General features: G+C 62.0%; 155 protein-coding genes, 2 tRNA genes, 1 rRNA gene and 3 pseudogenes. 82 read left to right on the top strand and 79 right to left on the bottom strand.

Annotated elements, in window-relative coordinates; genetic code table 11:
• The 4 genes from rrf to rlmM form a co-directional block, all read left to right on the top strand.
• A 5S ribosomal RNA gene (rrf, locus tag JF545_RS18510) occupies window positions 1-114 on the top strand; the annotation flags it as partial.
• 523 nt (window positions 115-637) lie between these two features.
• Complete coding sequence (locus JF545_RS18505; protein ID WP_206944504.1) at window positions 638-2,194, top strand: BCCT family transporter; 1,557 nt, start codon at window positions 638-640, stop codon at window positions 2,192-2,194.
• 163 nt (window positions 2,195-2,357) lie between these two features.
• Window positions 2,358-2,795 carry a DUF2721 domain-containing protein gene (locus tag JF545_RS18500; RefSeq protein WP_206944502.1) on the top strand — a complete coding sequence of 146 codons (438 nt, stop codon included), beginning with the start codon at window positions 2,358-2,360 and terminating at the stop codon, window positions 2,793-2,795.
• Window positions 2,785-3,846, top strand: a complete 1,062-nt coding sequence (gene rlmM, locus JF545_RS18495; RefSeq protein ID WP_206944501.1) for a 23S rRNA (cytidine(2498)-2'-O)-methyltransferase RlmM — start codon at window positions 2,785-2,787, stop codon at window positions 3,844-3,846. Before JF545_RS18500 ends, rlmM begins: the two co-directional genes overlap by 11 nt.
• A gap of 172 nt (window positions 3,847-4,018) precedes the next feature.
• On the opposite strand, the gene JF545_RS18490 is transcribed toward rlmM, so the two are convergent.
• Window positions 4,019-4,306 (bottom strand): antibiotic biosynthesis monooxygenase family protein, encoded by a 288-nt coding sequence (locus tag JF545_RS18490; protein ID WP_206944499.1) that lies wholly within the window; start codon window positions 4,304-4,306, stop codon window positions 4,019-4,021.
• Between the two features lie 26 nt (window positions 4,307-4,332).
• Between JF545_RS18490 and tusA the strand changes: the two genes are divergently transcribed.
• The gene (gene tusA / locus JF545_RS18485) at window positions 4,333-4,587 is read left to right on the top strand and encodes a sulfurtransferase TusA (RefSeq protein WP_206944497.1); all 255 of its coding nucleotides are present in this window, start codon (window positions 4,333-4,335) and stop codon (window positions 4,585-4,587) included.
• Window positions 4,588-4,664: 77 nt separating this feature from the next.
• On the opposite strand, the gene JF545_RS18480 is transcribed toward tusA, so the two are convergent.
• From JF545_RS18480 to JF545_RS18460, 5 genes are all read right to left on the bottom strand, one after another.
• Window positions 4,665-5,375, bottom strand: a complete 711-nt coding sequence (locus JF545_RS18480) for a hypothetical protein (protein WP_206944495.1) — start codon at window positions 5,373-5,375, stop codon at window positions 4,665-4,667.
• A gap of 101 nt (window positions 5,376-5,476) precedes the next feature.
• Complete coding sequence (locus JF545_RS18475) at window positions 5,477-6,517, bottom strand: DUF3080 family protein (protein WP_206944493.1); 1,041 nt, start codon at window positions 6,515-6,517, stop codon at window positions 5,477-5,479.
• Window positions 6,514-7,959 carry an MATE family efflux transporter gene (locus JF545_RS18470; RefSeq protein ID WP_315900689.1) on the bottom strand — a complete coding sequence of 482 codons (1,446 nt, stop codon included), beginning with the start codon at window positions 7,957-7,959 and terminating at the stop codon, window positions 6,514-6,516. The genes JF545_RS18475 and JF545_RS18470 overlap by 4 nt, the downstream gene beginning before the upstream one ends.
• Before the next feature lie 560 nt (window positions 7,960-8,519).
• Window positions 8,520-9,242 (bottom strand): hypothetical protein, encoded by a 723-nt coding sequence (locus JF545_RS18465; RefSeq protein ID WP_206944491.1) that lies wholly within the window; start codon window positions 9,240-9,242, stop codon window positions 8,520-8,522.
• A complete protein-coding gene (locus JF545_RS18460; protein ID WP_206944489.1) occupies window positions 9,239-10,297 on the bottom strand; it encodes a GSCFA domain-containing protein in 1,059 nt (352 codons plus the stop codon). Before JF545_RS18460 ends, JF545_RS18465 begins: the two co-directional genes overlap by 4 nt.
• Before the next feature lie 936 nt (window positions 10,298-11,233).
• On the opposite strand from JF545_RS18460, the gene JF545_RS18455 reads away from it, so the two are divergent.
• Window positions 11,234-11,794 carry an elongation factor P hydroxylase gene (locus JF545_RS18455; RefSeq protein WP_315900690.1) on the top strand — a complete coding sequence of 187 codons (561 nt, stop codon included), beginning with the start codon at window positions 11,234-11,236 and terminating at the stop codon, window positions 11,792-11,794.
• 6 nt (window positions 11,795-11,800) lie between these two features.
• Here the strand turns inward: JF545_RS18455 and JF545_RS18450 are convergent, their stop codons facing one another.
• Together JF545_RS18450 and JF545_RS18445 are read right to left on the bottom strand one after the other, a co-directional pair.
• Window positions 11,801-12,289 (bottom strand): hypothetical protein, encoded by a 489-nt coding sequence (locus JF545_RS18450; protein ID WP_206944485.1) that lies wholly within the window; start codon window positions 12,287-12,289, stop codon window positions 11,801-11,803.
• Window position 12,290: 1 nt separating this feature from the next.
• The gene (locus JF545_RS18445; RefSeq protein WP_242520956.1) at window positions 12,291-13,145 is read right to left on the bottom strand and encodes a TatD family hydrolase; all 855 of its coding nucleotides are present in this window, start codon (window positions 13,143-13,145) and stop codon (window positions 12,291-12,293) included.
• Window positions 13,146-13,327: 182 nt separating this feature from the next.
• Here JF545_RS18445 and JF545_RS20245 point away from each other — a divergent pair.
• The 3 genes and pseudogenes from JF545_RS20245 to JF545_RS20235 all read left to right on the top strand — a co-directional run.
• Window positions 13,328-14,149 (top strand): annotated as a pseudogene (locus tag JF545_RS20245) (ABC-F family ATP-binding cassette domain-containing protein); the annotation flags it as partial.
• Between the two features lie 192 nt (window positions 14,150-14,341).
• Window positions 14,342-14,659: pseudogene (locus JF545_RS20240) on the top strand (ATP-binding cassette domain-containing protein); the annotation flags it as partial.
• Window positions 14,660-14,809: 150 nt separating this feature from the next.
• On the top strand, window positions 14,810-15,304 hold the full coding sequence (locus tag JF545_RS20235; RefSeq protein ID WP_431606269.1) for a hypothetical protein: 495 nt from the start codon (window positions 14,810-14,812) through the stop codon (window positions 15,302-15,304).
• A gap of 93 nt (window positions 15,305-15,397) precedes the next feature.
• On the opposite strand, the gene JF545_RS18435 is transcribed toward JF545_RS20235, so the two are convergent.
• Window positions 15,398-15,844 carry a universal stress protein gene (locus JF545_RS18435; RefSeq protein ID WP_206944481.1) on the bottom strand — a complete coding sequence of 149 codons (447 nt, stop codon included), beginning with the start codon at window positions 15,842-15,844 and terminating at the stop codon, window positions 15,398-15,400.
• 110 nt (window positions 15,845-15,954) lie between these two features.
• On the opposite strand from JF545_RS18435, the gene JF545_RS18430 reads away from it, so the two are divergent.
• The gene (locus JF545_RS18430; protein ID WP_206944478.1) at window positions 15,955-16,485 is read left to right on the top strand and encodes a preprotein translocase subunit YajC; all 531 of its coding nucleotides are present in this window, start codon (window positions 15,955-15,957) and stop codon (window positions 16,483-16,485) included.
• A 179-nt stretch (window positions 16,486-16,664) separates the two neighbouring features.
• Here the strand turns inward: JF545_RS18430 and slyA are convergent, their stop codons facing one another.
• Both slyA and JF545_RS18420 read right to left on the bottom strand, forming a co-directional pair.
• The gene (gene slyA, locus JF545_RS18425; RefSeq protein WP_206944476.1) at window positions 16,665-17,111 is read right to left on the bottom strand and encodes a transcriptional regulator SlyA; all 447 of its coding nucleotides are present in this window, start codon (window positions 17,109-17,111) and stop codon (window positions 16,665-16,667) included.
• Window positions 17,112-17,241: 130 nt separating this feature from the next.
• Entirely contained in the window at window positions 17,242-18,570 is a 1,329-nt protein-coding gene (locus tag JF545_RS18420; RefSeq protein ID WP_206944475.1) for a DUF5924 family protein, read from the bottom strand.
• A 414-nt stretch (window positions 18,571-18,984) separates the two neighbouring features.
• Between JF545_RS18420 and fadB the strand changes: the two genes are divergently transcribed.
• Together fadB and fadA are read left to right on the top strand one after the other, a co-directional pair.
• Complete coding sequence (gene fadB / locus JF545_RS18415; RefSeq protein ID WP_206944473.1) at window positions 18,985-21,138, top strand: fatty acid oxidation complex subunit alpha FadB; 2,154 nt, start codon at window positions 18,985-18,987, stop codon at window positions 21,136-21,138.
• Window positions 21,139-21,161: 23 nt separating this feature from the next.
• Window positions 21,162-22,340: an acetyl-CoA C-acyltransferase FadA gene (gene fadA / locus JF545_RS18410; RefSeq protein WP_206944471.1), complete on the top strand. Its 1,179-nt coding sequence runs from the start codon at window positions 21,162-21,164 to the stop codon at window positions 22,338-22,340.
• 177 nt (window positions 22,341-22,517) lie between these two features.
• Here the strand turns inward: fadA and JF545_RS18405 are convergent, their stop codons facing one another.
• Window positions 22,518-23,309 (bottom strand): AraC family transcriptional regulator, encoded by a 792-nt coding sequence (locus JF545_RS18405; protein WP_206944469.1) that lies wholly within the window; start codon window positions 23,307-23,309, stop codon window positions 22,518-22,520.
• Between the two features lie 107 nt (window positions 23,310-23,416).
• Here JF545_RS18405 and JF545_RS18400 point away from each other — a divergent pair, with 107 nt between their 5' ends.
• On the top strand, window positions 23,417-24,367 hold the full coding sequence (locus JF545_RS18400) for a DMT family transporter (protein ID WP_206944467.1): 951 nt from the start codon (window positions 23,417-23,419) through the stop codon (window positions 24,365-24,367).
• A gap of 103 nt (window positions 24,368-24,470) precedes the next feature.
• On the opposite strand, the gene JF545_RS18395 is transcribed toward JF545_RS18400, so the two are convergent.
• Complete coding sequence (locus tag JF545_RS18395) at window positions 24,471-24,932, bottom strand: flavodoxin family protein (RefSeq protein ID WP_206944465.1); 462 nt, start codon at window positions 24,930-24,932, stop codon at window positions 24,471-24,473.
• Window positions 24,933-25,136: 204 nt separating this feature from the next.
• Here JF545_RS18395 and JF545_RS18390 point away from each other — a divergent pair, with 204 nt between their 5' ends.
• The 3 genes from JF545_RS18390 to JF545_RS18380 all read left to right on the top strand — a co-directional run bounded on the left by JF545_RS18390 (window position 25,137) and on the right by JF545_RS18380 (window position 26,822).
• Window positions 25,137-25,616 carry a YbhB/YbcL family Raf kinase inhibitor-like protein gene (locus JF545_RS18390; protein WP_206944463.1) on the top strand — a complete coding sequence of 160 codons (480 nt, stop codon included), beginning with the start codon at window positions 25,137-25,139 and terminating at the stop codon, window positions 25,614-25,616.
• 97 nt (window positions 25,617-25,713) lie between these two features.
• Window positions 25,714-26,406, top strand: a complete 693-nt coding sequence (locus JF545_RS18385) for a hypothetical protein (RefSeq protein ID WP_206944461.1) — start codon at window positions 25,714-25,716, stop codon at window positions 26,404-26,406.
• 80 nt (window positions 26,407-26,486) lie between these two features.
• Complete coding sequence (locus tag JF545_RS18380; protein ID WP_206944459.1) at window positions 26,487-26,822, top strand: zinc ribbon domain-containing protein YjdM; 336 nt, start codon at window positions 26,487-26,489, stop codon at window positions 26,820-26,822.
• Between the two features lie 127 nt (window positions 26,823-26,949).
• Here JF545_RS18380 and JF545_RS18375 read toward each other — a convergent pair whose 3' ends face one another.
• The 3 genes from JF545_RS18375 to JF545_RS18365 all read right to left on the bottom strand — a co-directional run bounded on the left by JF545_RS18375 (window position 26,950) and on the right by JF545_RS18365 (window position 33,260).
• Window positions 26,950-28,431: a YfcC family protein gene (locus JF545_RS18375; protein ID WP_206944457.1), complete on the bottom strand. Its 1,482-nt coding sequence runs from the start codon at window positions 28,429-28,431 to the stop codon at window positions 26,950-26,952.
• Between the two features lie 423 nt (window positions 28,432-28,854).
• A complete protein-coding gene (locus tag JF545_RS18370) occupies window positions 28,855-30,555 on the bottom strand; it encodes a ShlB/FhaC/HecB family hemolysin secretion/activation protein (RefSeq protein ID WP_206944455.1) in 1,701 nt (566 codons plus the stop codon).
• A 182-nt stretch (window positions 30,556-30,737) separates the two neighbouring features.
• Window positions 30,738-33,260 carry a collagen-like triple helix repeat-containing protein gene (locus JF545_RS18365; protein ID WP_206944453.1) on the bottom strand — a complete coding sequence of 841 codons (2,523 nt, stop codon included), beginning with the start codon at window positions 33,258-33,260 and terminating at the stop codon, window positions 30,738-30,740.
• A gap of 278 nt (window positions 33,261-33,538) precedes the next feature.
• Between JF545_RS18365 and JF545_RS18360 the strand changes: the two genes are divergently transcribed.
• Window positions 33,539-34,162, top strand: coding sequence for a hypothetical protein (locus tag JF545_RS18360; RefSeq protein WP_206944451.1), 624 nt, complete (start codon window positions 33,539-33,541; stop codon window positions 34,160-34,162).
• A 178-nt stretch (window positions 34,163-34,340) separates the two neighbouring features.
• Here the strand turns inward: JF545_RS18360 and JF545_RS18355 are convergent, their stop codons facing one another.
• Window positions 34,341-34,931 (bottom strand): helix-turn-helix domain-containing protein, encoded by a 591-nt coding sequence (locus tag JF545_RS18355; RefSeq protein WP_206944449.1) that lies wholly within the window; start codon window positions 34,929-34,931, stop codon window positions 34,341-34,343.
• A 102-nt stretch (window positions 34,932-35,033) separates the two neighbouring features.
• Complete coding sequence (locus JF545_RS18350; RefSeq protein ID WP_206944447.1) at window positions 35,034-35,789, bottom strand: SDR family NAD(P)-dependent oxidoreductase; 756 nt, start codon at window positions 35,787-35,789, stop codon at window positions 35,034-35,036.
• 269 nt (window positions 35,790-36,058) lie between these two features.
• Here JF545_RS18350 and gltX point away from each other — a divergent pair, with 269 nt between their 5' ends.
• The 3 genes from gltX to JF545_RS18335 all read left to right on the top strand — a co-directional run bounded on the left by gltX (window position 36,059) and on the right by JF545_RS18335 (window position 37,977).
• Window positions 36,059-37,546, top strand: a complete 1,488-nt coding sequence (gene gltX / locus JF545_RS18345; RefSeq protein ID WP_206944445.1) for a glutamate--tRNA ligase — start codon at window positions 36,059-36,061, stop codon at window positions 37,544-37,546.
• A 262-nt stretch (window positions 37,547-37,808) separates the two neighbouring features.
• Window positions 37,809-37,884: transfer RNA gene (locus JF545_RS18340), tRNA-Ala, on the top strand.
• Between the two features lie 17 nt (window positions 37,885-37,901).
• A tRNA-Glu gene (locus tag JF545_RS18335) sits at window positions 37,902-37,977 on the top strand.
• 500 nt (window positions 37,978-38,477) lie between these two features.
• Here the strand turns inward: JF545_RS18335 and JF545_RS18330 are convergent.
• A complete protein-coding gene (locus tag JF545_RS18330; protein WP_206944443.1) occupies window positions 38,478-39,371 on the bottom strand; it encodes an NAD(P)-dependent oxidoreductase in 894 nt (297 codons plus the stop codon).
• Between the two features lie 155 nt (window positions 39,372-39,526).
• The gene (gene gltA / locus JF545_RS18325) at window positions 39,527-40,813 is read right to left on the bottom strand and encodes a citrate synthase (RefSeq protein ID WP_206944441.1); all 1,287 of its coding nucleotides are present in this window, start codon (window positions 40,811-40,813) and stop codon (window positions 39,527-39,529) included.
• A gap of 477 nt (window positions 40,814-41,290) precedes the next feature.
• Between gltA and sdhC the strand changes: the two genes are divergently transcribed.
• The 9 genes from sdhC to sucD all read left to right on the top strand — a co-directional run bounded on the left by sdhC (window position 41,291) and on the right by sucD (window position 52,951).
• Window positions 41,291-41,668, top strand: a complete 378-nt coding sequence (sdhC, locus tag JF545_RS18320; protein WP_206944439.1) for a succinate dehydrogenase, cytochrome b556 subunit — start codon at window positions 41,291-41,293, stop codon at window positions 41,666-41,668.
• The gene (sdhD, locus tag JF545_RS18315) at window positions 41,662-42,009 is read left to right on the top strand and encodes a succinate dehydrogenase, hydrophobic membrane anchor protein (protein WP_206944437.1); all 348 of its coding nucleotides are present in this window, start codon (window positions 41,662-41,664) and stop codon (window positions 42,007-42,009) included. The genes sdhC and sdhD overlap by 7 nt, the downstream gene beginning before the upstream one ends.
• Window positions 42,010-42,013: 4 nt before the next feature.
• Window positions 42,014-43,786 (top strand): succinate dehydrogenase flavoprotein subunit, encoded by a 1,773-nt coding sequence (gene sdhA, locus JF545_RS18310; RefSeq protein WP_206944433.1) that lies wholly within the window; start codon window positions 42,014-42,016, stop codon window positions 43,784-43,786.
• A gap of 12 nt (window positions 43,787-43,798) precedes the next feature.
• Window positions 43,799-44,509 carry a succinate dehydrogenase iron-sulfur subunit gene (locus tag JF545_RS18305; protein WP_206944431.1) on the top strand — a complete coding sequence of 237 codons (711 nt, stop codon included), beginning with the start codon at window positions 43,799-43,801 and terminating at the stop codon, window positions 44,507-44,509.
• Between the two features lie 300 nt (window positions 44,510-44,809).
• The gene (locus JF545_RS18300; RefSeq protein WP_206944429.1) at window positions 44,810-47,647 is read left to right on the top strand and encodes a 2-oxoglutarate dehydrogenase E1 component; all 2,838 of its coding nucleotides are present in this window, start codon (window positions 44,810-44,812) and stop codon (window positions 47,645-47,647) included.
• Between the two features lie 39 nt (window positions 47,648-47,686).
• Window positions 47,687-49,228 (top strand): 2-oxoglutarate dehydrogenase complex dihydrolipoyllysine-residue succinyltransferase, encoded by a 1,542-nt coding sequence (odhB, locus tag JF545_RS18295; RefSeq protein WP_206944427.1) that lies wholly within the window; start codon window positions 47,687-47,689, stop codon window positions 49,226-49,228.
• Between the two features lie 63 nt (window positions 49,229-49,291).
• On the top strand, window positions 49,292-50,728 hold the full coding sequence (gene lpdA, locus JF545_RS18290; protein WP_206944425.1) for a dihydrolipoyl dehydrogenase: 1,437 nt from the start codon (window positions 49,292-49,294) through the stop codon (window positions 50,726-50,728).
• Between the two features lie 184 nt (window positions 50,729-50,912).
• Window positions 50,913-52,079 (top strand): ADP-forming succinate--CoA ligase subunit beta, encoded by a 1,167-nt coding sequence (sucC, locus tag JF545_RS18285; RefSeq protein ID WP_206944423.1) that lies wholly within the window; start codon window positions 50,913-50,915, stop codon window positions 52,077-52,079.
• Window positions 52,079-52,951, top strand: coding sequence for a succinate--CoA ligase subunit alpha (gene sucD, locus JF545_RS18280; protein WP_206944421.1), 873 nt, complete (start codon window positions 52,079-52,081; stop codon window positions 52,949-52,951). Before sucC ends, sucD begins: the two co-directional genes overlap by 1 nt.
• Window positions 52,952-53,262: 311 nt before the next feature.
• Here sucD and JF545_RS18275 read toward each other — a convergent pair whose 3' ends face one another.
• The 3 genes from JF545_RS18275 to JF545_RS18265 form a co-directional block, all read right to left on the bottom strand.
• The gene (locus tag JF545_RS18275) at window positions 53,263-54,345 is read right to left on the bottom strand and encodes a lysylphosphatidylglycerol synthase transmembrane domain-containing protein (protein WP_206944419.1); all 1,083 of its coding nucleotides are present in this window, start codon (window positions 54,343-54,345) and stop codon (window positions 53,263-53,265) included.
• Complete coding sequence (locus JF545_RS18270) at window positions 54,338-55,453, bottom strand: glycosyltransferase (RefSeq protein WP_206944417.1); 1,116 nt, start codon at window positions 55,451-55,453, stop codon at window positions 54,338-54,340. Before JF545_RS18270 ends, JF545_RS18275 begins: the two co-directional genes overlap by 8 nt.
• A gap of 207 nt (window positions 55,454-55,660) precedes the next feature.
• Window positions 55,661-57,601, bottom strand: a complete 1,941-nt coding sequence (locus tag JF545_RS18265) for an exoribonuclease II (protein ID WP_206944415.1) — start codon at window positions 57,599-57,601, stop codon at window positions 55,661-55,663.
• 307 nt (window positions 57,602-57,908) lie between these two features.
• Between JF545_RS18265 and JF545_RS20095 the strand changes: the two genes are divergently transcribed.
• From JF545_RS20095 to JF545_RS18225, 7 genes are all read left to right on the top strand, one after another.
• Entirely contained in the window at window positions 57,909-58,643 is a 735-nt protein-coding gene (locus JF545_RS20095) for a GntR family transcriptional regulator (protein ID WP_206944413.1), read from the top strand.
• 9 nt (window positions 58,644-58,652) lie between these two features.
• The gene (gene nagA, locus JF545_RS18255) at window positions 58,653-59,789 is read left to right on the top strand and encodes an N-acetylglucosamine-6-phosphate deacetylase (RefSeq protein WP_206944411.1); all 1,137 of its coding nucleotides are present in this window, start codon (window positions 58,653-58,655) and stop codon (window positions 59,787-59,789) included.
• A complete protein-coding gene (locus tag JF545_RS18250) occupies window positions 59,773-60,792 on the top strand; it encodes an SIS domain-containing protein (RefSeq protein ID WP_206944409.1) in 1,020 nt (339 codons plus the stop codon). Before nagA ends, JF545_RS18250 begins: the two co-directional genes overlap by 17 nt.
• A 56-nt stretch (window positions 60,793-60,848) precedes the next feature.
• Window positions 60,849-63,416, top strand: a complete 2,568-nt coding sequence (ptsP, locus tag JF545_RS18245; RefSeq protein WP_206944407.1) for a phosphoenolpyruvate--protein phosphotransferase — start codon at window positions 60,849-60,851, stop codon at window positions 63,414-63,416.
• Window positions 63,413-65,122, top strand: a complete 1,710-nt coding sequence (gene nagE, locus JF545_RS18240) for an N-acetylglucosamine-specific PTS transporter subunit IIBC (RefSeq protein WP_206944405.1) — start codon at window positions 63,413-63,415, stop codon at window positions 65,120-65,122. Before ptsP ends, nagE begins: the two co-directional genes overlap by 4 nt.
• Window positions 65,123-65,353: 231 nt before the next feature.
• Window positions 65,354-66,169, top strand: coding sequence for a Cof-type HAD-IIB family hydrolase (locus tag JF545_RS18230; RefSeq protein ID WP_206944403.1), 816 nt, complete (start codon window positions 65,354-65,356; stop codon window positions 66,167-66,169).
• 115 nt (window positions 66,170-66,284) lie between these two features.
• Window positions 66,285-67,469: an AGE family epimerase/isomerase gene (locus JF545_RS18225; RefSeq protein WP_206944401.1), complete on the top strand. Its 1,185-nt coding sequence runs from the start codon at window positions 66,285-66,287 to the stop codon at window positions 67,467-67,469.
• 68 nt (window positions 67,470-67,537) lie between these two features.
• Here the strand turns inward: JF545_RS18225 and JF545_RS18220 are convergent, their stop codons facing one another.
• From JF545_RS18220 to JF545_RS18195, 6 genes are all read right to left on the bottom strand, one after another.
• Window positions 67,538-68,593: a YcjF family protein gene (locus JF545_RS18220; RefSeq protein ID WP_206944400.1), complete on the bottom strand. Its 1,056-nt coding sequence runs from the start codon at window positions 68,591-68,593 to the stop codon at window positions 67,538-67,540.
• Complete coding sequence (locus JF545_RS18215; protein WP_206944399.1) at window positions 68,590-69,993, bottom strand: YcjX family protein; 1,404 nt, start codon at window positions 69,991-69,993, stop codon at window positions 68,590-68,592. Before JF545_RS18215 ends, JF545_RS18220 begins: the two co-directional genes overlap by 4 nt.
• 20 nt (window positions 69,994-70,013) lie before the next feature.
• Entirely contained in the window at window positions 70,014-71,192 is a 1,179-nt protein-coding gene (locus JF545_RS18210) for an MFS transporter (RefSeq protein ID WP_206944518.1), read from the bottom strand.
• 97 nt (window positions 71,193-71,289) lie between these two features.
• Window positions 71,290-72,282, bottom strand: a complete 993-nt coding sequence (locus JF545_RS18205; protein ID WP_242520955.1) for a GlxA family transcriptional regulator — start codon at window positions 72,280-72,282, stop codon at window positions 71,290-71,292.
• A 167-nt stretch (window positions 72,283-72,449) separates the two neighbouring features.
• Window positions 72,450-74,045: a solute:sodium symporter family transporter gene (locus JF545_RS18200; protein ID WP_206944398.1), complete on the bottom strand. Its 1,596-nt coding sequence runs from the start codon at window positions 74,043-74,045 to the stop codon at window positions 72,450-72,452.
• 359 nt (window positions 74,046-74,404) lie between these two features.
• Entirely contained in the window at window positions 74,405-74,626 is a 222-nt protein-coding gene (locus JF545_RS18195) for a hypothetical protein (RefSeq protein WP_206944397.1), read from the bottom strand.
• Between the two features lie 161 nt (window positions 74,627-74,787).
• On the opposite strand from JF545_RS18195, the gene JF545_RS18190 reads away from it, so the two are divergent.
• Both JF545_RS18190 and JF545_RS18185 read left to right on the top strand, forming a co-directional pair.
• Window positions 74,788-75,342 carry a DUF924 family protein gene (locus tag JF545_RS18190; RefSeq protein ID WP_206944396.1) on the top strand — a complete coding sequence of 185 codons (555 nt, stop codon included), beginning with the start codon at window positions 74,788-74,790 and terminating at the stop codon, window positions 75,340-75,342.
• Between the two features lie 371 nt (window positions 75,343-75,713).
• Complete coding sequence (locus JF545_RS18185; RefSeq protein ID WP_206944395.1) at window positions 75,714-75,953, top strand: GlsB/YeaQ/YmgE family stress response membrane protein; 240 nt, start codon at window positions 75,714-75,716, stop codon at window positions 75,951-75,953.
• 116 nt (window positions 75,954-76,069) lie between these two features.
• Here the strand turns inward: JF545_RS18185 and JF545_RS18180 are convergent, their stop codons facing one another.
• From JF545_RS18180 to JF545_RS18170, 3 genes are all read right to left on the bottom strand, one after another.
• The gene (locus JF545_RS18180) at window positions 76,070-77,488 is read right to left on the bottom strand and encodes an amidase (protein WP_206944394.1); all 1,419 of its coding nucleotides are present in this window, start codon (window positions 77,486-77,488) and stop codon (window positions 76,070-76,072) included.
• Window positions 77,489-77,669: 181 nt separating this feature from the next.
• Window positions 77,670-78,962, bottom strand: a complete 1,293-nt coding sequence (locus tag JF545_RS18175) for an aspartate aminotransferase family protein (RefSeq protein ID WP_206944392.1) — start codon at window positions 78,960-78,962, stop codon at window positions 77,670-77,672.
• 167 nt (window positions 78,963-79,129) lie between these two features.
• Window positions 79,130-80,569, bottom strand: coding sequence for an NAD-dependent succinate-semialdehyde dehydrogenase (locus JF545_RS18170; protein WP_206944390.1), 1,440 nt, complete (start codon window positions 80,567-80,569; stop codon window positions 79,130-79,132).
• Window positions 80,570-80,938: 369 nt separating this feature from the next.
• Here JF545_RS18170 and JF545_RS18165 point away from each other — a divergent pair, with 369 nt between their 5' ends.
• Both JF545_RS18165 and JF545_RS18160 read left to right on the top strand, forming a co-directional pair.
• Window positions 80,939-83,395, top strand: a complete 2,457-nt coding sequence (locus tag JF545_RS18165; protein WP_206944388.1) for a DUF1266 domain-containing protein — start codon at window positions 80,939-80,941, stop codon at window positions 83,393-83,395.
• A 241-nt stretch (window positions 83,396-83,636) separates the two neighbouring features.
• Window positions 83,637-84,257 (top strand): C40 family peptidase, encoded by a 621-nt coding sequence (locus JF545_RS18160; protein WP_242520954.1) that lies wholly within the window; start codon window positions 83,637-83,639, stop codon window positions 84,255-84,257.
• A 151-nt stretch (window positions 84,258-84,408) separates the two neighbouring features.
• On the opposite strand, the gene JF545_RS18155 is transcribed toward JF545_RS18160, so the two are convergent.
• The gene (locus JF545_RS18155) at window positions 84,409-85,296 is read right to left on the bottom strand and encodes a LysR family transcriptional regulator (protein WP_206944386.1); all 888 of its coding nucleotides are present in this window, start codon (window positions 85,294-85,296) and stop codon (window positions 84,409-84,411) included.
• 87 nt (window positions 85,297-85,383) lie between these two features.
• On the opposite strand from JF545_RS18155, the gene JF545_RS18150 reads away from it, so the two are divergent.
• Window positions 85,384-86,604, top strand: coding sequence for an MFS transporter (locus tag JF545_RS18150; RefSeq protein ID WP_206944385.1), 1,221 nt, complete (start codon window positions 85,384-85,386; stop codon window positions 86,602-86,604).
• Between the two features lie 166 nt (window positions 86,605-86,770).
• On the opposite strand, the gene msrA is transcribed toward JF545_RS18150, so the two are convergent.
• Window positions 86,771-87,412, bottom strand: a complete 642-nt coding sequence (gene msrA, locus JF545_RS18145) for a peptide-methionine (S)-S-oxide reductase MsrA (protein WP_206944384.1) — start codon at window positions 87,410-87,412, stop codon at window positions 86,771-86,773.
• Window positions 87,413-87,696: 284 nt separating this feature from the next.
• On the opposite strand from msrA, the gene JF545_RS18140 reads away from it, so the two are divergent.
• Together JF545_RS18140 and JF545_RS18135 are read left to right on the top strand one after the other, a co-directional pair.
• Entirely contained in the window at window positions 87,697-89,940 is a 2,244-nt protein-coding gene (locus tag JF545_RS18140; RefSeq protein WP_206944383.1) for an FAD-dependent oxidoreductase, read from the top strand.
• A 93-nt stretch (window positions 89,941-90,033) separates the two neighbouring features.
• Complete coding sequence (locus JF545_RS18135; RefSeq protein ID WP_206944382.1) at window positions 90,034-90,672, top strand: CDP-alcohol phosphatidyltransferase family protein; 639 nt, start codon at window positions 90,034-90,036, stop codon at window positions 90,670-90,672.
• A 343-nt stretch (window positions 90,673-91,015) separates the two neighbouring features.
• On the opposite strand, the gene JF545_RS18130 is transcribed toward JF545_RS18135, so the two are convergent.
• Entirely contained in the window at window positions 91,016-91,498 is a 483-nt protein-coding gene (locus tag JF545_RS18130; RefSeq protein WP_045992921.1) for an FKBP-type peptidyl-prolyl cis-trans isomerase, read from the bottom strand.
• 217 nt (window positions 91,499-91,715) lie between these two features.
• Here JF545_RS18130 and JF545_RS18125 point away from each other — a divergent pair, with 217 nt between their 5' ends.
• Window positions 91,716-91,991 (top strand): hypothetical protein, encoded by a 276-nt coding sequence (locus JF545_RS18125; protein ID WP_206944381.1) that lies wholly within the window; start codon window positions 91,716-91,718, stop codon window positions 91,989-91,991.
• A gap of 164 nt (window positions 91,992-92,155) precedes the next feature.
• Here the strand turns inward: JF545_RS18125 and JF545_RS18120 are convergent, their stop codons facing one another.
• The 9 genes from JF545_RS18120 to JF545_RS18080 form a co-directional block, all read right to left on the bottom strand.
• Window positions 92,156-92,626: a glycine zipper 2TM domain-containing protein gene (locus tag JF545_RS18120; RefSeq protein ID WP_206944380.1), complete on the bottom strand. Its 471-nt coding sequence runs from the start codon at window positions 92,624-92,626 to the stop codon at window positions 92,156-92,158.
• 446 nt (window positions 92,627-93,072) lie between these two features.
• The gene (locus tag JF545_RS18115) at window positions 93,073-94,668 is read right to left on the bottom strand and encodes an isocitrate lyase (RefSeq protein WP_206944379.1); all 1,596 of its coding nucleotides are present in this window, start codon (window positions 94,666-94,668) and stop codon (window positions 93,073-93,075) included.
• A 436-nt stretch (window positions 94,669-95,104) separates the two neighbouring features.
• The gene (locus JF545_RS18110; RefSeq protein WP_206944377.1) at window positions 95,105-95,533 is read right to left on the bottom strand and encodes a GNAT family N-acetyltransferase; all 429 of its coding nucleotides are present in this window, start codon (window positions 95,531-95,533) and stop codon (window positions 95,105-95,107) included.
• The gene (locus tag JF545_RS18105; RefSeq protein WP_206944376.1) at window positions 95,526-96,725 is read right to left on the bottom strand and encodes a cupin domain-containing protein; all 1,200 of its coding nucleotides are present in this window, start codon (window positions 96,723-96,725) and stop codon (window positions 95,526-95,528) included. The genes JF545_RS18110 and JF545_RS18105 overlap by 8 nt, the downstream gene beginning before the upstream one ends.
• A gap of 174 nt (window positions 96,726-96,899) precedes the next feature.
• Window positions 96,900-98,273, bottom strand: coding sequence for an adenylosuccinate lyase (purB, locus tag JF545_RS18100; protein WP_206944374.1), 1,374 nt, complete (start codon window positions 98,271-98,273; stop codon window positions 96,900-96,902).
• Between the two features lie 50 nt (window positions 98,274-98,323).
• Window positions 98,324-98,962: a high frequency lysogenization protein HflD gene (gene hflD / locus JF545_RS18095; RefSeq protein ID WP_206944372.1), complete on the bottom strand. Its 639-nt coding sequence runs from the start codon at window positions 98,960-98,962 to the stop codon at window positions 98,324-98,326.
• The gene (gene mnmA, locus JF545_RS18090) at window positions 98,959-100,071 is read right to left on the bottom strand and encodes a tRNA 2-thiouridine(34) synthase MnmA (RefSeq protein WP_206944370.1); all 1,113 of its coding nucleotides are present in this window, start codon (window positions 100,069-100,071) and stop codon (window positions 98,959-98,961) included. Before mnmA ends, hflD begins: the two co-directional genes overlap by 4 nt.
• A gap of 66 nt (window positions 100,072-100,137) precedes the next feature.
• On the bottom strand, window positions 100,138-100,587 hold the full coding sequence (locus JF545_RS18085) for an NUDIX domain-containing protein (protein ID WP_206944515.1): 450 nt from the start codon (window positions 100,585-100,587) through the stop codon (window positions 100,138-100,140).
• Window positions 100,584-101,171: a pseudouridine synthase gene (locus JF545_RS18080; RefSeq protein ID WP_206944368.1), complete on the bottom strand. Its 588-nt coding sequence runs from the start codon at window positions 101,169-101,171 to the stop codon at window positions 100,584-100,586. The genes JF545_RS18085 and JF545_RS18080 overlap by 4 nt, the downstream gene beginning before the upstream one ends.
• Before the next feature lie 144 nt (window positions 101,172-101,315).
• Between JF545_RS18080 and icd the strand changes: the two genes are divergently transcribed.
• From icd to clpA, 3 genes are all read left to right on the top strand, one after another.
• Window positions 101,316-102,572, top strand: a complete 1,257-nt coding sequence (gene icd, locus JF545_RS18075; RefSeq protein ID WP_206944366.1) for an NADP-dependent isocitrate dehydrogenase — start codon at window positions 101,316-101,318, stop codon at window positions 102,570-102,572.
• 251 nt (window positions 102,573-102,823) lie between these two features.
• Complete coding sequence (gene clpS / locus JF545_RS18070) at window positions 102,824-103,171, top strand: ATP-dependent Clp protease adapter ClpS (protein WP_206944514.1); 348 nt, start codon at window positions 102,824-102,826, stop codon at window positions 103,169-103,171.
• A 180-nt stretch (window positions 103,172-103,351) separates the two neighbouring features.
• A complete protein-coding gene (clpA, locus tag JF545_RS18065) occupies window positions 103,352-105,628 on the top strand; it encodes an ATP-dependent Clp protease ATP-binding subunit ClpA (RefSeq protein ID WP_206944364.1) in 2,277 nt (758 codons plus the stop codon).
• A gap of 414 nt (window positions 105,629-106,042) precedes the next feature.
• On the opposite strand, the gene infA is transcribed toward clpA, so the two are convergent.
• From infA to aat, 3 genes are all read right to left on the bottom strand, one after another.
• Window positions 106,043-106,261: a translation initiation factor IF-1 gene (infA, locus tag JF545_RS18060; protein ID WP_013332816.1), complete on the bottom strand. Its 219-nt coding sequence runs from the start codon at window positions 106,259-106,261 to the stop codon at window positions 106,043-106,045.
• Between the two features lie 273 nt (window positions 106,262-106,534).
• Window positions 106,535-107,281: an arginyltransferase gene (locus tag JF545_RS18055; protein ID WP_206944362.1), complete on the bottom strand. Its 747-nt coding sequence runs from the start codon at window positions 107,279-107,281 to the stop codon at window positions 106,535-106,537.
• 207 nt (window positions 107,282-107,488) lie between these two features.
• Window positions 107,489-108,214 (bottom strand): leucyl/phenylalanyl-tRNA--protein transferase, encoded by a 726-nt coding sequence (gene aat / locus JF545_RS18050; RefSeq protein ID WP_206944361.1) that lies wholly within the window; start codon window positions 108,212-108,214, stop codon window positions 107,489-107,491.
• Window positions 108,215-108,353: 139 nt separating this feature from the next.
• Here aat and JF545_RS18045 point away from each other — a divergent pair, with 139 nt between their 5' ends.
• The 9 genes from JF545_RS18045 to JF545_RS18005 all read left to right on the top strand — a co-directional run bounded on the left by JF545_RS18045 (window position 108,354) and on the right by JF545_RS18005 (window position 121,469).
• Entirely contained in the window at window positions 108,354-112,094 is a 3,741-nt protein-coding gene (locus tag JF545_RS18045) for a DNA translocase FtsK (RefSeq protein ID WP_206944359.1), read from the top strand.
• Window positions 112,095-112,284: 190 nt separating this feature from the next.
• Window positions 112,285-112,923 carry an outer membrane lipoprotein chaperone LolA gene (gene lolA / locus JF545_RS18040; RefSeq protein WP_206944357.1) on the top strand — a complete coding sequence of 213 codons (639 nt, stop codon included), beginning with the start codon at window positions 112,285-112,287 and terminating at the stop codon, window positions 112,921-112,923.
• Window positions 112,924-113,390: 467 nt separating this feature from the next.
• Window positions 113,391-115,178: an acyl-CoA dehydrogenase gene (locus JF545_RS18035; RefSeq protein ID WP_206944356.1), complete on the top strand. Its 1,788-nt coding sequence runs from the start codon at window positions 113,391-113,393 to the stop codon at window positions 115,176-115,178.
• A gap of 130 nt (window positions 115,179-115,308) precedes the next feature.
• On the top strand, window positions 115,309-116,937 hold the full coding sequence (locus JF545_RS18030) for an acyl-CoA synthetase (RefSeq protein ID WP_206944355.1): 1,629 nt from the start codon (window positions 115,309-115,311) through the stop codon (window positions 116,935-116,937).
• 164 nt (window positions 116,938-117,101) lie between these two features.
• Window positions 117,102-117,953: a 3-hydroxybutyryl-CoA dehydrogenase gene (locus JF545_RS18025; protein WP_206944354.1), complete on the top strand. Its 852-nt coding sequence runs from the start codon at window positions 117,102-117,104 to the stop codon at window positions 117,951-117,953.
• Between the two features lie 268 nt (window positions 117,954-118,221).
• The gene (locus JF545_RS18020; protein WP_206944353.1) at window positions 118,222-118,995 is read left to right on the top strand and encodes an enoyl-CoA hydratase-related protein; all 774 of its coding nucleotides are present in this window, start codon (window positions 118,222-118,224) and stop codon (window positions 118,993-118,995) included.
• A 91-nt stretch (window positions 118,996-119,086) separates the two neighbouring features.
• Entirely contained in the window at window positions 119,087-119,569 is a 483-nt protein-coding gene (locus JF545_RS18015; RefSeq protein ID WP_206944352.1) for a GNAT family N-acetyltransferase, read from the top strand.
• A gap of 87 nt (window positions 119,570-119,656) precedes the next feature.
• The gene (locus tag JF545_RS18010) at window positions 119,657-120,346 is read left to right on the top strand and encodes an aspartate/glutamate racemase family protein (RefSeq protein ID WP_206944351.1); all 690 of its coding nucleotides are present in this window, start codon (window positions 119,657-119,659) and stop codon (window positions 120,344-120,346) included.
• A 265-nt stretch (window positions 120,347-120,611) separates the two neighbouring features.
• A complete protein-coding gene (locus JF545_RS18005; protein WP_206944349.1) occupies window positions 120,612-121,469 on the top strand; it encodes an MOSC domain-containing protein in 858 nt (285 codons plus the stop codon).
• On the opposite strand, the gene JF545_RS18000 is transcribed toward JF545_RS18005, so the two are convergent.
• Entirely contained in the window at window positions 121,459-121,947 is a 489-nt protein-coding gene (locus JF545_RS18000) for a nucleoside deaminase (RefSeq protein WP_315900691.1), read from the bottom strand. The genes JF545_RS18005 and JF545_RS18000 overlap by 11 nt on opposite strands.
• A 270-nt stretch (window positions 121,948-122,217) precedes the next feature.
• Here JF545_RS18000 and JF545_RS17995 point away from each other — a divergent pair, with 270 nt between their 5' ends.
• Window positions 122,218-122,799 (top strand): DUF6624 domain-containing protein, encoded by a 582-nt coding sequence (locus JF545_RS17995; RefSeq protein WP_206944347.1) that lies wholly within the window; start codon window positions 122,218-122,220, stop codon window positions 122,797-122,799.
• A 49-nt stretch (window positions 122,800-122,848) separates the two neighbouring features.
• On the opposite strand, the gene JF545_RS17990 is transcribed toward JF545_RS17995, so the two are convergent.
• The 4 genes from JF545_RS17990 to JF545_RS17975 form a co-directional block, all read right to left on the bottom strand.
• Window positions 122,849-123,484, bottom strand: a complete 636-nt coding sequence (locus JF545_RS17990; protein ID WP_206944345.1) for a response regulator transcription factor — start codon at window positions 123,482-123,484, stop codon at window positions 122,849-122,851.
• 120 nt (window positions 123,485-123,604) lie between these two features.
• Window positions 123,605-125,206, bottom strand: coding sequence for a PAS domain-containing sensor histidine kinase (locus JF545_RS17985; RefSeq protein WP_206944343.1), 1,602 nt, complete (start codon window positions 125,204-125,206; stop codon window positions 123,605-123,607).
• A gap of 60 nt (window positions 125,207-125,266) precedes the next feature.
• Window positions 125,267-125,926 carry a 2OG-Fe(II) oxygenase gene (locus JF545_RS17980; RefSeq protein WP_206944342.1) on the bottom strand — a complete coding sequence of 220 codons (660 nt, stop codon included), beginning with the start codon at window positions 125,924-125,926 and terminating at the stop codon, window positions 125,267-125,269.
• Window positions 125,927-125,992: 66 nt separating this feature from the next.
• A complete protein-coding gene (locus tag JF545_RS17975; protein WP_206944341.1) occupies window positions 125,993-126,628 on the bottom strand; it encodes a CoA pyrophosphatase in 636 nt (211 codons plus the stop codon).
• A 101-nt stretch (window positions 126,629-126,729) separates the two neighbouring features.
• Between JF545_RS17975 and JF545_RS17970 the strand changes: the two genes are divergently transcribed.
• On the top strand, window positions 126,730-127,287 hold the full coding sequence (locus JF545_RS17970; protein WP_206944340.1) for an NUDIX hydrolase: 558 nt from the start codon (window positions 126,730-126,732) through the stop codon (window positions 127,285-127,287).
• 117 nt (window positions 127,288-127,404) lie between these two features.
• Here JF545_RS17970 and JF545_RS17965 read toward each other — a convergent pair whose 3' ends face one another.
• Window positions 127,405-127,716 (bottom strand): YqfO family protein, encoded by a 312-nt coding sequence (locus JF545_RS17965; protein ID WP_206944339.1) that lies wholly within the window; start codon window positions 127,714-127,716, stop codon window positions 127,405-127,407.
• Window positions 127,717-127,813: 97 nt separating this feature from the next.
• Complete coding sequence (locus tag JF545_RS17960) at window positions 127,814-128,722, bottom strand: alpha/beta fold hydrolase (RefSeq protein WP_206944338.1); 909 nt, start codon at window positions 128,720-128,722, stop codon at window positions 127,814-127,816.
• A 362-nt stretch (window positions 128,723-129,084) separates the two neighbouring features.
• Here JF545_RS17960 and JF545_RS17955 point away from each other — a divergent pair, with 362 nt between their 5' ends.
• The 4 genes from JF545_RS17955 (at window position 129,085) to JF545_RS17940 (ending at window position 136,213) form a co-directional block, all read left to right on the top strand.
• The gene (locus tag JF545_RS17955; RefSeq protein WP_206944337.1) at window positions 129,085-130,548 is read left to right on the top strand and encodes a TolC family outer membrane protein; all 1,464 of its coding nucleotides are present in this window, start codon (window positions 129,085-129,087) and stop codon (window positions 130,546-130,548) included.
• An 85-nt stretch (window positions 130,549-130,633) separates the two neighbouring features.
• Complete coding sequence (locus JF545_RS17950) at window positions 130,634-131,962, top strand: efflux RND transporter periplasmic adaptor subunit (protein ID WP_206944336.1); 1,329 nt, start codon at window positions 130,634-130,636, stop codon at window positions 131,960-131,962.
• On the top strand, window positions 131,959-135,186 hold the full coding sequence (locus JF545_RS17945; protein ID WP_206944334.1) for an efflux RND transporter permease subunit: 3,228 nt from the start codon (window positions 131,959-131,961) through the stop codon (window positions 135,184-135,186). Before JF545_RS17950 ends, JF545_RS17945 begins: the two co-directional genes overlap by 4 nt.
• 295 nt (window positions 135,187-135,481) lie before the next feature.
• Window positions 135,482-136,213, top strand: coding sequence for a hypothetical protein (locus JF545_RS17940; RefSeq protein WP_224852167.1), 732 nt, complete (start codon window positions 135,482-135,484; stop codon window positions 136,211-136,213).
• A 14-nt stretch (window positions 136,214-136,227) separates the two neighbouring features.
• Here JF545_RS17940 and JF545_RS17935 read toward each other — a convergent pair whose 3' ends face one another.
• Window positions 136,228-136,851 carry a TetR family transcriptional regulator gene (locus JF545_RS17935; protein WP_206944332.1) on the bottom strand — a complete coding sequence of 208 codons (624 nt, stop codon included), beginning with the start codon at window positions 136,849-136,851 and terminating at the stop codon, window positions 136,228-136,230.
• A 182-nt stretch (window positions 136,852-137,033) separates the two neighbouring features.
• On the opposite strand from JF545_RS17935, the gene JF545_RS17930 reads away from it, so the two are divergent.
• A complete protein-coding gene (locus tag JF545_RS17930) occupies window positions 137,034-138,068 on the top strand; it encodes a succinylglutamate desuccinylase/aspartoacylase family protein (protein ID WP_206944329.1) in 1,035 nt (344 codons plus the stop codon).
• An 85-nt stretch (window positions 138,069-138,153) separates the two neighbouring features.
• Here JF545_RS17930 and dusA read toward each other — a convergent pair whose 3' ends face one another.
• The 4 genes from dusA to JF545_RS17910 form a co-directional block, all read right to left on the bottom strand.
• Window positions 138,154-139,155 carry a tRNA dihydrouridine(20/20a) synthase DusA gene (dusA, locus tag JF545_RS17925; protein WP_206944327.1) on the bottom strand — a complete coding sequence of 334 codons (1,002 nt, stop codon included), beginning with the start codon at window positions 139,153-139,155 and terminating at the stop codon, window positions 138,154-138,156.
• Window positions 139,156-139,335: 180 nt separating this feature from the next.
• Window positions 139,336-140,502: a class C beta-lactamase gene (gene ampC / locus JF545_RS17920; RefSeq protein WP_206944325.1), complete on the bottom strand. Its 1,167-nt coding sequence runs from the start codon at window positions 140,500-140,502 to the stop codon at window positions 139,336-139,338.
• A 363-nt stretch (window positions 140,503-140,865) separates the two neighbouring features.
• A complete protein-coding gene (locus tag JF545_RS17915; RefSeq protein ID WP_206944323.1) occupies window positions 140,866-141,564 on the bottom strand; it encodes a glutathione S-transferase C-terminal domain-containing protein in 699 nt (232 codons plus the stop codon).
• 162 nt (window positions 141,565-141,726) lie between these two features.
• Entirely contained in the window at window positions 141,727-142,635 is a 909-nt protein-coding gene (locus JF545_RS17910) for a LysR family transcriptional regulator (protein WP_206944321.1), read from the bottom strand.
• 178 nt (window positions 142,636-142,813) lie between these two features.
• Between JF545_RS17910 and JF545_RS17905 the strand changes: the two genes are divergently transcribed.
• From JF545_RS17905 to JF545_RS17890, 4 genes are read left to right on the top strand one after another with little or no spacing between them, the layout of a single operon-like run.
• Window positions 142,814-144,322, top strand: a complete 1,509-nt coding sequence (locus JF545_RS17905) for a CoA-acylating methylmalonate-semialdehyde dehydrogenase (protein WP_206944319.1) — start codon at window positions 142,814-142,816, stop codon at window positions 144,320-144,322.
• Between the two features lie 23 nt (window positions 144,323-144,345).
• Window positions 144,346-146,016: a GMC family oxidoreductase gene (locus tag JF545_RS17900; RefSeq protein WP_206944317.1), complete on the top strand. Its 1,671-nt coding sequence runs from the start codon at window positions 144,346-144,348 to the stop codon at window positions 146,014-146,016.
• 54 nt (window positions 146,017-146,070) lie between these two features.
• Window positions 146,071-147,645: a BCCT family transporter gene (locus JF545_RS17895; protein ID WP_206944315.1), complete on the top strand. Its 1,575-nt coding sequence runs from the start codon at window positions 146,071-146,073 to the stop codon at window positions 147,643-147,645.
• 60 nt (window positions 147,646-147,705) lie between these two features.
• Window positions 147,706-150,216 carry a CoA transferase gene (locus JF545_RS17890; RefSeq protein WP_206944313.1) on the top strand — a complete coding sequence of 837 codons (2,511 nt, stop codon included), beginning with the start codon at window positions 147,706-147,708 and terminating at the stop codon, window positions 150,214-150,216.
• 136 nt (window positions 150,217-150,352) lie between these two features.
• On the opposite strand, the gene uxuA is transcribed toward JF545_RS17890, so the two are convergent.
• The 6 genes from uxuA to JF545_RS17860 all read right to left on the bottom strand — a co-directional run bounded on the left by uxuA (window position 150,353) and on the right by JF545_RS17860 (window position 156,782).
• Complete coding sequence (gene uxuA, locus JF545_RS17885; protein WP_206944312.1) at window positions 150,353-151,528, bottom strand: mannonate dehydratase; 1,176 nt, start codon at window positions 151,526-151,528, stop codon at window positions 150,353-150,355.
• 25 nt (window positions 151,529-151,553) lie between these two features.
• Complete coding sequence (locus tag JF545_RS17880; protein WP_206944310.1) at window positions 151,554-153,011, bottom strand: mannitol dehydrogenase family protein; 1,458 nt, start codon at window positions 153,009-153,011, stop codon at window positions 151,554-151,556.
• A 112-nt stretch (window positions 153,012-153,123) separates the two neighbouring features.
• Complete coding sequence (locus tag JF545_RS17875) at window positions 153,124-154,413, bottom strand: TRAP transporter large permease (RefSeq protein ID WP_206944308.1); 1,290 nt, start codon at window positions 154,411-154,413, stop codon at window positions 153,124-153,126.
• A complete protein-coding gene (locus JF545_RS17870) occupies window positions 154,410-154,901 on the bottom strand; it encodes a TRAP transporter small permease (RefSeq protein ID WP_206944307.1) in 492 nt (163 codons plus the stop codon). Before JF545_RS17870 ends, JF545_RS17875 begins: the two co-directional genes overlap by 4 nt.
• Before the next feature lie 60 nt (window positions 154,902-154,961).
• Window positions 154,962-155,930, bottom strand: coding sequence for a C4-dicarboxylate TRAP transporter substrate-binding protein (locus JF545_RS17865; RefSeq protein ID WP_206944306.1), 969 nt, complete (start codon window positions 155,928-155,930; stop codon window positions 154,962-154,964).
• Window positions 155,931-156,065: 135 nt separating this feature from the next.
• Window positions 156,066-156,782 carry a GntR family transcriptional regulator gene (locus tag JF545_RS17860; RefSeq protein WP_206944305.1) on the bottom strand — a complete coding sequence of 239 codons (717 nt, stop codon included), beginning with the start codon at window positions 156,780-156,782 and terminating at the stop codon, window positions 156,066-156,068.
• Between the two features lie 189 nt (window positions 156,783-156,971).
• Here JF545_RS17860 and JF545_RS17855 point away from each other — a divergent pair, with 189 nt between their 5' ends.
• Window positions 156,972-158,246, top strand: a complete 1,275-nt coding sequence (locus tag JF545_RS17855; protein ID WP_206944304.1) for an AGE family epimerase/isomerase — start codon at window positions 156,972-156,974, stop codon at window positions 158,244-158,246.
• Between the two features lie 170 nt (window positions 158,247-158,416).
• On the opposite strand, the gene JF545_RS17850 is transcribed toward JF545_RS17855, so the two are convergent.
• From JF545_RS17850 to JF545_RS17835, 4 genes are all read right to left on the bottom strand, one after another.
• Window positions 158,417-159,790 carry a hypothetical protein gene (locus JF545_RS17850; protein ID WP_206944303.1) on the bottom strand — a complete coding sequence of 458 codons (1,374 nt, stop codon included), beginning with the start codon at window positions 159,788-159,790 and terminating at the stop codon, window positions 158,417-158,419.
• Between the two features lie 730 nt (window positions 159,791-160,520).
• Window positions 160,521-161,102, bottom strand: coding sequence for a manganese efflux pump MntP (locus JF545_RS17845; protein ID WP_206944302.1), 582 nt, complete (start codon window positions 161,100-161,102; stop codon window positions 160,521-160,523).
• Window positions 161,103-161,728: 626 nt separating this feature from the next.
• Window positions 161,729-161,956, bottom strand: a complete 228-nt coding sequence (locus JF545_RS17840) for a hypothetical protein (RefSeq protein ID WP_206944301.1) — start codon at window positions 161,954-161,956, stop codon at window positions 161,729-161,731.
• Window positions 161,957-162,183: 227 nt separating this feature from the next.
• Window positions 162,184-163,068, bottom strand: a complete 885-nt coding sequence (locus JF545_RS17835; RefSeq protein WP_206944299.1) for a LysR family transcriptional regulator — start codon at window positions 163,066-163,068, stop codon at window positions 162,184-162,186.
• 105 nt (window positions 163,069-163,173) lie between these two features.
• Between JF545_RS17835 and JF545_RS17830 the strand changes: the two genes are divergently transcribed.
• From JF545_RS17830 to JF545_RS17820, 3 genes are all read left to right on the top strand, one after another.
• On the top strand, window positions 163,174-164,052 hold the full coding sequence (locus JF545_RS17830; protein ID WP_206944297.1) for a HalD/BesD family halogenase: 879 nt from the start codon (window positions 163,174-163,176) through the stop codon (window positions 164,050-164,052).
• 140 nt (window positions 164,053-164,192) lie between these two features.
• Entirely contained in the window at window positions 164,193-165,476 is a 1,284-nt protein-coding gene (locus JF545_RS17825; protein ID WP_206944295.1) for a M24 family metallopeptidase, read from the top strand.
• Between the two features lie 93 nt (window positions 165,477-165,569).
• Entirely contained in the window at window positions 165,570-167,060 is a 1,491-nt protein-coding gene (locus JF545_RS17820; RefSeq protein ID WP_206944293.1) for a CoA-acylating methylmalonate-semialdehyde dehydrogenase, read from the top strand.
• A 103-nt stretch (window positions 167,061-167,163) separates the two neighbouring features.
• On the opposite strand, the gene JF545_RS17815 is transcribed toward JF545_RS17820, so the two are convergent.
• Together JF545_RS17815 and JF545_RS17810 are read right to left on the bottom strand one after the other, a co-directional pair.
• Window positions 167,164-168,213 carry a DUF2235 domain-containing protein gene (locus JF545_RS17815; RefSeq protein WP_206944291.1) on the bottom strand — a complete coding sequence of 350 codons (1,050 nt, stop codon included), beginning with the start codon at window positions 168,211-168,213 and terminating at the stop codon, window positions 167,164-167,166.
• Window positions 168,214-168,499: 286 nt separating this feature from the next.
• Window positions 168,500-169,744 carry an amino acid deaminase gene (locus JF545_RS17810; protein WP_206944290.1) on the bottom strand — a complete coding sequence of 415 codons (1,245 nt, stop codon included), beginning with the start codon at window positions 169,742-169,744 and terminating at the stop codon, window positions 168,500-168,502.
• A 213-nt stretch (window positions 169,745-169,957) separates the two neighbouring features.
• On the opposite strand from JF545_RS17810, the gene JF545_RS17805 reads away from it, so the two are divergent.
• From JF545_RS17805 to JF545_RS17790, 4 genes are all read left to right on the top strand, one after another.
• Window positions 169,958-170,821, top strand: coding sequence for a MurR/RpiR family transcriptional regulator (locus tag JF545_RS17805; RefSeq protein WP_206944288.1), 864 nt, complete (start codon window positions 169,958-169,960; stop codon window positions 170,819-170,821).
• Window position 170,822: 1 nt separating this feature from the next.
• Window positions 170,823-172,283, top strand: a complete 1,461-nt coding sequence (locus JF545_RS17800) for an N-acyl-D-amino-acid deacylase family protein (protein WP_206944285.1) — start codon at window positions 170,823-170,825, stop codon at window positions 172,281-172,283.
• A 68-nt stretch (window positions 172,284-172,351) separates the two neighbouring features.
• A complete protein-coding gene (locus JF545_RS17795; RefSeq protein ID WP_206944283.1) occupies window positions 172,352-172,744 on the top strand; it encodes a RidA family protein in 393 nt (130 codons plus the stop codon).
• A gap of 181 nt (window positions 172,745-172,925) precedes the next feature.
• Window positions 172,926-174,413, top strand: coding sequence for a sodium:solute symporter family protein (locus JF545_RS17790; protein WP_206944281.1), 1,488 nt, complete (start codon window positions 172,926-172,928; stop codon window positions 174,411-174,413).
• A 100-nt stretch (window positions 174,414-174,513) separates the two neighbouring features.
• On the opposite strand, the gene JF545_RS17785 is transcribed toward JF545_RS17790, so the two are convergent.
• Entirely contained in the window at window positions 174,514-175,122 is a 609-nt protein-coding gene (locus tag JF545_RS17785; protein ID WP_206944279.1) for a cytochrome b, read from the bottom strand.
• A 124-nt stretch (window positions 175,123-175,246) separates the two neighbouring features.
• Here JF545_RS17785 and JF545_RS17780 point away from each other — a divergent pair, with 124 nt between their 5' ends.
• Entirely contained in the window at window positions 175,247-175,636 is a 390-nt protein-coding gene (locus JF545_RS17780; RefSeq protein ID WP_206944276.1) for an MAPEG family protein, read from the top strand.
• A 61-nt stretch (window positions 175,637-175,697) separates the two neighbouring features.
• Here JF545_RS17780 and JF545_RS17775 read toward each other — a convergent pair whose 3' ends face one another.
• The gene (locus JF545_RS17775; protein WP_242520952.1) at window positions 175,698-176,270 is read right to left on the bottom strand and encodes an NADPH-dependent FMN reductase; all 573 of its coding nucleotides are present in this window, start codon (window positions 176,268-176,270) and stop codon (window positions 175,698-175,700) included.
• A 135-nt stretch (window positions 176,271-176,405) separates the two neighbouring features.
• Between JF545_RS17775 and JF545_RS17770 the strand changes: the two genes are divergently transcribed.
• Entirely contained in the window at window positions 176,406-176,723 is a 318-nt protein-coding gene (locus JF545_RS17770; protein ID WP_242520951.1) for a hypothetical protein, read from the top strand.
• Window positions 176,724-177,369: 646 nt separating this feature from the next.
• Here JF545_RS17770 and JF545_RS17765 read toward each other — a convergent pair.
• Window positions 177,370-178,308: a pirin family protein gene (locus tag JF545_RS17765; RefSeq protein ID WP_206944272.1), complete on the bottom strand. Its 939-nt coding sequence runs from the start codon at window positions 178,306-178,308 to the stop codon at window positions 177,370-177,372.
• A gap of 393 nt (window positions 178,309-178,701) precedes the next feature.
• Window positions 178,702-180,186, bottom strand: a complete 1,485-nt coding sequence (locus JF545_RS17760) for an alanine/glycine:cation symporter family protein (RefSeq protein WP_206944270.1) — start codon at window positions 180,184-180,186, stop codon at window positions 178,702-178,704.
• A gap of 369 nt (window positions 180,187-180,555) precedes the next feature.
• On the opposite strand from JF545_RS17760, the gene gloA reads away from it, so the two are divergent.
• Window positions 180,556-181,098 (top strand): lactoylglutathione lyase, encoded by a 543-nt coding sequence (gene gloA / locus JF545_RS17755; RefSeq protein WP_206944268.1) that lies wholly within the window; start codon window positions 180,556-180,558, stop codon window positions 181,096-181,098.
• 216 nt (window positions 181,099-181,314) lie between these two features.
• Here the strand turns inward: gloA and JF545_RS17750 are convergent, their stop codons facing one another.
• The 3 genes from JF545_RS17750 to JF545_RS17740 all read right to left on the bottom strand — a co-directional run bounded on the left by JF545_RS17750 (window position 181,315) and on the right by JF545_RS17740 (window position 183,606).
• On the bottom strand, window positions 181,315-182,256 hold the full coding sequence (locus tag JF545_RS17750) for a complex I NDUFA9 subunit family protein (RefSeq protein WP_347401343.1): 942 nt from the start codon (window positions 182,254-182,256) through the stop codon (window positions 181,315-181,317).
• Entirely contained in the window at window positions 182,213-182,884 is a 672-nt protein-coding gene (locus JF545_RS17745) for a DsbA family oxidoreductase (protein WP_206944266.1), read from the bottom strand. The genes JF545_RS17750 and JF545_RS17745 overlap by 44 nt, the downstream gene beginning before the upstream one ends.
• Window positions 182,885-183,120: 236 nt before the next feature.
• Window positions 183,121-183,606 (bottom strand): Lrp/AsnC family transcriptional regulator, encoded by a 486-nt coding sequence (locus tag JF545_RS17740; protein WP_224852161.1) that lies wholly within the window; start codon window positions 183,604-183,606, stop codon window positions 183,121-183,123.
• Window positions 183,607-183,769: 163 nt separating this feature from the next.
• On the opposite strand from JF545_RS17740, the gene JF545_RS17735 reads away from it, so the two are divergent.
• Window positions 183,770-184,693: a DMT family transporter gene (locus tag JF545_RS17735; protein WP_206944264.1), complete on the top strand. Its 924-nt coding sequence runs from the start codon at window positions 183,770-183,772 to the stop codon at window positions 184,691-184,693.
• Window positions 184,694-184,776: 83 nt separating this feature from the next.
• Here the strand turns inward: JF545_RS17735 and JF545_RS17730 are convergent, their stop codons facing one another.
• Window positions 184,777-185,778: an NADP-dependent oxidoreductase gene (locus JF545_RS17730; protein WP_206944262.1), complete on the bottom strand. Its 1,002-nt coding sequence runs from the start codon at window positions 185,776-185,778 to the stop codon at window positions 184,777-184,779.
• A 517-nt stretch (window positions 185,779-186,295) separates the two neighbouring features.
• Between JF545_RS17730 and JF545_RS17725 the strand changes: the two genes are divergently transcribed.
• The 3 genes and pseudogenes from JF545_RS17725 to JF545_RS17715 form a co-directional block, all read left to right on the top strand.
• Window positions 186,296-187,096: a FadR/GntR family transcriptional regulator gene (locus JF545_RS17725; RefSeq protein ID WP_206944260.1), complete on the top strand. Its 801-nt coding sequence runs from the start codon at window positions 186,296-186,298 to the stop codon at window positions 187,094-187,096.
• A gap of 7 nt (window positions 187,097-187,103) precedes the next feature.
• Complete coding sequence (locus JF545_RS17720) at window positions 187,104-188,144, top strand: TRAP transporter substrate-binding protein (protein WP_206944258.1); 1,041 nt, start codon at window positions 187,104-187,106, stop codon at window positions 188,142-188,144.
• A 186-nt stretch (window positions 188,145-188,330) separates the two neighbouring features.
• A pseudogene (locus JF545_RS17715) lies at window positions 188,331-188,524 on the top strand (TRAP transporter small permease subunit); the annotation flags it as partial.

The following is a 188,524-nucleotide window of genomic DNA, read 5'->3' as shown; positions in this document are numbered from 1 at the left end:
TGACGACCATAGCGAGTGGGAACCACCTGATCCCTTGCCGAACTCAGAAGTGAAACCGCTCAGCGCCGATGGTAGTGTGGGGTCTCCCCATGCGAGAGTAGGTCATCGTCAGGCATTTATTCAGAAGAAGCCCAATTCCGAAAGGAGTTGGGCTTTTTCGTACGCATGGGTCGACCCCACTTTTTATGTGTGGGGCCGCATTGCGTGCGGTCCGGCCTGGCTCTCCTCAAGGGCGGGCTCGTGGCGTTCGCCACCCCTTGCAAAAAGCTCCAGGGTGACTCATCTCCGTGCAAGGGCGCTGTTGTTTATGTGACGCCCGGAGTTCGTATCCCCCGCCAGTGGCATGCTGGCATGACCGGAGAAAGACTCAAGCGTTGAACCATCGCGCTTTTCAGAGGGTGGTCATGCGACGTCGACATTGTCATGCTTTTTACGACACGCTTGGAACCTCGTTACAGGTGTGTCGCCGGATGTGATCCGCGCATGAGGCGCGGTGAATCCTTTCCCTTCAGCCACAGAGCTGCCATGAAATCGCGGAATCCTCCGTGCTTCCTTCATGCCCATCAGGGCGCCATTCATCTTTCCCGAAAGGAGAGTCCGACAGCCCGACGCCTCGTCGTCTGTCGCTACCTACGACATGAGTCATTCCACCGCTAGCACCGATACGCGGAAGTCTTCAAGCGCCCGGCTGGGCGACCCCATCGTTCTCATCCTAAGTGTGGGATTTATCCTGGGCTTCGTTGCCTTGTCGCTGTACGACATTGAGATGGTCGCCAATGGCATCTCGACGGGCTTTGCCTGGACAGCCAAGACCCTGGGCAGTTACTTCCAGCTGCTCCTGCTGGCGACATTCTTCATTGCCATCGGCATTGCGGTCAGTCCGAGCGCAAAGGCGCGGATCGGCAACCTGGATGCACCTGAGATCAGCACCTTCAAGTGGCTGTCGATGATCATGTGCACTTTGCTGGCTGGGGGCGGTGTGTTTTTTGCTGCCGGCGAGCCGGTCTATCACTTTGTTGTGACACCGCCGGCCTTCGATACTGAAGCAGGAACTGTCGACGCTATTGCAGGTGCGCTCGCCCAGTCTTTCATGCACTGGGGGCTGCTGGCGTGGGCAGTGCTGGGCACTCTGGCATCCGTCGTGCTGGCCCATGCCCACTACGTCAAGGGACTACCCCTTCAGCCACGAACGCTGTTGACGCCAGTCCTGGGCGAACGAGCCATGCAGGGGCCCCTGGGTGGTCTGGTTGACGCACTCTGTGTGATTGCGGTGGTTGCCGGCACGGTAGGCCCCATCGGCTTCCTCGCGACTCAGGTCAGCTTCGGCCTGCACGAGCTGTTCGGCTTCAGTGAAGGTTATGGCACCCAGCTGATGGTGCTGGCAGGCCTGGGGGCAGTCTATGTGACATCGGCGGTTACCGGGATTCACAAGGGTATCCAGGTGCTGAGCCGGTTCAACGTCTTCCTGGCGCTGGCGATAGCAGTGGCGATCTTCCTGTTCGGGCCGACGCTGTTCCTGACCGATGCTTTCACTCAGGGGTTGGGTCGCTATCTGGGATCCTTCTTCGAGATGGCCACGATGACCACCCAAACCGCCCCTGACTGGTGGATGCAGTGGTGGACGGTGTTCTTCTTTGCCTGGTTTATCGGCTACGGGCCCTTGATGGCGATCTTCGTCGCACGGATCTCCCGCGGTAGGACGATTCGGCAGATGATTCTGGCCGTGGCGGTCATGGCTCCGGTGGCTACCATGGTGTGGTTCACCCTGCTGGGCGGCTCCGGGATCTACTACCAGCTGTCTGGAGCGATTGACCTGACCGAGGCGCTGAACAACTTTCAGTTCGATGTCGCGACGCTGACCGTGGCTCAGGCACTGCCGGGTGGCACGCTAATGGCGCTGGCGATCCTGCTGTTGACCACTATCTTCGTTGCGACCACTGGTGACTCTATGAGTTACGCCATCTCGGTCGTGGGAGCCGGTCATGACGAGCCAAACCCCATGGTCCGTGCCTTCTGGGGTATCGCCATGGCGCTGATGGCAGCGATTCTTCTGCGCATGGGAGCCGGTCAGATCAGTGCCCTGCAGCAGTTTATCGTGATCACTGCCATTCCCGTCTCGCTGGTACTCCTGCCGACCCTGTGGACGGCGCCGCGTGCTGCGCTGGAAATGGCCCGAGAGCAAGGTATTCGGTAAGTCGCCTGACGCTACTTGTGGTATCCGGAAACGGCCCTCGACGTGAGTCGGGGGCCGTTTCGTTTGGCCATGTATCAGGGGGCGTGGAACGTGCAAGATGGCTCGTCGTTGGGCGTGCCGACTGCTACCATAATCGACTTTCGTCGACGCTCTGGAGCTCACCGTGAACCTGACCACGCCGGCCTTGTTGTTTCCTGCGATATCTCTCTTGCTGCTGGCGTATACCAACCGCTTTTTGACCCTGGCGGGATTGATACGCAAGCTGGCGGAACAGGTGAAGGACGGTGAAGATGATCACATCACGCAGATTCGCCTGTTGCGCCGGCGCATCTCGTTGACCAAGCGCATGCAGATAGCTGGTGTGTTCAGCTTTCTGCTGTGCACCCTGTCCATGTTTGCCTTGTTTCTCAGCTGGACACCGCTGGGAATGCTGCTGTTCGGCATTAGCCTTGTGTCGCTATCGATTTCGCTGGTGTTTTCCCTGTGGGAAGTCGTGATTTCCACCAATGCGCTGAATGTGCAGCTCAAGGATATCGAGCTGTCCGCCAAGGGGCGGGCGGATCTTGCCTGGAGAAAGAGAACCTTTACTCATGACGCCTGACCAAATACTGCTTTTCTGCCGTCCAGGCTTTGAACCTGACCTGTGTGCCGAACTGACTGACCGACTCGGGCGCGATGCCACGGTGGCAAGCGTCGAGCCATTGATGGAGGAGGGGCTTGTCAGGGTCGTCATGGCGGACGGATACCCGGCCAATGACCTGCATCGGTCGCTGCGGTTTGATGAGCTGGTGTTTGCCAGGCAGTCGCTGTTGGCGTTGCCGGAGCTGAGATTGTCCAGGGATGACCGGCTGACGGCCATCCTCGAGCAGTTGAAAGCCTGTGGTTGGAGTTTCGAGTCCATCTGGCAGGAGACGCCTGATACCAATGAAGCCAAGGCACTGAGTAGCCTGCTCAAGGCGCTTGAGCGGCCCCTGACGATGCGCTTGAAGAAGCGTGGTGCTCTGAGGCGCAAGGCGGGGGGGCGGCGCCTCCACCTGGTCTGGAGAGACGGTGACCGCGTGCAGCTGGCCATGAGTTTTCCGGGTAATCGAAGCGAGTTCCCTGGAGGCATTCGAAGGCTACGTTTTCCTCATGCTGCTCCGAGCCGCTCGACCTTGAAGCTCGAGGAAGCGTGGCACGAATTTGTCCCAAGAGATGAGTGGGATGAGCGTCTGGGGGAGGGGATGCAGGCTGCTGATCTCGGTGCGGCGCCCGGTGGCTGGACCTGGCAACTCGTACAGCGTGGGATGCAGGTGTATGCCATCGACAATGGCCCGATGGATAACACACTGATGGCGTCTGGGATGGTCGAGCATCTACGAGAGGACGGCTTCGTGTGGCAGCCGCCGATGCGCCTGGATTGGCTGGTATGCGACATCGTCGACAAGCCGACCCGCGTCATTGCCATGGTGCAACGCTGGCTTGTAAACCGCTGGTGTCGAGAAGCTGTCTTCAACCTCAAGCTGCCAATGAAAAAACGTTGGGAGGAGGTATCGCTGTGCCTGGCGACCCTGGCCGATCAGCTTGACGAGACCGGTGTGAAGGCCGAGATACGTTGCCGCCACCTCTACCATGACAGGGAAGAAGTCACGGTCTACGTTCGTATCGCTTAGAACAGTACGGCTGAGATACCTGCGTAGACGTAGCTCTTGGTGGCGCGCCGCTTGAATGCCTCGTCGATACCGCGGCGACGCCGGTCGTCCATGCAGGCCAGTGCTGTGAAGGCTTGGAACAGGAAGGCCTGGTCTTTTCAGGCCTGGTCTGTGAAGGTCAACTCGATAAAGATTAGTAGGCAGGCTCGAAGATTCTGACGGTCTCGGCCTCGGTGAGCAGGGGGTGTACCTGTTGCATGACGCGTTCTCTGGCTTCGCTGGTGTACCATGCTTTCCAGGCGCGCAGGTCGCGCCACTTGGTAATCATCAGTCGGCGGTCCGAGCGTCCTTGTTCGACGAGGCTTTCGCCCCCAAAGAAACCATCGGCGCCAAGTGACTGGCGCATGGCTTCTCGGGCGGCTTGTTCGTACTCTTCTTCCAACCCCGGCATGACACGTCGCTCGATGATGATCTTGATCATGCTTTTACTCCAACCCAGAGGTAGTGATGGTGGATTCTGTAGATGCCCTGCCCGCCAGCGACAAGGAGCTGGATACTAGTGGTCTGTTTTGCCCCGAACCCATCATGATGATGCACAATGCGGTGCGTGACATGACGACCGGCGAGGTGCTCAAGGTGATTGCGACGGATCCTGCCACCACGCGTGATGTGCCCAAGTTTTGCCAGTTTCTCGGTCACGATCTGCAGCAGCATCACACGCTGGAAGATGGCACTCACTGGTACTTTATTCGCCTTGGGTGACAGCTCCGCCGGCCTGTGACATCGCGCTTGTTTGAAGGGGGCGTCGACGGTGACGCCCCGTGCTGGGCATGGGGCCTTTATTCGACGTCATCCTCGTCGTCCGGCATGACCATCATGGCCAGAGCCTCGAGCGTTGCCGGGTCTTCCTGACGGATGCGGTTGGCAATCTGGCGCTGGAAGAAGTAGACCACCTTGTGGCGGCTATGGCCGGGATACAGGCAGGCGTCGCCCGGCAGAACGGGTACGGATTCAATCAGTTCTTCGTCAGCCAGCAAGGCTTCAATGGTGCCGTCACTGTACAGGCGCCAGCCAAAGACCTGCTTGAGCTGCCAAGGCTCGCCCTCATCGTCCATGCACAGCGCATGGGTTCCCTGGTGGTCAGGTAGCGTTTGGATGAGCGTGGTGTCGCTGGTGTCTTCGTATTCGAAGTAGGCAGCCGCGTGAGCAAGCTCCATCTCCTTGTGTTCCGGTGGCTGATCGAACAGCTCTTCCGTTTCGGGATCCCGGTAACCGACGAAGTGTCCATGGTCTGGATCATCAAGCTGTTCGCAGGGAGTCAGTGACTCCATCCAGGGTACCAGGCCCACAATGTCGCCGTTCTCTCGCATTCCCCAAGCGAGGATAGGCATGCCATAGAGGGTGTCAGGATGTGCATCGAGCCGATACACCATTTCCAGACCGTCTAGCTCCGGCGCCAGCCTGACCAGGCGTCGACGCGCCTGTTGGCGTTGGCGCATGCTTTCCAGGTCGATGACCCGAGCGGGGCGGGGTGATAGTGGAATGCCCATGATCTCCCTCCAGCGGCTGCTTGCTAACGGCTGTGCATCTCGGCGAAGGCCGGACGCTGCGCTCTACGTCCCTGTTCTCATCAATAGCACAGACTGATCGACTAGCGTAAGTCCCTGTCGCCCACACAGCGTTGATCCCATTGCTGGCGCAGTAGCCTGTGGTGGTCCAAGACCTCGCGGAAACGCACCAGCGGAGTGTCAGCGCCGCTGGGCGAGAGCCACTGGCTGCGGTAGCGCTGGAGTTCGGCTGCGCCCTCTAGGTGGGCATCCAGGAGCTGGTCCATGGCGCTAAACCAGCGTCGCGATTGACGTAGCAGACGCTCCATCTGTCGAAGCAGGAGATCCGCCGAGGGCGTTTTCTCAGCCAGCGGACAGCTCGCCTGGGGCGGCAGACTGGTGTTGCCCAGCGCGCTTTCCAGCAGGCCGTTGGCCTCTTTCAGCCGCAGCGTGGCGAGCTGGAGTGTGCGCATGAGTTCGGCGCTGAGTGGACGATCACGGAGCACTTTCAGCGCCTGCTCGAGTTTGCCTGAGTCTGGCTGCCACTGATGGTCGAACTGTCGATCTACGGCCTGGGTCAGGTAGGTCAAGGCGGGTAGCTGAGCATCCACGGCGGTCAGTTCGTCAATGTCCAGTACAGCACTGGCGCGTGAAAAACTGCCTGCCCACTCTGAAGAGGCGACCAAGGCGTTGTAGCTGGCCAAGGGAAGCTGGCGGGTCTTGGTCTCGGTCAGCCTGGCCAGGCGCTCGCGATCTTCCGGGCTGAGCGAGTCGACGGCAGGGTTATTCATGCAATGGTCAAGCCGTCGCCACAGCTGCAATTCGTAGAGCCAGTGCTGGCTCGGTGCTGCGGTCTTTCCAAGCTGGTTGTTGCGCTGGGCCACCAGGTTGGCGATGTGACAGCTACGCAAGGCGAAAACGTCAAGCAGGCCTTCGCGGACCTCAGGAATCTCCAGCGTCAGTGACCGGCGCTCGGGGAAATCACCGATATTCGGCACATCGCTGGTTTCTGGCGGTGATAACCCAGTGGCGTCGGCAAGCTCGTGCTGATAGGCGATGAGCTCACGCTCCAGGGACGACGGCCCGCACCCACAGAGCAACACAGCGAGCCCCGCCAGCAGGGCGAACAGGCGGCATGCCTTCATGGGGCGATGTCGATATTGGCGCGGGCCACCTGTCTGGCCTTAACGCGAAAACGTTCCCCTAGCAGCAACGCCGCCACGGTCAATCCGGCAATCAATCCGATCCAGTAGCCATGGACGCCCAGGGGGGGCAGCCAGGTTCCTAGACCGTAGCGGCCGAGCAGGTGGCCACCGCCCAGCCCGACCAGCCAGTATGCCAGCAAGGTGATGAACATGATGACTCTGGTGTCCTTGTAGCCTCGCAAGGCACCGGCCAGGGCAACCTGCAGCGAGTCGGATACCTGGTACAGCATGGCCAGGCCCACCAGTGACAGCGTCAGGGCCTGTACTTGGGTGTTGTGGGTATACAGGCCGACCACCAGATCGGCGGACAGCCACAGGACGGCACTGTTGAACAGCGCCACCAGCAGTGCGATCAGGATGCCATTCCAGGCGACCAGTCGGGCCAGACGGGCATCGCCGCTTCCCAGGGCATTGCCGACACGAACAGTCAGCGCCATTCCCAACGAAAGCGGCAGCATGAACAGCAGTGAAGTGAAGTTGAGCGCCACCTGGTGAGCTGCCACCACGATTTCTCCAAGGCTTGCGACGAACAAGGCAATCAGCGTGAAAAGCGTCACCTCGACAAAGATCGCGACCCCAATGGGCACCCCAACATAAAGCAGCTCAGCCATCGACTTCAGGTCTGGCCGGCTTGGCTGGCGCCATAGCTCAACACTGCCATAGGCCCGACTTTTCTGGGTATAGCGAACCATGGCCAGCGTCATGACCCACATGGCAATGGCAGTGGCAATGCCGCAACCATGAGCACCGAGAGCAGGCAAGGTCGCTAGCCAGTCTGGCGTTGCCGGACCCAACAGCTGCACCAGGCCTTCTCCGCCGTAGATCAACACATAGTTGCTGGGAATATTGACGGCCAATCCAATCAGGCTGATCCACAGTGCGGGTCGGGTATGGTTCATTCCGTCTGAAAAGGCCCGGAGGGCCAGAAAGATGGCCACGGCGGGCATACCGTATGCCACGGCTCCGACGTAGTCAGCGGCGCGTTCGGCAACCGCAGGAGGCACTGCCATCCAATGGAACACGGGCGCCACTGCCAGGTTCAGCAGCAACGCCGAGATCAGTCCAAGGCCCAGCCCTACCCACATGGCCTGATGAACGTTGGCCCGGATACCGCCCTGACGTCCTCCTCCCATCAGCTGCGCGACGATCGGCGTCAGCCCCATCAGGGTGCCTGTCATGAACAGCATCAGTGGCATCCACAGGCTGGCGCCCACCGACACCGCCGCCAGGTCGGTAGCACTCTGGCGGCCTGTCATCATGATATCGACCACGCTCATTCCGGCCTGGGCCAGCTGAGCACCGCAGATGGGAAGGGCAAGACGAATAAGCGGCCAGCTTTCTCGCCGGCTCGTGGCGCCAAGGCCAGTGGGAAAAGGGCGCACGATCTAAGGCTCCATGCAAAAGGTAACGGGCGTCATGCCCTGGCTATCCGCATCCTGCGCTGTCGGCCGATAGGAGATGGTGTGAGTGTATCAGCGATGCACCATTCTGGCGCCTGTCAGCGGCGTTGGCTGCGAGCATCAATGGAAAAGACGGTATGCCTCTGCACCATTTCTCAGCGCAGCCTTACGTGGCAGGTGCTCGTTCATCCAGCAGGTATCAAATGTTGGTCATTATCCCCTGGCCAAACCTCGGTGCGAGCCGAAGGCGGCGTACAGGCAGCCGCACGCCAACCGTCCATGACCTCGACAGTGTCGACTAGATGGCAGATAGCGGCACTGGTATCCGCCTCTAGCGAAGCCTCTCTGAACGGTCAGTTCTCGCGGTAATTGCAGGCTGAGGTAAAACTCAGCCTGCAATCGCCAGCGCACCGGCTGGGGGCCACGCCCTGATGACGCCGGTCAGCAGACTGGTCGTAGTGTCCATCCGCAGGCAGATAGAGCAGGATCTATCCAGCCAGCGGGTGTGACGAGATTTCCGCACTCCATCGCGCTTACCCTTATCAATATGACGATCCTGCTGAGGCCTGCTCAAAAAAATGTGATAGCCACTCTCTGCCAAACGCGTCGTTCATGTGCTTCCTATTGTGCTCCGGATGCTCCTGCTCATCCCGGTCATCACCCACAGATAGCCTTTTACTGCCCTTCGAGAACTCTGGTTTGGTAAAGGCTCCATTGACGATCGTAGCGACGGGCTGTGGGATCAACTTCGCGCGGAACGATTTGAACACCTCATCATTCATCACTTCTACGCCGGAAATATAGTCCTCTGTAGAATATACTTCCTCTTCGACACTTTGCAATTCAGGTAAAGGGCAGTGTCCAATATATATGCCGCTGTCCGTCACACTTCTTATTTGTTTCAAGATGTGTAGGGAAAGAGTGTTGCTGACACTGTCTATTACAGATTGCCTGACCACTGCCGCTGAAAAGAAAGTGTCCTGCTCAATAAAAAAAGCCTCCATCTGAAGTCCGTAGATTAAGAAGATGTCATAGTCTGAGACATCAATATTACTCAGTCCTCCTGATGTAAATCTTATTGACTCCTCCAGCTTCAATGAACGAGGGATAAGATGTTTGCCCTCAAGATGAAGGTCACTCATTCCATTGGCTCTCGCGGCAAAAAAGACGAGTTCGTTTTCGCTATGCCACTCTGGCATCAGGTCCCAAGCTGTCTTCAAGGCGCCGACGTGGCTATTGCCTATAACGCAGATCTTTCTTTTCATATATCGCCTCCAAAGGCTTCGAGTATCTCTTCTTCACACACGAGCTCACTGCTGTCTATGCCACTATCTTTCACGCTTCTTTTCGTGACGGGTGACTCCGCACCGAATTTTTCCTGTTGGCATTGAAAAAAGTGGTCCATGACAAATCGGACGCCTGCGGGATTAACATTTCTTTGATTCGGCTCGAAAAATACACCCTTGAATACTGGGCTATTGATGATTTCGTAAGAAGGGAAATAGTCGACATAGGGGCGAGTTCTAGCTAATTGTCCCGCGACAGCGCGAAGTACTGATTTGGACTCCATCGTTGCAACCAGTACATTGTTGCCCGAATGGGTGGCCACTAGTGGAACTGGAGAAACGGTCAGTATGAATTTTAGCGACGGATTGACATGTCGCATCATCTCCATCGCTTCACTCAGGCGCTTAAGGACTTCATGGAATACCTGGTTACTGAAGGCGTGGACATTGTCCTGATACATTCCTGCAGAGGTGCCCGGACACATCGGATACTCGTAGCCATGCTCCGAATTGTACCATCCCTCGGTCAAGCCTAAGGTAAAAACAAAGTGATCCGACGTCTCGATGCATTCTTTGAACGACGCTATAGCCTGCTGTCGAGAAAGCTTCAGCTCTTCTTCACTACAGAAACCCTGCGGCTCGATGACAGGGCGAAAGGGATCATAAAAGCGACCATCCTTCTCCCAGACTTCATCTGGTACCTCTCTTGTTTCTAACGCCCATTCGACCCACTGCTTGAGCAGTGAAGTGGTGTAAATGTTTCCGGTTCTTGCTGAAAATACATTGTAGTTATATTTTCTTGCGTTATCTTCAGAAAGGCGCGCTGGGGGTTTTTCTGTCGAAAGCCAATGGTAACCCCGGCTCTCTAGTGCGTTGCCGATATGCTGTGCAAAGCAAGATCCAAAAGTTACTACCTTATGTCTACGAGCAACCTTGAACTTTGGTGACCACAGCTCCGATATATCGAAGATCGACTTCTCGGCCGCCATTTTTTTCCAGAAGGCATTATCTGGTAAATTTTCGTATGGGTTCATTTTTTTCTCCATTAGGAATGAGGAGCGTGTTCTGAGATGTGGCAGTTACTATTTTTTATTTCGGCTTTTTTCATTGCTAGATCAAAAAACAATATAGAAAGTGTTTTTCTTTATTAGTCCGTATGGCGATGAGGTCGCTGCTATTCCCTTTTTTACGTAATCCAACTGTGTGATGCGCATATCCTAGATACTTAGATTTCTGCAATATCGAGCATCAGCGTCGATATCGAGAGCGGTCAACAGCCTACATGTGCCTCAAGAAACTAACGAAAAATGATTATCGTAGTTATCCTTGCCGAAAATATTCAGCAGGTCGACGTCATCTTTTTTGATTTTTACTTTTTCGAAAAAACACCTAATATGAAGAAGATGGATTGTCTCGAAGACCATGCTAACAGAGTGTCTTTAGTTGAGCGAAGTCAAAGCTGGGTGGATCAAGTTTCTAGGACAAAAAAAATCAAAAGGAATGGGTAATGGCCTAAACAGGTTGTGCTATTTTCTTACATGCTGTGCCTTAGATGCGATCCCGCTCGAATATCACCTTTGATAGTGTCTTGGCGAGCTCGCCGTAGCTGCATTCAGCCGCCTTTACTGCAGGTAGCTGGCTCAGTAATGAGTAGCAACAGCGCGGATGCTCTCGGCAGCAGGAGGACGGAGAAAACAGCTGGCACAACGTGAAGGTTTTCGTCGCCTTAGTGAACTCGGTCATAGTGCTGGCCGAGAGGACGTCAGCATGGCGTGAAAGGTCTGCACCGCGCTCCACGGTTGAGCTGGGTGGAAGCGAGCTGCTGGATTGGCACAGCATCGCCATAGCCTGTGGCTTTGGCGTTATCCCGGGTCTTGTTATTCTTGCACGCCTGGCGGCATTGCCGTCGCCCGGTGCAGCGCCGGACGTTCATGACGAGCCTTCTATCACCGCCTTTGCAAGGAGCCCCAGTGGAGCACCGCCTTGAAGATGTCATCGCTCTGTTCGATGGCCTGTTTTCAGAGTCTTTCCAGACCCGCCTTGAACGCGGTGGAGATGAGCCCTTGTATCTGCCTGCCGATGAGCATACCCCTTGGCACAGAGTGATCTTTGCCCGCGGCTTTTTTGCCAGCGTACTGCATGAAGTCAGCCATTGGTGCATCGCCGGGGCCCGGCGGCGACAGCTCGAGGATTATGGCTACTGGTATGAGCCCGATGGGCGCGACCAGCACCAGCAACAGGCCTTTGAACAGGTCGAGGTGGCACCTCAGGCCCTTGAAAGCTTGTTCTGCCGAGCGGCAGGACTGAGCTTCCATGTCAGCGTCGACAACCTGGGAGAGGTCGAGGTTGATCGGGAAGCCTTTTCCCGGCGGGTGGCTGCCCGCGCCGAGCGCTATTGCCGTGATGGGTTGCCGCTCAGAGCCGCGGCATTTGAAGCGGCTCTGAAGACGTTCTATCTCGAGGGCAGGGGGCTGGCAGAGGCGATTCGCTGTGGCCGCAAGCGGCTTGTACCTGAGCCAGTGATCAGCTGAGTCGCCTTATTCGTCGTCGACGCTGCCGCTGAGACGGCGATGCAGGTGCAGCATGACTTCGACCTCCTGCTCGGGGCGCATCGGCTCCAGGCCAAGTTCACCGAACAGCTCATTACGCGCTCTCGCCCACTCACCGGGGTCCAGGTCAGGATACAGGGTCTCTGCCGGTGCCAGCTCCACGAAGGGGTCCAGCCCGTAGGTGTCGAACAGGCGAGAAATGGCCGCCTCGTCATCAAATACGCCCGCCGTAAGCAAGGTCGCGTTGAAGTGATCGGTCTCGAGTTCTCGGATGACGTCGAGGGGGCTGACGCCGATGCTGGCCAGCTCCTCACGACTGTAGTCGCCCAGTGAGACGGTCTCTGCGTCCAGCCAGTCCTCGTCGGGCTGAATCAGGGTGTGCTTGATGCGTCCGTCATCCAGGCTCCAGGCGATCGCCAGGGGCAGGTCACCGTCGCCGCCGGTTTCTACGGCGATAAAGGCAGGCATGTCGCCCATGTCAGGACTCCTTGAGGTCAAAGAACGTTCTCGCCGTGGCGGTGCTGCTGGCTGCCAGGGTGGCCTCATCTTCGCCACGCCAATGAGCGATTTCACGGACGATCCATGGCAGCAGGGCCGGCTCATGGCGGCGTCCCTTGAGCTTGGCTGGCAGGTTACGGGGCAGCAGGTAGGGACAGTCGGTCTCTACCATCAGCCGATTGGCGGGAATGTCGCCTACCATGTCGCGCAAGTGGTGGCCACGGCGCTCATCGCACAGCCAACCGGTCAGGCCGATATGCAGATCAAGATCGAGGTAGCCGTGCAGCGTGTCCCGATCGGCCGTAAAGCAGTGCACCACGGCCCGTGGAATATCATCTCGCCATGCCCGCAGGATGTCACGCATCCGCTCACCCGCGTCTCGCTCATGGATAAAGAGTGGGAGGCCTGATTCCACCGACAATGCTAGCTGCGCCTCGAAGGCAGCCTCCTGCTGTGCAGGCGTGGAGAAGTTGCGATGGAAGTCGAGCCCGCACTCACCTACGGCGACGACCTCGGGGAGGCGGTGAAGAGCGCGCATGGCGGCTTCCAACTCAGTGGACCATTCGCTCGCGTGGTGGGGGTGCACCCCTGCCGTCGCATATAAGCCCGGATGGTGCTTTGCCAGCTCCGCGGCCTGGCGTGCGTGAGCCAGGTCGGTACCTGTCAGCACCATTGTCTCGACGCCGGCACGGCGGGCTCTTGTCAGGGTCGCGTCGAGGTCCTTGGCGAAGCTCTCATGGGTAAGGTTGGCGCCAATGTCGACCAGTGGCGTTGGAGAACGAAAGCGCAGGGCGTCAGGTAGCAGATCATCCTGAGTGTCATCGCAGGCTGACAAGGCGGGCTCCTTGGCGGGGAATGAAGCAGGGGGCGCATTGTACCTGTCGCGAGGCGTGACCACCATTGGCGCCAAGTGGCTCGGACCTCGGCCTGGTCGAGAGTGCTTGGCAGATGCTGCCCATGCCAGAGAGCCCGGGGCTTGAGGTACACTATGACGATGATCAAGCGATGAGGTGAAGCGTGACCCTGCTACGACTGGAGCAATTGCAACTGGCCTATGGCCACCATGTGTTGCTTGATGGTGCGGACCTGACCCTGGAGTGGGGTGAACGGCTGGCGCTGGTAGGCCGCAATGGTACTGGCAAGTCGACCTTGCTGCGCCTGGTGTCGGGGGAAAACCAGGCCGACGGCGGTGTGGTGTGGCGTGCGCCGGGCTTGAAGATTGGTGTCCTCGAGCAGGACCTGCCCGAGGCCAGCGGAGAGACGATTTTTGACGTTGTGGCACAAGGTCTGCCGGAGGCAGGCGGGCTGTTGTCGGAATACCACCACCTGGTGCAGTCGGAAGACCCGGACATGCACCGCATGGCGCAGCTGCAGACCCGTCTGGAGGCCATCGATGGCTGGTCGTTTCACCAGCGCATCGACGTCGTGCTGACACGTCTTGGCCTGCCCGAAGATGCTGCCATGTCGTCGCTGTCTGGCGGTTGGCGGCGGCGGGTAGCGCTGGCGCGAGCCCTGGTGGCGGAGCCCGACCTGCTGCTGCTGGATGAGCCGACCAACCACCTGGATCTGGATACGATTGCCTGGCTGGAAGAGCAGCTGGCGGCGTTTGCCGGGGCGGTGCTGTTTATCACCCACGACCGGGCTTTCCTGTCGCGGCTTGCCACCGGCATTCTTGAGCTGGACCGGGGCAAGCTGGGCCGCTACCCCGGCGACTACGCCACCTACCAGGCGCAGAAGCAGCACGAGCTCGAGATCGAGGCGCGCGAGAATGCCGAGTTCGACAAGAAGCTGGCCCAGGAAGAGGCCTGGATTCGTCAGGGTATCAAGGCTCGTCGCACCCGCAACGAAGGGCGCGTGCGGGCCCTTGAGCAGCTGCGCCGTGAACGTAGTCAGCGACGGGAGCGTCAGGGCAATGCCAACCTGACCGTCGACTCCGGTGAGCGCAGCGGCAAGCGCGTGGTCGAACTGGAGAACGTCACCCAGCACTTCGAGGAAGCGACGGTCATCCGTGATCTCAGCATCGAGATTCAACGGGGTGACCGCATCGGCTTGATCGGCCGTAATGGCGCGGGAAAGACCACGCTACTGAAGATCCTGCTGGGCGAGCTGACCCCCAGCGAGGGCAATGTGCGGGTTGGCACCAAGCTTCAAGTTGCCTATTTCGACCAACTGCGAGCCGGGCTCGAGCCGGAGCGTACCGTCTACGATAACGTGGCCCAGGGAAGTGATCGTGTCACGGTGGGTGGCCGCGATCGCCATGTGATGAGCTACCTTCAGGATTTCCTGTTTTCGCCTGAGCGCGCCCGCCAGCCGGTCAAGGCCTTGTCGGGTGGCGAGTCGAATCGACTGCTGTTAGCCAAGCTGTTCACTCAGCCAGCCAATGTGCTGGTACTGGACGAGCCGACCAACGACCTGGATGTCGAGACCCTGGAGCTGTTGGAAGAATTGCTGCTGGGCTTCGATGGGACCTTGTTGCTGGTGTCCCACGACCGCGCCTTCATGGACAATGTGGTGACCAGCGTACTGGCCTTCGAGGGGCGTGGTCAGGTGCGTGAATATGTGGGTGGCTACACCGACTGGGTGCGTCAGGGCGGTAAACTGCCGCCTGCACCTTGGGAGGGGGCCGCGCGTCAGCGGGTGGAGCCGTCAGCGGATACGGAGCCTTCAGCGGATAAAGAGCCTTCAGCTGATAAAGAGCCTTCAGCGGGGGGAACGCCCTCAGCGGGTAGCTCCAGGCCGACCGGGCAAGGCAAGGCCAAGCCGGTCAAGTTGTCCTACAAGCTGCAGCGTGAGCTGGATGGCCTGCCCGCCGAGATTGAGCGGCTGGAAGACCAAGTGGCCGAGTTGGAAAGCGAGGCAGGGCGCCCAGACTTCTACCAGCAGCCCTCCGGCGTGGTGGCCGAGCGACTGGCGTTGCTGCAGCAGACCCAGGATGCTTTGGACGCGACCATGGAACGCTGGATGGAACTCGAGGCCATGGCGTCCGGGGAGTAACCCAGCTGTGGCCAAGGCAGTCGTTGGAGCCGGCATGAAGCCGGCGCCAACGTTGGAGATGCATGACACCCGATAGGGTGGTGGGTGGTGTGCTTACTCTTCGCTTTCCTTGCCGACTCGCACGGCCAGCACATCGCACTGGGCTCCATGGAGTACCCCGGTAGAGGTGGAGCCGAGCAACAGAGCGAAACCATGGCGACCGTGTGAGCCAACCACGATAAGGTCTACGCCGTTTTCGTCGGCAAAACGGTGAATTTCGGTATCTGGCATGCCCACCACTACATGCTGATCTTCCCGGGCGACCGTGGCATCGGCGATCTCCGCCAGACGTTGCTTGGCATGGTCATCCAGCTGATCCTGAATGCTGGTGAGATCCATGGGAATGTCACCGCCATAGGCAAAGCCCAGTGGCTCCAGGGTGTGCATGATCGATAGCTTGGCGTGGTTGCGGTCAGCGACCTGCAAGGCTCGTTCGAGGATCTTGTGAGAGTCCTTGGTGAGGTCCACTGCCACCAGCACATGACGATATTCATTGCTCACGGGACTACGCCTCCTCGGCGGTCAAGTAAAAGAGGTATCGTAATGTCACTCTAGGACGCCGTGGCAGTCAAAACAATGCCGACGATCAACGTTTTTGCAAAGGAAACCGTATGTTGTGGCTACTGATACTGGGTGTCGTAGGGATGGTCTTCGCACCAGCGATGTGGCTCAGGCCCACCGCCAGGGAGCGTCGGCAGAGCCAGCTGCGTCAGGTTGCCATTGAAGCAGGTGCCAGCGTCAAGCTGGATGCACCCCCGTTGCATGGTGAGGTCGACAAGATGGCGGCCTATCGTTGGGCCTATCCTGCTCAGCGCCCGGGACCGCATTTTGTGCTGGTGCGCAAGGCTCGGGCCAGCGAGTCGTTGAAGCACTTTAAATACGATGAAGGCTGGCGCTGGAGGGTACAGCCGCTGGAGCCATTGCCCTCTGTCATCAGCGCACGCCTGTCGAGGCTGCTGTCACAACTGCCGGACGACGCCTGGGTGGTGGAATCCTGTGACAAAGCCTTGACACTTTGGTGGGAGGAGTCTCTCGAGGCGCCGGAGTTTGGCGCTATCTCGGCGCCAGCAGCGGCACTCCGAGATGCGCTGCAGGGGCGTCCTGATCGTCCGGCCGGCAGCGTCCCGGGCTCGCCGCCTTAGGCTCCGCGGGGCGGGATAAGATAAGACGCTCTGCTAAAGGTATATCGCTCTGCTTTGGAGGGCGCGCTTTTGCGATTCTGCGGATGCGCGCCGCCGATGCTGGGTCAGACCAGACCAGACCAGACCAGACCAGACCAGACCAGACCAGACCTGATCAAGCCAAGCCAAGCCAGCGCCACTTAGCCTTGGCAGTCTTCCGGGCTTAACAGTGCCTGGCCATTGGCTTCGATACGATTGAGCATGTCACTCAAGCGTTCCTGCTCTTCATCATCCAGGCCCTTCAGCATTTCTTCCCTGGCTTCACGCACGATGGCGTCGATCTTCTCCAGCAGCGGGGTTGCCTGCTCCGTGAGATGGACGCGCTTGGTGCGGCGGTCCTGATCGCAGGGGCAGCGCTCCACCAGGCCCTGCTCGCAGAGTTGGTCAAGGGTTCGTACCAGTGAAGGCGCCTCGACACCGATAGCGCGAGCCAGGTCGCATTGTGGCTGGCCTTCTGGCATGCGCCAGAGATGATAGAGCGTCACCCAACGGGTCTGGGTGAGCCCCAGCGGAGCCAGACGTTGATCAAGCACCGCCCGCCATATGCGCGGTGCACGGGAGAGTTGGAATCCAATGTTCTCGTTCATATCGACCTAGAATCGCAAGGCTGCAAATGATTCGATTGTCCGAACGCTGGCGCGGGAATGCAAGCCACCACCCTGGTTTGCCCTCTGATGCACCTTCTCGATCGTCCGATTGAGGTATCCACCGATCCTGTTACTGCGCTGTTGACTGTGGCACGGCCTCGCTGGGGGCTGGCGCACTGGTTGCGGTGTTTTCACTATCCTCGCTGCTTTCGCTGCTTTCGCTGCTTTCGCTGCTTTCGCTGCTTTCGCTGCGGCCTGAGTGGTCTTCCGTCAATCCGGGAGCTGTACCAGCGTCTTCTTTTTCCTCTTCCCGGTCTGCCTCTTGGCCCTCAGGGCCGGCCGTCAGCCACCGCAAGCGCAGCCCTGGCATGCCGACCTGAGTGTCGATAGTGGCATCTGCCCTGGTGGCCTGGTCAGGATCATCCGCTACCTCGAACCTGAGGACGCCGATGCGCTGTCCCCCGGCGGTCATGACGTCGATCCGCCAGCTGCCGGTCACGTTGTCAGGGAAGTTCTGCTTGCGGGTCCAGGCGCGATATCCCTCTGCACGGCCGCCGTATATCTCAAGCGCGATGCGGTCGACCAGCTGCCCCTCATGACGCCACTCGTGCACGACCTCTTCCTTGAGTCCTCGCGGCGCGTGAATCGCGGTATAGGCATATAGACCGCGAGACGTCAGTGCCTCCGGGGTCAGCGCCATGTTGCCCTGAGGTGTGCGGCTGGCCTCGTCGAAGGCGGGGGAGAGCGCGCTTCCAGACAGCCAAAGCGTGGCGGGAGGGACCCACACACGCCCGAGCCAGGCCGCCCCCGCCAACACCGGCAGCAAGGCGAACATGGCCAGCCACCGGCTTGGGCTGAGTGGCCGCAGGAGATGCAATAGACTTGGCAGGCTGAACAGCAGCATGGCGACCACTGCCGCCAGCATGCTTTGTCCGGTACTCAGGTGCAGCACCAGCGGCAGCGTGACCAGCACGACGAGAAACACGCACTGGGCATGGAAGACGAAATACAGCCAGCGCTTGCGGGCGGCCAGACGGTAGTACAGGGGATCGACAATCGACAGGATAGCCATGGCCAGCATGAACAAGGTGAACAGGGCCTGACCGCTGGTCCAGACGGTGGTGGCGACCAGGAAGGGAAGCGTGAAGAACAAGGTTTCCTGGTGAATCATCTGGGCAATAAAGGTGGTCACGCCGCGGGGCAGGGACGGGTAGCCCCGCCGCACCATGATTCTCCCGATCAGGCTCTCTGACAGCAGCAGAATCCACGCCAGCAGCATGCCAGTGGCGAGCAGGACACCCAACCACTGCTGTCGCTCCACCAGAAAGAAACTGGCAACGCCCGCGGCAAAGGCCAGCGGTGGCCAGACCCAGTGCCAGGGACGCAGGCGGGCAACCCAGGTTTCGATGGTGCGCTGGAGGGCGTTCAGCGTGGTGCGCTGGGCGGGCGGCGTAGACATAGGAGAATCCGTAACGATGAAAGACAGTCGGCACTGCAAAAAGCGCTGAACGCAGGGTCGTGCTCAAGGTCATGCGCAGCCGCTCAATCGACAGCGGGTGTAGCGCAAGGCCGCCATTTAACCATAGGCAAGCTGCGCTCCCGACCTGGCCTACGCAAGGGCATAGCGGCGGTGGCCCTGCCAGCTCCCACGACACCTCTCCAGCGCTCTGTTAACAGTATGCTTAAACGCTGCCAGGATGCCTTTACCTGCTTCAACGTCGTGTAATCCCTCTAAGGTAATGGTAGGGGTTGACGGAAGTGAATCTTTGCACCAAGCTGGCAAAATCAAACGGCCGTATGAATACCGCTCACCTGGACAGGGACACAGGCCACTGTCCGGGTAACACGGGATGACTTCAGTGGAGATGCGTGGATGATCTATCAAGGCAACGCCATTTCGGTGGCTCGCAATGGCGACGATATCGCCATCCTGACCTTCGACTTGAAGGATGAATCGGTCAACAAGCTCTCCGGCGCCGTGATCAAGGAGCTCGGTGAAGCCCTCGAGGCGGTGCGCGGTGATCAGGGGCTCAAGGGGCTGCTGCTGAAGAGCGCCAAGGAAGCCTTCATTGTGGGCGCCGACATTACTGAGTTTCACGCCATGTTCGACAAGGACGAGGCGGAGATTCAGGCCATGCTCGAGCAGGTTCACAGCATCTTCAATGGCCTGGAAGACATGCCGTTCCCGACGGTCAGCGCGATCAACGGCCTGGCCCTGGGGGGCGGCTGTGAGGTGGTGCTCTCGACGGATTTCCGTGTGATGAGCCCGGAAGCCAAGATTGGCCTGCCGGAGACCAAGCTGGGCATCGTGCCGGGCTGGGGCGGCTGTGTTCGCCTGCCGCGGGTCATCGGCGCCGATAACGCCATCGAATGGATTGCCGGAGGCACCGAGAACCGCGCCGATGCATGCCTCAAGGTGGGAGCGGTTGACGCCGTGGTGCCCCGAGAAGACCTCGAGGCGGCGGCGCTGGATATCCTGGCCCGGGCCAACGCCGGAGAGCTTGACGTCAAGGCACGTCGAGAAGAGAAGAACAGCCCGCTCAACCTGAACCCCATCGAGCAGATGATGGTGTTTGAAACGTCAAAGGGCTATGTGGCTGGCAAGGCGGGTCCACATTATCCGGCGCCAGTGGAAGCCATCAAGGTGATCCAGAAGGGCGCTGGCGAGACGCGGGCACGCGCGCAGGCCATCGAGGCCAAGGCATTCTGCAAGATGGCCAAGACCGATGTCTGCTACAACCTGGTCGGCCTGTTCATGAACGATCAGGTCGTCAAGAAAAAGGGCGGACAGTATGCCAAGCAGGCTCAGCCCGTGCGTCAGGCTGCCGTCTTGGGGGCCGGGATCATGGGCGGTGGAATCGCCTATCAGAGCGCCTCGAAGGGCACTCCGATCTTGATGAAGGACATCAAGGAGGATGCCATCGAGCTGGGGCTCAAGGAGGCACGCAAGCTGTTTGGCAAGCAGGCGGCTCGGGGCAAGCTGTCACCTGAGGCAGCAGCGGAGAAGCTCACCAATATTCGTCCTACCTTGTCCTATGGTGACTTCGGCACGGTCGATCTGGTCGTCGAAGCCGTGGTCGAGAACCCGAAGGTCAAGGATGCGGTGCTGACCGAGGTCGAAGCACAGGTCAGCGAGAACACCGTCCTGGCATCGAACACCTCGACGATCTCCATCACCCGGTTGGCGCAGAACCTCAAGCGCCCGGAAAACTTCTGCGGCATGCACTTCTTCAACCCGGTGCACCGCATGCCCTTGGTCGAGGTCATTCGCGGCGAGAAGACCGGCGATGCCGCCGTGGCGGCGACGGTGGCCTACGCCAAGGCAATGGGCAAAACCCCGATCGTGGTCAACGACTGCCCTGGCTTCCTGGTCAACCGGGTGCTCTTCCCCTACTTCGGCGGCTTCAGCCTGCTGGTGGAGAAAGGCGCCGACTTCCAGCGAGTCGACAAGGTCATGGAGAAGTTCGGTTGGCCCATGGGACCTGCCTACCTGCTGGATGTGGTGGGAATGGATACGGCCGTCCATGCCAATGAGGTGATGGCGGAAGGCTTCCCTGATCGGATGGCCCGTGAAGGCAAGACGGCGATTCAGGTCATGTTCGACAACGATCGTCTCGGCCAGAAGAACGCCAAGGGCTTTTACGCCTATGAAGAGGATCGCAAGGGCAAGCCGAAGAAGGTGCGCGACGAAAGCGCGGTCGAGCTGGTGAGTCAGGTCGTGACGGAAGGCCGCGAATTCTCTGATGAGGACATTGTCGCGCGAATGATGGTGCCGCTGTGCATGGAAACCGTGCGCTGCCTTGAGGACAACATCGTGGGCACGCCCGCAGAGGCCGATATGGCGTTGATCTATGGCATTGGCTTCCCTCCCTTCCGTGGCGGTGCGCTGCGCTACATCGACGCCATGGGAGTGGCAGAGTTTGTCGCCCTGGCGGATAGCCTGGCGGCTGAGCTCGGCCCGCTGTATGCCCCCACGGATGGCCTGCGCGAGATGGCCAACGCGGGCAAGACCTTTTACACCAAGTGACCCCACGAGACAGGAGAAGACAGATGAGCTTGAACCCGAGAGACGTCGTGGTGGTCGATGGTGCCCGTACCGCCATGGCCAAGGCCAAGAACGGTGGCTTTCGCCACGTGCGTGCCGAGGACCTGTCTGCGGCAGTGATGAACGCTCTGCTGCAGCGAGTGCCGCAGCTTGACCCTGCCGAGGTGGATGATGTCATCTGGGGCTGCGTCAACCAGACCCTGGAGCAAGGCTTCAACGTCGCCCGTAACGCCCAGATCATGACCGCTATGCCGCGCAGTGTGCCGGCCCAGACGGTCAACCGGCTGTGCGGTTCCTCCATGAGCGCCCTGCATATCGCGACCGCCAATATCAAGGCCGGAATGGGCGACGTCTACCTGGTGGGTGGGGTAGAGCACATGGAGCATATCCCGCTGACCTACGGTGTCGACGTCAACCCCAGCGCCAGCAAGCATGCCGCCAAGGCGGCGATGATGATGGGCATGACCGCCGAACTGCTTGGCAAGCTGCATAGCATTTCCCGCGAGCAGCAGGACAACTTCGGCGTGCGCTCTCACCAGCGCGCCTATGAGGCGCAGCAGAGCGGCGCCTTTGATAGCGAGATCATCGGTGTCGAGGGGCATGATGCCGACGGGCGCCGGATCCTGGTCCAGCGCGACGAGGTCATTCGCCCGGAAGCCAACCTGGAGAGCATGGCAGGACTCAGGCCGGTGTTTGATCCTCGTGGCGGTACCGTCACGGCGGGCACATCCTCAGCGCTTTCCGTTGGGGCGAGCGGGATGGTCGTGATGAGCTACGAGCGCGCCCAGGCTCTCGGCCTCACGCCGATCGCTCGCGTGCTGTCGACCGGGGTGTCCGGCTGTGATGCCTCCATCATGGGCTATGGACCGGTTCCTGCCTCTCAGAAAGCCTTGAAGGCGGCGGGTCTTACGATCGATGACATTGAGACCGTGGAGCTCAACGAGGCTTTCGCTGCCCAGGCGCTGCCGGTGCTCAAGGATCTGGGACTGCTCGATGTGATGGACGAGAAGGTCAATCTGCACGGAGGGGCCATCGCCCTGGGGCACCCGCTGGGCTGCTCCGGGACCCGAATCAGCAACAGCCTGCTCACGGTCATGCGGCGCCAGGACACGCGCCTTGGCCTTGCGACCATGTGCATCGGCATGGGCCAGGGCGTTGCTACCGTGTTCGAACGCCTGAATTGATCCCTTGAGTTGATTCGCCAAGTCGGCCTTGAGCCGTTGTTCTGATCTCGCCGGCGCTGCCTAGCAGCGCCGGCGTTTTTGTGACCCCGGCACTAGGCCGAACGATGTTGCTGCCGGGAGCTGTCGCGTTGTCGCCGAGTGCTCCAGGGCGAAGGCTGTGCTGTTCGTGCTGAGGTGCTATCGCTCCTGCCCACGCCGGTATTCGTCCGGTGTCTGTCCTGTCAGCCGCCGGAACATGGCAATAAAGGCAGACGCGCTGGCATAGCCAAGGTCCATGGCGATGGCCTCGACCTTGGCACCGGATTCGAGCATCGGCATGGCCTTGACGACCTTGAGGCGCTGGCGCCATTCGGTAAGCGTCATCCCCAGGTCGCGCTGAGCGCGGCGCAGCAGGGTGCGCTCGGTGACGTGCACCGCCTTGGCCAGCTCTCCCACGCTGGCAGTGGCGGTCGGATCGTCCTCAAGCCGTTGCAGGGCTCGGCGCAGTTGAGGGTCTGCGGAGGTAGGGAGGTAGCTTCCCGCGCATTCGGCGACCGCCAACTGGTCCACCAGCACGTCGAGCAGGCGCGTCAGGTCGTCGGGGTAGGGCGCTTCTGCGGGGTGGTGGCGAAGATGTTCGAGCAAGGCCCGGGTCAAGGGCCCAACGGTCAATGCACAGGTGATATCAGGTAGTGCACTGGCCTGATGCGCGGCGATGTACAGCGAACAATGACAGGCGGCCTGACGATTAAGGCCCTGGTGCTCTACCCCGGGGGGTAGCCACAACCCGTAGTGCGACGGTGTCAGATAGCGCCTTTGCCCCACATCGACCTGGACCACCCCGCTGTAGGAATAGACGAACTCTCCCCAGCTGTGGCGATGTCGGGGATAGGCGGCATCTGCTGGCATATAGCCGGTGCGAAAGACGACCGGCGCGGGCAGCGCATCGTGAAAGGGCGGAAACAGCAAATGCTTGGGTGTATGAGACATGATCGGCACCCTGTCCGAGGGAAGGCATGGCTTGTCTGATCTTAGCTATATGCGGTGAATGCGACAATCGCATACTTCATGGCCGACAGTAGCGATGGGAGAAGGTCATGGGGGATCGTAGGACGCTAGACGCACACGCCGTGGGCCTGATGCTGGTCTTTTGCCTGACGCTGGGTATGCAGCAGGTTGCCCTGAAGGCGACCGGCGACGATATTTCACCGGTTTTACAGATCGCCCTGCGCTCTGGCCTGGGGGCCGCGCTGATTGCCTGCTACATGCTGGCGCGGGGACAGCGGATGTCTCTGGGGGATGGGAGCTGGAAGCCGGGTCTGATCGTGGGCGGCTTGTTCTCACTGGAGTACGTGCTGCTGGGAGAAGCGCTGCGTTTTACCACCGCCTCCCATGCGGTGGTGTTTCTCTACACCGCGCCCATCTTCACTGCGCTATTGCTGCATTTTCTGGTCCGTGATGAGCGCATGGCAGCGATGCAGTGGCTGGGGATCAGCCTGGCGTTCGTGGGCATAGGAGTGGCCTTTCTGCTGCCTGCGGGGGGCGATGTGGAGGCCGCTGGGCAAGCATCGCTGTGGGGCGATCTGCTGGCATTGCTGGCCGGCGTGGCGTGGGGCGCCACGACGGTGCTGGTGCGAACCACGCGACTCTCCTCGCTGGCGCCAGAGCAGACCTTGATGTACCAGTTGGTGGCTGCGTTCGTGGTGCTGTTGGCTAGCGCCGCGGTGCTGGGACAGCTGGCGATTGATCCTACGCCTCTGGCGTTGACCAGCCTTGCCTTCCAGTCTGTGATCGTTTCCTTTGCCGGGTTCCTGGTCTGGTTTTGGCTGATCCGACACTACCAGGCGTCGAGGATTGGAGTGCTGTCATTTTTGACCCCGCTGTTTGGGGTCGGGTTCGGCGCCTGGCTGCTGGACGAACCCATAGAGCCTGGTTTTATGATCGGTGCGGTCATGGTGGTGGCGGGGATCACCCTGGTCAGCGGTGAAGGGTGGATCCGTCAGTGGCTCGCCTCCCGCCGCAGGCAAGCGGCGATGTTCGGTAAGTAGGCAGCAGGACAACCCTCACAGGCATAGGCGCGCTTTTCCCGCAGGGCGCGTCTTTCCCCTAGGGCGCGTCTGTCTCATACATCGTGCCCAGCAGACGACGGTGTCAGAGAATACCCGCGTCCAGTCCAGCGGCCATGGCCTGGGACAGCGCTTCCACCTGGTCGACGAAGTCGTCCTGCCATGCGCCTTTCAATATCAGTGGGGGCTGAACCCAGCGCCAGCGCAGTCCGCTGACAATCGACTCGACCGCTCGCATGGTGCCGGTGCCGTCATGGCCGGCGCGGATATACAGGGCGCAGGGAAGGCCTTGAGTGTGATCCAGCAGTGGGTAATAGCTGCGATCAAAGAAATCCTTCAGGGCGCCACTCATGTATCCGAGGTTTTCGGTGGTCCCAAGCAGGATGGCATCTGCCTGACGCACGTCCTCGGGGCCTGCCTCCAGGGGGCCGAGCACCACGATGTCCACGTTCTCGATATCCGGGTGACAGGTGGCGCGGCAAGTGGCTTCCCGCAGTCTCAGAGTATTGGGGGAGGGCGCGTGGGCGACGACCAATAGACGTTTCATGCGTGGCTCCGCAATGGTCATGTGGGCAATGGCGACAGTGAAGGGTTCTTCGTGTCAATAACATGCGCGTTTGACAGCGGGTGGCGGCTTGTCGACCCTAGGAAGGGTGATTAAGGTGCATGTGGCGCCTTGGGCTGGCTATTGGCTTGTGCCCAAGAACTCACTTGATGCACCAAAGACCACCGTTCCAGGGAGGAAACCCCTATGCCTTTCGCGCTATCTTCATTAAGCGTCACTAGCCCGGCTTTCGACAATGACGCTGGTATTCCCGCACGTCATACCCAGGAAGGCGAGGACATTTCACCGGCGCTGGCCTGGCAATACCTGCCAGAAGGCACTAAAGGGATTGCGGTCATCTGTCACGACCCGGATGCGCCGCTGGTGCAACATGGCAGCTACGGTTTTGTGCATTGGGTACTGTATAACCTGCCGGCGTCGCTGACGTCCCTTGAGGAAGGCACCCAGCAGGGGACTCAGGGGAGCAATGATGCGGGTAATCTCGGCTACAACGGTCCCCTGCCGCCCGAGGGCCATGGGCTGCATCGGTACTACTTCTGGGTGCTGGCGCTGGATACCGCGACCCAGTTGCCCGAAGGTCTCAGCATGAGCGAGTTGCTCGAACAGGTCGAACCGCACCTGTTGGGTATCAATCGCCTGGTGGGCACCTATCAGCGCGAGGCCTGAGAACAGGCTGACAGCCCGCCTCCAGGGCGGGCTTTTTTACTCCCTCAACGCATGTGTGCCGTTTCGGCCGCATGGCGAGTGATCAAGGATGACGCTCATGTTCGATTGGATTTCAGCTCACAAGGACATTCTGCAGACGCTGGCAAGCGTGGGCTCCTTTCTCATCTGGCTGATCTATGCTCAGCTGCTGTACTTCGGGTTTCGCCGTCAGCGCCGTCCGCGCTTGATCATCAACCGCGGCAAGCGCAAGAACCTCGATGCTCTCTGTGTCATCAGCAACATGAGTGCCGAACCTATCTATCTTCAGCACATCATGATGACCCTGGAGACCTCCAAGGGCGACTGGACCCTGGACGTCAGCGACCATGAGGCGGATCTGGAAGACAACCACAGTGACCAAGAGCGAACGCCAGACGGTCGCTGCACCCATCAGGGACCGCTGGACAGTGGTGGTTTCGTCCATATCGGCTCCTTCAACGCCTTGAAGCAGCGGATCATCGATATCGCTGGTCTGGACGACAAAGAGGGAACGAAGGATGACCTGGTGCTCAAGGCGATGTGTGTTCGGGTGATTGGCACCTATTGCTCGGAAAACCTGCCGATTGGCGCCGAGCGCCGCTTTGTCTTTCACCAGGCCGACGATAGCTGCACGCTGGTGCCAGAGACCTGGGACACCCTGCAGTTCAGCACCCGCAGGCAGCGCAGGGAGCTCAAGCGCGATATCAAGCGGATTCACGAGCGTCAGGCCCAGGGCGAGGGTGAAGAGCCGGAAAGGGAGCAAGGCGACTGATGACCTGGCCAGGCGGGTGACTGGCTTTTCGCGCGGTGGGGGAGTACCGTCAGCGCCTTCCTTCAATGAGAGAGAGCGTCATGAGCGATTTGCCCGCCTGTCCCGCCTGTCAGTCACCTTATACCTATCAGGACGGCCCTTCGCTGATCTGCCCCGAGTGCGGTCATGAGTGGTCCCTGGAGACCGCAGAGAGCGACGCAGAACCTGGTATTCGCGATGCCCACGGAAACCCGCTCAACGATGGCGATACCGTCACCGTGATCAAGGATCTCAAAGTCAAGGGATCGTCGTCGGTGGTCAAGGTCGGTACCAAGGTGAAGAACATTCGCCTGGTCGACGGAGATCACGATATTGACTGCAAGATCGACGGGTTTGGCGCCATGAAGCTCAAGTCGATGTACGTCAAGAAGGCGTGAGTTGGCGGAAGCTGGCAGGGTCTCGGCAACGCCGCCAGCGCTCGCAAGGAGCGCTGGGGCTGGATGAGGCAGATGGGTGGTCGGTGACGGTTATCGGCGCCTGAGCCGTGTGCGCGCGTCGCCGTGTTCAGACCAGACTGGCGCCGACGAACAGGGTCACCGCGCTGACGCCGAAGGTCAGCAGGATGAAGGGCATGGCCCACTTGACGAAGCGCTCGTAGGGAATCTTCGCCAGCGCCAGGCCCGCCACCAGGTGGGCCGCCGTCGGAGCAAACATGTTGATCCAACCGCTGGCGGATTGGAAAGCGGTGACGACCAGCTCGCGCTCGACGCCAGAGAAGTCTGCCAGAGGTGCCATCAGTGGCATCGACACGGTGGCAAGGCCCGAGGTGGAAGGAATGAAGAAGCTGAGCACGATATGGACCACGTAGGAGACGACGACGAACATGCCGGTCGATAGTCCCTGCACCGCACCTTCCGCCCAGTTGAGGATGGTGTCGATGATCACGCCATTGTCCATCACGACATAGATCCCCCTCGCCACCGCCACGACCAGGGCAACCCCGATCAGGTCCCGAGCGCCATCCAGGAAGCTGGCAATGAAGCTGGATTCTGGCTGCCGATTGATGACCGCGATCAGGATCGCAGAGGTCAAGAACAGGGTAGACAGCTCGTCGAACCACCACCACAGGGTCGGGAACAGGGTGATCCCCATGTCTTCCCAGGGCACGACGCCATACACCATGATGCCAAATGTCAGGAAGAAGACCGTCATGGTCAGCTTGTGGCGCAGGGTGTAGGCACCGCTGGTGACGGGGGCGCTGGCGCTTGCCGGTGTCGCGCTCAGGTCAGCCAGGACGGAGCGTTGCGGATCGCGCTTGACGCGGGCGGCGTAGCGCATCACGAACCAGATGGCCAGCGATACCAGAATCACAAACTGGACCAGTCGGAGGGTAATACCGGCGCCGATCGGCAGTCCCGCAAATCCCGATGCGATACCGGTGGCGAAGGGATTGACGGTGGAGGCGAGTACCCCAGTGCCCGAGCCCAGCAGGACGATACCTGCCGCCACCATACGGTCGTAACCCGCGGCGGTGATGACGGGCAGGATAATGGCCCAGAAGGCGACGGTCTCTTCCGCCATGCCGTAGGTGGAGCCCCCCAGTGCAAACAGGATCATCAAGACCGGGATCAAAAAGTGCTCCCGCCCCTGAAAGCGGGCCACCACCGCGCCGATCCCTGCATCGAGGGCGCCCGAGTGCATGGTGACCGCCAGAAAACCTCCAATCACCAGGACAAACAAGGCGACATCAACGGCCTTGTGAAACCCCTTGATGGGGGCAATCAAGACGTCCATGGGCCCCTGGGGCGAGCTTTCCAGTACTTGATAGGTGCCAGGAATCGGCAGCAGGCGCTCATCGCCATCGTAGTCGAGGACTTCGGTGGCGGGGATGACGGTATCTGTGCCTTCGACGCGATAGTCGTACTTGCCGGCGGGCATCACCCACGTCAGCAGGGCGACCATGATGGTGATCAGGAACAGCAGGGTGTACACCGTCGGCATACGTAGGCGGCTGCGTTTACGGGAAGAGATCGATTGCGTTTCCATCTCGTGTTCCTCGGTTCAGTAGTCGGTTCATGGGCCGGATCATCAGGTCATGGAGTGGGCTCTGTTGTGTTTGGTGTGCTCCAGCAGGCGCCGAGAGAATGGCGCCCACCGTTCGAGTCTACGAGGGTCAAGCCGCCAGTTGGGCGGCCCTCGATGCAAGTCTTGACCCGCTGCAAGGAGCGGGACGATCTGCGGTGATGGAGCGGGAATTATGCTGGCCTGGCTCAAGGAATGGGGCGAGGGCATTCTGCAGTAGCCGTCGCGCGACGACCTCGTCGCAGAACAGGGGGGAAGATCGATGCAGGGTTGATGGCCGTCTGTGGCGTGAAGCGGCGGGGCGGACATGAAAACGGCCAGGGTCTGGGGTCCTGGCCGTGCTGCCTTCAGCGAAGAATGCCGTCGGCGGTGGATACCTCGAGTCGCTTAGCCTTCGAAGTTCCACACCAGCCGAGCATTGATACGCCCGTCACGGCTGTCGGTGTCCGGGTCGCGGTCGCCGATGGGCTCTGCGTACTCCAGCGTCAGTCCGTACCATCGTCCTTTGGCTAGCCGAACGCCCGCTGCGGCAGATGCCAGATGGCTATCCACATCACGGTTCTGGAACTCGGTGCGTGCACCGTCGACGACCAGGAAGGGCTCCACGTTACTGAGCCAGTCACTATCGAGCGTATGCAGGTAGCGCAGCTCGAGTGAGCCCGCGTAGCCATAGTCCCCTTCGGCTTGACCCGCATCGTAGCCGCGCCCGAAACGCTGGCCACCGTAGTTGCCGCGCTCGGGTTCGGGCAGCTCGTCGTCGGAGTAGAAGCCGTTGGCAGCCGCGGTCAGCCGCCAGCGCTCTCCTAACAGGTGTCGGTACTGAGTCTCCAGCTGCCAGCGGGTGAAGTGAAGGTCGCTGGTGGTCTCCAGAGGAGTGCCATTCAAACGGCTCCGCTGTTCGTTGCCGCCCAGGTCGACACCCTGACGGACGGCCGCCGAGGCCTGCCACAGTGACCGGTTGGCTTGGGTGCGATAGCTCAGGTCCAGGTCCGCTGCGGAATATTCATAGTCATCGACCAGCTGGTTGAGCGTGCGATCCTCGAAGCGTAGGGTCGTGGTCTTGGTTTCGTCGTGATGGCGCAGGGCGCCCCCCAGCGTCAGGCTTGAAGAACGTGTCAGCAGCACCGGATAGGACAGACCCAGGCGATAGCGCTCGCGATCGGTGTCCTGATCCTGGCTGAGGTCGAAGCGCTGTCCGTTGAGCAGGTAGATAAGATCTTCATCATCGCTGCCGCGGTAGGTGTCGGCAGACGCCGATAGTGTCAGGCCATCGCTGCCAATGCCGGTGTGGAAGTCCAGCGCGTACAGTTCATTGTCATTGTCGATGGGCCATAGCCAGGAAAAGCCCAGGCTCTCCCCCCAGGAGGTGAGACTTTGTGTCGACACCCGGTTGATGAACACGGCGTCTTCCTCATCCCCCCCGCTAACACTGCCGGCATAGTCGAAATGGTCGATGCGGCGTTCTTCCACTCGCAGGGTGGTGGCGCCATTGGGGGTGCGCGGGACAGGGGCCTTGAGGGTCAAGCTGGCGCCGGGGATTTGCTCGATCAGGCCGCTGACGCGCTCGAAGGTTGCCCGTGTCAGGGGGCGCTCATCCAGCAACGGCATGACCAGTCGCTCGACGCGGCGGGCCACGGGGTCGTCGTCTACGACGATTTCGGTACGTGCGATGTGCCCCTCCACCAGCACGATACGCACATTGCCGTCGATAAAGTTGTTGGTCGGCAGGTAGGCGAATGACAAGGGGTAACCCGAGGACTGGTAGGCGTCGGTGATGGTCTTGACCTCGGCCTCCACGGCCTCGCGGGATACCGTCTGCCCGACCATGGCCTGTAGTCCGCTGGATAGCGCACTCAGGTCGAGCACGCTGTCACCGATAAAGCGCACATGGCGTACTGTGACACTGTCAGGGACGCCTGGGTTGGCGTCATCGGGCAGATCCACTTCGGTCTGCACATCACGCTCGGGGGGAAGGAGTCGCTGGTTCTCGATGATATCGTCGACGGTGTCCAGAGTTTCCTGGGCCATGGCCGCAGACGCCAGGAGAAGACAGCCAGTGGCTGCCAGAGGAGAAAAAGTCCTGCGCATTCGTTGATATCCTTGTCGTTCCCAGTGGGGTATGGCACTCAAGGCGCGTCGCAGCAGGCGAGGCCTCGTTTATCGTTATGGGTCTAGGCCGTACACAAAGGCCGAGCACAAAGAGAAGGCAGAGAGAACGAAGGCCCGACACCCGTCAGGGTGCCGGGCCTTCAGATCATCTCAGCCGCAGCTTATTTGTTGCCGCCAAGCAGACCTCCCACGATGCCGGTCAGGCCACCTGTCTTGGCCCCCCCTTCAGAGCCGGAGCCCTCGCTGCCGGTAAGCCCTCCCGTCAGCTTATCGGTGACGCCGCCGACGGTATCCAGGGTGCCGCCGACCAGGCCACCATCACCCTCTGAACCCACCAGGGCGTTGCTGATACCTGACGTGACGCCTGTGCCACCGCCACCGCTGCTATCGCCTCCCAGGGTGTTGGACAGGGTGTCATTGACGCCGGAGACCAGGCCGCCACCGCTGCTACCGCCTCCCAGGGTGTTGGACAAGGTGTCGTTGACGCCGGAGACCAGGCCGCCACCGCTGCTACCGCCTCCCAGGGTGTTGGTCAGGGTGTCATTGACGCCGGAGACCAGGCCGCCACCGCTGTCGCCGCCACCCAGGGTCGAGCCCAGTCCGGATGTGAGGCCACCTGAGCTATCGCCTCCCAGAGCTCCGTTCAAGCCTTGGGTCAGATTGCCGCCAAGGCTGTCGTTGAGGCCAGCGATCAGGTTACTGTCTCCTCCCAGCTGACTGTCCAGGCCGCCGGTGAGGCTATTGCCGTCCTGGCTACCGCCAAGTCCCGAGAGCAGTGCGCCGTCACCCAGCAGGCCAGCAGATTCGAGCTTGCTGAGGCCTTGCCCATCAAGGCTTGCGATAAGGCGCGCTTCGTCACCTCCCAGCAGTCGGCCGGTGTTGGCGACAACGCCACCGACACCGCTGACCGTGCTGCCAAGACCTGAGGCGAGTGCCCCATTGCCGCCGATGCGTCCACCCAGTCCATCCACGGCCACTCCCGCACGAATCAGCAAGTTGCCGGCTTCAGGCCCGACCACCAGCGCCTGACTGAGCTGCGTCACTCCGCTGTCGGTATGGATCACCACAGGGCGAACAACGGCGGTGATTTCACTGGTCAGTCCACCAAGGTGGGATTTCTGATCATTGAAGCTCAGGGCCAGGGCGTTGCCGGCCTGGGTCACGCCACCTCCCAGTTGCGCCAGGCTGCTGCCCAGTTGAGAAATGGCGCCGGTGCGGTTGTCCAGCTGCATGACCAGCGGGAGCTGGCGCAGATCGCCCACGGTGGCACCGAGACTTGAGACCACTTCTCCGGTCTCAGATACCGCGACGCCACCTCCCGCCAGGCTGGTACCCAAGGCATTGGGGTTGTTGGAAATATTGCCGACACCGTTGCTGAGGCCACCAGTGACCCCCGATACGGCCTCGCCCGAGTTGATCACGACATTGCCCAGGCCATCGGTAATGAATTCACCCTGACCGCCGAGGCTCTGCTGAGAGATGCCGTTACCCAGGGAAGTCACGGCGTTGCCGACGCCAGTACCGGCCTGGCCTGCACCGGCCACAGTGCGCTCAAGGTCAGTTCGACCATCGTTGGGTGCCGTGGTGTCGCCAGTAAGCAGGTCACCCAGGCCGCTACCATCGTTGGCACTGCCTCCACCGAGCAGTTCCCCTGTGGCGATGACGATCCCACCGGTGCCGGTGACGCTGTTACCTGCCCCGCCCAGCAAGGTGTAACGCTGCCCGATTCGCTGACCGAGTTCGCCCAAGGTTTCGCCGCTGCGCAGCAAAAGGTTGCCAGCCTGGGCGGGCAGTACCAGCGCCTGGGCCACGCGGGTCACCTTGCCATCGGTTCCCAGCAGCACTGGGCGCAGACTCGTGCTGAGCTTGGTCGTGAGCCCACCCAGCACCTGGTCCGAGTCCTCCAGGTTGACGCTGAGGGCATCTCCGACCCGCTCTACCTTCCCGCCGAGTCCCTGGACAGTGGTGCCAAGCTTGGTGACGAGACCTGTTCTAGCGTTCAATTCCATGACGACCGGGAGGGTGGCGAGGGCTTCCACCGTGGCTCCGGTGGCCGACACCATCTGGCCCGCTTCGCCGGCACCATTGGTGATGCCTGCAGCGGTGGTGCCGAGATAGTTGTCATTGTTACTGATATCGCCAAGTCCGCTACGAACGCCGGTCGAGACATCCCCGACCACGTCCCCGCCCTCGCTGACGATGGTGCCAGCCGGCTGTGTGACGCTTGAAAGCTGAGGAACGGCCTGCTGTTGGGAGATACCTGTGCCGATATCGGTCAGGGTCTGATCGATACCGCCTGCCGTGTCGGCTGTCGCAATGCTGAGGTTTTCCAGCGAGCTGCGGGCAATACCATCGCCGCCGTCTCCATCGCCGCCGCCGTCTCCATCGCCGCCGCCGTCTCCATCGCCGCCGCCGTTTCCGTCGCCACCGCCGTCTCCATCGCCGCCGCCGTTTCCGTCGCCGCCGCCGTTTCCATCGCCGCCGCCGTTTCCATTTCCGCCGCCGCTTCCATTGCCGCCACCGCTTCCATCGCCGCCGCCTCCGGTAGAATCATCATCACTGGTGATCGGGTCCTGGCTATTGCTTGCCAGCGTGCGAGAGTTGCTAGAGTCGCCAGAGCAGGCGGTCAGGGTCGCCATTGCACTGGCCAGTGCGATCACAAGAAGTTTCTTTTGTAGAGTCATCGGTCGGTACCTCGCCTATGCCGCAGTAGTGCTTATTGGGGTCATCGGGTTGGCGCTTTTTACAAGCGTCACATCCTGTTGTTGTTATGGTTTAGATTAGATGCTTCTTACGGCATAGTTCCTTTTTACTAAGCTTTTGTGGGTTTTAATTGGTATTAATGCATTAAGAAATGTAAGTAATTGGTGAGCTAGTGTTTTGGTTAAAGTTGCGCTGACGCTTAACAGGTACACCCCTGCACTCGCGTGTTAGTCTTTTGGAGTAGACAAGGGGGAAGGCTATGTCCGCATGGCGAATTGGGTGGTTACTGATATCCGTGGCACTTGTTGCCTGTGACGACGACGGCAAGTTGTCTGGCGTCAATGTGGCCTCCGAGCAGGAGCGCGCCACTGAGGCACGCCAGCCCAGGGCGGCAAGGGAATTGCCACAAGAGTCTCCTCCCCAGGAGGCTGAGGACGCATCTCCCATCGGTGAGCGTCTTGCCGAGACGGTGGCCGTTGCCTTGGACAGTCAGCTAGGGTCTGACCGGCGAATGTACGTCACGGCCACAACGAATCTGCCGGCGGGTACGCGGGTTCAGCTTCGGGTGGTGCGGGAGGCCAGCAATGTTCGTTGGCAGTCACGCACCCAGGTGACCGATGGCGCTGTCAGCGCCGGGCCGTATGGGCCTGGCAGCGGGCTGCCGGACGGGTACTATCGAATTGAATTCGCGACGGCGCCTGCGGACGTTCAGCCAGCGGCGGTAAAGGCCAGCATTGGCGAGCGAGGCAGATATCTGTCGGGGCCGCTGGTGGTTGAATCCGAGCATGGCCTGGGCAAGCTGGTGGAGGCCAGTGAGCGGTTCCTGGTGGGGCAGGAGGTGCGACGCACCTTGGATGATGTCGAGGTCCAGCAGCAACGCTAGCCGCAAGGGCCAGTCAGTGCCTGTGTGCCGGGAGCCGCTAGAAGGCCGTGGCAAATGATGGGGAATAAGAAGATCTGGTGCAGAAGAGTGTTGAAGGCGGAATACGCGAAATAGGCGTTGGGCGTTGTCGTGTGGGCGGCGGCAAGGGTAGCTCCGTTGCCGCTCGCCCTTTGGTTGATCACGCCGAGCTGTCGTTTCTCCACACGGCGACGAGCTTCGCCTTGAGGCGCATGCCGCTGTGGTAGGGGGTGGTCGCTGTTTGTCCTTGGCGCTGGAAGGTCAGTTGACCATTGGCGTCCTGCGCCACACGGCGTATATAGAGCTGCTGTTCTTCCGCGATCAAGTAAAGGCCTGGCTGGCGAAAGATATCCGTCGGGGCGACGGCTGCCAGGTCCAGGGGGCCTAGAAAGTCGAAGTGTTCCTGTGGGGCCGGCGTCACGAGATGGCAGTCGCCGTCCCAGCGCTGGTCGGGAATCAGCTCCAGCGGAAGGTCGATACCCTTGTGTGCCACTTCCTGCCAAGGCAGTGGTAGTGATGACCGTAGATAGAGAGGAGAGGGGCGGCTTGGCTCACCCTCCAGCAGGTGGCTGAGCGGGCAGTTGAGCGCCTGGGACAATGCCACGAGGCGCTCATGTCCAATTTGCTTGATCGTGCCGGACTCCCAATAGGAAATGGTAACGTCCGAGACCCCCACCTGGCGTGCCAGTGCTGCCTTGTTCAGGCCGGCTGCCATTCGTAAAGACTTGATGCGCGGACCCAGCGCGTCCATGGAACCACCCTGTTGACACAATAAGAGAACTTAGAATACTCATTCATAAGGTCTCCATATGCAATATCAGGAGTCAACGATATACCTAGGGTGCTGGGATAACTACCAGTCAATAGACGTATTTGCCCAGTCGTAGAAGCCTCCACTGTCATCGGGGCCATGCTGTTCCACTACCTGAAGGATGGCGTCGGCAACGAACTCGGGACTGAACAGCTTGCCTTCAGGTACTCGTGCCTGGAACGGGCGAGAGAGCTCGGTGTCGGTCGTGCCTGGATGAAAGCTCAGCACGCAAGACTGTGGATTTAAACGCTTGAGTTCGATGGCTGCCGTCTTCATCAGCATATTGTGGGCGGCCTTGCTGGCCCGGTATCCGTACCAGCCGCCCAGGCCGTTGTCGCCGATCGACCCGACGCGAGCGGAAAGGCTGAGAAAGGTCGCGGGGTGCTGGCCTTTGAAATGGGGGAGCAGCGTCTTTAAAAGCAGGGCGGGCGTAATGGCGTTGATCTGGTAGAGAGCGAGCAGGGCGGCTTCGTCGAGCTCCTCAAGGCGTTTCTCGGGCTGGACGCCGCGAGCATCATCGTGCAGCAGGCCGATGGCATTGACCACCAGATGAACCGCGCCTGCCTGCTCATCCAGTGCCTGGGACAGCGCCTCTCGGCCATCTGCCGCGGTGATATCGGCGGCGATGGGCTCGTGCCGGGGATCCAGCTGATCCGTGGGTCGACGACTGACACTGATAAGCCGACCGAGACGCTGATCGGTCAGCAACCGCTCCAGCACCGCACGACCAATGCCACCGCCACTGCCCACGACGATGGCACAGTAGTCCTCGGGTAACCTGGGGGATGACTGCGACATGATCTCACTCCTCTGTTGTTGCGTTTGTATGTGGCGGCCGTTCGTGACGTTCGTTATGTCGTTCCGTTGGTTTCGCTGTTCCGTCGCTCCGTTGTGCGAGCCACCGCGCGTGCTCTGGGTTGACTCGACGTCAGGCTGAGCCTGCCATGCGCTCTGCATAGAGTGGGGCGATGGTCAGCGGCGCTGGCCCCTGCGCAATTGCGTCCACGGTGCGTATAATGCGCCCACGCTACCAGCTTGGCTTCAACCTATTCAGGATGCAGGACGTTATGACTGTTCGCACGCGTATCGCCCCGTCGCCCACGGGGGACCCTCACGTAGGTACTGCCTACATTGCCTTGTTCAACCTGTGCTTTGCTCGCCAGCACGGCGGAGAGTTCATCCTGCGTATCGAAGATACGGATCGAGTCCGCTCTACCGCGGAGTCGGAGCAGATGATTCTCGACTCGCTGCGCTGGCTCGGCCTCGACTGGGATGAAGGTCCTGATGTGGGCGGTCCCCATGGACCCTACCGCCAGAGCGAACGTGGTGAGATCTATGCCCAGCACGCGCAGACGTTGCTGGATGCCGGACATGCTTTCAAGTGCTATCGCACCAGCGAAGAGCTGGATGAACTGCGTGAAGCGCGCAAGGCCGAGGGGCTGCATCTTGCCCTGAAGCCTGCTGATCTGGCGTTGGAGCCGGAAGAGCAGGCACGCCGTGAGCATGAGGGCATGCCTTACGTGGTGCGCATGAACGTACCCGCCAGTGGCCCCTGTGTGGTGCAGGACATGTTGCGCGGTGAGATCGAAGTGGACTGGGCGCAGGTCGATGCGCAGATTCTGCTCAAGTCGGACGGTATGCCGACGTACCACCTGGCCAACGTGGTCGACGATCACCTGATGGGCATCACGCATGTGCTGCGCGGTGAGGAGTGGATCAACTCGGCACCCAAGCACCAGCTCCTGTATGAGTACTTTGGTTGGGAGATGCCGTCTCTCTGTCATATGCCGCTGCTGCGTAACCCTGATAAGTCCAAGCTGTCGAAGCGCAAGAATCCGACGTCCATCAATTACTACCGTCGCATGGGCTTCCTGCCCCAGGCAGTGACCAACTACCTTGGTCGCATGGGTTGGTCCATGCCTGACGACCGGGAGAAGTTCTCGCTGTCCGAGATGATGGAGCACTTCGATATTCAGCGTGTGTCGCTTGGCGGGCCGGTATTCGACCTTGAAAAGCTGACCTGGCTCAACGGTGTCTACCTGCGTGAAGACCTGGATGATCGTGGCTTTCTCGAAGCGCTGATGAAATGGGCCTTCAACGAAGAGTACGTGTCCGAGATTCTCCCTCAGGTGCGCACACGCGTGGATACCCTGTCGGATGTCGCGCCCTTGGCGGGCCATTTTTTCTCCGGACTGCCGAATATCAGTGAAGCAAGCTTCAGCGATATCAAGCTCGAGCGGGAAGACCTGCTCAAGCTGCTGCAGTTCCTGGTGTGGCGTTTCGAGAATGTGACCCGTTGGGACAAGGCGTCGCTGCTGGAGGAGGTCAAGCTCCTGGGGGCTCACTTTGATCTCAAGATGAAGGCACTGTTGGCTCCCGTGTTCATCGCGATCACCGGCTCTTCGTCCAGCACCTCCGTCATGGATGCCATGGCGATCATTGGCTCCGACATGACCCGAGCCCGCTTGCGCCATGCCATTGGTGTTCTGGGCGGCGTGTCGAAGAAGCAGGCCAAGCGTTTCGAGAAAGAGTACCGCGAGCTGCCGGCGGAATAGCCGTGAGCTGCCGGTAAGCTAGCACCGCCGCCTGTAAGGGGCGGTGGCAACAGGCTGAAGAGCGCTAGCAAGAGAGGGCGCCAGCGCAACGTCGCTGGCGCCCTCTTGACGTTGAGTCCTTGATGTCGGCGGTGGCCGAGTCTCCGTGAGCAGCCAGCGGCGTCGACAGGACGGCCACAGGCGCTCGGGCCTTCAAATTTCTGCCAGGATGGCTTGACCGAAACAAGTGGAATCAGTACTATACGCATCGTCTTAACGAGACGGGGCCTTAGCTCAGCTGGGAGAGCGCGACACTGGCAGTGTCGAGGTCAGCGGTTCGATCCCGCTAGGCTCCACCATCCTCGTTTCAGGCTGCGTCCCATTCGTCTAGTGGTCTAGGACACCGCCCTTTCACGGCGGGAACAGGGGTTCGAACCCCCTATGGGACGCCACTCTTCTTTTGATGCCGCTTATCTATATGCCTTGTCACTTGGCTTAATGCAAAAGCATTAGGCTGAGGGTTTCTTGGTCTGCGTAGCATTCTGCCTAGCTACATCTGTCAACAGATGTTGATGCCAAATTGGCCTGTGGATTATTGCCATTTGTTGTCATTGTCGGCTTGACAGCAAAGGGTATTTGTCCACCACCACTGCTCAACCTGCCCCGGTCAGCTCTCGCTTCGGGGATAGCGCCCGTGGTTACGCGTTTTTTATTTTTTTCCTTGTATTTCAACAGCTTACTTAAGGTCAAAAATTGACCAATTTAAGGTCGAGGCCCATTTCATGGCGATTGAGGGGCGGTTTCGATAGGTTGTGAACAGGGTTATCCACAGAAAGTGTGGAAAACGAGAGCCTGGGGGTATCAGGGGGAGGAGGTTGGCTTTCCAGATGGAGTCGCGAGAGGGCAGGCTGGGGGCAGCGTGATGTTGCTGCCCCTGCTGGTATGTGAAAAGTCAGTCTTTGCGATCCGTGGCCTTAAGGCGTCTCAGTAGGGACGACGTGTCCCAGCGTCCACCGCCCAGGGCCTGGACCTCTGCGTAGAATTGATCGACAAGAGCAGTGACGGGCAGTCGTGCATCGAGTTGGCGCGCCTGGCTCAGGCAGATGTCGAGATCCTTGCGCATCCAGTCCACCGCGAAGCCGTGATCGTATTCATCCTTGATCATCGTGTCGTGCCGGTTTTCCATTTGCCAGGAGCCGGCGGCCCCCTGGCTGATGACCTCGATCACCCGGTGTTGGTCGAGGCCAGCCTTTTCTGCAAAGTGCATGCCCTCGGCGAGGCCCTGGACAAGGCCGGCAATGCAGATCTGGTTGACCATCTTGGTCAACTGGCCGGCGCCAATGTCGCCCATGCGCGTCACGGCTCTTCCATAGTGAAGCAGGGTGGGGCGGGCACGTTCGAAGCTGTCTTCCTGTGCGCCGCACATGATGGTCAATGCACCCTTCTCGGCCCCTTGCTGGCCGCCGGAGACGGGGGCGTCAATGAAGCCCACCTCACGCTCTGCGCAGGCCTTGCCGAGCTCTTCGGCGAGGCTGGACGAGGCGGTGGTGTGGTCGACCAGCAGTGCTCCTGCTGCCAGTCCTTGCAGGGCGCCATCAGCGCCGGTGACCACGTCACGGACATCGTTGTCATTGCCGACACAGACCAGTACCAGATCCGCCCCCTTGGCGGCCTCTGCCGGGGTCGGGTGGTGACTGCCGCCGAACTGCTCGGTCCATTGCTGGGCCTTTGCCGAGGTGCGGTTGTAGATGCGCACATCCAGCCCTGCCTGGGCAAGGTGTCCGGCCATGGGGTATCCCATGACGCCAAGGCCGATAAAAGCGACCGTGGAAATCTGCTGGCTCATCAAGAGGCTCCTTTGTCATTTTGTGGCTGTTGGATAAGGCGTGAAGGGTCAGCATAGCGCTTGTGGTGCCGCTGATTCATCCTTGAACCCTATTAACGACAAGGGCCGCCCTGGTGGGCGGCCCTTGCTGATGCTCAGTGTCGAAGCGATGACGCTTACTTCGTCGGGTAGTCGCGCTGGGTGTGGCCAGTGTAGAGCTGGCGAGGACGGCTGATCTTGTAGCTGTCGCTGAGCATCTCGTGCCAGTGGGAAATCCAGCCAATGGTACGAGACACGGCGAAGATGACCGTGAACATGTTGGTCGGGATGCCCATCGCCTTGAGGATGATGCCTGAGTAGAAGTCGACGTTCGGGTAGAGCTGGCGCTCCACGAAGTATTCGTCTTCCAGGGCAATCTGCTCCAGACGCTTGGCGATCTTGAGCTGGGGATCGTCTGCCTTGCCGAGTTCCGCCAGGACTTCGTCGCAGGTCTCTTTCATGACCTTGGCGCGGGGGTCGAAGTTGCGGTAGACGCGGTGGCCAAAGCCCATCAGCTTGAACGGATCTTCCTTGTCCTTGGCCTTGTCGATGAAGCGCTGAATGTTCTCTTCGGAATCGTCACCGATTTCGTCGAGCATGTTCAGGACCGCTTCATTGGCGCCGCCATGGGCGGGGCCCCACAGGGCGGCGATGCCGGCGCTGATGCAGGCGAACGGGTTGGCGCCGGTGGAGCCTGCCAGGCGTACCGTCGACGTCGAGGCGTTCTGCTCGTGGTCGGCGTGCAGCATGAAGATACGATCCATCGCCTTGGCGTAGACCGGATTGATCTCGTAGGGCTCGCACGGATTGCTGAACATCATGTAGAGGAAGTTCTCTGCGTAGTTCAGATCGTTGCGCGGATAGTTGAACGGTTGACCGATGTTGTACTTGTAGGACATGGCCGCGATGGTGGGCATCTTGGCGATCAGGCGGATGGCGCTGATCTCGCGGTCCTGGGTCTGAGTGATGTCCAGGTGGTCGTGGTAGAAGGCCGCCAGGCCGCCGACCACGCCACACAGAATCGACATCGGGTGGGCGTCGCGGCGGAAGCCCTTGAAGAAGTTCGCGATCTGCTCGTGCACCATGGTGTGGTTGCGCACACGATGCTCGAAATCCTTGTACTGCTCGTCGTTGGGCAGTTCACCGAACAGCAGGGTGTAGCAGAGCTCGACGAAGTTGGAGTTCTTGGCCAGCTGCTCGATCGGGTAGCCGCGATGCAGCAAAACGCCTTTCTCGCCATCGATGTAAGTGATGCCGGATTCGCAGGAGGCGGTGGCCAGGAAGCCAGGGTCGAAGGTAAAGAGGCCTTCTGCACCGAGGCCACGGACGTCGATGACGTCTGGGCCCAGAGTGCCCGAGTGAATGGGAAGTTCGACAGGGTTCTCCAGACCATCCACCGTCAGGGTCGCTTTTCTGTCAGCCATGTCTGGCCTCCTTCGTGTTCGATATGGAGCGATACGTAGTTATTTCTCACTAACGTGCCGACGAATAGGGGGTCGCCCGGCAAAAAAGGTTCGCCCACTATAGAAGCGTTCAGGATATTGTCAATTCTCCCATCGAAACCTTGCTGTTGTACTATGCTCAATTAGCAGTACAGTGTTTGTATAGTTTTTGATGCTTTGCATCAAAATTGGGCGTTTTGCGGCGCAGCATCTTGACGAGGTGGCGTTTCTATGCAGCTTTGCTGCATTTTGCTTCGAAGCAGCGAGCAAATTGTGACGCGATGCCATTTGTCATGGTGGGGGCATGTCCCTATAATTCAGGCCGCGACTGGCAGGAACAGGAGGTCGTGTCCAACTTGTCGAGGGTTGGTTCACGACAGCGCCCTTCCCAAAACCACCGCCCGCTCGGGCCTCTGGCCCGTCTGTCGTAGAGTGGGCCAAGAGAGTGTGTAGAGAGCCGTGAATAGCAAACGACCCGTAAATCTGGATCTGTCCACGATCCACTTCCCCCTTCCCGCCTTGACGTCGATTACCCACCGGATCACCGGCGTCATCCTCTTTGTCGGATTGATCTTCGGCTTCTGGGCGCTGGACGCTTCGTTGTCTTCCCCCGCCGGTTTCGAAGCCGTGCGTGACGCGCTGGCGCACAACTTCTTCGCCAAGCTGGTGGCATGGGGCCTGTTGTCCGCCCTGGCGTTCCACTTCGTCGCTGGCTGCAAGCACTTCATCATGGACGCCAACATCGGCGTATCTCTTGAAGGCGCAGTGAAGAAGGCTCAGATCACTATCGTGGCGAGCGTTGTTCTGATCATTCTGGCAGGAGTCTGGGTATGGTAACCAACATCACGAGCTTCAGCCGCAGCGGTCTGTCAGACTGGATCATCCAGCGTGCCAGTGCGGTGGTCATGGCCCTTTATACGGTGTTCCTGGTGGTCTACCTGCTGGCTCACCCGCAGCTCGACTACGCCACCTGGAGCGGTCTGTTCGAACAGACCTGGATGCGTATCTTCTCGCTGTTGGCCTTTGTGTCTCTCGCCGCCCATGCCTGGGTAGGTCTGTGGACCGTGACCACCGACTACATCAAGCCGACCGGCATTCGTGTCGGCGCCCAGTCCGTCATCATCATTGCCATCTTCGTGTTCCTGGTCTGGGGCATCCAAGTGCTGTGGGGAGCCTGATTACATGTCAACCATGCGTAGTTTGACCTTTGACGCCATCATCATCGGTGGCGGTGGTGCTGGCCTGCGTGCCGCACTGGAGCTGGCCAAGTCCGGCAAGAAGACCGCGGTGCTGTCCAAGGTCTTTCCGACCCGTTCGCATACCGTGTCCGCCCAGGGGGGTATCACCTGTGCCATCGCTTCTGCCGATCCCAATGACGATTGGCGCTGGCACATGTATGACACCGTCAAGGGGGGTGACTACATCACCGACCAGGACGCCGCGGAGTACATGTGTTCCGAAGGGCCGAAGGCGGTGTTCGAGCTTGAGCACATGGGCCTGCCGTTCTCCCGTTTTGACAACGGTCGTATCTACCAGCGCCCGTTTGGCGGTCAGTCCAAGAACTTCGGCGAGGGTGGCCAGGCAGCACGTACCTGTGCCGCTGCCGACCGTACTGGACACGCTCTGCTGCACACGCTGTATCAGAACAATCTGAAAAACAACACCACCTTCCTCAACGAGTGGTACGCCGTCGATCTGGTGAAGAACGCCAACGGCGACGTGGTGGGTTGTATCGCCATGGACATCGAGACGGGCGAAGTGGTGCACGTCAAGTCCAAGGCGACCGTTCTGGCCACCGGTGGTTCCGGCCGTATCTATGCCTCCACTACCAATGCCCTGATCAATACCGGCGACGGTATCGGCATGGCCCTGCGTGCCGGCGTGCCGATGCAGGACATGGAAATGTGGCAGTTCCACCCGACCGGCATCCACGGCGCAGGCGTGTTGGTGACCGAAGGGTGTCGCGGTGAGGGTGGCTACCTGGTGAACAAGGACGGCGAGCGCTTCATGGAGCGTTACGCCCCGAACGCCAAGGACCTGGCCGGCCGTGACGTGGTCGCTCGCTCCATGGTCATGGAGATTCTGGAAGGACGTGGCTGTGGCGAAAACGGCGATCACGTCTTCCTCAAGCTGGACCATCTGGGCGAAGAAGTGCTGTCCAAGCGCCTTCCCGGGATCGTCGAGCTGGCCAAGACCTTCGCCCACGTGGACCCGGCCAAGGAGCCGATTCCGGTGGTGCCGACGTGTCACTACATGATGGGCGGCATCGCGACCAACGTGCACGGTCAGGCGATTGCTCAGGATGCTGATGGCAATGACCAGATCATCAACGGTCTGTATGCCTGTGGCGAAGCTGCCTGCGTGTCTGTCCACGGCGCCAACCGTCTGGGCGGCAACTCGCTGCTGGACCTGGTGGTCTTCGGGCGTGCCGCGGGCATGTACATCGAGAGTGCTCTGAACGAAGGTATCGAATACCTGGATGCCCGCGAGTCCGACATCGAGACGGCGATGAAGCGCATCACTCGCTGGAACGAGTCCGAGGGCGGTGAGAGCGTGCCTGAGCTCAAGCGCGAGTTGCAGAGCATCATGCAGAACTCCTTCGGCGTCTTCCGTGAAGAGAAGAACATGGTCGAGGGTGTGGAAAAACTGGCGGAGCTGCGCGGCCGTATTGCCAACGCTCACCTGGCGGACAAGTCGCATGCGTTCAATACCGCACGTGTCGAGGCGCTGGAGCTGGACAACTTGATGGAAGTGGCTGAAGCCACCGCCATCGCTGCCCTGGAGCGTAAGGAAAGCCGCGGCGCACACTCGCGTTACGACTATCCGGATCGCGACGACGCCAACTGGCTCAAGCATTCCATGTTCTTCCCCGGCGACAAGCGCGTCGGTCAGCGCGACGTCAACTTTGCGCCGAAGACCATGGATAAGTTCGAGCCGAAAATCCGCACCTACTAAGGGGGAGTCAGCATGTCAAAGCTTCAGGTATCCCTGTACCGCTACAATCCGGAAACCGACTCCGCACCCTACATGCAGGAGTTCGAGGTCGACACCCAGGGTCGTGACCTGATGGTGTTGAACCTGCTCGAGCTGATCAAGGAAGACGACAGCTCTGTCGCCTTCCGTCGCAGCTGCCGTGAAGGCGTCTGCGGCAGCGACGGCATGAACATGAACGGCAAGAACGGCCTGGCCTGCATCACGCCGCTGTCTGAAGTGGTCAAGAACAACAAGCTGGTACTGCGCCCGCTGCCTGGGCTGCCGGTCATTCGTGACCTGGTGGTCGATATGGCGCTGTTCTACAAGCAGTACGAGAAGATTCAGCCGTACCTTCAGAACGATACGCCGGCGCCGGCGATCGAGCGTCTGCAGGCCCCCGAAGAGCGCGACAAGCTCGACGGTCTCTACGAGTGCATCCTGTGCGCCTGCTGCTCGACCTCCTGCCCGTCGTTCTGGTGGAACCCGGAGAAGTTCGTTGGTCCTGCGGGTCTGCTGCAGTCCTACCGCTTCCTGGCTGACTCGCGCGATACGGCCACCCAGCAGCGTCTGTCCGAGCTCGAGGATCCGTTCTCCGTGTTCCGCTGCCGCGGCATCATGAACTGTGTGGCGGTGTGCCCTAAAGGGCTTAACCCCACTCGGGCGATCGGCAAGATCCGCGAGATGTTGCTCGCGAATGCCACTTAAAACGTGGCGCCGGGCTTGTTATCATGTCCCGGTTCGCGGGCGCGACACGATGTCGCGCCCGCGGATGACAGCGTCAAGAGCCGGTGCCATGGGCACCGGCTTTTGAGCATGAAGCAAGACCGCAAGGCAGAGAAACCGACGGCCGACAGGTCGCGGCAGAACCACCAGGGCGCTCGCTGATAGTCAGTGCCATGGGTGATGAAGGGCAGGGCATCGCGCTAGATGTCTTGTGACAGCACGCCCGCGGTACGGATTAGCATCGAGCCCACTACCACCCCATCAGTGCAGGGTGACCGAGAGATGCAACAAGGCATAATGGAGTTGATGTGGCGCTCCTCTCACGTGACGGGCAGCAACGTCCACTACGTGGAAGCGCTCTACGAGCAGTACCTCGACGACCCCAGCGCCGTCCCCGATGAATGGCGCGACTACTTCGACGAGTTGTCCCGCCAGGAAGGCGCCCCGTCCGACGAGACCCCCCTCTCACCGATCCGTGATCAGTTCTATCAGCTGGGCCGCGAGCGCCGCACCGCGGTGGCCAGCGCAGCGACTGCCGACAGCGAAGAAAGCCGCAAGCAGGTCAAGGTCCTGCAGCTGATCAACGCCTACCGATTCCGTGGTCACCAGAAGGCCGACATCGACCCCTTGGGGCTGCGCGATGCCAAGCCGGTGCCGGATCTGGATCTTGCGTTCCACCAGCTGTCGAAGGCCGACCTCGACACCGAGTTCCAGACCGGGTCCTTCTTCCTGGGCAAGGAGCAGGCAACGCTCAAGGAAATCGTCGATGCCTTGGATCGCACCTATTGCCGCGCGATCGGCTGCGAGTTCATGCACATCGTCGATACGGAAGAGAAGCGCTGGCTGCAGCAGCGTTTCGAGTCCGTGCGCTCTGCGCCCGACTTTGGTGATGACCGCCGCAAGCAGCTCTTCGAGCGTCTGACAGCCGCCGAAGGTCTGGAGAGCTACCTGGCCTCCAAGTACCCCGGCACCAAGCGCTTCGGCCTCGAGGGTGGCGAGACCTTCATCCCGATGATGGACGAACTGATCCAGCGCGCCGGAAGCTACGGCACCAAGGAAGTCGTCATCGGCATGGCCCACCGTGGCCGCCTGAACGTGCTGGTCAATATTCTCGGCAAGAACCCGGGTGAGCTGATCGACGAGTTCGACGGCAAGAAGCTGATTGAACGCGGCTCCGGCGACGTCAAGTACCACCAGGGCTTCAGCTCCAACGTGATGACGCCTGGTGGCGAAGTTCACCTGGCGATGTCCTTCAACCCCTCGCACCTCGAGATCGTGGCGCCAGTGGTGGAAGGCTCCGTGCGTGCTCGCCAGGATCGTCGTGATGACCTTGACGGTGGCAAGGTGCTGCCGATCAACGTTCACGGTGATGCGGCCTTCGCTGGCCAGGGTGTGGTGATGGAGACATTCCAGATGTCCCAGACCCGCGCCTACAAGACTGGCGGCACGGTGCATATCGTCATCAATAACCAGGTGGGCTTCACCACGTCCCACCCGGAAGATGCACGCTCCACCGAGTACTGCACCGATATCGCCAAGATGGTGCAGGCCCCGATCCTGCACGTGAACGGTGACGATCCCGACGCGGTGCTCCACGTGACCCAGGTGGCACTGGACTATCGTCAGCAGTTCAAGAAGGACGTGGTCATCGACCTGGTCTGCTACCGTCGTCGCGGGCACAACGAAGCGGACGAGCCCTCCGGCACTCAGCCGATGATGTACCAGAAGATCAAGGATCATCCGTCTTCTCGTGCCCTCTACGCCGACCGTCTGGTGAAGCAGGGCGTGCTGTCCGAAGACGACGCCAAGGCCGTGGTCGAGAAGTACCGCGATGACCTGGTCGCCGGTAATCACGTGGCCAATGCGCTGGTGCAGGAACCCAACACCTCGCTGTTTGTCGACTGGAAGCCGTACCTGGGTCATGAGTGGACCGGACACGCCGATACCAGTTTCGACATGAAGCGACTGAAGCAGCTCGCCGCCAAGATGTGCGAGATTCCGGACGGTGTGAAGGTGCAGCGTCAGGTCGCCAAGATCTACGAAGACCGCCGCAAGATGCAGGGCGGTGGCATGGCCATGAACTGGGGCTTTGCCGAGACTTTGGCCTACGCGACGCTGCTGGATCAGGGCCATCCGATCCGTCTGACCGGTCAGGACGTAGGGCGTGGCACCTTCTCTCACCGTCACGCGGTGATTCACAACCAGAAGGATGGCTCCACCCATGTGCCGCTTCAGCACATGGCTGACGGTCAGCCGCGCTTCACCATTCACGACTCCTTCCTCTCCGAGGAAGCGGTGCTGGCCTTCGAGTACGGCTACTCGACGACCATGCCGAATGCGCTGGTCATCTGGGAAGCTCAGTTCGGTGACTTCTTCAACGGTGCCCAGGTCGTGGTCGACCAGTTCATCTCCTCTGGCGAGACCAAGTGGGGACGTCTGTGTGGCCTGACCATGCTGCTGCCTCACGGCTTTGAAGGGCAGGGGCCTGAGCACTCGTCAGCACGTCTCGAGCGCTTCTTGCAGCTGTGTGCCGAGCACAATATGCAGGTCTGTGTCCCGACCACTCCGGCCCAGATCTTCCACCTGCTGCGTCGCCAGGTGATTCGCCCGCTGCGCAAGCCGCTGGTGGTGATGTCGCCGAAGAGCCTGCTGCGCCACAAGGAAGCGACCTCGAGCCTGGAAGAACTGGCCGAAGGCAGCTTCAACATGGTGCTGCCGGATCAGGGGCAGCGTGATGCCGACAAGGTCGAGCGGATCATCATGTGTGCCGGCAAGGTCTACTACGACCTGGCCAACTGGCGCGAGGAGAACCTGCGCGACGACGTGGCGATTGTTCGCGTTGAGCAGCTCTACCCCTTCCCCAAGGAAGAGCTGATCGAAACGCTCAAGGAGTACTCCAACGTCACCGATATCGTCTGGTGTCAGGAAGAGCCCCTCAACCAGGGTGCCTGGTACTCCATGCAGCACAACCTGCGTGTCGTTGCCGACTCGCTCAAGGACGGTCTGGGCTCCCAGCTGAAGTTTGCTGGACGGCCGGCGTCAGCGGCACCCGCGGCGGGCTACATGTCCGTACATACCGAACAGCAGCGCCAACTGGTGGAAGACGCCTTCAATCTCTAAGGCGACCATCGGGAAGAGAGAGAACATTAAGGATACGACATGGCTACCGAGATCAAGGCACCATCCTTTCCGGAATCCGTTGCCGAGGGCACCGTGGGCACCTGGCACAAGAAGCCCGGTGACAGCGTCGAGCGTGACGAGCTGATCGTCGAGATCGAGACCGACAAGGTCGTGCTCGAGGTCGTGGCGGTGGAAGCTGGCACCCTGTCCGAAGTGCTGGTGGAAGAAGGCGACACGGTAGAGTCCGAGCAAGTGCTGGGCCGCATCGGTGAAGGCGGCGGCAGCGCCGAGCAGAAGTCAGAGGCCAAGCCGGCTGAAAAGGACGACGCCGAGGGCGACGCGCAAGAAGCTCCCAAGGGCGGTGGTGAGAAGCGTGACGTCAAGGCGCCGAGCTTCCCTGAATCTGTTCAGGAAGGCACCGTAGCGAGCTGGACCAAGAAGGTCGGTGAAGCGGTCAAGCGCGATGAAGTGCTGGCCGAGATCGAGACTGACAAGGTCGTGCTGGAAGTGGTCGCACCGGAAGATGGCGCGCTCGCCGAGATCAAGGTCGAGGAAGGCGGCACCGTCGAGTCGGAAGCCGTGCTGGCGATCTTCGAAGTCGGCGCTGGTGGTGCCGCTCCGACCGCTGACAAGCAGGCTCCGAAGGCCAGTGCCGATGACGGTGGCAGCGACGAGCAGGTGGGCGACAAGATCGTGGCACCGGCGGCGCGCAAGCTGATCGCCGAGCACGACCTTGATGTCAGCGCGATCACGGGTACCGGCAAGGACGGTCGTGTGCTCAAGGAAGACGTGCTCAAGGCGGTCAAGGAAGGCAGTGCCAAGAAGGCCGCGCCGGCCAAGAAGGCCGCCGCCAGTGCGGCAGCGCCTGCCGTCGAGGGCGAGCGCCCCGAGAAGCGCGTGCCGATGACGCGCCTGCGCAAGACCATTGCCAAGCGTCTGGTCCAGGCCCAGCAGACCGCTGCGATGCTGACCACCTACAACGAGGTGGACATGGGTGCGGTGATGGAGCTGCGCTCGCAGTACAAGGACACCTTCCTGAAGGCCCACGACGTCAAGCTTGGCTTCATGGGCTTCTTCGTCAAGGCTGCCTCCGAGGCGCTCAAGCGCTTCCCGGACGTCAATGCGTCCATCGACGGCGATGACATCGTCTACCACGGCTACCAGGATATCGGCGTGGCCGTATCCACCGATCGTGGCCTGGTGGTGCCGGTGCTGCGTGACACCGACAGCATGAAGATCGCCGACGTCGAGAAAGGCATTGTCGACTTCGGCAAGCGTGGTCGCGAAGGCAAGCTGGGCATTGAAGACATGCAGGGCGGCACCTTCACCATCACCAACGGCGGCATCTTCGGCTCGCTCATGTCCACGCCGATCCTGAATCCCCCGCAGACCGCGATCCTCGGTATGCACAAGATTCAGGAGCGCCCGATGGCGGTCAACGGCAAGGTCGAGATTCGCCCGATGATGTACCTCGCGCTGTCTTATGACCACCGTATGATCGATGGCAAGGACGCGGTGCAGTTCCTGGTCACCATCAAGGAGCTGCTCGAGGATCCGGCGCGTCTGCTGCTGGAAATCTGACCTGATTGGCAGTGACAGGGATTTATTGCAGAGCCTCTGCACACAGAACGAACAGGAGCCAACATGGCCGACAAGTATGATGTAATCGTCATTGGCGCGGGCCCGGGGGGCTACGTGGCCGCCATCCGTGCTGCCCAGCTGGGTCTGAAGACTGCCTGCGTCGAGAAGTGGATCGGCAAGGAAGGCAAGGTAGTGCACGGCGGTACCTGCCTGAACGTGGGCTGTATTCCGTCCAAGGCGCTGCTCGAGGCGTCCCACAAGTACGTCGAAGCCAAGCACGACTTCGACGACATGGGTATTCAGGCGGGCGACGTCACCATGGACGTGTCCAAGATGATGGCCCGCAAGGACAAGATCGTTAAGCAGCTGACCGGCGGTATCTCCGGGCTGTTCAAGGCCAATGGCGTGACTGCCATCGAAGGGACCGGCAAGGTCGTGGCCAAGAACAAGGTCGAGGTCACTGACAAGGACGGCGGCACCAGCACCGTCGAAGCGGATAACATCGTGATCGCCGCTGGCTCCGTGCCGGTAGAGATTCCGCCGACACCGCTGACCGAAGGCCTGATCGTCGACTCCACCGGCGCGCTCGAATTCCAGGACGTGCCCAAGCGTCTTGGCGTGATCGGTGCCGGCGTCATTGGCCTCGAGCTCGGTAGCGTATGGAGCCGTCTGGGGTCCGACGTGACCGTGCTGGAAGCGCTCGACAGCTTCCTGCCCATGGTCGACTCCGCCATCGGCAAGGAAACCCAGAAGCTGCTCAAGAAGCAGGGCCTGGATATCAAGCTGAATGCTCGCGTGACCGGCTCCGAGGTCAAGGGCGAGGAAGTGGTCGTCAAGTACGAAGACAATGAAGGCGAGAAGGAACTGACCTTCGACAAGCTGATTGTCTGCGTCGGCCGTCGTCCTTACACCAAGGGCGTGGTCGCTGATGGCCTGGGCGTCGAGCTGGATCAGCGTGGTTTCATTCACGTCGACGATCAGTGCCGCACCAGCGTGCCGGGCGTTTTCGCCATCGGCGACTGCGTGCGTGGCCCGATGCTGGCCCACAAGGCCTCTGAAGAGGGCGTGATGGTGGCTGATGTCATCGCTGGCCATAAGGCCCAGATGAACTATGACGCCATCCCCAGCGTGATCTACACCCATCCCGAGGTGGCGTGGGTCGGCATGAACGAGCAGGACGCCAAGGCGGCTGGCATCAAGGTCAAGACCGGCAGCTTCCCGTTTGCGGCAAGCGGTCGTGCCATGGCCAACAACGCCACCGACGGTCAGGCCAAGATCATCGCCGATGCGGAAACCGATCGCGTGCTGGGCATGCATATCGTCGGCCAGCATGCCGGTGAGCTGATCGCCCAGGGTGTGATCGCCATGGAATTCGGCTCCAGTGCCGAGGACCTGGCGTTGACCTGCTACGCGCACCCGAGTCTGTCCGAGGCGGTTCACGAAGCCGCACTGGCAGTGGAAGGCCATGCCATCCACGTCGCCAACCGCAAGAAGCGCTAGCAAGACAACAAGCGTCCGGCGCACTCCGGCAAGCCTGTGCAGTTCTGGCAGGCTTGCCGGCGCTTGTTGCCGACGCATCGCCGCCGACCATGTATCGGTGGCGGTCGGTGGCGTCCCACACGACTGATCCTGCGGGGCAGGGTGGGGCGCCGTTCGAGTCACATGCAACCAATGGCATGAATCGATGAACCTTCACGAGTATCAAGGCAAGCAGCTGTTTGCCGACTATGGTCTGCCTGTTTCCAAGGGCTTTGCCTGCGACACCCCGGAAGAAGCCTATGAGGCCTGCAAGAAGATCGGTGGCGAGCAGTGGGTCGTCAAGGCCCAGGTGCACGCTGGCGGTCGCGGCAAGGCCGGTGGCGTCAAGCTGATCAAGAGCCCGGACGAGGCCAAGGCCTTCGCCGAGCAGTGGCTGGGCAAGAACCTGGTGACCTTCCAGACCGATGAACACGGTCAGCCGGTCGCCAAAATTCTGGTCGAGAACTGCACCGACATCGCCAACGAGCTCTACCTGGGCGCGGTGGTGGATCGTGGCACCCGCCGCGTGGTGTTCATGGCATCCACCGAAGGTGGTGTCGAGATCGAGAAGGTCGCCGAAGAGACGCCTGAGAAGATTCTCAAGGCCGAGATCGATCCGCTGGTCGGCGCGCAGCCGTACCAGGCGCGTGAACTGGCCTTCGCCCTGGGCCTCGAGGGTGCCCAGGTCAAGCAGTTCACCAAGATCTTCCTGGGCCTGTCCAAGATGTTCCACGACAAGGACCTGGCGCTGCTCGAGATCAACCCGCTGGTGATCACCGACGAAGGCAACCTGCACTGCCTCGACGCCAAGATTAACCTGGATGGCAACGCGCTGTATCGCCACCCGGACCTGCAGGAAATGCGTGACCCGTCTCAGGAAGACGAGCGCGAAGCCAACGCCGCCCAGTGGGACCTGAACTACGTGGCCCTGGAAGGCAACATTGGCTGCATGGTCAACGGCGCTGGTCTGGCCATGGGCACCATGGACATCATCAAGCTCCACGGTGGCCAGCCGGCCAACTTCCTTGACGTGGGCGGCGGTGCCACCAAGGAACGTGTGGCGGAAGCCTTCAAGATCATCCTGTCCGACGACAGCGTCCAAGCGGTACTGGTCAACATCTTCGGTGGCATCGTGCGTTGCGACATGATCGCCGAAGGTATCATCGGTGCTGTCGAGCAGGTCGGCGTGAACGTGCCGGTCGTCGTGCGTCTGGAAGGTAACAACGCCGAGCTGGGTGCCGAGAAACTGGCCTCCAGCGGTCTGAACATCATCGCTGCCAAGAGCCTCACCGATGCGGCTCAGCAGGTTGTCAAGGCAGCGGAGGGCAAGTAATGAGCATCCTGATTGACAAGAACACCAAGGTCATCTGCCAGGGCTTCACTGGCGGCCAGGGGACCTTCCACTCCGAACAGGCCATCGCCTACGGCACCAAGATGGTCGGCGGTGTGACCCCGGGCAAGGGCGGCCAGGAACACCTGGGCCTGCCGGTGTTCAACACCGTCAAGGAAGCCGTCGAGCAGACCGGCGCTGAAGCCAGCGTGATCTACGTGCCCGCTCCCTTCTGCAAGGATTCCATCCTGGAAGCGGCCAACGCCGGCATCAAGCTGATCGTGTGCATCACCGAAGGCATCCCGACCCTCGACATGCTGGACGTCAAGGTCAAGTGCGATGAGCTGGGCGTGCGTCTGATCGGTCCGAACTGCCCGGGTGTCATCACCCCTGGCGAGACCAAGATCGGCATCATGCCGGGCCACATCCACAAGCCTGGCAAGGTCGGTATCGTGTCTCGTTCCGGCACCCTGACCTATGAAGCGGTCAAGCAGACGACTGACCATGGTTTCGGCCAGTCCACCTGTGTGGGTATCGGCGGCGACCCGATCCCGGGCTCCAACTTCATCGACATCCTCGAGATGTTCGAGAAGGATCCGGCCACCGAAGCCATCGTCATGATCGGTGAAATCGGCGGTACCGCCGAGGAAGAAGCCGCTGCCTACATCAAGGAGCACGTCACCAAGCCGGTGGTCTCCTACATTGCAGGTGTGACTGCGCCTCCGGGCAAGCGCATGGGCCACGCTGGTGCCATCATCGCTGGCGGCAAGGGCACTGCGGACGAGAAGTTCGCGGCTCTGGAAGCGGCGGGCGTCAAGACCGTGCGTTCCCTCGCCCAGATCGGCGATGCCCTGAAGGAAGCGACCGGCTGGTAAGCGGTCCTGGCGTCACAATAGGCGTCAGCACAAAGGCCACCTTCGGGTGGCCTTTTTTGTGGGCGTTTCCACGGATATGTCGCCTGGACTCTTGTCTCTAATGTGCGGGGCTAGATCGCGGGGCTAGATCGCGGGGCTAGATCGCGGGGCTAGATCGCGGGTCTATCGTCCGGGGCTAACGTTTGGGTCTGACGTGCGGGGCTAACGTTCGAGTCTACCGTGCGGGGCTAACGTGCAGGTCTATCGCGAGGTCTAAAGGCCTCTGAGCTGGCGGGCGAGAGCCTTGACGCTCTGACGCCCGCCCTGACGCCTTAGCAGCGACGCTTCCACACGCTTGATAGCTGCGCCGCAAAGACCGGGGCCCCGGCCACCAGGTAAAGGTGATAGCTGACCAGACGCCAGATGATCACTGCGGCGGCCGCTTGCTCCCGCGCCATGACGGGCAGCAGCAGCGCGCCGACGCTGACTTCAGCAGCCCCGGCGCCGCCGGGTAGCACGCTGAGCTGGCTGGCGGCCATGGCCAGCATCTGGACCAGAAAGGTCCAGGCCCAGTCGGCCTGACCACCGACACCGAGCACCGCCAGATAAAGAAGGCTGTAGCGTGCCAGCCAGTGCAGGCTGCAAAGCAGGAAGATGCCTGCGAGTATCGGTGGCGGCAGCTGAAGTGTGTTCATAAGGGTGTGACGACAGCGCAGCAAGCGCCTGACGCCCCAGCGTCTTGCTCGCGGCGTGGGAGACAGGCTTGCAGGCCACCAGAGCGTGATGACGGACAACCGCGGCGGATAGCGAAGCCATCTCGGTAGCCAGACGATGATGGCGGTGAAAGCGGCCAGTGCGACCATGAGCCCGATCAGTGCCGCCTCGACCAGCGACTGGTGGGGCCAGCTTGCCACTCCTCCCAGCGACAGCGCCACCAGCAGCCCCAGCATCAGGCTGAAGAACAGCATGTCGGCCAGCTGGTCGACCAGAAAGATCGCCGAGCCCTGAGCCGCGGGATAACCCCGGCGCGACAGCAGCCACAGTAGTGTGGCGACGCCGCCACCGCCGGCCGGAGTGGCGCATAGGGCGAATTTTGACGACATCTCGATGGCCAGGGCACCCGTCTGGCCAAGCCGTCCTGCGCGGCCATTCAGCATTAGCCGCAGGCGTGCCGCGTTCAGGTTCCAGCAGAGGATCGCCAACGCCACCATCAGGCACAGCGTTTCAGGGGGAAAGGCCATGACCGCGCCCAGGGTGCCAGTCCCTCCCAGCCACCAGGGCAGCACCAGCGAGAGCACGATGGTCAGGGCCAGCAGGCCGGCCTTCACCAGCAGTCCTGTGCGATGTCGGGGAGACTGACGCGCGCCGTCTTGGGCAGGCCTGAGTCCGCTATCGGTGGATGGCCCTTCAGCCATGGCGTCGCTTGGCAGGAACGATAGGGTCGACGACGGCTTCATAGTGGTGCAGCAGTGACAGCATGACCTTGTCCCAATCGAACTGACGTTCGACGAAGCGCCGGGCATGGCGTCCCGAGGCCTTGGGATCGTTGGCGAACAGGGCTTCGGTGGCCTCGGCCATGGCCGAGGCAGAATGCGGCTGACACAGAATGCCGCCGCCCAGCGGAACGTTCTCGATCAAGGCCCCGGCGCGTGCCCCGACCACCGGGATTCCGCTGGCCATCGCTTCCTGGGCGATCAGCCCGAAGGTTTCGCGGGTGCCCGCATGCAGCAGCGCATCGCTGGAGGCCAGGGCCCTGGCGACTTCATGGGTGCCCACGCAGCGATTGATCACGCTGACGTTGGACGGTACCTGGGTTGGCATGCCAGGACCCATCAACAGCAGGTGATAGGGGTGGCCCAGGCGCTTGGCAGTGTCCAGCAGAATATCGATGTTCTTCTCCTGGGAGAACCTGCCCACAAAGACCAGCAAGCGGCTATCGGCCTCCAGGCCCAGCTTGAGTCTCAATGCTGGATCCCGTTTGTCAGGATGGAAGGTGGCCAGATCCACCCCAAGGGGTTGCACGCGTACGCGATCGACGCCCCAGGAGGCAAGCCGGTCTGCCATGGCCTGGCAGGGCGCCAGCACGCTGTCGAAACGCTGGTAGAGGTTGACCACATAGCGCTCCAGGCGCCGTCGCACTGGGGCGCCGAAACGATCGCCCATCAGGCGTGGAAGATCCGAGTGATAGAAGCCGACCACGGGTATCCCAAGCTGCTGGCCGGCGTCCAGGGCGGCCCAGGCCGTCACGTAGGGATCGCCGGCCTCGATCAGGTCGGGGGACAGGTCCACGAGCGCGTCTTTCCAGGGGCGGCGGCGAAGCGGAAAGCGATAGCTTTGTCCCAGGGGAATACGCAAGGAGGGCAGCTGATGGTGGTCCCCTAGACTGTCTCGCTCTGCGCCAGGCACCACCAGGCTTGTGCGCCACTCGGGAAAGCGTGAAAAGACCCGGTGCTTGGCCTGCAGATAAGTACGAACACCGCCGCTAGACGGCGCGTGGAACATGGTGACGTCGGCGAGATGCAAGGAAGCCTCCGTGGCAGTGACATCGTAGCCACGAGCCTACGAGGGAAATGCGACAGTTCTGCGACAGGGGGAGGCGATGCGCATTGAGGCCCAACAAAAAAACGGCGACCCACAGGTCGCCGTTTTTTTGTTCTATCACGATACGCACTGCTAGATAGCCCTGCCCGCTAGCGGCGCGGTCTGGCCGCTAGCGGGTAGCGCAACCGCTCAGACGCTGGGCTGGGCCACCAGCGAGCGGGTTTCTTCCTTGGCTTCGGTCAGGGCGACACGCACGCTGTCGCCGAGCTTGAAGCGCTCTTCACCTTCGATCTGAATGCGGCCTTCCTTGTCGTCCACCACCACCTTGTCGCGGTCAGCGTGCATCAGCGGAGCCGGGACGAAGGCGGTCGCGCCATTGGCGGTCAGGCGCACGCGCATGCCGCCGCGGTTGATCGCGATGATCTCGGCCTCGAACACATCTTGCTGCTTGGCCGCCGGGGTCAGATAGCGCACGTACAGCCAATCCTTGACGTCACGTTCCGCCAGGCGGTTGAGACGACGACGCTCGGTCAGCTGTTCGGTCAGCTCGATGCTGGCTTCCTTGGGGGCCTGCTCACCCTTGAGCACGCGCTTGATCAGGCGATGGTTGACCATGTCGCCGTACTTGCGGATCGGGGAGGTCCAGGTGGCATAGGCGGCCAGTCCCAGGCCAAAGTGCGGACCCGGCTGGGCCGACATGGCGGTGAAGCCCTGGAACTTGCGCAGGCGGGCATCCAGCCAGGCGTCATCGCGACTTTCCAGCGCGCGCTTGAGCTCCTTGTAGCGGGACAGGTCGGTCAGCGCCTCACGTTCGACGCTGATGTCCTGGGTCTCCAGGAAGCTCTGGGCGGCCTCGGCCTTGTCGTCCTCGAAGGCACGATGGACGTTGAAGATGCCATGACCGACCTTGTCGGCCAGCAGCGCCGCGCAGCATGCATTGGCGGCGATCATCGATTCTTCGATCATGCGGTTGGCGATGCGCCGCTCTTCGGTGCGGATCGCCAGCACGTTACCGGCCTCGTCCAGGTCGAAGACATAGTCGGGACGGTCCTTGAACACCAGGGCGTGCTCCTGACGCCAGCGAGTGCGTGCCTCGGTCAGATCACGCAGGGCCTTGAGCTGATCGCCGATGGACGCTTCAGGTGCCCACTCGCCCTGGCCCTCGAGCCAGTCAGAGACGTTGTCGTAGACCAGGCGAGCCTGTGAACGCGCGGTGGCAGCGAAGAACTGATAGTCACCGAGGCTGCCATCGGCGTTGACGTCCAGGCGACAGGCCAGCACCGGGCGTTCCTGGCCCTCGTGCAGCGAGCACAGATCATCGGCCAGCTGCTCGGGCAGCATGGTGACGTTCTGGCCCGGCAGGTAGACGGTGAAGGCACGAGTGCGGGCCTCGAGGTCGGCGGCGTGGCCTTCCTCCACGTAGGCGGTGGGGTCGGCGATGGCTACCGACAGGCGCCAGCCGCCGTCCTCGCGGACTTCGACGCGCAGGGCGTCGTCCATGTCGCGGGTCTTCTCGCCGTCGATGGTGAAGAACGGCTCCGCGGTCAGGTCCTCACGGGTGAGCCCTTCGTCGCGCAGCGGCCAGTCGGTGCCGGCGTCGGGGCATTCCTGCTCGAGGGCATGGCGGGCCAGGGTGACGCGCCACGGCACGGCGGGGTCGTCGGTCTTGGCCACCAGTTCGTCGATCTGGGTGAAGAAGGCGCGGTCATCCGGCTTGAGCGGGTGGCGCACCAGTCGTGCCACGACCCAGTCCCCATCGCCGATGGTGTTTTCGTCCAGGCTGCGCTTGATGCGCGCCTTGAGGGCGGTCTTGATCGACGGGTGGTCGGGCACCACCGCCAGGCGGCCCTCGCGCAGCTGCACTCGGGCAACGAAGCGCTCCATGTTGCTTTCGATCAAGGTGTCGGGTTCGACCGACTTGCGCTCACCTTCTTCGTGCAGCACCGCCTCGACGCGATCGCCGTGCAGCACCTTCTTCATCGCGGGAGGTGGCACAAAGTAGGACGCACCATCATCGGTTTCGAGAAAACCGAAGCCTTTTTCGGTGGCTTTGATGACACCCGTGACACGGGGGGTGTTATCGCGGATCTGTTGCTTGAGCTGAGCCAGCAAGGCGTTGTTCTGCAGCATGGTCACGATCGAGTGGCGGGAATAAGGGGGCCACTATACGGATTGTTCGCGCGGCGGCCAAACCCCTTGCTCGGTGACAACGGGAAATCAAGATCTTGTGGGTACTTATCGGCCCTTGCCGACACGCTGACAAGAGCAGGGGCCTCCTTTCGCGCCCTGCTGGATACCTCGGGCGGGGTGTTGAGTGGCATCTCCCTTCGCCGTGAAATGCACAGTCAGGGTTCGACCAATGTGGTACTAGATTGGTATTCAATTGGTCTTCATGTGGAGCTATATTGGTCCTATTAGCTCCGAGGACCTGACCGCCATGGATTCACGATTCGATCGTCTAAGACTTGATGGAACGCTGGCCACCCCCCTGTATCGGCAGCTGGCGAATGAGCTGGAGGCCGCGATTCGCGGAGGCGAGTGGCGTGCCGGCGAAGCCTTGCCATCCGAACGCAACCTGGCCGAAGCGCTGGGTGTGTCCAGAATTACCGCCCGCAAGGCCCTTGATCAGCTGGAAACGACGGGCCTGATTCGACGGGATCGCGGTTCTGGCACCTTTATCCGGCCTAGCATGGACCAGTCTCTGACGCGCCTGACCAGCTTCAGCGAGATGTTGACCAGGCGGGGGTTTCAGCCTCGCTCGGAGTGGATCGCACGTGAGCGTTGCCAGCCCGGCAGTGAGGAGAACCTTCGCCTCGGGCTGTCCAGCAACGCCCAGGTGTCACGGCTCAAGCGTCTGCGCCTTGCCGACGATGTGGTGATGGCGGTCGAAGAAAGCTGCCTGCCGGTCACGGTGTTGCCCAACCCCATGGATGTGGATGTGTCCCTCTACCGCTGGCTGGAGGACGCCGGTACGCCGATCGTCCGCGCGCGCCAGCAGGTGACGGCGGTCAATGCCGATGCCGAGCTGGCCGCCCTGGCCCAGGTAGCACCAGGGCAAGCGCTGCTCAAGGTCACCCGTCTGGGGTTTCTCGCCGACGACACTCCTGCCGAGTTAAGCGTTACTTACTGTCGCACTGACTATTACGACTTCACCGTTGAGCTTGTCCGCTAGGAGGTGTCCATGACGATCGCTGCTACCCGCTTGAGCGGCAATATATTGACCCCGGAGGGCTGGTTGCTGGGTCACATGCGGCTGGAAGATGGCCGCATTGCCGCGATAGAAGGTCGCCCCGTCGACCCTGAGCAAAACGATGCTCCGCGGCTGATTCCGGGATTCATTGACCTGCACGTGCATGGCGGCGGGGGAGCGGACGCGATGGAGGGGGCCGCCTCGGTGGCGACCCTGGCACGCACTCACCTGCGCTTTGGTACGACCAGCCTGCTGGCGACGACCATGACCGCCACTCCGGCACAGGTCCGCGCGGTGCTGCGGGAGATCTCGACCTACATGCGTGAGCCGGAGCCCCAGGCATCGCGAGTCCTGGGCGTGCATCTCGAAGGACCCTACATCAACCCTGGCAAGCTCGGTGCCCAGCCGGCCCATGCCCAGGTCGCCAGCGTGGCCGAGATGGACGAGTTGCTGGCGCTGGCCCCGATCCTGGTGGTCACACTGGCCGCCGAGATCAGCGGCCATGGTGAGGTGATTCGTCACCTCAGCGAACAGGGCGTCAAGGTTCAGCTGGGCCACACCCTGGGCAGCTACGAGGACGGGGTGGAAGCCTTGGCACATGGCGCCTGTGGCTTTACCCACCTGTTCAATGCCATGACCGGCCTGCATCACCGCAAGCCCGGCATGGCCGGTGCTGCGCTAGCCCACGCTGAGTATGCCGAGATCATCCCGGATCTGTTGCACGTTCATCCTGGGGCTATTCGCACTGCGCTTCGCTGTATCCCGCGCCTGTATGCGGTGACCGACTCCACCGCGGCGGCAGGCATGCCCGATGGCGACTACCGCCTGGGAAGCCAGACGGTCTCCAAGTGCCTGGGCGGTGTGCGCCTGGCAGACGGCACCCTTGCGGGCAGCACGCTGACGATGGATCAGGCGCTGCGCAACTTCGTCGGTCTCGGCCTCAGCCTGGCCGAGGCCTCGGATCGCTTGTCGCGTTTTCCCGCCGACTTTCTTGGGCGCACCGACGTGGGCCGCCTGGAGGTTGGTGCGCGCGCCGATGTCGTCACGCTCGATCCCCAGTTAACGCTTTTGGCTGTCCACCTGGATGGTCATCTGGTGTCAGGAGACCCCCATGTCACTCATGCTTGAAGAGGCGCTGAATGCGCCGGAACGACTGCGCGGCCAGCTGGCGCGTAACCAGACTCTGCTGCGCGATCTGGGGGAGCGGCTGCGCCATGAAGCGCCCAGCGCTGCCGTGACGGTGGCGCGGGGCAGCTCGGATCACGCCGCCAGCTATCTGGCCTATCTGTGCATGCAGGCCCGGGGGATACCGGTGGCATCGCTGCCGCCCTCCCTGTCGACGCTTGCACGCACCCCCTGGAAGCTTCAGGGACAGCTATCCATTGCCATTTCCCAGTCGGGCCAGAGCCCCGATCTAGTGGTCAGCCAGCGCGCTCTGAAGCAGGGAGGCGCTACCACTCTGGCCTTGGTCAACACCGCTGAATCGCCACTTGGGCAGGCCAGCGATATCGAGATACCGCTGTTCGCCGGAGAAGAACGCAGCGTGGCAGCCACCAAGAGCTTCCTGGCGACCCTGAGTGCTGGGGCCCAGTTACTGGCGCACTGGAACGAGAGTGCCATGCTGCTGGGCGCACTCAACGAGCTTCCCGATCGGTTGGTGGAGGCTGCCGCTCAGGACTGGAGCCCTGCCGTGGAAGCGCTCAAGGATGTCGATCGCTTGATGGTGATTGGACGTGGCGCCGGCCTGGGGATCGCCCAGGAGGCCGCGCTCAAGTTCAAGGAAACCTGCGGTATCCAAGCCGAGCCGTTCAGCGGAGCTGAGGTCAAGCATGGGCCGATGGCGTTGATCGAGCCCGGCTACCCGGTGCTGGTGTTCGCTCCCCCAGGCGCCGAGCAGGCCGGTCTGCTGGAGCTGGCAGAATGGCTGGAAGGCGTCGGGGCCAAGGTGCTGCTCGCCGCTGACGAGAGGGTGGCCCGGCGACAGCTGACGCTGACCGGCACCAGCCATGAGGCCCTTGAGCCGCTGTCCGTCATTCAGAGCTTCTATCCGATGGTGGCACGTCTCGCCGAGGCGAGGGGGATCGATCCTGATCAGCCCCGTCACCTGCGCAAGGTGACCTGCACGGTCTAGCGCGATCCCTTCCACCCAAGCGTCCTCTCCTCAATGACAACGATACGGAGCAGATCATGGTTTTGAGCAATGTCACCCTGGTGGCGCCGGTCAAGGGGGTGGTGGTCCCCCTGGCCGACGTCCCGGATCCAGTGTTCGCCGAGGGCAGTCTCGGCCAGGGCATCGCCCTGGACCCGCTAGGCGGGTGCTTGCATGCCCCCTGTGACGGCGAAGTGGTTCAGTCTGCTCGCACCCATCATGCGTTTACCATCAGGAGTGATGAGGGCATCGAGGTCCTGGTGCACCTTGGACTCGACACCGTGATGCTCGAAGGTCGTGGTATCGAGGCCTGCGTGACCCAGGGGCAACGGGTACAGGCAGGCGAACCTCTGTGTTACTTCGACCTGGACCAGCTGGCCTGCGACGCTGCCTCGTTGGTGACGCCCATGGTCGTGCTGGATAGCGGTGAGCGCCAGTGGATCGAGCTGGAGCTGCGTGCCGGCGATATCGTACAGCGAGGGGAACCACTGATCGTGCTGGGCCCGGCAAGCTCAGCGGTGGCCGGCGGCGTCGCTGGCGTTGAGCCGGCGGGGCCAAAGCTCGAGCGCACGGTTACGCTGGCCATTGAAGCGGGACTGCACGCACGTCCGGCGGCCAGGCTCAGGGCGATTGCCCGCGACCACCAGGTCGTCATGAGCCTGGGTGCCAAGGCGCGCACCGCGAGCTCCGGCAGTGTCAGCGCACTGATGAATCTCGGGCTTGAGTGTGGCGATGCGGTGCAGATCAAGGTGGAAGGGGCCAACGCTGAGGCGGCAATGGCCAGTGCTGTTGCCCTGCTGACCACAGCGGAAGGCCATGGCGCCGGTGACATTCAGCAGGCGGCCCCCGCTGCAGGGGAGCTGGAACCTGGACAATTAGGGGGCCTGACAGCCAGTCGCGGGATGGCCAGTGGGCCGCTTTCGGTGTTGAGCGTCAGGTTGCCTGAGGTGCCGCTAGAAGGGCACGGTCGTCAGGTGGAGTGTCCACGCTTGATGGCGGCGCTGGAGCAGGTAGGGGCGCAGCTTGAGGCGTCCAGGACACGCGCCTTGCGTGAAGGCCAGCAGGCCGAAGCTGAGGTGTTCGAAGCCCATCAGGCGTGGTTGGAAGATCCGGACCTGGTGGCATCGGCGGTCAGCAGGCTGGAAGAGGGGCTCAGTCCGGGGCAAGCCTGGCGTGAAGCCCTGGACGCAGAAGCCGACCGCCTTCGCGCCACCGGCAACGCCATCTTGATCGGTCGCATCGCTGACCTGAGAGACCTTCAGCGTCAAGTGATGCTGACCTTCAGTGATGGCCCGTCAACGGCCCTGGGGGAGCTGCCGGCAGACGCCATTGTCGTGGCCGATGATCTCACTCCCTCATCCTTCGTCGAGCTGTGCCAGCATGATCCGGCGGGGCTCTGCCTGGCGGCGGGCGGTACCACCTCCCACGTAGCGATCATGGCCCGCGCCCGGGGCGTGCCCTGTCTGGTGGCCATGGGCGGCGCGCTGCTTGAGGCAGCCGATGCCCATCACGGTAGCACGGTAGTGCTGGATGCCGACAAGGGGCGGCTGGAGCTGACGCCTGACCAGCCTCGTTGCGAACAGGTGGTGAAGGAGATCGCCGTCCGGGCCGCCCGCGCCGAAGAAGAACGCAGCCAGGCACACCTGGAAGTGGTGACCCGCGATAGCCGCATGGTAGAGGTCGCCGCCAATATCGGCAGCGCCGAAGAGGCCCGCCAGGCAAGCGCCAGTGGGGCGGATGGTGTCGGCCTGATGCGCAGCGAGTTTCTGTTCCTGGGGCGGGACTCGGCGCCCAGCGAAGCACAGCAGCGTGAGGAATATCAGGCCAGCGTTGATGCCCTGGGCGCCAAGCCAGTGATTATCCGCACCCTGGATATCGGCGCCGACAAGCAGCTGCCGTACCTGACGCTGCCGTCGTCACCCAACCCTGCCCTCGGGGTCCGCGGCATGCGCCTGTGGCAGTCTCACCCTGAATTGCTGGATACCCAGCTACGCGCCTTGCTGGGGGTCAAGCCGCTGCGTCATCTGCGCATCATGGTGCCGATGGTCAGCGATGCCAGCGAGCTCGAATGGGTGCGCGAGCGCATGGAGGCAATGGCGGCCGACATGCGCCTGACCGAACTGCCGCTGCTGGGAGCGATGATCGAAGTACCCAGTGCGGCGCTATGTTCCGCCGCCATGGCCAAGGTGGCTGACTTTCTGTCGATCGGTACCAACGATCTGACCCAGTATGGGCTGGCCATGGATCGCGAGGATGCGCTGCTGGCGGCCCGGGCGGATGTGCTTCACCCCGGCGTGCTGCGACTGATTCAGGCGACCCTGGCGGGCACCGGGGGGCGCTGCCCGGTGGGAGTGTGCGGAGCGGCAGCCGGCGATGAGCTTGCGGGTCCTCTGTTGGTGGCCATGGGCGTCTCCGAGCTATCGGTGGAGCCGGCCAGCGTAGCGGCGGTGAAGGCGCGCTTGCGACGCCTGGATGCCAGCGTGATCGCGCGCGAAATCGATACCCTGCTGGGGATGCCAGACGCTGCATCGGTGCGCCATGCACTGACGCAACTGGTAGAGGCCGCGCTGGTCGCCGAGACACCTTCCGAGAGGATCATGACATGACAAGCTCACTGGGCTCACGCCTGATGGCTGCGCTGCAGCTGCTGGGGCGTTCGTTGATGCTGCCGATCGCCGTCTTGCCGGTCGCCGGCCTGCTGCTGCGGCTGGGGCAGCCTGACCTTCTCGACATTGCCTTTGTGGCCAGCGCTGGCCAGGCGATCTTCGCCAACCTGGCGTTGATCTTTGCCATAGGACTGGCCGTCGGCTTTGCCGACGACAGCAATGGTGCTGCGGGCCTTGCCGGGGTCATCGGCTATCTGGTGCTGGATGCGGTGCTGGAAAGTCTCAACCCCGAGATCAACATGGGAGTGCTGGCGGGTATCATCATGGGAACCGTCGCGGGGCTACTGTACAACCGCTTCAAGGCCATCAAGCTACCCGACTATCTGGCGTTTTTTGGTGGCCGGCGTTTCGTCCCCATCGCCACTGGCCTTGCTGGCGTGGTACTGGGCATCGCCTTTGGTTGGGGCTGGCCGCCAATACAGCACGCCATCGACACCGTTGGCCATTGGCTGATTGACGCTGGCGCTTTCGGCAAGTTTGTCTACGGCGCACTCAATCGCCTGTTGATCGTCACCGGCCTGCACCACGTCCTCAACAGCTTTGTGTGGTTTGTCTTCGGCAGCTTTGGCGACGCCACCGGCGATCTCAATCGCTTCTTTGCCGGAGATCCGACTGCCGGTGGCTTCATGGCGGGCTTCTTCCCGGTGATGATGTTTGGCCTGCCGGCGGCGGCACTGGCCATGTACCACACCGCCGACAAGGGACGTCGGGCCCAGGTCGGAGGGCTGCTGCTATCACTGGCACTGACCGCCTTCCTGACCGGGGTGACGGAACCCATCGAGTTCACCTTCATGTTCCTCGCACCGCTGCTCTACGCCTTCCATGCGGTGATGACCGGTCTCAGCATGGCCATCATGCAGTGGCTCGACGTCAAGCTGGGCTTTACCTTCTCCGCCGGGGCCTTCGACTATGCCCTGTCCTACGGCCTGTCCACCAATGGATGGATGATGTTGCCGGTCGGCGTGGTCATCGGGCTTGTCTACTACGGCCTGTTCCGTTGGGCGATTGTGCGGTTTGACCTGCCCACGCCGGGACGCGAGCCGCTGACGCAGGACCCCCAGATGAGCGCCGCCGAACTCGGTGAACGTGGTCCCGCCTTTACCACCGCCCTTGGAGGGGCGGCCAACCTCGAAGCGGTGGGGGCCTGTACCACCCGTCTAAGACTGGTGCTGAAACAGCCGGACCAGATCGACGAGGCAGCGCTGAAGGCACTGGGGTCTCGTGGTGTGTTGCGACTGGGTGGGGGCGGTGTGCAGGTGATCCTGGGCCCTATCGCCGACACCGTCGCCGACGAGATTCGTGCGGCCATGGCGGCTCAGGGGCAGACGCCCCCAGTGGGGGCTGATCCCGCCGAGGTCGTGGTCGCACAGAAGGTGTCCACCCCGACAAGCCTCAACGATGAGCAGGTAGCAGCCTGGCGCCGAGCCCTGGGAGGAAGTGACAACATCCGCGCGCTGGACGTTCGCGCAGCGACTCGCCTGCGTCTGGCGGTCCGTCACGATAGCGAGCTGGATGAGCAGGCCTTGGCCCAGCTGGGCTGCCACGGTGTGCTAAGGGTGGCTGAGGGCGTCTGGCATCTGGTGGTCGGCAAGGATGCGGACGCTCTGGCCGGGGGGCTGCGTGAGGCAGGCGTGATGCCCAACTGAGCACGTCTCCCAGGAGACCTTGGCGAAGCACCCTAAGCAACGGCATGCCGAGAGGCGTGCCGTTGCTCTTTCATACGTTGCTCTTTCATACGTTGCTCTTTCATACGTTGCTCTTTCATACGTTGCTCTTTCATATGTTGCTTGCAAGACGCTGTCCCTTTGTGTCGCCGGTCGATGGTGTAGACTGCTGCGATCCCTGGCCCGATCCACTTGCAACGTCCTGGAGCCTTTATGCAGCCACACTTGATCGTGTCCGACCTTGACGGCACCTTGCTGGGTGCCGATCACGACCTGGCCGCGCTGACCATTGATACCCTGCGTGCGTTGGCCGGGGAGGGGCATCGGCTGTGCCTCGCCTCAGGCAGACACCACCGGGATATGATCGGTTTTCGCGATCGACTGGGTGGGGCGGCACACATCATATCCAGCAACGGCGCCTGGACCCTGGATGCTGCCGGGCAGTGTGTGCGGTCTGCGCACCTGCGGCCGGAACAGGTGGAAATGCTGCTGGGCCTTCCCCGGCCGTCAGAGGTACGCCTTAATATGTACCGCGAGGATGCCTGGTTGATCGACGATCATGCCCCTGGTCTGCTGGCCCTGCATGAAGCGACTGGCTTCGAGTACCAGGTGGCGCCAACGGAGCGAATGGAGGTGCAGGGTGTAGGCAAGGTGCTCTACATCGGCGAGCCTCGTCTGCTGGCCACCATTGAAGCGGCCGCACGGGAGGCAGCAGGCGATGCCTTGCACATCACCTATTCGATGAGTCACTCGCTCGAAATCATGGCGGCAGGGGTCAACAAGGGCAGTGCCGTGTCTGCGCTGCTCGACGATCTGGGGATTCCCGCAGAGCGCTGCCTGGCCTTTGGCGACAACCTCAATGACCTGGAAATGCTGAGCCTTGCGGGCGAAGCCCACGTCATGGCCAACGCCCATCCCCAGCTGGCGCAGGATCTGCCCGGGGCGACAGTGATCGGCCATCACGCCGAAGAAGGGGTGGCGCGCTGCCTGCGCCGTCGCTTCGGGCTCGCGGATGAGCGGCACGGCTAGTTGCCGAGCCGGCCCCACCAATGCCCCAGACATGCCCCTGTCGCTGGCCTCGCACGGGCCTTGGCGCCCAGCATGAACAGTCACATAGCCTCGGATCACTTCTCAGGAGCGTCGGATGAACGGATACGACCCGCTGTTTCTCGACCGTCACGTGCGCGACACGATGGCCTTTTACCACCCCAGGGCGATCGATCCCCACGGTGGTTTCTTTCACTACCTGCGCGATGATGGCAGCGTCTATGACGCGGAGCATCGTCATCTGGTGTCGAGCGCGCGCTATGTCGTCACCTATGCGCGGTTTGCGCTGCACAGCGGTCAATCCGAGTATCTGCACTGGGCGCGCCACGGGCTTGCCTATCTGGAGAAGGCCCACTTTCAGACGCGCTATCAGGGCTATGCCTGGACGCTACGAGATGGCAAGCCTGAGGACACCACCCATCATTGCTACGGTCTGGCCTTCGTGCTGCTGGCCTATGCCGAGGCCTACCGGGCGGGGATTGCCGAGGCCTACGCAGGCATTGGTCGGGTTCACCGAATGCTGCAGCAGCACTTCTGGGAGCCTCAGTGGCAGCGTTTTGCCGATGAAGCGGATGAGCGTTGGCGCCTGAAGGACTACCGGGGCCAGAATGCCAACATGCATGGTTGCGAAGCGCTGATTGCAGCCTACGAGGCCACGTCTGAAACCCGCTATCTGGATCAGGCCTTGGCCATCGCGCGCTCGATCATCGGCATCAACCGCAAGCATCCCCATGGGTGGATATGGGAGCACTACGATCAGCAGTGGAACCCTGACCTCGACTACAACCGGCAGGACCCCAAGCACCTGTTCCGCCCCTGGGGGTATCAGGTGGGTCACCAGACCGAGTGGGCCAAGCTGCTGGTGTTGCTGTCCCGTTACCGCGACGACGCCTGGCTGATACCTACCGCAGAGCGGCTATTCAGCAGTGCCTGTGAAGCCGGCTGGGACAAGCAGCATGGCGGTCTGGTGTATGGATGCGATCTGGACGGCGAGGTATGTGACGGCGACAAGTACTTCTGGGTACAGGCAGAGAGCTTCGCCACGGCTGCGGTGCTGTGGGAAGTCACCGGCAAGGGCTGCTACCAGCGCTGGTATCAGCGCCTGTGGGAGTACAGCTGGCAGCATATGATGGATCATCGACACGGTGCCTGGTATCGCATCCTGTCTGCGGACAACCGCCGCTACGATGACGCCAAGAGCCCGGCCGGCAAGGTGGACTATCACACCATGGGTGCCTGTCAGGAGGTGATGGGCGTGCTGGCACGGCGCGAAGGTGGGTGAACAGAACCCACGGGGCCAGGCGTCGCTTGGCCCCGTGGGTCCGGTAGAGTGGTGGTTTGTAAGGTGATTCAGGCGTCCTTGTTGGGCGCCTCCATGCGTCTTAGCTGGCGCCACAGGTCGCGGCGAAGGTCGGCCAAACGGGGCCGCTGCTCCGGGCTGAACGTCAGCGGCCGTACCAGGCGCTGGGTCCTAAGCCCCAGCCGAGCGCCGAGCAGACCCACGCCAAGGCCCTGGGCGGCGCGGGCCGAAAGGCGCCCGGCCAGATCCAGTGACAGCATCTGCACGCTGGCGTCGGTGGCGAGCTCGGTGGCGCCTGCAAAGGCCATCTGATACAGCACGCTGCGCAGCAGCTTGAGCCTGGCTGCGTAGCCCAGCTCCAGCCCGTAGAGTCGACACAACCGGTCCACCATCGCCAGGTGGCGCCATGCCACCAGGGTCATGTCCACCAGGGTCATCGGGCTGACGGCGACCATGACCGCGGTTTCTCCGCTCATTCGCGATATCAGGCGCTGGGCCTCTCTATCTCTCGGCGCCAGCAAGTGGTGCGCCACCAGCTGCTGAAGGTCCTGGCCATCATGGTGCGCTTCTCGCGCCGCCTCGAAGGCATGCCAGTGGGGGTCGTCATCGCCCAGAGCGAGCTGAGTCTTGAGGCGCCGAGCCAGCGCCAGTGCCTGTTTGGGCGAGCGCTCATGCATCTGCGCCAGGGCCAGACGCAGCTGATCGTGGCGCTTCAATCGCTTCAGACGAAACAGCTCACGCATCAGCGCCAGTCCGCCAAGTCCAATGGCCGTCAGTCCCAGCAGCTGCCAGCCGGTCGCCAGCAGGTCTCCCCCTGCTAGAGTCTGGGGCACGCCGGTCACCAGTTCGGCAGCGCCAAGGCCGGTAGTGGCGATCAGCACCGTCACCAGTCCCCAGCGGCGTTTGCGAGGGCGTCCAAGCGTGCCCGCCAAGTCCACCCGATCGTCGTCGGCAGTGGCTGGCGGGGTGGGCGTCAGCGCCCGGCTGTCGACGCCTTCATCGAAGCGCTGGCCAGGCCTGGGGTCATGGAAAGAGCCGATGGTGGCGTCATCCTGCTCGGCAAAGCGCACCGAGGGGCGCGGGTCGTTCGGCGAGTCCTGGGTCATCTGAGCTTGTCTCCGAGTAGCCAATCCAGCGCCAGATCCATGCGGATGTGGGGCAGGGCTCCTGCCGTCACCGGTTGCGGCCTGAAGGCGGTAAAGTCGAATCCCTGACGTTCCCAGAAGGCAGGGTCTGGAAGCCGGCCTGGCACCTCTCCCGGGAAGGTCAGCAGCGACTCGCCGTCCAGGGTGGTGCCCCTGAGGGCCGGCGATGTACGTCCCTGATGGGTGACCTCACGCGCCTCGGTGGCGCGAATGGAGGCCAGCGACAGTGCCTTGACCGGAATATCGGCGTACTTGAGGTTTTTCAGGGGTTCCGCGAGCAGTGCCTCCAGTAGGCTGACAAGCCTGGCATGCTGATCCGGTGTGACATGGTCCGCCTTGGTCGCGGCAATGGCCAGGCGATCGATGCGCGGTGTGAACAGGCGGCTGAACAGGCTGCGCCTGCCGTAGTTGAAACTCTGCATCAGTTGCTGCAACGCCTGGGACAAGTCCTCGAAACGTTCAGGGCCGGCGTTGAGGGCGCCCAGCACGTCGACCAGAACGATCTGGCGGTCGAATCGACGGAAGTGATCGCGGTAGAACGGCTTGACGATATGTTGCTGATAGTGGGCAAAGCGGCGTGCCAGCGTCCGATACACGCTCGACTCAGGCAAGCGTTCCAGGGTCTCGGCTGAGTGACTGTCAAGACCGGGCAGCGGAAAGAACTGCAGCACGGGGGCGCCGGCCAGCTCTCCGGGCAGCAGGAAACGCCCTGGCTGAAGGTGCGAAAAGCCCGCCTCACGGGCGGCGCGCAGTCCGCTGGCATACTGTTCGCTGATATCGGCGAGGAGAGCTTCATCCGCCTCCTGTTCGATGTCCAGTTGATCGACGCATGCCTGCCAAGGTGCCAGCATGGCACGTCGTGCCGGACCGGCGCTCTCCTGCATGGCCTGCCATTGGGCCATGCTCCAACTGGCAAAGGTGTGATCCAGCAGAGGCAGGTCCAGCAGCCATTCCCCCGGATAATCGAACAGGTCCAGGGTCAGCTCCGCGTTGTCGGCGCTGAACCAGGACTGGCGCTGTGGGCGGTAGCGAATGGTCAGGCGTAGCTCGCTGATGCCGCGGGTGGGCTCCGGCCAACGCGGTGGAATCTGTTCCAGGCTGGCGCGAGCCTGGTCGAAAGGAAAGCGGGGCACGCCCAGGTCTCTTTGGGCCACCCGCTGGGCGCCCAGCAGACGGCCCTCACGGCTGGCAGCAAGCAAGTCCAGGCGCGCTTCCAGGCCAGCATGGCGCAGCTGATCCACCAGCGAAGTAAGGAAGGCTGTCTTGCCCGCCCGAGACAGGCCGGTGACCGCCAGGCGTAGCTGGCGGTCTCGGCCACGTTCGATCAGATCCATCAGATCACGGGTCAGGTCCGTGGGCATTGCGGCTCCATCCTGTCAGATTACCCCCTAATCTGAGGGCGCCGTGCCGCAAAGACAAGCGATTGTAGCGCGATCACTACCAGCGGCAGGGCCGCCATGGGAAGCAGCCACAGATTCAATGTCTGCCATCCCAGCACTCCCACTAGGGGGCCTGCTGCCAGGGCAGTGATGGCGGCGGTGGTGAACACCAGAAACTCGTTGAGGGCCTGGACCCGCGCTTTTTCGGCGGGCTGATAGCATTCGGTCAGCAGGCCGGTGGCGGGCAGGAAGGTAAAGTTCCAACCGAGGCCGAGCAGCACAAGGGTAATGTTGAAGCCGGCGATGGTCGAGGGCCCCAGGGCGGTGAGCGCACTGGCCATCAGCAGCACACAGCCCAGGGCGATCATGCTCGGGGCGCCTAGGCGCTGGGTCAATCGCCCGGTGAAGAAGGACGGCACGAACATGGCCAATACGTGCCATTGGATCGTCATCGAGACATGGTGAAACGCGTGACCGTGGGTGGCCATGGCCAAGGGCGTCGCCGTCATGGCCAGGTTCATCACCCCGTAGCCCACCATGGCGCCGAGAATGGCCAGCCATAGCTTGCTTTGCCGTAACAGCTCGGCCATAGGGCGGGCGGGCTCATGACGCGCCTGGCGGTCAACGGGGGGAAGGGGAATGACCAGCAGCAGGCCAAGGGCGATCAGATAGAGCGCCCCCAGGCCAATGAAACTGCCGAGAAACGGGGTGACCGACGCGTCTTGGCTGAATCTGGCAAGCCAGGGGCCGAAAAACGCCGCCAGCACGCCGCCCCCCATCACCAGGCCGACGGCCCGGTCCCGTGCCTGGGCCGGAGCAATCTCGATGGCGGCAAAGCGGTAGAGCTGGCCAAAGCCAATGCCGATCCCGATCGCGGTGGTGGCCATCGCGAAGCCGACGAAGTTGCCGGCGACCAGCGTCACGCAGGCGGCCACGGTGCCGCCAAGTCCGATCAGGTTGCCGATCACGAAGCCGCGCTTGCGTCCCAGTCGCCCCATGATCAGTGATGCGGGCAGGGTGGCCAGCATCAAGCCAAGCCACTGGGTAGCGACCGGCAATGTCGACAGCCACGGCGTGGGAGCCAGGGCCTGGCCGATCAGCGGAGACACCGCGATCAGCAGGATGTTGCCGCTGACCAGCAGCGCTTGACACAGTGATAGCAAAACGACGCCGGTGGGCAGTCGCGGTTGAGTGGCGTCGTGCATGTCGGGGACTCCTGTGTGATGTATCAGATGACCGGTGGGGGACCAGGCGTCAGTTGGCGAGGGGGATAACGCGTCAGCTGGCTTCGGATGACGTGCCGAAGCGTGCTCGGTAGATCGATGGTGATACGCCGTAGTGACGCTGGAACAGGCGTCGCAGCTGCTCGCTGGTGCCCAGGCGCCAGTGCGATGCCAGTTGCTCGAGTGACGCCGCGCCACGAATCAGGTCCTGCCGGGCGGCCTCCAGGCGCACTCGGGTGAGGTACTCCATGGGCGTCGTGCCCAGTTGGCGACGGAACAGTCGAGACAGGTGGCGCGACGACATATGGACCTGTTCGGCCATGCTATGCAGGTCCATGTCGGTTGCCGGCGCCGCGTGCAGGCGCTCCAGCAGGGGACGCAGACGGCTGCCACTGGCGTGTTGGCGGGCCATCAGCTCGCTGAATTGCGACTGGCCCCCTGGACGGTGGACAAACATCACCAGTTCTCGGGCGACGGTGGCGACCACGTCTGTGCCTAGATCTGCCTCGACCAGTGACAGGGCCAGGTCGATACCCGCCGTCACCCCTGCGCTGGTGTAACGCCCGCGATCATGGACATACAGCGCATCTGCCTGCACGCGTACCTGGGGAAAGGTCTGGGCCAGGCGCTCGCAGTGCCGCCAGTGGGTGGTGGCGTCGTGATCGTCGAGCAGTCCAGCATCGGCCAGCAGAAAGGCGCCGGTACAGACCGACCCGAGCCTGTTCAGGCGTGGCGCCACTCGGTTGAGGCGCTCTCGCCAGCGAGCCTGTTGGCATTGCACAAAGACGCCGTGTCCTCCGGCCACCAGCAAGGAGGCGTTATCCACTGGGCCACCGTCGCCCGCCTCCCACTGACGCCAGCCGAGGTCCGGTCGCAGGCGTAACCCGCCGTTGGACATGACCTCGTCGCCGCGCCCGATCAGCAGGAGGCGGTAGTGGCGGCGCCCAAGCACCTCATTGGTCGTGGCGAACACCTGCCAGGGCCCCGTGACGTCGAGCATCTGGCAATCGGGGTAGGCCAGCAGGGCAACGTCTTTGATGTCCATCATCGGGGTCTCGGCATGTCGTGGAAGCCGTGTTGATGATGGCGCCTGGTGAGGGTGGCGGCAAGGACAGGTACCCCACCGATCCGGACATGGGGCTCGCAATCAGCAACGCCCCGCTCCAGTGGGGTGGAGCGAGGCGTTATGGAGGCGACTCGAGGGAGTGGGGGGCTTCAGCCAGCAAAGGCCACGTAGATGGCAATCACCAGTACGACCAGCAGGATGCCTGCGGGAACGGCGCCTTTCCAGGGTGTCAGATCCACTGCGCCGACGTCCTCCTGCTGCCAGGCTTCGGTGCGTGGGCGCCACTTGCCGATCAGCAGCATGATGACCACCAGCAACACGAAGACCAGCGCAACGAAATGGAATTCGTGCATCAGCACGGGCAGCTTGTTGAACGGGGGAATGAAGTAACCTGCAAAGATCATCAGACAGCCGCCGACCAGAGCGATCTTGGCGGCCATGGGCGGCACCCGCTTGGTCACCAGGCCGACGACTACCACGGCAAGAATGGGGATGAAGTAGATGGCGTTCATTTTCTGCAGGTAGCCGAACAGGCTTTCCTGACCCGCCAGCAGGGGCGCAATGGTCATGGCCGAGATTGCCATGATCCAACCGAACACCTGGCTGGACCTGACCACCTGGGCCTCGCTGGCGTCCTTCTTGAGTACGGCCTTGTAGAGGCCCAGGCTGAACAACGTCGTGGTCGAGTTCAGCGCCGAATTGAAGGATGACAGGATGGCGCCAACCATCACCGCGGCAAAGAAGCCTGTCAGCGGCGCGGGCAGCACGTTGAAGACCAGGTGGCCGTATGCTTCGTCCGCCTTGATGCCCTGGTCGGCATACAGGTGATAGGCAATGATGCCGGGCAGGACCAGGTAAAGCGGACCCAGCAGCTTGAAGAAGCCCGTCAGCAGCACGCCTTTCTGGCCTTCGGCCAGGTTCTTGGCGGCAAAGGTGCGCTGGATGATCTGCTGGTTGGTGGTCCAGTAGAACACGTTGATGAGAAAGACCCCGGTGAACAGGGTAAAGAACGGTACGCTCTGGTCACTGCCCCCGATCGAGTTCATCTTCTCGGGGTTGGCCTGCTTGAGGATGTCCCAGCCGGCGAGAACGCCGCCACTGTCGCTGACGGCCTGCAAGCCGAAATAGACAATGACAAAGCCACCGACAAGTAGTCCGATGCCGTTGAGAGTATCGGACACGGCCACCGTGCGCAGGCCGCCGAACAGGGCATAGATGGAACCGATGATGCCGACAATCCATACCGTCAGCCATAGCAGCGTGGTACTGGATTCGATCCCGGTCAGTCCCGACAGGTCGAGCATCCCTTGCAGGCCGATCGCGCCGGAATACAGGATGATCGGCAGCAGCACCACCGCGTAGGCGATCAGGAAGATCACGTTGGTGATCAGCTGGGTGCCCTTGTCGAAGCGGATTTCCAACAGCTGGGGCAGGGTGGCGATCCCGCTCTTGAGGAAGCGCGGCAGAAAGAACAGTGCCAGTGCCACCAGTGCCATGACGGCGACCACTTCCCAGGCCATGACGCTAAGGCCATCGGTGAAGGCTGAGCCGTTCAAGCCCACCATCTGCTCCGTGGACAGGTTGGTCATCAGCAATGAGCCCGCAATCAGCGGGAAGGTCAGGCTGCGGCCAGCGAGAAAGAAGCCGCTGGTGCTGGAATGGTCGTCCCGGCGGGTAATCCGCCAGGTGATGAAGGCGACCAGGCCGGTAAAGAACAAAAAGGACGCAAAGGTCAGTAGGGGCATAGTGTCATCCTTGCAATCGTGTTCCGCGGTGGCGGCGTTCCCGCTGCGCGTGCCGTGGGGGCGACGACGGTACTGGCCGACCAAGGGTTCAGTGGTAGCGTCCCCCGCCGGTGCTAACCAGTGGTCAAGGGTCCCGGGACGCTGTATGCAGTATTGCAGCTGTATCGCTTCACTTGATGATCGGTATCGAGATCGCCCCTGCACATGCTGGTCGCGATGGCGGAGCCAGCGCGGTCAGGCCGCCTGAGGTGAACGCGCTTTTCCGTTTCTTAAAGGATTAAGTTCGTCGATATAGTGCCTGTTGGCAGCATGTTGGCTAGTTTATGTGGCTATCACGCTCGAGCCATACATCTTTTGTCTTAGCCGTGTGCTTCCGGAAGAACTGCTGGAACCGGCACAGGCTCAACGATGCCAAATAGTTGCAGCAATGTAGGCGTTGCCGCAATGATGAATCCGCATGCGGCCAGAAGCCGCCCTGGCCAGCGATGGGTGCGAGCGATATGCAGACCCAGCAGGCAGACGACCAGGCCAGACATATGAAAGACGACCGCCAGCGAGCGAAGCAGTTCGAAGGGTGTCATGGGTGATGGGATCCAGCAGGTGGGTGGCCGGGTGAGTCACGCGAGCGATCACACAATGCCATCTTGGCGAGTGGTGGTGGTCGACCATCATCCGCTGCCGGCGTACCAATGCCGGTAGCCGGGCGCCAATGGCAGAGGATTTCTGGAAGGGGGAGAATGCCATGTCAGTAGCGGTAGCGCGAGCCGATGAGGTCATCGAGTTCTGGTTTCACACGTTGACGCCGCGGCAGTGGTTTGCCAAGGACGCCGACCTGGACCAACGCATGCGCGATGCGTTCAGTGCGACGCTGTCTGCTGCCGCGTCCGCCGAGACCTGGCAGTGGCGTACCTCGGCACGCGGGCGTTTGGCGGAAATCCTGGTTCTGGATCAGTTCTCGCGAAACATCCACCGTGATAGTGCGCTTGCCTTCGCCTGCGATGGCCAGGCATTGGTGCTGGCGCAGGAGGCGGTGGCACAGGGGGCGGATCGGGTGCTGGATGTCGCCTGGCGTGCCTTTCTCTACATGCCGTACATGCACAGCGAGTCACTGCTGATACACGAGGAAGCCTTGCGCCTGTTTGACCAACCGGGACTGGAAAGCAATTTGCACCATGAGCACCGGCACCGGGAGGTACTGCTCCGCTTCGGTCGTTATCCTCAGCGCAACGCTGCCTTGGGGCGGCGCTCCACGCCAGAGGAAGAGGCGTTCCTCGCCGAGCCGGGAAATCGCTTCTGACGGTGACTCGGTGAGGCCAGAAGGCAGACGCGGTGAGTGAGGGCTCGCAAGCTGTGCGGGGGCTGATGAAGGCCAGGCATTGCGTTTTGCTGGTGGCTCCATGGTGGTGTGCTGTGGCGGTAGAGCACGGCTGTTGACCATCTAGGGTGGCCGCGGTAGGGGCCGCTGGTGCTTAGCCAGGCCTCCTCTTGCATGGCTCGAGATACAGATCGCTACTTTCGTATGCATGAATGTAATGGTATAGCTGTAAATGCATGGGCGATGGCCTCTAGGGCACGCCCTAAGGTCTTGCTCCTCGGCCAAGGGATCTGCCGCTGGGGGGCTTGTACCGCAGAACCGCAAGCTTTCATTCAGCGACGAAGGAGAACGCAATGGGCTTTATCGCGTGGTTGATCATTGGCGGACTGGCCGGCTGGATCGCAGGTAACATCATGCGTGGTGGTGGTTTCGGTCTGCTTGGCAATATCGGGGTTGGTGTCGTTGGTGCATTGATCGGTGGCCTGCTGTTCAGCCTGGTTGGGCTTTCCAGTGGAGGATTCATCGGCTCACTGGTGACGGCCGTGGTAGGTGCCGTGGTATTGCTATGGGGCGTGGGGAAGCTGCGAGGTTAGCGTTCACTCACGACCGTTGAGGGGTGATATGGCCTCATAAGGAGCGTCATCATCGCCCAAACCCCAAGGGCCCGGTGCATTGCACCGGGCCCTTGGCGTTTGAAGGAGAGCGCCATTCAGCCTGCATGACGGGCGGGGTCAGGCAGGGAGGGAAAGCGGGGTGGGTGTGCCTGCAGGTACGCGTGGCACGCCCTGAGCACCCTGACGTCATCGTACTTGCCTCCCGCCAGTTGAAAACCGACAGGCAGTCCCTGTTCGGTAAAGCCGCAGGGAACCGACGCTGCGGGCTGCTGACTGAGGTTGAAGGGGTAGGAGAAGGGCGCCCATTCCTCCCAGTCGCGCATGCCACTTCCCGGAGGCACCTGGTGGTGAATCTCGAAGGGACTGATGGGCACGGATGGGGTCATCAGCAGGTGATAGTCCTGATTGAACTGTTCCAGGCGCATCGTCAGGTCGGCCCGGGCGGCCTGCGCGCGGAAGAGCTCTACGGCTTTCCAGTCCTCTGCGCGCAAGGCATTCTCGTAAAGGCCGGGATCCAGCTTGGCACGGTCGTCATCACTGAGCTGCGAGACCATCTCCAGTGAGGCGGTAAACCACAGTCGCTGAAAGATCCACAGGGGGGACGGGAGGTCTGGGTTGACCTCGCAGACCTCGGCACCCAAGGCTTCGAGGTGGTGGGCGGCCTCTCTGACCTTGGCGACGATCTGAGGGTCCACGTCGGCGAAGCCGAGATCGGTGGAGAAGGCGATGCGCAGACCGCGCAAGTCCTGGCCCAGGTCCTGGCCCCAGTCGCTCGGCTGACCTCGGGTAGCATAGGGGTCCACGTAGTCGTAGCGGCCAATGACGTTGAGCATGGCGGCGGCGTCTTCCACCGTGCGCGTGATCGGGCCGATATGGGAAAGCGTCGGGGCCTCCGCTGGCGGCCACTGCGGTGTCCAGCCAAAGCTTGGTTTGAAGCCGAAGACGCCACAGAAGGCGGCGGGTATGCGAATGGAACCGCCAGAGTCGCCACCTTGATGCAGCACTCCCATGTTCAGGGCGGCAGCTGCGGCAGCACCTCCCGACGATCCGCCGGACGTCAGGCGAGTGTCCCAGGGGTTGCAGGTGGCACCGAACACGCGGTTATCGGTGACCGCCTTCCAGCCATCTTCCGGCGTGTTGGTCTTGCCCAGCAGAACAGCGCCGGCCTCTCTCAGTCGCCGGGCCGGTGGCGCATCAGTGTCACAGGGCTGACGAGACCCCAGCAGCGAGCCATTTGACGTTGGCATGCCCGCGACGTTGGTCAGGTCCTTGATGGAGACCGGTACGCCGTCGATGGGGCTGAGTGGCTTGCCTTGCCCCCATCGCCGCGCCGAGGCTGTTGCGGCTTTCTCGGCACCTTCGGCATCGATATAGGTGTAGGCATTAACGGTCGGGTTAAAGCGTTCAATCCTGGACAGGGCGGCTCGAGTCGCTTCCAGCGGTGAGACGCTGCCATTGCGGTAATGTTCCGTCAGTGCCGCAACGCCCATATTGCCTAGTTCATCCTCTTGCATGGTCGGGTCCCTCGCGTCCATGAGTGAGGCTTTACCGTAGCTTGTTTGGGCACATTTTTTCCAATCTGGGTGCCCGCAAGGGCGAGCATTGCTGCTTTTTCACTGCCCCCAAACAACAACGCCACCGGCATCAGCCGGTGGCGTCGAGGCATGACGGCGGTGGGCCGTCAGCGTCTGAGCATTACGCCGTGGCGGCGGCAGTGCTGCCCAGCATGGCCTTGAGGTCGTTCTCGATGATGCCAAGGCCTTCTTCGAGAACCGCGTCCTCGATGGTGACCGGCATGAGGAAGCGAATGGTGTTGCCGAACATGCCGCAAGACAGCAGGATCAGGCCGTTCTCGCGAGCGCGCTTGCACAGTTCAGCGGCCAGCTCGGGGGCCGGCTGACCATCCTTGCCGTTCAGTTCGAAGGCGGCCATGGAACCGAGGTTGCGGGGGTGCACGACAGCGTCGAATGTCTCGGCCCACTGGGCGAAACGTTGTGCCAGCTTGTCACCCAGCGCGCGGCTCTTGGCCAGGATATCCTCTTCTTCGAACACCTCTAGTACCGCCAGGGTGGCGGCGCAGGACACTGGGCTACCGGCATAGGTGCCACCCAGCGAGTTGGCGCCGGAGGCGTCCATGTGCTTGTCAGTGCCGACCACAGCTGAGATCGGCATGCCCGCTGCCATGCTTTTGGCCATGGTCATCAGGTCGGGCTGAACGCCGCTGTGTTCGATGGCAAACATTTTTCCGGTACGACCGAAGCCGCTCTGAACTTCGTCGATGATCATCAGAATGCCGTGCTCGTCGCAGATCTCGCGAATCTTTTCGAGGAAGCTCTGCGGAGCCGGGTAGAAGCCACCTTCGCCCAGCACAGGCTCAAGCACGATGGCCGCGGTGTCGGCCGGGTTGGCGTCGGTCTTCAGTACCATCTTCAGGCGACGAATGGCTTCCTCTTCGCTGATGCCGTGCTCAGCGACCGGGTAGCCGGCGCGGAAGACGCAGCCCGGCATGGTGCCGAAGTCGTTGGCATAGGGAGCCACCTTGCCGTTCATGGCCATGGTCATGAAGGTACGGCCGTGGTAGCCACCATCGAAGCAGATGACGTTGTTGCGGCCGGTCGCGGCACGCGCAATCTTGACCGCGTTTTCCAGCGCTTCGGCGCCGGAGTTGGCGAGCATGACCTTGGCATCGCCGCGCACCGGGGTGATCTCGGCCAGCTTCTCGGCCACTTTGACGTAGCCTTCATAGGGCATCACGGTCTGGCAGGTGTGCATCACCTTGTCCAGCTGGTCCTTGACCGCCTGGACCACCTTGGGGTGGCAGTGACCAATATTGAGGACGCCGATGCCGCCGGCGAAGTCAATGAAACGGTTTCCGTCGGCGTCCCACAGTTCCGCATTCTTGGCATGGTCTGCGAAGGCGGTCGCGGGGCTGGCGGCACCCTTGGCCACGTACTTTTGCTTGAGTTCGTTCAGTTGTGCGTTGGACATCTTCAGACTCCTTGTGCCTGCAGTGTGGAGAGAGTGTGTTCAGGGTAGACGTTAACGACAGGACGCGCAGTGCGCGTCCCGGCATATTTTGTGGTGAGGATGCACGGTCTAACTCAAGTGTTCCTCTGGTGTTCGTGGCATGAGGCAGACGGCTGGTCGCCCGGCTTTCACAGGCCGCCGACGCAGGCGTACTTGAGTTCGGTGTATTCGTCGAGGCCATGGCGCGAACCCTCGCGTCCAAGACCCGACTCCTTGACGCCCCCGAAGGGCGCGAGTTCGGTAGACAGGATGCCTTCGTTGATGGCGACCATGCCGTACTCCAGCTGCTCCATGGTGCGCCAGATGCGACGGTAATCGCTGGCGTAGAAGTAGGCAGCCAGGCCGAACTCGGTATCATTGGCCATGGCGATGGCCTCATCGTCACTGCTGAAGCGGAAGATGGGGGCCAACGGGCCGAAGGTTTCTTCCTTGGCCACGCGCATGGCGGTGGTGACATCGGCCAGCACCGTGGGCTGGAAGAAGGTGCCTTCCAGAGCTTCACCACCGGTCACCAGACGCGCACCCTTGTCGAGGGCGTCAGCGATATGCGATTGCACCTTGTCCACCGCGGCCGCGTTGATCAGCGGGCCCTGGACCACGCCTTCTTCCAGGCCGTTGCCCACCTTGAGCTGGGCAACACGCTTGCCCAGCTTTTCGACGAAGGCATCGTACACCCCGTCCTGAACCAGGAAGCGGTTGGTGCACACACAGGTCTGACCGGAGTTGCGGTACTTGGAGGCAATGGCGCCTTCCACGGCTGCGTCCAGGTCAGCGTCATCAAAGACGATGAAGGGAGCGTTGCCACCTAGCTCCATGGAAGCCTTCTTGACGGTATCTGCGCATTGGGCCAGCAGAATCTTGCCTACCGGAGTAGAGCCCGTGAAAGACACCTTGCGCACTCTAGCGTCACCGGTCAGCACGGGGCCCACTTCGCGAGGCGAGCTGGAGGTCACGATATTGATGACACCAGCGGGAATGCCGACCTCTTCTGCCAGCTTGGCCAGCGCCAGGGCGGTCAGAGGGGTCGCCTCTGCCGGCTTCACCACCACGGTGCAGCCTGCTGCCAGAGCAGGGGCGCACTTGCGGGTGATCATGGCCAGCGGAAAGTTCCACGGGGTGATGGCAGCGACCACGCCGACCGGTTCACGGAATACCAGAATGCGCTTGTCCTGGCCGTGGCCTGGAAGCGTCTCGCCGGCGATGCGCTTGGCCTCCTCGGCATAGAACTCGACAAAGGCAGCCCCGTAGGCCACTTCGCCGCGAGACTCTGCCAGCGGCTTGCCTTGCTCAAGGGTCATCAGCTCGGCGAGGGCTTCCTGATGGTCCATGATCGCGTTGAACCAGGCGCGTAGCAGCGCGGAGCGCTCCTTGGCGGTCTTGCGCTTCCAGCCAGCCCAGGCCTGATCAGCGGCGCCGATGGCCTCTTTCACCTCATCGGCACCGAGGTCCGGTACTTCTGCCAGAACGGCACCCGTGGCGGGATTGGTCACACTGAAGCGACGGTCGGTGGCACGCCATTGGCCGCCGATGTAAGCCTTGTCGATAATCAGGTCCTGAGCGTTGGACATGGGGGGCTCCGCGAAAGTCAGGGAATAGGTGTTATCTCATGATTGACGAGTGTGCATTATTTGAAACATGGCGCCAAGGGGCGTGATCATAATTTTTTACGCCTGTTTGAAGAATCCGTTGGAAGCGCACAGCACGACCATCGTTCATCCCTCGAACAGGACATTGGCATCGGCGCGACGAGCAGTTTCCGGTACACTATGTCGCCGTCTTGTTGCCACCGCCTGCGACGTTGGCTCTGCGGCCACTGCGGGGTTGCCTGTCGACAAGCACGGTTGTGTAGAGACGGCGACGCAACATAGTGAAGAGTGAAACGCCGTAGCAGGCTTCTGCCGGGCCGGCCTGATATTCGTGTTCCAGCGAGGTGAGACTTGGTTGATCCGCTCAATGCCTGGTGGGCGCAGCAACTGGTGCTGTGTGACTGGGCTTTCATGCCTGACCCTTTGACGTTGCCGGAAGAGGCGGCGCTTGAGCGCCTGGCTGCCATTGAAGTGGTGGATCGAGGTGAGCTGGCCTGGCGTCTGCTTGAGCTGGATGCGGCCGGTCATGCATCCGCATCGCAATTGCTGGCGTCTCTGGAGCTGATTGCGCTGGGTGGGGCTGCCGGTTGGCTGACAGCCGATGTCGCCCGGTCCTGGGCCGTCAATCGCTGCCGCGAGATTCAGCGCCGCTACGACAGCCTGGATGATTGGCTTGAGGCCCTGTGCGAGGCGCGTGGACGAGAAGGCTGGTTGCACGGCGACGAAGGTTTGCTCGATGCCTGCCGAGCCTTGTCCAAGCTGGAAGGCGAGGGTGCTGGTATCACCTGGTCATTGCTAGAGCAGGGCCTCGCCCAGGCATCTGTCGGGCCGTTATGGCCGGATAGTCCCGAGGATCGTGTCTGGCGCCTGCGTGCTGCCTTCTCTCCCGTGCTGGTCACGCCAGCCAGTCAGCACGACTGGCAGGGTGTCGATACCTGGCTGGCTGAGGTCTGGCAGATTCATTGTGTCGAGGATCTTGAGCGGGCGCTGCTCTGGCTGACGAGCCAAGGCGACCGGCAGGGGTGGGATATCGACGCCTCGCGACTGATGAGTGTCAGCACCGCAGAGCGACAGGCTTGGTGTGAAGGTCTCGGCCCCCAGGAGCGTGCCTACGGCCGCCTACTGTGCCGTTACATCGACCAGGGCGAGCCGCTGGAGTGGGCCGCCTGGGACTGGCTGCGTGCGGTGGACCTGGCCTGGGCGGGCGCCTGCATGGGCTGGCTGTCCCCCAGCGACGCAGCTCTGATGGCCTATCACGCTGCCGACCTGGTGCAGCGTCGTTACAGTGATTGGAGCGCGTTGGCACGGTCCTACCAGCGGGGGCGTGGGTTGTTCGAAGGTCAGGACCGGCTTCCCAGCTTGGCCGCTGACTGGCAATGGCTGATGGGCTCTCCCCTGAGCCCCTGGCAGGACAGTCTGGCGGAGCTGCTGGACGAAGGCATGATTGAGGCCTCACGCGAGGCCGCCCGTGGCTTTCGTCTATCGCCGCGGCACTGGGTGCTCGCCCTGGCCTCGGTGCGCGAGCCCGAACTGGCTGCGCGCCAAGGGCCGCCGCCGACACTGGTGCAGTCCCGCCGAGATGAAGCCCGCAAGTATCTGGTCGAGACGCTGGACCTGCATCCGGATGAAGGGGCCCGGGCATTGGTTCGCTACTGGTTACCGGCCCAGGCCCATCATCTTAACCAACTGGCGGCCGACGCTGCCCATCGTGCCTTGCCCTCCGCCCGAACCCCCTTTGGTGATGCGCCCGCTGGCGACATCTCCGGGCGTGACGGATTGGCCAAGGCCACGCGCCACTCGGCCACCATTCATATGGCGGAAAAGTACGCTTTCTACCTGTTGATGAGCATGGATAGTGAGCAGTTTGATGCCGCCAGTCTTGAGGAAATGGCGGCAGCACTGCGTGATGTCCTGTGCCGTTTTTACAGTTCGCCAAAGCGGCTACTCGAAGCGTGGGCGACCTGGGACAGTCTGCTACCGGAGCCTGAACAGCCGACGTTGAGTCATGAGATTCGCTGGCACTTGGACGATCCTGGCAGTCTGTTTCATTGGCTGGCCTGGCAGGGCGGGGACTGGCGAGAGCCGGGAGAGCGGCCCAGTCTGATGCATTTTACGGCGCTGTCTCTGGTCGGACCTTTGAATACCGCCTCCTGGAGTCTGCCACAGCCAGAGAGCGATCGTGAGGGTGCGTCGATCCGCGATTGGATCGATGGCCATTACGGGCTGCACACGGCGACGGAGCTGATCGATTTCGTGCGCTTTCTGCTCGATGTGGGAGATCGCCAGGAGTATCAGATCAACTATGCGCCCTACACCCTGAATGCCGCGCGCTTGAACTCCGAGATTGCCACTCTTGAGTCCGGGGAGTGCAATGAGGAGGAGCGTAATCACCTGCTGCGCCTGCTGCGTGTTCGCGACAATGCCGACCATTGCAACGATATCGACATGTGTGCCTGGGATCTGGCACAGGCCGTCGACCTTGCCATTGCCGGTCGACAGCTTGGGTGGCTGGCACAGCCAGACTTTCTGGCCCTGCTTGAGCGGGCCTATCAGTTGGCATCTACCCACTATGCCGGCTGGCAGGACTACGCAAGAGGGCTGTACGCAGGATTCTCGTTCTTCATGGGTGAGACGCCAGAGCGCGAGTCATTTCTGGCCAGTTTTCGACAGGCTTTGATCGCCTGGTTGTCGGGAGCTCCACCCCTCGCGGGAACCTGGGCGAGCCTGGACTTTCCGGGGGCGCGCCCGCGACACTGGGCACCTCTGCATATTGATACTTTGCCGGGAGATGGTCGAACCCTGCACTGATCGTCTTGGAACAACAGAAAAAAAGTGCCAAAAAATTGTCCTGATCTATCGTCATAACAGATTATTTTGGCTACTATCCATGAGAACTTTCGTCAGACCCCCCGTAAAGAAGGGGGTCGTCGTTCCACTAGCGTAGCTGAGGGTATTGTGGCAGTGGCACTAGTGCGCCACTTCCACAGGGGCTCTTGGGCGCCGGATCTGTCGTCAGCGGGTCCGGTTCAGGGAATGAGGTGTGTGTCGCATGAGCGTCGCCCAGACCTGCCGCGTGACAGCGGCTATGATGATGCTTGGCCTGTTGGTCGGATGTGCGAGTCAACAGGATACTGCCCAGAACGATTATTTCAGCAGAGACATGCCGACATTGGCGGAGCGAGCCGCCTCGCGAATGTCACCTGTTGAAGTGCCGAATACCGGCGGCAGCTTCCTGGATGATCCAGCCGCCGCGATTCGTGAGGCCCTGATGGCAGAACACGATCGCTGGGCGGGAACGCCCTATCGGTTTGGTGGCACCAACATGAGTGGCATCGACTGTTCGGCGCTGGTGCAGAACATTTTCAGCGACGCCTTCCAGGTCGAGCTACCCCGAACTACCGGCAGCCAGCTTCACATGGGCGAACCCATCACTCGCGATCAGCTGTCCCCCGGTGATCTCGTCTTCTTCAAGCCTCCTGGCAATCGTCATGTCGGCATCTACGTCGGGCAGGGGCGTTTTCTGCACGCGTCTTCTTCACGTGGTGTCATGATTTCCAAGCTCGACAACAGCTACTGGCGCCGGTATTACTGGCAGGCGCGCCGCCCGCTCGAGCCGACACATCTGAGCATGCGACAGTTTGCCTACAGCCCGGCACAGTTTGGCGGCTGATAGCGCTTGATGGCGGACAAGCGGCTGCTCAGGTCACTGGTTATGGCCTGCGCCCCATGATGCTGTCCTGTGAATCGTTAGATGGACATAAAAGAGGCAAGCCTGATGGCTTGCCTCTTTTATGTCGTCAACTCTACGGCTTGCGGCTTGGTCATAGCCCGTGGCGGTTGGCCAGTGCGTAGTCGATGAAGGCCCGTTCGGCACGTGACAGGTACCCCTGGGGCTGCCAGGCGAGGGACAAGGTCAACATGGCTGGCGGCGAAAAGGACACGGCGGCCAGGTCGTCTTCGTCCACGACCCGACGCAGAAATGTGGTGATGCCGAAGCCTTGGCGCACGATAGCCTTGGTCAGCGGAATCAGGTTGGATTGAAACGCCAGTTGAGGTGCCATGCCAAGCTGGCGGGCCATGGCCTCCACAAACTCTCGATGAAAGTAGCCGTCCTGAAACAGCACCAGCGGCTGTGACAGAAATTCCGCTGCACTGACCTGGCCTTGTGACACAAAAGGATGGTCGCGAGGGGCACAGATCACCATTTCTTCACACAGCAGGGTTTCTGTCTCCAGGTCGTGATTCGTGCCGTCTTCCACCACGATGCCCAAATCCAGTTCCCGCTCCTTGATCAGGGCTTGCAGGCGGCGTGCGCCTGCCTCGATGACGGTCATGCGGATGCCGGGGTGACGCGCGGCAAATCCCATCAGCAACGGGGGCAGGTAATAGGAGCCCAGCATGGAAGGAATGCCGATGCGGACCTCTCCCTTGACCAGGCCCTTGAGTTCCCGCATGGCTAGCTCCGTGGCGCTGGCATCGTCAAGAAGACGCCTCGCATGCTGAAGAAGCACCTCACCCTCTGGAGTCAGCTGTATGGGGCGTTCCTGACGTTTGAACAGCGGCGTATCCAGGCGTTGTTCCAGTGAAGCGATGGTCTGGCTGACCGCAGATTGGGCTACATGTCGCGCACGAGCGGCAGCGCTGAAGCCGCCATGGTCGACCACGGCAACGAAGACGGCCAGCGACCTGAGATCAAAGGGTAGGCTCATAAGTCAATCTGATGGTGAGCATCATTTTCTTCTGTTGGTGTGATGGAAGTGAAGCATGGATGATAGCGTTTGCCAAAGGAGACCTTCATGATTCATGCCGATACGCCCACCTGGCGCAGAGCGACACTGGCTCTGTGTCTGGGTTCCATGCTGGTGTTCATCAACCTGTATGCACCCCAGCCCTTGCTGCCCATGTTGCGAGAGGCACATGGTGCATCGACCTTGATGATCGGCCTGGTCATGTCCTTGGCAACGTTGACGTTGGCCTTGTCATTGTTGGTGTATGGCCCGCTATCCGACGCCATTGGGCGCGGTGCGATCATGAAGGTCAGTCTGGCCGCGGTGGGTTTGGCGACGCTGTTGATTGCCTTTGTTCCGGGGCTGGAGAGCCTGCTGGCTGCCAGGGTGCTGCAGGGGCTTGCGCTTGGCGGTTTGCCGGCCGTCGCCATTGCATGGATGGGGGACGAATTTTCCCCTCAGGCCATGACCCGTGCGGTAGGACTGTATATCGCCGCCAACACCCTGGGAGGTATCGGCGGGCGCATCCTGGGCGGCGTCATCGGTGAGTGGCAGGGGGTGCAGGCAAGTTTCGTTTCGGTGGCGGTGGTCACGCTGGCAGGCACGATGTTGTTCTGGTGGTTGCTGCCTGCCGCCAGGAGCTTCAAGCCCCAGCCTTTTCGCGTGTCCGGCGCGGTGCAGCAGATGAGGTCGCATCTTGGCAACCCATGGCTGTGGCCGGCCTATCTGATTGGGGGGCTGAACTTTCTGGTGTTCATCAACCAGTACAGTTACATGACGTTCCGTTTGGCAGAATCCCCGTTTCTGCTTGGCCCTCGCTGGCTGGGGCTGCTGTTCCTTACCTATCTGGGCGGCACCCTTGGCTCGACCCTGTCAGCCCGGGTGGTCGCCAGGCTTGGTGCGCCGGGCACCATGCTGCTGGGAATCGGGATCGTGAGTGTGGGACTGGGGATGACGCTGGTCGAGTCCCTCAGCGTGATCGTGGTGGCGCTGATGGTCAGTGCCTTTGGCTTCTTTCTGTGCCATGCGACCGCATCAGGCTGGGTCGGGCGCCAGGCCAAGACGGGACGGGGCAGCGCGTCGGCGCTGTACCTGGTCTTCTACTATCTGGGTGCGAGCCTGGGGCCGCTATGGCTGGAGCCATTTTGGCTGTGGCAGGGGTGGACCGGTGTGATCGGCGCCAGCTGGTGGGTACTTGCCGTGACGGGATGGCTGAGCTGGCGCTTGTGCCGGCGTCAGCGGCAAGAAGAAGCACGCAACATCGCCGTGGCTACGTCCGGCAGTCATTAGCCGGCCGGCGCCACCCTTCTGCCGTAAAGACCCGCTGGCCAAGAGCTGTCAGGAAGCAAGAGCTGTCAGGAAGACAGCGGCCCCTCTCGTCCACGTGGGTCGAGAGGGGCCGTGAGGGTAATGGGCTCGCGCAGAGGAGCCCCTGAGCGGCCTTCATGGCAAGGGCTCAGGAGGTCGCCTGTTGCCCCGGGGCCGCGTGGGGCATGGCTTCTTCGCCCCAGATCTCCTTGAGGCGATCCGGGCGACCGCATGCGTTCTTGTAGAAGGTGTAGCGAACCTTGTTGTTCTGATAGTAGTTCTGGTGATAGTCCTCGGCCGGATAGAAGGTGCCAGGGTCTTCGATCAGGGTCTCGATAGGCTGATCAAAGCGTTCGGCGATGGCGTCTCGGCTTGCTTGCGCCTGGCTGCGCTGCTCGTCGTTCAGCGGCAGCAATGAAGAGCGATAGGTGTCACCTTCGTCACAGAACTGCCGATTGGCGACAAAGGGATCAATGTTGCGCCAGTAGACGTAGAGCAGGTCTTCGTAGTCGAGCTTGTCGGTGTCGTAAGTGACTTGCACGACTTCCACGTAGCCGGTCCCCCCAGCGCTGACCGCCTGATAGGTCGGGTTCTCTGTGTTCCCGGCGGCAAAGCCCGATACGGTCGCCTCGACGCCGTCGATCTTGTCGAATGCTTCTTCCATGCACCAGAAACAGCCCCCACCAAAGATAGCCGTCTGCTGATCGGCAAAGGCCGCGGGGGCTGTCAGCGTGGCACCAGTCAATATGCCGGCAACAATGACGCTTCGTGGGATCAGGGGAATTCGCATCAATTCACTCCGTTTAGTGTCCAGGGTGCAGGTGACTTTCCGCAGGTTTGGTCAGTGTGGCAGGTCCTTCCTTACAGGACGACTCAGCTAAATTCAGAATCTTTGCATTTTCAGCCGTAAGGCTAGGGCGGCTATCCGCGACATAGCCGCTGCTGCTAACCTCGAAGGCATCGTGATGCCTTGGCCCTGAGCCAGCGAGAAGCGTCTTGCTACTGACGCACGGCGAGGTCGTGACGTCTGTTGCCCAGGCCCCTGTGCCCTACCGAGTCGAGAAGGAGAGACGGGTGACCCGTAAAAAATGGATATTGCTGGCAGTGATCGCTCTCGCGGTTGTCGCCTTCTTCGCCACCGGCGCCAACGATGCCTTTACTCTGGAGGCCATCAAGTCGCAGCAAGCGCAGTTTCAGCAGTGGTTCCATGACGACCCATGGACCGTGGCGGGAGGCTTTTTCGCGATCTACGTACTGATGGCTGCCCTGTCGCTGCCAGGGGCGGGGTTGCTGACACTGCTGGCCGGTGCACTGTTTGGCTTCTGGGCTGGGCTGTTGCTGGTGTCGTTTGCCAGTTCTCTGGGCGCAACGTTGGCGGCACTGATTGCCCGGACGTTGCTGCGCCAGAGTCTGGAAGCGCGCTTTTCCCGGCAGCTCTCGCGGATCAATGCCGGCATTGATCGAGAGGGGCCTTTTTATCTCTTCACCCTGCGTCTTATCCCCATCTTTCCTTTCTTTGTGATCAACCTGGTGGTGGGGCTGACCCGGATGCGTCTGCCGACCTTCTACTGGGTCAGCCAGCTTGGCATGTTGCCGGGAACCGCCGTGTTCGTGAACGCCGGGCGGGAGCTCGGGGATCTGGATTCGTTGTCGGGGATTCTGTCGCCGGGTCTGGTGTTGTCGTTCGTGCTGATTGGCCTGTTCCCTTGGCTTGCCAAGGCGCTGGTGGGCGTGCTCAAGCGTCGTCGCCTGGCGTCAGCTTATCAGCGTCCAGCTCGCTTCGATCGCGACATCGTGGTCATCGGGGCGGGGTCTGCTGGCCTGGTAGCGAGCTATATCGCGGCGGCGGTGAAGGCCAAGGTGACACTGGTCGAACGCCATCGCATGGGTGGCGACTGTCTCAATACGGGCTGCGTTCCGTCCAAGGCACTGATCCGCGCCGCCCGGGCGGCGGAGGACATCCGTCGGGCGCCTGCCTATGGCGTAAGCGCTGGCGAGCCCCAGGTAGATTTCGCCGCGGTGATGGGGCATGTACACGGTGCCATCGCTGAGGTGGAGCCCCATGACAGCCCTGAGCGTTATCGGGGGCTTGGCGTGGATGTGGTCGAGGGGGAGGCACGGCTTCTTGACCCCTGGCGCGTGCAGGTGGGGGAGCAGGTGCTGACCACGCGGCATGTCATTATTGCCAGCGGCGCGCGGCCCAGGGTTCCGCCACTTCCGGGAATCGACGACATTGAGGTGTTGACGTCGGATAACCTGTGGCAGTTGACCTCGCTGCCCAAGCGACTGGTTGTGCTGGGGGGAGGCCCGATCGGCAGCGAGCTGGGGCAGAGTTTCGCTCGGCTGGGCAGTCAGGTCTCACTGGTCGAAATGGGGCCTCAGCTGCTGCCCCGTGAGGATTCGGATGTGGCGCGTGAAGCGGCAGCCGGGCTTGAAGCCAGCGGTGTGCACCTGTATCTGTCGACCCGAGCGCTCAAGGTGCTGGCAGGCGATAACGGCGAGCACCGTCTTGAGGTAGAGATCAACGACGGTGGAGAGACCCGTATTGAGCACTTGGCCTTTGACCAGCTGCTGGTGGCGGTGGGGCGCCAGGCGAACGTAGAGGGGCTGGGCCTCGAGGCGCTAGGCGTAGGCACTCGCGATAATGGCACCCTGGATGTGGACGGTGGTCTGCAGTCCATCCTGCCGAATGTCTGGGCGTGTGGTGATGTGGTCGGGCCTTTCCAGTTAACCCATGCCAGCGCCCACCAGGCGTGGCACGCCACCGTCAACGCGCTGTTCGGTGAATTCAAGCGATTCACGGTGAGCTACAAGGCACTGCCCGCCGTGACCTTCTGTGACCCTGAAGTGGCCAGGGTCGGTCTCAACGAGCGTGAGGCTGAGGAACAGGGCGTTGCCTTCGAGGTGACGCGCTATGAATTGTCAGAACTGGACAGGGCCATCGCTGAAGGTGATACGACTGGCTTCGTCAAGGTGCTGACCGTACCTGGCAAGGACCGCATCCTTGGGGCAACCATTGTGGGTGCCGGAGCAGGAGAGATGCTGGCGGAATTCACTCTAGCGATGACGCGTGGCATCGGGCTCAACAAGCTGCTGGGGACCATTCACCCTTATCCGACCCACTCCGAAGCGGTCAAGGCGGCTGCTGGTGTCTGGAAGAATGCCCACAAGCCCGAACGTGTGCTTGGCTACCTTGAGCGTTACTTCCGCTGGCGTAGAGGTGGCGCCGAGGCGGATCAGGCCGCGTCATCCGGGGAGGCCGACGCGGTGACCAAGTCGGACGGCGCGACGCGAGCTGCCAACGATACCGCGGCCTAGTCCCTGACGAGCGAGTCACTCAAGAGCGCACGGCGGAGGTTTCCGCCGTGCGCCTTTTCACCCTTGATACCCTTCCTCTTACCGAGACTGATAATGCTAGATCGCTGGACCATGCCGAAAACCCAAGGGCCCCTGAAGCCTCTGGTCACACTGCTTCAGCGTGCTCAGGTACGCCCAGATCACGTGACCTTGGCAGGCTTCGCCATCGGCATGCTGGCGCTGCCGTTGCTGGCGATTCAGGCCTATGGTTGGGCGCTGCTGGCAATTGTCTTGAATCGTGTGGCAGACGGTCTCGATGGAGCTCTGGCGCGCCGCTTGGACATTGCGTCCGATGCGGGAGGTTTTCTCGATATCGGCCTCGACTTCGTTTTCTACGCGAGCGTCGTGCTGGGGTTTGCTCTGGCCGATAGCGAGCAGAATGCGCTGCCGGCGGCCTTGTTGCTGTTCGCTTTCATCGGCACGGGGACATCATTTCTGGCCTTCGCCATCATGGCGGCCCGACATGATCTGGAGCGTCCACGCTTTCAGCGCAAAGCCTTCTACTACCTCCACGGATTGACCGAGGGTACCGAAACCGTGCTGGCGTTGATCGCCTTTTGTCTGTGGCCCGGTCACTTCCCGACGTTGGCGGTCGTCTTTGCAGGGGCGTGTCTGCTGACGACGGCCACGCGACTCTGGGGCGGTTATCACACCCTGAAGGCGATCTCATCCCAGTCATCGCCCAATCCCTGATCGCGCGTCGCCACTATTCCCGTAAAGGTAGGGCAGCGACAGAAAGGGGCGGCGACCTAAGGGGCCACCCTATCGTCACCATAGGGTGGCAACAGGGTAACGACTGGGTAGCGAAAGGCTAACAACAGGGCAGCGCTAACAGGCATTGAGCGCAAGCAGGGAGAAGACGCCAGCGCGGGCCTTCTGCTGAGCAGTACCCAGACATGCAAAAGGACAGCCTAAGCTGTCCTTTGCTGCCCTGTCAGGGCTAAGCCGATTCGCTGATCCTGGGATCTAGCGCTGGCTCAATATGCCGCGATGTCGCTGCGGGTAAAGCGCAGCAGCGCGGTGATCGTGGCGAGCCTTAGTGCTCGTGGCCGCCTTCACCGTGCACGTGGCCGTGCTCGATTTCTTCCTGGCTAGCCTCACGAACTTCGGCAATCTCCACGTCGAAGTTCAGGTTTTGGCCTGCCAGCGGATGGTTGCCGTCAACGGTAACCGTATCGCCTTCCACCTGGGTCACGGTGACCATCAGCGGACCGCCCTGGGTCTGGGCTTGGAACTGCATGCCCGGCTCGATGCTCTCGACGCCCTGGAAGGCATCGCGCGGCACTTCCTGGACCAGTTGCTCCTGGACCTCACCGTAACCTTCGGCGGGAGCGACCTTGGCGTTGACCTTGTCGCCTGCGGCCTTGCCTTCGAGTTCCTTTTCCAGACCCGGAATAATGTTGCCGGCGCCGTGGAGGTAGGTCAGCGGCTCGCGGCCTTCCGAGCTGTCCAGCACTTCACCTGCGTCATTGGTCAGGGTGTAGTGGAACGCGACAACGGAATTCTGCGCAATTTGCATTGATGAACCTTTGGTGAGTGCGTGTGAGGACGCATGGTAACGCGACGGTGCGGGGGCTGTCAGGGGAATGGGACATTTTTCACCTTACGTGGTCATATCCTGAGCAGGATTCACGCGGGTGCCCACCCATGGTGCTGTTGCGCAGTGCCGATGGTGGGGATACCCTCAGGGGAGATTTTTCATCCTGCCTTCCACGCTGTTTTTGCGGAGCTACGATATGACATCGCTACTTATCTGGGTGCTGGCCTTTGCGGTATTGCTGGCGGTTATGATCAAGTCCTGGGAGAAAGGGCTTGGGTGCGTGCTCGACGGGCTGTTGCCGTCGGTACTGCGCAGTGACGACGATCGCTGGATCTGGTGCCCGGCCCTGGCGGTTCTGGGCGCTACCTTTATCGTCTTCCCCATCGATATGCTGATGACCCTGCTGGTGATTGGCGTCATTGCTCTGGTGGCCTGCAAGCTGGGCTGCTGGGTCATGGGCAAGGTGCACTGACCCAGTTCTGTGACGCCCTGACGGCGGAAGGGGCGTTAGGCTGTCGATGGTGAAGTGCCTGCCAAGCGCGCGCGAGATACACAAACACCCCATAGCGACGCTATGGGGTGTTTGCATGTTGGCTTGGTCTAATGGCGGGAGGAGGCCATCTCAAGCATGTCGGCTCAGTAAGGAGCAACGCTCTGGCGTGAACCACTGCCAATCAAGCGGACGCGCTGACCGACCTGGAAGGCCTGATCTGCTTTCTGCACAATGACGACGGTCTGGCCAGTGTCCTTGCGAATCTCCATCTCCCAGGCATCGGTGCGGTTGACGCCTTTTTCGATTTGGTTACCTGCGACTGCACCGCCGAGGGCGCCCGCGGCAGTGGCGATGGTGCGTCCGGAGCCTCCGCCGACCTGGTTGCCGAGAAGACCACCGATGATGGCACCACCGCCGGTGCCGAGAATGCCACTGGCAGCGCTGTCGCCTTGAATCTGCACGCGGCGCAGGGCGGTGATGGTGCCGACCTGGACATTCTGGGCTGTCTGCGCCTGATTGCCTGAGTAAACGTTACCGGAGTATTGGTTGGTGGCAGTACAGCCTGCCAGCGTCAGAGCGCTGATGGCGAGGACGGGCAGCAGTGTAATCTTCATGGGTGTTCTCCTTGAATGCAGTTGCGTCTCAGCAGGGCGTCCTGCCCGGGATGGTGGCGTAGCCCTTGGCTTGCGAAACGCTGTTCGATAATAGTCTAGTGCCTCATTAGAAGCTATCACAGGGTTTTGGTTCCCGCTTCCCGGGCCACTCCCGACGCTTGTTGGGCCGACAGCGCCCCAGCGGTGACTCGCCGTCGATAAGGTAATGTCGCAGTGCTGGCGCTTTCCTGACAACAAGAGTGTGCTGGCGCGCCTGTCCTTGGCTAGCGTTGATGCAAGGAGATGTTGATGCAAGGAGCTCTGTGCAGCGCATCTCAAGCAGCAGGGAGACGAAAGGGCACTGAAAATGTTCGCCGGTGACACGTCCGCCGGTGTGTCTGCCCAGACGAGTGCGCCCCGAACCGCCACTTGGCAGTCCGGGGCGCCGCAGCCCAATCTACCGCTTTTTAGCCGAACTGGTTCATGGTGTTGTCCTTGCCGCCAGCCTTGAGTGCGGCATCACCGTGGAAGAACTCCTTGTGGTCATCGCCAATGTTGGAGCCGGCCATGTCCTGATGCTTGACGGTGGCAATCCCCTCGCGAATTTCGCGACGCTGCACCCCGGCAACGTAGGCCAGCATCCCCTCGTCACCGAAGTAGCCCTTGGCCAGCGTGTCGGTGGACAGCGCGGCTGTGTGGTACGTCGGCAGCGTGATGAGATGGTGGAAAATACCGGCTTCCCGGGAGGCATCACGCTGGAAGTTGCGTGTCCACTCGTCAGCCAGCTGACCCAGCTCCGTTTCGTCGTAGCGCGCATTCATCAGGTCGGCGCGATCGTAGGCAGACACATCCTTGCCTTCGCTCTCCCAGGCGTCGAAGACCTGCTGGCGGAAGTTCAGCGTCCAGTTGAAGGACGGTGAATTGTTGTAGACCAGCTTGGCATTGGGCACCGCTTCGCGAATGCGGTTGACCATGCTGGCGATCTGCCCGACGTGGGGTTTCTCGGTCTCGATCCACAGCAGGTCGGCTCCGTTTTGCAGGCTGGTGATACAGTCCAGCACGACCCGGTCTTCACCGGTGCCGGGCTTGAACTGATACAAGCCGGACGCCAGTCGCTTGACCTTGACCAGTTTGCCGTTCTGCTTGATGACCACGTCGCCGTTGTCGATATCACTGGCAGAGGCAATCTCATCGCCATCCAGGAAGCTGTTGTACTGATCCCCAAGATCGCCAGGCTCCTGAGTGACTGCGATCTTCTGGGTCAGACCGGCACCGAGAGAGTCGGTTCGGGCCACGATGACACCATCATCGACGCCCAGTTCGAGGAAGGCGTAGCGCACGGCGTTGATCTTGGCGATGAAGTCCTCGTGGGGCACCGTGACCTTGCCGTCCTGATGTCCGCACTGCTTCTCGTCAGACACCTGGTTCTCGAGCTGAATGCAGCAGGCGCCTGCTTCAATCATCTTCTTGGCCAGCAGGTAGGTCGCTTCGGCGTTGCCGAAACCGGCGTCGATATCGGCGATGATCGGCACCACGTGGGTCTGGTGGCTGTCGATCTGCTGGGTCAACTCCTCGACCTTGGCGTCGTCGCCGGCCTGTTGGGCGTCATCCAGGGCCCGGAAGAGGTGGTTGAGCTCCCAGGTGTCCGCTTGACGCAGGAAGGTGTAGAGCTCCTCGATGAGAGCGGCGACGCTGGTCTTTTCGTGCATGGACTGGTCGGGCAGAGGTCCGAATTCGCTGCGCAGGGCGGCGACCATCCAGCCGGAGAGGTAGAGGTAACGACGCTTGGTCGTGCCGAAGTGCTTCTTGATGGAGATCAGCTTCTGCTGGCCGATGAAGCCATGCCAGCAGCCCAGGGACTGGGTGTAGTTGGCGCTGTCGGCATCATAAGCGGCCATGTCTTCACGCATGATGGCGGCGGTGTAGCGAGCGATATCGAGGCCGGTGCGAAAGCGATTCTGTACGCGCATGCGGGCAGCGCTATGCGGGTCGATGTTGTCCCACTTGCCGCGTTGGGCTTCACGAAGCTGGGTCAGTGTCTTCAGTTCTTCACGAAAGGTCATGGTCTGGCCGTCCTGATGTTGTGATGAAGCGACTATCGCGGTGCCACATGCAGCACACTGCCTCTGTTCTCTCTGCCAGTCCTGTCGTTGCCCAGTGCTGGCATCGGTGTCGTGCTGATTCAGTGCCATGCAGCAGAAGTGCTGTCCGCCTTATGCTGCATCTGCGAAGTGTAGTCGTATTTTTCGACCCAGCCAGTGAACGATACTGCAGCCGTGGTCCCGTTTCGGCGCGGCGGATCAGGATGACTACAAAGTAGGCGAGTTACCTTCCTGTAGCGGCCCTTCGTCCGCGCCATGGAACAGACTATGGCCCAGCAGCATGAGGGTTTGCTATTGGTACTTGGGGTAATACAACGTTGTAGTCCGACTACAGGAATGCGTCATTGCGAGTTATTCCTGTAGTCGAATTTCCTGAGGTGTCAGGGTGGGGAAGGGATCAGGTGGCAAGCGTTAATGTCATGTTGCGATGCGGTATTCCGGCATCGAGGAAGACCTCGCCTTCCGCGACAAAGCCAAGGGCTTCATAGAAGCCAAGCGCCTGTGTCTGGGCGGCGAGCTCGACCTGGCTGAAGCGTTGTTCGCGTGCGGCATCAATGGCTGCTCGCATCAGGGCAACGCCAACGCCAAGTCCGCGGGCTTCGGCCAGGACGGCAACGCGACCGATGTGGCCGTCCGGCAGCAACCGGGCAGTCCCCAGCGCCTGCTCACCGCGGATGGCCAGAAAATGCAGGCATTGTGGGTCTCGACCGTCCCATTCCTCCTCCAGGGGAACGTTCTGCTCGATAACGAATACGCGGTGGCGAATCTCGCTGGCAGCCTCGCCAAGCTGCTCCCAGCCTCCGTGCTGTATGGTGACCTCAGTCATGGTCCTCCTCCTCGTCCCATTCGTCGTCTGTGACAGGCCAGCCCAGGCTACCGGCGTCCACCAGCTTGACCAGTACCCGCGGGGCATCGGAGTGATCCAGCAGGCTGGCATCGAACTCGTTACGGCCTGCGATGTCTTGCGCCAACGCCAGATCGCATTCGATACCGTCGCCGTCGGCGAATAAGGTGGCTCGGTCGGCGCTGATGGCATGCCAGGCAAAGCGCGAGCCAGGCGCGGTGACCAGGATGTCGCCTTCCTGTAGTGCAGTGACAAGCTCATCCTCAGGGGTGGGTGTGTCGCTGGGGGCGAGCTGGTCGACATACTTGGGCTGGGTCATCACCCGGCCAAACCATTGTGCCAGCTGAGCGGGGTCGTCAATGGTGTCGAGAATTAGCGCTCGCATGCGCTCCAGCGCGGCGCTGTCGAGCTCTCCAGGATCCGTGGACGGTGGCATGCCGGCATCGCTGTAGCGCTTGGACGCTGGCTGCTGCTCACCCAGGTAGTCGGCAAAGGAGGTGATCGCTTCATCGGCAGACGGGGCTCGAAAGCCGACGGAATAGGTCATGCAGTCATCCGACTGGCTGACCCCATGATGCGCCCAGCCCGGGGGCAGGTAGAGCATATCACCGGGTTCCAGTACCCAATCGTGGTCGGGGTCGATGTCGAATGTCTCGAGGATGCGTAGATCGATGCCCTTGATGATCGGTGCATCGTCCGCCACCTTGCCACCCAGCTGCCAATGCCGTTGACCACCGCCCTGGACAAGAAACACGTCGTACTGGTCGACGTGGGGCCCCACGCTCCCGCCGGGAGGGGCATAGCTGACCATGATGTCGTCCAGTCTCCAGCGTGGCAGGAAAGAAAACTCTTCCAGCAACGCCGCGACGTCCGGCACATAGTGGTCGACCGCCTGCACCAGCAGGGTCCAATCCTGTTCCGGCAAGCGTACGAAGGTACTGTCATCGAAGGGGCCGTGGCTGACCTGCCAGGCACCCTCGGGGCCCTGTTCTTCCACCAGACGCGCCTCGACATTGTCTTCACAGGCTAGTCCTGCCAACTCATCGGGAGACAGGGGGTTGTCGAAGTCAGGGAAGGCGCCACGAATCAGCAGTGGCGCCTTCTGCCAGTAGTCCCGGAGAAAATCGGCGGCTGACAGGCCGCCGAGCAGGGTAAGAGGGGTATCGGCTGACATGATGATTCCTGATGATGGTGAGAAGCGGCTCGCTGGGCAGTCGAGCATGTGATGAGTGCAAGGGCAAGGACTGAATACGCCTCACCCCACCATAGGGTGGGGTGAGAACGGGTCTGACAGCTGCCGCGAGCACAGCAACGTCGCGAACAGACGCTGCGTGAGGCCGCAGCCGGGTCAGTGGCGAGGCAGCGCCTGGGCCTGTGCCACGGCATTGCCGATGTAGCTGCCTGGGGTCAGTTGCTTGAGCTCTGCCTTGACGGCTTCCGGTAGCTCGAGGCCGTCGATGAAGGCGGCGAAACCGGCCTGGTCGATGCGCTTGCCGCGGGTCAGTTCCTTGAGCTTTTCGTAGGGCTTTTCAATGCCGTAACGACGCATGACGGTCTGAATCGGCTCCGCCAGCACTTCCCAGCTGGCGTCGAGATCTTCTGCCAGGCGCTGGGGGTTGGCTTCCAGCTTGCTGATGCCCTTGAGCGACGCCTGGTAGGCAATCAGGCCATAGGCCAGACCGACGCCGAGGTTTCTCAGCACGGTGGAGTCCGTCAGGTCCCGCTGCCAGCGGGAGATCGGCAGTTTCTGGGCCAGGTGAGCAAGAATGGCATTGGCCAGGCCCAGGTTGCCTTCGGAATTCTCGAAGTCGATCGGGTTGACCTTGTGGGGCATGGTCGAGGAGCCAATCTCGCCGGCCACGGTGCGCTGCTTGAAGTAGCCCAGCGAGATGTAGCCCCAGACATCACGGTCGAAGTCGATCAGGATGGTGTTGAATCGGCAGACCGCATCGAACAGCTCGGCGATATAGTCGTGAGGCTCGATCTGGGTGGTATACGGGTTGAAGGTCAGACCCAGGCCTTCGACAAAGGTGCGAGCATTGGCCTCCCAGTCGATGTCCGGGTAGGTCGCCAGGTGAGCGTTGTAGTTGCCGACCGCACCGTTGATCTTGCCCAGCACCTCGGCGCTTTCGATCTGCTTGAGCTGGCGACGCAGACGGTAGGCCACGTTGGCCATTTCCTTGCCCAGCGTCGTGGGGCTGGCGGTCTGGCCGTGGGTGCGCGAGAGCATCGGCACTTCAGCGTGCTCGGCTGCCAGTCGTGCAACCTCGTCGGCCACCTGGCGCATGGTGGGCAGCAGGCTGTCCAGGCCATCGCGCAGCATTACCCCGTAGGACAGGTTGTTGATGTCCTCGCTGGTGCAGGCGAAGTGCACGAACTCGGTGACGGCATGCAGCTCTGCGTTGTCGGCAATCGCTTCCTTGATCCAGTACTCCACCGCTTTCACATCGTGGTTGGTGGTGCGTTCGATGTCCTTGATGCGTGAAGCGTCTGCTTCGCTGAAGTTCTTTACCAGGCCGTCCAGGAGGGCGGTGGCTGCGGCCGACAATTCCGGCACCTCGGTGATCTGGGGGTGAGCGGCGAGGCGCTCGAGCCAACGGATCTCGACGGTGACGCGGGCACGAATCAGGCCAAATTCGCTGAAATGCTCGCGCAGGGATTCGGCCTTGCTGCCGTAGCGGCCGTCGACGGGGGAGAGGGCGGTCAGTGCGGAGAGTTGCATGGTGTGGTTCCGGTGGGGTAGGTACAGGGTAGAGTGTCGAAGCGATATCGTTATAGCGAGTCCAGGGCACGCTTGAGGCTGCCTCGCTGGAAGACCAGCTTCCAGCGTCGCCCGCCCTGCTGGTGCCACAGCAGGCCGAAGCGGATGCCGGACAGCAGGCACGCCCGCACTCGCTCGGGCATCATTCGGCTCTGCAGCAGGGAGGGGTCGCCCTGGACCACGATGCGGTTCTTGAAGGTCGACAGGGTCTGCTGGTAGGCCTCGCCGAGGCTAGCCACCACGTTTTCGTGGGTGGGGCCGAAGTGTTCGGCCTGGCCCTGAATGCGGGTCAGGTGAGCGCCGAGCTCATCCATCATGGCGGGCTGGTTGCGCAGCTTGTTCATCAGCAGCATCAGGCTGAAGCCGTAGCGCATCACCACCGGATTGGCCTGCCGGCGACCCAGGACGCCGTCCAGCGTCTCCAGGCCCAGCCGCAGGTTGTTCGGGTGTCCACCGTAGATCGATTCAAAGGTGGGAGGGTTGGTCACCAGGGTGGCGTTGATCTGAGTGTCCCAGGCGCGACTGTCCACTTGGCCGGTGCGGGCAAGGTCATCCACCAGATGAGCCGCCTGGAACACGCCCGCCATGGCAATGGCCTGACGGGCAGCCGGGGATTCCGGCGCGCGGTGAATAGGTACCGAATCGGTCATGCCGCGCGCTCCTTGGCGTTCCAGGTGTGTCGGATGACGCCGCCACCGAGGCAGACATCTCCGTCGTAGATGACCAGTGACTGGCCGGGTGTCACGGCGCGTTGAGGCTCATCGAAGTAAACCTCGACACCGCCGTCCGCCATGCTGGTCAGCGTGCAGGGCACGTCCTCCTGACGGTAGCGCGTCTTGGCAGTGAAGCGACCCTGCTGGCAGGGAGCGTGACCGGCTACCCAGTCCATGGCTTCAGTGGCCAGGCTGTCGGTGTAGAGCAGAGAGTGATGCTTGCCTTGCACGGCCACCAGGACATTACGCTCCAGATCCTTGCCAGCCACGTACCAGGGGTCCTCGGAGTAGTTGGCGAGGCCGCCGATACCGAGCCCCTGACGCTGTCCCAGGGTGTAGTACATCAGTCCCATATGTTCGCCGATGTCGTCACCATCAGGTGTCTCGATGCGGCCGGGCTGAGCCGGAAGATACTGCTTGAGGAAATCGCTGAAGCGTCGTTCGCCGATGAAGCAGATGCCCGTGGAGTCCTTCTTCCTGGCGGTGACCAGACCGTGGCGCTCGGCAATGGCACGAACTTCCGGCTTTTCGATCTCGCCCACAGGGAACAGCGTGCGGGCGATGGCCGCTTCCGGCACCGCGTGCAGAAAATAGCTCTGGTCCTTGTTGCCATCCAGGCCCTTCAGCAGGCGAGGACGGCCATCGCGCTCACCGCGGCGGACATAGTGGCCGGTGGCGATCATCTCGGCTCCCAGCATCTCTGCGTAATCAAGGAACACCTTGAACTTGATCTCGCGGTTGCACAGGATATCCGGATTCGGCGTGCGGCCAGCCTTGTACTCTGCCAGGAAGTGCTCGAACACATTGTCCCAGTATTCAGCGGCAAAATTGGCGGTATGCAGGGGGATGTCGAGTTTTTCGCACACGGCCTGGGCGTCCGCCAGATCCTCCATGGCGGTGCAGTATTCGGTGCCGTCGTCCTCGTCCCAGTTCTTCATGAACAGACCTTCTACCTGATATCCCTGTTCGATCAGGCGCAGTGCGGAAACGGAGGAATCGACTCCGCCGGACATGCCGACGATGACTTTGCCGTTGGACGCTGACATAACAACTCTCGGGGTGGTGGTGCAGGGGCGGATATTATACACGAAATGCGGCGCTCAACCGAAGCCTCACCGCTCGTGGAGCACGTCCATGGGAAAGGTCTTGCCAGCCAGGGCATCGCGGATACGTTTAAGCACCAGAGGGCTGCGTAGACGTCCGTCCCGATCCAGTGCTTCGATTTCTTCCAGGGTCAGCCAGTGGATGGCGTGGATATCGCGGTCAAGCTCGGTACCCAGGTGGGCCAGCGCCATGCCCAGAAACGCGTGGCTGTGAAACGCCTTGCCGTCCTTGGTCTGATACACGTACATGCCCAGATAGTCGGTGATACCCACCCGCCAGGCGGTCTCCTCGGCGACTTCACGCAGTGCGCCATCGCGAATGCGCTCACCGGGTTCCAGATGGCCTGCGGGCTGATTGAACAGGGTATGAGGGCCGCCATGGTCCTCTTCCACCATCAAGAAGCGCCCGGCGCGTTCGACCACGGTGGCCACGGTCACATAAGGGGTCCATCGCATTATCGGCGTCTCCTCGCTGGGGATGCGGTTCTCGGGCGCTTGGGTGCATGCAGCGTCTGACGCTGCCATTGCCCCGGCGCCAGCCCGTCCAGGTTCCATGGGCCAATGGCCACCCGTACAAGTCTAAGTGTGGGGTACCCGACGTGTGCTGTCATTCTGCGCACCTGGCGGTTTCGCCCTTCGCTGATGGTCAGCTCCAGCCAGCAGGTATCAGGATGGCGTTTCGGGTCGAGAGGTGGTTCACGCTCCGGCAGGCCGCTGTGGACAAGGCGTCGTACCTTGGCAGGTCGGGTCGGTCCGTCCTTGAGCGTGACGCCTTTTGCAAGGGCGTCCAGAGCGCGCTGATCCGCCTGTCCTTCAACCAGCACACGGTACGTCTTGGGCTGCTTGTGGCGGGGGTGGCTGATACGATGAATCAACTCACCGTCGTCGCTGAGCAACAAAAGCCCCTCCGAGTCGTAGTCGAGACGTCCGGCAGGGTAGATGTCGGGTACATCGATGAGCGACGCCAGCGTATCGCGTCCCTGCTCATCGGTGAACTGGGACAGCACGCGGTAGGGCTTGTGCAGCAGGTAGAGTTGACTCATGGGCTGGCTCGGTAGTCCTGACGAGGCCCGTCTGACGGGGCTCGTGCGGTCATTTGCAAAGATTGTCGACAAAGCCTACTCCGGGCGCTGGGGGTAATGCTATACTCCGCGCTCCACTGAATAGACCTGACAGGGGAGTTCTCAATGGGTTTCCAGAAAATTGTCGTCCCTGAGGGCGGCGAAAAGATCACCGCTAACGCCGACAACAGCCTGAATGTGCCGAACAACCCGATCATCCCGTTCATCGAGGGTGATGGTATCGGTGTCGACGTCACCCCGGCGATGAAGATCGCCATCGACGCCGCTGTGCAGAAGGCCTACAACGGCGAGCGCAAGATCCACTGGATGGAAGTCTACGCCGGCGAGAAGGCCACCCACGTCTATGACGCGGACACCTGGCTGCCGGAAGAAACCCTGGAAGCGGTCAAGGAATACATCGTTTCCATCAAGGGCCCGCTGACCACGCCGGTGGGCGGTGGTATCCGCTCCTTGAACGTCGCACTGCGCCAGAAGCTGGACCTGTATGTCTGCCAGCGTCCGGTGCGCTGGTTCGAAGGCGTGCCTAGCCCGGTCAAGAAGCCCGCTGACGTCGACATGGTTATCTTCCGCGAGAACTCTGAAGATATCTATGCCGGTATCGAGTGGAAGGCGGGTACCGCTGAGGCCGACAAGGTCATCAAGTTCCTGCGCGAAGAAATGGGCGTGACCAACATCCGCTTCCCCGAGGGTTGCGGCATTGGCGTCAAGCCGGTGTCCGAGGAAGGCACCAAGCGTCTTGTGCGCCAGGCCCTGCAGTACACCATCGACAACGACCGCGAGTCGCTGACCCTGGTGCACAAGGGCAACATCATGAAGTTCACCGAAGGCGCCTTCAAGGATTGGGGCTATGAGCTGGCCAAGGAAGAGTTTGGCGCTGAGCTCCTCGATGGCGGCCCCTGGATGACCTTCAAGAACCCGAAGACCGGCAAGGACATCGTGGTCAAGGACGTGATCGCTGACGCGATGCTGCAGCAGATCCTGCTGCGTCCGGCCGAATATGACGTCATCGCGACTCTGAACCTGAACGGTGACTACCTGTCCGACGCTCTGGCGGCTGAAGTCGGCGGCATCGGTATTGCTCCGGGCGCCAACATCTCCGACACCACTGCCATGTTCGAAGCGACTCACGGTACTGCGCCGAAGTACGCTGGCCAGGACAAGGTCAACCCGGGCTCGCTGATCCTGTCTGCCGAGATGATGCTGCGTCACATGGGCTGGGTCGAGGCTGCTGATCTGGTACTGAAAGGCATGGAGAAAGCCATCAGCAAGGGCGAAGTCACCTATGACTTCCACCGCCTGATGGAAAATGCCACGCTGTTCAAGTGCTCTGAGTTCGGTCAGGCTGTCGCTGACAACATGTAAGCGACTGCACCGAGCGACGAGCCGTCCTGCTCGTTGTCAGTGCTGACAGACAAGGCCCTCGCCCTCGCCGGCGAGGGCCTTTTGCATTTTGTCCGCGTAGAGGGTGAAAGCCGCGTCGGGATTCCCGATAATGAGAGGGAACCCTACCGCGCCCCAGACGTCCAATGCTCGACGCGGGTGAGCGCGGGCACCCGATTGACAGTGTGAGGCCTATGTTCAACGCAAGAGACGAGGATCCGCTCTGGATCCAGATGCCGGTGGCAGGAATGACGCGTCCGCCGGGAGAGCCCGACGAACAGGACGACGGTGACCTGGCCACTCAGGAAGCCGATCCTGAGTTAGCCAAGCCACCCATGTATAAGGTTGTCTTGCATAATGACGACTTCACCCCCATGGAGTTTGTGGTGGAGGTTCTCAGGACGTTCTTTCACCTGGATAGCGAGACGGCCGTGCAGATCATGCTGACAGTGCACAGCCATGGCAAAGCCACCTGTGGCGTCTTTACCCACGACATTGCCGAGACCAAGAGTCACCAGGTCAACGAGTATGCCAGGGAGTGTCAGCATCCTCTGCTGAGCGATATAGAAGCGGCGGACTAGGTGGAATCCTGAGAATCGCTGATCTGCCTGTGATGTGGGCGCATGAGGCGGCACATGCGTTAACGGAGACGCGTCCTTCGTTGACGAAGAACTTGCAACGGCGCCATTTGTACCCGATGTTGATGGTGCCGGACCATAAAAGATCCGACGCAAGCCCTAGGCGGCGAGAAGGGGACTGCCATGCTGAGCAAAGAACTTGAACTGACCCTGAACACGGCCTTCACCGTGGCGCGCTCCAAGCGCCACGAGTTCATGACCGTGGAGCACCTGCTGCTGGCACTTCTGGATAATGCGCCAGCATCAGACGTGCTGCGTGCCTGCGGGGCCAACCTCGACAAGCTGCGGTCTGACCTGCAGGACTTTATCAATTCCACGACGCCGCTGATTCCGGAAGACCAGACCGAGCGCGAGACGCAGCCGACCCTCGGGTTCCAGCGTGTCCTGCAGCGTGCGGTCTTCCACGTGCAGTCTTCAGGCAAGAGCGAAGTGACGGGCGCCAACGTGCTGGTGGCCATCTTCTCCGAGCAGGAGAGCCAGGCGGTCTACTTCCTGAAGCAGCAGAACGTGGCCCGTGTCGACGCCGTCAACTATATCGCTCACGGTATTTCGAAGGTGACCGGTCACGGTCAAAGCCCGGCGGCATCGTCGCCGGAGGCAGAAGATGCTGAAGATGGCAGCACCGAGGCCGGCGGCAACCCGTTGACCGGGTTTGCTACCAACCTCAACGAACAGGCGCGTATGGGCAAGATCGATCCGCTGATCGGCCGTGACCACGAGCTTGAGCGTGTGGTGCAGATTCTGGCACGCCGTCGCAAGAACAATCCGCTGCTGGTGGGCGAGGCCGGGGTGGGCAAGACAGCCATCGCCGAGGGCCTGGCCAAGCGCATCGTCGAGGAGGACGTTCCCGACGTGATCGGGGATGCCGTCGTGTACTCCCTCGATATGGGCGCCCTGCTGGCGGGTACCAAGTATCGCGGTGACTTCGAGAAGCGCTTGAAGAGCCTGCTGGCCGAATTGCGTAAGTTGCCCAACGCGATTCTGTTCATCGACGAGATTCATACCGTGATCGGCGCGGGGGCGGCCTCTGGCGGGGTGATGGATGCCTCGAACCTGCTCAAGCCTCTGCTGTCTTCCGGCGAGTTGCGCTGCATCGGTTCGACCACCTTCCAGGAGTTCCGCGGGATCTTCGAGAAGGACCGGGCGCTGGCGCGTCGTTTCCAGAAGGTCGACGTCCTGGCTCCCTCGGTGGAAGACTCCATCAAGATCCTCAAGGGCTTGCGCTCGCGCTTCGAGGAGCATCACCAGCTCAAGTACACCGATGCTGCGCTCGACAGCGCGGCCCGCTTGGCCGACCGTTACATCAACGACCGCTTCCTGCCGGATAAGGCCATTGATGTCATTGACGAAGCGGGCGCTCACCAGCGCTTGCTGCCGCCCGAGATGCGTGTCGATACCATCGATGTGGATCAGGTCGAGGCGGTAGTCGCATCGATTGCTCGAATTCCGCCGAAGAGCGTGTCCAGCTCCGATCGCAAGCTGCTGGAGAATCTGGATCGCGACCTCAAGATGCTGGTGTTCGGCCAGGATGAGGCCATTGATAGCCTGGCGGCGGCGATCAAGCTCTCTCGCGCTGGGCTCAAGTCTCCTGACAAGCCAGTGGGCAGCTTCCTGTTTGCTGGCCCGACGGGAGTGGGCAAGACCGAGGTGGCTCGCCAGCTGGCGCACATCATGGGCGTCGAGCTGCTGCGCTTCGACATGTCGGAGTACATGGAGCGGCACACCGTTTCACGTCTTATCGGCGCACCTCCCGGCTATGTAGGGTATGACCAGGGCGGCCTGCTGACAGAAGCAGTGACCAAACAGCCCCATTGCGTGCTGCTGCTGGATGAAATCGAGAAGGCACACCCGGAAGTGTTCAACCTGCTGCTGCAGGTGATGGATCACGGGCGTCTTACCGACAACAATGGTCGCGAGGCGGACTTCCGTCATGTCATCCTGATCATGACATCCAACGCGGGTGTGGAGATCGCGACGCGCCGCTCCATCGGCTTCCAGACCCAGGATCACTCCACCGATGCCATGGAGGCGATTCGCAAGACCTTTACACCGGAATTCCGCAATCGCCTGGACGGCATTATCCAGTTCTCGGCGTTGCCCAAGCCGGTGGTGCGCAACGTGGTCGACAAGTTCCTGGTGGAACTGCAGGCTCAGCTAGACGAGAAACGTGTTCAGCTGGAAGTCGATGACGAGGCGAGAGATTGGCTTGCGACCATGGGCTATGACCCGGACATGGGAGCTCGCCCGATGGCAAGGTTGATTCAGGAGAAGCTGAAGAAGCCCTTGGCCGAGATGATCTTGTTTGGAGATCTGGCTGAGCACGGGGGTGTTGTCCATGTCAGCCTCGAAAGTGGCGAGTTGCATCTCTCCACCGATGTGGAGCTGGCCGATGCGCCCTGACTGAGCTCTCTGGTTTAGGCCGCAGCGAGTCTTGAGGACACCGCTGACGCAAGAGATGACGCCCTGTCTTATGACAGGGCGTTCTTGTAGGTATCGCCTGCTGGCTCGCTTGCCCACGGGACAGGGCAGCAAGGCGGCAGGGTGTGAAAAACGCAGGCGAGTTCCGGACGCCAAGCGCCACCCTGCTACATAAATCGTGGCAGGGGTGGGCTGCGCAGCAGGCGGCGTTTGCGCCAGGCTCCGGTGTTATCCAGCACCAGTGTCAGGTGTGCTCCAGCACTGGGCGATAGGGGCCGAATGCCGATGGGCATTGACCCGAATATCAGGGAGCTGCGCTTGCCGGCGAGGCGGGCACGCCCGACGGGCGCGATACCGGCAAGTGGCGTCTACGCAAAGCGCTGACGCCGGCCGATCTCAACGAGAACGGTATACGATGCGACCCTTGGACAGGTCATAGGGAGTCAACTCGACCTTGACCTTGTCCCCGGTCAGGATGCGGATGTAGTTCTTGCGCATCTTGCCCGAGATGTGGGCGGTGACCACGTGGCCGTTTTCCAGCTCGACCCGGAACATGGTGTTGGGAAGCGTGTCGACGACCACGCCTTCCATTTCAATATGGTCTTCGCGTGCCATATAGGCGAATCCTCGCATGTGTAGACAGAGTGATGCCCGACCGCGCGGCGCGACTGCCGTTACTCTGGTCAGGATAGCGCGATATTCTGCCGGATGCTGGGGCAGATGGCAAAGTGAGTTGCCTGAAAAAACGGCAGATGTCTAGGCTGAGGTCTGACGCCTTTGGCGTTTACCCTGTCACTGGCATGCCGTCGTTGCTGGCGGCATAGGCTGTCTGGATCGAGTGAGCAGTGGCGACCCTGGCGCGACTCAGGGCGGTACAGCGCCAGGCGTTCAGCCGTGTTCGGTAGGTACCAGCCGGCGCCACAGGCGTCCGTCCAGCCTTTCGAGGGGAGTGAAGTTGCTCTTGTAGCTCATCTTGCGACACGCCTCGATCCAGTAACCCAGGTATACGTGGTCAAGCCCTTTCGCCGACGCCATCTGGATCAGGGTGAGCACCGCCTGGGTGCCAAGGGATCGCCTCTCGAGGCTCTGCTCGGGGTCGAAGAAGGTGTAGATGGCTGACAGGCCGTGGCCGAGTTCATCGAAGGCGGAGACCGCCACCAGCCTGTCGTCGAGTCGCATCTCCAGCAGTCGGGCATAAGGCTGGTCGAGACTCAGAAAGGTGCGGTACTGTTCATGGCTTGGGGGGAACATGTCGCCATCGTGGTGGCGAGTGCAGATATAGCGCGCATAGAGATCATAGTGGGAAGAGTCGAAGCGGGCAGGTACCACATCGACGGTCAGATCGGCATTGCGCCGCATCAAGCGTTTCTGGCTCCTGTTTGGGCGAAATTCCGCGACAGGAATTCGCACCGAGACACAGGCATGGCAGCCTTCGCAGTGGGGGCGGTACAGGTGAAGCCCGCTGCGCCGAAAGCCGAGCAGCGTCAGCGCATCATATACACTCGGCCCCGGCGATTCCTTGGGATCAAGGAACAGCGTGGTCGCCTCTTTTTCTGGCAGGTAGCTGCAAGCGTGTGGCACCGTGAGGAAAAACCTCAGGTCGCGGACCGGTTGCCGCGGTGTGTTGCTGCTCAAGGCGGCCGTCTCCCTGTCGGATGGCGTCTCGTCGGTCGTCAGGCAAAGGCATGACCCGCTGCAATGGTCTCAACTGCCATGGTCTCAACTGCTGTGGTCTGAACTGCCGTGGTCTGAGCTGCAATGACCTCAACTCAATCATCTCAACTCAATGATTCCCACAGCAGGGGGCGTGGCGATGCACCCACTGCGATGGCAAGCGCCGAGTCAGACGTTGTCGACGCAAGCCACGTCAGCAAAAGACCACGCAGGCGTGACCAGAGCGTCTGTGTCCAGGCCATCCAGCCACTTCTCAAGATAGCCGATGAACTCGGATCGGGCGATACCTCTAGCGCCCAGGCTGGCCAGATGCGGGGTCTGCATCTGGCAGTCGATAAGCTTGCCGGCTCCCCGCTGCATCGCATGTGCCAGGTGGACCAGGGCGATCTTGGACGCGTCAGCCTCGCGACTGAACATGGATTCGCCAAAGAACACAGGACCAAGTGCTACACCATACAGCCCGCCTACCAGAGTGGTGTCACGCCATACTTCTACCGAATGAGCCACACCCATGCGGTGGAGTTGGTCATAGGCGCGGCGCATCTCGTCGATGATCCAGGTGCCATCCTGGTCGCCACCTCGGGGAGCAGCGCAGGCGGCAACCACCGACGTGAAGGCGCGATTGGCGGTGACCGTAAAACCTGCATTGCGGACGCGTTTGGACAGACTCCGACGCACGCGCAGTTCGTCGGGACGAAGTACCATGCGAGGATTCGGACTCCACCACAGGATGGGCTGGTCATCGCTGTACCAAGGAAAGATGCCGCGACGATAGGCGGCAATCAACCATTCGGGGGTCAGGTCGCCCCCTGCAGCCAACAAGCCGTCGGGGTCGTCAAGGGCCGTCTCGACGCTGGGAAAGGCGACCGGGTAGGGGGATAGCCAGGGTAGCATGGGGCTCCCTTCAACAGGGTTTTTGATCAACAGGCGAGTGTGCCCCCAGATGGCGGCACGCTCAAGCCGTCTGGGGCCTATTCGCTCACCGGCTGGCTCGGTATCATGAGGGCCAGTCAGTAGGATGGAAGACGCCGCCATGGCGCAAGGGGAAGGCCATTTGAGTGCCAACAAGAAGTCTGTGTCGTCTCGAGCGACGGCGGCAGCTGCCAAGGAGACCGCCAAGAAAGTTGGCCTGCGTCTGCACGGCTCTGCCAGGGAAGGTGTCATCATCGTGCTGCTGGCCGCCTGTGTGTTCCTGTTGCTGGCACTGTTCAGCTTTGAACCTGCAGATCCTGGCTGGTCGAGCAGCGGTCCTGAAACCGACGTCGCCAACTGGATGGGGCCGATCGGCGCCTGGCTAGCCGACGTGCTGTACTCGCTGTTTGGGGTCAGTGCCCTGTGGTGGCCGGGAATGCTGGCGTTCGCGGCGTGGTATCTGATTCGCTCCCGGCGGGTCGAGTTTGAGTGGGATGCCACTGCGCTAGCCGTTCGCTGTGGCGGCCTGGTGCTGCTGCTGCTGGGATCGACGACTCTCGGCGCGCTGTATTTCAACCACCCGGAAAGTGTGTTGCCGTATTCCACCGGCGGCATACTTGGCGTGGGGCTGGTCGGTGCGCTGCGCCCGCTAGTCGGGTATGGCGGCACAGGGCTGCTGGCGGTCGTCGGGATTCTGGGCGGGATGCCATTGTTCACCGGCTTGTCCTGGCTGAACGTGATGGACGAGGCCGGTCATCGTTGCCTGCTGTTGGGGCGTTGGATCAAGGCGCGTTTCGCGGGCGGCAAGGATGCCTCCGACGAGGCCATCACCGCGCGCAAGCAGGCCCAGGATCCGGCTCTTTCGGATGCTGAGGCAGATCGTGTGGAGTCATCGGTCGAGGACCACGCCCAGCGCGACATTCAGGACGAAGACGAGCAAGACGGCGCCGCGACCAAGCCTGCCTGGTGGCAGCGCTTGCTGGGCCGTCGTCGCGATGTCGCCTCCGAGCGCCCGCAGTGGGACACCGAGGACGGCACCGATATTCCATGGGAGGTGGCGGAATCCACGCCGTCAGCCAAACAGCCGGGGGCTGCCTATACCGAACGACTGGCGACAGCCGGCCATAGCAGCGCGGCCACTGAGCCCTCCATTGGGCTGAGGGCAAGCAGGGAGGAGCCATCGCCTGCCCTGGGTGCTGATGAGCGTCATGGGCTTGCCCCCGCTGCTAGAGATTCTGTCAGCCCCTCTCGGGAACACGAAAGGGAGGCTGGGACAGCCGCTCGCCGTGAGCCGTCTTTTGGCAGTGCACCAACCTCAGCCCGCGAGCGCCGGGAGCCCACCTTGGGCGCGAGTCTCGGGACAGGCGCGAGTGACGATACGGTTACGGGCTCGCCAACACGACACTCCGCTGACGTCAGGCGTGACACCCGCCAGCCCGCTGAGCCAACGTTTGCCCTGCGCGCTGAGCGCGATGAGCCCGCCGCCGGGGCTACAGCCCCTGAGCCGGCGGCCTCGATGCCCCATGAGACGCGCAGCGTGGCCCCAGAAAGCACCAGTGCCGAGGCCCAGGAGCGCAGGCTTGACGCTGAAACCGCGCAGAGCGGCGTATCAGCCTCTCCGGCGCCTCAAGATCACGCGGGCCAGCGTGCAGCCGAAGATGCCGCTGACGCCGGTGCGACGACATCGCAGCCTCCGTCGCCGGCTCACGCCGAGGGCGAAGCGCCACCTCAGGGCTCTGCTATTCGGGGCGCTGCTATTCAGGGACAGCACAGTACGAATCAGGGACAGCACAGTACGAACGCCCCGCAGCCGCCCAGCGAAGCTGCATCCTCCACAGCTGGTCCCTCTACAACTGGGCCCTCCACGGCTGGTTCCGCCACAGCTGGTTCCTCCACAGCTGGCGCTGCAGCTCCCGCTGCTGCTACCCCTGAAGCGCCTCAGCGCGAAGAAAGGCGGGCGGAGGATATCCCCGAGCCGGTGTTGCCAGACGACGGCGGCGCGCTGGCTGGTGGCGCCCTGGCGTCCAGCGCTGGACTGCTGTCATCCACGCACGAGGCCCCTCGGCGGGTGGTGAGCGCTCACCATGACAGCGTGTCGCAGCCCACCGTGGACAGTCGCCAGCAGTCGTCTGTGACGGCGGCAGAGGCTCCGCCAAGGGCCGACGCCTCTTCAGCTGAGCCATCGGCCGAGGACCGCGGGCATGTCCACCACCAGGATAGCGATGCGCCGGCCACTCCCCATGTGGCGACAGCGGAGCAGGGGCGGGAAGCGGCCGATCAGGGCGGCCCGACGCTGTGGACCGTGGAGCACCTGCAGAACCAGCGTTCCGGCTTCGATGATCTGCCCGAGCCCGATGGTGACTTGCCGGGTCTGCGACTGTTGACGCCGCCCGAGCCGCACCAGCCCAACTACACCGAAGAGCAGCTTGCCGACATGGCGGAGCTGCTGGAAATGCGCCTGCGCGAATATGGCGTGAAGGCCGAGGTGGTCGACACCTGGCCGGGTCCGGTCATCACCCGCTTCGAGATCAAGCCCGCAGCGGGAGTGAAGGTGTCCAAGATCAGCAACCTGGCCAAGGATCTGGCGCGTTCGCTGATGGTCAAGAGCGTCCGCGTGGTGGAGGTGATTCCGGGGCGTCCCACCGTGGGGATCGAGATTCCCAATCCCAACCGGGCCATGATTCGCCTGCGCGAGGTGATCGATTCGGATCGCTATCAGGACGAGGCCTCCGCTCTGACCATGGCATTGGGCCAGGACATCGGGGGAGCGGCGGTGGTCGCCAACCTGGGCAAGATGCCTCACGTGCTGGTGGCCGGCACGACCGGTTCGGGCAAGTCCGTCGGGGTCAATGCCATGTTGATCTCGATGCTGCTCAAGGCGACCCCTGACGAATTACGCCTGATCATGGTCGATCCCAAGATGCTTGAGCTGTCGGTCTACGACGGAATCCCGCATCTGCTGGCGCCTGTCGTCACCGACATGAAGGAAGCCGCCAACGCGCTGCGCTGGTGTGTGGCCGAGATGGAACGCCGCTACAAGCTGATGGCGGCCATGGGGGTGCGGAATATCGCCGGCTTCAACAGCAAGCTGGATGAAGCCGAGCGTGCCGGCGCCCAGGTGGCGGATCCGTTGTGGGAGCCTCAGCCGTGGGAAATGCATCAGACCCCTCCGGTGCTGGAAAAGCTGCCGTACATCGTGGTGGTGATCGACGAGTTTGCCGACATGTTCATGATCGTCGGCAAGAAGGTCGAGGAACTGATTGCTCGGCTGGCCCAGAAAGCGCGCGCCGCGGGTATCCATCTGGTGCTGGCGACCCAGCGTCCGTCCGTGGACGTGGTGACCGGCCTGATCAAGGCCAACATTCCCACGCGCATGGCCTTCCAGGTGTCGTCGCGAGTGGATTCGCGCACCATTCTCGACCAGGGCGGCGCTGAAAACCTGCTCGGTCACGGCGATATGCTCTATCTGCCGGCCGGCTCGGGCCAGCCCACTCGCGTTCACGGGGCCTTCGTCGACGATGACGAAGTTCACCGAGTGGTCGAGGACTGGAAGCGCCGTGGCGAGCCTGAGTACATTGACGAGATCCTGTCGGGGGGTGTCTCCGCCGATGCCTTGACCGGGCTGGAGGCTGAGGGCTCCGGTGACGACAGCGATGCCGAACAGGATGCGCTGTATGACGAGGCGGTGGCCTTTGTTACCGAGTCGCGGCGCGCATCTATCTCCGCCGTGCAGCGGCGTTTCAAGATCGGCTACAACCGGGCTGCGCGTCTGGTGGAAGCCATGGAAATGGCCGGTGTCGTGTCCTCCATGGGCACCAACGGCGGACGTGAAGTGCTGGCACCGCCTCCCGCAGGAGGCTAGCCCCCGATCGTCGCATGCGTCGCTTTTTGGCGACGCATGCGGCGCTACCATGAAACGACCATGCAATAGACGGTTGCGTTTGAGACCCATGGCAACTTGCCAGGCATACTGGGCTCAAAGGGACATGCCCGTTCATGCCGGAGCATCTTCGGCACGACAGGGAAATCGACCATATCGACGGAGAGACGCTATGCCTGCACGCCTTACCCTGACTTCCGGCCTGGCCACGCTGGCACTGGCACTTGCGGTGCCTGCTACTGCGCTGGCGGATGGTGCCGAGCGACTGACGCGCATGCTGGAGCCGCTGAACACCTACTCTGCCGATTTTGAACAGCAGATTCTGGACGGCAGCGGTCAGCGACTGCAGCGTACGGAGGGTCACATGTGGCTGTCACGTCCCGGCAAGTTCCGCTGGGAGGTAGAGGCGCCGTATGAGCAGGTGGTGGTATCGGACGGCAGCGAAGTCACCTTGTTCGACCCGGACCTGCAGCAAGCTACTATCCAGGCCCTGGACGAGCGCGTTACGCACACGCCTGCCTTGCTGTTGTCGGGAAGTGCCAGCGAGCTGACCGATAGCTATAACGTGTCGAGCTCCCAGCAAGGCACCTCGGAGACCTTCACGCTGGAACCCAAGGCGGCCGACACCTTGTTTGAAAGCCTGCGCCTGACCTTCTACAGCGAGGAGTTGGCGGCACTGGAAATGACCGACAGCACCGGCCAACGCACGGCGATTGCCTTTGACAACGCCGAGCAGAATGGCCAGATCGACGACGGGCGCTACCAGTTCGATATTCCCGAGGGTACCGATGTCATTCGCCAGACACCCTGATCTACGGGTCCGGTAGGGTCGTCGCTCTGATGTCTTGGCCTTTCACGGCCAGTCAGGACATAACAGAGACCCGCGACCTGATGCCGCCGTCGCCCCTTCGGGCGGCGGCGCTGTCTTTTCTGGCCACTTTTTTTCTCTGACCCCTTTGCCGCAGCCTCCGTTCTGATTACCGCCTTCATCGCTTCTCGCTTCTTTACTCTCCCTTATCCCTTATCCCTTATTCCTTCCCCCTGGGGGCATGCCCCGTCACCTCTGTGTACGGCAGGATGTCTGCCGAGCACTGACAGGGCGTCGCCACGGGGCCTGGTCCTGGTCAGTTGCTGGCCCCATCTCAGTGCGTGCACCTTGCCGGTCTGAGCATGGACCTTGTCGAAGATCACCGTTTTACGGTTTTTCGACCTTGGCCCAATAGTTTGCGTCGACTAGGGAATCTACTATCGCGGGTATCGTTTTCATGAGGTGCCCCCATGTATCCCTACGCCGCTCCTTTGAAAGACATGGCCTTTGTGCTGAGTGAGTTGCTTGAGCACAAATCCCTGGACCTGCCGGTCTTCGGCGAGGTCAGTCCTGATCTGATCGATGCCGTGCTGGAAGAAGCCGGAAAGCTAGCCACCGATGTGTGGGGGCCCCTGAATGCCACAGGGGATCGCCAGGGCTGCCAGCGACGCGACGACGGCGGGGTGACGCTGCCGGATGGGTTTGCTGAGGCTTACCAGGCCTACGCGGAAGGCGGCTGGAATGGCATTGGTGTGTCCGAGTCGCTGGGCGGACAAGGGTTACCGGAGGTGGTGGCCAGTGCTGTCCAGGAAATGTTGCATGGCGCCAACATGGCGCTGGGCCTGTGCCCTATGCTGACAGCCGGTGCGATCGAAGCACTGGCGCACCATGGCGATGAAGCACTGCGCGAACGCTACCTGGAGCGTCTGGTCGAGGGTAGCTGGACAGGTACCATGAACCTGACCGAGCCCCAGGCAGGCTCTGACCTGTCACGCGTACGCACCCGAGCGGTGCCAGAGGGCGATCATTTCCGCGTGTTCGGTCAGAAGATCTTCATTACCTGGGGGGAGCACGATGCAGCGGACAATATTATCCACCTAGTGTTGGCACGCACCCCTGATGCGCCCGAAGGCAACAAGGGCATCTCGCTGTTTCTGGTACCCAAGTTTGTGGTCAATCAAGACGGTAGTCTGGGCGAGCGCAATGACGTCGTGTGCGCGTCCATCGAGCACAAGATGGGGATTCATGGCAGCCCCACCTGCACCCTTAGCTTTGGTGAAAAGGACGGGGCCATCGGCTATCTGGTCGGTGAACCCGGACGCGGCCTGAATCATATGTTCACCATGATGAACGAGGCACGTCACAAGGTAGGGATTCAGGGCATCGGTGTGGCTGAGCGTGCCTGCCAGCATGCCGTGGCCTACGCCAACGAGCGCTCCCAGGGAAGAACACCGCCAGCCCGAGGTGGCGAGGCCTGTGATATCGCCCAACACCTTGATGTGCGCCGCATGCTGCTGTCGATGCGGACCCGGACTGACGCCCTGCGCGCCCTGGCGTTGCTCTGTGCGCAGCAGCTGGATGTTGCACGGCATCACGATGATGCCAGCGTCAGACAGGCCGCCCAGGCCCGTGTGGATGTGCTGATTCCGGTGGTCAAGGGCTTTTCCACCGACCAGGCCGTGGAGATTGCCTCCATGGGGGTGCAGGTGCATGGCGGCATGGGCTTTATCGAGGAAACCGGTGCTGCCCAGCTGCTGCGAGATGTGCGCATCGCGCCGATCTACGAAGGTACCAATGGTATTCAGGCCCTAGATTTTGCCGGGCGCAAGCTGCAACGTGATGGTGGCGCGGCGATGTCGAGCCTGCTGGATGACGTCGATGGCACCGCCCAGGCGCTGGGGTCTCACCCGTCACTCGAAAAGCTGGGCCATGAGCTGGCGGCGGTGACCCAGGATCTCCGGGCCTGCCTTGCCAGGGTGCTGGAAGAGGGCAGCGACGAACACAGCGGAGCGGATGCGGTGCAAGCCTACGCCACTCCCTTGCTGTCATTGGCAGGACACGTCCTGTGTGCATGGCAGATGGGGCGTGCGGCTCTGGTCGCACGAGCCGCTCTGGACGCCGGGCAGGATGACGAGTTCTATCGTCGCAAGCTGGTCTGTGCCGACTTTGCGATTCGTCAATGGCTGCCCAAAGGGCGCGCGCAACGGTCTGTGATCGAAGCCGGTTACCAGGACTGGCTGTCACTGTCACTCGCGTGATCTCGTGGCCGCCGAGCCTTCTCGGCGGCTATCTTTGTTTCAGGCCCATTCCACTTGCCATTTATCCTTCGCCAACGGAAGACGCAGGCCGTCACTGGGTCAACATGCGCCATAAAATAAGGAGTTACTAATGAGTAGTCTTTATGACCAGGGGATGCCACGCAACACAGCCAACCATGTGGCGATCTCTCCGTTGACCTTCATCGAACGTACGGCCAGCGTCTATCCCGATCTGCCTGCCATCGTGCACGGACAGGTGCGCCGCGACTGGGCCACCACCTGGCAGCGTTGCCGTCGCCTGGCCTCGGCGCTGGAGCAGCGCGGGCTTGGCAAGGGGGATACCGTATCGGTGATGTTGCCCAACGTGCCGGCCATGTTCGAGGCCCACTTCGGCGTGCCCCTGGCAGGCTGCGTGCTGAATACCTTGAACATTCGCCTGGATGCGGCGGCCATCGCCTACATGCTGGAGCATGCTGAGACCAAGGCCATCCTGGTAGACCCCGAGTTCGTCGAGGTGGTGGGCGAGGCGGTGAAAGGCCTCGAGCAGCCCCCCTTGATCATTGATGTGCTGGACCCTGAGTTCGAGGGGAACGCCGAGCGTCTGGGGCAGCTGGAGTATGAAGCGCTGTTGGCGGAGGGTGACCCTGAGTATCCCTATCGGCTGCCAGAGGACGAGTGGGACGCGATCTCGCTGAACTACACCTCGGGTACGACCGGCAAGCCCAAGGGGGTGGTCTACCATCACCGAGGCGCCTACTTGAATGCGGTCAGCAATATTCTTGAATGGGCCATGCCACACCATCCCGTCTACCTGTGGACGTTGCCCATGTTCCACTGCAATGGCTGGTGTTTTCCCTGGACCATCGCCGCCAACGCCGGGGTCAACGTATGCCTTCGCAAGGTTGACCCCAAGCGCATCATGGAGTTGATCGCAGACGAGAAGGTCAGCCACTTCAGCGGGGCGCCGATCGTACTTAACGGCCTGGTCAACCTTGAGGCGGCAGACCGTCGACCCATCGATCATCCGGTCAAGGCGACGACGGCCGGCGCAGCACCGCCAGCGGCGGTGATCGCGGGCGTTGAAGCGATGGGAATCGACGTGACCCATGTCTATGGTCTGACCGAGGTCTACGGTCCGGTCACCGTGTGTGCCTGGCGCGAAGCCTGGGATGCGCTGCCGCTGCAGGAGCGCGCCCGCCTCAAGGCCCGACAGGGTGTGCGTGGTCACATGCTGGAAGCACTCTGTGTGGCCGATCCGGTGACGCTAGAGCCTGTGCCGAAGGATGGGGAGAGCATTGGCGAGATCATGATGCGCGGCAACAATGTCATGAAGGGGTATCTCAAGAATGAGGCCGCCACCCGAGAGGCGCTGGACGGCGGCTGGTACCACACCGGCGACCTGGCGGTCTGGCATGCCGATGGCTATATCGAGATCAAGGACCGCTCCAAGGACATCATCATTTCCGGGGGCGAGAATATCTCGACGATAGAGCTCGAGGATGTGCTGTATGCGCATCCTGGCGTCGAGGAAGCCGCCGTGGTGGCGCAGCCCGACGAAAAGTGGGGAGAAAGTCCCTGTGCATTTATCAAGCTCAAGGCGGCTCATTCTGAGGTGACCGAACAGGACATCATCGAACACTGTCGCGAGCGCTTGGCGCGGTTCAAGGTGCCCAAGCGCATCGTGTTTGCCGAGCTGCCGAAGACCTCCACAGGCAAGATCCAGAAATTCATGCTGCGTCAGCAAGCCAAGGAAAGCTGACGCCGCCCGCCTAGGGTATGCCACCTGCCGAGGAACGTTGCATGACGCCGCCGGTCATCTCCGGCGGCGTTGCTATATGATCCAGCGTTATCGTGCACTCACACAGATATGTCGCAGATGTATCACCGATTAACCATTGAATGAAACCTTAGAGGGACGATGCCATGAGCGAGACTCTGATCGGAGTCGTGGGAGGCGGTACCATGGGGCAGGGGATTGCCCAGGTGCTGATTCAGAGTGGTTTCCAGGTCACGCTGTGTGATGTCGCTGAGGAAGCCCTTGAGCGCGCGCAGACAGGAATAGCCAAGGGACTTGGCAGGCTGGTGGAGAAAGGTCGCCTCAGCGAGCAGGATCAGCAGGCTGCCAGTGCCCGCCTGGCGACGTCCACGTCGCTTGATGCACTGGCAGATCGGCAGGTGATTATTGAAGCCGCCCCTGAAGCCGCAGAGCTCAAGGAACGGTTGTTCAAGGAGCTGGACGCGCTCAATCACCAGGCCATTCTGGCCTCGAATACCTCCTCGCTGTCGCTCACTCGACTGGCCGGCGTGTGCCAACGGCCCGAACGGGTGGTGGGTATGCACTTCTTCAATCCGGTGCCGGTGCTCAAGCTGGTCGAGATCATTCGCGCTGAACAGACCAGTGACGCCACGGTGGCTCGTGTCGAGGCGCTGGCGGAGGCCATGGGCAAGACGTCTGTGGCGATTTCAGACTCGCCGGGCTTTGCGGTGAACCGACTGCTGGTGCCGATGATCAACGAGGCAGCGTTCCTGGTGCAGGAAGGCGTCGCCAGCGTAAACGATATCGATACGTCCATGCAGCTCGGCGCTGCCCATCCCATGGGGCCCTTGGCCTTGGCCGACCTTATCGGCCTGGATGTCTGCCTGGCGATCATGAATGTGCTGGCGGAAGGCTTCGGGGATCCGAAGTACCGTCCTTGCCCCTTGCTGAAGCGAATGGTCGATGCAGGTTATCTGGGCCGCAAGAGCGGGCGAGGATTCCACGACTACAGTGGTTGATGCGGCGTATATGCGCCAAAAGAATGGCTTGTGAGCCTACCAAGCGTTCGCTAGGGTGATGCGAAAGCCAGGTCTTGAACCCCGGTCTTGAAAGCTCGGTCTTGAGAGCCAGGCCTAACTATCACGGTTTCGAGCACAGCGTTGTGAAGCACGCGCTAGATCCCATGCTTGTTCGGGGCGTCTGGCAGTCACCCGTCCCGGGCGAGTGGCGGAGGGCGGCTGAAGCCTTCACAGCGGTGTCTGTCCCTTTACGTACAGGAGTCCCTGCATGAGTGAGCAACTGGTCGAGATGACCGATACAGGCGGCGTTGTTCGTCTGACCATCAACCGCCCCAAGGCGCTGAACGCTCTCAACAGTGGAGTCATTCAGGCGTTGGAAGACGTACTGGACCAGCTGGAAGGCCGCGAAGGGCTGCGTGCGGTGTTGATGACCGGCGCTGGCGAAAAGTCGTTCGTGGCAGGGGCCGACATCACCGAGATGCGTGAGATGTCACCTCAGCAGGCGCGCGACTTCGCGGCCCAGGCGTTGAAGACCGTCAAGCGACTTGAGACGCTGCCAGTGCCCGTGGTGGCCCTGGTCAACGGCTTTTGCCTCGGAGGCGGCTGCGAGCTGGCTCTGGCCTGTGACTGGGCGGTGGCCAGCGACAACGCCGTGTTTGGTCAGCCGGAGGTTCTGTTGGGCGTGATTCCTGGCTTCGGCGGCTCACAGCGCCTGCCGCGCCGGGTGGGGCCGGCCATGGCGCTGGACCTGTGCACCACCGGACGCAAGATTGATGCCGCCGAGGCGCTGCGTATCGGGCTGGTCAATCAGGTGATGTCCCAGGCGGAGCTGGAAGACTATGCCCAGACCTTGACCAAGCAGCTCGCTGGCAATGGTCCGGGAGCCGTGCGCAGTGCCAAGCAGGTCATCCACGATGGCATGGATCAGGATCTGGACAGTGCGTTGGCGCTGGAGACCAGCCTGTTCGCGCTGTGCTTCGCCTCCGACGAGCAGCGTGAAGGCATGAGCGCCTTCGTCGAGAAACGCAAACCCAACTTCTGACGGCGCGGGTTTGTCATAGCCTCAACAACACGGCCCTGGTGTTTACCAGGGCCGTGTTGTTGTAGGAAGGGGATGGGAAGGGGCATGGGGCATGGACGGCGATAGGGTGACGCTCGAGGGATGCGCAGAGGCTGACGTGGCAGAAACGCTAGTGCGTCATCAGATGGCAGATGACTACCTTCGCCACGGGCTGACCTGGGACAGTGAACGGTTTCACCAGCGTTTCCCCGAGAGGTGCTGGCGCTGGGCGGTCTGTGACCGTGGGCGAGTGGGGTTGCTGGCATGGGAGCAGAGTGCTGATGTTGTCGTGCTGCGGGAGCTGCATGTGGTGCCGGATGAACGCGGCAAGGGAATCGGTACGCACTTGCTCGCACTGTGGGAAGACATGGCGCGCTTGTCGGGTGCTCAATGCCTTCGCCTGCGTGTGCTGTCGGGGAGTCGCGCCGTGTCATGGTATCAGCGACAGGGGTATCAGCAGGTGCGAGGCTGCCCGACTCCCCATGGCCAGGTGCTGGGCCTGGAGAAAGCGGTTGTTCATGATCGCGCAGCCCACTCAGGAGCAGCAAAGGGTTGAGGTGATGGATACTGTTCCTCTCAGCGGGTCCCTGTATGCTGTGGGTTAGACGATACTGACGTCAGGGATGATTCCGGGAGGGCGGGCATGAAGACCATCGGTTTGTTGGGTGGAATGAGCTGGGAATCCACGGTGAGCTATTACCAGTACCTCAATCGTGGCGTCAACGAGACCCTTGGGGGACATCACTCGGCCAAGATCGTCCTGGTCAGCGTCGATTTTGCCGAAGTCGAGGCATTCCAGCGGCAGGGGCGCTGGGAAGACGCTGCCGCCTTGCTGGCAGGCGCTGCCTGGCAGGTGCAGGAAGCCGGCGCCGACATGCTCGTATTGTGCACCAACACCATGCACAAGGTGGCACGTCAGATCGAGAAGGCCGTGGATATTCCCTTGCTCCACATCGCCGACTCCACTGCGGATGCACTGGTCATGGACGGGATCAAGCGTGTTGGGCTACTGGGTACGCGTTTCACCATGGAGCAGGGATTCTACAAGGATCGGCTCGAGGCCTTCGGAATTGACGTCAGGGTCCCTGACAAGCCCCAGCGCGAGCAAGTGCATCGCATCATTTACGATGAACTGTGTCATGGCCAGATCGTGCCAACGTCTCGCGATGAGATGCTGGCCATCATGGAGGAGCTTGCCGCTGATGGGGCCCAGGCCGTGATTCTGGGGTGCACCGAGATTGCGCTGCTGGTCAATCAGCAGGATACCTCGGTGGCGCTGTACGACACCACGGCGATCCACGCGAAAAGGGCGGTAGAACTGGCCATCGGCTGAGCGTCAGCCAGCTTGCCTGACACTTACCACAGCGGCGTCATGGATCCTGTGGGCGCTGTCACGCTGGGGCGACACGATAGGGCGACACGAAAGCGTGTCACGATAGGGCGACACGAAAGCGTGTCACGACAGCGTGTCACGACAGCTCGCTGTGATAGATCGTCTCGACAGTCTGTTACGACAGCGTGTCGGCATTGTCGGGTAAGATCGCAGGGCTACCGCTCACCGCCACGTCGAGCGCACCCACCACTGACAAGGAACGTTGATGAAGCTGTCCTCTCTCGCCTGCTATCCGGTGAAGTCCCTGCAGGGAATCACCCTGTCCCATGCGGAACTTACCGAGCGCGGCCTGGCCCATGATCGTCGCTGGATGCTGGTCAATCCCGCGGGCAAGTTCGTCACCCAGCGCGAGCTGCCAGCGCTGGCGACCATCGGTGTCGTCCTGACCGAAACAGCGCTACAACTGCGTCATGCGGATATGCCGCCCTTGGTGGTGCCATTGGCGGATACCAGTGGGGCCATGCTGGATGTGAGGGTCTGGGCAAGTGACTGCCAGGCGGAGGATGAGGGCCCTGAGGCGTCACAGTGGCTCGCCGCTGCGCTGGGCGCTCCTCAAGGATCCTTGCGCCTGGTGCGACTCCCCGATTCCGCCAGAAGGCTGGTCGAAACCGACTACCTGTCCCCCCAGGAACAGGGCGTGGTTCATACTGGCTTTGCCGACGGCTATCCACTGCTGATTGCGTGCGAGGCGTCTCTGGCGGCGCTCAACGAGCGACTGCTGGCCAAGGGAGAAGACCCCGTCCCGATGGAGCGCTTCCGTCCCAACCTGGTGGTGTCGGGCGCTGACGCCTTTGCTGAGCGTGACTGGAGCAGCCTGGCGGGCCCAGGCTATCGACTGGGGCTACGCAAGCCCTGCAAGCGTTGCAAGATCATTACCCTTGATCAGCGCAGTGGCGCTGCGCCTTCCCCCAAGGAGCCCCTCAAGACGCTGGTCGAAATGGACACACAGCCTGGCTGGAAAGGCGCCTACTTCGGTCAGAATGCCATCATCGAAGACGGTGTCGGTGCCGTGCTCAGGGTCGGCGACCACCTGGAAGCAAGCCAGCGTCCTGTCACCCTCTGAGGCGCTTCTCCTGGTGGTATCGGCGATGCAGTTCGCGAATCGCATCGCCGAACGCTGCGACTGGCCCGTCGACCTGAAGGCCCGGGACAATGGATCCAATCGGTAGCGGTGCCACCGGTGCCGGGGCGACCTCCCACTGCGCCAGCCATTGACCCAGTTGTTCAGACGAGCTGGCGTAGACAATCCTGCCAAGGCCGACCCAACCGTGGGCGGCGGCGCACATCGGGCAGTGTTCTCCCGATGTGTATACCGTGGCTTCCCTGCGCTCCTCTGCTGACAGGTGGGTGGCGGCCCAACGGGCGATGGCAAACTCGGGATGCTGAGTCGCGTCACCCGCCGCGACATGATTGTGGTCCTCAAAGCGTATCTTGCCGTGGCCATCGACCAGCAGCGAACCAAAGGGTTCGTCGCCCTTGTCCAGGGCCTGCTGTGCCAGTTCGATGCAACGGCGCAGGTGATGGAGGTCGGTCTCATTCATCAGCATGTCCTCATAAGTGGCAGCATTGACAGCGTCGTCTGCTAGGCCTGGGATGCCTCGGAGGAGGGATGCCAGGGTGTTTCCATGGACTCTAGCATGCGGGTTGACCCCACGCTGCGCTCGGCGACGCCAGTTTTTTCTTTGCTGAAACAAGCCTGCTTTGTCGATGTTTTCCTACGGAGCGGTCGGAGAATCGACTATTGATGCAGACCATTAACCCTAGGAGTCTGTGATCAAGCGTGGCAGGTCAGCGGATACGAGGTGCTCGGGATGACGATACGCAAAGGAGTGTTGGCCCAGCAGATGATCACGCTGCTGCAACAGGACCGGACGTTGCTGGAGGAACTCAGCGCTTCCGGGGAACTTCCCTCGATGGATTATCACCCGCGGGTTCGGGCGTTGTATCAGGACAATGCCGAGCGGCTGTCGGGGATCATCGATCGTCAGGGCTGGCCTGGCCGCGATGCCGCAGGCGAGGATGGTTGCGAGGCGGCGTGGCATATCGCCATGCATGCGGTGTTTGACGTCGACTTCATGCAGCGCTGCTGTGTTGCCCTGAAGCAGGCCGTTGGCGACGGTCAGGCTCCCGGGTGGCAGCTGGCCTACCTGGAGGATCGGATGCGCGTGCTGATGGGACAGCCGCAGCGTTACGGCACCCAGTTCGAGATTGGTGAGGATGGCTGGCCGGTCCCTGGTGAGATCGAGAACCCTGCCGACGTGGACCGACGCCGACAGGCGCTGGGGCTGGAGCCGCTCTCTCAGCGCCTGGCCCGGCTGCGGGGTTCACCTCAGGGGCCTTCCTGGCGTCAGGAGCGAAGCGCCGGCCCTGACCGATGGCGTGATTCGGCCTGAGGCGAGAAGGTGTTCGAGGTGGCGATACTCGCCAGGCGAGTGCGTGATGTTAGTGAGTGGCCGGAAGCGCATCGACCAACTCCAGCGCAACGGCCATTCGAATCAGTTCAGCCAGATTGGCGGCACCCAGCGTCTTCATGATGCGCTGACGGTAGACCTCAATGGTCTTGGCGCTGAGGGATAGCTGTTCAGCGATTTCACGGCTGGTCAGGCCCCGCGCCACCTCCCGCAGGATGGCTTGCTCATTGGCTCTCAGCGTGTCGTAGCGACGCTTCAGCTCCTGCTGTCGCGACCAGTGGTTCATCTGGCAGTGATGGAGATCCAGCGCCTGTTGAATCGTGTCGATCAGCTGCTGCTGGTTGAAGGGCTTTTCGATGAAATCGAAGGCGCCTGCCTTCAAGGCTGCCACCGCCATGGGGACATCACCGTGCCCCGTCATCATGATCAACGGCAGGTGCTGGTCGCGCTGGGCTAGCCGCTGCTGGACCTGAAGCCCACTGAGTCCTGGCATGCGCACATCCAGCAATAGCACCTGATGCGAATGGGTCGAGGCAAGAAAGTCATCACCGCTGGAGTAGCCTCTAGCGCCGAGTCCTACCGACTGCAGCAGCCAGGCCAGCGACTCCCTCAGATCTTCGTCATCATCGACGATGGCGACGGTGGCAGGCGGAACATCATGGGACATGGCAGTTACCGAGGTGGTCTGGCGAGCCTGGACATGTGGTGAGCACATGCTGACCGCCGATAACAGAAAACAAGCAACGTCGTTATCCTATCCGATTGGGGCCCTGCCGGGGACTGTTCATCACGCTGGCGCTGGTGCCCAGACGCGCGCGAGGCTGATGCGAAAGCGTGCACCGGTAAAGGGGGAAGACACCTGGAAGCGCTGAGAATCCTCTGGCACTGGAGCTCGGCAGGTTGCGCCGTCACGACCAGTGTCCTCAAGCGTCAGCCCTCCGCCCATGGCCTCCAGCAATGACAGACTGATCGATAGCCCCATGCCAAGGCCCTCCGGGCGACTACTGACAAAAGGCGTGAAGAGCTGTGGACGCTGATCTTCAGGGACGCCTGGCCCGTCATCCAAAATGTCGATGCATACCGTATCTGCGCCGGTGGGATAGGCATCGACGAGGATACGGGGAGGCGAGGTAGTGGCCACCGTGTCGCGGCAGGCGTCTAGCGCGTTACGAATTAGGTTTACCAGTACCTGCTCCAGCCCCTCGGCGTCGGCAGTAACGTACAGGCCAGGAGGCGTCATGCACCAGATGAGCTGAACCCCTTCGTGGCGGCACTGTGGCTCCCACAGGTCGACCGCCGCAGAGATGATGGCGGAGAGGTCCTGGGGGGCAAGGTGCAGGCTGCCACGGCGAACAAACCGGCGAATATGCTTGAGACGGTCCGATAGCCGCTGAATCTGATGGCTGATTCGGGTGAGTGGAACGGTGAGCTCACTGGCAGGCTGTTGGGGATTGCGTTCAAGCTGCATCAGCGCGCCACTGGCATAGTTGCTGAGGGTCGCCAATGGCTGGTTGCACTCGTGGGCAATCGTGGTGGCCAACTCGCCGAGGGAGGCCAGCCGATTGGCATGAGTAATCTGTTCCTGGTGGCGCCGCGCTTGCGCTTCTGCTTCCAGACGCAGGCTGAGGTCTCGATTGACCAGGGATAGCTGGGCATGGCCTGCCTGTTCACGGTGTTGCTGGACCACACTGAGCACCGGAATGTCACCGCCAGGGCTGGCCAGGGCCAACTCTCCGCTCCAGCGTCCATGCTGGTGAATGGCTGGCAGTACCTGCTGGCACCAGGTCTGGGTGGCCTGGGTGGTCAGCAGCTGGCGAATGGCCAGCGAGGGGCTGTCCTTGGCAAGGCCCAGCAGCTCGCGAGCCGCCTGGTTCGAGTAGACCAGCGTCTCGTCTTCATCACAGAACAGCACGTAGTCCGTGGTCGATTCGACCACCCGTGCCAGGCGTTGACGTCTCGCTTCTTCCTCGACCCGCCGGCTGACATCGCGGGATACGCAGAGTATGTCGATCAAGTCGCCGGTGGCGGGGTCTCGGCGAGTTCGGCTCGTGGTCTCGAACCAGATGTAGTGGCCTTCACGGGTGCGGAAACGGTAGGTCTGCTCGTAGAAGCCTTCGTGGTAGTAAATGCTGGGTGACTTGCTCAGCAGGGCGGCCAGGTCGTCGGGGTGAAACATGTCATAGGCGCAGATGCCCACCAGCTCTTCCGGCGCAAAGCCGAGCAGCGACTGCGAGGCCTGGGACGCATAGAGAAAGACGCCGTCCTGGTCGTGCCGCGAGATTAGATCGGTGGTGCTTTCCGCCAGCCACTGATAGTGACGTTTTTCTTCTTCCAGCCGCGCGATGGTTTGCTCGAGCTCACGCAGCCGGGTGTCGGTAGTGGTGGACATGGGCACACTCGATAGCGATATGGCTTGTCTGGCAAGCGCAGGTCACACAGGGCGGCTGACTCAGCGCGCGGGGTCGATCATGCCCCCGAGTGAGGCGTTGCGTCGGAACCAGCCCGCGATGCTGGCCCGGGGGTGTCGCGTTGGCAACACTTCATGGGGTACTTGCTCTGACAGGAAGCACACCAGGGTCCCAGCCTGTGGCGCCACACGCGCCACTTCCCGATCCTGGTCATCGCTTGCGTAGATCACCATCTCACCGCCGCCGTCCTCAGGCCAGTCCGGATTGAGGTAGCCGACCGTGGAGACCACACGGTTGGCGCGGCCGCGAAAGCTGTCGAGGTGGCGACGATAGAAGGCGCCGCTGGGGTAGCGTGCCAGGTGCGCTTCATACTCGAACAGGCCGAGAAACAGGCTGGCATTGAGGGCCTGCTGCAATTCCCCCATGGTGTCCAGGTAGCGCCGCTGAGCCAGGGTTTCCCGGTCGAGCCAATGGATGGCGTCTCCGCGAATATCATCGCGGGTTTCGTGCTCGTTGCCGCGTCCTATACCTGCCCTGGTCAGGGCCTCTAGACGAGCGCGGTCCTCGATTTCGCTGTGCAGGGCCTGGCAAAGCGCCGGATCCAGCAGTTCCTTGCCGATATAAAAGCCTTGCTCCACCAGCGCCTCGATCAACTCGTCGAGGCGGCCAGGGGGTAGAGGGCAAGCGTCTGGATAGCTCATAGTGCCTAAGTCGTCTCTTGCCAGGTGATGTCATGTGCCCTTGCGAGCCAGTGGTGGCTGTCTGCGTCAGGCATGTGGGGCCCGTCGCGGAGGCAGGTGGCGCAGTGTACCCTCAGGGCGGCGCGAGAGGCTCATTTCCTGGCCGAATCCCTCCGCCAGAAGCTCCACCAGCATCATCGCCGATAGCCCCCAGATCACGTAGTCCTCGCCTTGGTCGGCAGGGATCAGGTAGCTGGGCACGTAGAGGTTATTGCCGTCGACCGGGATGACATCGGTATGGGTGCGATGATCGTCAAGGAAGTGAGCCAGCGGCACCTCGAAGATGGCGTCCAGCTCGCCCTGATCCGGCGCCAGCGGTAGCCCTGGCGGTATGATGCCGACAAAGGGTGTGACCTTGAGCCCGTGCAGGGAAAGCACATCGGACAGCTGACCGATCACCTCGACGTGATGGGCCTCCAGGCCGATTTCCTCTTCCGACTCACGCAAGGCCGTGGCCAGCAGGTGGTCATCTTGATCCTCGCGCTTGCCGCCAGGAAAGGCCACTTGGCCGCTGTGGGTCGACAGATGGCTGGCGCGACGCGTGAACAACAGGCCCGGCTCTGGTCGGTCGATCACTGGGATCAGCACCGCTGCCTCTGGCAGCTTGACCTTTAGCTGCCGCGGGGAATGCGCTTGCAGGCGTTTGCGTAGTTTCTCTAACATGGGGTGTCCGCTGGGTTTCGTTCGTTGTACCCAGCCCTACGTAGCGGCGTCAAGCCTGTCTCCCACTCCCTGCCAGGGAACGACAAGAACGATTGCAGCCCATGAATTTTTGCAGCCACTGTGGTGAGCCGGTCAGCTTTGCCATCCCTGAGGGGGATGACCGCCCGCGTTTCCTGTGCCATGCCTGCGGCACGATTCACTACCAGAATCCCAGGATCGTGGCGGGGACCTTGCCGGTGTGCGGCTCTCGCGTATTGCTGTGTCGGCGGGCCATAGCTCCCCGAGAAGGGTACTGGACGCTGCCGGCAGGTTTTATGGAGAACGGAGAGACGACACCGGATGCGGCCCGACGGGAGACCCGCGAGGAAGCCTGCGCCGATGTGGCGCTGGCGGGGCTGTACACCATGATCAATCTGCCCCACATCGACCAGGTCTTCATGATCTTTCTGGCGGAGCTGAACGGCAGCTATGCGGCGGGGCCGGAGAGCCTGGACGTGCAACTCTTTGAAGAACACGAGATACCCTGGGATGAGCTTGCCTTTCCCACCATCGAGCGCACCTTGCGGCACTTTTTCGAAGACCGGGGCACTGATCACTTCCCGTTGCACGTCAGTGACATCACCCCAGAGCAGCGCTCCGCCTTCTTCGGCAGTGCCTGAGCGGGGCCCATTCAACGCTGCTCGCCGTGGGCCTGTGATGGCGAGGCCGATCTGAGCGTGAGCCGAAGCTTGAGCCGAGCTGGAGCAGGAGGTCGCCGCTCGGCCAGGCGCCAGACGTCACAGTTCGGCCAGGCGCCAGACGTCATAGGCCACTTCTTCATAAGGGTGTGCCAGTTTCAGTGCCGACACTGCCGCTTCAATCAACTCATCTGCACACACCATTTCGACCTTGAACTCCTGTACTCGCTCGAGCTCACCGACTCGGCCGATATGCGGATCCGCGCCATTCAAGGGCCTGAACTGACCTTCCCCGGCGGTCTGAAAGCAGCAGGCTTCATAGTCGCCGATACGGCCAGCACCGGTGGCGAAGACCGCTTCCTTGACCGCCTCCGCATGGTCGTGTGGTACGAAAAAGGCGAGCTTGTACATAACGTCTCCCTGGAGCAACAGTGCATGAGGGCCTGCGACTGCCTGCCCACCGGGCAGGCTAGACCCGTCAAGAACCGCCAAGTGTAGCCGGGGCGTGTCAGTGCCCGATACCCAGCCAGCGCTTCCACCATGGCAAGGCGTTGGCGTCCACGGCCTCCTGCTGGGCGCTGGTGGTGGATTCCAGAAAGGCCTTGATGGGGTCGACTTGCTGGGGGCGATCGAGCATGGGAGCGTGTCCACAGCCAGGTACGCTCAATGTCTCGAGTGTTGGCTGTGCTTCGCCCATGCGCTGGACAATGTCTTCGCTGATCAGCGCGGAATCTTCGCCACGAATGACCATCAAGGGGCAACGTATGGCCCTCCAGTCGGACCAGGTATCCCGCGGCGTGTCATGGACAAATTGCTCGCCTATCCGGGGGTCGTAGTGATAGGTCCAGCTGCCGTCCGGCAGGCGCCGAGCGCTCTCCAGTGTCAGCTGGCGCCAACCGTCCTCGGTGTCGATGCCAAAGCCGGCGTAGTGGCGACGTAGCTCTGCTTCAAGCTGCCCCAGCCGCGTGAATCGATGGGGGACCGTAAAGTAGCTGGCAAGCTCGGTCAGCCCCGAGGGGTCGAGCTCGGGGCCGACATCGTTAAGCACCAGGCGTTCGATGCGGGATGCGCTGGCAGGATCTGCCGCCAGCAACATGCCGAGCAGGCCTCCCATGGAGGTACCAATCCAGGGGACGCTGTCCAACGAAAAGTGGTCGAGTACAGCTAACGCGACTGTCATGTAATGGGCGTATACATAGTCATTGGCCGGATACATGGACCAGCTGGAGAGCCCTCGCCCGGGGGTGTCAGGAGCAAGAACGCGCCATTCTGGACCCAGCTCTCTTGCCAGGGCTGCGAAGTCGCCACCATGGCGCGCCAGCCCATGCCAGGCCACTACCGTTTTCGGTGCTTCGGGGTGGAAAACGCGCACGGCGATCTCCAGTTCGCGATGTGTGACCAGGCTCAGATGATCCATGGCAGCTCCTGACGGGTGGTCTGACGGCGAGGATGCAAATGCTGCATTGCATCATTCTAGTCGAGCTAGAGGGTGCGTGCGAAATTGCGAAATTTTCACCATCCTTGCACGAAGGGCGGTAGAATAGTCCATCAAACATGCGACAATGTATGTATATCGATTGCTACTATTGGCGTATGCTGCAAGTGAAAGATCGTTGACCCGATGCAAGATCGAATCTCGCGGATGGCGCGGGAGTCGACCACGCTGTGTCAATGACGCGCCCCGCTGCTGTACCGGTCCTGATTGCCTGGAAGGAGCCCTCCGGGCCGGTGTGATGGGACTTGTGGACAACGCCAAGCAACATACCGAGGATGCTTTTAATGACGCCTTCCCATCCAGTTTCTGATTCCCGGAGTACGCCGGTACGCGTGCGCCGCCACCTGCTGTGTGCCGTTGTAGCTGCCTTGATGGTGGGACAGGCCCAGGGTGCTGACCTGCTGACCATTACCCGCGACGCCCTGGAAAACAATTCCGAGCTTGCATCGGCACGCGCTGCAACCAGTGGCGTGGAAGAGGGCATCAACGTCGAGCAGGCGGACCTCAATCCGCAGGTATCCGCTTCAGGTGAAGCGGCCTATAACCACATCTTCGAGACGCAATCCCAGTCCGGTTTCAGCGGCACCGGTATGGATGATGACTACATCAGCTACGGAATCAACCTGCAGGCCACTCAGAAGCTGTACGACGCGCTGAACAGCCGTGAGGTCGACGTGGCCAAGGCGCAGCTCGAGCAGCAGACCTTCAGCCTGGCCGCGACCGAGCAGCAGGTGCTGATCGACACATCCTCGGCGTATTTCGACATTCTCCGTGCGTATGAAATTCTGGAAGCACGCCGTGCCCAGGAGCGTGCTATCGGGCGTCAGCTCGAGCAAGCCCAGGAGCAGTTCGATGTGGGCCTGATCGCCATCACTGATGTGGAAGAAGCTCGTGCCAGCTTCGACCAGTCTCGGGCGGACCGCATTACCGCTGAAAGCAACCTGCAGGTCGCCTTCGAGGCCCTCGAGCGACTGACCGGCAAGCGTTACGACAGCATCGAGATGCTCCAGGACGACCTGCCCATTGCGCTGCCTGAGCCGGCCAGCCGCGATGCCTGGATCGAGCTGGCGATTGAGCGCAATCCCGAACTGCTGGCGCAGCAGGCCGGTGTCGATGTGGCTCGCGAGCAGATCGATGTGGCTCGCGCGGCGGATCTACCGGTCTTCGAGGCCTTTGCCAACTACGCCTACAGCGATGATGAGCGGGACGGCTACGAGGACTACAACTCGAACAGCCAGGTGGGCGTGAGTGCGAGCATGCCGCTTTACACCGGCGGACGCACCAGTGCCTCCGTGCGCCAGACGACCTACCAGCTGGAGTCGAGTCAGTACGACTTCGAGTCCCAGCGCCGCGAGACCGTGCTGCAGATTCGCTCGCTGTACACCCAGGTCAGCAATGACGTGTCCACCGTGGCGGCGCGCAAGCAGGCCATCGTCTCCAACCAGAGCGCTCTGGACGCCACTCGTGCGGGCTATGAGGTCGGCACACGTAACATTGTTGACGTGCTCAATGCCGAACAGAGCCTGTATAACGCCATCGCCGACTACGCCGATGCTCGATACAACTACGTGGTCGACCTGCTGAGCCTGCATCGCCAGGCCGGCGTGCTCGACGCTGACGATATCGCTGAACTGAACGCCTTCCTGGTAGAAGAAGGGCAGGTCAACTTTACGCTTCCCGAGCAGAGCGAAGCCGACGGCTACGACGCAGTGCTGGACATTGGCGCGCCTCCGCGTCAGGACTCGTAGTTCCCGCCAGCGCCGGTCCGGCCACCACCGCGGTGGCCGGATGTCTTTCAGCCTTACGACATCACGAACCCCAAGGAATGACGGGATGAAAACCACCATGACGCGCGGTCGCCCCTGGGCCGCACTGGCGGCGGCGTTGCTGCTGGCTGGCTGTGGCCAGGATGAAGGACAGTCTGACGCCCAGGCGGGCGGCCAGCCGCCGGCAAAGCCTATTGAAGTGGCAGAGCTGGCCTACCAGGACATTCCGCTGGATAAGTCGTACCCCTCCAAGTTGATGAGCGAGCAGGAGGTCACGCTCGTGGCGCGCGTCACTGGTGTGCTGGAAGAGCGCAAGTTCGAGCCCGGCGATCAGGTGGAGAAGGGCGATAGCCTGTATACGATCGAGCCTGACCTGTATGAGGCAACGGTAGCGCAGCGTGAGGCAGATCTGGCCAGCGCCCAGGCCGAGGTGGCTCGGGCGGACCGTGATGCCAACCGTTTCCAGCAGCTAGCGGCGCAGAACTCTGTCAGCCGCCAGCAGGTGGATCAGGCATTGGCGGACGCGCGGGTAGCACGTGCCAGCGTGGCCCAGGCCGAGGCGGCCCTGAAGAGTGCCCAGCTTGACCTGAACTATGCGGATGTCACGGCCCCGGTGTCCGGCGTGATTGGCTTGAGCGAAGTCAACGTCGGCAACCTGGTGTCGCCGAATACCGAGCTGGCCACCATTACCCCTCTGGATCCGCTCGAGGTGCGCTTCCAGATGCCCCAGAACGATGCCTTCGAGCTGCGTCGTCAGCTTGAAGACATGAGCATCGAAGACATTGTTGCCTCGTTGGAAGCGTACTCTTCTCGCGGGGAGGCACCCACTGTATTGAGCGGTCATCTGGACTTTCTCGGTTCTCGCGTCGACCCCGACACTAGCACCGTCCAGGCCGAGGCCACCTTCGCCAATCCTGACGGCGCGGTGCTGCCCGGGCAATACGTGCGCGTGAAGATCGAGGGGCTTGCGCGCTTCGGTGTGCTGGCGGTTCCCGAGCTGGCGTTGACTCAGGGGCTGATGGGACCGCAGGTATACGTGCTGGATGACGACAACGTGGCCCGCGCGCGTCCGGTACAGCTAGGTGAACTGGCCGGTCCGTGGCAGATCATCCTGGATGGCGTCGAGCCTGGCGAGCGTGTGGTGGTCGGCGATCCGGGCAGCTTGAAGCCAGGCACCCCGATTGACCCGCAACCCTTTGACGGTGATGCCGAGGCGCTGATGCAGGCGGCCCAGTACGACGAGCAGCAGGCACAGCAAGGTGGCCAGGGTGGCGCAGGACAGGCTCCCGGCGAGCAGGCTGAGGCCGCTGCGGGAGAGGGCGCCGACCAGGCGTCAATGGAGGCACCGCAGGGCAACCAGGAGGCCGAGGAGGCTGAAGGAGAGGGCAACGAATGAATTTCGCCAACTTCTTCATCAAACGGCCGATCTTTGCCTCGGTCCTGGCGATCATCCTGACCATCATCGGTGCGATGAGCATGCGGGTACTGCCGATCGAGCAGTATCCCAGCGTGGTGCCTCCGACGGTGTCGGTGAGCGCGACCTTCCCGGGGGCTGACGCAGAGACCGTGGCGCAAACCGTCGCGGCTCCCCTGGCGGAAGCCATCAACGGCGTCGAGAACATGCTCTACATGAACTCGACCAGCTCCGATAACGGCTCCATGAGCCTGAGTGTCGCCTTCGACATCGGCACTGACGGTGATATCAATACCATCAACGTCAACAACCGGGTGCAAGGGGCGCTGTCCCAGTTGCCCGAAGCGGTGCAGGAGCAAGGGGTTCAGGTCGAGTTGCGTTCTAGCTCGATCCTGATGCTGGTGTCGTTGATCTCTCCCCAGGGAGACTACGACAACATCTACATGCAGAACTACGCCACCCTCAACATTCTCGATGAGCTGCGCCAGATTCCCGGCGTCGGTGAGGCCGAGGTGCTGGGCGGCGGCGAGTTTGCCATGCGCATCTGGATGGACCCGAACAAGCTGGCCGAGTACGACCTGACGCCGACTGAAGTGGCGGCGGCGATCCGCGCCCAGAACACGGAAGTGCCTGCGGGCAGCCTGGCGTCGACACCCATCGACAGCCCGCGAGCCTTTACCTACACCATTACCGCCGGCGGACGTCTGTCCAGTGCCGACGACTTCCGCAACATCCTGCTGCGTACCAACGAAGACGGGTCTGCACTGCGTCTGGATGATGTGGCTCGCATCGAGCTGGGCGCCTCCTTCTATGGTGTCGAAGCGCGTCTTAACGGCGCCATCATGACGCCGATCATGATTCAGCAGCAGCCTGGCGCCAATGCGCTGCATACCGCGGATCTGGTGAAGGAGAAAATGACGGAGCTGGAAGGGCGCTTCCCGCCGGGGCTGGAATTCGTGGTGCCCTACGACACCACGCTGTTCATTGATGCGTCGGTGGAAACCGTCTTCCACACCTTTATCGAAGCCTTCCTGATTGTTGGCGTCATTCTGTTCATCTTCCTGCAGAACTGGCGTTTCACCGTGATCGCCATGTCGGTGGTGCCGGTGTCTGTGCTGGCGACCTTTGCAGGCTTCTATGCGTTCGGCTTCTCGATCAACCTGCTGACCCTGTTTGCCCTGGTGCTATCGATAGGCATCGTGGTGGATGACGCCATCCTGGTGGTGGAGAACGTCGAGCGAGTGCTCTCCGAAGACGAAGACATCAGCGTTCGTCAGGCGACGGTTCAGGCCATGAAGGAAGTGGGCGGTCCGGTCATTGCGACGTCATTGATCATGGCGGCGGTGTTCGTGCCGGTGGCGTTTCTCGGTGGCTTCACCGGGCAGATCTATCAGCAATTCGCGTTGACCATCGCCATATCGGTGGCCTTCTCGGCGCTGATGGCGTTGACCTTCACTCCGGCCCTGTCCGCGATCTTCATCAAGCATGACCTGCACAAGAAAGAATCCGGTTTCATGCGTGCGGTGCGCACCCCGCTGAGGCTGTTCGATCGCTTCTTCGACGGGGTCACCAAGCTGTTCATGCTGGCGGTGAAAGGCCTGGTCAAGGCCTGGATACTGACCCTGGCGCTGGTGGCCCTGGTGGGCGTCGGTTCGTTCTGGCTGTACGAGAACACGCCGTCGACCCTGGTGCCCGAGACCGATCAGGGCATCGCCTTGGCGGCCGTCAGTCTGCCGGACTCGGCGTCGCTGAGTCGTACCAAGGCCTACATGGCGGAAGTCAGCAAGCGTATCGAGGAGGTGCCCGGTGTGAGGTATTCATCGGCCATCGCTGGCTACGACATGCTGACCAGCTCGGTCAATACGGCCCGCGGCATCATCTTCATCAACATGGATAACTGGGACGAGCGGGAGACCACCGTTGATGACTTGATCGGACGGATCTTCCAGATCGGTGCCGAGGTGGATGGCGGCACGGTCATGGCCTTCAATATGCCGCCGATCATTGGTCTCTCCACCACTGGCGGGTTCACCGGCTACCTGCAGTCGTTCTCCGGTGCCACACCCGAGGAGATCTACCAGGCCTCGCTCAAGGTCATGCAGGCAGCCAATCAGGATCCCGCGCTGAATCAGGTGTTCTCGACGTTCAGTGTCAACGTGCCGTCATTCAGGGCTGATATCGACCAGCAGAAGGCGCTGAGCTACGGCGTGTCGCTGACCGACCTGAACGCGACCTTGTCGAATACCTTCGGTAACGGCTTCGTCAACTTCTTCAGCTACCAGAACCGTAACTTCCAGGTGTACCTGCAGAACGAGGCGGAGTACCGCGACACCCCGGACGACATCAACAATGTCTACGTGCGTGGTGGCAATGGCGAGCGGATTCCGCTGTCCGAGTTCGTGACTCTCGAGCGCAAGGCGGCGCCTGCCGTGGTGACCCGCTTTGGGGTCTACTCGGCGGCGCAGTTCCAGGGCGGTCCTGCTGAGGGCTATTCCTCCACCCAGGCGATCCAGGCCATGGAGAGGATTGTCGAAGACACCCTGGGCAGTGACTGGGGGATGGGCTGGACCGGTACTGCCTATCAGGAAAGCGAGGCAGGCAACGCCGGTACCATCGCCATTATCTTCGGCATGGTCATGGTATTCCTGATTCTGGCGGCCCAGTACGAAAGCTGGTCCTTGCCGCTGGCGGTGCTGACGGCAACGCCCTTTGCCTTCCTCGGTGGCATCGCGGGTATTGCCATGCGTGGACTGGACACCAGCGTGTACGTCCAGATCGGGGTACTGGTGGTGATCGGCCTTGCGGCCAAGAACGCGATCCTGATCGTCGAGTTTGCCGAGCTGCAACGCAAGGAAATGGGCAAGAGCATACGTGAGGCGGCCATCACCGCGGCTGAGCTGCGTTTCCGCCCCATCGTCATGACCTCCATGGCCTTCATCTTCGGCACCTTGCCACTGGCCATGGCGACCGGCGCCAGTGATACCAGTAGTCACCACATCGGTACCACGGTGGCGATGGGCATGGCGTCGGTGGCGGTGCTGGGCAGCTGCTTCGTGCCATCCTTCTACGCCATGATCGCCACGCTGTCGCACAAGCTATTCGGCAGCAACTCGTCCCACGACGAGGGCGAAGATAGAAGCGGCGACAGGGGTGATGACAGGGGTGATGACAGAGGTGATCAAGAGCAACGTCCGACGACCCCCTGATAGCGTCACTTGCTTTGTCTGCACGTGGTGCTGACCAAGGCGCCGTCCCATTGGGACGGCGCCTTTTTTCTTTCCGCCGGGCCGTCTTTCGGGGCAGGCCGACGCACGCAGAGAGTATATATCAAGGCCTTGGTGCATCGCTTGCTGCAGTGCAACACGTTGTCCGGTAACGAAAAAATCCACACCGCCCGGTCGAGGTTTGACGTAGAGAGCGCTATGCTTTTATCAGACACTAAACGAGTGGCATCGGCTGCTGGGCAGGTGGAAGGCCCACCCTTCGCCACGGGAGAGACGTATGAATATCGCGATCATCCAGGAAACGGCATTCAGCTTTCCGCTTATTCTGTTCACGCTGCTACTGCCCGTGGTCCTGATCTACTGGTTGCTGGTCGCCGTCAGGGTGGCACCGTTGCAGCTGTTTGAGCGCGATAGCCTGAGAGACGACCATCTGGCCAGCACCATGGTGTCGCTTGGGTTTGCTGGCGTGCCCGTCACCATGGCGCTGTCTGTGTTGTTCGTGTACGCGGCGGTCATCACGCTGGTTGCCGAGCTACTGGTGTTGCGCTGGTTTGATCTGGCGCTGGTGATCGTGCCTTTGGGTATTGCGGTGCTGTGGGGGGCCTTTGCTCTTGCGTCACCACTTGCTGCCAAGAGTTGCCGCGCGTTGTTGCGCCATTACCGTGACCGGCCCTCGTTCAACCAGCGGTGCCTGCTAGGTGAGCGAGTGCAAGTGGTGGGCTTTGTCGACCAGCAGGGATGTTGTCGAGCGGTGCTGTGTTCCGATGGCACGCGGGAGGTTTGCCTCAGGGGCAAGCCCGGCTCAATGCCCAAGGAAGGAGAGGTGCGGGTGCTGGTCAAGTACCTGGATGAACAAGATGGATTTCGCTCAGTCGCCGAGCGCGAGTTTCTCGATGCGCGCACGCGCCTGGTGCGACTCAAGCTGATCGAGCGCCATGAGCCGGTGCCACCCCAGGACAATGCCGAGAGCAGGCAACATCGTCATTACCACGGCCATCACCAGCACTGACCGGTGCTGGGCTGCTATGGCGTCTCACTGCTGCCGATCAGGGTGATAAGGTCATCCACCAGCGCCGGGCCGCGCTGGCTGAGCGAGAACGCATCGGGTACCCGCAGCCATTCCCAGAACAGCCCGCTGAGGGCGTAGTGAAACAAGTCTGTGGCGCGCTCCGGGCTTAGCCCTGGGCGCAGCTGATGGCGCTCTTCTGCCTGTTGAAACTGCCTAAGCAAGGCCTGACAGGTTTCTCTGGCTATCTCTGCCTTTGCCTGCAGCGGGTCGAAGTCATCGGTACGTTCGCAATGGTGCAGCAAGATGCCGTGCACGCGTCGGTGTCTCGGGGTATCGCACTGCTTCAGACCGGTGTGGCAGCCCAAGCGCACCGCTTCCAATGGCCGATGGCCCACCTCTGCGTGATCAAGGTTGTTCAGCAGGTCCTCAAAGGGAAGGTGAACACGTTCCAGCATGGCGCGGAACAGATCGCCCTTGTTGCGGAAGTGCCAATACAGCGCGCCGCGGGTCACCCCCGCCCGTCGTGAAATCTGGTCCAACGAGGCACGTGCCACGCCGCGTTCGAGAAACACCTCCTCGGCGGCATCGAGCAGGGCGGCTCGGGTAGCGGCAGCTTCTTCCTTGGTACGGCGGGCCATGTGGGCGGGCAACTCCAGCGGTATCGTCAAGTAACGTATTCTACCGGACTCACCGATTGAGTTCAGTGACGTCGATGAGTGATGCGAGGTAAATTGGACTCGTTTTGGAGACGGTGTGGGCGTATAAGAACGAACATGCCGTCTGCCTGTAGACGGACCGATAAGGTGACCAAGGAGCCTGTATGGCGAGAGCCCCTTTTGAACTGGCCGGAGTCACGGTCAAGCCCGGCAGTCGCGCACAGATCGATGTGCCCGTGGCCAAGCTTTATACCCACGCCCCTTTGGATATCCCCGTAGAAGTGGTCCACGGACGGCAGGCAGGTCCTACCCTGTTGGTATGTGGCGCCATTCACGGCGATGAGATCAACGGCGTTGAAATTGTCCGTCGGCTGCTGCGCTCCCGCCAGATCAATCGCTTGAGGGGCACCCTGATCGCGGTGCCTATCGTCAATATTTTTGGCTTCGTGCAACACAGCCGGTACCTGCCTGATCGACGCGATCTTAATCGCTGTTTTCCCGGGAGTGAGTCGGGGTCTTTGGGCGGGCGTATTGCGGCGCTGTTTCGTGAACAAATTGTCGATCACGCGACTCACATCATCGATCTGCACACGGGCGCGATTCATCGCACTAACTTGCCACAGATTCGTGCGCAGCTTGGTGATGCCGGCGAAGAAACGCGACGCATGGCGGATGCCTTCGGGGCTCCGGTCATCCTCAATGCGGAACTGCGCGAGGGAAGCCTTCGCCACTATGCCCAGAGTCGCGGTACGCCGGTGTTGACCTATGAAGCGGGTGAAGCACTGCGCTTTGACGAATGGGCGATCACCGCAGGGGTTCGCGGCGTTCAACGGGTCATGCGCAGGCTTGGAATGCTCACCGGCGAGCAGCGCCGTCGCGCGCCGCCTGCCGCTGAAGTCGCCAATGGCTCGAGCTGGGCCAGGGCACCTATCGACGGCATTCTGCGTCCCAAGGTGCGACTTGGCGCACGGGTAGCCAAGGGCCAGGTACTGGGGAAGGTAGCAGACCCCTTCGGCGAGACCGAAGGCGAGGTCTTGGCCATGGCTGACGGCATCGTGATCGGCATGAGTCGACTGCCTCTGGCCAACGAGGGGGAGGCGCTATTTCACGTCGCTCGGTTTGATGCCATCGAAGAGGCCGAGAGTGCCATCGAGACGTTTCAGTCCAGCCTGGAACCACCGCCGGACGCCCTGTATTGACGTTCCTGGGGAACCTGATGCCAACCAGCGGCCGAGCCTCGTGCTCGGCCGCTGGCGTTTAATGCCTTCAACACGGCAGCAAGGCTCAGGGCTCTACGGTGTCGGGTACCAGTCCCAGCGCATCATCGAACACGGTTAGACCGGCACCTTCCTTGTGGGCGTTTTCGGAGAGGTGACGACGGAACTTCCGGCCGCCAGGGCAACCCTGGAAGAGGCCCAGCAGGTGGCGTGTCATATGGTTGAGCTTGGCTCCTTCCTCCAGGCGACGCTGGATGTAGGGGCGAAGCGTCATCGCTGCCGCATGGCGGCTCTGAGCCGGGCCAGGCACCCCGTAGAGGGCCTCATCGACCTGGGCCAAGAGCCACGGATTTTGATATGCCTCGCGTCCCACCATGACGCTGTCGACGTGCTCAAGCTGCGCTTCGCACTCCGTCAGGCTTTTGATGCCGCCGTTGATCCCGATATGCAGGTCGGGCCGGTTCGCCTTAAGGCGATGGACACGTGGATAGTTGAGCGGCGGCACATCGCGGTTTTCCTTGGGCGACAGCCCCTGCAGCCACGCCTTGCGCGCATGCACGATGAACACTTCACAGCCCGCGTCGGCGACCTTGGTGATGAAGTGCTCCAGGTCTGCGTCCTCATCCTGATCGTCGATACCAATACGACACTTCACCGTCACCGGGATCGACACCGCCTCACGCATGGCGGCCACAGCCACCGCCACCTTATCGGGATGGCCCATCAGGCAGGCGCCGATCAGGTTATTCTGCACGCGATCACTCGGGCAGCCGACGTTCAGGTTGACCTCATCGTAGCCCCACTCTTGAGCGATGGCCGCGCATTCCGCGAGCTCGCCCGGATCGCTGCCCCCCAGCTGCAACGCCAGAGGGTGTTCCACCTTGTCATAGCCAAGAAACCGTTCACGAGGGCGACCATGCAAGATGGCACCGGTAGTCACCATCTCGGTGTACAGCAGCGCCTGGCGCGTCAGCGCACGCGCGAACACCCTGTAGTCGCGGGTAGTCCAATCCATCATCGGCGCCACGGAAAAGCGGCGGGCCTGGGCCAGGGGATCGTGGTCAGTCATGGGGTTCACGGGTCGGAGCTGAGAGGGCGCGTAGTGTACCAGCGTTGGTGGGCCGGTTTCATCGTTGGCTGTCTGCGCAACATTCACTGCTTGCCCAGGCAGCTGGCGGAGGACCAACACGGGCGATGGTCCTCCGCCTATCTGCTCTTATCGGGCATGGTGTGCCCTTTGGACTCTCGGTTACTGGTCCAGGGAGTTCAGGATCTGCCAGGCGGCTTCCACCCGTTCGCCGTTGGGGTAGCGCTTGTTGGCGAGGATAACGATGCCCCGTTCCCGGGAGGGGATAAAGGCGGCGTAGGCGCCAAAGCCGCCGGTGGAGCCGGTCTTGTGATACCAACGCTGGGGCTGAGGCTCGCCAGAGGTTGCCAGCATGGTAACGGCCTGGGGCTCGAGGGCCATCTCGGCGGTGGTGCCTGCCATCAGGGTCTCGAGTGTCGTTGGCAGGGCATAGCTTTCCCAGCCCAGGCCCTGCTGCATGTCACCGACGGCGGCGTAGCCGTGATGGGTGGTCAGCAGGGCTTTTGCCATGCGCTGGTCGTCCGGGGTGTTCTGGTTGCCGTGATAGGCATCGATGTTGGCCTGGATGAAGCGGGCCATGTCCAGCGCTGTGGTCTTGATGCCGTAGGCCTCGGCATCCAGCGGGCCTGGGTTGACGCGTACCGGCTCATCACCGTTGTAGCCTTGGGCGTAGTGGTGGGCCTGGTCGTCGGGCACCGTAAGCCAGGTGGCATTGAGGCCAAGTGTGGGCAGTACGCTGTCCTGCATCAGCTCAGCGAAGCTCGCTCCGTCGCTCTGGGCTGCGAGCAGGCCGAACAGGCCGATGCTGGGGTTCGAATAAAGTCGCTGGGTGCCGGCGGCGAAGTCCGGCTGCCAGTTCACGAAGTAGTCGTGAATGGTGTCGTCGTCGACGCCCGAGGGAAACTGCAGCGGGAAGCCACCGGCGGTGTAGGTGGCAAGCTCTGCCATGCTGACGTCGCCGACCGGTCGGCCGCTGAAACGGGGTTCGATGCTGGCGGCGGTGTCATCAAGCGCGAAGCCGCCGTTCTCGTGCACCCAGGCACCCAGCGCCGCGGTAAAGGTCTTGCTGAGTGAGCCAACCTCGAACAGCGTGTCGTTGGTAAGCTCGGCGGTGGTGTCGGAGCCGGATTCCTGCGTCGCGACGCCGTAGTGGCTGAGGCACACCTCGCCCGCATCGATCACCGCTACCGACATGCCGGGAATCTCATGCCGGTCCATCAACGCCTGTGCTGTCTTGTCGAGCTGAGCGTTCTGGCAAGCTGGCGGACTTGCGTAAGCGAGGGACGACAGCAGTAGAGCGCACAGGGGGGGCAGGTGACGCAACGTCATGACAAGCTCCAGATGAGCCGGCATTAGATGCCGGGGTCGTGAGAAGGGGGCGGTAGTGTGAAGCTGGCGGCCCGGTCGGAGCCGCTCAACGGGATTATCGGCTTATTGTGCTGTACACGTCATCTCTCACCCGCTCTCACCAACCCTCATCGTCTTTTACGTTTCCAGATCTCACTGTTAGGGCTTCGTTCTTGGTCCCGCTTTACCCCTTCTCTTTGTCCTCTCTCTTTGTCCTCTCTCTTTGCCACCCTCGCTTTTCCTCCCTTCTTCCCTTCGCGCTATGGCCCTGACGGTATAAAAGACCGCTTGTAGTTTGAGCCCGCCGAGTCGCAGTTGAAGAACTATGTTGCCGGCGGGAGGGCTTTAGCTAGGGACCGTCAGGCCGCGTTGCACTGCTGGACGCTCGAGGAAGGCGCTGAGTCCCCGCTTGACCTGGAGGAAGTCGTCGTAGCCGACCAGCTCGCCGGCACCGTAACGCTCAACCAGGTTACGCACCCATGGGAAGATCGCGATATCCGCTATCGAGTAGTCATCCCCCAGCACCCATTGGCGGTCTTCCAGCTGCTTGTCGAGCACACCGAGCAGCCGTCGGGCCTCGTCGAGGTAGCGCTGCAAGGGGCGCTTGTCCTCGAACTCCTTACCGCCGAAGAAATGGAAGAAACCGACCTGGCCAAACATGGGACCGACGCCGCCAACCTGAAACATCAGCCATTGAAGGGCCTGATAGTACGCCTGGGGGGACTGTGGCAGCAGTTGCCCGCTCTTGTCGGCGAGATAGAGCAGAATGGTTCCTGACTCGAACAGCGTGAGTGGCTTGCCCTCCGGCCCGTCCGGGTCGAGGATCGCCGGAATCTTGTTGTTGGGACTGAGGGAGAGAAACTCCGGAGAGTGCTGGTCCTTGCTGTCGAAGTTGATTCGGTGAGCCTCGTAGGCCAGCCCGATTTCTTCCAGCATGATCGATATCTTGACGCCATTGGGCGTCGGCAGGGAGTAGAGCTGGAGGCGATCCGGGTGACTGGGGGGCCATTTCTGGGTAATCGGAAAGCGAGACAGGTCAGTCATGGGGCGTTCCTTCGTCCAGGCGGAAGAGTGCTTGATGGTATCACCGCTGGCCGCCGGTTAGGCGCCGGGTCTGCGCCCAAAGAAGCACGCCACATCCCCTTGCAAGGGCGCCTTAAGCTAGCCTCGTCACTGATATCTGTGTAGGTGCTTAGCCGGCGGTGGTTAGTGGGGCCGACTGGGCCAGACCTGTTCAAGGGTTTCCAGCGCCGCTTGCAGTGGAGCGTCAGCGGTACGCTCTCGCCGCCAGATGAAACAGAGCGCACAGTCCAGCGCCACTCCCTCGACGATGGTCAGGCCGCTGCGTTGGCGCTCGGCCAGGGCTAGCGAATCACGGGCCAGGCTAAGTCCCACTCCGGCGCGTACCAGGTCGAGCATGCAGGCTTCCTGGTCGACCTGGGCGACCCGCCTGGGCGTCACGCCGCTTTGCTGCATGGCGCGCTTGAGCAGGCGATGGTGCACTGAATCTGCCGGTGTGACGATCCAGGGCAGGCTGGCCAGGACGGGCCAAGCGGTGTCCGCAACCCGTGACTCCCAGCCAGATGGGGCCACCACATGATAGCGAAAGTGCGTCAGTTCAACGTGTGCCAGCGCCGGTGAGGTGCTGCTGGCACCGACACCTGGTGGCGCCAGGTAGAAGGCCGCGTCCAGCTCCCCTCGCTCGACCCGTGACAGGGCGACACCACTCATGCCATGACGCAGCTCAGTTTCGAGTTGCGGCGCGCGCTCGACCAGTACCTTGAGGAAGCTGCCCAGGCGGATGAACTCAGGATCGATGATGGTGCCGATTCTCAGCAGACCGCGCACTGTCGTGTGCAGTGAGCGGGCCATCTGATCGAACACTCGGGCGCTCTCCAGCGCCTTCTCGGCGCTGGGCAGCAGTGCCTGACCGTCCGCGGTCAGCTCCAGTCCCTGGGGGCGGCGGTGGAACAGCGTCAGACCCAGCGTTGCCTGCAGCTGCTTCAACTTTAGGCTAATCGCCGGCTGGGTGAGGTGCAGTGCCTCGGCGGCCCGAGAGACGCTGCCGAGGCGCGCTACCGTGACGAATGCTCGCAGTGTGGGGTAGTCCTGCATGGCGCCTTCCTTTGATCGAGCGTGATATTTGAAAACTTTATATCTGGGTTCCAAATAACTCAATTGCTCCGATCCCCATCAGCGATAGGCTGTACAGCGACAAGACGAGCAGGCTGGACACCTTTTTGCAGACGCCCAGGCTCGATTTACTTAAACAATGCTTATAAAGGAGTACCCCATGACCTCGACGATTCCTCACTTTATCGGCGGCCAGAGAGACGAAGGTGCATCCCTGGGCCATCAGGACGTCTACAACCCGGCGACCGGCCAGGTCAGCGGGCGCGTGGCGTTGGCTTCCGCCAACGAGATCGACAAGGCGGTGGAGGTGGCCAAGGCGGCCTTCCCGAGCTGGGCCGACACCCCGCCCATCCGTCGCGCCCGGGTGATGTTCCGCTTCCTCGAATTGCTCAACGCCAACAAGGATGCCCTGGCCGAGGCAATCACCCGTGAGCACGGCAAGGTCTTCACCGACGCCCAGGGCGAGGTGGCACGGGGTATCGACATCGTCGAGTTCGCCTGTGGTATCCCGCAGCTGCTCAAGGGCGACTTCACCGACCAGGTCAGCACCGGCATCGACAACTGGACCATGCGTCAGCCGCTTGGTGTGGTCGCCGGCATTACGCCGTTCAACTTCCCGGCCATGGTGCCGATGTGGATGTTCCCGGTCGCCATCGCCGCCGGCAACAGCTTTATCCTCAAGCCCAGCCCCACCGATCCCAGTGCCTCGCTGATGATGGCGGACCTGCTCAAGCAGGCCGGGCTGCCCGACGGCGTGTTCAACGTGGTCCAGGGCGGCAAGGAAACGGTGGACGCGCTGATCGATCATCCTGACGTCAAGGCGCTGTCCTTCGTCGGTTCCACCCCCATCGCCAACCTGATCTACCAGCGTGGTGCTGCCCTCGGCAAGCGTGTGCAGGCCCTTGGTGGCGCCAAGAACCATATGGTGGTGATGCCCGACGCTGATCTCGACAAGGCGGTGGATGCGCTGATCGGTGCGGCCTATGGCTCCGCCGGCGAGCGTTGCATGGCCATCAGTGTGGCGGTGCTGGTCGGTGATGTGGCCGACGATGTGGTGGCGCGGGTCGCAGAGCGGGCACGCAATCTCAAGGTCAAGGACGGCATGCAGCTGGACGCCGAGATGGGACCCATCGTCACCGCCCAGGCCCACCAGCGGATTACCGGCTATATCGACAAGGGCGTCGAGGAGGGTGCCGAGCTGGTAGTGGATGGCCGTGACTTCGACGCCAGCCATGCCGGTGAAGGCTGCAGCGAGGGCTTCTGGATGGGCGGCACCCTGTTCGATCACGTGACGCCAGAGATGACGATCTACCGCGAGGAGATCTTCGGCCCGGTGCTGGCCTGCGTGCGCGTGCCCGACGTGGCCACCGCCATCGAACTGATCAACGACCATGAGTTCGGCAACGGCGTTAGCTGCTTCACCGAGAGCGGCAAGGTGGCCCGCGAGTTCGGCCGTCGCATCCAGGTGGGCATGGTCGGTATCAATGTACCGATCCCGGTGCCCATGGCGTGGCATGGCTTCGGTGGCTGGAAGCGTTCGCTGTTTGGCGACATGCATGCCTACGGCGAAGAGGGCGTGCGCTTCTATACCAAGCAGAAGTCGATCATGCAGCGCTGGTCCGACTCCATCGAGGCGGGCGCGGAGTTCGTGATGCCGACCGCCAAATAATGCCCTGAATCGAGGGATTCGCGATGACAACCGCACAACAATACGACAGCGAGTTTGACTACATCGTGGTCGGAGCAGGCACCGCCGGGTGCCTGCTGGCCAATCGCTTGAGCGCCGACCCGAACAACCGGGTGCTGCTGATCGAGGCCGGTGGTCGCGACAACTACCACTGGATCCACGTACCGGTGGGCTACCTGTACTGCATCGACAACCCGCGCACAGACTGGCGCTTTCGCACCGATCCAGACGCGGGCCTCAACGGGCGCTCGCTGCTGTACCCGCGCGGCAAGACGCTCGGTGGCTGCTCGAGCATCAACGGCATGATCTACATGCGCGGCCAGGCCCGGGACTACAACCACTGGGCCGACGTCACCGGCGACGAGCAGTGGCGTTGGGAGCACTGCCTGCCGGCTTTCATCCAGCACGAGGATCATTATCGCCTGGACGAGGGCGGTGACGCCGACGCCGCCCACCGGGACTTTCACGGTCACGGTGGCGAGTGGCGCATCGAAAAGCAGCGGTTGAACTGGCAGGTGCTGGATGACTTCGCCGAGGCGGCGGTCCAGGCGGGGATTCCACGTACCCAGGACTTCAACCGTGGCAGCAACGAAGGCGTCGATTACTTCGAGGTCAATCAGCGCTCCGGCTGGCGCTGGAACACCGCCAAGGCGTTTCTGCGTCCGGCGCTCAAGCGGCCGAACCTGACCCTGTGGCACTCCACCCAGGTCAACCGGCTGATCGTCGCGGGCGGCGAGACTGACGGCGAGAAGCGCTGTGAAGGAGTCGAGGTCAAGCGTGAGGGCACCACCCAGGTGGCCAGGGCGCGCCGTGAGGTGGTGCTGTCCGCCGGCGCCATCGGCTCCCCCCAGATCCTGCAGCTCTCCGGCATCGGGCCTGGTGAGCTGCTCAAGCAGCACGGCATCGACGTCGTCCACGAACTGCCGGGGGTCGGCGAGAACCTGCAGGACCACCTGCAGATTCGCTCGGTGTATCGGGTCAAGGGCGCCAAGACCCTCAACACCATGGCCAGCACCCTGTGGGGCAAGGCCGGTATCGGGGTGGAGTACCTGCTCAAGCGCACCGGCCCGATGAGCATGGCACCGTCGCAGCTCGGCATCTTCACCCGCAGCAGCGACGAGTATGAGCACCCCAACATCCAGTACCACGTCCAGCCCCTGAGTCTGGAAGCCTTCGGTCAGCCGTTGCATCCCTATCCGGCGGTGACCGCCAGCGTCTGCAACCTGAATCCGACCAGTCGCGGCAGCGTCAGGATCCAGAGCGCCGACCCGGCCCAGGCGCCGTCCATCGCCCCCAACTACCTGAGCACCGACGAGGACCGGCGGGTGGCGGCGGACTCGCTGCGCGTGACCCGCAGGATCGCCGAGCAGCAGGCCTTCGCCAAGTACGAACCGGAAGAGGTCAAGCCCGGCATCCAGTACCAGACCGATGAGGAGTTGTGGCGGCTCGCCGGAGACATCGGCACTACCATCTTTCACCCGGTCGGCACCACTCGGATGGGACAGGCCGACGATCCCATGGCGGTGGTCGACTCGCGCTTGCGGGTGAGGGGTATCCAGGGGCTGCGGGTGGCGGACGCCGGCGTCATGCCGACCATCACCAGCGGCAATACCAACTCACCGACCTTGATGATCGCCGAGCGAGCGGCAGGCTGGATGCTCGAGGCCGGAGGCTGACACCGGCGTTCTGCGCAGCCAGCGTCACAACAACAAACGATAAAGGTATCCCTGATGAACGCGCCAGAGTCTCACTCCGATCAACACGCCGACCGGCTCGATCTGCGGGTCTTCGTGCCCGCCGTGCTGGTCATCGCGGGTCTAATGCTGCCTATCATTTTATTTCCAGAGTCGGGAGCCGCACTGGTCAATGCGGCCTTCGCCTTCGCCACCGGGCGCTTCGGCTGGCTGTATCTGCTTGCCGGCATCGCCGTGGTGGTCTTTCTGGTGGGACTGGCCATCAGCCGCTACGGCAACGTGCGACTCGGCGGCCCCGATGACAAGCCCGAGTTCTCCTACTTCAGCTGGGTGGCGATGATCTTTGCCGGGGGCATCGGCATTGCCATCGTCAACTGGGCCTGGGTCGAACCCATCTACTACTTTACTGGCCCACCTTTTGGCGTCGAACCACGTTCCCAGGAGGCGGCAGAATGGGCCTTGACCTACGGCCAGTTCCACTGGGGCTTCACGCCCTGGGCCTTCTATTGCCTGCCGGCCATCCCGATCGCCTACTCGATGTTCGTCCACAACCGTCCCGGCGTCAGGCTGTCCGTTGCCGCGCGGGGGGTGATGGGCCGTCATGCCGATGGCTGGTGGGGCGCGCTACTGGATGCGGTGGTGGTTTTCGGTATCGTCGGTGGTGTCGGTACCTCGCTGGGGCTTGCGGTTCCCCTGGTATCGCAGCTGCTGAGCGGCCTGCTCGGGGTGTCGCCGTCATTCATGCTGGATATCGCGGTGCTGCTGATCTGGACGGCTATCTTCTCCGCCAGCGTGTGGTTCGGCCTGGCCAAGGGCATCAAGATCCTGTCGGACATCAACGTGCTGCTGGCGGGAGTTCTGCTGGTGTTCACCCTGGTGGTGGGTGACTCCCTATTCATGGTGGAAGGCTGGGTCAACAGCCTCGGCAAGATGGTTTCCAATTTCGTGCCCATGAGCATGTGGACCGACCCGGTGGGGGATTCGAGCTTCTGGCGCGACTGGACGGTGTTCTACTGGGCCTGGTGGATTGCCTACGCCCCGATGATGGGCCTGTTCGTCGCCCGCATCTCGCGCGGTCGCACCATCCGAGAGCTGATCATCGCCGAAATGATGTTCGGTTCCCTGGGATGCTGGGTGTTCTTTGCGGTGTGGGGCGGCTACGCGCTGGACCTGCAGATCTCCGGCGCCCTGGATGTGGCGGCCATTCTGTCGGCTGGGGGCATCCCCGCTGCCGTCGAGGCGATCCTCGGTACCCTGCCGATGTCCGGCCTGATTACCACCTTGTTTGTGCTGCTGTGCTTCATCTTCCTGGCGACGACCCTGGATAGCTCTGCCTATGTGCTGGCATCGGTGACCTCGCGCAAGTTGTCCGGCTATCAGGAGCCGCAGCGCAAGATCCGCCTGATCTGGGCGTTTCTGATCGCCGGCGTCGGAGTGGCGCTGATTCAACTTGGCGGGCTCAAGCCGGTACAGACCTCCACCATTGTGGTAGCGCTGCCGATGATCCCCGTGCTGGCGATCCTGGCCTGGTCTCTGGTGCGCTGGCTGCGCCAGGACTTCGCCAAGAAGGTCCTTGAACCCCACCTGGTCATCGAAGACGGCAAACACTGACGTCACCGAGGGGGCTCAGGCCTCCTCCCGTTGCCACCCTTGCTCTACAGGAAGACCCCGATGTCACCGAATCCTCATTCCCAACTGCCGCTCAAGGACGTCAAGGTCATCGACTTCGGTCAGTACATGGCCGGCCCTGCGGTGGCGATGATCCTTGCCGACCTTGGCGCCACGGTCATTCACGTGGACCCGCCCGCGGGGCCCATGTGGGAGTCACCGGCCAACGCCACCTTGCAGCGCAACAAGCTGATCGTGACGATCGATCTCAAGACCGCCGAGGGCCTCGAACAGGCGCTGACGCTGATCGAAGAGGCCGACATCGTGATCGAGAGTTTCCGGCCCGGTGTCATGCAGCGCCTGGGCATCGACTTCGCTGCGCTGCGCGAAGAGCGCCCGGAGCTGATCACCCTGTCGATGCCGGGATTTGCCTCCAACGACGAACTGCGCCGTGACTGGCGGGCCTTCGAGAGCGTCATCGCCGCCCACTCGGGGGTGTTTACCGACATGGGGCTGAACCGGGTATTGATGGGCATCAACCCGTCCTTCTCGCCGCTGCCGCTGGGCTCGGCCTACGGCACCATGCTGGCGGCTACTGCCGTCACCCTGGCGCTGCAGGCGCGTGAGCGTACCGGACTCGGCGACGAGATCGAAGTCCCCATCGCCTGCGCCCTGATGGAAGGCCTCTGCTACAACTCCATCAAGATCGAGGGCCTGCCGGAACGCTACAAGACCCAGCGCGAGAAGGAGATCGAGCGTCGCCGCATCGAAGGCGCGCCGATGAACCTGGACTACGACGAACTGCAGGAGCTGCTCGACCCCTTCTATCGCAGCTACAAGTGCAAGGACGGGCGCATGTTTTACGTGGTCTGTCCGAGTCACAAGGAGCACGCCAAGCGCTGCCTCAAGGTGCTTGGTCTCTACGATGAGCTGGTGGAGGAGGGGCTGGTGGAAGAGCCCGACACCTATGCGCCCACCAGCCAGTGGCAGAGTGACGTGTCGCTTGGCGTCTACCCACTGCCTAAGCGTTGGGCGGATCATATCGCCGCGCGCATGAAGGAGGTCTTCCTGACCCGCACCTCCAAGGAGTGGGAAAAGATCTTCGGCCGAGGCAAGTTCCCCGGCGCACCGCAGCGCTGGCTGCAGGAGTGGATCCACGACGACCACGCCGAGACCGCCGGGCTGATGATCGAAGTGGACGATCCCGAATTCGGCCTGATGACCCAACCCGGCCCGATGGTCTGGCTGCACGACAGCGGCCACGAGATGCTCACCCCGACGCCGCGCCGCTGGGTATCGTTCGACCAGGCGCTGGCGGTGCTGCATCGCATCGAGACCAAGCTGCCCCGGGTGCGTGCCCGTAACGCCAAGGACGGCTGGCTCGAAGGCGTCAAGGTGCTGGATCTGTGCAACGTCATCGCCGGTCCCCACTCGGTGGCCTTTCTGGCACGCTTCGGTGCCGACATCATCAAGGTGGACCCCGCCAAGCCCTTCTACGACTGCTGGAACACGGTCATCTTCGGCCTGTCGCATATGCGTTCCAAGCGCTCCCTGCTGACCGATATTCAGGTGCCTCGGGGGCGTGACATCCTAGATGAGCTGATCCGCCAGAGCGACGTGGTGGTGTGGAATGCCACCGACAAGCAGGTGGAGCGGATGGGGCTGACCGAGGCAGACATGCAGCGCATCAATCCCGAGGCGATCTTCTGCCAGCTCGACTGCTTCAGCGGGGTCAAGCCGGGTCCCCGGACCAACTACCTGGGCTACGATGATCTGGTGCAGGCCACCACCGGCATCATGCTGCGCTTCGGGGGCAGCATGGATACGCCGGAAGAGCATGCCCACGTCGGCACCATCGACGTGATGTGCGGCTTCGGTGCCTCGCTTGGTGTCGCCACTGCTCTGTACCAGAAGCTGCGCACCCGCCGGGTCAGCCGGGTCAAGACATCGCTGTCGGCGCTCAGCGGCCTGGCTCAGATGCCGTTCTGCTACGACTACGAGCGGCGCGGCCTGTTCGACGAGCCCTCTGGTCGTGAACTCAACGGCTACGACGATCTGTCGCGCTTCTATTTCACCGCCGACGGGGTAGTGCTGATCAGCGCCTACGAGCGGGACCTGCACAAGTTCGCCCTGGTACCGGGGATCGAAGGGGTGGTCGATGTGGCTCCGGAGGAGCGAGCGGCCTATCTGGCACCTCGCTTTATTAATGCGGTAGCCACCGACTGGGTGGAGCGGCTGCAGAAGGCCGGCATCGCTGCGGCGGTGTGCGAGAACATCGAGGCCCTGCGCTCCTACAACTCGCGGCGCTGGGACAACACCCCGGGCATCGATCGTGGCAGCTATTCCTTCACCGTCTACGACGAGCACCCCAGCGGTCATGTCATTACGCAGCTTGACCCCTATGCCATCCGTCCCAAGCGTGGGCGCATCTATCCGCTGGCGCCGTCGGAGAAATACGGTAGTTCGAGCCGTGAGGTACTGGAGGAGTTGGGTCACAGCCCCGAGGAGATCGATCGGTTGATCGCCGAAGGCGTCGTGTCGGAGAGCTGGAGCGAGGAGTATCTGCCGACCTGAGAGGGTGTCTGCTCAGGGTATTGTCGTAAGTCCACCAGACGGGGGAAGGGCTCCCCGTCTGGTGGTTTGCGTCGTGGCGGGGTGCCCCCTCTAGGCTTGGCATCTACGCCGTCACCTCCCATGGGCTACCTGAGCGTCAAGTGAGCTGACGCACGGCGGTCTCGACGCCACGCAGCTCTGCCAATCCGCGCAGTCTACCGTAGAGCGGGTAGCCAGGGGCGGTGGCGCGGTGCTGATCGTCGAGGATGTGATGGCCGTGGTCGGGACGTAGCGGCAGCCGGCGGCCGCCGTCGCGCTCGCGGCGGCGTTCCTCGGCCACCAGCGCCTTGATCACCGCGACCATGTCGACGTCACCGTTCAGATGCGGGGCCTCGTGGAAGGAGCGAGGGTCGGGGGACTCGCGCCGGGTCGAGCGCAGGTGCACAAAGTGAATCCTGGGACCGAAGCGTTTGACCATGTCGGCCAGGTCATTGGCGGCGAGCACGCCGTAGGAGCCGGTGCACAATGTCAGACCATTGGCCGGGCTGTCGACGGCGCCGAGGATCCACTCGGCGTCCGCCGCCGTCGAGACCACACGGGGCAGACCCAGCAGCGGTCGGGGCGGGTCATCGGGGTGGATCGCCATGTGGATGCCGAGTTCTTCGGCGACCGGGATGACGGCTTTCAGAAAATAGCCGAGATTCTCGCGCAGGCGCTCGGCGTCGATCTCTTCGTATCCAGCAAGTACCTCGCGAAAGCGCTCCAGGGTGTAATGCTCCTCGGCGCCGGGTAGGCCTGCGATGAGGGTGTCGACCAGGGACTGGCGGGCCTCGGCGTCCAGGCTATCGAGATAGCTCCTTGCGGCAGTCTTCTCGTCGTCACTGTACTCGTCTTCGGCGCCAGGTCTGGCGAGCAGGTAGAGGTCAAAGGCGGCGAAGGCTGTCTGGTCAAAGCGCAGCGCCAGGGCGCCATCCGGCATCGCCCAACGCAAGTCGGTGCGGGTCCAGTCGAGCACCGGCATGAAGTTGTAGCACACCGTATCGATGCCGCAGGCTGCCAGATTGCGCAAGGTGTCGCAGTAGCGGGTGATCAGAGCGTTGCGCTCCGGCAGTCCTTTCTTGATCGCTTCATGCACCGGCACGCTCTCCACCACCGACCATTCGAGTCCTGCGTCCTCGATCATCTGCTTGCGCTCGGCGATGGCCTGCCGGGACCAGACCTGGTCGTTGGGCACCTCGTGCAGCGCAGTGACAATGCCGGTTGCGCCGGTCTGGCGAATCTCCTCGAGTCGGATCGGGTCATTTGGGCCGAACCAGCGCCAGGTGTGTTGCATGAAAATCTCCTTTTCTTGGGTCCGGCTAGAGGGTGCTCAGTGACGCCGCAAGCCCGGTAGTGATCAGTCGGCGGTAACTATCGGTGACAGCATCGACAACATCCTGCTGTGCAGTAAGGGCCACAGGGATGATGTCTTCCTGTGCCAGAAAGGCTGCCACCAGCGCTTCAGGGGCATCGCCGTGACGTTCATGTAGCGCGAGGAAGCGCGATGCCAGCGGATCGCTCACCTCATGTTGACGGCCGTCGAGCGAGACGCCGGAGGTGTAGCGTATCCAGGCGGCCAGTCCCAGTGCGGTACAGGGCACCTCGTGGCCGTCCTGCAGCCGCGCGACGGCGCCTTGTAGCCAGCGTTGGGGCAGCTTCTGGCTGCCGTCCATGGCGATCTGCGCCAGTCGGTGGCGCAGGCTGTCATTGGCGAATCTGGCCAGCAGATCGTCGGCATAGCGTTCGAGATCGACCCCATCCGGCATGTGCAGCGTTGGCGCCGCCTCCTGCATCATGTAGCGACGCAGCAGGGTGCGGAATTCGGGGCGGCTGACCGCTTCAAAGACCGTCTCGATGCCATCGATGGCACCCAGGTAGGCCAGCAGCGAGTGGCTGCCGTTGAGCATGCGTAGCTTCATGGTCTCGAAGGGGGCCACATCGGCGACCATCTCGACCCCCTCGACTTCCCAGGCGGGCCTACCCTGGGGAAAATCATCCTCGATGACCCACTGAGAAAAGGCCTCGCAGACCACCGCGTTGGGATCATCGACACCCAGCTCGCCCAGCCGGGCGAAGTCGGTCTCGGTCATCGCGGGTACGATGCGGTCGACCATGCTGCAGGGAAAGGCCCCCCGATGGCTGATCCAGTCGGCCAGTTCGCTATCGCGCTGGGCGGCGAGCTGTACGACGGCGTTGCGGGTGCGGCGACCGTTTTCCGGCATATTGTCGCAGGACAGCACGGTGAAGGGGGACAGACCGGCGGCGCGGCGACGGGCCAGCGCCTCGACCAGGATACCCGGGGCGGTTTGCGGCGCGTCTGGCGAGGCAATGTCGGCCTCGATCATCGGGTCTTCGACGAGCAAATTGCCGCTGGTCGGGCTGAGAAAGTAGCCCTTCTCGGTCACCGTCAGCGTCACAATGCGTACCTTGGAGGACGCCAGTCGCGTCAGCAGCGCTTCCAGATCGCGGCCCTGCTGGCCTGTGCTATCGCGGCCGGTGAACAGCGTCTCTTGCATCACGCCGATCTCTCTGAGCGTGACGTTGTTGCTATCGGTAAATTCGGCCACATGGTAGCGGTGGCCAGCGGCACGCAGCCCATCGACCAGGCCGACGCTGGAGCGCAGGTTGGCGCTGCACAGCCCCCAGGCGGTGTCACCGCTGCGCTCGAGATGGCGCGCCAGATAGACCGCCTGGTGGGCCCGGTGGAAGGCGCCGAGCCCCAGGTGGACGATACCGATGTCGCAGGCGATGTGCGGCGCTTCAACGAAGTGGGTCATCTTGTTGTGTACCTCAGTCCCGGAGATAGGCCCGGAGCAAAGCCCGTGGGCTCGGTCGATGGGGTGATGCGGGTGATTGATACGTCCGCTGAGTTGGTTTCTTGTGCATCCGCTACCCCATCAGATAGTCGGGCAGGAAGAGCACGATCTGCGGGAAGAAGATGATGGCCAGCACCACTGCGAACACGGCAAGGGCAAAGGGCAGCATTTCCCGGGTGTAGGCAATGAACGAGCAGCGCAGGATGCCGCACACGGTGTACATCGACACCCCGACGGGTGGCGTCATGCCGCCGAAGGTCACCAGCGTCATCATCAGCAGGCCAAAGTGCACCGGGTCGATGCCGGCGGCCTTGATCACCGGAACCAGGATGGGCGCCAGCAGCATGACGACCACCGTCGCCTCCAGCAGCATGCCCAGCACGATCAGCAACAGCGACAGCACCAGCAGCAGGGTGGTGGGGCTTTCGAACACCCCGAGGGTGACCTCGGTGATGGTCTGCGGCACCCGCTCGAAGGACACCACGTAGCTGATGGCGCCGGAGAACATGATGATCAGCATGATCATGCCGACGTCGCGGACACCGGCACGGAAGGCATCGATGATCGACGACAGGGTCAGCTCCCGGTGGATGAAGCAGCCCACCACGATGGCATAGACGATGGCGAAGGCGCCGGCCTCGGACGGGGTGAACAGGCCATAGCGGATGCCCACCAGCAGCCAAACGGGAAACAGCAGCGCCCAGATGCTGCTCCTGGTCGCCTGCCAGACTTCGGCCAGCGACGGTGACGTCTCGAGTTCAGGCACATAGCCGCGCCGGTGCGACATCACGCTGGTGGCGATCATCAGCGCTACCAGCAACAGGATGCCCGGCACCACACCAGCGATGAATAGCCGGCCGATGGACACCTCTCCGAGGAAGCCGTAAATGATCAGGCCGATACTCGGCGGAATGGTGGCGGTGATCAGGCCGCCGATGGACAAAAGGGCAGCGGTAAAGCCAGGCGAATAGCCCCGCGCGATCAGGTTGCCGCCCAGCACCCGGGACTGCATCGCCGCATCAGCCACTGCCGAGCCGGAAATGCCGCCCATCATGGCGCTCAGGGCCAGGCTCGACTGGGCCAGACCGCCGGTCATCCAGCCGGTCAGCAGGGTGGCCAGGCGCAGCAGGCGTGGGGTGATGCCGCTGGCGTTCATCAGGTGCCCGATCAGGATGAACAGCGGCACCGCCAGCAGCGGAAAGGACTGACTGGCCGAGACGATCCGCTGTACCGCCGTACTGGTCGGCAGGAAGGTCTCGGGCAACAGGAAATAGGTAAAACCGGCCATGCCGATGGCGAAGGCGACCGGCATGCCGATGGCCATCAGTACCAGGCCGAGAATCAGAATGGCGAGTGTCGTCACAGAAGTTGCTCCTGCTGGTCGCTGTCGGGCTCCAGCGCCTGAACAATGCCCACCGAGGCAAGCCGCCTGATCAGCGAGACGATCATCAGTACGGCACCTACGGGCAATGCCAGCGTCACATAGCCGTAGCTGATCCCGGCAAAGCCGAGGGGACGCTGCCAGTTGGAAAACGCCAACGAGAAGCCATAGCGTGCCAGGCAAGCCAGAAAGACGATCATCAGGCCCACCGTCACCAGATTCGCCAGCCACTGGCCCGACCGGGGCAGCCGGGTCAGCAGGGCATCGACCCGGATCTGGCCTCCCTTCTTCAGGGTGATATCTGCACCAAACATGCAGGCCCAGATAAAGAACAGCTGGGCCAGTTCAGCGCCGCCGAGCATGGGGTTGCCCATGGCCCGGGTGGTGGCGCTGAACAGGATGCTGGCCGCGGTGAGAAACAGCAGCACGACGGCCAGCCACTCCTCGAAAGTGTCATAGAGCTTCCACATGTGGCCTCCCCAGCCGCTGCCGAAGTCGGCAGCGGTGGACGCTTGGTATCGAAGGGGGGGTTACTCGCCGGCGCTGAGCACAGGCGCGAGTTGCTCGCGCAAATCGGTCCAGCCCATGTCGTCGTAGACCGCCTGCATTTGACTGCTGAATCGTTCGGTATCGACCTCGGCGAACTCGACGCCGGCCTCTTCCATTTCCTTGCGCACATCGGCCTGGGCGTCGACCGTCATCTGGGTGGCCTCGTCGCCGGCCTTCTTGAGCTCTTCGTCGAGCATGGTGCGCAGTTCGTCGGGTAGCTCCTGATACCAGCGCTCGGAGACCAGCAGGCCCGTCATCAAGTGGATGTGATTGGTCAGGGTGACGTTACTGGTCACTTCCTGAAGCCGCAGGCCGTGGGCGCCGGTCAACTGGGCCTCGGCGCCGTCGATGGTGCCGAGCTGGATGGCCGAGTAGATTTCCGACCAGGGCAGCGGAACCGGGGTCGCACCCATGCCCTCGATGGTCTTGATCCAGCCCGGGGAGTTGATGGTGCGGACGCGCACACCTTCCAGGTCCTCGGGACCTTCGATCGGCATCTGGGTGAACATCTGGCGGGTGCCCTGGAACCAGTTGTAGTTCATCAGGCGCATGCCGGTGTTTTCCGCCAGCAGCTCGACCCACTCGAGGTAGGGCTCGGAAGAGGTGATGCGGTCGTAGTCCTCGTGGCTATCGACCAGGTAGGGCGCAGCCAGGATCCCGAGCTCGGGTTGAAACTCGGACAGGCGGCCAGCGTCCGTCAGTACCGCGATGTTGGCGCCGTTGCGGATCTGCTCGATCATGTCGTTGTCGGCGCCGAGTTGGCTGCTGGAGAAGATGTTCAGGGTGACTTCGCCGTCGCTTCTTTGTTCGATTCGTTCGGCGGCGTTTTCCATCGCCTTGACCATGGGGTCCTGGCTGCTCTGGGCGGTGGACAGGTTCAGTTCGTAGGCCGCCAGCGCCTGGGTGCTGCTGAGGACGGCAGCGGCGAGAATGACAGACTTCTTGAGCATGTGGCGTCTCCTTGTTGCTTGTTGTTGTCGCTTCTGGTGTTGTCGTTGCTGTTGTTTCCGGGGGAGTGGCCCGGCAGGCCGCAGGACAGAGGCCGAGTGGCCCTTGCCCATGAGAGGCGTCTGCCGGGTCGATAACTAGCTGCTGTGGGTGTCCTCGAAGATCGACGAGAAACGCTGCACCATCTGGGGCAGGGAGATGAGAATCTCACTCTGATGCACCAGCATGGCCTGGCGGGCTTCGTCCTCATTTCTTCGTTCGATGGCATCGACGATATCGGCGTGTTGCTGAACCAGCTTCTCGAAGGGAGTGGTGTCGGGCACACTGAGGTAGCGCACCCGGTCGAGCTGAGCCTTGACCTCTTCGATGACGCGCCAGGCGGTTTCGTGTCCGGCACCAAGTGCGAGCACGCGGTGAAAGTCCTCGTCGAGAATGAAGAATTGGTCATACTGTCCGCTGCTGGCGCAGCGTACCTGGCGCTCGATCAGGTCTCGCAGCTCATAGATCACCTTGTCGGTGAGCCCTTGCTTGGCGGCAGAGACGCTGACCGCTGTTTCCACTGCCTCTCTGACGAAGCGTGCTTCGCGCACCGATTTCTGCGAGATGCCCACAACGTAAGTGCCGCGCTGTGGGCGAACGTCGACCAGGCCTGCTTCAGACAGGCGAATGAAGGCTTCGCGCACTGGCTGACGGCTGACGGAGAAGGCATCGGAGATCTCCTTCTCGGACAGCGCCTGCCCAGGGGCGAATTGCATCCGGATGATGGCGAGTCGTAGCACACGATAAAGTCGCTGACGCACCGATCCACCAGCAGCATCCTGTTCCCAGAGTTCAGCGATTGCGGGGGTCAGCATGGGGGCTCCTACCTGTCGTTTAGCGTTTCAGCCCTGTCGCTTCTGAGGCGTCCGGCCTTTGAGCTTTGGTCTGATATGACTTGTATGGTAGTCATACTAGGATAGCGAGAACGCGATGTCAGGCCTGGACGTATAGCACTTTGGTCTCATCTCGTCACGCCGCCTTTATTCGTCACCCTGGAGGACGCCATGCCACACCCCACTTACATTGCTGCACCGGATGACTGTCTGTTGCGCACGGATGAACATCGACGCTGGCTCGCCAAGACTGGGATGCGACTGCTCGAATTCGGCGCTGCCGCCGAACACCCGCAGGGAGGCTACGGCTGGCTCGATGTCACAGGTAAGCTGGATGCCTCGCGGCCGGTAACGACCCTGCAAACGGCTCGACTCACCCATGTGTTTTCACTTGCCCACCGCCTTGGCGTGCCCTTCGCCCGTACCAAGGTGGAGCGCGGCATTGCTGGGCTCTGGCAGCTTGCTGACGAGCAATATGGAGGCTGGTACCAGGGACAGCTGGTGCCCGGTGCACCGACTATCAAGCACGCCTACACCCACGCCTTCGTCGCCCTGGCCGCGTCGTCGGCGCACATGGCGATGGGCAGTGATGACACCCGCGAGCTGCTGGATCGGGCCATCGACGTCATCGATCGCCACTTCTGGTCGGACAGCATGGGGTTGTGTCTGGAAAGCTATGAGCGAGATTGGACGGCGCTTGACGACTATCTCGGTGCCAACAGCAACATGCACTCGGTGGAGGCCTATCTGGCGCTATGTGACGCTACCGGAGAGACACGCTGGCTTGATCGTGCCGTGGCCATTGCCGAGCGTTTTATTCACACCCATGCCCGCGAGCACGACTACCTGGTCCCCGAGCACTTCGATCGCCAGATGACGGTGCTCTACGACTTTCACAAGGACCTGCCCGCCGACCAGTTTCGGCCCTTCGGGCTGACGCCCGGTCACTCGTTGGAATGGTCGCGCCTGTTGCTCAACCTCGAAGCGTCGTGCCTCAGGCACGGACGGCCCGCGCCGGCCTGGTTGCTGCAAGACGCTGAAGGGCTGTTTGCCGCCGCCGCCAAGTACGGCTGGCAGGCCGATAGACAGCCGGGCTTTGTCTACACGCTGGACTGGGACAAGCGACCGGTGATCACCGCCCGCCGCCACTGGGTCACCAGCGAGGCGGTCGGAGCGGCGCATGCGTTGCTGGTGCGCACCGGGCGTCAGCAGTACGCCGACTGGTACGCCACCTGGTGGGCCTACATCGATCGCCACATCATCGATCACCAGCGGGGTGGCTGGATTCACGAACTCGACGAGAGCAGCCAGCCCCGTGCGCGCTACTGGCCAGAGGGCAAGCCGGACATCTACCACGCCTTCCAGGCGACCCTGCTGCCCTTGCTGCCGCTGGCGCCGACGCCGGCTAGCGCTGTGAGTCACTCGCCTTGGAGAGGGCTGATATAGGCTGTGCCAATCTCCAGGAGTCTGGCCTGCATAGAGCGTCAGCGGGCTACGCTTAAACGATGTTGGTCGCCCCGTCGTCGCTGCCGCAAGCTCTAGCATCAGTGCTCGTCAGACCGGACGGAACCTGGTGTTTGGGACGCGGGGGACTCGGCTAGAGGGAGCAATGCGTCTCAGGGCATCTGGTCAGCGCGGGAGCCGAGTAGGGTGCGGCTGCCGAAAGCGCGAGGGGACTGGTTCTCATCAAGCTGTTCGCCAGTAAAGTGGGTACCGGCAGTGCTATTGCTCCCTGTCGAGCTCCCGAGTCCAAGTATTGGCACTACCATGACCCAGTCGAGCCCAGCGGCGATGGGGGCAAGGCCCATGCCGTCACCCAGTGACAGCACGGCATCACTGAGTTCATCGACCGGACGAGCCGCCATGGGCGCCTGAATCACGGTGTTCGTCAGACGTTCAACGCCTGCCATGTGGGCGTCGGTGATCGGCGCCAGGCTACCGCCCGCTCGCTGAGCCAGCTGCCGGGTGCTGGCATCGGCCCAGGCCAGGCCTTCAGCGACGGTGCTGACGGTTGGCAGAACCGTCTGGCCGGTGGAGCTTAGCCGGCCGTCGAGCTGACCTAACAGCGTGACGCCGTCGCTGAGTGAGCTGGACAGGGGCAGGCCGTCCAGGCGTCTCGACACGTCACGGCTTTCGTCGACGAGACCTTGGATACCGTGAAGCGTGGTCTGCGTCTCGTCGATGATCGAGGTCAGGCTGGTCGCCAGCTCACCCAGCTGCTGTGCGGGGGCAAGCGTGTCCGTGACGCTATCCTGTAGTCGCTGACTGGGCCGCGACAGCTGGCCCCCAATATCACGGTTCATTCCCGTCAGTTCGACCGCCAGGGTATTGCTCAAGGTGGTGCGCCCCAGCAGCGCGGTAGCCGCAAGCGTACTTTTGTCGTCACTGCCGACGCTGTCCACCAGGCCGATGACGGCTTGCTCATCCAGCCTGGGAATACCGCTATGACGCGACACGCTGCGGGCTGCGACGCCGGCGAGACCGTTATCATTGTGCTGTCCTCCCAGGACGATACCTGCCAGGCTGACCCATTCGCCGGTGCGGCTCAGCACGCTGCCACTTCCCTCCTTTAGGGCGTCTCCACCTGCCACGAGCAGGTCTGCTGCCAGTCCGGGCAGCAACAGCGAGTCGGTAGTGATCAGGAAAGGCTCCAGTCCGGCCTGTAGCACGTCTGCCACCTGGGCGGTGAGTGAGCGCTCCAGACGTCCTTGCTGTTCGGCGAGATAGAGGTCCTGTTCCCTGAATCCCAAGGCATGCCCGATACGTCGGCCGTAGCGATCCAGTGACAGTACGCGGGTGATCCGATCATCAAAGCGGTGCAGCAGGGGAAGTGACGCCAGGGTATCCACCGCGCTGTCGATAACATCAAGTGAGCTTTCCAGATAGTCAGCCGAGCTATGCACAGCCTGCTGCGCCCCCATGCTGAGGCGATCGACACCAACGGTGTGGGCGACATCGACTCCCTGGGAGACCAGGCTGGCGCTGGCCATACGAGCGACGGACTGGCTGACCAGCGTCGAAGAGGCGTGAGCCGATGATGACAGGGCAGGCGATGCTAAGGATGGTGATGCCAGGGCCGAGGGTGACAGGGCCGAGGGAGAAAGGGCCGAGGTTGACAGCGATGCGGATACAACCTGCTCGGACTCTGACGCGCTGGCCTGTGCAGGGGGCACCGAAGGATAGTAAGCCTGTTGCGGTTGTCGCTCAGGCGACGAGCTGGCGCAGCCTGACAGCAGGCCTGCCGACAGAATAACCGGAAGGGGAGAAAGTCGTGGGATAGCCTTGCGGATCCACCGTTGGGGTATCAGCAAGGCCTTGATCTGTCGTATTGGGTGAAATAGCACAGACTCAGACCTAGCGGTATCTCACAGCAGAGTATCGAGAAACCGCGCCTTGGCGTGCGCAACCTGTGCTGATTTGGCTTCTTTGTGGAAGAGGGCGGGGCGAGCGCGGGGCTAGTGAGGGGCGAGCTCGGGACGAGTGAGTGATTAGCGAGAGACTAGAGGGAGACTAGATAGGTACTGCAGGATCACTGAGCCAGCGAAAAAAGGCAGTTAGGCCACGACCAAAAGCCTTCCAGGCACCCGGTGCTCTGTTGTGACCAGGGCTACGACATTCGCTTTGACGGATGGCCGGTACGGCCTCAGCTAAAAACAGCGAATCGGCGGAGCAGGCATTTATGCAGGGTTTCCCATGCCACTGTTTCGGCCAAGCGGGACGTTATCCCAGTAAGTGATGGTGCAGGGTCGTTGCACCGATGCCGATCAGTACCAGGCCGCCGATAATTTCTGCTCGTGGGCCAACGGCCTTGCCGAGCTTGCGACCTAACAGCATGCCCAAGGTCGCCATCAGCGTTGTGGCCGCGCCTATCGTCAATGCGGTGATCCAGATATTGGCTTCCATAAAGGCCAGGCCGACACCGACGGCCATGGCGTCGAGGCTGGTGGTGACGGCGGTCGCGATGATCAGCCACCAGCGGGTACGGTCAGTGGTGGCGCCGCAGTCGCAGCTGGCACAGTCCTTTGCCCTGGGCATCAAGCCGCTCTGGATCATCTTTCCACCAAGGGCCAGCAGCAGGAAGAAGATGATCCAATGATCCCAGTCCCGAATGGTCTCATGAGCGCTGGAACCGAGCATCCAGCCGATAATCGGGGTGGTGGCCTCCACCAGGCCGAACATCAACCCTGTCTGCAGGGCCACGATAAAACGCAGCCGTCGCACGCAGGCCCCTTTGCTGACAGACGCGGCGAAGGCATCTGACGACAGGGAGAAAGCCAGCAGCAGGGTGGAGGTCGGATTCATGGTGACTCTTTAATAGCAGTGACTGTGGTAAATGATGGCAACGTTATCGTGCTTTTTATGGGCAGAATGGCAGCTGTGTGATGGCGGCCATGACCGTTGTTAAAACTCCAGTATCGTCGCGCTTTCAGTGCCTATGGCCTCTGCTGATGTCTGCGATGACGCGTTGTGAGTCATGCTCGCTGACGAAAGCCACTTGAGAAGCGCCCTTTAAGAAAGCCCGATAGCACAAGCCCGTCCAACAACGTCATCGGAAAAAATGACTCAGACACGCGCCTTTCGGCTATCACTGCCATAGCGACATTGCATGGGATATTAGCGTCTTGTTGACAGGATGCAACTCTTTACCAAGGCTGCAAGATTAAGCTAAAACAAAGACCTATAGCATCGGCTATACGTTATAGGAAAGGCAGGGAAGGGGCGGAATAGTCCCATGGTCAGGTGGTCAGAAGTAGCAGAATGCGGCGAAGAAAGGAACGCAAGGGCCGGCAGGAGAAACCGGCCGAAGAGGGTGGTAGCGATGCCCATTTGGAGAAGGTGATACCGCAGCATGCGCAAAGATGTTCTCTAGACGGGTGGCAGCATTGCTTGCACGAGTGACATGCATCTGGGCAGCGCTTGTCTGCCTGCTAGACCTTTAACGCATCTTCCAACATCTTGACGATGACCAGCCCAGGCTTTGCGGGCAGATGGTCGCCGGCGTAGTGACGTATGCTGGTGACACTGTCTCTCAGCTTTCTATGGCGATCCTTCAGCCGGGCAAGCTCCTCAGCCATTTCGCCCCGGTCACCCTGCGCTGGAGAGGCCTCTGTGGAGGGTTGGCCGCCGCTGGCGGTATCGTTGCGACTTGCAGTCACCGTTATCTCCCGACCGTTTTTCAGGTCAAGTGAAAGGTGCGCGCGAAGGCGAGCACACCTGCTGAGGGCACTGTGACATGGTCCATGTCGCTTCGACATAGTGATCAGGAGGTAGCTTGCCTGAAGAAGCGAGGTAACGGCGCTGGCATCCCCCTCGTGGTCGGGTGGATGACAGGCCGAAGGGGGCACATGGTGGCCGCCGTGACCCCTTGTTTGCTGCGGGTGGTCTACGGCGTCGGATCGTGGAACTCGGGCACGGCGACGGCATCGTTATGCGTCACGATTTCCTCAAGCTGCTGGCAAAAGGTACTGAAGGCGTCGCTGGCGTGACCCGGACGGCGATGCATCTCAATTTCAACCTGGCCGAGAGCCGGCAGACCGTGGGCGTCATCCAGAATCCGGCAGCCCTCGGGAACGCTGCGGGGCGTCTTGACGGTCACGGCCAGGCCTGCTTGAACGGGCAGGTTGATGCCAGTCGGTGATTGGCTCGAGTAGCGCAGCTCCCAGGCGCGTTCCTGCTTGCCCAGGGCCGCCAGGGCATGGGCTCTGAAGATGCACCCTTCAGGGTTGAGGGCGAGCGGCAGGCGCCGGCCGCGGGTAGGGTCTGCTCCTTGGGCGGCAACCCACACCATCGGCTCCCACCCAAGCAGCTGGCCGGACTGGGTAGGGCCATGGCGAATCGAGAGCACCACGTCCAATAGCCCCTGCTGGAAGCTATCCACCAGGCCAGCACTGATGCCGCAGATGACCTCGATACGTGTGCTGGGATAAGCCTCGGCAAAGCGTGGCAGCAGCTCCGGCAGGTAGGCGCTGGCCTGTTCTTCCGAGGTGCCAAAGCGAATCTTTTCACCCTGTTGATGATCTCCCAGTGCGGCTTTGGCTTCATCTTCCAGGGTCAGCATGTGTCGGGCATAGGGCAGCAGGCGCTCCCCGTCCGCCGTCAGCAGTACGCTGCGACTGGTGCGCTCGAACAGGGGGGTGTGCATCTGATCTTCGAGCCGTTTGATCTGCAGGCTGACGGCGGATTGGGTGCGATGCAGCACTCGTCCTGCGGCGCTGAAGCCTTGGCACTCGGCCACGGTGACGAAGGCGCGGAGCAGGTCTGTGTCCATGATTAATGAGCCTTTGAAATAAGTAGTATCTCAACCATTCATTTCTATTATGGAGAGCCGCTCCCTATCCTGTCCAGCAACACACCAGATAGGCAGGAGCTTCTCATGCAGGCCACCGATGCGCCCACCACGTCCTCGCTGGACGGTCTGATCGACCTTGAGCACTACCCGATTCATGACCTGGACGGCGAGTCCGGCCGGGCGCTGATCCAGCGCTGTCACGCACAGCTGGCCGACGACGGCTGCGTGGTGCTCAAGAACTTCGTGCCGGCCGATGCGCTGGCGCGGCTGGAGCGCGAGACCGAAAGGCTCTCACCGGATGCTCACTACAATCAGACCGAAACGAATCCCTACAACAACGCCGGGGATCCCGAGCGGCCCGCGTCGCATCCGCTTAATCGCTTCGATGATCGCACCAACGGCTTTGTCGCCGGTGACCGCATCGGTGAAGACACCATCATTCGTCAGGTCTATCAGCATCCGGACTTCCAGCGCTTTATCGCCACCGTGGTAGGCATGGAGGAGATTCACCAGTATGCCGACCCGCTTGCGGACCTGGTGGTCAACGTGCTGAGAGAGGGCTGCCAGCATCCGTGGCATTACGACACCAACGAATTCATCGTCACCATGATGACTCGCCAGTCCCACGGCGGTGGGCGCTTCGAGTATGCCCCAGGCATTCGTAGTCCTGAAGGCGAGAGCTTCGAAGAGGTCGAAAAGGTGCTGGATGGCGATCGCTCGCGTCTCAAGGCGCTGGATCTGCAGCCGGGTGACCTGCAGGTCTTCTTTGGCCGCTACTCTCTGCATCGCGTGACGCCGGTGGAAGGCCAGAAAGAGCGCCACACCGTGATCTTCGCCTACGCCAAGGAGCCGGGTTTCATCGGCCGCCCGGAGCGCGCCCAACGTATTTTCGGCCGTATGGCGCCGATTCACGAGACCCTCCTGAAGGAAGGCATGAATCGTACCGATTCCCTGGCGGATTAAGCGTGGAGTGCGGCGGCAGGGTTCTAGCTGAGCGTCTCAGAGCCCTGTCCCAGAGAGCCCCGTCCCAGAGAGCCCGTCCATAGAGCTCCGGACAGGCCGCACCCAGCGTGATTTTCTGCCCGTTTGAACAGGACCCTGACATGAGCATCGTCGACTTCGACAACCTTACCGACAATGAACCGGATCACATTCCCGTGGTGCCATCAGCGCCGATGGCCAACGGCGATAGCATCCCCACGGCGTTTGACCCGAAACAGCTGCGCGCCGGGCGCCTTGCGCGGCTGCGCGCGACGATGGCGGAGCAAGGCTACGCCGCCATGGTACTGTTCGACCCCAACAACCAGCGCTATGCCACCGGGTCGCGCAACATGTTCGGCTACTTCCTGCGCAACTCGACCCGCTACATCTATGTGCCCCTGGAAGGGCCGGTGATCCTGTTCGAATACCCGGGTAGCGCCCACGTCTCTACCTGGCTCGAGACCATCGATGAATCGCGCACGTCCAAGGTGGTGTGGTCCGCCGTCAACCAGCGCGACAACCTCTCTTCGGACCCCTTCGGTGTGGAGATCGCCGAGCTGATCGAAGAGCACGGGCGCGGCAACCGCAAGATCGGGCTGGATCGCTGTGCGCTCAACCTGGCTCGTTCGCTCGAGGCCCAGGGGCTCGAGGTCTTCGACTGCATGCAGGACACCCTGCACTGTCGGCGCATCAAGACCCCGGAAGAGATCGCCTGTCTGGCCCAGTCCATGGCCGGCAGCGAGGCGGCAGTCGCTGAGGTTGAAGCCGCGATCAAGCCCGGCATCACCGAGAACGAACTGTTCGCGGTCATGTACGGCAACGTCATCCGCCAGGGCGGCGAATTCATCGAGACCCGTCTGCTGTCCTCCGGCCCGCGTACCAACCCCTGGTTCAATGAGGCCAGTGACCGGGTCATCCGTCCGGGCGAGCTGGTGGCGCTGGACACCGATACCATCGGTTGTCACGGCTACTATTCGGACTTTTCGCGTACCTTCCACGTCGGCCCGAATCGCCCCAGCGCCTACCAGAAGGAGCTGTATCGGATGGCCTACGACCAGGTGCACCACAATATGGGTATCCTGAAGCCAGGTATAAGCTATCGCGAGATCGCCGAGCAGGCCTGGAAGATCCCCGAGCGTTTCTTGGACCGTCGCTACCCCTCCATCATTCACGGCGTCGGCATGCACGGTGAAACGCCGCTGGTCGCCCACCATATGGACTTTGATCGCTTCTCCAAGGATGGCGTGCTTGAGCCTGGCATGGTGGTGTCCGTGGAGAGCTACATCGGCGAGGTGGGCGCCGCCGACGGGGTCAAGCTGGAAGAAGAGGTGCTGATCACCGACACCGGCGTCGAAAAGCTGTCCCGCTATCCCTTCGACGAGGCCCTGCTCGACCGCCAGTTCTGAGCCGCATCATCTGCGTACCATGCTGCGCCGGGCTGCATGTGAGATGGCCGCCCGGCGCTGACGCCTTGTAAGAAAGTCATATCGAGAGTTTTGATGAAAGACGTGAATCATTGGATCGGCGGTGAGTCACAGCCGTCCCAGCGCCATCTGGATGTCATCAACCCGGCCACCGCCGAGCCGGTCGGGCGTGTCGCCCTGGGCGACGCTGCTACCGTCGAGTGTGCCATCGAGGCGGCCCGCCGCGCCCAGCCTGCCTGGCGCGACACTCCGCCGGCCAAGCGCGCCCAGGTGATGTATCGCTTCAAGATGCTGCTGGAGCGCGACGCCGACGAGATCTGCGCGCTGGTCAGCGAAGAGCACGGCAAGGTGCTGGAAGACGCCATGGGCGAGCTCAAGCGTGGCATCGAGAACGTCGAGTACGCCTGCGGCGTGCCGGAGCTGCTGAAGGGGGAATATTCCCACAACGCGGGACCGGCCATCGACACCTGGTCGAATCATCAGCCGCTGGGCATCGTGGCCGGGATCACGCCGTTCAACTTCCCCGCCATGGTGCCGCTGTGGATGTATCCGATGGCGCTGGCCTGCGGCAACGCCTTTATCCTCAAACCCTCCGAGCAGGTGCCGTCGGCAGCCGTGAAGATGGCCGAACTGCTGGCTGAGGCTGGACTGCCGGATGGTCTGTTCAGCGTTGTCCACGGCGACCGGGAGGTGGTCGAGGCGCTGATCGATGCGCGCGATGTGAAGGCGGTGTCCTTCGTCGGATCGACCCCGGTGGCCAAGGCGATCTATCAGCGTGGCGCCGAGAACGGCAAGCGCGTGCAGGCGCTCGGTGGCGCCAAGAACCACGCCGTGGTGCTACCCGATGCCGACCTGGACAACGCCGCGAGCACCCTGATCGGGGCCGCCTACGGCAGCGCCGGTGAGCGCTGCATGGCGATCAGCGTGGCGGTGTGTGTCGGCGATGACACCGCCGATAGGTTGGTGCAACGGCTGTCCCAGCAAGCCCGTGAGCTCAAGATCGGTGCTGGCACCGAGCCTGGCCTCGACATGGGAGCCCTGGTCAATGCGGGCCATCGCGACAAGGTGGCGGGCTATATCCAGCAGGGTGTCGACGAGGGCGCCGAACTGATCGTGGATGGCCGTGAGCATCCGCTGGTGGCCGCTTCACCGGGGTACTTTCTCGGCGCTAGCCTGCTCGACCGGGTAACGCCGGAGATGAGCGTCTATCGTGACGAGATCTTCGGACCGGTGCTGTGTGTTGTCCGCGTGGCAAGCTTCGATGAGGCCATTGCGCTGATCAACGCTCATCAGTACGGCAACGGTACCTGTGTGTTTACCCGGGATGGTGAGGCAGGGCGGCGCTTCGCCGATGCCATCGAGGTGGGCATGGTCGGCATCAATGTGCCGCTGCCGGTACCGGTAGCCTTTCACAGCTTTGGCGGATGGAAAGAGTCGCTGTTTGGTGACCTTCACGCCTACGGCCCCGACGCGGTGCGCTTCTACACGCGACGCAAGGCGATTTCGCAGCGCTGGCCCAGCCAGCGCCAGAAGGAGCAGGCTCAGTTCAACTTCCCCTCGCACTGAGCTCTCGCCTAACGAGCCCCATGTCGCGGGCTCGTGAGCCAAGCGCCCACCCCATCCGGTGGGCGCTTGGCGTTTCAGAGATGCCCTGCTGGCTGACGTCGATTCAAGGGGAGCGTGAGCAGTGCGACAGGCTGGGGTGGAAGGCATTGCGTGGCCGGTAGTGTGGCAGCACCGTCTGGCGCTCGGCGACGCTGGCATGCAGGCACTCGTTACCGAAGCGTGCAAAGCCGACAGGCCTCAGGTAGCGCAGCGGGGATACCAATTGGTAGAGGTTTGACAGAAACAGGGCGTAGGAGTCGACGATGTCATCGTCACGGGGCGGCGCTCCCAACAGCGGTCGGCTGTGTGGCGCCAGTGTCAGGCCGTGGAGTGCGGCACGCGTCATCATCCAGTCAAGGCTGATATCAGAGAGTGCGCGCTGCTCGACGCCACCCCCCACATTCGAGTGAGCGCCTGGAAACCAGGCCTGTTCCAGCGTGGCGGTCGTGGTCTGCGGCGACCACAGGGTCGGCGCGAAGGCCTCGCGATGTTCGTCGATGGCCAGCGCCTGATAGGCATGACGGACCAAAGGGCTCAGCCTGGTATCGTGAAACTCGAACAGACGTCGGTTGAAGTTGGCAAAGCTCCTCAGGGGAATGCCGAGACTGCCCACCGTGTCCCACACCCCGATCATGTGAATGTCTGGCATCCAGGTATAGCGTGAGGCAAAGCGCTTGGCTTCGGCGGAGTGCGGCCCCCGTCGGCGATCGCGATAGAGCCTGTACGCCCTGCACGCCAGCTGACGGTGGGCGGGCCTCAACAGCCCCGTGGTGTGAAGCAGCCCACTAAGGCTGCGTGCCGTGTAGGCGCCCCTGCTGAAGCCGAAGAGAAACAGTCGGTCGCCCGGTCGCAGCAGGTCGATGAGTTCGACATAGGCGTCGAGCAGAATGTCGGAAAGACCTAGCCCCGTGGCTCCCGCCACCAGTCGCTCGTACCAGCGGCGACCGCTACCCACGCCCCGGTAGTAGCGAGTTATCGTGCCGCCCTCGGCCATGGGGTTCTCGAGCACCGCCTGGTACAGGCGACTCACGTTGGTATTGGTATCCCCATCCTGCAGGTCCGTGTCAGGCACCTGCCAGGTGCCATCGAAAAACAACGCCACGTTCTTGGCCATCGACCTTCCTTGCTCTCGCTGGCGGCGCCCGGAAAACGCCCGGTCATCGCTGTCAGTGTACGTGCAGGTGGCGGCGTCGACCTTGCGCCAGGACTAGCAGGCGGGCGAACGGGCCTAGATTGAACGGTTGGGCATAGGAGAAACGGCTGGGCATAGGAGAAGGGAAGGTCAGGCGTTGTTGCACCGCACGAGGGGGATATGAAGGGAGAGGAACAGATGGTGCCAGCGAGAAAGCGACGGCGGCCGTGTGGCCGCCGTCGCTACTTGGTCGCCGGATGCGCGCTGGTCAGAAACGCGTTTCCCAGGTCTCCACCACTTCCAGCTGGTCATCGACGAGATGCAGCTGACGCCACTTGTCGAAGGTCATGCAAGGATGCGACGCGCCGAAGGCCAGGACGTCACCGATACGCACGTCAGTAGCGTCGGCCGGGAGTTCGATAAAGGTATGCTGGTCCATCTGCTTGATGACCTTCCAGCCGTCTACCGACAGCGTCTGGTCGGTAGGACCGCCTTCCCGGTAGCGGCGCAGCGCTTCCGGGGCCAGGTCGAAGCCGATATCGCGCTTGCCCATCGCCACGATAGCCATGCCGGGCTCCGGCAGGGACTGCACCTGGGCAAACACCTCCAGTGCGGGCTCAAGGCCCTGGTGAAGGTCCTTGCGGCGGGACAGAACGCCGGCCTGGGCCTCGCGGTAAATACCGTGGTCATGGACGACATAGCAGCCCGGACGCAGCACTGGGGTGAACTTGCCGTCCAACCCACCGTCACGGAATTCTTCGGCGATCAGGTCATACCAGGCAGACCCTGAGGCGGTGACGATGGGCAGATCGCGCTCGATCAATCCTTCACTCGCCAGTTGCTTGACGTTGGCGATGAGCCGCTTGGCGTAGCGTCGAATCCCGGCGATGGGATCGTCACCGTGCACGACCCCTTCATAGCCTTCCAGACCGGCCAGAGCGATGCCGGGCAAGGCCTTGGCCCTGCGTGCCAACTCGACTACCTCGGCATCGTCACGCAGGCCGCACCTTCCCCCTTCGACACCTACCTCAATCAGGATATTCAGGGTGATGCCAGCGTCACCAAAAAAAGTGCCTAATTGATCCAGGTTCTCCGCACTGTCGACGGTCACGAAGAGTTCGGCGCCTGCGCGAATCAGGTCGGCGGCGATGGCCATGTTCGCCTGGCCCACCATCTGGTTGGCCACCAGCAGCCGATTGACACCCTCGGCAAAGGCAGCGCGGCACTGTGGCAGTGTGGCCAGGGTGATGCCCCAGGCGCCGGCATCGAGCTGACGACGAAACAGCTCAGGCGTCATCGTGGTTTTGCCGTGGGGCGCAAGCTCAGCCCCGTGTTGGCGGGCAAACTGCTGCATCCAGTCCAGGTTATGTGCCAACGGACGCTGATGAATGACCGCAGCGGGTAGGCTGACATCCGCCAGCAGGCCACGACCGGTTTCCAGCGTGCCCTTGTGGGACCCCTTGGTATCCAGTGCCGCGGCGGAGCGCGCAGATGAGTGAGACGACAGTGACATGAGGATTCTCCTGAGAGCTGAGCGAAGGTCATGTTACGCCGGGCGTGGCCATTGGCAACCGATGAAAATTGACCTGACTACGACCTTTGTAGGAAATTTTCATAAAACTATGGATTGATGTTAGAAACTAACATAGCGTAAGGACAACACCGATAGCGAGCCCTTTCGATGGGCTTATTGACCTGCCATCGCGGTAACGGCTAGGAGCCTGTCATGAGTCAGCAGATCGACATCCTGTCCCGAATCACTGCCCTTGTCGGGTCGCTGAGCGACTCGGAGCGCAAGGTGGCGGAGTTGATCTTCGAGGACATCGACTTTGTGGCCGAGGCCAGCATCACCGACATCGCCAGACGCTCTGGTGTCAGTGATGCCACCGTGACCCGCTTTGCGCGATCCGTGGGCTGTGACAACGTGCGCGATCTCAAGCTGCGCCTGAATCGAGCGCTGGCGGCAGGTCGCCGCTTCATCGAGGACGCCGACCCGGCGCGGGGCCCTGCTGCGGTATACGACGTTGCCACCCAGACGCTGGCGATCAATCGCGAACTGTTGCTTGAGGCGGACATTGCCGGCGCGGTGGAGCGCCTGGACCAGGCACGTCAGATCCTGGCCTTCGGCTGCGGCGGAGGCTCAAGCGTGATGTGCCAGGAGCTGCAGTTTCGGCTGATGCGCCTCGGCTACCCGGTCAGTGCCTATCCTCATGGCCTGGTCCCGCGCATGGTCGCCGCCACCTTGGATCCCGATGATGTGGTGGTCGTGCTGTCGGTGTCTGGTTATACCCCGGAGATGGTCGAGTCGGCTCAGATTGCCAGTCAATACGGAGCCCAGGTCATCGCCCTAACCGCTGTTGGTTCGCCCCTGGCCGCAGCGGCTGATGTTGTGTTGCCTATCGCCACCCGAGAAACCGATTTCATTCTTCACCCTTCGGCGTCGCGCTACGCACTGATGGCCGCGATTGACGTACTGGCGCTGGAACTGGCCATGCGTCATCGCGACCAGGCGCGTGCCAAGCTGCGGCGATTGAAGATTGCACTGGATGACCATCGTGGCGGCGACAATCGTCAGCCACTGGGAGACTGATATGCAGCATGACCTCTTGATCCGTGGCGCCACCCTGCTGGACGGCACTGGCGCCGACCCTTTCATCGCCGATGTGGCCATCAAGGGCGACCGCATCGTGGCGCTGGGGCAGTTGGCGGGACACGAGGCTCTCGACGTCATCGAGGCGCAAGGTCTGACCCTCACGCCTGGGTTTATCGACGTTCACACCCACGATGACACCAATGTGGTGCGCACCCCTGACATGCTGCCCAAGCTAAGCCAGGGGGTGACCACCGTGGTGGTGGGCAATTGTGGCATCAGTGCCTCTCCGGTCCAGCTGGCAGGTAGCGACGTGCCGGACCCCATGAACCTGCTGGGTGAGGCCGACGACTTCGTCTATCCCACCTTTGCCGCCTATGCCCAGGCCGTCGAACAGGCGGCGCCGGCCATCAATGTCGCCGCGCTGGTGGGGCACACCAGCCTGCGCTCTCAAGTCATGCAGGACCTCGAGCGACCCGCCAGCGAGGAAGAGATTGCTGCCATGCGCGCATCTCTCGAGCAAGCCCTTGCCGAAGGAGCGATCGGGATGAGCACCGGGCTTGCCTATCGCAACGCCCGCCAGGCGCCGAGTGCCGAAGTGGCGGCATTGGTGCGTGCGGTCAGCGCTGCAGGGGGCATCTATACCACCCATCTGCGTGACGAGTTCGCCGGTCAGGCCGAGGCCATGGACGAAGCCTTCGCCACCGCTCGTGACGCCAGCGCACCCTTGGTGATCTCTCACTTGAAGTGTGCCGGCGCCGGTAACTGGGGGCAGGCACCAAGGGCGCTGTCTCAGCTGACCGGTGCGGCCACCCAGCAGCGGGTGCACTGCGATTGCTACCCCTATACCGCGGGTTCGTCGACGCTGGACCTGGGCCAGGTCACGGATGAAATCGAGATCACCATCACCTGGTCGAAACCGCATCCCGAGCAGGCGCGCCGGCCACTGGCGGCGATTGCCGCCGACTGGGAGGTGTCACTGCTGGAGGCGGCCAAGCGGCTGCAGCCGGCGGGAGCGGTCTACCACAACATGTGTGAAGAGGATATGCGCCAGGTACTGGCGCACCCGCTGACCATGGTCGGCTCGGATGGCCTGCCCAATGATCCTCATCCCCACCCGCGTCTGTGGGGCGCCTTTCCCCGAGTCCTCGCCCATTACAGCCGGGACTTGGCGTTGATGGCGCCCGCCGAGGCGGTGCGCAAGATGACCGGCCTGTCCGCTGCCACCTTTGGCCTTGAAGATCGCGGAGTGATTCGCCAGGGAGCGTTCGCTGACCTGGTGTTGCTGGACCTGGAACGATTGGACGACAGCGCCACCTATGACCAACCCAAGACGCCCGCACAAGGCATTCTGCGGGTGTGGGTCAATGGCCACACGGCCTATACCGAGGGCAGGGCCTCGAACGAACGTAACGGACGCATGTTGCGTCGAAGCGTGCGCCTGGAGGCGACGCCACTGTAGCGAGCGCTTCGCCAAGGAACGCTCAACATATCAAGAGTTTGCATCTGTACCTGACAGGAGAGTGAAAGATGAGCATCAAGCGTTATGGCGCCGAGGGAGGCGTAGGCACCGGTGGACAGAAACTGCCGTTCTCCCGGGCCGTCGAGGCGGGGGGCTGGCTCAAGGTGTCTGGCCAGACACCCATGACCGACGGTGAAGTGGTGGAAGGCGGCATCATCGAGCAGAGCCGACTGGCCTTCGAGAATGCACTGACCATCGCTCGTGAGGCGGGGTACGACATCGAACACGTGGTGCACGTGACCGCGGTGCTGACCGATGCCCGCTACTTCCAGTCGTTCAACAAGGTCTTTGCGGAGTACTTCAAGGATCACCCGCCGGCACGTATCTGCAGCGTTCAGGACCTGGTGGTGGACTGCAAGGTCGAGGTCGACCTGACGTGCTATCGCGCTGACCGGGCCTGAATAAGGAAGGGGATCAGGGGATAACCAGGGGCGAGCGGCAACTCGTCCTGGGCAGGATGCCCGCATCGCAGTGAAGGAGGGCGCCGGGTCCCGGCAAGGACCCGACGCCAGGCTCAGCAAACGCTTACGTTCACTGTCTCGATCGCGGCAACGACCGAGACGACAAGTATAAGAGGTCTGTATGAACAGTCATCTTTTCCTTGCTACCTTTTGTATCTACATCGTCCTGATGATTGGCTTTGGCTGGTGGATGTCGCGCAATGATCGCGGTTCCGGCGATGATTTTCTTCTTGGCGGGCGCAGTGTCCCGCTGTTTCTGACCATCGGCACCACCGTCGCCACCATGGTGGGTACCGGCTCCAGCATGGGAGCTGTAGGCTTTGGCTACGCCAACGGATGGGGCGGGGCGCTATATGGCCTCGGCGGCTCCATCGGCGTGCTGCTGTTGGCGCTGTGTTTCTCCGGGGTGCGGCGCTACCGCTTCATGACCATGAGTGAAGAGCTGTCGTTCTATGTGGGCGCCAACCGTCTGGTGCGCAATGTGGTGGCCCTGTTCATCTACATCGCCTGTATCGGTTGGCTGGGTGCCCATATCCTTGGCGGCGGTCTGTATCTTGCCTGGATGGCTGACATCCCGGTGTGGCAGGCCAAGCTCATCGTGGCCCTGGGGTTTGGCGTCTACTGTGTCATCGGTGGCTATATGGCGGTGGTGTGGACCGACACCGTCCAGGCGATCGTGCTGTTCGTCGGCTTCTTCCTGATGGCGGCGGTGGCCGTGGTAGAGGTAGGAGGCTTCGCCGAGATGACCGCCTCGATGGATGCCGCTGCCACCAGCTTCCTGGCGATCGAAAAGGTTGGCCTGGTACCGGCGCTGTCACTGGTGGCGGTCATCGCGGTAGGGGTGCTGTCGACTCCGTCCTTCCGTCAGCGGATCTACTCCGGCGCTTCCGTGGGTTCGGTGCGTCGCTCCTTCCTGGTCACCGGCTGCCTGTACATGTTGTTTTCCATCGTCCCGGCGATCATCGGCATGTCGACCTATGCGCTGAACCCAGGCCTTGAAAACAGTAACTTTGCGTTCCCTTACCTGGCCACCGAAGTGCTGCCGCTGTGGCTGGGCCTGCTGCTGCTCGTCGCGGGCCTCTCGGCCACCATGTCCAGCGCCAGCAGCGATGCCATCGCCGGTGTCACCACCTTGATTCGTGACCTCTATGTGCTGGTCAAGGGTCGTGCTCCTTCGGCCAACAGCGTGGTCTGGCTGTCCCGCGTCGGTCTGGTGTTCACGATCGGCCTGGCGCTGGCCTTCGCCCTGACCTCCGATAACGTGATCGCCTACATCACCAAGATGGTGGCCACGGTACTGGCGGGCATGTTCGTCTGCGGGATTCTGGGACGCTTCTGGTCTCGCTATACCTGGCAGGGGGCGATCGCTTCCCTGGCAACTGCCTCGATAACGTCACTGGTGGTGATCAGCCATAGTGGCTGGAACCTGTACTGGGGCAATCCGAGTATCCCGGCAGTGGGAATGGCAATCCTGGTGGGTATCGTGGTGAGTCTGTTCACCCCAGCATCCGAGCTGACCGAGGATCAGGCTCTGGAGCTGATCACCCAGGAACGTGAGCGTATGGAAGCCGTCCCCGAGGTGCCACTGCGCAAGGGGGCCAAGGCCTGATCGAGCGCGTCACCTACGTTGATGCCAAAACCCCGCGTCATGCATGTGACGCGGGGTTTTAGTCATCGACCATCTTGCACAGGGCCCCGCCCCGATAACCCTAGGGTGACTTGAGTGTCCACATGTTCCTGAGGACATCATCCTTGAGCACCCAGTGATGGAAAAGGGCGCCCGCGATATGGCCGGCCAGCAATACCGGCAGCAGCAGATCGGCGCCCCATTCCTTGTGAAAACGAGCGAAAGGATCCATCAGGCTGATCAGCGGTTGGGCCAGCAGGTCCGATAGCCAGTCAGCCACTGGCAGGCGTTGAAATGAAGGCAGTGTCCACTGGCCCAGCACCTTGAGGTCAAAGCCGGTGCCGACATAGGCCGCGACTGGCAGCGCCAGCAGTAACGCGAGCAGACCTCGGTGAGCGAGGCGAGTCACCCGGGGCAGGCCCTGGGGGGCAGGTCGAGGCAGCCATAGATGCGCCATCAATAGGCCAAGCGACAGCGCTACGCTTAACAGTCCCAGATTGATGTGGGCCACCAGCAGATACCAGTTGGCGGCTTCCAGTTGGGTGGTCGCCCACTTGCGCCCGTAGGCGCTCAGGTAAAGAAGGCCGATGGTCAGTGCCAGTAAGGCGTGCAGGGCGCGACTGGTCAGGGCGTGGCGGGCGGGGTGGACATCGGGTACGTGGGTGACGTTGCGATCTCGGCTTGCGGGCATGGAGGAAACCTCTTGGGCTCGGTAAGCCAGTCATCAGGCAAGTACCGCCATGCTGACGCCTGTCCCTTCGCCTGTCAGCCATTGCCTGTGCCATGCTGAGGAAGATTCGCCCTCGGAGCCTGCCATGTCGATCTTTCTCGTCACCCTGTTTATCGCGTCCCTGCTGCCGATCCTGCTGGCCTGGATCGGTGCCGCCTGGCGCGTGCGCCAGTTCGGCCATCTCGATAACCGCCATCCGCGCGCCCAGCAGGCCGCCATGGAAGGGATTGGTGCGCGCCTGCATGCGGCCCAGTCCAATGCCTGGGAGGCATTGATCGTCTATCTGAGCACGGCCGTGGTCGCCATGGGCGCTGGCGCCGATCTACACAGCCTCGACACGCCTGCGCTAGTCTTTCTTGCCTCGCGCCTGCTGCATCCCATCGCCTATACCCTCGACTGGCAATGGATCCGCTCTGGTGTGTTTGCCATGGGTATGCTGGCATGCCTTGTCATCATGATCGGGGCGCTGTGGTAGGCGCCCCGATACGTGCCTCTTGCCTGGGTCGCCGTCGGTGGTCAGACGGCCCTCACTGGCGCTATGTCACACTATCCACCAGTCGCTGACAGATACCGTCCAGGGCCTTGGCCTTGCCTTCGTCTGCCAGACTACCGTCTTCATGGAAGGCCTCACCGGCACCGCCGACGGCGAGCTGGTCGGGCAGGACGGTCACGCCGATGTTGCTCAGCAGCTGGCGCAGTAGAGGCAGGGCACGCAGTCCGCCGAGCCCGCCGGGTGAGGCGCCCACGATGGCGGCCACCTTGTGCTGATAGGGTGCGAGCGCGCCCAGGTCTCCATCAGGCCGAGACACCCAGTCGATGGTGTTCTTCAACAGAGGCGTGATGAAGCCATTGTATTCAGGAGAGGCGATGGCAAGGCCCTGGTGGTCCATGAACATGCGCTTCAGGCGGCTGGCGTGCTCTGGCAGCCCCTCTTGCTCCTCCAGGTCACCGTCGTAGAGCGGCATGGGAAAATCTGCCAGGTCAACAAAGGTGGCGTCGCCCCCACAGGCATCGATACGCTGTGCCATCAGTTTTGCCAGACGCTTGTTATAGGAGTTCTTGCGAGCGCTGCCCGCGAAGACCAGGATACGTGGACGTTGGTGGCTCATGACGTGTTCCTCCATGTCAGGTTGATGCGCTAGGGCAGTCGTCAGGGCGTTGAGATGGGGTGCAAGCACAGACGCGAACCCGCTGCTCCGTCATCATGCAATGTACACTACGTTGAAGGCACACGGAGGCTGCCCATGAAGTATCCCAAGACCCCGGATGGTCGTTACTTTGTCGCCAAGAATCGGTTGTGGCGCTGCACCGATCCAAGCCTTGATGAGGCGTTTCGACAGCGCCACGTCAAGGCGTTGATGGCAGCTCGTCGAGCGGTGAAGGATGCCAGGCAGAGTGAGGACGAGGCTGCCTTGAAGGCTGCCCGGGCACAGGTTCAGGCCGCCAAGGAGGCACTCGGCGAGCGCGGCCCCGTGTGGTGGGACGATGGAGCCGAGGATGAATCCGGCAAGGCGCCGCACAACAGCAGCTACGCCGACTGGTGGGTGAGTCGCACCTCCTGACACGGCAGATCATTGCCATGGCAATGGCGGGGCTTCCCTTCGTTTGTCCACGGAAAGTGCAGGGCTTCCCTCAGCTAGTCCAGGGCAATGGCGGGGCTTCCAGGCGCGGTCCCTGCCACTGCGGTATGGTGCCAAAGCGGGGGCTTTCGGCTTCCCAGTCCCGCTGGGCCTCGATAATCGCTTTGCGCGAGTGCGCAGTGATGAAAGGACCACATGATGGTGCCTCTGGGTCCTCGCTCTTTCCCGCAGCTGGTTCTGGGTCTCAGCTGGTCCAGGGCAATGGCGGGGCTTCCAGGCGCGGTCCCTGCCACTGAGGTATGGTGCCAAAGCGGGGACTTTCGGCCTCCCAGTCCCGCTGGGCCTCGATAATCGCTTTGCGCGAGTGCCCAGTGATAAAAGGACCACATGATGGCGCCTCTGGGTCCTCGCTCCTTCCCTCAACTGGTTCTGGGTCTCAGCTGGTCCAGGGCAAGGGCGGGGCTTCCAGGCGCGGTCCCTGCCACTGCGGTATGGTGCCAAAGCGGGGACTTTCGGCCTCCCAGTCCCGCTGGGCCTCGATAATCGCTTTGCGCGAGTGCGCAGTGATGAAAGGACCACATGATGGTTCCTCTGGGTCCTCGCTCCTTCCCTCAGCTGGTTCTGGGGCTCAGCTGGTCCAGGGCAATGGCGGGGCTTCCAGGCGCGGGCCCTGCCACTGAGGTATGGTGCCAAAGCGGGGGCTTTCGGCTTCCCAGTCCCGCTGGGCCTCGATAATCGCTTTGCGCGAGTGCGCGACAAAGTTCCACCACATGACAATCTCATCCTCGAGCGGCTCGCCGCCAATCAACAGCATGCGGCTGCCAGGCGACAGGGTGACGTCGACAGCGTTGCGGCCGCGACCCAGGTAGGCCAGCTCATCCACCTTGAAGGATTCTCCGTCCAGGGTCAGGTCACCCTCCAGCACCAGCACCCCGTATTCGAATGCTGCCTGAAGCGGCAGCGTCAGCTGGGCGGAGCGCTCGGCCTGAAGATCAACGCCTACCAGTGGAGAGAAGCTCAGGGTGGGTGCGTCATGCCCACCGTAGTGGCCAACCAGAAGAGTGAAGTGAACATCCTCCTGGGACCAGCGGGGCAGGTCGGCGTAGTGGTCGAAGCGAGGCGCCGTGTCAGCGTGTTCAAGAGGCAGCGCGATCCACAGTTGGGCGGCATGCAGCTCGTCACTGTCCTCGAGGCTCTCTTCGGTATGGCTGATGCCATGGCCCGCGGTCATCAGATTGACCTCGCCAGGCCGGATGACCTGATCACTGCCTAGGCTGTCGCGATGATGTACCTCACCTGACAGCATCCAGGTGAAGGTCTGCAAGCTGGTATGGGGATGAGGGCCGACTCGCATGCCCTCACCCTCGCGCAGGATACTGGGGCCCGCGTGATCGAGAAAACACCAGGCGCCGATGGTGCGTCGGTGTCGAGTAGGCAGCACGCGATGGATTGGCAGCCCACCGACAGCGGCCTCTCGCGAGCCAATACGCTGAATCTGATAACGTCCGTCGATGACCGGACAATCCCGTGAGGACGAAGGGCGGCGGGGTGTTTCGTGCAGACTCATGGGCGGCTCCCGGGGCTAGTGGGGTGACAGACCTCTGGTGAGGGCGGACCAGCGAGGCCGACTGGCGGGTTAGTGGAGCCGGTGGTGCTGGGATAGACGCTATCAAAAGCCTAGTGTGCCCATTCGGTAGCGACAAGCCATTTACTCTCCTTAGAAAGGCTTTGATCTGCAGGAGCTTGGTTTGCAGCAACTTGATCTGCATGAGCTGGGCCTGCAGGAACACGGTGCCCCGCTGGCGCAGCCACAGCGATGGCCAGCAGACGCTGTTGGGTAAAGCGTGCGGCTAGAGTCAGCACGACCATTCGCGCAAGGGCTGGTACGCCATCAGGGACTGAAACGACAACGCCACGGCGAACCGTGGCGTTGAGGGTCAAGCGGGGGCATTCATCAGGATCAAGCGTCGGTCCTGGTGGTGCCTTCGGTCTGGCCGGATGTTCCAGGCCAGGCGCTGCGGTCGACCTTGCCCTTGAGCTTCGGGAACTGGTCGGGGTCGAAGGTGGGCTCCTTGCCCGCCTTGAGCTGTCGCTCATAGTCACGGAACAGCGCGAAGGCCAGGGGCGACAGCAGCAGGATCGCGATCAGGTTGATCAGTGCCATCATGCCCATGGACAGGTCAGCAAAGCCCCAGATGGTCTTCAGCTGCGCCACCGAGCCAATCATGATCATGGCCAGCACCGCCAGCCGATAGATGAATACCGCGCCGGCAGAACGGCGCTTGCCGGCCAGGTATTCGATGTTGGACTCGCCGTAGGAGTAGTTGGCGATCAGTGACGTGAAGGCGAACAGGAGAATGGCGATCGCCACGAACATGCCGCCCCAGCTACCTACGTGCTCGGTCAGCGCCGTCTGGGTCAACTGGATGCCGTTGGGGGCATCGCCACTTTGCAGGGCCGGCTCTGCCAGAATGATCACTGCCGCTGTCGCGGTGCAGATTACCAGCGTGTCGAAGAATACCCCCAGCATCTGGATAAAGCCCTGAGCCGCTGGATGGTTGGGTCGAGTGCTGGCGGTCGCTGCCACGTTGGGGGCGGAGCCCATACCGGCCTCGTTGGAGAACAGGCCGCGCTTGATGCCTTGCATCATGGCCTGGGCCACGGCGTAGCCCACGGCACCGCCGGCGGCTTCTTCAAGACCAAAGGCGCTATTGAAGATCAGGGCGATGGCGCCTGGAAGCTCCTCGATGTTCAACGCCACGACCACCAGCGCCAGAATCAGGTACAGCACCGCCATGACCGGCACGATCAGCTCTGCCACCTTGGCGATGGAGCGCAGGCCACCGAAGATGATCGGCGCTACCGCCACCAGCAGGGCAACGCCCACCACCCAGGTCGGAATCGAGAAGGCCTGCTCCATGGCTTGGGCAATAGAGTTGGCCTGGACACTGTTGAAGGCGAGACCAAAGGCGATGATCAGACAGATGGAGAAGGCAACCGCCATCCAGCGTTGGCCGAGGCCTCGCTCGATGTACCGGGCAGGGCCGCCACGGAAGGTCTTGTCGCCGTGGTCGACCTTATAGGCCTGAGCCAGGGCAGACTCGACAAAGCTGGTAGCCATGCCCACCAGAGCGGTCATCCACATCCAGAAGATGGCGCCGGGGCCGCCCAGGTAGATGGCCACGGCGACACCCGCCAGGTTGCCGGTGCCCACACGGGCGGCAAGGCTGGTCGACAGCGCCTGAAACGAGGAAATGCCTTCGCCGCCGTCACGTGATCCCTTGAGCAGGGAGAACATATGGCCGAAGAAGCGAAATTGAATACCGCGGGTCATCACGGTGAAATAGAGGCCAGCGCCGATCAGAAGGTAGACCAGCAGCTTGCCCCAGATCAGGCCGTTTCCAGCGGAAACGACGCTGTTGAACCAGGTGGCGATGGAGTCCATGTCAAAGCGTTCCATTGGTAGGAATTCGGTGGCCATTTTTCACGAAATGGTAGGGATGACAAGGCGTGTGGCGAAAAGATTGAGTTATCGCGTTGATTTGTGGATATGTTATTAGACTTTGGTAGTATTTTTGCGCCTGATGCGGCACTTGGCGCGTCAACAGACAGGTCGCTGGCCTGTCGAGCGCATGCTCAGAGACAAAAGTGCTGCGCACCGCGCACGCTGGAGGATGTCGTGCGCTAAGGATGATTACCCTTAGTCAGGCCTGTTGATGGGTCATCGTTGGCGTGGCGCCAACATCTGAACGCATCGATGGTGAATACGTCGAAACTGTTGATGCATTCCTCGAGCTCACTGAAGGAGATACCCATGAAGGATACCCCCCAAGGCGAACAGCATCCGGGCGTTGAAGCGGCACCGGCGGCTACCCGTGGGTTTCGTCTTAACCACAGCATGTTGAGGGTCAAGGACCCGCAAGTATCGCTCGCCTTTTATTCCCGCGTGTTTGGCATGAGCGTGCTGAGGCGCCTGGATTTCGAGGAGATGCAGTTCTCGCTGTATTTCCTCGCTAACCTGGATGCCCAGGATGAGGTGCCTAAAGATGTGGCGGCTCGCACTACCTGGACCTTCCAGCAGCGCGGGTTGCTGGAGTTCACGCACAACTGGGGCACTGAGGAGCAGGAAGGACGTATCTACCACGATGGCAACGCCGAACCGCAGGGGTTTGGTCACATCTGTTTTGCAGTGCCGGATCTGCACGCCGCGGTGGCCTGGTTTGATGAAAATGACGTCGAATTCATCAAGCGCCCCGAACAGGGCAAGATGAAGGACGTGGTCTTCGTCAAGGATCCGGACGGTTACTGGATCGAGGTGGTCCAGCCAGACCTGATGTCACAGGTGGGCAAAGGCTGAAGGCGCTTGCCCGTATCACGGGCTAAGGAAACACTGCATAGATTCCTGCGCCGCCGATTCATTCGCCGATTCATTGCGTGATGCGCTGCTCGAACTCTCAGCGATACCGCATAGGCTCCGGGTTCCGCGCTGCGGGCGCCTGGTGCCTCAGGTCACTTGGCTGATGTAGTCAGCACTTCCCTAGCGGGACGAGCCAGCCGACGTATTGACGCTTATCTAGCGCGGTAGGCAGTGCACCAGGCTGTCACGCAGGCTGCGCGGATGAAGGCCCAGGTCGTCGAAGGTACCTACACCGCGTGACACCAAGTTGTCCTGCTGGATCAGCCACAGCATGTCACGGGTGAGCGGGGCAGACGGCAGGGCCTTCATGGTCGTGGCCAGGGCATGCCATAGCCACATCGGCGTCGTCAGCAGGGTGGGGTCCCTATCCAGATAGCGGGCGATTAGCGTGACGAGGTCGCGATAGCGCACGGCGTCAGGTCCGCCCAGCTCATACAGCGCACGCGGCAGATCCGGACGGGTGGCCAGGCGTCCCAGCGCACTGCCGAGATCGCCCACGTGAAGGGGCTGCAGGCGCACCTCTCCGGTGCCGAAGAGCGGGACGACCGGCAGCCGAACCAGGCGTGCCAGCGTGGCCGTCAGACCGGCCTGTGGGCCATACAGCACACTGGGCCTGACGATGACAGCCCGTGGGACCTCTTCCATCACCGCCTGCTCGCCCAGGGCCCGGGCGCGTACATAAGGCGAGGGTGAGTCTGGCCGCGCTCCGATACCGGAAATCAACAGGTAGCGGTCGACGCCGGCGGCCCTGGCCGCTCTGGCCAGCGCTGCGGCGCCTTCTACGTGGACCTTCTCGAAGTCCCCGCGGCGACGTTCCTGGTAGAGGCTGACGGCATTGATCACCGCGCTGGCGCCCTCCAGTACCGGCGCCAGACTGTCGGGGTCTTGCAGGTCTGCCGCCATGGCTTCCACCGGGTCGCCGGGTTCGACCATGTCGGGTAGCCGGGGACGCCTCGCCACCACCCTCACCGCGTGTCCACTGAAATAGAGTTCACGCACAGCGGCAGCCCCGACAAACCCTGTTCCTCCGAGGACGACAACGGGGCGTGTTCTATCACTCATGGCCAGCGCCACTGTCGTTGCGCTGGAGTGCGTCACGCAGCCGCTCCACCGCCAGAAACAGCTGCCGCCTTGGCTGAGCCCCCGACAGAATGCCGGCATGCTCGCCGTCGATCAGGAAGCGTAGGGCAGGCACGCCGGCGATCCCCAGTGCTTGTCCCTCCTCGCGAGACTCGCGGACGGCCTGACGATCTTCTTCATTGGCAAGGCTTGCCACCAGCGCGTCGCCATCGAGTCCCTGGTGACGAACGAGGTCTGCCAGTGCGGCAGGGTCGGAGAGATCCAGGCTGCGTTCGAAAAAGCCACTGAACAAGGCCTTCCTTAACGAGGCTACCTGCTGTGCCGAGGCGTGTCGTTCAGCCCAGGCCAGGGTCTCGAGCGCAAGGCGTGAGCGAGGCTGAATATCCGGCTGGCGCATGCTGAGTCCACGTTCGCGCGCCATGGGCAGCACGGCGTCACGCCACAGTTCGTTCAAGTAGTCGCCATGGGGATCCAAGGCCGGCTCAGGCTCTGGCCTCAGTTCGAATGGACGCCAGTGGATGTGGATGTCATCGCCGAACCGTTGCTCCAAGGCCTCAAGCTCCGGCAGCTCCAGATAGCAAAATGGGCAGCGCAGGTCGCTGAAGACCTCGAGCGTCAGGCGTGGGGGAGTGGGCGATGTCGGCATTCAACTCTCCTGAGTGGCAATACGTGGGACCGGATGGCGACGGAGTCGCCTCTAGCTTGACGACTGATGCCGTCGAAGTGAAGCGCCGGCGACAAGCAGGCTCGATGCTGACGAAGGTGCGCAGACCCTGCTCCCGTGCGAGGCGATGCCGGGCGGATGCGGCCGAGGCCCGGACCCAGCTCGAGAGTCGCCAGTGCACAGCCTCTGATACGACGCCTAGCGTCTGGAGTCAGGCGCTAGGCGTCGTCGGACGGGCGAGCGTCGCGAAGATCCAGGGCGCCGGCGCGCTTGACGGCCCGGATGGCAAAGCTCGAGTCCACGGTATTGACCATGGGCAGGGTCTGCAGCTGTCGCACCCAGCGTTCGTAACCTTTCAAGTCGGCGCTGACAATCTGCAGCAGATAGTCGAAGGCACCGGACACGGTGTGGCACTCGATGACTTCGGGCATCTCTGCCACGGCGGCTTCGAAGGCTTCCACCAGGGCATCTTGATGGCGGCTGAGCTTGACGTGGACGAACACCGTCAGCCCCAGCCCCAGGCGTTCGCGGTCCAGCTCGGCGCGGTAGCGCTGGATCAGCCGCTGTTGCTCCAGCCGGCGGATGCGCCTGGCGCAGGGGGATGGGGACAGACCCACTCGCTCGGCCAGCTCGTGGCTGGTGAGTCGCGCATCCTGCTGCAGCAGAGCGAGTAGATGGCGATCGATACGGTCCAGTTTTTTCAAGGAATTGGCTCAAACTTGCCATGAATACCGAAATATTGGCACGCGCTGCCAATGTGGGTCCAGTGGCGGAGTGTCTTTGCCTGCATTCCCCCTAGCATTGCCGGCAGACTGGCCTTAGCAGGGTGCTTGTACCGCTACCCCACAACCCTCTCGGAGTCCTGTCATGTCGTCTTCTCTGACCCAGGTGGCGCCGCTTGTCGCCTCTCCCCGGCGCGCCCTGTCGGGAGTCGCCGCTGCGCTGGGCGCGGTGCTGATCTGGTCCTGTTACTTCCTGTCGCTGCGCCAAGGGGCACTGTCACCACTGGGAACCCTCGACCTGACCCTGTTTCGCTACGCCGTGCCTGGCCTTGTGCTGCTGCCGTTGGCGCTGCGTCGGCGGCAGCGTCTGTTGGCGGTCAGCCCGGTGTGGCTGGTCGGCATGATGGCAGGCGCCGGCATCCCCTTCTTTCTGTTGGGGGCGGTGGGGATGGGACTGGCGCCGGTGGCCCACGGCAGTACCCTGATACCCGGGGCGGCGCCGCTGTTCGTCAGTACCCTGGCGGTGTGGCTCTTCGCCCAGCCGTTGTCGCGGGGGCGTGCCGCCGGGTTGGTCGCCATCGCAATGGGCATTGCCTGTCTGCTGGCGCCCTCGGGCCAGGGCTCGCAGTCCCTGCTGTTGGGGCAAGGCATGTTCTTGCTGTCCAGCGTGATGTGGGCGGTGTTCACCCTCAGCGTGCGTCAGAGCGGCCTGTCGGCGCTCGAGGCTACGGCGGTGGTCACGGTGCCCAGTGGATCGATCATTGCGCTGACGGTGGTCGGGCTCGAGGTGAGCGGGGTGGGGGGCTTGACGCTACACCTGGTGTCAGCCCAGGAGTGGTTGGGGCAGTTGGTGGTCCAGGGCATCCTGGTGGGGCTGGGATCTGGCCTGCTGATGGGCATCGCGATTCGACGGCTGGGCGCTGAGGCGACCTCGGCACTAGGGTCGCTGACCCCGGTGGTTGCCACGGCGTTGGCCTGGTGGGCGCTGGACGAGACGATCGGTGGGATCACCGCGGTGGGGATGTTGATGGTGGTGTTCGGCGTGATGATCGCCAGCCGTGGCCGTTGATGGCAGGCGTGTCATTGGCGTCAGCGCTGAACCACAGACACCGCCCGTAGGCGGTGTCTGCGTCAATTGACTTCAGCGCTTCCTTAGCTCAAGCGCACCAGCATCTTGCCGCTGTTGGCGCCCTTGAACAGATCGAGGAAGGCCTCCGGGGTCGCTTCCAGCCCTTCACGCACGGTTTCCTGATAGTCGATATCGCCAGCGGCGACCTGGGGACCCACCTCGGCGAGAAAGGCCGGATAGTTGTCCCAGTGCTCGAACACGATAAAGCCCTGCATGCTCGCGCGACGAATCAGGATCATGGCCAGGTTGGCGGGACCAGGAGCCGGCCCTTCATCATTGTAGCGAGAGATCATGCCGCAGACGGCAATGCGTGCGCCGACGTTGAGATTGTTCAGGGCTGCCTCGAGGCAGACGCCGCCGACGTTCTCGTAGTACACATCGAAGCCGCCTGGGCAGGCCTTGGCCAGGTCATCGCTGAGTGTGGCAGCGTCCTTGTCGCGGTAGTCAACCGCGACAATGCCCTGGGACTCGAGCCAATCGCGTTTCTTCTGGCTGCCGGCAAGTCCGACAACGGTGCCGCCCTTGGCCTTGGCCAGTTGTACCGCCAGTGAGCCCACGGCGCCGCTGGCTGCGCTGACCAGGACGTTGTCGCCTTCCTGCATATGCGCAATCGCATTGAGGCCTGTCCAGGCGGTCATGCCAGGCATGCCGAGAACGCCAAGGTAGGCTTGCTCGGGGACGTCAAGATCGGGAAGGGCGGTGACGGTGTCCGCTGATAGCTGTGCTACATCACGCCAGCCGCCCATGTGGGTGACCCGATCACCCACCTTGAAGCGGTCATCGCGGGATTCGATGATTTCACCTACCGCGGCGCCCTCGAGGGGGGCATCGAGGGCGAAGGGATCGATGTACGTCTTGACGCCGCTCATGCGGCCTCGCATGTAGGGGTCAACTGACAGCCAATGATTGCGAATGCGTACCTCGCCATCCTGCAGCGCCGGCAGTTCCTGCTGATTCAGAACAAAGACGTCCGGGCTGGGAGTGCCAGTAGGGTATTCGCTAATGCTGTAGTAGTTGGATTGCATCGATGCCTCCTTTGCTATGGGTAATCGCGTCCTGTCTCGTTCGCTAGATAAGGTGTCGCTGCTAGTCCTGCCTGCCGGGACGTTGCGTCCTGTAGCCAGAGGGCATTGCCCAGTGGATCGGACGACACCTCAGACACCGCTGAGGACACGCCTTTGCTGAGGACGCGGCGTGGCCAATGGACTTAGCGCCTGGCTTGTGCGTCCAGAATAGACCAGTCGGTCGGAGTCGTAAAGAGCTGCGTAGAAGGTAGGAAAAAGCCTCAGGTCATTGAGATCTACTCTGTGCGACTGTGCTGAACGGAAGAGGTTCCTTGAGCAGGGGCGAGCGCGCTACTTGAGCAGGGGCGAGCGCGCTACTTGAGCAGGGGCGAGCGCGCTAAAAGCGATCGTTATCGAACTAAAGTCTAAAGGCATCGATGTGCATTTTTAGCGAAGCTATGTCCGACATAACTCCACCAAGCGTCAGACACATGGAATAGCAGGTCTGACTCTGCATTCCCTTGTTCGGATGACCCTCATGGCAGCAGCCTCAACTCCCTTGCGTCGCGCGCGCCCGGACATCGCAGATGCCCTGGCCGAGGCGATCTTTGCCGGTGAGTACATGCCGGGCGAGTTCCTGCCCAGAGAAGTGGACCTTTGCGAGCGTTTCGCGGTGAGTCGTTCGACGGTGAGAAGTGCCCTGCAGGTACTGGTCGCCGCGGGCATGATCACTCGAATTTCTGGGCAAGGGTCGCGGGTGCAGCCCCTTGGAGGCTGGCACCTGCTCGATCCCAGGGTCAGCGGCTGGCTGGCGCGTTTCGCCCATCCTAATCCGGTGATCCAGCGCGAGGTGTTTGCCTTTCGCGTAGCCGTCGAGCCTTTCGTCGCCCGACTGGCCGCCGAGCACGCCACCGCCGCCGACCTGCTGGCCATCGAAACCGCCTATCAAGGCATGATCGAAGCGCTGGCCAGCGATGATCTACGCTTTCAGGGCAAGACCCACGACGAGTACGACGTGGCGTTTCACGAGGCCATCTTCACCGCATCGCATAACTTGGTGTGGGCGCAGATCAGCCACGTTCTCAAGCCTGCCATTGCGCTGCTGGTGGAGCGATCCAACCACAGCGCGGACAGGCTCAATGACAGCATGGATCGTCATCGCAAGGTGATGGAGGCGATTCGGCTGAGACAGCCCCGCGAAGCGGCCCGTGCGGCGCTCGCGGTACTGGAGCGCACTGGGCAGGACCTTGGACTGGAAGAGGTCACCAAGGCCTCATCGACGCTCGAGACAACCTTTGACGCTCCCGAACTATCTGCAACATGCCGACAAGAAGGATGAGATTCCCATGATGGCAAGCACCAAGCTCAAGACCCCTAGCGCCAAGCTCAAGCTGTTGAGTGCAGCGATTCTGGCATCCATGGCCGCTTCTGCTCAGGCTGCCGAGTATGAGTGGACCTTCCAGACCTCCGAAACGGCCGGCGAGCCTCAGTTCGAGATGAAGAAGGCCTGGGCCGACAACGTTTCGACGATGTCCAATGGCCGCATCGCCATCGAAATTCTGCCGGTCAATGCCGTGGTTCAGGCTAACCAGACCCTGCAGGCGGTGCAGTCCGGCATCCTTCAGGGACACCTGACCGATCCCAGCTACTTCACGGGTCAGAACCCGGCCTTCGGCATGATCGGCAACCTGGTGGGCGCCTGGAGCGACCCCTATGACTTCCTCGACTACATGAACAATGCCGGTGGCGAGGAGCTCTACAACAAGCTGGTCGAACCCTATGGTCTGCACCTGATCGGCGCTGCTGCCACCGGGCTGGAGTCGCTGCCCTCGACCAAGCCGGTGCGCTCCATCGAGGACATGCAGGGCCTCAAGCTGCGCGCTCCGGAAGGCATGGTGTACAACATCTTTGAAGCCGCTGGTGCCACACCGGTCAATCTGCCGGGCTCTGAGGTCTATACCGGTCTCGAGAAGGGTGTGATCGACGCTGCTGACTACACCGTGTTTGCCACCAACCAGGCACAGGGTCTGCACGAGTTTGCTCCTTACCCGCTGTATCCGGGCTTCCACTCCCTGCCGATGGTCGCGGTCTCACTGAACAAGGATGTCTGGGACAGCCTGCCGGACGACCTCAAGACCATCCTCGAGACGTCCGTTGATGCCCTGGCGTATGAGATGGTCGCCGAGCTCAAGACGCGTGACCTCGAAGCCGTGCGCGAAGCGCGCCAGAACCCGGATATCGAGATCATCGACCTGCCGGCGGAAGAGCGCGTAGCGTTCCGTAACATCGCCAAGCAGGAGTGGGAGAACTGGGCCGAGAAGAACGAGATTACCCAGGAATTCTACGAGTCCGTGGTGGCCTACCTGGAAAACCACAACCTGCTGTAAGCCCAAGGTCTCAGGGTAACGCGTCAGCCGTGCTGACTGTCGCCTGGTGTGCAGCGACACGGCATATCGCATAAGGGTGTACCGCGTTACCTGCCAGTACCTGAACGTTCAGGGCGGTGCCACGGCACCGCCCCCTCATTTCCGGATCGTGCCCTGGCGCGATCCTCAAGCCGTCGAGGAAGTCCCATGACAGACCTGCCGGGACAGGACGCCGACAAGGCGCCCGAACGCGCACCCGACGTGGTGCGCAGCCACTTTGATCAGGGCGTGGTCAAGGTCGCTCAGCTGGCCGCTTGGCTGGTGTTCATCGCCATGGCCATCAGCGTGTATGAAGTCATCATGCGCTATGGCTTCGGCTCGCCCACCTCCTGGGTGCACGA

Origin of the sequence: Halomonas litopenaei (assembly GCF_017303055.1) — a bacterium.
Lineage (GTDB): Bacteria > Pseudomonadota > Gammaproteobacteria > Pseudomonadales > Halomonadaceae > Halomonas > Halomonas litopenaei_A.
Note: the sequence above shows the minus strand (reverse complement) of the source record. Positions and strands in the feature narration are given on the sequence as shown.

Bases quoted from the DNA above. Each gene is read 5' to 3' on its own strand.
- JF545_RS18505 (WP_206944504.1), top strand. From the start codon at position 638: ATGAGTCATTCCACCGCTAGCACCGATACGCGGAAGTCTTCAAGCGCC.
- rlmM (WP_206944501.1), top strand. From the start codon at position 2,785: ATGACGCCTGACCAAATACTGCTTTTCTGCCGTCCAGGCTTTGAACCT.
- JF545_RS18490 (WP_206944499.1), bottom strand. From the start codon at position 4,306: ATGATCAAGATCATCATCGAGCGACGTGTCATGCCGGGGTTGGAAGAA.
- tusA (WP_206944497.1), top strand. From the start codon at position 4,333: ATGGTGGATTCTGTAGATGCCCTGCCCGCCAGCGACAAGGAGCTGGAT.
- JF545_RS18480 (WP_206944495.1), bottom strand. From the start codon at position 5,375: ATGGGCATTCCACTATCACCCCGCCCCGCTCGGGTCATCGACCTGGAA.
- JF545_RS18475 (WP_206944493.1), bottom strand. From the start codon at position 6,517: ATGAAGGCATGCCGCCTGTTCGCCCTGCTGGCGGGGCTCGCTGTGTTG.
- JF545_RS18465 (WP_206944491.1), bottom strand. From the start codon at position 9,242: ATGAAAAGAAAGATCTGCGTTATAGGCAATAGCCACGTCGGCGCCTTG.
- JF545_RS18460 (WP_206944489.1), bottom strand. From the start codon at position 10,297: ATGAACCCATACGAAAATTTACCAGATAATGCCTTCTGGAAAAAAATG.
- JF545_RS18450 (WP_206944485.1), bottom strand. From the start codon at position 12,289: ATGGGCGACATGCCTGCCTTTATCGCCGTAGAAACCGGCGGCGACGGT.
- JF545_RS20235 (WP_431606269.1), top strand. From the start codon at position 14,810: ATGGACAATGTGGTGACCAGCGTACTGGCCTTCGAGGGGCGTGGTCAG.
- JF545_RS18430 (WP_206944478.1), top strand. From the start codon at position 15,955: ATGTTGTGGCTACTGATACTGGGTGTCGTAGGGATGGTCTTCGCACCA.
- slyA (WP_206944476.1), bottom strand. From the start codon at position 17,111: ATGAACGAGAACATTGGATTCCAACTCTCCCGTGCACCGCGCATATGG.
- JF545_RS18420 (WP_206944475.1), bottom strand. From the start codon at position 18,570: ATGTCTACGCCGCCCGCCCAGCGCACCACGCTGAACGCCCTCCAGCGC.
- fadB (WP_206944473.1), top strand. From the start codon at position 18,985: ATGATCTATCAAGGCAACGCCATTTCGGTGGCTCGCAATGGCGACGAT.
- fadA (WP_206944471.1), top strand. From the start codon at position 21,162: ATGAGCTTGAACCCGAGAGACGTCGTGGTGGTCGATGGTGCCCGTACC.
- JF545_RS18405 (WP_206944469.1), bottom strand. From the start codon at position 23,309: ATGTCTCATACACCCAAGCATTTGCTGTTTCCGCCCTTTCACGATGCG.
- JF545_RS18400 (WP_206944467.1), top strand. From the start codon at position 23,417: ATGGGGGATCGTAGGACGCTAGACGCACACGCCGTGGGCCTGATGCTG.
- JF545_RS18395 (WP_206944465.1), bottom strand. From the start codon at position 24,932: ATGAAACGTCTATTGGTCGTCGCCCACGCGCCCTCCCCCAATACTCTG.
- JF545_RS18390 (WP_206944463.1), top strand. From the start codon at position 25,137: ATGCCTTTCGCGCTATCTTCATTAAGCGTCACTAGCCCGGCTTTCGAC.
- JF545_RS18385 (WP_206944461.1), top strand. From the start codon at position 25,714: ATGTTCGATTGGATTTCAGCTCACAAGGACATTCTGCAGACGCTGGCA.
- JF545_RS18380 (WP_206944459.1), top strand. From the start codon at position 26,487: ATGAGCGATTTGCCCGCCTGTCCCGCCTGTCAGTCACCTTATACCTAT.
- JF545_RS18375 (WP_206944457.1), bottom strand. From the start codon at position 28,431: ATGGAAACGCAATCGATCTCTTCCCGTAAACGCAGCCGCCTACGTATG.
- JF545_RS18370 (WP_206944455.1), bottom strand. From the start codon at position 30,555: ATGCGCAGGACTTTTTCTCCTCTGGCAGCCACTGGCTGTCTTCTCCTG.
- JF545_RS18365 (WP_206944453.1), bottom strand. From the start codon at position 33,260: ATGACTCTACAAAAGAAACTTCTTGTGATCGCACTGGCCAGTGCAATG.
- JF545_RS18360 (WP_206944451.1), top strand. From the start codon at position 33,539: ATGTCCGCATGGCGAATTGGGTGGTTACTGATATCCGTGGCACTTGTT.
- JF545_RS18355 (WP_206944449.1), bottom strand. From the start codon at position 34,931: ATGGACGCGCTGGGTCCGCGCATCAAGTCTTTACGAATGGCAGCCGGC.
- JF545_RS18350 (WP_206944447.1), bottom strand. From the start codon at position 35,789: ATGTCGCAGTCATCCCCCAGGTTACCCGAGGACTACTGTGCCATCGTC.
- gltX (WP_206944445.1), top strand. From the start codon at position 36,059: ATGACTGTTCGCACGCGTATCGCCCCGTCGCCCACGGGGGACCCTCAC.
- JF545_RS18330 (WP_206944443.1), bottom strand. From the start codon at position 39,371: ATGAGCCAGCAGATTTCCACGGTCGCTTTTATCGGCCTTGGCGTCATG.
- gltA (WP_206944441.1), bottom strand. From the start codon at position 40,813: ATGGCTGACAGAAAAGCGACCCTGACGGTGGATGGTCTGGAGAACCCT.
- sdhD (WP_206944437.1), top strand. From the start codon at position 41,662: ATGGTAACCAACATCACGAGCTTCAGCCGCAGCGGTCTGTCAGACTGG.
- sdhA (WP_206944433.1), top strand. From the start codon at position 42,014: ATGTCAACCATGCGTAGTTTGACCTTTGACGCCATCATCATCGGTGGC.
- JF545_RS18305 (WP_206944431.1), top strand. From the start codon at position 43,799: ATGTCAAAGCTTCAGGTATCCCTGTACCGCTACAATCCGGAAACCGAC.
- JF545_RS18300 (WP_206944429.1), top strand. From the start codon at position 44,810: ATGCAACAAGGCATAATGGAGTTGATGTGGCGCTCCTCTCACGTGACG.
- odhB (WP_206944427.1), top strand. From the start codon at position 47,687: ATGGCTACCGAGATCAAGGCACCATCCTTTCCGGAATCCGTTGCCGAG.
- lpdA (WP_206944425.1), top strand. From the start codon at position 49,292: ATGGCCGACAAGTATGATGTAATCGTCATTGGCGCGGGCCCGGGGGGC.
- sucC (WP_206944423.1), top strand. From the start codon at position 50,913: ATGAACCTTCACGAGTATCAAGGCAAGCAGCTGTTTGCCGACTATGGT.
- sucD (WP_206944421.1), top strand. From the start codon at position 52,079: ATGAGCATCCTGATTGACAAGAACACCAAGGTCATCTGCCAGGGCTTC.
- JF545_RS18275 (WP_206944419.1), bottom strand. From the start codon at position 54,345: ATGGCTGAAGGGCCATCCACCGATAGCGGACTCAGGCCTGCCCAAGAC.
- JF545_RS18265 (WP_206944415.1), bottom strand. From the start codon at position 57,601: ATGCTGCAGAACAACGCCTTGCTGGCTCAGCTCAAGCAACAGATCCGC.
- JF545_RS20095 (WP_206944413.1), top strand. From the start codon at position 57,909: ATGGATTCACGATTCGATCGTCTAAGACTTGATGGAACGCTGGCCACC.
- nagA (WP_206944411.1), top strand. From the start codon at position 58,653: ATGACGATCGCTGCTACCCGCTTGAGCGGCAATATATTGACCCCGGAG.
- JF545_RS18250 (WP_206944409.1), top strand. From the start codon at position 59,773: ATGTCACTCATGCTTGAAGAGGCGCTGAATGCGCCGGAACGACTGCGC.
- ptsP (WP_206944407.1), top strand. From the start codon at position 60,849: ATGGTTTTGAGCAATGTCACCCTGGTGGCGCCGGTCAAGGGGGTGGTG.
- nagE (WP_206944405.1), top strand. From the start codon at position 63,413: ATGACAAGCTCACTGGGCTCACGCCTGATGGCTGCGCTGCAGCTGCTG.
- JF545_RS18230 (WP_206944403.1), top strand. From the start codon at position 65,354: ATGCAGCCACACTTGATCGTGTCCGACCTTGACGGCACCTTGCTGGGT.
- JF545_RS18225 (WP_206944401.1), top strand. From the start codon at position 66,285: ATGAACGGATACGACCCGCTGTTTCTCGACCGTCACGTGCGCGACACG.
- JF545_RS18220 (WP_206944400.1), bottom strand. From the start codon at position 68,593: ATGACCCAGGACTCGCCGAACGACCCGCGCCCCTCGGTGCGCTTTGCC.
- JF545_RS18215 (WP_206944399.1), bottom strand. From the start codon at position 69,993: ATGCCCACGGACCTGACCCGTGATCTGATGGATCTGATCGAACGTGGC.
- JF545_RS18205 (WP_242520955.1), bottom strand. From the start codon at position 72,282: ATGATGGACATCAAAGACGTTGCCCTGCTGGCCTACCCCGATTGCCAG.
- JF545_RS18200 (WP_206944398.1), bottom strand. From the start codon at position 74,045: ATGCCCCTACTGACCTTTGCGTCCTTTTTGTTCTTTACCGGCCTGGTC.
- JF545_RS18195 (WP_206944397.1), bottom strand. From the start codon at position 74,626: ATGACACCCTTCGAACTGCTTCGCTCGCTGGCGGTCGTCTTTCATATG.
- JF545_RS18190 (WP_206944396.1), top strand. From the start codon at position 74,788: ATGTCAGTAGCGGTAGCGCGAGCCGATGAGGTCATCGAGTTCTGGTTT.
- JF545_RS18185 (WP_206944395.1), top strand. From the start codon at position 75,714: ATGGGCTTTATCGCGTGGTTGATCATTGGCGGACTGGCCGGCTGGATC.
- JF545_RS18180 (WP_206944394.1), bottom strand. From the start codon at position 77,488: ATGCAAGAGGATGAACTAGGCAATATGGGCGTTGCGGCACTGACGGAA.
- JF545_RS18175 (WP_206944392.1), bottom strand. From the start codon at position 78,962: ATGTCCAACGCACAACTGAACGAACTCAAGCAAAAGTACGTGGCCAAG.
- JF545_RS18170 (WP_206944390.1), bottom strand. From the start codon at position 80,569: ATGTCCAACGCTCAGGACCTGATTATCGACAAGGCTTACATCGGCGGC.
- JF545_RS18160 (WP_242520954.1), top strand. From the start codon at position 83,637: ATGAGCGTCGCCCAGACCTGCCGCGTGACAGCGGCTATGATGATGCTT.
- JF545_RS18155 (WP_206944386.1), bottom strand. From the start codon at position 85,296: ATGAGCCTACCCTTTGATCTCAGGTCGCTGGCCGTCTTCGTTGCCGTG.
- JF545_RS18150 (WP_206944385.1), top strand. From the start codon at position 85,384: ATGATTCATGCCGATACGCCCACCTGGCGCAGAGCGACACTGGCTCTG.
- msrA (WP_206944384.1), bottom strand. From the start codon at position 87,412: ATGCGAATTCCCCTGATCCCACGAAGCGTCATTGTTGCCGGCATATTG.
- JF545_RS18135 (WP_206944382.1), top strand. From the start codon at position 90,034: ATGCTAGATCGCTGGACCATGCCGAAAACCCAAGGGCCCCTGAAGCCT.
- JF545_RS18130 (WP_045992921.1), bottom strand. From the start codon at position 91,498: ATGCAAATTGCGCAGAATTCCGTTGTCGCGTTCCACTACACCCTGACC.
- JF545_RS18125 (WP_206944381.1), top strand. From the start codon at position 91,716: ATGACATCGCTACTTATCTGGGTGCTGGCCTTTGCGGTATTGCTGGCG.
- JF545_RS18120 (WP_206944380.1), bottom strand. From the start codon at position 92,626: ATGAAGATTACACTGCTGCCCGTCCTCGCCATCAGCGCTCTGACGCTG.
- JF545_RS18115 (WP_206944379.1), bottom strand. From the start codon at position 94,668: ATGACCTTTCGTGAAGAACTGAAGACACTGACCCAGCTTCGTGAAGCC.
- JF545_RS18110 (WP_206944377.1), bottom strand. From the start codon at position 95,533: ATGACTGAGGTCACCATACAGCACGGAGGCTGGGAGCAGCTTGGCGAG.
- JF545_RS18105 (WP_206944376.1), bottom strand. From the start codon at position 96,725: ATGTCAGCCGATACCCCTCTTACCCTGCTCGGCGGCCTGTCAGCCGCC.
- purB (WP_206944374.1), bottom strand. From the start codon at position 98,273: ATGCAACTCTCCGCACTGACCGCCCTCTCCCCCGTCGACGGCCGCTAC.
- hflD (WP_206944372.1), bottom strand. From the start codon at position 98,962: ATGACCGATTCGGTACCTATTCACCGCGCGCCGGAATCCCCGGCTGCC.
- mnmA (WP_206944370.1), bottom strand. From the start codon at position 100,071: ATGTCAGCGTCCAACGGCAAAGTCATCGTCGGCATGTCCGGCGGAGTC.
- JF545_RS18080 (WP_206944368.1), bottom strand. From the start codon at position 101,171: ATGAGTCAACTCTACCTGCTGCACAAGCCCTACCGCGTGCTGTCCCAG.
- icd (WP_206944366.1), top strand. From the start codon at position 101,316: ATGGGTTTCCAGAAAATTGTCGTCCCTGAGGGCGGCGAAAAGATCACC.
- clpS (WP_206944514.1), top strand. From the start codon at position 102,824: ATGCCGGTGGCAGGAATGACGCGTCCGCCGGGAGAGCCCGACGAACAG.
- clpA (WP_206944364.1), top strand. From the start codon at position 103,352: ATGCTGAGCAAAGAACTTGAACTGACCCTGAACACGGCCTTCACCGTG.
- infA (WP_013332816.1), bottom strand. From the start codon at position 106,261: ATGGCACGCGAAGACCATATTGAAATGGAAGGCGTGGTCGTCGACACG.
- aat (WP_206944361.1), bottom strand. From the start codon at position 108,214: ATGCTACCCTGGCTATCCCCCTACCCGGTCGCCTTTCCCAGCGTCGAG.
- JF545_RS18045 (WP_206944359.1), top strand. From the start codon at position 108,354: ATGGCGCAAGGGGAAGGCCATTTGAGTGCCAACAAGAAGTCTGTGTCG.
- lolA (WP_206944357.1), top strand. From the start codon at position 112,285: ATGCCTGCACGCCTTACCCTGACTTCCGGCCTGGCCACGCTGGCACTG.
- JF545_RS18035 (WP_206944356.1), top strand. From the start codon at position 113,391: ATGTATCCCTACGCCGCTCCTTTGAAAGACATGGCCTTTGTGCTGAGT.
- JF545_RS18030 (WP_206944355.1), top strand. From the start codon at position 115,309: ATGAGTAGTCTTTATGACCAGGGGATGCCACGCAACACAGCCAACCAT.
- JF545_RS18025 (WP_206944354.1), top strand. From the start codon at position 117,102: ATGAGCGAGACTCTGATCGGAGTCGTGGGAGGCGGTACCATGGGGCAG.
- JF545_RS18020 (WP_206944353.1), top strand. From the start codon at position 118,222: ATGAGTGAGCAACTGGTCGAGATGACCGATACAGGCGGCGTTGTTCGT.
- JF545_RS18015 (WP_206944352.1), top strand. From the start codon at position 119,087: ATGGACGGCGATAGGGTGACGCTCGAGGGATGCGCAGAGGCTGACGTG.
- JF545_RS18010 (WP_206944351.1), top strand. From the start codon at position 119,657: ATGAAGACCATCGGTTTGTTGGGTGGAATGAGCTGGGAATCCACGGTG.
- JF545_RS18005 (WP_206944349.1), top strand. From the start codon at position 120,612: ATGAAGCTGTCCTCTCTCGCCTGCTATCCGGTGAAGTCCCTGCAGGGA.
- JF545_RS18000 (WP_315900691.1), bottom strand. From the start codon at position 121,947: ATGAATGAGACCGACCTCCATCACCTGCGCCGTTGCATCGAACTGGCA.
- JF545_RS17995 (WP_206944347.1), top strand. From the start codon at position 122,218: ATGACGATACGCAAAGGAGTGTTGGCCCAGCAGATGATCACGCTGCTG.
- JF545_RS17990 (WP_206944345.1), bottom strand. From the start codon at position 123,484: ATGTCCCATGATGTTCCGCCTGCCACCGTCGCCATCGTCGATGATGAC.
- JF545_RS17985 (WP_206944343.1), bottom strand. From the start codon at position 125,206: ATGTCCACCACTACCGACACCCGGCTGCGTGAGCTCGAGCAAACCATC.
- JF545_RS17980 (WP_206944342.1), bottom strand. From the start codon at position 125,926: ATGAGCTATCCAGACGCTTGCCCTCTACCCCCTGGCCGCCTCGACGAG.
- JF545_RS17975 (WP_206944341.1), bottom strand. From the start codon at position 126,628: ATGTTAGAGAAACTACGCAAACGCCTGCAAGCGCATTCCCCGCGGCAG.
- JF545_RS17970 (WP_206944340.1), top strand. From the start codon at position 126,730: ATGAATTTTTGCAGCCACTGTGGTGAGCCGGTCAGCTTTGCCATCCCT.
- JF545_RS17965 (WP_206944339.1), bottom strand. From the start codon at position 127,716: ATGTACAAGCTCGCCTTTTTCGTACCACACGACCATGCGGAGGCGGTC.
- JF545_RS17960 (WP_206944338.1), bottom strand. From the start codon at position 128,722: ATGGATCATCTGAGCCTGGTCACACATCGCGAACTGGAGATCGCCGTG.
- JF545_RS17955 (WP_206944337.1), top strand. From the start codon at position 129,085: ATGACGCCTTCCCATCCAGTTTCTGATTCCCGGAGTACGCCGGTACGC.
- JF545_RS17950 (WP_206944336.1), top strand. From the start codon at position 130,634: ATGAAAACCACCATGACGCGCGGTCGCCCCTGGGCCGCACTGGCGGCG.
- JF545_RS17945 (WP_206944334.1), top strand. From the start codon at position 131,959: ATGAATTTCGCCAACTTCTTCATCAAACGGCCGATCTTTGCCTCGGTC.
- JF545_RS17940 (WP_224852167.1), top strand. From the start codon at position 135,482: ATGAATATCGCGATCATCCAGGAAACGGCATTCAGCTTTCCGCTTATT.
- JF545_RS17935 (WP_206944332.1), bottom strand. From the start codon at position 136,851: ATGGCCCGCCGTACCAAGGAAGAAGCTGCCGCTACCCGAGCCGCCCTG.
- JF545_RS17930 (WP_206944329.1), top strand. From the start codon at position 137,034: ATGGCGAGAGCCCCTTTTGAACTGGCCGGAGTCACGGTCAAGCCCGGC.
- dusA (WP_206944327.1), bottom strand. From the start codon at position 139,155: ATGACTGACCACGATCCCCTGGCCCAGGCCCGCCGCTTTTCCGTGGCG.
- ampC (WP_206944325.1), bottom strand. From the start codon at position 140,502: ATGACGTTGCGTCACCTGCCCCCCCTGTGCGCTCTACTGCTGTCGTCC.
- JF545_RS17915 (WP_206944323.1), bottom strand. From the start codon at position 141,564: ATGACTGACCTGTCTCGCTTTCCGATTACCCAGAAATGGCCCCCCAGT.
- JF545_RS17910 (WP_206944321.1), bottom strand. From the start codon at position 142,635: ATGCAGGACTACCCCACACTGCGAGCATTCGTCACGGTAGCGCGCCTC.
- JF545_RS17905 (WP_206944319.1), top strand. From the start codon at position 142,814: ATGACCTCGACGATTCCTCACTTTATCGGCGGCCAGAGAGACGAAGGT.
- JF545_RS17900 (WP_206944317.1), top strand. From the start codon at position 144,346: ATGACAACCGCACAACAATACGACAGCGAGTTTGACTACATCGTGGTC.
- JF545_RS17895 (WP_206944315.1), top strand. From the start codon at position 146,071: ATGAACGCGCCAGAGTCTCACTCCGATCAACACGCCGACCGGCTCGAT.
- JF545_RS17890 (WP_206944313.1), top strand. From the start codon at position 147,706: ATGTCACCGAATCCTCATTCCCAACTGCCGCTCAAGGACGTCAAGGTC.
- uxuA (WP_206944312.1), bottom strand. From the start codon at position 151,528: ATGCAACACACCTGGCGCTGGTTCGGCCCAAATGACCCGATCCGACTC.
- JF545_RS17880 (WP_206944310.1), bottom strand. From the start codon at position 153,011: ATGACCCACTTCGTTGAAGCGCCGCACATCGCCTGCGACATCGGTATC.
- JF545_RS17870 (WP_206944307.1), bottom strand. From the start codon at position 154,901: ATGTGGAAGCTCTATGACACTTTCGAGGAGTGGCTGGCCGTCGTGCTG.
- JF545_RS17865 (WP_206944306.1), bottom strand. From the start codon at position 155,930: ATGCTCAAGAAGTCTGTCATTCTCGCCGCTGCCGTCCTCAGCAGCACC.
- JF545_RS17860 (WP_206944305.1), bottom strand. From the start codon at position 156,782: ATGCTGACCCCCGCAATCGCTGAACTCTGGGAACAGGATGCTGCTGGT.
- JF545_RS17855 (WP_206944304.1), top strand. From the start codon at position 156,972: ATGCCACACCCCACTTACATTGCTGCACCGGATGACTGTCTGTTGCGC.
- JF545_RS17850 (WP_206944303.1), bottom strand. From the start codon at position 159,790: ATGGCCAGCGCCAGCCTGGTCTCCCAGGGAGTCGATGTCGCCCACACC.
- JF545_RS17845 (WP_206944302.1), bottom strand. From the start codon at position 161,102: ATGAATCCGACCTCCACCCTGCTGCTGGCTTTCTCCCTGTCGTCAGAT.
- JF545_RS17835 (WP_206944299.1), bottom strand. From the start codon at position 163,068: ATGGACACAGACCTGCTCCGCGCCTTCGTCACCGTGGCCGAGTGCCAA.
- JF545_RS17830 (WP_206944297.1), top strand. From the start codon at position 163,174: ATGCAGGCCACCGATGCGCCCACCACGTCCTCGCTGGACGGTCTGATC.
- JF545_RS17825 (WP_206944295.1), top strand. From the start codon at position 164,193: ATGAGCATCGTCGACTTCGACAACCTTACCGACAATGAACCGGATCAC.
- JF545_RS17820 (WP_206944293.1), top strand. From the start codon at position 165,570: ATGAAAGACGTGAATCATTGGATCGGCGGTGAGTCACAGCCGTCCCAG.
- JF545_RS17815 (WP_206944291.1), bottom strand. From the start codon at position 168,213: ATGGCCAAGAACGTGGCGTTGTTTTTCGATGGCACCTGGCAGGTGCCT.
- JF545_RS17810 (WP_206944290.1), bottom strand. From the start codon at position 169,744: ATGTCACTGTCGTCTCACTCATCTGCGCGCTCCGCCGCGGCACTGGAT.
- JF545_RS17805 (WP_206944288.1), top strand. From the start codon at position 169,958: ATGAGTCAGCAGATCGACATCCTGTCCCGAATCACTGCCCTTGTCGGG.
- JF545_RS17800 (WP_206944285.1), top strand. From the start codon at position 170,823: ATGCAGCATGACCTCTTGATCCGTGGCGCCACCCTGCTGGACGGCACT.
- JF545_RS17795 (WP_206944283.1), top strand. From the start codon at position 172,352: ATGAGCATCAAGCGTTATGGCGCCGAGGGAGGCGTAGGCACCGGTGGA.
- JF545_RS17790 (WP_206944281.1), top strand. From the start codon at position 172,926: ATGAACAGTCATCTTTTCCTTGCTACCTTTTGTATCTACATCGTCCTG.
- JF545_RS17785 (WP_206944279.1), bottom strand. From the start codon at position 175,122: ATGCCCGCAAGCCGAGATCGCAACGTCACCCACGTACCCGATGTCCAC.
- JF545_RS17780 (WP_206944276.1), top strand. From the start codon at position 175,247: ATGTCGATCTTTCTCGTCACCCTGTTTATCGCGTCCCTGCTGCCGATC.
- JF545_RS17775 (WP_242520952.1), bottom strand. From the start codon at position 176,270: ATGAGCCACCAACGTCCACGTATCCTGGTCTTCGCGGGCAGCGCTCGC.
- JF545_RS17770 (WP_242520951.1), top strand. From the start codon at position 176,406: ATGAAGTATCCCAAGACCCCGGATGGTCGTTACTTTGTCGCCAAGAAT.
- JF545_RS17765 (WP_206944272.1), bottom strand. From the start codon at position 178,308: ATGAGTCTGCACGAAACACCCCGCCGCCCTTCGTCCTCACGGGATTGT.
- JF545_RS17760 (WP_206944270.1), bottom strand. From the start codon at position 180,186: ATGGACTCCATCGCCACCTGGTTCAACAGCGTCGTTTCCGCTGGAAAC.
- gloA (WP_206944268.1), top strand. From the start codon at position 180,556: ATGAAGGATACCCCCCAAGGCGAACAGCATCCGGGCGTTGAAGCGGCA.
- JF545_RS17745 (WP_206944266.1), bottom strand. From the start codon at position 182,884: ATGCCGACATCGCCCACTCCCCCACGCCTGACGCTCGAGGTCTTCAGC.
- JF545_RS17735 (WP_206944264.1), top strand. From the start codon at position 183,770: ATGTCGTCTTCTCTGACCCAGGTGGCGCCGCTTGTCGCCTCTCCCCGG.
- JF545_RS17730 (WP_206944262.1), bottom strand. From the start codon at position 185,778: ATGCAATCCAACTACTACAGCATTAGCGAATACCCTACTGGCACTCCC.
- JF545_RS17725 (WP_206944260.1), top strand. From the start codon at position 186,296: ATGGCAGCAGCCTCAACTCCCTTGCGTCGCGCGCGCCCGGACATCGCA.
- JF545_RS17720 (WP_206944258.1), top strand. From the start codon at position 187,104: ATGATGGCAAGCACCAAGCTCAAGACCCCTAGCGCCAAGCTCAAGCTG.